The sequence below is a fragment of the Salinibacter sp. 10B genome, from assembly GCF_002954405.1.
Lineage (GTDB): Bacteria > Bacteroidota > Rhodothermia > Rhodothermales > Salinibacteraceae > Salinibacter.
Map to the genome: position 1 here is coordinate 115,344 of NZ_MQWC01000004.1, position 230,686 is coordinate 346,029.

Genomic DNA, 230,686 nt, shown 5'->3' on the forward strand with positions numbered 1-230,686 from the left:
AATTTCTCCAGCACTCTCCGGTTGGTCGAGGGCAGCAATCAGGTATTGCAGTACATTTCGGATCGCAATGGGCTGAGTAGGCGTGTGCACCCACTTTGGGCAGATCATGAGGGGCACCCGCTCGGTGAGGTAGCGCACCAGTTCGAACGAGAGACTTCCGGATCCCACGATCTGAGCGGCACGAAACTCGGTTACGGGGATCGGGCCGTCCCGAAGCACGTCTCCCGTTTCGATGCGGCTCTGCAGATGCTTCGACTGGCGAGATCCCTTTGGACGCATGCCGCCCAGGTAAATCAAGCGGTCCACGCCCGCGTCTTCCGCAGCGGTACGGATATTTGTGGCTGCCCGTCGGTCTCGCTCCGCAAACGTGTCTTCCCCTGAGCCGAGCGAGTGGATGAGATAGTAGACGACACTCACATTTTGCATGGCAGGGGGCACCGTTTCGGCCTGCAGGGCGTCCCCCTCAACAACCTCCACGTCGGTGCCCCAGGGCTGAGCGCGAAGGCGGTCGGCATTTCGCACGAAGCAGCGCACGGTGTATCCTTCACGCAGGAGGCAGGGCACGAGACGTCCCCCCACGTATCCGGTGGCGCCGGTGACGAGCACAGTGGTAGGAGAAGACTGAGCCATGCCGAAGAAAGCCTAGGTTCAAGGACAACATACTTTAAGTACGAATCAGAACGGCATTGGGTTGCTTTGGCAGGGCAGGGGCCACCGCTCGAATCGATCGGCGCCGAGCGTCCATTACGAGAATATTCCATCGGACTGAAAACTACGACTGGGCTTCGGTCATCTCATCTCACCCACTCATACTCTCCGAAATGTGGGTGAAGAGAGTGGAGCTATCCGTCCAGGCAGAAGCGGAGACAATTGTTGCCGCAGTGCGGTACTATTTCCTGCTGCATCAGCAACAGAGGAATCTTTGTGCACGGATGGAAGGGTTCTCGACACTACCTTTATAGAAACACCTTTCGAAATCATGGCTGAAGTTGAAGACACCCAAACCTGGCCCGAGTTGGCAATTAGCCTCTATGACAAGCTCACGGGCCGGGGGGCCGAAATTACCTATGAGTTCGAGGACTTTGAGCTCTTTGTCCCAAGCAGGGCCGGAGAGGATCCGGAGTACGCTCACTGGAAGATGGACGGCACTCTCAAAATCCGAACCAAGGAAAACGGGACCGGATAAGTTGGCCCTGTTGGTTTCTGCGTTCTTGTGCAGTTCGGCGAGGTGCCCGGCGCCTGGGCCCTCGCTAGAACTGTGCTGGAGATCCACCCCCGCCTCTCGATTTTTAGCTCTCTGGCGTTATGGCCCAGCCCCTCGAAGTTCTTGCAGATCTACAGCTTGCCGTTGACGGGAAGGACGTTGACATTCAGTCCGATGGTAATCACATCGTTGTCGACGTGCCCAGTCTTCAGGTTGGGCGCCGCCTTATGTCTAGCGGCCCCCTCTCCCGGGGAGGAGCCCGCACGTCCCGGCGTATTCACAAAGCCCTCAGTGTGACTGGGCTTTCGGCCGAGATTCGACTGAACGGAACTCCGTTTGCGCGGCTCGGACGCGGGGCACATCCCGGTCGCCTGGAACGTCTCTTCGGGCTTCCGGGGGTGGAGCTTTCCCCAACAGAGCCCGTTCGGGCAGCAGCGCGTCGCCGTCCGTTGGTCACAGCTGCTGTTCTTCTTGGCCTCGTGCTGTTGATCGGACGTCTCGTGGTTCGGTACGTCCGGTCGTAACGATTTCAGGGGGGAAGGCAACGCAGTTGAGGGGGACGTTTTCGACCATTCTGCTTCGGTCTGCCGTGTAGTCAGGTACGGCCGTTTGGCGTTGTATGTCTCACTACTTGACTGCGTGTCATGGGCGATCAGTCTGGGGTTCGGGTTCTCTTCCTTGTTTTGTACATAGCCGTGCTGGCGGGGTGTGGAGGCACGACTGAGCCCCAGTCGGAGAGGGCTCCGATCACGGATGTCTCGTATCTGACGGCGGACGTTTGGAACGATGGGCAAGCAGAAGTAGCCTTCTACCAAGTCGAGCGGACGCGAGATCAGTACGGTCGGTCCAACCAACAGCGATTTGTCGTGGGGACGTATCTCGTGAAGCATCGCTTTCGCCCCACGGCCATGACGAAGGCGACCGATGGCACTGGTACGCCGGCGTTTAAGTACGCCTTCTTTTACGAGCTAGACAGCGGGTCGTATCAGTATAAGCGCAACTGGGTCGTAAACGCTCGGCAGAACGACCTTCGTCCGTTCAAGCACTCGTTCACGAGCTTCGACTGGTGCTCAAACCAGTACCGGGAGATGGCCTTTCCGCCCGATGGCCGGGTCGAGGTCCGTATGCGTAGTGACGACTACGGAAATCGTCGAACCTCCTTTTCGTCTCGTCCGCAGTCGTACCCCCCGGCGGAACTTCCTCTCCTCATTCGAGGGCTGGATTTTGGCCGGTCAGACACCCTCCGCTTCCACGTCACCGTTGCGGACAGTGCCGAGCACGTGCCTGCGAAGGCCGTCCGTTTAGGACGAGACTCGCTTGACATCGCGGCGGGAACGGTTCCGGCCGAACGAATCGCAGTGAGTTACGAGTCGCCGGTGCCCTCTCTGATCGGAGAAGTCACCGACAGCGTCGAGACGTACTGGCGGGGAATCGGCGCGCAGCGGCGGCTCCTTCGGGTGAACGCGGAAAGCGGGCGCTATCAGATGGAGTTGGTGGAGCACGTTCGCAGTCCGTACTGGAAGGAGAACATTTGGACCCGTCTCGCCCGCGTGTCTGAACGGCCATAGCGACAGGGCTCTCCTGCAGGCTCTTTGTGCTTCCAAACAGGATAGGCCTGTTTGGCGCCCGACGTCGTTCAGGTCGTGCCCCCAGTGACAAGCTCTCCGACCCCGAAGGAGCCGTCGGCGGACGTAAGCTCGGAGGCGGGTCGGAAGTTGGGATGGGCATTGAGATAGGACTGCGGATCGGCCCGGAGAAGGCGAATCACTGCGTCAGCAAGCAACTGACCGCCCACGGGGCCAAGCTGGTCGTCGTGAGATTCCTGATACTGATGCTCGGCTTCGGCCAGAACGTAGTAAAGGAGGGGCGTTGCCCGGAGGCCCAGCTTTCGGAGGACAGACGTATTGGGAAGCGTTCTCCGTTTGCCCAACGCTCGGGCAACGTCCTCGCCCGACGGCAGGCCGGCACGCTTGCCCTGGAGGAAAAAGCGCACCGCGACGGACCGCCGGGCCGGACGAGGGTCCTCGACGAGCGGCAAGTTCAGAAAGGCGGGCGTGATTTTCGTATCGATCAGTTTGCTTGGCTGCGTAGGCGTGTCGCCGAGGGCGAAGAATCGAGGCCAGTCTATGGCCAGTCGGGACGGAATCGACTGAGAGTGGTGACGCAGTAGCGTGTCTGAGGTGTCGTCGGCGGGGACCAGGGAGACCGTCGCGTCTTCGTTGATTCGGTATTTGAGTCGAACCTGTGAGTACACGTACCGAAGAACGCCCTGGGCCACTTCAAGTGGAAGGGTGGGGGGCGCTTCGACTCTACGCTCTCGTTCCAAGGCGTCCGTCACTGCCTCGGGTCCGGCAATTTGTGGCAAAAAGTCGTGCACCAGGGCCCACTGATAGTGCCACCGCACCTGCTGTTTGGCCTGGTCAAAGAGGGCCCGTCCGTGATCCCCAGAAGAGGCCACGAGGTCCACCACGTGGTTATGAAAGCGGAGAAGGGCTAGATGCAGTTGGGCCAGTACGACATTTTCTGTATTCCGCGGGTCCGCTATGAGCGCCCGTCCCTGGCGGTTGCGGGGCAGGTCTTGTTTGGTGCCTGCCGGACTGTCCAGCAGGCGCCCGGAAAAGTGGTTGTGATCATAGAACGCGTACAGATGCGGGGCCATCTCGGGCCCGGGTCCATAGAGGGATTGGAGCCGGAGGGAGGAGGTGCCGTGCTGCTCTCGCTTCCGCAATCGGTCCACGCTTGCCTGCTGCACCAAGTCATAGGTTAGGTCGTGGATGAGAAACTGGGCGAAGAAGGTGAATCCGGCCGGGAGGTTGGGGCTGTCGTACGAGTTTTCGGCCCAAAGAGACTTGCGTTCACTCATTGGGCCGTCCGGCTCGCCCAGATGTTCTAGCATCTCGTCCGGGGGCTGGTGGGCGGGGAGGGCGTCGAAGCGCCGCGGAAATGGCAGGGGGGAGTGGGACGGCGCGCTGGCGTCGGGCAGCTCATGGCCCAAGGCCGCCGAATAGGCCGGAACGGCCGGCTCCGGCGTACGAGGCACGATGCGGAGGCGCCCCAGGTCGTAGGGCGACGATTCGACCGTAAAGGGATCAGTCTGATGAATAACCTCCGACCGCCCGTCGATATACGCGGTGAACCGGATTGTGGGAGGGGAAGAGGGATCCAGCGGCTCATTGACGGTGAGGCTGAAGGCTCCGTTTGCGTCCGTCAGCGTCCCGCCGAGGCGCCGATCCTGGGGGGCATCCACTGCGTAGGCCTCGACAAGCAGTCCCACGAGGGGGGCGTCCGAATTCACTTCCAGGAGCGAGCCAGTAATTTCGTAGGACGAGGGCACGAGTGGCGAGGAGCATTTGAATGAAAGGTAGGCGACTGGCGAGGCCCCGAGGGCCCGTTGCGAGGAGAACGGGCCGAGGTGCACGCCCCGACGTAAGCGGAGCGCCACAAATTGTTATTGTCGCAAAGTGCACGCCACTTAGGACCCTGCAACTGAGGTAGCCGCGACGCCGATCGACCCGAACGTCGGCTTCTGGACTGTATACCTTGATACGGGATTTTTGGAATGAAGCGTCGCAGGGCACACACCACGCCATGGGCATCCCTTTTTGCGCAGAGCGCCGGGTAGTTGTAAATGGCCGTTCTTTTCCGGAACATGGTGGGAACGACAAAGACGAATCGTCTCACCGAAACGGTGCCTGTTCTTCCAGTTCACGGTGCGTCTCGGTGAGGAGAAGCGAACTGGCCGGGCACTGCCCATCTTTTCCTGACAGCATAGAGTCGATGTCTCGACTTCTTTTTCGGCTCATCGTAGCCATCGTATTCGCAGTGTTTGCACGTCCGGCGCTGGGACAAGTGGGAGAGACCACCATTACGAAGTGGCAGGGAGGGAAGACCGGAGCGATCTCCATCACCTTCGACGATGGGACGATTAACCACTTCCGGGTTGCCCGTCCACTGCTGAACGAGCGGGACCTCCCGGGCACCTTCTACATTGTGACGGGGGCGCTTCCGGGCACCCAGGAGACGGGTACATTTGTGGGGCGGTCCGTGGAGAACATCATCAAAGAGACGGCCCGAGACACTACAGATGCCGAAAACTTCTTCGAACGGGCGTCGGCGATCCGGTACCTCGGGTACAAGGGGACCTACACGTACCACATGGAGGCGGGAGGGCTCTACGAGCAGGGCCGGGTGCAAGCGGCGTACGATGTGATTGACGAGGGATACCGCAAGGTGCGGCAGGGGGGCCATGAGAAGAAGGACGGGAGTTGGGACTATCCGCTGAGTGAGTACATGTATGAGGTGATGGCCGTAGAGCCAGGCGTGGAGCTCGTAACGTGGGAAGATCTTCGCTCCTACGATACTGACGTTCACGAATTTGGAAGTCACACAATCACCCACCCGTACCTGGCGGTGATGGACGCGAAGAACATCCGCTACGAGCTACGGGAGAGCCGAGAGGCCATCCGACGTCATCTCGGCACGGCCCACACGTTTTCGGCCGAAGCCCCGTTTGGCACGAAAAACGAACGTGTGATGGAGATCGGGCATGAGCTGTATCCCGCCCTTCGTAACCGCATGCCACGGCCCTATCTGACCGAGATCGAACGGGGAAGCGACGTACAGCCGGGGACGACGAGCACCGCCTACACGCTATGGCAACGGGGGCCGTTGTCCGATACTCCCATGACGGAGATGAAGCGGTGGGTGGATGTCACGCAGGAGAACGACAACATCTGGCTCGTGCTGGTTTTTCACGGCATCGAGGGCATTGGCTGGGAGCCAAAATCAAAGGCCGAGATGAAAGAGTACCTCGATTATATCGATGCTCGGACCAAGGATCTGTGGGTGGCGACGTTTGCCGATGGCACCAAGTACATGCAAGAACGGATGGATGCGCGTGTGTCGACCGAGCGCCGAGAGGATGCTCTTACGGTGACGCTTACCCACTCGCTTGGGCCCCGGTACGATCTCCCCCTTACCCTCAGAACGTACGTTCCCGGTGCCTGGTCAAACATTCGGGTCAGCCAGGGGGACACCCAACATGAGGCGACGCTCCAGACCGATGAGAAGGGGACGTACGTTCAGTATCAGGCGCAGCCAAATGAGGGGAGAATCCACATCAGGAACCAGTAGCTCCGCGGCCTTCGCTCTGTTCTTCGTTACTGGGGCACAATCGTGCCCTTCTCAGTCCGTCCCGAATTATGTGTCCGCTCTTCAGTGTGCGTATTCTCAAAGTGAATCGTCGAGACTGGTCCGGAATTGTGTTGTGTGCAGTGCTGGCGTTTTTGGTGCTGCCCCACGTAGGCCGAGCACAGGTGAACGACGACGTGTTGGCGTTCGAGCCGGAGCCGACGAGTCAGCTTGCCACGTACGTCGAGCACTACTACGCTGACAAAGAAGCGTTGGATCGAGAGTACGTGTTGGAGGAAGGGACCCAGTATTACGATCGCATGGAGCAATTTTATGATCGGTGGCTGGCCCGGATGGAGGAGATCGACTATGCTCGCCTATCGGTGGACGAGGCCGTGGATTTTATTTTGCTCCGTCGCAACATTCGGAGGGATCGGCGTGAGTTACGAGCAGCCCGCCGCTCGTTTCAGGATGTGCGTTCGACCGTGCCCTTTTCGGATCTCATTCGGTCGTTCCAGGAAAAGCGAAGTGTTGGACAGGATCTTCGGGGACAAAACCTTGCGAAGAAATTGGATCGCCTGGCTCGGGCCATTCAAAAGAAGAGACGGGCACTGGAACGGGGGGAGCGCCTGTCTCCCGCCCATTCGCGGCGGGCGGTAGAGGTGGCGAAGAATCTGCGGGAGACGCTTAAGAACGCCTACACGTTCTATGAGGGATACGATCCCGACGTAACCTGGTGGGCAGAAGAGCCCTATCAACACGCCGATTCGACCCTCGCCAACTATGTCACGTTTTTGGAGGAGTGGCGGACCGACGCGGATGTCGACAAAGAGGGCGAGAGTGGAATTGTGGGCACCCCGGTGGGGGAAGAGGAACTAAAGGCCCGGCTGCGGCACGCCATGATTCCGTACAGCCCGCAGGCACTGATTGATATCGCGGAGAAGGAGTACGAGTGGAGCCTGCAACAGATGCGCGCGGCCTCTCGGGAACTGGGGTACGGAGAGGACTGGAAAGCAGCACTCGATCACGTCAAAAACAGCTACGTTCCGGCGGGCGAACAGCCAGAACTCATCCACAGGCTGGCCATCGAGGCCACGGACTTTTTGGAGGAACGAGACCTACTCACCATTCCTGAACTGGCCAAGGAGACGTGGCGAATGGAGATGATGTCTCCGGAGCGGCAACTCCTTAGTCCGTACTTTCTGGGAGGTGAAATCATCTGGGTGTCCTATCCCACGAACACGATGGATCACGACGCGAAAATGATGAGCATGCGGGGAAACAATCCGCACTTTTCGAAGGCAGTGGTTCATCATGAGCTGATTCCGGGTCACCATCTGCAGGGGTTTTACCGTGACCGATACAATGTGTACCGGGACCATTTTGCCACGCCCTTTTGGACGGAGGGGTGGGCCCTGTACTGGGAACTGCAGCTCTGGGATAAGGGCTTTCCCGATTCGCCGGAGGACCGTATCGGGATGCTGTTTTGGCGGATGCATCGCAGTGCCCGCATCATTTTCTCCCTGAAGTTCCATCTAGGGCAAATGAGTCCCCAGGAGGCGGTCGACTTTCTTGTAGAACACGTGGGACACGAGGATAAGAATGCTGAGGCAGAGGTGCGGCGCTCCGTTGCGGCCGACTATCCGCCGCTCTATCAGGCGGCCTATCTCCTGGGCGGCCTGCAAATCCGATCCCTGTACAAAGACATGGTCGTCAATGGAAAGATGCCTCCGAAAGAGTTCCACGATACAATCCTGAAAGAAGGGGAAATGCCGATTGAAATGACCCGGTACCTTCTGAGGGGCGAAAAGCCGCCGAAGGACTTTGAGCCGTCGTGGAGGTTCTACGAGGATTTCGACTACACCGATTATAGGGACGGCGGTGGGTGAGGTCCCGAAACGCTCGATTACTCAGTGGCCGGGGGCGTGTTTGCATTCCAGATGTCGTGGGTGGTTTTCCACGTGCCGTCGGGCTGTTTTTCAAGAATGTTGAGGTACTTGGACGTAGAGGTGACCGGATCGCCTCCTTCTTCTGGGGTTACGGTGACCGTCGCGATGCCCCGACCGTACGCGAGGGAGTCCGAGACGGCAACGTCTACGTATCGACTAGAAAGTTCGGGGTCGTATGCATCGAACAGAGACTGGTAGTACGCTGCGACGGCGGCACGTCCGGTGTCGGCCGGTTGGTTTGGGGGCATCAGGACGGCATCCTCTGTAAAGTACGAGGCGATGCTCTCTGCATCCTCGTTGTTGAATGCAGCTGCTCGGGCGGCGCTCACCTTCTCAATCTTTTGGATTGCTTCTGAGGAGGAAGGGGGGGAAGGAGATTGACACCCTCCAATGAGAAGGAGACCGATGCACGCGTACGCGAGTGGGCGGGGGACGAGAGCATTCAACGGCTCAGTATGGAAACGGGGGAGAAGCTGCATCCGGGGACGAAGGGCGTGGGGGGAACGATGCAAGAATGGGCAAGCGATCATCGGTTCAGACGCGCCGGAGTTTACACCCGTCGGAGAATCGCTGGATCCGGCGGGCGCGGATGAGGAACCCCCGTTCCACCGGCCGTGTCCCTCACTTTGAACCATTGGGATGAAGAGTGGACGGCCCAAGGATCTCCCCCTTCTCAACGCTCCAGTCGGTTCCAAAATATCCCCAGTAGCGCACACTGTCCTGACCGTTGATCAGCATATCGGCGTCGAAGACGAACAGATCGGGAAAGCCGGCGGCGGAGCGAAAGTACCGGGTGGCCGAGGCCGACCGCAATCCAGGAAGACCTGTGCCGGTGACAACCCCAACGGAGGCCTGATCGCTCTGGGGACGCGGACGCACGAAGTATGCCCCCAGAGTGTTGCTGTCAATCGAGCGTGAGCCAATGCTGAGTTGGCCTCGCTTGACCTGGACTGGACTTTCTCCAAGGAGGGGGGACCAGGCGGTGTTCATGTCCGCATGGCCGTAGAGGAGGACTCCCCGATCAGGATGCGCATCGGCGGCGAAGGCGGTGTCGGGCAGCACGTCGACGGTGCCATTGCCGCGGTACCAGAACGTCTCGGCGTCGAGTCGAGCCTTCCGGCGTGCCCATCGGGTTTCGGCGGCAGTTCCCTGGGTTCCGTAGACCAAAACGACGTCGTGGTCGATGGCGGATTTGAAGGTGCCGTATCGATGGGGGCCTTTGTGGTCAGGAGACGGTGCTTCGGTGAGGGCCCACCCCGTCTCGCTGTGCCTGAGAAAGAGGCGGTCGGCCGAGGCGGCTGTGCCCGTGAGCGAGAGGCTGTCGTCGTCCAGGCGCACTCGGACGGTGTCGGGCAGGCTGAGGCGGTCAAGCGACAGGGACAAGCGGGCCACATTGTCCGTCGTTCCCGTGATGGTGCCGTTTGTGGTATCCTGGGTGAGGGTTATCGAGCTGTAGGCAAGCGGCTGGTGCTGCGCTTCAATGCCGGCCCAGTGCGAGCGGGCGCTGATGCCGGGATTTGCTGTTGTGAAGCGAATGGTTTTTTGCTCCGAGGGAGGAGCGATCTCGTGCCATCGGAAGTAGTCGAACACAGGGGCAAAATCGAGACTCTCGCTTCCCCACCAGTGTCCGGCGCCGGGAACCTCGTAGTACGCAAAGTCCCGGTGGAATTTCGAGAGGGTCTCGGCCATGGCGCGGCCGTGAGCAGTCGGCACAACCTCGTCCTCCGAGCCGTGGACGATGTACACGCCGTAGTCTTGAAGGTTACGGTCGAGGGCGTACGTATCGCTCGGGTTGCTGGCCCGCTCGATTTGTTGTTCGACGACGGTCGTGCCCGTGGTTTGCTCGCCGGGCCGACCGTAGGCACGAAGGTTTGGGTAGCCGGCAAACGGGGCGATGGCGGCAAACCGGTCGGGATAGGTGACGCCGACGTGCCAGGTTCCGTGTCCTCCCATCGAATGCCCGGTCAGGTACGTCCGGCTCCGACTCGTGCCGTACCGTTCTTCGGCCACACGAAGCGTCTGAACGGCATTTTGGCGCCCCCAGTCTTCCCAGTCGAAGCCATAGGGGCGTCGGTTGGTGGGGGCGACGATGTACGTATTTGGCTTTGCGGTGTAGGTCCCCGCCTGGCTCGGGGCCTCGACGGAGGCGCCGTGCAGGGAAAGGACCATTGTGGGACGCTCCTGGGTGTGCGACGATCCGGCAGGGGGTACGACGCTATAGTACTGCACACTGCCGTCGATGTCGCTGCGAAACGTGCGCTTGTGGGTTTGGCTGGATCGAACCACGTCTAGGGTCGTCTGCAGCGTGTCGAGCGGCCGGGTCGAGTTGTCCTGGCGGAGGAGGGTCAGGCGGAGGGGAACGGCGCCCGTGGTGTCGGGACGATAAGCGGGGAGACGGACCGACACCTTTCGGGTCATGCGGGCGGGGAGGCGGGGAAGAGGAGTTACGGTTGGGGCGCCCCCCGCGATCTGCGCCCGCAGGACGAGGGTCGTGTCGAGGGCAGCAGTCGCGTTGGTGACTCGCACTCCGCCCCAGGTGGGCTCACGTGTGTCGAGGCGGAGGTCCGGCATCGTCATGTCGCTTCGGGCAATTGAAAACGACGTCGGAGAGCGAAGAAGCTGGACCCGCACCCGTCCCCGCTCGCTTCGGAAATACAGATGATTGGGGCCCTCATGAAGCCGGATGGGTTGACGACCCCAACCGTAATCATAGACATCGCCCATATGAGGAATCCCATTCACGAGCGCCTGGCTGTGCCCCGAGGCATTCAGGAGCACCGTCTGGGCGGAGTCCGCGTTGATCGACACGTACAGATATCCGCCCCTGAGAGACGGATCCTCGAAGTATCCATTCGGCCCCGCTGTAATGGAGGACCAGGTGGAGGGGCTCTGTGCACTGAGAGGAGTGCCAGCTGTGGGGGGCTGCAACGTTCCCTGGACCCACTGGTGCAGAAGCGTGTCCCGATAGACGGCAGACCGGTTGTAGTGGGTCCCGCCCCGAACGCTCAGGCCTTCCTGTATCCGAATGGTGTCGGGGGCGGACGAAGGCTGTGCCCGAGCGATGAACGGAGCTGCACCTCCTAATATGAGGGCGAGAAGGAGAGTACATGCGCGATGCTGAAAAGACGAGGTCATTCGTGCGGGGCGTGATCAAGAGGCAATCCAAAACGACAGAAAGGGCAATCGACAACCAGAGGAAAGAGTTTCGGCGGAACGAGCGAGCAGCGCCCATGTGCGTTGGCAGGCGTCTAAGGGCTGTGGTGACTCGCCCTACGGCACTGTTAGCAGGGACACTACAACAACGACGCTCTCGTTTGGAGACGTTCTTTCTCCACCCGGACGCCAAGTGACGGTTCGATGGTGCTTCCCGTGGCGAGGCGGGGGAGTTCGCTGCCGGCTCAGGAGAGAAGCGCCTTGCGGCGCGAGTCACGATCAGTGAGGATTCATCGGAACGGCCGATGGCCCGACAGAAAAGAATCACTGCTCGTGGAGGAGGTTCTCGCCGGAAAGGCCGCACACGGACGCCGGGCAGATTCGAAATTTTTGTGTTCAGGCCAATGAGCAAATAATTGTATGTCAGCAGTCAAAGAGATCGACGACGTACTGAAGTCTCTTGAGAGCGCAATTCCGAGTATCATCGGGACGCTTGTTGCCTCTGGAGATGGGTTTGTTGTGACCGATACACTCTCAGGGTCAGAGGCGGAGGAGGTGGCGGCGATGGTGGCCACGACCGCCAGCGTGAGTGAGCGCATGTCCGCAACCCTTTCGGCAGGCGGCGTCAATGAGACGAGTATCAAAGGAGAAGAGCGGAGCATTTTTCTCTATCGCGCAAGCGAGCAGGGGATTCTGGCGGTCATAGCGGAAGGCGAATCGAACGTCGGCATGATTCACCTGCGTGCCCGTGAAACCGCCAAGGCCATTGGAGAGCAGCTTTCGGCCCCTGCGGTCACGTAAAGCAGAAGCTTGACGCGTTTGAATTGAGATCTTTCTGCGATGGCGACAAAGGTTGTGGTGACGGGACCGGTGTGTGCGGGGAAAACGAGCTTCGTTCGCCTCCTAAGCCAAGAGGATGCGCTCTCGACCGAGGCCTCGGTTACGTCTTCGATTGGAAAAGAAGAGACGACCGTCGGGATGGATATTGGGCAAGTAGGGGTCGGGGAACGAAGTGTCAAGTTGTTTGGGACGCCCGGGCAGAACCGTTTTGCGTACATGTGGGACATTCTTGCATCGGGGGCCGATGGCGTGCTGCTCCTCATTCCGGCCGACCGGCCGCAGGCCGTCGACGACGCCAAAACCATCGCGGATGATCTGCCGCCCGTCTCCTCTTTGCCCATGGGCATTGGGGTCACCCGATCCGATCTCGCCGAAACGCCTGTGATGCCGGCGGTGCAGCGACAGTTTGGTTCTCAGGCGGCGTTCATCGAGCGCATCGACGGACGGGTGGCCGAGGAGTGCCGGGGCTTGCTCACAGCCTTGCTTGAGACCATGGAGGCTGTTGGTTGACACGTCAGTCGTTCGACTAAACGACCCGGATCCTTACGACCGAAGCCCTTATTCTGCGGAATACAGGCAACTACCGCAGCAGCGATCGATTTTTTCCACCAATTGAAGTAACGAAAATGGAAACTCGAAGCGAACGGAAGAGCTGGACGGTTCAGAAGGAAGACATTCACGCGGAGTTGGCCGAGATGATGGAGCTCACTCCAGAAGAAAAGACACTCCTTTCCGAACTGGAAGGGGGGGCTGAGAAGCAGGCAGAGGCACTTACGGAGGATTTTTATAGTCGCCTGCTCGCCCACGAAAACACGGCGGAGTACTTCGAGGGAGAGGACATGAGCGAGCGTCACGCGATGATTGCGGATTGGTTCGTTGATTTGTTTTCGGGCGAGTACGGACAAGAGTACGTTGCGCAGCGGCTCAAAATTGGGCACGTCCACGTTCAGATTGGACTGCCTGTGCGGTATCCGCTTTCCATGATCGATGTGATTATGCAGCACGGGAGGACAGTTGCGGAGCAGAGCGCATCTCCCGACGCAGCGGAAGAGGCTTTTCAGAAGGTGTTGTCCTTGGACATTGCCGTTTTCAACCAGGCCTACGAGGATCGACAGTTGAAGCATTTGGCAAACCTCGTTGGAGGGGAGCGGCTGGCCCGCCGTCTGCTCACAGGAGTCGGCGATTAACATAATGAGATGGGACCGGTCAAGCACAGGCCCGCGAGCCCATCATCTTCTGCTGCGGAAATGTGGAATGTGATATGCAAGAACAGACAATGTCGCCCGAAATTGGAAACGTCGAAAAGGGCAAACGCGGACCGGGGCGGAGCGGGACACTTGAAGACAGATCCTCTCCGCTCTCTCGCATTGAGCCAGACCGAGTACGCGTCGTCGCCCTTGTGGTCCGGAAGTCCGGGCAGGTTCGGCAGTACGACTGCTATGCTCCTGATGAGGAGGCCGGCGTTGAAAGCGTGATCAGTCTTCAAGAGGGGACCATCTGGCTGCGACGTCTTGGGTGGGCACGGTCAAAATCCTCTCCCGAGGTGGGAGTGCGATGGACCTCTACGGGGCTTATCCCGCAGGAGGTTGGTCGGGTGAGCGTGTTTCGGTGGCCCAAGGGAACCTCCATTCGCGTCTTCGTGGATACGAAGTGATGCCCGAGGTTCCACGTCGTTGATGAGAAGTGTTTGGGGCCCGATCCAACCGGCACCCCGACGACGATGGCAGCGGCACCTGCGAGGCGGAGGGATGCCGTCAAGTCCCGAACACCACGATCCGGTTGCGCGAGTTGTAGATTGGCGGCTAGTACGAGGGGGGAGAGCCCCGCTTGAAGGGAATCACATCTGCACCTGGGGCGTGTGGGAGAAGCGATTCGTTTCTTGGGCCAAAAGAATCACTCGCGTGCTTCCATCGACGCGCTTACAGCAAGTGGCAGGCATCAGTGCGGCCACTGTTCTGTTAAGTGGTGTTCTTGGGGTTGTGCTTTGGGCAACAGGACGCCCGTTTCTCTTTCCGAGTCTTGGGCCTACGGCGTTTGCCCTTGCCTTTCAGCCTGGGCAGCACCAGGCCAGGGACGTCTTGGGCGGTCATCTGTGCGGCGTTCTGGGAGGGCTAATCGCCTACACTGCCATTGCGGACGGGACAGTGCTCACGGCCTTACCGCCTGCGCAGTCCGAAGCGGCGGCTCGGATGGCCGGTAGCGGCGTCCTATCGGTTGGGCTCACGACAGCAGGAATGCTGGGAACGCAAGCCGTCCATGCTCCAGCGTGTGCGACGACACTGATCGTCTCCTTGGGATTGCTGCCGACACTTCAGGACGGAGCACTCATCGTGGCGTCGGTAACGCTCCTGTACGGTGTGGATGCAGGGGGGCGGGCCATTGCCCGCACGTACAGGAGGGGTGTGCATGGAATTCCCGGCGATGACGGCCGGTCCTGAAGCGCCGTCAGTGGCGTGGAAGTGCACAGCCTCCGGATGACAGTCGGCAGCCCGACCGGCCGTCACGTCGAAAAACGACAGTGGAGCCCAACAGAAGGGGAGGATGTCTGAAGTCCCGTTCAGTTGGGGAGCGAGGCGTTACGGGGAGAGGACCGTGTCGAGGCTGTGGAGGACGCCGTTTTCAACAGTGACGTCCGGCGTTGCGACCGGGATGCCATCCACGGTCACGGAGTCCGTTCGTCCGTTATTGTCGTTGTCGAATCCGACAATGGTCACATCCGATCCTTCCAACGTCTCCACGTCCGACGATCCCACCGGAATGTCGTCAAGACGGAAGACCTGGTTTAGGACGTGATACTTCAGGACGTCTTCGGGGTTTGCAATGGAGCCTGCCTCCGAGAAGGCAGCGTTTGTTGGGGCAAAAACCGTGAGGCCGTCGCCCGGGTTCGGGCCGGGGCCGGTCCCCCGAAGCACCCCTTCGAGCCCCGTCTCGCCGATGAGACGTCGCAGCGTCCGAAACGTCGGCATGAGTTCCGCGCGATCGACGACGTCCGCCGTTTCGAGCAGCACTCCGTCCGTCACGTGCACGACGCCGTTGGAGGCGTCCGCGTCGCCGTTCGAGATGGGCTGTCCATTGACGGTAGCGCCCCCATCCGTCACCTGAATGGTGAGCGGGTCTCCCTCGACGGTCGTATAGGTTGCGGAGTTGCCCTCGCCGATGGCGTTGTCCCCTTCGCGTAGCTTCACGACCTGCGGAACGATGTGATACTGCAGCACCTCGCTCAACAGTTCACTGTTCGCGTCGGACAGCAAGTCCGTCTTGTCAATTCCGTCGAAGGCCGCGTTGGTTGGGGCAAAGACGGTGATGTTGTCCTGCTCCAGCGCGCTCAGAAGGTCGGCTTTTGTCGCAACCTCCTCCAGGCTGCTCAGGGCCCGGACCTCTTCCACGTACTGCTTGATGGTGGGCTTCTGCGGATCCGCGTCGCCGAGATCCTGACTGGTTACGGCGTCACAGCCGACCACAACGATGGCGACGATCATCAGACCGACACCGGCGGCACCCCAGGATCGGAGTCGGGACATAAGTGCGGGAGTAGCGTCAATCATAGAACCAAACGTTCTGAATTCGAAGTCAGAAAGGGGATCTCTCTCGATCCCGGCAGCGGGCGGTTCCGCTTGCCGGGACGAGCGGGGTGCTGTTAGAGCGAGATCGTCAGTCGGCTGTAGATGAAGCGACCGTTGAAGCCGAACGGGGAATTCCGAGGGTACGGAAGGATCACGTCGAACGGATCGTTGACCTCGGGCACGCGATCCGGATATACGTCGAAGAGGTTGTCCACTCCGACGGCGATGTTCACTTCGTCACTTTGCAGCGGGCTGTAACCAACCTCGGCCCCGAAGATGTACTCCGGACCCATCGTATACTCGTCCGGAAATCCGTCTTCGTCGGCAATGAGTTGTTCGCCGTAGCGTGAGCCGCGAAGCGTCACATTCACCGACTCGGTGGCGAGCCGGGCCGTGAGCTTCGTCGTCGTGGTCGGGGAGCTTCCTTCCGTCAGTGCGCGTCGGTTGACTGGCGGGAAGATCTGCTCACTGAATTCTTCGCCGAGTCGCCTCGGATTTCGAGGGCCGCCGGTGAGTTCGGTATCCGTCCAGTTGAAGGCTCCGCGGAGCTGGAGTTGCACGCCGTCAGTGAGGATCAACGCGTACTTCGACGTTACGTCCAGGCCTCGGGTTCGCGTGTCAATCGCGTTCGAGAAGAAGCTGGCGGTCGCGGCTCCGGTGTTGGCGTTGCGAAGGATCTCACGGATCTTGGCCCCTCCTAAGTCTTCAGAGAGGATGATTCGGTCATCGATCTGGATGTTAAAGTAATCCACCGAGAGCTGGAATTGCTGGATCGGCTTAAAGATGACACCGCCACTCAGGTTGAAGGACGTTTCCTCCTTGAGGTCCGGAATGCCGAACGCATTTCCGACATCACTATTCACCGGGAAGAGGCCGGTCTGCACCGGCCGGTTGTCGATGAAGGTCGTCGACACCTTCGAGAAGTACTTCTGCGCCTGGTTTGGAGCACGGAAGCCGGTCTGCGCCGTGCCGCGAAGCGACAGCCAGTCGGTGGCATCAAGACGGCTGGCCACCTTCCAGTTGAAGGTCGAGCCAAAGTCGCTGTAGTTTTCGAACCGACCCGCGACGTTGACGAGCAGGGGATCGAGGACGTTGGCTTCGAGGTCTACGTACACGCCGAGGTTGGTGCGCGTCTCGTCGACTTCCTGGGAGGGCCGGAAGCCGGGGAAGACCTGGGCGCCGGCCGCGGGCCGGCCGCCCGTCTGACTGATCTGCCAGGGTGGGTCCTCAAATCCTGCCCAAGAGATTTCCTCTCCGGACTCAATCTGGTAGGTGTCGCCGCGGAAGACGGCGCCGGCCGCCACGTTCAGGGGAGAGGCAAGGGCACTGACGTCGTAGGCACGGTCTACGTCCAGTTGCACATGGGACTGTGCTAGACGAACGGTCCCGGCGTAAAAATCGGTCTGGTTTCCCGAAAGAAACGGGCCGTAGCTCGCGTTGATCGAGTTCGTTATATTGTACTGGAAGTCGTTGAGGCCCCGCTGGAGGTTCAGGTCATAGTTCCACTCGCCCAGCATTCCACGCAGCCCGACCGAGACGGAGTAGTCGTTAATCGGGTTCTCAAAGTTCGGCAGGAAGCCTTCCGGATAGATGTTTGTCCAGGTGTCGCCGCTGAATTCCTCGCGGTAGAAGCCTTGCCCTTTCCCCTTCCGGTAACTGTATCCACCGAAGGCATACACTTCGGTCGGCTGCTCCGCGTCATAGTTGGCCACCGGGTAGGCTCCGTTGGCCCAGAACAAGAAGTTCTCGGAGCGGCCGTCCCCCCAGTGAAAGTTGGGTTGGTCGACCGTCCGGTTCTTCTGCACGACCTCATAGAAGCCGTCTCCGTCCCGGTCCGCCACTTCGTCGCAGGGAGTCGGACTGCAGCCGAAGGGCCAGTTGAAGGAGAAATTCGGATTCGCTCCGGAGGGGCCGGCCCGGTTGGTGGGCGTTCGCAGTCGGTATTCGCCGAAGAAGTTCAGGAAGCCTCCCTCGTCACCGAGCTCGACGCCGAACGAGGGACGAACGCTATACATCGTCCCGTCGTTATCATAAGGGTCCGTTACGTATCCTCCGAAGCGGGTCTCGACCGTTGGGGCGAGGGCCTCATCTTTCAGTTGCATGTTCACTACGCCGGCAATGGCGTCGGATCCATACTGCGAGGAGGCACCGTCGCGCAACACCTCCATACGCTCGATCGCGTTGGCCGGAATGGCGTTCAGGTCAATTGGGCTAGAGCCGCCCTGTACTCCGGCGCCCAGACGATTGACCAGCGCCGTTTTGTGACGTCGCTTCCCGTTTACGAGCACGAGGGTCTGGTCGGGACTCAGGCCACGCATCGTAAAAGAGCGGAGGGCGTCCATTCCGTCGGAGAGCGTATTCTGTGGGAAGTTGACCGACGGCGCGATCTGTTGCAGAATGCGCCCCGTTTCGAACGCCCCGGCGAGTTGGAGCTCTTCCGTTCCGTACACGTCAACGGGCACAGCCATGTCCTCCGCGGCGACGTTACGGGACCGCGAACCGACCGTCACGATCACCTCTTCTCCCTGGAGGGGCGCGCTTGCTAGAGTGAACGTGCGGGTGACGTTCGCACCGGCACTAAGCGTGATCTCCTGCTCGATGACTTCGTACCCGACGAACGACACGCGCACAGTGTACGTGCCGGGGGCGATGTCCTCGATCGAATATGATCCGTCGGCCCCCGCGGCCGTGCCGTAGTCCGTATCCTGGAGGACGACGTTGGCACCGGGGAGGGGGTTGCCGTTTGTATCCTCAACAGTTCCGCTGAGGGTTGCAGGCTGCTGGGCAAAGGCCAGCCCTCCGGCAAAAAGCACCCACGCGAGGCCGGCGAGAAACACAGTGGAGAAGTAGCGTAACGTCATGACAGCAGGGGGAGCATCCGAGAATATGGGCGAGGGGACTCACGCTTGACGGCATTGTAAAGAATCGCTGAACCGATTCCCACGATACGTAGAGCAGAGGTTATTTTCAAGAAAACGTCCCTATGTAACCAAAAAATATAGTAGTTGAGGCCAGGGTGGTATAGAAGTTAAATATTGTGGGCCTAGAATCCTACGGCTGCGCCGGTTCCACGTGGGTCCGAACTGCCATGGAAGGTTCGCAATGGGGCCCGACGATCCTCTGAATGTTTGATTCGGATTCCCTGTGCACGTCCCCAGCGCGGAATGCCACCGAACACACCCATTTCAACTGTCCATCCCCGGGCCCGGAGATTCCAGATCACGTCTTGGGGGAGGGTGTTTTGCTCATAGCTGAGAATCCGGGGCTTCCACTGATGGTGAATGCGCCCCGCCGCTATGGCGCGCTCGATGTTCATGCCGTGGTCGATCACATTGAGGATGACCTGAAAGGTGGTCGTTATGATTGTGGACCCGCCGGGGGCTCCGATCACCATAAACGGCCGTCCGTCCGGATCCTCCACAATGGTAGGGGACATGGAGGACACCATGCGGCGTCCTGGGGCCACGAGGTTGCGCTTGGTACCCGAGAGGCCGTAGAGGTTGGGGACGCCTGGCTTCAAGACAAAGTCGTTCATCTCGTTGTTCATAAAGAAGCCGGCGTTGTCGATGACCACCTTCGAGCCGTAGCCGCTGTTAAGAGTCGTCGTTACGCTTACGGCCATCCCGCTGCTGTCGGCCACCGAGTAGTGGCTCGTCTCCATCGATTCGGTCCCGAGTGCTGGTTCGCCGGCCTTCACCGAGTCGCTGGGAGTAATGCGGAGGGAGTCGAAGGACGCCATTCGATCGCGCATGTAGTCTTTCTGGATGAGCCCCTGCGTGGGAACCTCCACGTGATCCGGGTCGCCGAGCCACTTTGCGCGGTCGGCATAAACGCGCCGCATGGTTTCCCCGATATAATGGACCGTAGCGCTGGAATTGAAGCCCATCCGGCCAATCGGCTTCATCTCCGCGGCATTGAGCAGTTGGGCAATCGCGACGCCGCCGGAGGAGGGAGGGCCCATCGAATGCACCTCGTAGCCCCGGTACGTGGTGCTTACGGGGGGGCGTTCGACGGCCTCATACTCGGCCAGGTCCTGCTCGTCAATGAGGCCGCCGTTTGCTGCGAACTGATCGGCGATCAATTCGGCCGTTCTTCCCTCGTAAAATCCGGCCTTGCCCTGATTCCGGATACGCACGAGCGTCTCGGCCAAGTCTTCCTGGACAAAAAGCTCTCCGGGCCGATACCCCAGCGTTGAGTCCCCCTTTGTGAAGTACTTCTTCGTAGCGGGAAACGCGGCAAAGTCCCCGTAACTCTCATTTAGGTCCTGTGCGAGAGATTGGGGGAGCGCGAAGCCTTCCCGGGCTAGCCGAATGGCCGGAGCCATCACCGTTTCGCGGTCGAGCGTCCCGTACTTGTCCAGTGCTTTCAACAAGCCCGCTACGGTGCCCGGCACGCCGGAGGCGAGATAGCCCCTCCGGCTTCGCGAACGCACGGCGTTGCCCTCTTCATCGAGATACACGTCCTGTGTGGCCCCACTGGGCGCATCCTCCCTGTGGTCAATCGTCGTCACCGACCCGTCGGGCATCCGGATCACCATGAACCCGCCGCCCCCGATATTGCCGGCCCAGGGATGGACCACGGCCAACGCAAATCCGGTGGCCACGGCGGCATCCACCGCGTTGCCGCCCTTTTCCAGCATTGCGACGCCAGCCTCGGACGCCCGGCGCTTGGCCGAGACGACCATTCCATTCTCTGCATATTCCGGCGTAGGGGAGGGGAGGACGGCGGCGGCTTGAGGCCCGGAAGCGACACGGGGGGCCTCGCGGGGGGAGGCCGGGGTCCAGGCAAGCAGAACGAGCACAGTCGTGAGAAGGACGCAGGCGATGCCGGCGGTACGCGCCGTTGTACGAGGGAGCATGACACCGTGAGGAGAATGAGAAGAGATACGAATTCCAAATGTAGAGGCCGTTCTTTTCAAAGGCAATCGGGCTCCCGTCTGGAATTACGTCATTTGAACACCCGGGCCGGTTCCAATACGCTGCATGCCTCTGCCGACGTCGGGGGCGACGTACGAGATCGAAAGGAAGTGCCCCACGTGAAAAGGCGAGACCCCGTCTCTGTGTCCTCAAGAGGACCGAGACCGGTGAGGTTGAGGGCATTCCGGGAGGATGAAGGACGCGAAGGCGCGTACNNNNCTGTGGGTAATAATATGTAGTAATCATGAATAAAAAGTTTTATATTGAACAGTTTAGTATTGAACTATATATAGAGCACTGAAGACACGGCCGCTTAGGGCTTCGATCTCACTCTCACAACCCCATTACGTTATGAACGATGCTGGACCTTCCTTTGGACTTGAAGACGTGACCGTGGCGCAGACGCGTCTCAGCTCCATTGATGGGGAGGAAGGGGCACTTCTCATCGGCGGGTATCCCGTGGAGGACATTGCTCCGAATGCCACCTATGAGGAAGAGCTCTATCTGCTTTTGCACGATTCCCTTCCAAATGCAGAAGAGCTCAGGGACTTCCAAGCCGATCTCGCGCGTCGCCGGTCGATCCCGGACGAGGTTGCGTCGGTGGTGCGGCGAGCGGCAAGGGAGGGACGACCGGCGATGGATGCGCTCCGGATGGGCCTCGCGGCAGTCACGCTTTCGACCGATCTCGGTGACCCGAGTGCGACGGAGGCCAAGGCACTTCGAGTCGTGGCAGCGATGCCCACGATCGTCGCTGCGTACTGGCGCTTTCGGCAGGGAGCCGATCCGGTATCCCCTCGAACGGCCCTTGGCCACGCGGCAAATTATCTCTACATGCTTCGGGGAGAAGAGCCGTCCCGATCGGCTGTTCGTGGTTTGGAGACGTACCTCAATACCGTTATCGACCACGGGCTCAATGCTTCAACCTTTGCGGCGCGAACGGTGGTCTCGACCGAGTCCGACATCGTGTCTGCGGCCACCGCGGCCGTCGGGGCGTTGAAGGGGCCGCTTCACGGAGGGGCGCCCGGCCCGGTTCTCAATATGATACAAGAAGCCCACGACCGCGGAAATTGTGAGGAGGTCGTTCGGGCGCGACTCGATGCCGGCGAGCGCCTCATGGGGTTCGGGCACCGCGTATACCGGGCCCGAGATCCGCGGGCCGATGTTCTTTCTGCGGCCGCAGAGGAATTCTATGCCGGAGCCGGACGCGAGAACGTCTTTGAGACGGCCCGCGAACTGGAGGCGGTCGGATCACGCCTGCTAGCCGAGCGCAAGCCCGATCGACGGCTTGAAACTAACGTCGAGTTTTACACCGCCGTCCTGCTTCACGGCATCGGCTTTCCGGCTGAGCTCTTTTCCCCCACCTTTGCTGTGTCGCGGGTCGGAGGGTGGGTGGCCCATGCCCTCGAACAGAAGCGCAACAATCGGTTGGTTCGACCGGTCGCTCGCTACGACGGCGCCGAGGGACGGACCTGGACGCCGATTGGAGAACGAGAGTAATATTTTTTATTGGGGTAGTTTTACATTGAACGGTTTGGGGGTGAGTCAAATCGTCAGTCGACATTGTGGACGGGGCGTTCCGTCCGATTCTCACTCGCATTCTTCTTTTTGAACGTCAATCTCTGAATTCTATGAGACGCTATTCACTCGACATCGGACGCCTGCTCATTTCGACCATCTTTCTCGGCAGTGCCGCCAAAAATTATCGATCCCGCCGGTACGCAGGCCCACATGGCGGCCTACGGACTGCCCATGACGGGCGTGCTTCTGTACGGCGCAATCGCGACCGAACTCGTAGGCGGGCTGGCATTGCTGATGGGACTGAAGGCCCGCTCGGCAGTGCTCGCCCTGATGGGATTTCTGACGGTCGCGACGCTCGTATTTCACACCGAGCTCGGAGACCAACAGCAGCTTCTTCACTTCCTTAAGAACGTGGCCGTCATCGGCGGACTTCTGCTCGTGATTGCGGAGGGAACCGGTCCCCTCAGCCTGGGCCACACCGATCGGGCCGTTGCCGATGAGAAGGCAGCGTATTCCGCCTAGTACCGGTCAGGACGTTCACGCCCTGTGGTCGAACGCTCGATTCCGGGAACGGGAGGGGCTCGCTTTGAATCTGCCCGGCCGCAAGATGACCCCCGTCGGCCTCCGGGCACGCTACAGATTTTGAGGCCGGGTGGGGACGAAGACGTTTCGGGATCGGTTCTGTCGTAACCGGTGCGGAGCGACTCCTCGTTGGGGAGTGGGGGAGGTCGTAAGGCGATGGAAACGCCTCTGTACATCGCTGCGTTCGAACCTGTCCTCTCTCCCGAAAACTGTTGTAAGCGAATGAAACGATCTCTTCGCATTGGGTCCATTGCTGGAATAGGGATTTTCCTGCACTGGACCTTCCTGCTCCTGATTGCCGCCATTTTCGGATTTTACTACATCCAGAGTCAGAGCGTGGGGGCGGCGCTCGCCGGGATGGGACTCATCCTGGGCGTTTTTGTCTGTGTGGTGCTTCATGAATTGGGGCATGCTCTTACCGCTCGGCGCTTCGGGGTGGGCACGCGCAGCATCACGCTCTACCCAATTGGCGGATTGGCGCGGCTTCAGCGCATCCCGTCCGAGCCAATGAAGGAATTCTGGATTGCGATTGGGGGGCCGGCCGTCAATCTCGTGATTGCGGCTGTTCTGGCCGTGGGGCTTCTGGTGCTGGACGGCACCTTCAACCCGGAGGTGCTTCGCGCGCCTGGCCGGCACACGGTGGCGTCGCTCATGTGGATTAATCTTGCCCTTGCGGGCTTTAATCTGCTTCCGGCCTTTCCGATGGATGGGGGGCGTGTGCTTCGAGCCTTGTTGGCCATGCGCCAGGACTACGCCAAAGCCACACAGACGGCCGCCAATGTGGGGCAGGTCATGGCCATTCTCTTTGGCTTGTTTGGGTTGCTTACCTTCAATCCAATTCTCCTCTTCATCGCCTTGTTCGTGTACGTCGGAGCCCAACAGGAGTCTCAGCAGGCCATCTATCGGGCCTTTACGGAGGGAACTCCCGTACGCCAGGCCATGGTGACGCGCTTTGCGACCCTTGCTGTGGATGACACCCTCGACGATGCTGTGGATGAACTGTTGGCGGGCACGGACCACGACTTTCCCGTCGTGCAGGATGGAGCAATTGTGGGACTGCTCCGACGCAAACAGCTGATTCAGGCCCTCTCGTCACACGACCGCGAGACACCGGTGCAGGAGGTTGCAGACCGAGAAGTGTTCACCACCGAGCCCGGGGCGCCCCTCGATGAAGTATTTCAGCGAATGAATGCTGAGAGCTGCACGACGGTGCCCGTCGTCGATGGAGGGCAGCTTGTAGGACTGCTGACTCTCGAGAATGTAGGAGAGCTCATTATGATCTCAAGTGCCCTGCAGGGCCGGGCCCCGTCGGCCATCCGCCGGTCCGACGTGAGTGATGACACTGTGCGCAAGGTGGCGGGGGAGGATCATTCCGCTTCTGGCCCGACGGCTCTTCCCTAGCAGGAGGGAGGGGCGGAGTCGGCTTGTCGTTCCGACGGCGCCTTTGCCCGCATTCTGCGAACGCGTTGTGCTCTATGTCGATGACATATGTTTTTCCTCCGGCCGAGAGAAAGGAAGACCACCATCGCTCCAGGCCCTCTAGACGTTCAGAAGCGGGAAAGGGAGAGAGAAATAAGAGCGCGCGCTAACGGCCTAGGTAGATTCTAAAGGACAAAACGAAGGGGTAGCGACGACACACCCCAGTATCAGGGGCATCCCTCACGAAAGCACGGAATTTTGGTGAGGTCACGAGGTCCGTGCGGGACCTTCTGTATTCAATCCAGATCACTACCTACCGGACACTTTTCAATTTCGCGGTTGTCGGCACCGAAAAATCCCTGGCGATTCCGCTGATCTTCCCTTCGAAGTCGTTATTTATGGGCGAAACTGCTGAAAATACACCAACGATTTTCCAATTTTCTAACGTCGCTCCAAACTTGATTTGGAGCCTATCAATTCGTAGCCCAGTTAGGCTCCAGGTCTGGGTCTGGAGCGACGGTTGGAGAAGATTTTTCAGTGCCCTGAGCAAACTGTCCGGTAGCTAGGCCAGATCATAAAATCTCCCTTCATGCTGAGGGAAGGAAAGCACGTCTGAGAGAGATCCCGATAGGCCGTCCAGTCCCGCCTGACACGCTCACGGTATCCTCACGCCCCGCGTCATGCATTTCCGCGTCCGCTCTCCTACATTGGACGGCGGTTGCTGGAGTATTCCCCAGATACGGGGCTCCTCTGCCGGGTGGATCGACTTTCTTTTTCGTTCAGCGTTGCTCGATCATGGACCGACGGACGAAGATCGTTTGCACCCTCGGCCCGACCTCTTCCGACCCGGACACCATCCAGGCTCTTGTGCGGGCGGGCATGGACGTGGCCCGAATGAATTTTTCCCACGGCAGTCACGAAGAGCACGAGGAGCGTGTGCGCCGGGTGCGAGAAGCGGCCCAGAAGGAGGGCCGGGTGGTCACAATTCTACAGGATTTGCAAGGCCCCAAAATTCGAGTGGGGGAGATGAAGGACGGATCGGTCATGCTCCGGGAAGGGCAGGAGGTGACGATTACCACGGAACCGATGGAGGAGAGCACGAGCGATCGAATCTACGTCGACTACGAGTCCCTGCCACAGGACGCGGAGGTTGGGGGGCGGATATTGATTGACGACGGGTTGTTGGAGTTGCAGGTCACTGAGGTTCGAGACTCAGAGTTGCAGGCGACTGTCGTAGAAGGGGGCGCCCTGCGTTCAAGAAAAGGAGTCAACTTGCCGAACATTCCTCTCTCCACACCTTCACTCACCGAGAAGGATCTGAAGGATCTGGAGTTCGGGCTTCAGCTCGACGTTGACCTCATCGCACTCTCTTTCGTTCGGGAGCGGGCCGACGTGGAAGCGTTGAACCAGCGCATCGACGAGGCGGGCAAAAACATCGGGGTGATCGCGAAAATCGAAAAGCCCAACGCCGTCCAAAACATCGATGATATTCTCGAAGCGGTGGATGGGATTATGGTGGCCCGGGGCGACCTTGGCATCGAGATGCCGATGGAAGAGGTGCCCAGCACGCAGAAGAAGCTCATCAGCACCAGTATGTCCGCGGCCAAACCCGTCATCACGGCCACGCAGATGCTGGAGAGTATGGTGGAGAACCCACGTCCGACGCGGGCCGAGGCCAGTGACGTTGCCAATGCCGTGCTCGACGGAAGCGATGCGGTCATGCTTTCTGCCGAGACGGCCGTAGGGGATGATCCGGTGCGGGTGGTACGGGCCATGAACCAGATTATCCAGAAGGCGGAGGGCCACTGGAAAGAAAATCGTCCGTCGCTGGCGATGACGCCGGGGCGACTGGAGCAGAGTGAGAGTGTGACGGAGAGCGTGAGTTATACGGCCTGCCGGTTGGCCGAGCAGGTGGGTGCGGAAGCGGTGTGCTGTCTTACCAATTCTGGCGCCACCGCGCGCTCCATTGCCCGGCACCGGCCCAGCATGCCCATCTATGCCTTTACCGACGACGAGCGGGTGGTGGGCCAGCTCGGTGTGCTCTGGGGGACGGAGGCGTTCCACATTCCCTTTCAACAGGATACAGACCAGGGCATTGCCCGGGTTCACAGCGTCCTGCGAGATTACGAACTCGTGGATCCAGGCGATTATGTCGTACTGACGGTCGGAATGCCCCTTCCGGCTCGAGGGCGCACGAACACGGTTCACGTCAGCCGCATCAAGTGAACCGTTCGATGAGAGGTGGAGCGCGCGTGGGGATCCTGCGGAGGGTGTTTCCATTCCATTTCACGTCCCTTCATGCTGAGGGGACCCGCCGGTCTGGTATCCCTCCGCTTATGTTGTCATGAGCCGTTACGTGCATCGATCCTTTCGTGCTGTGCCGCTCCGGGGGGCGGTGGGGTTGCTCTGCGGGTTCCTGCTGGTTGGACTCTCCGGGTGTGGGGAAACGTCCATGCTCGGACGACGCTACGACAATTTTAGCGCCTATTACAACAAGTTCCACAACGCTGAGCAGGCCTTCGAGGAGGGGGTTCAGTCCCTTGAAGAAGGGGCGCGCGAGGTCGACCGGACAGAGTATGTGTCGGTCTTTCTGAAGTCTCAGCAGAACAGGGGCGGGGGGAGCGACTCCCCGTTTGAAAAGGCCATCCAAAAGAGTGCGGACGTTCTGCGGGAGCATCCTGATTCGAAGTGGGTGGACGATGCCCTCCTCTTGATTGGAAAGTCCTATTTTTACCAGAGCAACTACATCGGTGCCGCGCAGAAATTCCGGGAGGCCATGGCGCTGGAGACCGAACGGAGGCGCGAGGCCCGGTTTTGGCTTGCTCGGACGCTCGTCACGAATGAACAGAACACGGCGGCCGACGAGGTGATGCGTGTGGTGGAGGCGTCTGCGGGACAGCCCGATGATGAATGGACGGCGCAGTTGCACCTGGTACGCGGAGAGCTACTGGTCCAACAGGAACAGTGGACGGCAGCGGCGGAAGCGCTGCAGCGAGGATTGGCCGGAGATGTACCGGATGGCCCGGCGGCCCGGGCCGCCTTTTTGTTGGGGCAGGTGTGGGACACTCTGCAGCGGCCGCGTCCGGCACGAGCAGCGTACCGGCACGTGCGTGAATACGACCCGTCCTACAACCTGGCCCTGGCGGCGCGTCTCAGTGAGATTGAACTACAAGGCACGCACGGCGAGCCTGATGCGGCTCTCGATCGTCTCGACGATGTGGCGTCGGACGACAAGAACTACGAACAGCGGGGGGAGATTGCGCTCGTGCGGGCCCGCATATACCGGGCGCAGGGCCGATACGATCGGGCCCGCAAGGCACTTCGGTCGGTTCTCTACGGAGAGGAGGCGCCATCGGGGACGGCAAACGGACGCCTCCACTACGATCTCGCCACGCTGTACCGGGATGCCTATAAAGATTTCAGCCGAGCGGCGGCGCACTTCGATACGGCTAGTACGGGGCTTCAGCGAGGCCGGAGGCAGGGCGAGGCCGAGTCTCAACGACTGCCCCAGGCTCCTGTCGATGCCGATGAGCAAGCCACCCGTTTTCGGGACCTGGCTGAGCGAGCCCGAGAAGTCGCTCGGATGGATTCCCTGCTACGGATCGGGCGCATGGACGACGACGAATTTCAGGCCTTTGTGGCTCAGCTTCGTCGTGAACGGCAAGCGGCCCGGGAAGCGCAGGCCGAGGCACAGCAGGAGGCTGCCCAGACCCGACGATTTCAACAGCGCGGACAGGCGTTGCGCGAACAGCGGCGCAATACAACTCCTGCGGCGGACACCCGGCAGTCCGACGCCGGATTTCTCTTTCATCAAGATCCCGCTCGGGTGCAGCAGGGACGCCAGCGGTTTCAGGAGACGTGGGGCGATCGGCCCCGGGTGGACAATTGGCGGCGTCGAAACGCGATTCGTTCGTCCGGTCCCTCGGACGCAGTCGCTTCGTCCGCACCCGAGGCAGCCCCATCGGCCGGTGGTACGACGGCTCAAAGGGGAGACGCCTCGGTGGGGGGAGGCGGACTCGACCTTGCGGACATTCCCCGAGATTCGTCGAGCCGGGCACAGATGGAGGCAGATCGGGCCGTCGCACGTTATGAATTGGCGAACGCCCTCTTTCTTGCGGCCGGGCGACCGGACTCGGCGGCGACCTGGTACCGGCGCATTCTTCAGAAAAACGCGGATCACCCCGTTGCAAAACGAGCCCTCTACGCGCTTGCGGAGTCCTATCGGGCTCAGGGCGATACGACGGCGGCCCAGCAAACGTATCAACGCCTCCTTGATCAGTATCCCACCACCCAGTTAGCCACGCGGGCTCGAAAGCGTCTTGACCAGGACACCACAGAACCGGCTGATAATGGAGCTGCTGTGGCCGATACCGCTTATGCCCATGCCTACCGACAGTGGCAGAATGGACAGTGGCGGCCGGCGCTTGATAGTATGCTTGTCCTTGCGGCACGCTATCCCGAAACGAAAGCGGCGCCGCGGGCCCTGCTTGCGTCGGGAATTATCTACTGGCGCCGCACGCAGGTCGATTCTACCCGAGCCCCTCGTTCGCTTCTTGACCGGCATGTGGAGGGACTTCTCGAACGCACTCCGGATTCCACAGTGCAGACGGTATCGGAAGGGGCAGAAACGCGCTCGTCCCGTGCACGGCCTGAGTCGGGCCGGGCGGCTCAAAATGCACGAGCGACTCCCGTTACGCCGGATTCTCTTCGGAAGGGGGCGGTGGACTCTACCCAGACACAAGACGCAAAGCAGGCGCCGTTACAGCAACATTCTCCCCGCTCCGATTCCCTTCAACGGGCTGAGAGGGGACAGAGAGCAGGGGGAGATGCCGTTTCCGAAACCGGGAGCGTCTACACCCCGCTCAAGACGCTTCTGAATTATCTCACCCAGCAGTATGCCAATGCTCCGCAAGTCAAACGAGCACAGGTCTTGCTCTCGATGATTGGGGAGCAGCGCGCTGCTGCCGACCCCGCGCGTACAGACTCTTCGGTGGTAGACACCACCAAGAAAGAGGCTCGGCCCGCTCCGGATTCGACGACCCTCGCATCTACACGCGCATCTACGTCAGAATCGGCAGCTGACGCAAGCCCCTCTTCCAGGACCCCACCCCCAATCGATTCGGCTGCAGTTCGTCCCCGCCCGAAGGACTCAACAGGCCACGAGCGCTCCACGTCGTCGGAGCGAGAGCCGCTCCCCGCCCCCACCGATCCGAATGCGCGAACGGCTCCTCCAGACGAGCCGGCACAGAGCACCCAATGGACTCTGCTCGTTGAGCGATTTACGGTCTCGCGGACGGCATCGGCTCGGGAGGCGGAGATGAACCGAACGCTCACGGGCGATTGGGTCGTTGATCTGATACCGGGATCCGATCCGGAAAAACGGGAGTATCTTCTTGTCATTGGTCGTTTTTCTTCGGAAGAAGAGGCGGTCAAGGCACGGGCGCAGCTTCAAGACCAGATCTCTGGCTCCTTGGAGGTATACCGACGGGTCCGGTAATCCCTGATGGTCTTTATGGTAGGGGCAGCGGGAGAGAGGAACCTCAAAAGGGGGCTTCGGTTCGGAGGACCTCAGTGGCAATTCGGAACTGGGGCCGGTGGTCGTTCGGGTTTCTCCGTCGGGGCGAATGCTTCGGTACGGGAGGGGCGGGGAGGCCGTGTCCGGACCGCTGTCACCTTCCATCGACGGGGCACCGCAGAGGGGCGTCTTCGGTCGTACCCGGAAAAGCCCCTCGTGACTGAGTATGGCGTTGCTCAATCTTGCTGCGTCATCGTCAGCTCCGAATGACGAGCGAAGGCGCCCGTCCGGATTTGATCGCAATTGACCGGTTTGAGTAACGCTCAATGTCTGATTCCAATTCCCAACCGCCGGGTCCAGATTCCTCCCCCGGAGAGGAGCGGCACACCCGATCCCTATTTCGATCGCGGTTTGCCCTTTGGATCTATCTGGCGATTTTCCTCGCGCTCATCATCCACCTCATTCTCAATTGGGAAGGGGAATCTCCGCCCCGAGTGGAGTACAGCACCTTCCTCGAATACGTTGAGGCAGGGCACGTGGAGCGAGTGGAGGTGGTCAACGACTCCCGGATTGAGGGCACCTATACGGCGGAGGCAGTGAAATCCGGCCAGGTGCAGGCTCGGAAGGGAGAGGAGGGCCTACTCGGCTCACTGACGGCATCGGATCGGCGGCAGTTCATCACAACGAAGCCCGCCGATCACGAGCTCACGTCGTTCCTTCGGGATCACAACGAGGCTGTGGCCCCGAAGGGCGGGACGTCGGTCCGGTTTACCGCTAGAACCGAAGACGACTGGACTGGAACGATTCTCCTTTGGCTCATCCCGCTAGGCCTGCTGGCTGCCGTGTGGGTGTTTGTACTCCGGCGGATGAACCCGGGGTCACAGATGCTTAACATTGGGAAAAACACAGCGACGTTGTTTGATGCGGCGGACCAGGATCCCGTGACCTTTGACGATGTGGCGGGGTTGGAAGAGGCGAAAGAGGAGGTGGCCGAGGTGGTAGAGTTTCTCCAGACGCCGGAGAAGTTCACCCGGCTTGGAGGGGAGCTTCCCAAGGGCGTACTTCTCGTGGGACCGCCGGGGACGGGGAAAACCCTTATGGCCAAAGCCGTGGCGGGGGAGGCCGGAGTGCCCTTTTTCTCCATTTCGGGCTCCGATTTCGTGGAGATGTACGTGGGGGTTGGGGCGAGTCGGGTGCGGGATCTCTTCAAGAGCGCGAAGGAGAAAGCTCCGTGTATTATTTTCATCGACGAGATCGATGCCGTCGGCCGCTCGCGCGGGCGAAGCAATATGGTGGGGGGAAACGACGAGCGTGAGAATACGCTCAATCAACTCCTGGCGGAGATGGACGGATTCGGTTCCGACGAGGGCATCATCATTATGGCGGCCACGAATCGACCGGACGTGCTCGATTCGGCGCTGCTCCGCCCCGGTCGATTCGATCGACAAATCTTGGTTGAGAAGCCTGATCGGCGGGCACGGAAAAAGATTTTTGAGGTCCACGTCCGCACTCTTCGTCTGGCCGATACCGTGGAGCTCGAAATCCTTGCGGGACAGACGCCCGGTTTTGCCGGGGCCGAGATTGCAAATGTGTGCAACGAGGCGGCACTACTTGCGGCCCGCAAAGATAAAGAGCAGATCGAAATGGAGGACTTTGAGCAATCCATCGATCGGGTGATTGCGGGACTCGAAAAGAAAAACAAGATCATCTCACCGGAGGAGCGGGAGATCATTGCGTATCATGAATCGGGGCATGCCATCGTCGGGTGGTTTTTGGAGCACACGGATCCCGTCGTGAAGGTCTCGATTGTCCCCCGGGGCATGTCGGCTCTCGGTCACGCGCAGTATCTGCCGGAAGAGCGATATCTCTATTCGACCGAGGCGTTGCTGGATCGGATGACGATGGCCCTTGGAGGACGGGTGGCGGAGAGGCTTATCTTCGACCGCGTGACGACGGGAGCCCAGAATGATCTGGAGCGGATTACCAAAATGGCATACGCCATGGTCACCGACTACGGCATGAGCGAGCGCATCGGGAACCTCAGCTTCAACCTGTCCCAGCGGGAGGAGGAGCGCCCGATGTTTAGCAAGCCGTACTCGGACGCGACGGCCGAGGCGATCGACGAGGAGGTACGGAAGATTGTGAGCCGTGCGCGCGATCGGGCGCACCAGATGCTGGAAGAAAAGAGGGGACAACTGGAAGAGATGGCAGACGCCTTGCTCGAACAGGAGGTACTGGGCCCCGAGGAGCTTCTTCGGATTCTGGGCGAACGGCCCCACGGAGAATACGTCGATGTCGATCAGCGCGGGCGGGCACTGAGGGAGGCACCACCGCCTGCAGATGAGAGTCCCGCGGAGCGCGCTGGAAGTTCGTCTGAATCCGATGCATCCGGGGCCTCTACCGAAACCCAGGCGAACGGCCTCCCGTAGAGAGGCCCGCAAAGATGAAGACGGGTCGGCGCTCAGGCACAATGGCCCTTGCTCGGCGAGCTTCGCTCGCCTTTTTCTTTGCAGGAGCACGACTTTCTCTTTCGGTTTACCGATATAAACCGATATACTAATGAGAACAGACGAGAAAGGCCCCTGAGCGAAGCTGAGATGGGGTAAATTCTTTTCACTCCTTCTTCGCCGGGTGTGCGGAATCCTGTAGGGGTGTAAAGACTACCATATGTCCTGTGTGCGCAGCGAGGGGCGATCGCTGAGTGAAGATGCACGGGCACACTGCTCACTGGTTAAGTGATAACGACGATATTCTGACGTGCCGACGATACAGCAACTGATTCGGAAGGGGCGAAAAACGGAAGAGAAGAAGAGTGATGCCCCTGCGCTAGAAGGGAGTCCTCAGCGGCGAGGGGTTTGCACGCGTGTGTACACAACCACGCCGAAGAAGCCGAACTCTGCGCTCCGAAAGGTTGCCCGTGTGCGCCTCACGAATGGCAATGAAGTGACGGCGTATATTCCCGGAGAGGGGCATAATCTTCAGGAGCACTCGATCGTGCTTGTGCGCGGAGGGCGTGTGAAGGACCTTCCGGGCGTCAAGTATCATATCGTTCGAGGGGCACTGGATACGGCGGGGGTGGAGGATCGCCGACAGGGCCGTTCGAAGTATGGCACGAAGAAGCCCACCGACTAGCATTGGCGATGAGCGCTGTGATGGGGCCGGAGTTGGCCGTTCGCCACAGCGCTTTTCGTGTCTGGGGTTAGGGTATTGCCCAGCCCCCCGCCCAGGCGGGCGGTTCCTGTCCCATTGAGTTTTCGACGAACGACCGAACCTCACTATGGCACGCGACAAGGCAGCCAAAAAGCGCACGACTCAGCCCGATCCCATGTACCGGGACGATCTCGTCTCCCGGTTCGTGAACGCCGTGATGCGGGATGGGAAAAAGAGCTTGGCCCAACGCATTGTCTACGATGCCTTTGACGTCATCGAGGAGCGAACGGGAGAGCAAGGGCTTGAGGTCTTTAAGAAGGCCGTGAACAACGTGGCTCCGCTCGTAGAGGTTCGGAGCCGCCGCGTGGGGGGAGCGACCTATCAGGTGCCGATTGAGGTGCGCCCAGACCGCCGGGTTACACTGGCCTTCCGCTGGATTATCCAGTACGCACGAGCTCGGAAAGAAAAGAGCATGTCGAACCGGCTGGCGAGTGAGCTGATCAATGCGGCCCGGGGAGAGGGTGGGGCCGTGAAGAAGAAGGACGACACACACCGGATGGCGGAGTCGAATAAGGCGTTCGCCCACTTTAGTTTCTAGAGCGCTCCCGAGAGGACTCGATGCGGTTGTTCAGGCATATTTTGCTTGGGCACGGGCGCCCTTGAGCACGCAACCAACACACTACCATGGCTACTGAGAATAACGAAGGATTTCCGCTCGAACGGACGCGTAATATCGGCATCATGGCCCATATTGATGCCGGGAAGACCACTGCGACCGAGCGTATCCTCTTTTACACCGGTCGGCTTCACCGCATGGGGGAGGTCCATGAGGGAGCCGCAACCATGGACTTCATGGAGCAGGAGAAGGAGCGGGGCATTACGATTTCCTCCGCCGCTACAACCTGCTACTGGGACGACCACCGGGTGAACATTATCGACACCCCGGGGCACGTTGACTTTACGGTTGAGGTGGAGCGGTCGCTTCGCGTTCTGGACGGGGCCATTGCCTTGTTCTGTGCCGTTGGTGGTGTGGAGCCACAGTCCGAAACGGTGTGGCGGCAGGCCGACAAGTATAACGTTCCGCGGATCGGGTTCGTCAATAAGATGGACCGGACCGGGGCCGACTTCGAGAACGTCCTCGAGATGATGGAGGACCGCCTCAACGCCAATCCGATTCCGCTGCAGATTCCGATTGGCAGCGGCGATATGTTCCGCGGGGTCATTGACCTCATTCGGAACCAAGCCGTCGTTTGGGACGAGGAGTCCCAGGGGATGAAGTGGGACGTTCTTGAGGTCCCCGACGACCTGAAGCCGGAAGCGAAGCAGTGGCGCATCAAGCTCCTTGAAAGCGTCGCGGAGTACGACGACGAGCTTCTCATGAAGTATCTTGAGGGTGAAGAGGAGATCCAGCCCGAAGAACTGGAGGCCGTCATCCGAACGGCGACCCTCAACCGCGACATCACGCCGATGTTCTGCGGCTCGGCGCTTAAAAACAAGGGCATCCAGCGCCTGCTTGACGGCGTCATTAAGTTTCTCCCGAGCCCGAACGACGTGCCGCCGGTCACCGGCCACGATCCTGAGGAGAAGCGGAAGGTAGAGTCCGCTGCGAAAAAGGCTGCGAAAGAGGCGGCTGAAGAGGCGGACGACGATGAGGAGGTTGAGAAGCCCGAGGTAAACGAAGAGGATTACGAGGTCGTCCGGCATCCGCGCGAGGATGAGCCGTTTAGTGCCGTTGCTTTCAAGATTACCACCGACCCATACGTCGGAAAGCTTACGTTCATCCGCGTGTACAGCGGCACACTGGAGTCCGGGTCGAAGGTGTATAGCCCGACCCGCGACGAGACTGAGCGTGTTGGACGCCTTATGTTCATGCACGCCAACAGCCGTGAGGACGTGGACGTAATTCGCGCCGGCGACATTGCTGCCGTCGTGGGGCCGAAGAACCTCAAGACCGGCGATACGATCTGCGATCCTGAGCACCCGGTCGTGCTCGAGTCTATGGAGTTCCCGGAGCCGGTAATCCGGATTGCCGTGGAGCCGAAGTCGAAGGCCGACCGCGATAAGTTGATGAACGGCCTGGTGAAACTGGCCGAAGAGGACCCGACGTTCAATGTCTCGACCGATGAGGAGACGGGGCAGACGATTATTGCCGGGATGGGGGAGCTCCACCTGGAAATCATTGTTGATCGTCTCCGACGAGAGTTCAAGGTGGAGGCCAATGTTGGACAGCCGCAGGTTGCTTATCGCGAGGCCATTACACGCACTGTGGACGAGCACTACGTTCTCAAGAAGCAGTCCGGCGGTCGGGGACAGTTCGCCGAGGTGTACATGGAGGTCGGCCCGAGCGAGGAAGGCAAGGGACTTGAGTTTGAGAATGAAATCAAGGGCGGGGTTATCCCGAAAGAGTTCATTCCGTCGGTTGAGCGTGGAATCGAGAGTGCGATGGAGGACGGCCCGATTGCGGGATACCCGATCGAGGGCGTCAAGATTCGGCTCTACGATGGGGATCACCACGAGGTGGACTCCGACCAGAATGCCTTTGAGATTGCAGGCCGCCTCGGGTTCCGCGAAGCCGCTCGGAACGCCGATCCAGTGCTCATGGAGCCGGTCATGGATGTTGAAGTGATTACGCCAGAAGAGTACATGGGCGATATCATCGGGGATCTTAACAGCCGCCGTGGCCGCATTGGGAAGATGGGGCAGCGCAACGACGCGCAGGTCATTAACGCTGAGGTCCCACTTTCCGAGATGTTCGGCTACTCGACCGATCTCCGGTCGATCTCGCAGGGGCGAGCCATCTACACGATGCAGTTCGAGACCTACGAGCCTGTCCCCGATGACATCGCAAAAGAGATCCTCGACGAAGACACGGTCGGAGCCGCAGCGTAGACCCTGTCCTCATGGGGGAGGATATCCAGTCTGCCAATTTTCGAAATTCCAGCCACTGACTAACGCATAGCACCATGGCGAAAGAAGCCTTTGACCGAGGGAAGCCGCACGTAAATGTCGGAACGATCGGGCACGTTGACCACGGGAAGACGACGCTCACGGCCGCGATCACGAAGGTATTGGCCGAGCGTGTGGGAGGGGCGGCGGCCAAGACGTTCGAGTCGATTGACAACGCGCCGGAGGAGCGAGAGCGCGGGATTACGATTGCGACGTCCCACGTGGAGTACGAGACGGAGAACCGGCACTATGCGCACGTCGACTGTCCGGGGCACGCGGACTACGTGAAGAACATGGTGACGGGGGCGGCGCAGATGGACGGGGCGATTTTGGTGGTTGCGGCCACCGACGGCCCGATGCCGCAGACTCGAGAGCACATTTTGCTTGCGCGGCAGGTGGGGGTTCCGTACCTGGTGGTGTTCATGAACAAGACCGACCTGGTCGACGACGCGGAGCTGCTGGAGCTTGTGGAGATGGAGGTTCGGGAGCTTTTGACCGAGTATGAGTTTCCGGGAGACGAGGTGCCGATGGTGCGGGGGTCGGCCCTTAAGGCCCTCGAGAGCGAGGAGGAGCACGAGGACAAGATCATGGAGCTCATGGAGGCGGTCGACGAGTACATTCCGACGCCGGAGCGGGACGTGGAGAAGCCGTTCTTGATGCCGGTGGAGGACATCTTTTCGATCACGGGTCGGGGGACGGTTGTGACCGGTCGGATTGAGCGGGGGAAGGTGCAGCTGCAAGACGAGGTAGACATTGTCGGGATGCAGGAGGAGAAGATGGAGTCGGTGGTGACCGGCATTGAGATGTTCAACAAGACTCTGGAGGAGGGGGAGGCGGGAGACAACGCCGGCATTCTGCTCCGGGGGATTGAGAAGGAGGAGGTCAGCCGGGGAATGGTGTTGGCGGAGCCGGGGACGGTGACGCCGCACAAGGAGTTTGAGTGTGAGGTATACGTGCTTTCGAAGGAGGAGGGCGGTCGCCACACGCCGTTTTTCGACGGATACCAGCCGCAGTTTTACTTCCGGACGACCGATGTGACCGGATCGATTGAGCTGGAGGAGGGGGTAGAGATGGTGATGCCGGGGGACAACGCGACGTTCAAGGCGAAGTTGATACAGCCGGTGGCGTTGGAGGAGGGCCTTCGGTTTGCGATTCGGGAGGGAGGACAGACCGTGGGTGCGGGAGTGGTGAGCAAGATTCTGGACTAGACGCGAGACGAGTTGCGAAGGGCGAGTGCCGAATGAATCGATTCGGCATTCGAAGCTCGAAATTCGGAAATTGATACTGAGACATGGCCACGCAGCAGAAGATTCGAATTAAGCTGAAATCGTACGACCACTCCCTGATCGATAAGAGTGCGGAGAAAATTATCCGCACGGTAAAGTCGACGGGAGCGGTAGTGAGTGGACCTGTTCCTCTCCCGACCGAGAAAAAGGTGTACACAGTGCTGCGCGGCCCCCACGTGGATAAAAAGAGCCGCGAGCAGTTTGAGCGCCGCCACCACAAGCGTTTGATCGACATTCTCTCGTCGAGCAGTGACACGGTGGATGCGCTGATGCAGCTTGAGTTGCCGAGCGGAGTGGATGTTGAGATCAAGGTTTAATCATGCTTCGCCGGCGCTTTCCTCCGGCCCTGGTACTTTTGCTGGTTGTTGGGCTCGCCACACAGGTGAGCGGGTGCGATTCCGGCGCGTCGAAGCGAGCGTTCCAGTACAGCAGCCTGGTCGGAACGTGGCGGATCCAGCGGGTGGACGTGACAGGTATTTTGCGCGACACGGTCCGGCTTGAATTTCTGCCGGAAGGAGACAGCGGGCGGGCGTATCGCTTGCTTCGGCCCGTGCGAGAGGATCCGGTTGTGGGGAGAGGACGGGTGGACATACCGACTGTCGGCGTTTTGCGCATGACGGACGGCTTTGCTCGCCCACTTTTGTGGACGTTTAATTTTGATCGACCGAACGGTTCGAGGACGAGTGTTCGCTTCGTTCTGCAGGAACGATGGAACGGAGACGCTCAAGCCTTCTTGAACAGAATCGGTCTGCCCGGCAACGCTCGCGGGATTGAGATGGATCTCATTCGTGAGCGAGACTAGCCGTTTTGAACTGACAATTTTTGCAAGACCTCATCGCCATGAGTAGCGGACTGATCGGAAAAAAGGTGGGAATGACGAGCGTCTTTGATGACGACGGCAACAACGTTGCCTGCACAGTCATCGAGGCCGGCCCGAACGTCGTGACCCAGGTGAAGCAAGAAGAGGGTCCGGACGGCTATGACGCCGTGCAACTCGCCTTCGACAACAAGAAGGAGAAGAACACGACGAAGGCCATGCAAGGGCACTTTGCTGAGGCCGACTCGCCCCCAAAGCAGGTCGTGAAGGAGTTTCGCGACTTCGGCGAGGACGTACAGCAGGGCGACGTTGTGCGAGTGGAGGACCTTTTTGAGGAGGGTGAGACCGTGGATGTCGTGGGAGTATCGAAGGGGAAAGGATTCCAGGGCGTTGTGAAGCGCCACGGATTTAGTGGGGTAGGCATGACGACACACGGCCAGTCCGACCGTCAGCGCCACCCGGGCTCCATTGGGGCCTCCGCTGATCCCTCCCGCGTGTTTAAAGGACTACGGATGGCCGGGCAAACCGGAGGGGAGCGAACCAAGATTCAAAATCTGACGGTGGTTCGAATCCTTCCGGACCACGACGCCATCCTCATTAAGGGCTCCGTTCCGGGTCCCAAAAGCGGATACGTCGAACTCTACAAGAAGACCGACGCTGGCGCATAGACGTTACGAACCGCATGGGGCGTGACCGGTACGTTCCGGTCGCCGCTTCCCGAGCGACTGTGAATCTCTGACCCGATAGGATTATGGATGTCGACATTTATCAAAACGATGGCGTGAGCTCCGGCCGCACGGCGACCCTTGTGCCAACGGTGTTTGACGTGGAGCCGAACAATCACGTCATCTGGTTGGACGTGAAGCGGATCCAAGCCCATGAGCGACAGGGCACGAGCAAGACCCAGGAGCGTTCTGAGGTGACCGGCTCAACCCGAAAGCTTTACCGGCAGAAGGGGACCGGAAATGCTCGCGTTGGTGACGCCAAGTCCCCGATTCGCCGCGATGGAGGTAGGGCTCACGGCGCTCGTCCGCGTAGCTACGACCACAACCTGAATCTGAAGGAGAAGCGCCTTGCTCGACGCTCGGCCCTCTCCTATAAGGCCGAAAGCGATTCGGTGCGGGTGGTCGAAGACTACTCTATGGACCGTCCGAGCACTCGAGAGCTGACCGATCTCCTCGATCTCATGGAGATTGGAGACGAAAAAGTTCTGTTCGCCACAACGGAGGTAGAAAAAGAAATCTACCATAGCGCACAGAACTTGTCGAAGGTGAACGTTCGGGAAGTGCAGAGCGTCAACACCGTTGATATTCTCGATGCGGACGTGGTGGTTTTTCAGGAAGGAGCGCTCGACTGGATGACCCAGGTCCTCGCTCCCGATCCCGTTCACGCGTAACTTCGTGTCCGGAGGGAACTCGAATTCTTAGATTGTTGCTGAGCTATGAGTAAACGCGTTCTCATTCGTCCCTACGTGACTGAGAAGACAACTTATCAGATGGAGGAGGGGAAGTACTCCTTTATCTGTGGGCTTGATGCCTCGAAGCCCGAAATCCGACAGGCCATTGAGGAGCGATATCCGGGGGTCGACGTCGCTAAGGTTCGCACTCAGGTCGTTCCGGGCAAGCGCCGTCGACAGTTCCGACAGGGGAACATGATCGAGGGACGAACCTCGGGCTTTAAGAAGGCCATCGTAGAGCTTGACCCCGATGGTGAACAGATCGACTTCTTTGAGGGAATTTAGACGCAGACTGGACTGCTCGCAACCCCTTTTCATCCTTGACGGTGGGCACTGCGCACTGTCAGAAATCCGTTTTCTGCTATGGCGATTAAGAAGCGAAAGCCGACGATCAACAGTCAGCGCCAGTACTCGGTTGACGACAAGGAAGATGTGACGTCGACCGAGCCGGAGCGAAGCCTCCTGGAGGCAATGTCCAATAGTGGAGGCCGCAACAACCAGGGGCGCATGACGATGCGCTACCGGGGCGGTGGTCATAAGCGTCGTTACCGCAAGATTGACTTCAAGCGGAACGACAAGGATGGCATTCCTGCTCGGGTGGCGACAATCGAGTACGACCCCAACCGGTCGGCTCGGATCTCTCTCCTCGTCTACGCCGACGGTGAGAAGCGTTACATCGTTGCTCCCGATGGGATTGAAGTGGGGCAAACGGTGATGAGTGGACCTCAGGCAACCGCAGATACCGGTAACTGCCTTCCGCTTACGAATATCCCGCTCGGAACGCGCGTGCACTGCATCGAGATGCGACCGGGCAAGGGGGCACAGTTGGCCCGTGCGGCGGGGACGCATGCCCAGCTTACAGCTCGCGAAGGAGACTATGCGACGCTTGAGCTGCCGAGTGGAGAGACCCGCCTGGTACCGTCGAAATGCCGAGCCACGGTAGGCGTTACGAGCAACGTGGAGCACTTCAACATAGAAATTGGAAAGGCGGGGCGAAGCCGCTGGCTCGGGCGTCGACCTCGAACCCGAGGAGTTGCCATGAACCCGATCGACCACCCAATGGGCGGTGGAGAGGGACGTGCATCGGGGGGGCACCCGCGTTCCCGGAAGGGAGTCCCGGCGAAAGGGTACAAGACTCGGACGCGTAATAAGGACTCGAATAAGTACATTATTCGCCGTCGCACCGAGTCGAAGAGCCGGAAGAAATCAAAGTAACCGGAGCGGGGGCTTGGGCTCTGTAAGAGCATCATTCTTCAGGATTCAACTGACTGACTTGCCATGCCGCGTTCTTTACGTAAGGGACCGTACGTCTACTACAAGCTTCAAGAAAAGGTTGAAGCGCTGAACGAGTCCGACGAGAAGAAGGTCGTGAAGACGTGGTCGCGGCCTTCGATCATCACGCCGGACTTTGTGGGGCATACGTTTGCCGTGCACAACGGTCGCCAGTTCGTTCCGGTGTACGTATCGGAAAACATGGTGGGCCACAAGCTTGGAGAGTTTGCCCCGACCCGAACGTTTAAGGAGCACTCGAAGGCGAAGGTGGACAAGCGCGCCCGACAGAAGCCGGGGCAGTAAGCACCGGGCGACGCCGTCTGTGACCTTCTCCTCCAAATTTGACGACGAGACATGCAAGCACGAGCTGTACGCAAACACATTCGGAGCTCACCGCTGAAGATGCGGCGCGTCATCAATCTGGTGCGCGACCGCAATGTACCGGAAGCGGTAGCTATTCTCGATTACATGCCGCAGAAGGTCACGGACGTGGTGGAGACGACGATCCGCTCGGCCGTGTATAACCTGATGGATCAGTACGACGAGCGGTTTGACGAAGGATCACTTCAGCTGAAGGAGATCCGGGCCGACGAAGGGCCGACGTTTCAGCGTTGGAACCCGCGGGCCCGAGGACGAGCGGCCCCGATCCGAAAACGCACGACACACCTTACGGTGGTAGTCGAGGTCACAGAAGAGGAGCCGGCTGAGGTCGCGTAGCGCTCAGTGGCAGCGGGCTTCTCTGATACACGACACACTTTGAATTAAGACGACGAGGTACAGCCTTGGGTCAGAAAACAAACCCCATCGGAATGCGTCTCGGAGTGATTCGTGGTTGGGATTCCAACTGGTACTCCGAAGACGACTTTCAGGACAAGCTCGTTGAGGATGAAGAGATCCGGCGCTATCTCCATACCCGTCTCAAACGGGCAGGGCTCAGCCGGGTCGTCATTGAGCGAACGCCGAAGCGCGTGATTCTCACCCTTCACACGAGCCGCCCCGGGGTAGTGATCGGGCGTGGTGGTTCGGAGGTTGAGAAGCTCCGCGAAGAGCTGAAAACCCTCACGGGCAAAGACATTCAAATTAACATTAGCGAGATCAAACGTCCGGAACTGGACGCGACCCTCGTGGCCAAGAACATTGCTCAGCAGCTGGAGGGGCGTATTTCCTTCCGCCGGGCGATGAAGCAGGCCATGCAGGCCGCCATGCGAATGGGGGCTGAAGGGGTACGCATTCGGGCCTCGGGTCGTCTCGGCGGAGCCGAGATGGGCCGGCGCGAAGAGTACCTTGAAGGACGCGTGCCGCTGCACACGATCCGGGCCGACATTGACTTTGCCCAGGAAACCGCCCGTACCATCTACGGGACGATTGGGGTCAAGGTCTGGATCCATCGTGGTGAGATCCTGGGACAGCCTGATCTCAGCCCGAACGTGCAGGCCCAGCAGCGGAAGCAGATGAAGGAGACGCCGCAGGAGCGACGTCAGCGCCGAGAGGGCAGCTAGGCCTTCCGCTCGCGTCTTGTTTCGCGGCCCGGGTTTTTGGCCCCGAATATGGGCGCGACCATTGGCGCGTGGACGGGATCGCTTCCCCGGGCACGAGTCTCACACTAGAACTGACGAGTATCGAACCTGAACACCATCTATGCTTGAGCCGAGACGCACGAAACACCGGAAGGTCCAGCGCAACCAGGGACTCACACGTGGCGAATATGCTACGAAAGGGACCCGGCTCAACTTCGGCGACTTTGGCCTGAAAGCCCTAGAGAAGGGCCAGGTCACTAGTCGCCAGTTGGAGGCCGCCCGCGTGGCGATTAACCGCCACCTTCAGCGGGCCGGGAAGGTCTGGATTCGCGTCTTTCCCGACAAGCCAGTGACAAAGACACCGGCAGAGACCCGAATGGGAAAGGGGAAGGGCGAACCGGAGCACTACGTGGCTCCTCTGCAAAAAGGGCACGTCCTGTTTGAGGTTGGGGGCGGCGTCTCGGAAGAGGTTGCGCGGGAAGCCCTCCGTCTCGGAAAACACAAGCTCCCGTTGAAAACGAAGTTCGTGGTGCGGCCAGGCTATCACGCCGAGTAGTCGTGCCCGAGGTGACCGTAAGGCCAACCCTGTTGAATTGACTCTTGCTGCCCGACGATGGAAGCCGATCAGATCCGAGACCTGAGCATTGAGGAAATTAAGACGCGCATTGATGAGGAAGAGGAGCAGCTGGAGGAGCTCCAGTTTCAGCACGCGATTCGCGGGCGGCTGGAGAATCCAATTCTCCTCCGGACCAAGCGACGCCTCATCGCACGCTTGAAGACCATTCTGAACGAGAAGCAGCGAGCGGGTGAGGAGGCGTAATGCCCCCTCCCCGGACATTCCTTCTGAGATTTACTGACGAGCGAACCAGTTACTACAATGGAGCACACGGACGAAGACACAGACTCTACGGTCGAACGCAATGATCGGAAGGAGCGAATCGGGGTGGTCCAGAGCGCAAAAATGGACAAGACCATCACCGTCTCGGTCCGACGCCAGATGAAGCACCCCATGTACGGGAAGTATCTGGAACGATCGTCGAAGCACATGACCCACGACGAGGAAAACGAGGCGAACGAGGGGGATACCGTTCGGATCATGGAGACCCGACCGATCAGCAAGAACAAGCGCTGGCGTCTCGTTGAGATTATTGAGCGCGCCAAGTAGTGTGCTCCGGAGTCCCCGGTTTTGGCGCGGCCTTGCGCCCGTTCTATCATTCTGGAATTTGAACATCGGAGACCGTCATGATTCAGCAAGAAACCCGACTTTCGGTTGCAGACAACAGCGGCGCCAAAGAAGTGCAGTGCATACGCGTGCTTGGAAGCAGCGGTCGCCGCTACGCCGGCATAGGGGATCAGATTGTGGTCTCCGTGAAGTCGGCCATTCCGAGTGGGAACCTCAATAAGGGCGATGTCAGTCGTGCGGTGGTCGTGCGGACGAAGAAGGAGACCCGTCGCGACGATGGTACCTACATCCGGTTCGACGAGAACGCGGCTGTGCTGATTAATGCCCAGGAAGAACCGGTGGGTACTCGCGTTTTCGGCCCGGTGGCGCGAGAAGTGCGCCAGAAGCAGTTTACCCGGATTGTGTCCCTCGCACCTGAGGTTCTGTAGTCCCGATCCCGTCGAATTGCCTGTTGAACGAAGACCCCGAGAGTCATGAGACAGAAGAAGCTTCACGTGAAGAAGGGCGACATGGTGATGCTCAACAAGACCATCACGTCCGCCCGGTCGGCGGGAGAAGACCGGGAGGCCGGCTATGTAGGAAAGGTCCTGAAGGTCTTTCCGGAAGAAGAGCGCGTGATTGTGGAGGGCGTCAACATGCGCATTCACCACGAGCAGCCCAGCATGCAGAACCGGGAGGGAGGGCGCGAGAAGCGAGAGGCTCCTATTCACGTTTCGAACGTGAATCCGGTCGACAGCAATGGGGAGCCGACTCGGGTCGGACGGAAGAAGGTTGAGGATCCGGAAACGGGCCGTTCGCAGTGGGTTCGATACGCAAAGACGACCGGCGAGGAACTAGACGAGTGATTGCGGCATCGCCTTGAATCGTTTGTGCAGGGGGAACCCACCCCCATGTCCTACGATTTCCTTCGTCTGCGGAACTTTTGGGCGGCCACATTGCGGCCCTGATTGCACGTTTTTGATTACGACTGATCCCGTTTGATTTATGGCCGAAGACGCTCCACGACTCCGGCAAACGTATGAGGACGAAGTTCGGCCCAAACTTGTTGAACAGTTTGGGTACGAGAACTCCATGGAGGTTCCACGCCTGAAGAAGATTACGGTCAACAAAGGCGTTGGCGAGGCCTCAGAGAATGAAAAGGCGCTGGACACAGCGGTAGAGGAGCTCCGAAAAATTACCGGACAGCATCCTACCGTGAACCGGGCGAAAAAGAGTATTGCGAGCTTCAATATCCGAGAGGGGATGCCCGTGGGGGCAACCGTTACACTGCGGGAAGCTCGCATGTACGAGTTCTTTGATCGCCTTATTACCCTTGCGCTGCCCAACATTCGGGACTTTGAAGGCGTTCCGGATCGCAGCTTCGATGGCCACGGAAACTATACGCTGGGGATCCAAGAGCAAATTATCTTCCCGGAGATTGACGTAGACAACGTGGATCGGATTAGCGGCATGGACGTGACGTTCGTCACCAGTGCCGAGACGGATGAAGAGGCCTATGCGCTGCTGAAGGGGTTGGGAATGCCCTTTGTGCGCCGAGGCGACGAGGAGGCGGCGACGGCGTAGCTGCTTCCGGGGGAGCGAGTTGCACTTGACACCTGACAGATTCGAGTTTCGATATGGCCAAGAAGAGTTGGATTGCGCGGGAAGAAAAGCGTGAAAAGCTGTACGAGAAGTATAAGGAGAAGCGTCGCAAGCTGAAGGAGGAAGGAAAGTGGACGGAACTCCAAAAGCTACCGCGAGACTCGAGTCCAGTGCGTCAGAACAATCGTTGTCGGCTTTGCGGTCGGCAGCGCGGCTATCTCCGAAAGTTTGGGGTATGCCGCATTTGCTTCCGTGAGCTGGCGCTGGAAGGCAAGATTCCCGGGATTCGGAAGGCGAGCTGGTAAGAGCAGCCCGCCCCGGTATTTGTTGAGCTTGGAAATCCAAACTGACGACCTCAAAGCAACGATGAGTGGTGTTTCTGACCCAGTGGCTCAGTATATGGCTCGTATCCGCAATGGCCAACGAGCCGAACACAACTACGTCGATATTCCGGCGTCGAAACTGAAGCGGGCGATTACCCAGATTCTCCTTGAGAAGGGATATATCAAGAACTACGTCAATATCGACGACGGAAAGCAAGGACTGCTTCGGGTGTACCTGAAGTATGATGATTATGGGGATCCCGCAATCCGAATGATGAAGCGAGTCTCGAAGCCCGGCCTGCGGGAGTATGCTAGTGCCGATGAGCTTCCGACCGTGAAGAATGGGCTTGGCATAGCGATTCTTTCTACCTCTCGGGGCGTCATGAGTGACAAAGAGGCGCGTCGGTTTGGGGTCGGAGGCGAAGTGCTCGCGAAGGTCTTTTAGGACAGCCTCTCACTTGGCCAGCGTCCCGTTTTTGCACCAACTATCTTGATTGACATCCATGGCTCGCATAGGAAGTAGACCCATTCCGTTCGGGGATGACGTGAAGATTACGGTCGACGACACGAACGTTGTCACCGTCGAAGGGCCGAAGGGAGAGCTCACGCAACAGATTGATCCGGACCTCACCGTCGAGATTGGTGACGGAGAGGTGGTCGTCAACCGACCAACCGATCAGAAGCGCCACCGCTCAGTCCACGGTCTCAGCCGATCCCTTCTCCAAAATATGGTGAAAGGGGTCACGGACGGATACGAGAAGGAACTGAAGATTATCGGCGTCGGATATCGGGCGCAGATGTCGAACGGGGCACTTGAGTTGGCGCTTGGATATTCCCATCCCATCTACTTTCTGCCCCCCGATGAAGTGACGATTTCTGTTGATTCGGGGCGAGGCCAGGATGACATCATTACGGTAGAGGGCATCGACAAGGAGTTGGTGGGGCAGGTCGCAGCTAAGATTCGTAGCATGCGTCCGCCGGAGCCCTATAAAGGGAAAGGAGTCCGATACGTGGATGAACAGATTGAACTGAAGGCAGGAAAGACGGCGGCCCGGTAGAGAATCGAGTGGCCGTTTTTGCCTGATTGCTTCATTTTTAAACGAAGATATTTGTCGTCATGGCGAAGGGGAAAAAAGAAAAGGTCGAGCGCCGCCGGCGCATTCGCAAGAGTATTCGCGAAGACATGATGGGGACTTCTGTACGTCCTCGGCTGTCGGTGTACCGATCCAACAAGTACATTTACGCCCAGTTGATCGACGACTTTGAGGGGCATACCCTTGCCGCTGCGTCGAGTCTGGAGGACGACGTAGACGGCGATAGCCCAACGGAGGAGAGCCGAGAGGTTGGGGAGCTGATTGCTCAGCGGGCGCAGGAAGAGGGCATTGAGAAGGCCGTCTTCGATCGTGGAGGATATAACTACCACGGTCGCGTCGAGGCTCTGGCGGAGGGAGCCCGAGAGGGCGGCCTGGAATTTTAGGCCTCCTCGCTTCTCTATCGAATCCTTAGATTAGACATACGAAGCAGCGAGTTATGGCAGATCGAAGAGAGCGAAAGCGGGTAAATGCCGAAAAGCGGCAGGAGAACTGGGTAGACCGTCTTGTGTCGGTGAACCGCGTATCCAAGGTGGTGAAGGGAGGCCGCCGATTTTCCTTCAACACGGTGGTGGTCGTGGGCAATGAGGACGGCCTCGTCGGCATGGGGCACGGAAAGGCCAATGAGGTCTCCAGTGCCATTTCGAAAGGCGCCGATGACGCGAAGAAAAACGTGTTTCGCGTCCCGATTCGAGACGGCACCATTCCCTACAAAATTGTCGGCAAGCAAGATGCCGGAAAGGTTGTGCTGAAGCCGGCTGCGCCGGGTACCGGAGTCATTGCGGGCGGAGGCGTTCGTGCCGTATTGGAGTGCGCCGGATATCGGAACGTGCTTACGAAGTCGATCGGGACCTCCAACCCGCACAACCAGGTGAAGGCCACGATCAATGCCTTGGCGGATCTTGAGGATGCGCTTGAGGTGGCTCGACGTCGAGACATCCCGCTGGAGAAGGTTTTTAACGGGTAGAGCGTACGACGACTCCTTTTGCCTGCCGTTTCCTGTTCATTATGAGCTGAAGGACCATCATGGGAACGTTGAAAATCGAACAAGTCCGAAGCAAGAACGGGCAGAGTGGGTCTCAGCGACGAACCCTCCGTGCCTTGGGGCTTCGTCATATTCGGGATACCGTAACCCATGACGATACCCCTCAAATTCGCGGTATGATCAAGAAAGTTCACCACCTTGTAGAGGTGGAGGAACTGGACGAGTAAGAACGTCCGGAATTTTGGAGAGATGTGTCAGGGATGCCCTGCGCACATCTGCTTCTTCGTCTGTGAGAATTAAGCACTGGTAGACCGACATGGATCTCAGTAATCTGAAGCCCGCCGAGGGTGCTACAAAATCGCGACAGCGGCTTGGCCGAGGAGAAGGCTCAGGCCGAGGTGCTCATAGCTCGACCCGAGGAACGAAGGGGCAGAGCAGCCGATCGGGCTCGAAAAACCGACCAATGTGGTTTGAGGGAGGGCAAATGCCCCTGTTCCGTCGCGTCCCGAAGCACGGGTTCAATAATCCGTTCTCCACGGAGTACGCCATCGCGAACGTGGGACGCATTCAGATCCTCGTTGATGAGGGACGGATTGATGCAGACGAGCCCATCACCCCGGAGGTGCTCGAATCGGTGGGGGCGGTTCGAGATGCGAGCCTCGTCAAGATTTTGGGGGACGGTCTGCTGGACTCAGCCCTCGACATCTCTGCCCACGCCTTCAGCAGCTCCGCCATGGAGAAAATTGAAGACGCGGGCGGAGCGGCCACCGTTCTCGACGAGAATGAATAATCATTCTCGCATCATTCGCGGCCCTGCGATTAAGTAGCCTATCTTATGGCTGGATTTGCCGAGAGCATTCGCAACATTTGGAACGTCCAGGAGCTCCGCGAGCGCATCCTGTACACGCTCGGTCTTCTCGTCGTGTACCGCTTTGGTACGTTCGTCACGCTTCCCGGTGTGAATGCGGAGGCCCTCGCCCAGATCAATGCACAGCAAGGCGGTGGGGGTATTTTTGGGTTTCTGGACATGTTCGTTGGGGGGGCGTTTAAGCAGGCGGGCATCTTTGCACTGGGCATTATGCCTTACATTACAGCCTCAATCATCATTCAGTTGATGGGGGCGGTGGTTCCGTATTTCCAGAAGCTGCAGCGAGAGGGGGAAGAGGGGCGGCGTCGGATTACCCAGCTGACACGTTACGGCACGATTGGCATTACAGCCCTCCAGTCGATTGGGTACGCCATCAATCTGTTGGCAGGGGCGACAGGACAGGCCGTGGTCATCAACTCCACTCTCTTTACCATTACAACGGTGATCGTACTCACGAGTGGTACGGCCTTCGTGATGTGGTTGGGAGAGCGCATCAGCGAAGATGGGATTGGGAATGGCATCTCGCTGATTATCATGATTGGTATTATTGCCTTTCTCCCGCAGGCCCTATTCAACGAGGTCCGGACCGTTGGCGACAACATCTTCATTCTGCTTCTTGAGATTGGCGTCTGGGTCCTTGTTACGGGAGGAGTGGTACTGATCTCACAGGGCATGCGCCGGATTCCGGTGCAGTACGCGAAGCGTGTGGTGGGACGAAAAGCCTACGGGGGATCAACACAGTATCTCCCACTGCGTGTGAATGCGGCGGGGGTCATGCCGATTATCTTTGCGCAGTCGATCATGTTCATCCCCTCCACGATCGCGTCGTTCTTTCCGAACAGTCCGACGATGCAACAGATCGGGACCTGGTTTTCCGATATCAGTGGAATGGGGTACTCGATTCTGTTCTTCTTCGTGGTTGTGTTCTTCACCTACTTCTACACGGCCATTTCGGTTAACCCGAAGGAGATGGCCGACACCATGAAGCGGCAAGGAGGATTTATTCCGGGCATTCGTCCCGGCAAACAGACGAGTGAATTTATCGATACGATCCTCACGCGAATTACGCTCCCAGGATCGATTTTCCTTGGCTTTGTCGCGATCCTCCCATCCTTTGCGATGCGGGCTGGGGTAACCCAAAGCTTTGCAATGTTCTATGGAGGGACCAGTCTGCTCATTCTCGTGCAGGTAACGCTTGACACGCTCCAACAGATTGAGAGTCACTTGCTCATGCGTCACTACGACGGCTTCATGAAGAGTGGCAAGATGCGGAGCCGCAGGCAAGGCATGTAGATTGGACAGCATCTTCCCCCGAATCCCTTTTCCCCATGCGGTGGTTGTCCCACCTTTGGAATCGAATCCGTGGTGCCTTTATGGTTCACATGAAAAGCCAGCGTGAAATTGATCGTCTCCGTGAGAGTGCGGACCTCGTCGGCCGTACGCTCGGAGAAGTGGCACGCCACATTGATGTAGGGGTTACCCTCGAGGAGTTGGATGCCGTTGCCGAAGACTTCATCCGAACACACGGGGCTGAGCCTGCATTCAAAGGGTATCAGGTGGGGGACAACGTATTTCCCAACACGTTGTGCACGTCGGTGAACGATGCGGTCGTGCACGGCATCCCGGATGACTACGCGCTGCAGGACGGAGACCTGTTGTCGATCGACTGCGGTGTGAAGTTGGACGGGTACTACGGGGATTCTGGGTTCACCTTTGGGGTGGGATCCGTTTCGGAAGAAGATGCGGCTCTCTGCCGAGCCACGTACGACGCACTACAAAGAGGAATCGGTCAGGCTGTTGCCGGTCGGCGGATTGGAGATATTAGTCACGCCGTCCAAACCCATTGTGAGAGTCGAGGGTATGGAATCGTTCGCGACTTGGTTGGGCATGGGATTGGGCAGAGTCTCCACGAAGATCCTCAGGTGCCCAATTTCGGGGAAGCGGGCACGGGCCGCCGACTGAAGCCGGGGCTTTGCATCTGCATTGAGCCGATGATTAACCAAGGGACTGGGGAGGTCCAGACGGATGCCGACGGTTGGACGATCCGGGCGGTTGACGGGCGCCCGTCTGCACATTACGAGCACATGGTTGTTGTACAGGACGAAGAGGCTGAGGTGCTCTCAACCTTCCAGTACATCGAGGACGTTATCGAACCGCCTTACGAAATCGACGCTCTCAAAGAGAAACAAACACGCTAATGGCAAAGGAAGAAGCCATCGAGAAGGACGGAGAAGTCATAGAGGCCCTTCCAAACGCTCAGTTTCGCGTCCGACTAGAGAACGGACACGAGATTCTCGGTCTGCTCTCCGGAAAGATGCGGATGAACTACATCAAGATCCTGCCGGGCGACCGTGTAAAGGTGGAGATGTCGCCCTACGACCTGTCGAAGGGGCGGATTGTCTATCGCTATAAGAACTGAGCGACTCGATTCCCGTATACGTCCTTTGGACGAGGAGGGGACAGCGTGTTCGACGTATGTGCTAGTATTCAATTGATTGTATTACACCATGCCACGGATTGCAGGCGTTGACGTACCAGACCATAAGCGAGGAGAGATTGCGCTGACCGAAATCTATGGGGTCGGCCGCTCTCGTGCGAATAATGTATTGAAGGAGGCCGAGGTGAGTGTCGACAAGCGGCCTCGCGAGTGGTCGGAGAGTGAGACGAAGAAGGTGCGCCGCATCATCGAAGAAGAATACACGGTGGAGGGACAGCTCCGTACCGAGGAGCAGATGAATATCAAGCGCCTAATGGACATTGGGTGCTATCGTGGTAAGCGCCACCGTGAGGGGCTGCCCGTTAATGGTCAGCGGACGCGCACGAATGCCCGTACCCGCAAAGGGAAGCGGAAGACGGTGGCGGGCCGGAAGCAGTCGAAAGATAAGAAGTAGCGCCTGGACACGATCCGTCCCAAATTTTCTACATTTCCTTCGAGACGAGGCACTGAGTTATGGCTAAAGGAGAAAAGAGCGGAAAGCGGGTTCGCAAGAAAAACGTTGTTGTCGAATCGAATGGACGGGCCTACGTAAAGGCCACGTTCAACAATGTGATCGTGACGATTACCGATCAGTATGGCAACACCATCTCCTGGGCAAGTGCGGGGAAGATGGGCTTCAAAGGAAGTCGTAAAAACACGCCGTACGCAGCGCAGAAGGCGGGAGAGGCAGCGGCACAGGAGGCCCATGATCTCGGCCTTCGCCGTGTAGATGTATATGTAAAGGGACCGGGCTCCGGGCGTGAAGGAGCCATTCGGGCCATGTCGGAGGTTGGTATTGAGGTGGCCTCGATTCGGGACGTAACTCCCCTTCCGCACAATGGTTGCCGCCCTCCGAAGCGCCGCCGAGTCTAACTCCTTTTTCTCGGGTATGTTGTGGAGCGGCACTGATGATGCGCTGCTCCGAAAATATCAGTCTGTCGTTCGAAATACGAAACTTGATTTGTAGAATGGCTCGTTATAGAGGACCGAAACAAAAGATTGCCCGTCGCTTCAAGGAGCCCATATTCGGCCCCTCGAAGGCTCTTGAACGGAAGCCGTATCCGCCCGGTCAGCACGGGCAGTCGCGCCGCCGTCGCGAGAGCGAATATGCCGTTCAGCTCAAGGAAAAACAAAAGGCGAAGTACACCTACGGCCTTCTGGAAAACCAGTTTAAGAACCTGTTCGACAAAGCCTCCCGAACGCAGGGAGTGACAGGGGAAAAGCTCCTCATCCTACTAGAGGCTCGTCTTGACAACACGGTCTTTCGCATGGGCTTTGCCCGGACGCGGCGCCAGGCCCGGCAGTTTGTGTCGCACCGACACATTATGGTCAACGGTGAGATCGTGGACATCCCGTCCTACGAAATGTCGCCGGACGACGTGGTTTCCGTAAAGCCGGGGAGCCAAGACCTTGAGGTGATTCAGGAAAACGTGGAGCACCAGCAGCGGACCTTTTCCTGGATCGAAGTGGACCGTGACGAGATGAAAGGGAAGTTCATCGACTATCCGAACCGGCAAGAGATTCCGGAAAACATTGATGAGCAGCTCATTGTAGAGCTCTACTCGAAGTAAAATTCCCTGCGTCGGGGGCCTGCATTCCCCGCCGATCCGGCTCGGCCCGATTGTTCTGGGCCGGGCCTCTCGCATGACCCGATACTGATTTCAATTTGTTGACTCCTACGTATGGATAACTACGGGCTTCAAATGCCGGACGGCGTTCAGGTCGAAGAAGAGACCGACAAGACCGGTCAGTTTGTTATTGAGCCGCTTGAACGCGGATACGGCGTTACCATTGGGAATGCCTTGCGCCGTGTGCTGCTGTCGTCGCTGCGGGGGCTTGCCGTTACCGCCGTTAAGATTGACGGTGTCCAGCACGAGTTTTCCACCATCGACGGTGTGACGGAAGATGTCTCGGACATCATCCTCAATCTGAAGGAGGTGCGGTTCAAAGCGGATGAGATGCGGGAAGGGCATCTCCATCTCAGTCTTGAAGGTCCAGGGAACTGGACAGCCGAGGACATTGACGAGGCAACCTCCGACTTTGAGGTGCTCAACCCCGACCAGCACATCGCGACGATGGCTGAGGATGCGACGGTGAACGTCGATCTTCGTATCGGCTACGGTCGTGGCTATATCCCCTCCGAAGAAAATAAGCGTGAGGATGATCCGATTGGGGTGATCGCTGTGGATTCCATCTTTACCCCGATCAAAAACGTCAAGTACTCGGTCAAGCCAACACGGGTTGGCCAGAAGATTGACTACGAGAAGTTGATCCTGGATGTAGATACGGACGGGTCGGTTAGTCCGGAAGAAGCCGTGACGAAAGCGGCCTCCATCCTGCGGGACCACGTCAACTTCTTTATCCAACTCGACGAAGAACCTGAGCCTGTTGTGGAGGAGCAGGAGGTCGACGAAGAGGTGAAGCGGATCCGCGAGCTGCTTGCCCAGCCGGTTGATGAACTCGACCTCTCGGTCCGGTCGCACAACTGCCTCAAGGCCGCCAGTATCAAGACCATTGGCGATCTGGTGCGACGCGAGGAGGACGAGATGCTCAAGTTTCGGAACTTCGGGCGGAAGTCTCTCCAGGAGCTGGTTGAAGTCCTCGATGAGCGAGGCCTTCACTTCGGTATGGATGTGGAGGAATATCTTGAAGAGAAGAAGGCTTCCTAACTCCCCCGCACCGGTCTCTACCCGTGCTCCCGACGGGGCCTGACGACGTACTTTTTTCAATTCGTATCTGTTGCGAGCATGCGACACCGAAAGAAAGGAAAAAAACTTGGCCGCACGTCCCCACACCGCAAGCGGACGCTTCAGGCGCTATCAAATGCCCTGATTGAGAATAAGAACATCACCACGACGATTGCGAAGGCGAAAGCCCTGCGTCCGTTCGTGGAGCCGCTTATCACCCGGGCAAAGGACGATACGGAGCATAACCGCCGTCAGGTGTTCCGTCACCTGCAGAACAAGGAGACGGTGAACGAGCTGTTTGGCGAAGTGGCCGAGAAAGTGGGCAATCGTCCTGGCGGATATACCCGCATCATTAAGCTCGGTCAGCGCTCCGGAGACGGAGCAGAGCTGGCGCTCGTGGAGCTCGTGGACTACAATGATGTACAGCCGTCTGGAACGGGCGGCGGTGGCTCTGGTGGCACCCGTCGTGGAAGCGGAAAGGGACGGCGAGATGAAGGAGACGACACTGGTTCTGCTGATGAGTCGGCGTCCGACTCGTCCGAGGATGTCTCTGCTGACGCCGAGGAGGAGCAGGCGACGGCTACTGACGATGAGGGAGAGCCCTCAGACGAAAAGGACTCCGAGGATACGGCCTAGCTCACTCCCCGTACTTCGGAAGGGTATACGAGGCACCGAGATTCTTCTCGGTGCCTTTTCTGTTGATGGCGCGAAGAGACCGGTCTAGATAACGTCTGATCGGCGAGGGCGGCGGCTATCTTTCTCGTCTCAGCGTTCTGCACTAATCTCGATTCTACCTCTTTCGTCTCCGGATCCCGTATCCGATCTCTTGTCCGGCGACACGACGATGAACGGATACGGGTTGGAGTCTCTGGGGGAGAACATTACAATTGACTATGCGTGCCTTTGTGCTCGAATGCGTACGCTCTGTTGTTTCGTGCCCACCTTATGCCGACCCTTCTTCTCTTTAGCGACGTGCATGGAGACCGAGAAGCGTGCCGCCGACTCGTCGAACAGGCCGGTCAGGCTGACGTTGTTGTCGGAGCGGGGGACTTCTGCGTGATGCGTCGCAACCTCCAAGCTCCGATTGATCTACTCAGTGCAATCGAAACCCCAACGGTACTTGTGCCGGGGAATGCGGAAACGGAGGAAGAGCTGAGAGCGGCTTGTGCGGACTGGTCTAGCGCGCATGTGCTTCACGGCGACGAGTGTACCCTCGCCGGGTTGTCATTTTATGGGATCGGTGGGGGGATACCGGTGACCCCCTTTGGGCCATGGAGTTATGATTTCTCGGAGGAGCAGGCGGAGGAGTTGTTGGAGGAGTGCCCTGAGGAAGCGGTCCTCGTATCGCACTCGCCCCCTAAGGGTGTTGTCGATCGAGACTCGAAGGGACAGTCTCTTGGTAGCACGACCATCCGATCCACGATTAAAGAGCAGTATCCGAGGCTTACGGTCTGTGGCCACATCCACGGAAGCTGGGGACAGGAGGACAGCCTGGCCTCTACACCCGTCGTGAATGCGGGTCCAGAGGGCCTGTTTTGGGAGGTTTCGGGAGCAGGCCGGGACTAGGTCTGCACGCACGTCAACACTCAGCTTGCCAGATTCGCTGGATGCGCGCACCTGGAAAACAATCCTCGAGAATAGAGCGAGGACAAATGCACACCCCTAGAAGGGAGGAAGACCGAGCATGGGAAGTGTCTCGTCCAATCCCATCGATTTCACAGTGTCTCATGAATGTGCCCGCACCCGAACGGGTATCGATTGACATCAAAATGCAACGGCTCAATATTGAGTGGGCCGACGATCACGTATCCACTTTTCCACTCGACGCACTTCGACAGGCATGCCCCTGTGCTGAATGCAAGGGCAAGTCCATTGAGCGAATTACGAAGCCCAATTTTCTACACATCTTCCGGCAAAAAAACCGCTGGACGGATGTAGAGGTCGAAACGGCCGGAAGCGTCGGGCTGCGGATTACCTGGGACGACGGTCACAACGGAGGAATTTACCGCTGGGATCGACTCCGTGAACTCCAACCGCCGGAGAAATAGAAGGAGGGGAGGAAAAGTGGAGATGACGGACGGTCCTGAGAGGCTCGGTAACGGGAGCCAGGAGAAGCCTCAAGGGGAGAAGTGTAGGAACGGCAGGAGTATCCGGACTGGGAGAGGAGGATACGCCAACCCTTCAGGGAGAAGAGGCAGCAGACAAGACAGCGTCGAGATATTGGTCCTCCTTGGCACGCATCCTCTTTTGACCCTCGTCGGTTGCGTCGTCGTAGCCAAGGAGATGGAGGACGCCGTGGACGACGTAGCGGTAGGCCTCTCGCTCAAAGGTCGTGTCGAATTCCTCGTGACGCTCAGCTGCGGTGTCGAGGTCAACGTAGACTTCGCCTTCTACTTCGTCCGCATCCTCTGTCTCTCGAAGTGAAAACGACAGTACGTCGGTATTGTAGTCGTGGTCGAGATACGACTGGTTGAGGCGGCGCACTGTGTCGTGACCGCTCAACACGACGCTCACGTGTAGCAGCGAGGCCTCTTCGGCCTCCACCACGTGTCGGATCAAACGCGTGAGGACCTCGTCGTCGAGAGCGAGAGACGAATGGTCGTGCTCAAGAGAGAGCGATTCGGAATAGGGGGAGGGCACGGGGCAGAGGAGCGAAAGAAAAGTGGGCGTACGAGAGGCAGTTAATCCGTTGGGACCGGGTCGACTTCGGCCGTTGGGTCGATCTCGGATGGATCAACTTCAAAGTCGGGCTCGGTATCAGAGTCCGAAGAAGAAAGAGCCTCAGTGTCCCCGTCCGCAACGACGTTAGAAGCGTTCAGGCCCTTTGGACCCTCGTTCATTTCGAACTGCACCTTTTGATCCGCCTGCAGGGTTTTAAAATCGTCGTCCGACTGAATATCGGAGTAATGGACAAAGACATCGTCACCATCGTCGGGATGGTGGATAAAGCCGAAGCCTTTCTTTGCGTCAAACCACTTAACGGTACTTTCGTGCATCGGTAAACGGAAGGACTCTCAATTAGGAATCTACGTTTGGAGAAACAGCGGGAGAGTTTCCAGTCCAGTTGGGTTTGGGAAAGGAAAGGACAACTCAGCGAAGGGGCGAATCGTTGCCCCAGAATCTGGAGAGTATTAGAGCACCCACTGCCTCCGAAATATAGATTTGGATGAATAGCCTGTCAAGCCAAATGAGGGATTAAGCATCCACTGCGTTCGGCTCAGGAGCGTACGGCAACTCAAACCAAAATCGTGTCCCACGCCCCTTCGTACTTTCCACGTGGATGTCTTCGCCGTGAGCATGGATGATTTGCTGGACGATGCTGAGTCCGAGCCCCGTTCCGCCGCTGTCTCGGGCGCGGTCCTCATCAACGCGGTAGAAGCGCTCGAAGATGCGGTCGAGGTGATCCTCATCGATCCCTTGTCCTGTATCCACAACCTGGATCCGGATTTTCTCGGCCCGTCGTTGGACCCGGCATCGCACGGATCCACTGCCGGTGTAGGCGATGGCGTTTTCGATAAGGTTGACCAGCACCTGCCGGATGCGAGAGCGATCCGCACTCACGAAAAACCGGGGAACGTCCGCCTGCAGATCCAAGTCTTTTTCTTCCGCTTTCGGACGGAGCATCTCAGTGACCTCATCCACCAGGTCTTTTAGGTCAAACGCCGACCGATTAATCAGGTCCTCGCGGTATTCGAGACGGGCGATGTCGATAAGGTCATTGAAGAGGTTCTGAAGCCGCTCCAGATTGGTGAGAGCCTTCTCTGCGTAGGACTTCCGCTGCTTTTCGTCGAGGCCGGGGGTCCCAAGCGCTTCAAGATATCCACTGATTGCGAAGATGGGATTCCGGACTTCGTGAGAGACATTGCCGATAAATTCGCTCTGTAGTCGCGTCAGCCGTTCCAACTCATCGATCTTTTCTCGAATTGCCTCACCGGCGCGATTGAGGTTCTCGGCCAGGTCTTGAAACTCAGCGGCCCGCGAGTCAATGCGGATTTTGCCGGCAAACTTCCCGTTGGCCACGCGGCGGGCGGTTTCCCCAATGCGCGTGAGGGGCGTCTTAATCTGGTACGCCGCCACAAAACTCCCGATCAACGAGAGGATGAGGGCGAAGACCATTCCCAGCACGAGCACCACCTGTGATCGTTGAACGAGGTGGTAGAGCGGCGGGGCCTGCTGGGTGATCTGGACAATAAGATCGGCCGTCGGGCGGTACAGGGCCGCAGTGAAGACGGTCTCTCCCTCGGCATTCGAGGAGCGCGTGAAGCGGGCCGTTTCGCCGTTGAGACGCTGAAGGGAAGGGGCCCGGGCCAGAGAATCGCCCGACTGTGAAGGCCCGGAGGCACGGTAGCTTGTGTCCGACGTGACGACCGCCACGCGGAGATCCGTCAACTCCGTCAGGTTCTGTACAATATCATGGCGCCGGGCCGGATCGGCCTGTTCGACTTGTACGGCAATGCGCTCCGCCTGAGTGCGAAGGGTTTGCTGCATGGCCGTTCGCATCTCTCCGCGAAGTACAAGCACGACATACAACGCGACCGCCGCGACGGCTATCCCAACGAAGAGGGCAAACGTAAGAACCATCCACGTCTGGGTGGAGGCGCGACGAGGCAAGAAAAAATCGCCAATTGAGCGAAGCACGGACATGCGAGGTATGCGAAGGCCAACTCAGCAGACCCGGAATGGAGGCGACCCGGGAGGACAATAAGAGAAAAGGGAGGACTCACTTCTGAGTCCTCCCTGAGGCTCTAGGCTTCCGCCGACTCTTCTTCTCGGACAAAGCGATAACCGACGCCTCGTACGGTTTGGATGTGTTCGGCATAATCGCCCAGTTTTTCTCGGAGGTTTTTGATGTGGGCGTCCACCGTTCGCTCGGTAACCATCATAGCATCCTTCCAGATGGTTTCGAGCAGCTGTTGGCGGGTAAATGCCTTCCGGGGATGGCGGACCAGATAACGAAGGAGCTCGAACTCCGTCAGCGTGAGTCCCAGGTCCTCACCATTCAATTCCGCACGATACTCGTCCTCGTAGATCTTGAGGCCGTCCACCTCCAGAATGCTGCTTTCTTCGACGCCCGAGCGTCGGAGTACCGCCTTTACGTGGGCGACAAGCACCTGCGGGGAGACCGGCTTGGTCAGATAATCGTCGCCGCCCAGCATGAGACCCTCGATCTGGTCCTCCTCTTCAGTCTTGGCACTGAGAAAGACGATCGGAATTTCCTCGGTTTCGACACGGGAGCGAAGCTTCCGGCACACCTCGTAGCCGTCGACGCCGGGAAGCATGATGTCGAGGACAATCAGGTCTACGTCCCCCGACGCCATCTCCAGGGCCTCTTCACCGTCGTAGGCCGCATGAACAGTATATCCTTCCTCTTCAAGAAAATGACCTACAACTTCGACGACATCCTTTTCGTCGTCCACGACGAGAATATCAATGTCACCAGGGTCAGCAGTAATCGGCATGGCTTCAATACAGGGTCAATGAACGAGAGTCAACACGAAATGCGACGTGTGACAACCAGGGTACGGTGCACAACGGCGCAGGCAGTATACAGTCAGATCAGCTACGTCATACAAAGAACCAATCTCTCAAGATGCACTAGTTTCCTTAATGCAACATACCAAGACGTAACGATCCTGTCCAAAATTATGAAAGATTGTGAGAAGGTGGGGCGTTGGCCGCAATTTTGGCCTCTGTTTCTGTCGAGTCGTCTACATACCGGCGGGGCACGCGAGGGGAGATTCCACAACAAATCTCGTAAGGAATCGTCTCGGCCCACTCGGCCACGTCGTAGAGGGTGGGGGCAGACGCCCCGAAGAGTTCGGCTTCGTCCCCGACCTGCACGTCTTGGGCAGGGGACTGATCGGGCGGCCCCAGATCCACCATACACATGTCCATACAAATGGTGCCCACAACGGGTCGCTTCTCGCCTCCAATCCGAACCGAGGCACGCCCTGAGCAGAGGCGCGGATATCCGTCGCCGTACCCCACGCCCAGCGTTGCAATGCAGGTGCGGCAAGGAGCGCGCCAATGGGCGCCGTACGAAATGGGCGTACCCGGCGCAACCGTCTTTATCTGCGTGACGCGGGCGCGTAACCGCATGACCGGACGGAGGTCGAGCTGGGAGTGCAGCTTCCGGTGGGCCGTAAGGCCATACAGGGCAATCCCCGTTCGAACCAAGGGCGCGTGGAAGCGTTGCGAGCGCGTCCCGATGGTGAGGAGGGCACCCGTATTCGCTGTGTGAATGTGTTCGGGATGAATCCCCTGGTCGAGGCCATCGAGCAGCTCCTCAAAGTGAGAGAGCTGGGTGTCTGCGAATGTGCTCTCCGGTTCGTCGGCGGTGGCAAAGTGGGTCCAGATGCCGGCGAGCGTCACGCCCCGGGCGTCGGCAAGGTCGGCAATGACTGAGGACGCCTCCTCGGGGGAAAGACCGATCCGGCCCATCCCTGTGTCGACATTTACGTGCACACGAACGGGAGCGTGGGGACGTCCCTGTTCGATGGCGGCGTTCGCGGTTTCGAACGACGAAACGGTAACGTCCAGGTCGTGCTCTGTGTAAACGGACAGGTGGTTTGGGAAGGGCGCTCCGAGAACCAAAATTCGCCCGGTAAGTCCAGCATTGCGGAGCTGCACGCCCTCTGACGGGCGAGCCACCGCAAAGTGTTGAATGCCTTCCTCCTGTAGCACCTCGGCAATCGGGATCGCTCCGTGTCCGTACGCATCGGCCTTTACGATGGCCATGAGGTCGGCCCCGTCGGCTTCGGCCTGCAATCTGCGGACGTTGTGCCGTAGCGCGGCGAGGTCAATCGTCGCCGTGACGGGGACAAGGGCGTCGTTGTTGGGAGAAGAGCGATCGATGGTGACAACCGTTCGGAAATATGATGTTTACCGCGCGCACGCAAGCCGTTCTTAAATTCTTTCTCCGACAATGGTTCCAAGGAGCGAATCCCTATGAAAGAGAGGATCGTGTGAGGAAGAGGCCGGTCGGTGGCCTGCCGGATTCGGGCGTCGTGTGCGGCTCGTTGGACACAAGAAAGACGGGCCGGGGACAGCCCGGAGGCGACCGGAGCACTCATTCTCCCATCGAAATGCCAACATGGCTGGAGGAAGGGAGAACGGGGTTGTTGCGAAGGAGGACGCTCGACGGATATCTTGGGACTGGGCTTGGGAGTATTCTCTGTTTGCTTTCGTTTAGGTTCCTCGTTCCTCATGGTGCGTCGTGCACTTCTCCTCCTTGTTGCGCTTTGTCTTTTTGCGGGCGGCGGTGATGCCGAGCTGCGTGCTCAGCCCACGGACTCCACCACATTCTCATTGGAGGCCATCCATGCGTCCGACACGTTTGCCCCAGAGGCCTTTCGAGGAGGGCGATGGGCCGAGGAGGGACCGATTATTACGTACGTGGAGCCCGCCGACAGCGGCGACGCGACTCATCTGATGCGGTATAACCTGAAAACCGATGATAGCTCTCGGGTCATTGACGGCACGAACCTCTATGCGGAGGATGTGGAGCGGACGGTGCCGATTCAGGACTACCAGTTTAGCGAGGATCGCGAAAAGGTCCTCATCTATACCGACTCAAAGCAGGTCTGGCGTGCCAACACCAAGGGGTATTACTACGTCTACGACCGATCAGCGCAGACGCTCACACCAGTTGCTGAGCGGGCAGACGGCTACCAGATGTTTGCGAAGTTCAATCCGTCTGCGACCAAAGTGGCCTTTGTCCGACAGCGAAATCTGTTTGTGGTGGATCTACAGACGGGCCACGAAACGACCCTCACGACCGATGGGAGCGAGGGGGCAATCATTAACGGCACGTTCGACTGGGTGTACGAGGAGGAGTTTCGGGTACGCGACGGCTGGCGCTGGAGTCCGAACGGGGCACACATTGCCTTTTTCAAACTCGACGAATCGGACACCCGTGAATTTGCGCTTACCGATCATACGACCCGCTATCCGGAGTATAAGCGATTTCGGTATCCGAAAGCCGGGGAAGAAAACAGCGAGATTAAGATCGGAGTGATTGACATGGCGGCCGTCGACACGACGCAGGAAGGGCAGACGCAGGCCATTCAGTACTTCGACACCGACACGTGGAACGAGGGAGGGATGACGCATGAGTACCTGCCGCGGATGGAGTGGACGCCGAAAATCGAGGGGCAGCATCGCGTGTGGATGTTTCGCCTGAATCGAGACCAGAACCAGCTCGACCTTCTCTACGGGGATCCGACGACCGGAAATGTGCAGACGGTGCTGCAGGAGAAGAATGACACCTATGTCGACGTTGAGAACGGTCTTTTGACGTTTTTGGACGATGGAAAACACTTTGTTTTCCAGTCCGAGCGAAGTGGATACAATCACGCCTACCTTTACCGCACGGACGGTACGTATCTGGGGCCCATTACCGGCGGGGACTGGGAGGTGACTAATTTTCATGGCGTCGATGAGGAGTCGCTGACAGCATATTTCACGGCCACTCGAGACACCTCCATCGAGCGACACCTTTACAGCGCGGGCATGTCGCTTAGTCACCACGAGGCGGCGATGGCACCGGAAAAAATCACCGAGGCCTCGGGGTGGCACCGCATTGACCTCTCGAAAGACTATCGGTATTACATCGACGCGCACTCGACCACGGAGACTCCGCCGACTTGGACCCTGCATGAGGCCGATGGGGCGCCGGTCACCCCGCTGCAGGAGAATGACAGTCTCAAGCAGCGTCTCGATCGGTTTAATTTGCCACCCACATCCTTCACCACGCTCCCGGCAGCGGATGGCACGCCGCTGAACACGTACGTCGTGAAGCCCACAGACTTTGATCCATCAAAGCAGTACCCGGTGCTCATGTACGTCTACGGCGGGCCTGGGGCACAAACGGTGATGGATCGGTGGGGCGGCAGCCGACACCTCTGGCACCAGTACCTCGTGAAGAAGCACGACATGGTTGTGGTGAGTGTCGACAATCGGGGGACGGGCGGGCGCGGAAAGGCGTTTCAGGACGTTCCCTATCAGCGCCTTGGGCAGCCGGAGTCGGCCGATCAGATCAACGCAGCTCAGGCGCTGGCCGACTCCTCGTGGGTCGACGCCGACCGAATCGGGATTTGGGGCTGGAGTTACGGAGGCTACATGACACTCCTGTCAATGCTACGAGGCGAGGGCCCCTCCACGTTTGCAACGGGGCTATCGGTAGCGCCTGTGACGGACTGGCGCCTCTACGATACCATTTATACAGAACGCTACATGTCGACCCCCCAGGCCAACCAGGACGGATATGTGAAGGGGGCGCCCCAGACATACGCGGGGCGATTGGAGGACTACCAGGACCTGCTCCTCGTGCACGGCAGCTTCGACGACAACGTGCATCCTCAGAATAGCATTCAGATGATGAACAAGCTGCAGGAGGAAGGCAAGCAGTTTCAGTTCATGCTCTATCCGAAGAAGACGCATAGTCTCGCCGGCGGAACGACGCGGCTCCACCTGTTTCGCATGCTGACGCGGTTTGTCGAAAACAAACTGGTGGGGGCGGAGGCGTCCATGGCGAGTTCTCGGTAGCACGCCGGGATCGGGAGAATCGTGTTTTCGTCATCAACTGCGCATTATTTTCGTGGCTACTGATACGTTGAACGTCGGGGTGGCGCTGGGAGGCGTAGCTCCGGAGCATGAAGTGTCCGTCATCTCGGCCTTGCAGGCCGCCGCGGCACTGGATCGCGACCGGTACACCCCGATTCCACTCTACATTGCGAAGGATGGCACCTGGTATACCGGCGCCCCGCTCCTAAATGTAGACCGCTACGCCGATCTCGATGCGCTGCTTGATGAAGCCCTCCAGGTGGCCCTCCGCCCCACTCCCCACGGGCACGTCGAGCTGATTGAGCATCGGGAGGTCGGGGCTTGGGGGCGCCTCACTCGGCCGCCGCGCCGCATTCCAATCGATGTGATGCTTTTGGGCCTGCACGGCGGGGCAGGGGAGGATGGAGGTCTTCAGGGGCTTTGCGAAACGTTCAACGTCCCGTACACGAGCACCGGTGTGTTTGGCTCAGCGCTCGGCATGGACAAGGTGATGTCGAAGCGGGTGTGCGAGCAGGCGGGCATCCCGGTGGTGGAGTTTGTTGCGTTTCGGGAGGAGGAGTGGGCCTACAACGAGGAGGAGGGTCTGGACCGGTGCGAGGAGGAAATTGGATATCCGCTGGTCGTCAAGCCGGCGCGTTGTGGGTCGTCCATTGGCATTGCGCGGGCGGACACCCGGGATGAGCTCGACGCCGCGATTGAGGATGCCTTCCGCTACGATAGCAAGGTGATCGTGGAGCGGGCGGTGGAGGAGATGCGTGAGATCAACTGCTCGGTTTTGGGGGATGCTCATGAGGCAACGCCCAGCGTGCTGGAAGAGCCGAAGCCGTCTGATGACGATGAGGTGCTGACGTTCCAAGACAAGTACATGCGAGAAGAGGACGGCGGCGGGGCAAAAGGGGGCGGTGCGAAATCGGCGGACGCGGCACCAGAGGGAATGGCCTCGCTTGATCGCATCGTACCCGCCCCATTGTCCGACGAGCGGACAGATGCGATTCAAGACGTGGCCGTTCGGCTCTTTCACCTGTTCGAGTGCGCGGGGGTGGTACGCATCGACTTTATGATCGATGAGGAGACCGACCAACTCTACTTCAATGAGATCAACACCATTCCGGGCTCCTTTTCTTTCTATCTCTGGGAGCCGTCGGGGGTCTCCTTTGATGAACTCGTCCACCGGTTGGTGCAGATCGCCCGCCGACGCCACCGGGAGCACAACGGCCGTGTGCAAACGTATGACGTGAACCTCCTCTCTGAGAAGAGTCTACAAGGCCTAAAGACTGGGGGCGGAGACGGCTAGAGGGACCAATGTCCATGGTTTAATCTCCTGTCGTAGCGTTCGGGCCCCTCTGAGGTAGCCATTCCGGCCGGGGGAATCCGGGAATCGGGAGGAACAGCGCGTTTCGGGCGGTGGTTAAGCTGAATCCATCGTCTGTTTTTCGTCTTCTCTCGTTGTATGACGAGTCGCATCCGTGCCAGCGTTATGGTGTTGCTGGGGATAATGGCAGTGACGTCCCCCGTGCGGGCACAAACGTCGTCTGGTCCCACCGGTCCCGAACGAGTTGCCTCTACTGTCCTGAATGATTCGTTGGTGCGTACAAAGGGCGAGAAGGGGCTCGACCTGCTTTACAATATGCGGTCGGAGAGGGCCCGGGCCCACTTCCAGCAAATCGATGCGCGGTATCCAGAGCATCCGATCGGGCCCTTTCTTCAAGGGCTCAATCTGTGGTGGACCATCATGCTCGATCTTACGGACACCACACACGACGAGGCCTTTTTCGAGAAAATGGACGAGGTTATCGACCGGTGTGAGGCCCTGCTGGAGGAGAATCCGGATCATTTTGATGCTCTTCTTTTCAAAGGAGCCGCTCACGGTTTCAAGGCCCGGCTTGCGTCCAACCGAAGCAACTGGTGGAAGGCTCTTCAAAACGGCCGAAAGGCCATCGGGCCGGTACGGGATGTCGTCGAACAAGCGCCTCCCGGGAATGGGGATTATGTCTTCGGGAAGGGGCTGTATGACTACTACACGGCTATTCTGGAGGAGGAGTATCCGGTAGTGAAGACCTTCACCTGGATGATTCCAGATGGCAACCGGGAGCGGGGCCTTCAGCTTTTGCGAAAGACGGCCGAGCAGGGGCGCTACGTGCAGACGGAGGCCATTTACTACCTCACGCAGGTCAATTACCTGTACGAGGAGGATTATTTCGATTCACGGCAGTACGTGCGTCGGCTGCGGCAGCGGCATCCGCAGAACCCCTATTTCCATAATTTTGAGGGGCGGGTCTATGCGAAATGGGGCCGCTGGGAAAAGGCCCGCTCAGTGTTCGAAGAGGTGGTAGCTCGGTGTGAGGCTGGGGCGCGGGGGTATGGAGTTCACATGGAAGAGATTGCACGTTTTTACCTAGCCCGGGCCCATCTTTACGAGCAGAACTACACGGAGGCCCTTGCCCATCTGGATCGACTGGACGCGCTCACTGATCGCGACATCGAGGATAATCGCTATCGCATTCTTGGTCGGTTGTACCAGGGAATGGTGTACGATGCACAGGGCGCGCGCGAGAAGGCGAAAGAGCGATACCGCGCCGTGCTCGACATGGAGGACCCGATCGGTGTGCATGATCGCGCGGAGCGATACCTGGAGGACCCGTATTCGCGATGACGAGGGGGCACCGCTCCGAGGGAGGGGTGTCAGGACAAATGGGCATGGAGGAGAGAGGCCACCTGCGGGAGCGGTCCCTTCGGAAGGCTGTGGCGGCGGCTTGGAAGAATGGACAACCGGGCGTTGGGGAGGGCCTCATGCACCTGTAGTGTCGACTCGATCGGGAACAGCGGATCCTCGTCGAGTCCGATGACGAGAGTGGAGGCCCGTACACCGGACAGAGTGTCCGCAATCGCATCATTGCGGGCGGGCAAGGAGTCGACAAAGTCCCGAAGGGCCGAGAACAGGCGCTCTGGATTTTTGTGCTGAGCGTGGAGGGCCCTCTTCTCTTCAGGGGAGCGTTCATCAAGGCGAAGGCGGGCCTTCATCGTGGCTGCGAGGGACGCGTCCCACTGATGATTTGGTGCGAAAAGGGCGAGGCGCTTTACGCGGTCGGGAGCGGCATGGGCAGATCGGAGGGCGACGGCACTGCCCAATGAGAAGCCGAACAGGTGAGCTTCAGGTACCGCATAATGATCGAGGGTGGCCTGGACATCCGCCACAAAATGCTCCATCGTTAGTGTGTCATCGGGGGGCAGCGAAGAGGCGCCGTGACCGCTGAGGTCGACGCCAATGAGGTGATACGATGATTCCAGGCGACGCATGAGAGGGGCAATCTCGTCCCGGATGCTTCCAGCAGCGCCGTGGAGGAGGACGAGTGGGGGAGCGTCTTCAGCGCCTCGTTCATACGTAGCGACAGTTCGGCCGTCGTCGTGAGTAATCGTGTCGGCCGTCCACTCTGCGGCGGTCGTTTCGCAGAACTCGACCAGAACGCCGTGGGTCTCTTTCGGGTGAACGAAAAAGATGCGCTTGTCGTCGGCCCCGGGTTGTGGGGTGTCGCTGAGCAGCGTGAACCCGGCTGCTCGCAGGCGTTCCATGGCGGTATCCGCATCGTCGACCTCGAATGCGAGGTGGTGTAGTCCCTCTCCGCGACGGTCGAGGAAACGCTGAACGGCCGAGTCGTCGTTTAGTGCGTCGAGGAATTCGAGTTTGGCCGTCGCGGCATCGAGGAAGTGCGTGCGCACCTGCTGTGATGCAACGGTCTCGGCTTTGTAGGGACGGGTGCCGAGAAGATCATCAAAGCAGTTGATTACAGCTTCGACCTCGTCGATCGCAATGCCAACGTGTTCGAGTTGGGGCATGGTCTGCGTTTGGGGGTGTGTGAGTGTCTGCGCAGGGGGGCGCCTCGTACCGAGGAAAAGGCGCGTAGTGAGAAAGGGTGCATTGCCGGGGGCGTAGAGCCTGTCTTCAATCGAAGGAAGCAGGCAAAAATGTGCGCTTGCGCGTCACCTCCACGGCGTGCGAAACAGGCGATGCGAAGCAAGACCTTTTAGAGTGCGGAATGCTGGAAGCGGCATGCAGAGCATTTGCAGCCCTTCCAGTTCTGCTTGAATACAAGCTCTAAGGACGCAACGAAGACCAATTCCGAAGATCTCTATGCCGCGAGGGCTTCGAATCGATTCCTCACGTGCACTTTCAACTTCCCGGATCTCGGATCGGAGCGTAAAAATGGGCAATCATCTTCGGTACACAGTACGAGGCATCGCTGGGCCCAAGCATCACGCCCGCAGCCGATTTTACTAAATCTGCGGTGAGTGCGGTGAACCTGGGGGGAAGATGGTAGGTTCAGAAAAGAACCATGGCCACTGAGCACTCGCATACAAATCCCTCCCGGGCCGAAACGCAGCGCGCGCGTCGTTGGGCCATGGGGCTTAGTTTAGCGGTATCGGTTGTGATGCTTGGGGGCAAGATCACCGCTACGCTCCTCACGGGGAGTACGGCAATTTTGTCCGACGCCGCGGAGTCCGTCATCCACCTGTTTGCTACCGGCTTTGCGGGATTCAGTCTCTGGTATGCCGCCACGCCTCCAGATCCAGATCATCCCTACGGGCACGGCAAGATCGCGTACTTTGCGTCTGCCGTCGAAGGCACCCTGATTCTTCTAGCAGCCCTGGGCATTGGGGGAATGGCCGTCCGTGACCTTCTGACGGGGGTTGAGCTGCGGCGGTTGGATTTGGGGCTTTATTTGATCGGTGGGCTCACCGCCATTAACCTGGCGCTTGGCTGGTATCTCATACGCACGGGACGGCGAACCAACAGCCTAGTGCTCGTCTCCAACGGCCAGCACGTGATGACGGACATGTGGACGAGTCTCGGCGTGATCGTCGGCGTAGGGCTCGTGTGGCTTACAGGCATTCGCTGGCTCGACCCGGCGGTTGGGCTGCTGGTGGCCAGCAATATTCTCTGGACGGCCACGAGTCTCCTCCGCCGTTCCGTCTATGGGCTCATGGACGAAGCCGATCCCGACGCCACCCAGGCACTGCTGGACGAGCTGACCGAGGCGAAAGCCGACGGCACGATTGCCGAATACCACCAAGTGCGCCATCGCCGCTCCGGCGAGCAGGTGTGGGTAGAATACCACCTCATGTTTCCCGGGGACATGTCCATCCGCGAGGCCCACGCTCGGTCCCACGAGGTAGAAGACCGTGTGGACGCCTTATTCCCGGACGACGCCGTGCACGTCACGGCTCACTTGGAGCCGCAACGGCACGACGATGCACATCCGGACGGCCATAGAGAACCGGCCGATCCGCTCCGAGGGGTGTTCTATGAGTAGGGGTGAAAGATATGTAGGTGTGCGGAGCCATGTCGAAGGCACCTACACACCTACATGCGTACACACCGACACATCTGAACGCGTTAGCCGATTTCCCCAGCGTCACGCAGGCGCTGCAGGTCGTCGAGGTTGCTGTGCACGTGCTCGGCAGAGGTGTCGAGCTGATCTTTCTCTTCGTCCGTCAGCTCCACCTCGATAATGTCCTCTACACCATTTGCACCCAGCTTCACGGGCACGCCAATAAAGAGGTCTTCGAGACCATACTCGCCGTCGCAGTAGGCCGCGGCCGGAAGGATCCGATTATTGTCCTTGATGATGGCTTCCGTCATTTCGGCTGCTGCCGCGCCAGGAGCGTACCAGGCAGAGGTGCCCATCAGGTCGACGATTTCGCCACCGCCGCCCTTCGTGCGCTCCACGATGTCGGTGATGGTGTCGTCGTCAAGCCACTGCGTGAGTGGAATGCCGCCGATGGTGGTGTAGCGGGGCAGGGGCACCATCGTGTCGCCGTGGCCGCCCATGAGGAGCGCCTGGATGTCGCGGACCGACACGTCGAGCTCCTGTGCGATAAAGGAACGGTAGCGAGCGGTATCGAGCACGCCGGCCATGCCCATCACACGGTTCGACGGGAAGCCGCTGGCCTCGTAGGCGACGTAGGTCATCACGTCGAGCGGGTTGGCCACCACAATAATTGTGCTGTCCGGGCTGCCGTCCACAAACTGCTCCGTGACGCCGCCCACGATCTCCGTGTTCTTGGCCAGGAGGTCGTCGCGGCTCATGCCCGGACTGCGGGGCAGGCCGGCGGTGATGATGCAGACGTCGGAGTCTTCGGTGGGGCCATAGTCGTTCGTGCCCGTCACGGTCGTGTCGAAGCCGTGGACCGGACTCGACTCCATCATGTCGAGGCCTTTGCCCTGCGGCATGCCTTCTTTGATGTCGACCATAACGACTTCGTGGACCATGTCCTTCTGAGCGACACAGTCTGCAACGGTGGCGCCGACGTTGCCGGCCCCGATAACGGTTACTTTTTGCATAGGTGCGAAGGGTGGATGTGGGGAAGAAATCGAAGGGAAAGTAGCATTTTCAACCAAAGCAGCAGGACGCCGGACTGCCAGCAATATTGTGCGAAAAGCGGCGGGGGGAGGGGCAAACGAACGGCGTGAAGCTTCTTCCCGGTGCCAGAACAGGCGCTCGATTCTCATCCGTGATTTCCGATCGGTATAAGGGGGGCGTAATCAGGGATCAGGTCCACCGAGAGGGGAGACTTCTGGAGCGATCGGTCGGTGTTTTCGTCCGGCAGCCGAAGAGCACTTCCTGCGGCCGTTGGTTCAGAGGCACGCGACCGTAGGAGGCAGTCATTCCCGCTTTCCCAATTCCGGGCCTCTGAGGGTCGACATTCCGGGACGAGTCGGGTATCCTTTTCACGGCACGATGGACAACAATCAATCGCCGCGCGCACTGACCGGCGATCGATTCCGTCTCGAAAAGGCCATTACATTCGAAGGGCCGCGATCTCCTCATTAACACGCTTTCTCCGGCTGATGACGATCTCTGAGTATTCCTCTCGAGCGTCTCGACTTGTTTCTCTTCCGCTGTTGATGAGTTTTGGGCTTGCGATAGGACTCCTCGGGTGCCGCAGTCTTACCTCCGGCGACGAGGCAGGCAAGCAGCTACGGGGGATACAACTGCCGGCCTATGTGCCCGGGACAACGGACTCGACCACGATTCCGCTCCGAGTGATGTCCTACAACATCCGGTACAACAATCCGGAGGACAGTGTCTGGACGGAGCGCGGCCCACGAGTCGCCTCCATGATTCGATTTCACGAGCCGGCGGTGGTAGGGACCCAGGAAGGTCAGCTTCATCAGCTGATGGATCTGACGGAGCAGTTGGGACGCTACCAGCGTGTGGGGGTTGGACGACGGACGGGAGGGGGAGGGGAGTTCAGTGCGCTGCTCTATCAGACCGCTCGACTCGAACTCCTGGAGTACGATACGTTCTGGTTGTCCGACACCCCCCAGGAGCCAGGGAGTCAGGGGTGGGATGCCGCGCTGCCACGCATAGCGACGTGGGCACGCTTCCGAGACCGTATCACCGACGAAGTGTTCGTGCTCGTGAATACCCACTTCGACCATCGAGGGGGAACGGCACGAGCAGAGAGCGCACGTCTGCTTCAGCAGCGCATCTCTGAAATTAAGGGCGAGGCGCCCGTCGTGCTGCTCGGAGACTTCAATGCCGTGCCGACCAAGGAGCCCATTCAAATCCTCACTGCGGAAGACGCGAGGGTCGCTCTTCAGGATACTCGCATTGCCTCAGAAACGCCTCCTCACGGTCCCGAATCGACGTATAATTCCTTTGGGTTCGAGGTCGATGAAAATGCGCGGATCGACTACATCTTCACGAGTCCCTCGGTGGACGTTCGACGACAAGGACACCTCAGTGAACGATGGGGGCGCACATTTCCCTCGGACCATCTGCCCGTCGTGGCTGATCTCGTATTTTAATGGAGCGGGTGGTCCGGCTGTCGCTCAGGCATCTTGGAGCGCCGACGTGACGTCTTCCACGAGGTCCTCGGTGTCCTCTAGTCCGACGGAAATACGAACAAAGCGCTCGGTGATGCCCATTGCGTCGCGAACGGCCGGATCAACACTGGCGTGGGAGGTGTGGATGGGTTGGGTGATGAGACTTTCCACGCCCCCGAGACTCGGGGCACGGATGGGAAGGGTCAGGCCATCAAAGAATGCGTCTACGTTCGTGTCAGAGGCAAGAGTGAAGCTCACCATTCCCCCAAACCCGTTCATCAACGCTTCGGCACGAGAGTGATCGGGGTGGCTGGAAAGGCCGGGGTACCGGACCTGTGCGATCGCGGGATGTGCGTCGAGAGCGTCGGCGAGGGCGTGGGCCGTCTCGTTCTGCTGTCGGACCCGCACGCCCAGCGTTTTAAGGCTGCGGTGGAGCAGGAAGCAGGCGTGGGGGTCCAGCATGCCCCCAAGCAGTTTGTGCGTATGGCCAATTTGCTCTAAGAGGTCACTGGAACCGGCCACGACTCCTGCTGCGAGGTCCGAGTGGCCCGCCAGATACTTCGTGCCGGAGTGGAGGACCACGTCAAATCCGAGTTCGGCGGGCCGCAGGTTTGCCGGGGAGGCAAACGTGTTGTCGATCACTGTGATTAGGTCGTGGGTCTCTGCAAAGTCGACCATTGCTTCGAGGTCCGGCACCTCCAGCAGGGGGTTGGTGATGGACTCGGCGTAGAGCACTGTTGTCGAGTCCGTGAGGGCCCTGCTCCAGGTGGAGGGGGCATCGTCTTCGGGAAAGAAGGTGTGCCCAACGTCAAACCGGGGGAGGAGATCGTCGAAGAGGTCGAGGGTGCCTCCGTAGAGGCTTTGCGGGGCGACGAGGTGATCACCGGCGTCCAGCAGCGAAAGCATCGCTGATGAGATGGCTGCCATCCCGCTCGCCGTCACGAGTGCGTCGTCGGTCGAGGCCAGGGAGGCGAGTTTTCCGTGGAGGGCCTCATGGTTCGGCGTGTTGTTGTACCGGATGTAGCGGACCTCCTCACTCGGATCCTCGTGCGTGTACGTGGCGGTCTGAAATATGGGAAGGGAGACTGCACCTTCGACGCGTGGAGACGGTTCGCCATCGTGAATGGCGCGTGTGTCAAGTGTGGGCATAGGAAAGAAAGCCAGGAGCGTGCGTTGGCAGTTCAGCGAGACCAAGAAGGACGCAAGGGGACGGAAGGTCGCCGTTGACCGGCTCTTTTCTCCCAACGAACGCTTTTGGGCACCGCTCCGCGGAACGACGGACTTCCCCAAAACATCATGCTCTGGCCGACACTGTGGAAAGACGGACGCTGGCGGAGTGTGTGTTGACGGCCGGAGGCGTGTTGGGGACGACAGAACGAGGCTCGATAATAACTGGACAGGAGGAACGTTCTTTCTGTCCGTGTATCTTTTCTTGCAAACCGATTTTTTTACTGATGACTGTCCGTTTCCATTTCTTCTTCGCTCTGCTCTGTGGTCTTCTTGTCTTTCCTGCACAGGCCCAGGAGTCTGAGGCTCCGACCCGAACGGTCCGGGTGAGCGGGGAGGCAACAGTCACGGCCGCGCCCGATGAGGCCACTGTGCGCTTCGGGATCGTTACGCGTGCAGAGACCGCAGAAGCGGCCCGTTCCCGGAACGCAACGGCCGCAAAAAATGCCATGAACGCAGTTCGCGAACTGGACATTCCGGCGTCCAAGATGCGGATGGAGATGTTGCGACTGCAGCCGCGCCGTGAGTACAATCCCCAGACCAAAGAGCATGAGGAGAAGGGCTACGAAGCGCGCCGACAAGTGGTGGTGGAGGTCGGCGACCTAGAGCAGTTGCCGACATTGGTAACGCGTGTCGTGCAGCAGGGTGCCAACCGGCTCGAAGGCATTGACTACGGGTTGAGCGAGCGCACGCCTCTCCGCAATGAGGCCCTTCGCAAGGCGGCCCAAAATGCCCGTGACAAAGCAGCATTATTGGCGTCCACGCTCGATGTTGAACTGGGACAGGTGCGACAGATCCACGAGCAGTCGTTTGGGTTCAACGAGCCCTCACCCCGCGTCCAGATGCAGTTTGCGGCCAAGACGGCGACGGAGGATGCCGCCCCGCAGCCGGACGCCTACGCGGCGGGAGAGATTGAAGTCAATGCCAGTATCCAGGTCGTCTTTGATCTTCAGTAAGTCTCTTCAGGGTGTGCTTGGGAGGCGACACCAGTGCACACCATCACTGCCGAAGGCCCCTGCTGACGTCCATTCCCCGTCTGCACCGCACGCGTTCCTATGCTTGATATTTCTCAGCTTCGCGCGCAGCTTGACGAGTTTCAGGACTACGAGGCCTCTGTGCGCGACCGGCGTGTCGAGCAGCGGAGACGGGCCCGCGCGGTCCTTGCGTCCTGTGACGAGCAGTGGCCCAAGGTGCAGGCCGCGGTGGAAGAGGCGCAGCCCCGCCGCCTCGTAGCGGCCCTTCAGGAGGCACCGCGGACGACCACCGATGCGCCGGCGCGTCCCACGCCCATTACCGTTGTGGCTACCGACGGATCGCAGATCTATCCCGATCGTCACGTCGATCCAACCTTCTTTTTGCTGAACGTGAGTCGCGTAGGCTTCCAGTATGGAACGCAGGAAGAGCCGCTGCTCGACTCTGTGCCGCGTCTTCGCTTTGAGGATGATTTGCGTGATCACATCGATGCCGTACTGGGCTCGATGACGACTGAACTTGTTTCGGCGCTCCGCGATGAGATGGAGCTCGAGCATTTGCTTGCCGCGGCACAGGAGGAGAAGATCGACGGGCGGCCTCTCGTAGCGCTTGCGGACGGCACGCTCATTCGCTGGATGATCCGGGGGATGAACAACGAGGCGGCCGAGGACGCGCTGATTGCTCGGTACACCGACTACCTCCAGTCGTTTCGAGCGGCTGCGTTGCCGCTGGCTTCTTACGTGAGTATGCCGGCAACGACGGAAGTGGTAAATCTGCTTCGCTTTATGGTCGGGGAGCTCGACGTGGCCTCCCCGGACGCCTTTGCGGTGTCCCCATCGAAGCCTTCACTGGAAGGACTGCTCGATCGCCACGTTTTTGATTCGGTGCTGGCTCCGGGCCAACGGTCGGCTACTTTTGGATCCACCTCCCACATCCAACGGGCGTATCCGGAAGGATCGGAGGTGTGCTACTTCTATCTGAAGGTGCCGTCCACGTCCGGCACAACCGAGATGGCACGCGTGGAGGTTCCCCGCTGGGTGGCCGATGAGCGATCACTCCTCGATCGGATTCACGCTACGGTGCTTCGCGACTGTGAAAAGGGGGACGGGTATCCGCTGGCCTTGTCGGAGGCACACGAGCGGGCGGTCATTCGGGCGTCGGAACGGGAGGCGTTCTTTCGGCTCATGGAGCGTCGGCTGCGCCGGGCGGGGCTGTCGCCCACCAACTCACGAAAGCGCCGGTCCAAGCAGGCGCCACGTGTATGAGAAGGAGACGCCCGGGGCAACTTTTGCATTCGGGACCCATACGGTGTTCCTCTCGGCACATTCTTTCAATCGGAGGATTCCGCACATGCAGCAGGACGCTCCGATCGGCGAAGTGATCGAATCCAGCACGCGCCAATTTGTAGCGGAGGTCTACGAGGAGGTGGAGGTCCCGGCGTTTGGGTCGTGGGTCTGCGTTGAGGGTGAGGGACAAAACATGCTCTTCGGTCTTGTGAGTCACGTCGAGACCGGAAGCTACGATTCGAACCGCGAGGCCGTGGCGCTCGGGCTATCGTCGGAAGAACGAGCCGAAGAGATGCCGATGGTGCAGGAGCTGCTTCGCACCACCGTTCGTGCCCAGGTATTGGCGTGCCGGGATCGGGAGGGGCACGTACGCCAGACCCTTCCTCCGCATCCGCCCGATATTCATGATTTCGTGCATCGGTGTGCCGACGAGCACGTGCGCGCCCTCGGGGCTCCCTTTGACTTTTTGCGCACACTGGTGGAGCACCCCGATCCTGCCGTGCCCGTGGATGACCTGCTGGTGGCCGTGTTACGCCGCACCTACGAGGCAAATGGAGCGGAGCATGGAGGGCGAGAGGCCCTCGTTACGGCCGGGCGTGCGCTCAGCCGTCTGTTGGATGACGACCACGAGCGCCTCCAGTCCATCCTACGACGTGTGTTGTAGCGCACTGTGGACGCTGGCGGACGTTCGATCTTGATTGTGTGGATCCTCATACCCGCAGTTTCCAATCTACGCAAAGGCCCGTTCATCCCATGACGGATTCCTCGTCCGATCCTCCCGCCGAGTCGCGAGGACAAATTCTACGCAACGTGCTCGTCTTTCAGGTTAAGCTCTGGCTTGAGGGGTTTAAGGACCTTGTGTTGATGCCGTTATCTTTGGGAGCGGCCTGCGTTGATCTGGTGTTTTTGCGTTCGGGCAAAAAAGGGGCATTGCACTCCGTCATGAAGGTCGGCGATCGGTTTGAGCGCTGGGTGGACCTGTATGCTCCGCTTGATGAACCGCGGGCCGAGAAGGCGGGGGCGTCCACGCTGCGGCCCAGCCTGGACGATCTGGTGGACGAGGCGGAGAAGGGCCTTCGACAGGGGGCTTCATCGGTCACCGACGCGCACGGCGTCCAGTCGGGACAAGGGCGGCCGTCAGAATAGGAAGGGTCGTTTGCCTAAAAGATGACGCCCACGCGGAGGGGAAGAATGACGTTCGTCTCTTCTTTTCCGACAAAGAGGCCTGGAGAGAATTCAAGAAAAAAGGAGCTCTCGTTTAACAGCCAGACCTTGCCGAGGCCGGCGTGCACGGTTGGACCACTCGGAGCGGAGGTTTCGCCAAACGGGACGTACGCCCCGCCTCCCCCGAGCACGTACACGCGCTGTCGCCCGGTGCCTGGGATCGTAACGATGAGAGAGGCCGAAGGGTCAAATGCGTACGCAGCATCGTCGCGTCCCTCGAAGATGTAGCCGGTCAGTCCTGCGCCTAGACCGAAGGAGACGTCCTGGTTGATGGGAACCGAGGTGCGGAAGCGGAAGCCCGGGCCAATGTTATTGTCGACGGTCGTGCCCATCATTTGTAGGCCAACGCCGAACCGGGGCTGCTGAGCGTGGGCATCGTCCACAGGTCCTAACAGAAGGCCAAGAGCAAGAACGAGAGCGGCAAATCGCATGAGCGGTGAACGGTAGGTCTCTGGAATCAAGCGAGGAAAAGGATCCGTAGGACAACATCGGCTGGGGCATTGCAGGACCCCGGGAGGATGCCACACGGAACGTAGCCCACTGCGGGAAAATCGTCAACTCTCAGGGGCCGGGTAGAAAGAAGCCACATCCGTGTATCAGGGAAGGCCGACGTCGCGACGGAAAACGTAACGACGGCGTCCGGCGACACCGTAATATACGCTCACAACAGCTGTACGACGTTCATGACCGACGTATCGCCCTCTTCCACCGCTGCTTCCCGCAACGCTGAGCACGGCACCGACACGTGGGACCCGTCGGCCTTTGAGGCGCCCGATTATTACGATCTTGATGATCTATTGTCCGATGAGGCAACGGATATTCGGGACGAGGTCCGGTCGTTTGTGACCGCAGAGGTGCAGCCGATCATCGAAGCGTACGCCCAGCGGGCGGAGTTTCCGAAGGACCTCATTCCGGCGTTTGCCGAGCATGGCCTTTTGGGACCCAATTTGCCGACGGAGTACGGAGGCGGCGGGCACAGCAACATCATTTACGGCCTCATGATGCAGGAGGTGGAGCGAGGCGACTCGGGCCTTCGCTCATTTTGCTCGGTGACGGGCTCGCTGGTGATGTATCCCATCTGGAAGTACGGGACGGAGGCGCAGAAGGAGCGCTGGCTCCCACAGCTAGCGCAGGGCGAGGCCATTGGGTGTTTTGGTCTCACGGAGCCGGACGTTGGGTCAAACCCATCTGAGATGCAGACCCGCTGCCGCCGCGATGGCGACGGCTGGGTTCTGGAGGGACACAAGCGCTGGTCGACGAACGCCACGATTGCGGACGTGGCCGTCATCTGGGCGAAGGATGAGAACGACGTGGTACGCGGGTTCCTCGTGGAGACGGATCGCGATGGAGTGTCGACGCCGACGATCGACGACACGTGGTCGCTCCGGGCGGCCGTCACGAGCGAGGTGGTGCTCGACGAGGTGCGCGTGCCCGACGCCCACCGACTGCCGGGCGTGGAGGGGCTCAAGGGGCCGCTCTCGTGCCTCACGCAGGCGCGCTACGGCATCTGCTGGGGGACGGTGGGGGCGGCGATGGCGTGCTACGACGCGGCCCGTCAGCATGCCCGGAACCGCCACCAGTTTGGCCAGCCCATCGGTGGTTTTCAGCTTATGCAGGAGCGGCTCGTGGAAATGGTACAAGAAATCACGAAAGCACAACTCCTCAACTGGCGCCTCGGCACGCTCAAAGATGGGGGAACGATGCGTCCGCAGCAGGTCTCGCTCGCCAAGCGCAACAACTGCGACATGGCATTGGACGTGGCGCGGTCCGCCCGCCAGATGCTGGGGGGCAACGGGGTGACGAGTCAGTATCCCGTGATGCGCCACATGACGAATCTGGAGAGTGTGGTCACCTACGAGGGCACGCACGAGGTGCACACCCTGGTCGTGGGGCAGGACGTGACCGGGGAGAATGCGTTCGTGTAGTGTATGTAGGTTGGAAGGTGTGGATGTAAGGATGTGGCTCTCTCACGTCCTCATAGTGTTATCCAGTTGCGTTGAGTGCTTACTCAACCTCAGCGACTGAATGGGGACGAACTTCGCCGAAGTCGTTGCAAGCCACAGCCCGAATAACACGATACGTCCACACATTCGCGGATCCATCCCCAACGTCGGTTGCGGATCCGGGATTTTCCTCTTGGGAACCTGTACGTCTCCTGTTGGGGAAACGGTAGCGCCGATCATTTCCGTTATCCGCCACGTCGTTCAGGTCGACAAGGCGGGGGCATTGGCCGTGGGGGGCGTGCCCAGCTTCTTCAGCATGCGATAGTGCGAGCGGATGGACTGCCAGAGGGTGGGATGGTGGTGATACGGAATGCCGTGCTTTTCTGCCACCTCCTCTACAATCCCGCTGATGGCAGGGTAGTGCACGCTGCAGATGCGGGGGAAGAGGTGGTGCTCGATCTGAAAGTTGAGGCCGCCGACGTACCAGCAGACCAGCGGATTCGACCGCGCAAAATTGGCCGTCGTCTTCATCTCGTGGACGAGCCACGCGTCTTCCATCATGTCGTTGCCCTCAGACGTATGGTGCTCAGGCCCTTCGACGACGTGCGCTAATTGAAAAACGACGCCCAGAATGAGCCCGGCCGTCAGGTGCATTGACACGAAGCCGATCGCAAACTGCCACCACGTCACGTCGAGTAGGACGAGCGGCAGCACAATCATATAGCCGTAGTAAAACAGCTTCATGCCGAAGAGGGTGGCCAAGTCCTCCCAGTCATGGGAGATGCCCTGATACGGCCCGAGATCCTCTTCCAAAAGGTACTTGTAGTCTTTCGCAAACACCCAGAAGAGTGTTGAGAAGCTGTACACGGCAAAGCCGTACCAGTGCTGCACCCGATGGAACCAGTAATGCTCCGACTCGGGCGAGAGCCGCAGTAGTGGCGACACCTCCAGGTCTTCGTCGATCCCCTGAATGTTGGTGTAGGTGTGGTGGATCACGTTGTGGGTGATCTTCCACAGGTAGCTGCTGGCGCCCAGCAGGTCGAACGTGAGGCCGAGCCCGTAATTCACGGTCTTGTTCGACGAGTAGGCGCCGTGGAGGGCATCGTGCGAGATGCTGAATCCGCAGCCGGCGATGCCCACGCCCATAACAAGGGCGAGCCCGAGCATGAGCCACACTCCAAGGCCACCGAACAGGATGAGGAAGTAGGGGACGAAGACCATTGCGAGCATAGCGACCGTCTTCACGACCATCCGCGTGTTCGCGTGCTTCGAGAGGTCGTTCTCCTCAAAGTACGCATCGACCCGATCGCGGAGCTCGCTCGTGAATTCTTTCGACTTCTGGTTGTCGAAGGAGACGGTGGACTGAGCCATAGGGGGGCGGGCACTTTTAGAAAAACAGCAGATTCACGCCGTTAGTGTGGGAATAGGGTTACTCCAGTTGGTGGATTGTCCCAGCTTCGGTCAAGCCCGTTTCATTTCAGCAGTTGGACTGAAGGAGCACTCAACGCAGCTGATTAACCCTATATCATCCAAAAGTACAAAAGCGTTTATCCAAATGCGTACCGCATTTCTCTATGAAGAGTGGCCCCACAGCGAGAAACGGTGATGAGAAACAAAAAAGCGGCACCGTGGATCACTCCACGATGCCGCCGACACCTTGGGTAGTGCTGCGCTCACACGTCCAGACGCGCGAGCGAAGCGAGCGCTACCCCATGTTTTCCACAATCGCCTGGCCGAACTCGCTGCACTTCAGGAGCTCCGCGTCCTCCATGTTGCGCTCGAAGTCGTACGTCACGCGCTTCTGGCGGATCGTTTCTTCGAGCCCGTCGATGATGGCGTCCGCGGCCTCCTCCCAGCCCATGTAACGGAACATCATCTCGCCCGAGAGGATCAGCGAGCTCGGATTTACCTTGTCCATGCCCGCGTACTTCGGCGCGGTGCCGTGCGTGGCCTCAAAGAGCGCCCGGCCCGTGTTGTAGTTGATGTTGGCGCCCGGCGCAATGCCGATGCCGCCGACCTCGGCCGCCATCGCGTCGGAGATGTAGTCGCCGTTGAGGTTCATCGTGGCGATCACGTCGTACTCGTCCGGCCGCAGGAGAATCTGCTGCAGGAAGGCGTCGGCGATGTAGTCCTTGATGATGATCTCGCGCCCGTCGTCGGTGGTAAGCACCTGCCAGGGCCCGCCGTCGAGGTCCTCCGAGCCGTACTCTTCCTTCGCGACCTCGTAGCCCCAGTCGCGGAAGGCGCCCTCGGTGAATTTCATGATGTTGCCCTTGTGAACGAGCGTCACGCTGTCGCGCCCGCGCTCAATGGCGTAGTCGATGGCGGAGCGGACGAGGCGCTTCGTGCCCTCCTCCGAGATCGGCTTCACGCCGATGGCCGTGGAGTCGGGGAAGCGGATCGCCGTCTCGCCCATCTCCTCAATCAAGAACTTCTTGACCTTCTCGTTTTCCTCCGTGCCCATCTCGTACTCGATGCCCGCGTAGATGTCCTCCGAGTTCTCGCGGAAGGTCACCATGTCCACGAGCTCCGGCTCCTTGAGGGGGGAGGGCACGTTGGGGAAGTGGCGCACCGGGCGGACGCAGGCAAAGAGGTCGAGCTCCTGCCGCAGCGCCACGTTGAGCGAGCGGATGCCGCCGCCGACCGGGGTCGTGAGGGGGCCTTTGATGGCGACGAGGTATTCGCGAATGGCCTCGAAGGTGTCCTCGGGGAGCCACTCGTCGTACTCGTCCTGCGCCTTGCCGCCGGCGTACACCTCGAACCACTCAATCTCGCGATCATTGCCGTAGGCCGTTTCAACAGCGGCGTCGAAGACCGGCTGTGTGGCGTTCCAGATGTCGGGGCCGGTGCCGTCGCCTTCGATGAACGGAATGATGGGATGGTCGGGGACCTCCAGCGTGTCGCCCGACTTGGTGATGGGCTCGCCATCGGTGGGGGGGGCGAGGTCGTTGAAGGAGGGGGCAACGTCGGTGCTCATGGGTGAGTTGGATTGGTCAACATATCAGAAATCACGATGCAGGTGGGCGTCGTTGTGGACGCGGCGCTGCAGGATCGGTTTGATCCGTAGGGGAGAGCCGGTTGAGTCACGACAGAGTGCGGGCCTCCCTCTCTCGTGAAAAATTCGCTTCCGTTGCACGAATCGATAACAACGTACGGGGTGAGACGGACTCGATCTACGCCGAACTATTAGGAAATACGAAAAAAACAACAGGGAGCACGTCAGAGGCGCCCGCAGAGGTCGCGCAGTCGCAATTCCCAGACCTTGAAAGCAGCCTCACGGACGATGGCCTTGCTCATTTTGGACTGTCCCTCCGTGCGTTCAGTAAAGATGACGGGGACCTCCTGAATCGAAAAGCCCGCCCGCCAGGTGCGGTAGTGCATTTCAACCTGGAAGGCATAGCCGTCAGAGTTGACCCGGTCGAGGGGGAGCGCCTCCAGAACACGGCGATCAAAGCACTTGAAGCCAGCCGTGACGTCCTGAATGGGCATCTGTGTGATGCTTCGGGTGTAGATGCCGGCGGCGTAGGAGAGCACGAGGCGGGAAAGGGGCCAGTCGATCACGCGGACGCCGCCGACGTAGCGGGAGCCGATGGCCAGGTCGGCCTTGCCGCTGCGCACTGTTTCGATGAGGCGGGGCAGGTCGTCGGGGTCGTGCGAGAGGTCGGCATCCATCTCGCAAATATACGTGTAATCGTGCGCCAGGGCGTATCGGAAGCCCCGCAGGTACGCAGTCCCCAGTCCGAGCTTTCCCGCACGTTCAATGAGGTCGATGCGGTCGGGGGCGTCCTCCATTGCCGAGCGGACGACCTCCGCCGTCCCGTCGGTGGAGTTGTCGTCCACCACAAGGACGGAGATGGGCGTGGGCTGGGCGAGCACGAGGTCGAGGACATGCCCAATGTTGTCGGCCTCATTATAGGTAGGAATGATGACCAGCGCGTCGGTAGACGCTTCTTTCTCAGGAGAAGAAGTCACCAATGCAAAGCGGTCTGGTGCGAAGAGCAGAAAAGACGGACCGGGGCGAACGGGATGCGGCGCCTAAATCGACCACAAACCTAATTGGTGGAATCCGAAATGACAATGAGCGTGGGGAGATCCACGAAGATTGATCGCAGTCGAAACCGAGGGTCGGGGCTCAGATACAAAGGCGTGGAAAAATTGCTTCTTTCGTCACGAACGACGACGTTTAGTACTGCCGGCTCGGATGTCCGAGCCCGGCCGGCCGCGACGGCAGAGACGGGATGCCCGTTTTTCGTTGTGGTTCGCTGCTTTTCTACAACTGACCTGGACGCGAGACATGGCTGACACGAATGATCAGGCAAAGGCCGACGGCACGACGGATAAGGCCGCCACGACTGAGAAGCAGTCCAGTCCTCTCTCGGGCGACGGGGCCTCCGACGAACCGGAGGGGCCGTGGACTCAGCAATCCATCGACATTCCGGAAGGCCCTCTTGAAGAGACGGTCTCCTTCGACACGTATCCGGCCGACCAGGTCGGACACGAGGATTTGGGGATTGAGGACGAAGAGGTGCTCGACCTGCTCCGTAGCATGCTGCTGCAGCGCCGCTTTGAGAATCGCTGCCGACAGATGTACCAGCAGCAAAAGATCTCAGGCTTTCTGCATCTCTACATCGGACAGGAAGCCGTCTCGACCGGGAGCATCAATGCCATTCGGCTCGGGGAGGACTCGGTGATTACCGCCTACCGGGATCACGGCATGGGGCTGGCAATGGGCATGACGCCCGAGGAGTGCATGGCGGAATTGTTTGGGAAGGAGACCGGATGCTCGAAAGGCAAGGGGGGGTCGATGCACTTCTTCGACAACGAGAGGAAGATGATGGGGGGGCATGCTATTGTCGGGGCACACCTGCCGCTTAGCACGGGCATTGCCTTTGCGAACAAGTATCGAGGCGAGGACAACGTCTGTCTTTGCTTCTTTGGCGACGGGGCCATGCATCAGGGCGCCTTCCGCGAGGCCTGTAATCTGGCCGGCATCTACGATCTGCCCGTGGTTTTCATCTGTGAGAATAACCAGTACGCGATGGGCACGGCGGTCGACCGGGTCGTAAGCAAGCCGGACCTCTTCAAGCATGGGTACAACTTCGATTTTCCCTGCTCCCTCGCCAGCGGGATGGACGTGTTCAGCGTTAACAAGGCCGTGAAGGATCACGTCGAGAATTATGCCCGCAAGGGGCAGCCGTCGATGCTGGAGGTGCGCACGTACCGGTATCAGGGCCACTCCATCACGGACCCGGCCGAGTACCGTGCAGAAAATGAGCTCGACCAGCGGAAGAGCGAAGATGCGATCCATCGCCTTCAGCAGTATATCGTGGACCACGACCTCGCCACGAATGAAGACATCGATGCGATCGACAGTGAGGTGCAAGAGGAGGTAGCCGATGCCATTGACGCTGCCGATGCAGCAGACTTCCCGGATGATGAGGCCATCTACGACCACATCTACGCTCAGGAGGACTATCCCTTCACCACTTAGTGAATGCGGAATTGGGAGTGGGGATTGCGGAATGATGCGTGATCCCGAAAAGTGCTCCCGGTCCGTCCACTCCACAGTCCGAATTCCAAATTCCACACTCGAACGACATGGCAACGCTGCAATTTCGTGAGGCGCTGCGCGCCGCGATGACAGAAGAGATGGAGCGCGACGAGAATATCTTCCTCATTGGGGAAGAGGTGGCCGAGTACGACGGGGCCTATAAGGTGAGCAAAGGCATGCTCGACCAGTTTGGGTCCGACCGCGTGATCGATTCGCCCATCAGCGAGCTCGGCTTTGCGGGGCTCGGCATCGGCGCGGCAATGAACGGCCTTCGTCCCATCGTCGAGTTTATGACGTTCAATTTCTCCTTCGTGGCCTTCGACCAGGTCATCAACAATGCGCCCAACATGCGATACATGTCGGGGGGGCAGTTTGACGTGCCCATCGTCTTTCGGGGGCCCAACGGGGCGGCCGGGCAGCTTGCGGCCACGCACTCGAATTCGACCGAGGCCCTGTATTCGAACTTTCCCGGGCTCAAGGTCGTGGCGCCGTCTATCCCGGACGACGGGAAGGGCCTGCTCAAGAGCGCCATTCGCGACGACGATCCGGTCGTCTTCCTCGAAAGTGAGCTCATGTATGGGATGAAAGATGAGGTCAGCGAGGAGGCGGACTACACGATCCCACTCGGCACGGCCCGCGTGGCCCGAGAAGGGGACGACGTCACCATTGTGGCCCACAGCAAGAGCTATCATGTGGCCTTGCAGGCGGCCGATCAGCTGGCGGAACAGGGCTATGAGGCGGAGGTCATCGATCCGCGCACAATCAAGCCTCTCGACATCGAGACGATCGTACAGTCGGTGGTGAAAACCAACCGCCTCGTCGTAGTGGACGAGAGTAATCCTTTTGCCAGTGTGGCGTCGGAGGTGACCCATCAGGTGCAGGACCGCGCCTTCGACTATCTCGATGCGCCCATCCTCCGCGTTACCGCTCCCGACACACCCGCGCCCTACGCGCCGAATCTGATGGACGAGTACATGCCCAGTGCAGAAGAAACCGTGGACGCCTGCCGTCGCGTCCTCTACGCGGAGTGACGTTTTTCGAGTGTCGAATTGTGAATTGACGAATCGACACTCCCCACCGTTCTCATTCGACATTCGAACCTCGCAACTCGAAACTGATTTATGGCGATTCCGATCGAAATGCCGAAGCTGAGCGACACCATGGAGGAGGGGGTCCTCTCCGCGTGGCTGGTGGATGAAGGGGAAGAGGTGTCGTCCGGGGATATCCTCGCGCAGGTCGAGACGGACAAGGCGACGATGGACCTGGAGGCCTTCGATGAAGGGATACTCCTCAAGAAAATGATTGAGGAAGGCGATGCAGTGCCCATCGGGCAGCTGATCGCCGTGATTGGAGAAGAGGGAGAAGATATTTCTGATATCCTGTCTGAGCACGACGACGGCACGGGCGCCGCCGAAGAACCGGAGCCGGCGGACGAGTCGTCCGATGATGCTGCTGCACAGACCCCAGACACCGATGCCGTTGAGGAGCCGGTCGGGGACGGTCAGCTTTCGGACCGAACGCCGGAGCCGGTGCCCGCCGGAACGGACGCGGAGGGACGCCGCATTAAGGCGTCGCCGCTTGCTCGTCGAATCGCCGACGAACACGACGTAGATCTTCTCCAGGTCGACGGATCGGGGCCGGAGGGGCGCATCGTGCGCCGCGACGTAGAGGCGCGCATTGAGGAGCGGGAGCGCGCTCCCGAGCCGGCGCAAACGCCGCAACCGGCCATGGAGACGCCCTCGTACGACCTCCCGGACGACGAGGCGCTATACGAGAGCGAGAACATTTCGCAGATGCGGAAGACGATTGCCCGGCGTCTGGCGGAGAGCAAGTACTCGTCGCCGCACTTTTATCTCACCGTCGACATCGACGTGGAGCGGGCCGTCGAGCTTCGTTCGGAGCTTAACGAGCTTGCCGAGCAGCAGGACCGTGCGAAGATTTCCTTCAACGATCTCATCACGAAGGCCTGCGCGCTCTCGCTTAAGAACCATCCCTATGTTAATGCTTCCTATCTCGCCGACGAGGGCGAGATTCGGAAGCACAATCACGTGCATATTGGCATTGCGGTGGCGATTGACGAAGGCCTCATCACGCCGGTGGTCCGCAATGCGGATCGGAAGGGGCTTACGGAGATTGCGCGGGAGACGCGCGAGCTTGCCGAGCGGGCGCGCAACCGCGACCTGGAGCCGGAGGAATTCGAAGGCGCGACCTTCACGACGAGCAACCTTGGCATGTTTGGGGTGGAAGAATTCACGGCCATCATTAATCCGCCGAACTCGGCGATCCTGGCGATTGGAGAGATCCGCGACACGCCGGTTGTGGAAGACGGCGAGGTCGTGCCGGGCAAGCGCATGAAGGTCACGCTCTCCTGCGATCACCGAGTCGTGGATGGGGCACTTGGGGCCCAGTTCCTCGACAGCGTCCGTTCGTACCTGGAGGAGCCGATGAATCTGCTGTTGTAGGCAGTGGCGTCGGGGACCAACGGTAGGGGCGGAGGTGTCGCCCCTGTGTCGTTTGAGCCCCGTATTGCCTATTTCGTATTCCGTCTTTTCGACGACTGGTATGCGGAATGCGCGATACGAAATACCGACCGGTTGCCATTGCCAGATTTTCACCCGATTGGCGTTTCTTGACGGAGAAAATGTATCCGTACGAAGCTGCTGAATCATGACCCTCGCCCACCTGTCGGATCTGCATTTCGGGCGCATTGCCCATCCCGGCATTGTGGATGCTCTGGTTGACGAAGTGAATGGGGGGGCGGTTGAGCTTGTGGTGCTCAGCGGCGACTTGACGCAGCGGGCCCGGCACTCGGAATTTGAGGCCGCGCGGGCGATGCTCGATCGCATATCTCCGCCTGTTCTCGTCGTTGCGGGGAATCATGACGTGTATCCCTGGTGGCGCCCAGTGCGACGCTTGGCGACGCCCCTCCGGCGCTACCAGCGATACATCACCGCCGACCTGGCGCCGTCCTTCGTGACCGACGATGTGGCCGTGCAGGGGCTCACCAGTGCCTTCGGCGCCACCATAAAGGGAGGGCGGATTGGGCCGGGGGATCGGCAGGTTCTCCGTACCGCCTTCGAGGACGTCGGGGCGGAGGCCTTCCGGGTGCTCGTGCTGCACCATCACCTCACGGAGCTCCAGTCCCTTGGGCCCCACGATGTGGCCCGTCAGGCTCGCAAAACGCTCGATGCCGCGGTCGAGGTTGGGGTGGATCTCATCCTCTGTGGTCATCTTCACATTTCCCAGATTGAGCCGATTACCATCATTCCGGGGGAGCGGCGCATCATCGTCGCGAGTGCGGGAACGGCCACGAGCAACCGGTGGCGAACGTCTCATGGACCCACAAATTTCTACAACGTCCTCTCGATTGAAGACGAGGCGTTTCACATCGAAGAACGTCGATATGTCCCGTCGGACGAACACTTCGTGCGGGAGAGTACGACTCGTTTTGACCGGACGCCGGCGGTCGTGTCTGGCTGATCTCCCGACTGGTCACGGTCCTACTTTGGCCGGTCTGAAGCGCCTGTGACCCCACCGCTGCGGCGAGGCGGACGATGGACGTCATCAGGGAGCACCGCCCCGGATGCTCCCCGGGACGTTACGCCAATGCCGATTCGCGACCGGAATCGCGGACGAACATGCACGTCGAGTCGGTTTGGGTCACCAGGTCTCGGATCGTATCGAAGTCCGGGTCCGGCTGGAGTCCAAAGATGTTGAGGTCGGCCTGGGGGGCTTCCGGCACGTATTCGTTGAAGGGCTTGGGGCCCACGACGGCCTCCGCATTTGGGAACCGTCCCAGATCCATCAGCTTCTCCAGGAAATCCTGGGCCTTTTCCTGCTCGTTGGGATCGGGGACGGCTGTAACCACCCGCATCCGGGCGTTCCAGTTCTGCGACAGCTTGTAGGCAGTGAGGAGGGCTAGGTCCAGATTGCCGATCTCCATTGACAAGCGCCAGTCCGGCGTGCGGTCTTTGATCCAGACGTTGATGGTCTGCCGTTGTCCGAGCGCGGCCCGGGGGTGAGGAGCATACAGAAGCACGCCGACACTTTCTCGCTCGGCCTCCTGAATGACGTTGTGGTAGTCGGCCTCCCGGTCCGGCGAGTCCGGCATGCGGAGAAAGACGATGTTTGGGCGAAAGAAGGCCCCGCGGAGTGCCTGCATCCCCGCCCGGAGTCCATCGGCAAAGCCGCCGGCGTCGATGAGCGTAGCGGAGGCGAAAACCCCACGATCGCGGAAGGAGTCCGTGAGCGTTTCAATTTGCCGGTCCAGTACCTCGGGCGTGCCGTTGGGACTGAGGCCCACAATTTTAACCGATCCCTGCGGGTGGGTAAGGTCCTGGATGGTGAGGAACGAGCCGCGGAGGTCGCTGGCCGTTTCGACGGGCACGAGCAGATTGGGCTTCCAGGCGCGCTCCTGCATGGTGGGGAGTTCCGTGACCTTCTTGGCCGCCCATTCGGCCAGCGCGACGAACATGCCGCTGCGGACGTCCTCGAACGGTGCGTCGAGCTGTCGTCGAGCAAGAATCGCGTAGAAGCCGAGCGTGACGATCAGCGCGACGAAGCTAATCGTGGGATTGATAATGAACATGGCCAGCAGCGAGCCCAGCAGGCCGAGAAAAGAAACCCAGAGCGGAATACGAAGGCGGGGGCGGAAGCTTACGAGATCGAGGCTCTGTTCAATGAGCACCGCGGCGCAGATCATCGCGTAGGTGACCAGAAAGAACATTGTGATCAGTGGGGCGATGGCATTGAGGTCGCGCACCAGCAACGAGCCAAAGATTAGAGCCCCGGTCACCATCATCGAATGGCGGGGTTCTCCGTTTTCAGAGAGCTCGGCCAACCAGTCGGAGCCCGGCACCACTTGATGGGCGCCCATGGCCTGTAAGATCCGTCCGGCTCCCACCATAGACGCCAGGGCGGAAGAGAAGGTCGCCCCCAGCAGACCGGCGAGAACGGCGGTTGGCCAGTAGGCCTTATCCATCATTACCGTGTAGTTGCTCGTCAGCTCCTGTGGGGTGGCCGAGCGCGCCAGCCAAATGGCCAGGAGCACGTAGATGACGAACGATACCCCGATGGCAGCGAGGGTGCCGATCGGGATGCTGCGCTTCGGGTCTTTGAGATCGCCACTCATGTTGGCGCCGGCCATAATGCCCGTCGTCGCAGGGAAGAAGACGGCAAAGACGATCCAGAAGGAGGACCCGCCGAAATCATTTTCCGGAGAGCCGACAAAGTCGCCCCAGAGCTGAATCTCGCCAAGGCCGTATTGCATGGAGCCGGTTGCGGCTGCCGTTCCGATGGATATGAGGGAGGCAACAATGACGCCCATGATGAGATACTGCACGCGGATGGCGAAGTCCGCGCTCACGTATGCAATGCCGTACAGCACGGCGAAGGTGGCGGCGTCGACGAGAAGTGCCGGATGGCCGGGGAAGAGGTAGAGCCAGCCTTCGCGGAAGCCGAAGATGTACATGGTCACAGCCAGGGCCTGCGACAGATACCGTGGGATGCCCACGCTTCCGCCCACCTCTAGGCCCAGCGACTGTGCAATGACGGCGTACGCCCCGCCCGCCCCAATCCGAATATTCGTGGTGATGGACGACATGGCGAGCGCCGTGCACAGTGTAATGCTGAAGCCCAGGGTGATGATGAGAAGTCCCCCGATCAGCCCTGCATTTCCGATGATCCATCCCTCTCGCAGGTACATGATGACCCCGAGAATCGTGAGGAGCGTCGGGGTGAAGACCCCTCCAAACGTACCGAACTGCTTGCGGCCCGATATGGGGGCATCTTCGGGCTGGAGACTCTCGTCCAATTCGGCGGTATGCTCCGAGGCGGGAGAGGCGGCCTCTGGAGAATCTGAGTCCGGGGCAGACGACCCGTTGGAGGAGGAACCGGAACCACTCGCGGAATCAGGCATCGGTGGGAGCAAGTACTGAAAGGGAGGTGTGAGACCCTGAACATAGAGGCCCGGACGGAGAGTTGCTTAATTGGAAGGGCAGGACAATTGCATCCGCAAACTCGGACGGGACGATGGGGGCCGTCTGCCGTACCGTTTTTACTTCTGCCGGGATAGATGAGCGTATGGGAGAGGGGCGGAGCTTTCCGAAGGGATCGACATGAAACCGAGTGAAGATCCGATTGCGTTCGTGCGGGGCGAATGTCGGGATCCGACGTCGGAATCGAGGATTTCATGCTAACTTTGAGGGCAGACGGCGCAGGATGCACCGGAAGAGAAACGGGGCGCACCGTAGGGCATGACGGATATCGTTTTCGGTTTTTGTGGAATCCGGATCTAGGGCCCGTTCCTTTGAACACGTGAAATCGACCGGTCGTTGCCCTATTCTGTGGGGAACGGTATCGCCTGCGCGATGGCCTTCCCCCGATGCGCGGGGTCAGCGCAAGTATGCCTCCGTATTCTCTTCCGCGTGCTTCCTTCATCGACCCGGTCGCGTGCATGCCTACTACTCAGACGACCGAAATCAATCAACTCCTACAACCCGAGCACGTGCGGATTGGACTCCCGGAGCGGTCAAAGACGGACGTGATTAATGCGCTCATCGGACTGCTAGAGGGGCACGAGGGGATTGACAACCTCGACGCGGTGCGCCAGGCGATTTTTGAACGGGAGGATATGATGTCGACCGGGGTGGGCAAGGGGTTAGGATTGCCCCACGCAAAAACTCCGGCGGTGACAGAAACGGTCGCTGCTTTTGCGACGACGGCCGAACCGGTGGATTTTGGGGCGATTGACGACGAGCCCATTCGTCTTCTTCTCCTGCTGGTGGGCCCAGAAGAGCATAAGTCTCGGCACGTCAAAATCCTGGGACGCATTTCGCGCCTTGTGAGCCGCGATTCTCTTCGTGAGCGGTTGATTGAGGCGCCGGATCCGGAAACGGTGATTGACGTGCTTCGCGAAGGGGAGGCGGAGCTCCGGGGGTAGGGACCGAGCCCGATGAAAAGGGGAATTTCATTCACGCACCACTATTTACGCTTCAGCTGTTGTGAGCCAGACGTTTCAGAACATCAAGGGAACCTTCGATATCTTGCCGGACCCGTATACCGACGACGGGGGGACTCGTATCGCGCCCAGCGCTGAGTGGCGCTACGTGGAGGCGACGGTGCGCGACGTGATGGCGCGCTACAACTTTGACGAGATCCGCACACCGATTCTGGAGCCGACAGCGCTGGTGGCCCGCGGGGTTGGGGAGGCTACCGACATTGTACAGAAGGAGATGTTTGCGTTTGAGCGGTCGGACACGCAGTACGTCCTGCGGCCGGAGATTACGGCGCCCGTGGTTCGCTCCTACTTGCAGCACCACCTCGATCAGCGGGGCGGTGTGCAGAAGCTCTTCTACATTGGGCCGTGCTTTCGTGCTGAGCAGCCGCAGAAGGGACGTTATCGGCAGTTTCACCAGTTCGGGGTGGAAGTGCTTGGTACGGACGATGCCCGGGCCGACGCTGAGACGGTGGCTGTGATGATGGCCATTTACGACGAGCTCGGCATCAAGGACACGCGACTCCGCATGAATACCCTTGGCACTCCGGACCGACGGGAGGAATATGTGCACGCCCTTCGCGAATACCTGGAGCCGTACGCCGATGAACTGTCGGAGACGAGCCGACGCCGACTGAAGCGAAATCCGCTGCGCGTGCTTGATACGAAGCTCGACCACGAACAAGCCATTTTGCAGGATGCTCCTCAGCTCATCGATTACGTGAGCGATGAGAGTCGGGCGCACTACGACCGCGTACAGCGCTTCTTGGCTGACCTCGGTGTGTCGTACGTGGAAGACCCACACCTCGTACGGGGATTGGACTATTACACGGAAACGACCTTCGAGCTTGAAAGTCCGGACCTTGGGGCGCAGAGCGCCCTGGCCGGCGGGGGACGATACGACCGTCTGGCAGAAGTGCTGGGCAGTGAGGAGCCGGTGCCGGCCATTGGCTTTGCGGCGGGAATGGAACGGTTGTTCCTGGCACTTGATGCGGCGGAGGCCGAACGGCCCGGTCTCCCGGCTCCGGATGTGTTTATTGCTGCTCTTGGGGAGGAGGCCGAGCAGTGGGTGTTTCGGACAACCCAGGAGCTTCGGGCGGCCGGTCTTCACGTGGCACTTGACCTGAAGGGACGGTCTCTCAAGGCGCAGATGCGGGAGGCCAATCGCCAGGAGGCGGATTATACGCTCATCATTGGAGGCAACGAGCTGGAGGCGGAAGAGGCCACGGTCAAGGAGATGGAAAGTGGGGAGCAGGAGGATGTGCCGTTCGCGGAGCTGTCCACTGTTCTGCTAGACAAGTGCCGCACAGAGCACGAGTAGCTGTGGCCGAGGGGAGCGGTCCGGACGGCCGCGCGTGCGTTCTGCTGCCCGCTTGGGGGAACGGGCCCTACCAGAAGATGACGTAGAGCGCGGCCGTAATGCCGAGAATGCCGAACGCAGCAACTTGGAAGATGGGGTCGGAGTCGTGCTCCACGTCGTCGAGGTCAATGGCCTTCGGGTGCGTCTCGCCCCGGTTTTCAACGTAGGAGATTCCGACAATCAACGCCACGGAGACAAAGAACACGATCAGCATTCGGTTGAGGAATGCAATCTCCGGGGTGAGGAATTTGAAGGCAGCCGAGAGCGGAATGGACAGCACCGCCGACACCAGCGCGGCGTTGGGCGTGGCCTTGCTCCAGAACAGGCCCATGACGAAGATGGCCAGCACCCCCGGGCTTACGAAGCCAGTGTACTCCTGAATGTACTGGAAGACCTGATCGAGATCCGCCAGTTGGGGGGCCACGAGCGTAGCGACGACGATGCAGGCGAGAGCCACGATGCGCCCAATCCGAACCAGTTTGCTCTCCGACACCTCCTCCTCTACGTAATTGCGGTAGAGGTCCATGGTGAAGATGGTCGAGGCACTGTTCATCATTGAAGCGAGCGACGAGACGATCGCCGCGACGAGGGCGGCGAAGGCCAGTCCCCGGAAGCCAGTGCCCACGTACTGGCCCAAAAGCCACGGATACGCTTCGTCTCCCCGCTGGATGGGGGCGTCAAGAGCAAAGGCAACGATGCCGGGCACGACCACGATGAGGGGAAGGAGGAGCTTCAAGTAGGCAGCAAAAGCGAGTCCGCGCTTCGCCTCCTGCAGGTTTTTGGCCGCCAGCGCGCGCTGAATAATGTACTGGTTGCAGCCCCAGTAGAAGAGGTTGGCCACCCAGAGTCCGCCGAACAGCACGCTGAGGCCGGGCAGGAGTTGATAGGCGTCCTGCGTAACACCTTCGTCGTTCTGATACATCAACTCCCCCTCGAAGAGAATCATATTGAATCGGTTGGAGGCGTCCCCCATCAGTTGGGTAAGGCCGCCCACGGGGCCAGTACTGCTTCCACCGTAGGCATCAAGAGCGACCCAGGTTGTCAGCAGTCCCCCACCCACCAGTACAACAACCTGCACCACATCCGTCCACGCGACGGCCTTGAGCCCCCCGTAGAGGCTGTATGCGGTGGCGAAGAGCGCTAACCCCGCAATAGATCCCCAAAGCGGAAGCCCCATGATGATGTTCATCGAGAGGCCCCCCATGTAGAGAACCGACGTCAGGTTTACGAAGACGTACACCAACAGCCAAAAGATGGCGAGCAACATCCGCACGCGTCCATCATAGCGCTGCTCCAGGAACTGGGGCATCGTGAAGATTTCCTTCTCCAGATAAATGGGAAGGAAGAAGTACGCGATGACGAGGAGGGTCACGGCGGCCATCCACTCGTAGGAAGCAATGGCCAGCCCCACCCGGAAGCCCGATCCCGACATGCCGATGAACTGCTCTGCCGAAATGTTGGAGGCAATCAGCGAGGACCCGATTGCCCAGAAGGGAAGCGATTTGCTGGCTAGGAAGTAATCGGAACTGTCTTTTTGCCGTCCTTCCTTCTCTCGGGAGACCCAGAGGCCGAGCCCGATAATGATAAAGAGGTAGACTCCGAAAATAATGTAGTCAAGCGCTGCAAATGGAACGGAGGCGGAGTCCATGAATCAGGCGCAGTGGTGTGAGAGAGCAACGCAGGAGTGACGAGGCGCTAATCGTTCCCTGGCAGGGGACGGAGCCACAGGAGGATAGGGGATGTCGCCCAGGGAAGCAATTGGGGAAGCATTGGCCGGCCCGTCTCGAACGCACGGGGCTGTTCGCACAAGGAATCGGCACGAATCGGGGTAAGAGAAGTCGAACCGGTTTGGCGCCCGAATACGCTCCAATCTTCCAGAGAAGCACTTCGGGACACAGGGGACTTTACCGGGGAGGAGCCGTTGAGGAACGCTCAATAAGCTCCGCCTCCAGCGAAATGCGCTGGCACGTATCGGTTCCGTTTCCCTGGAGCTGATTGAGGAGGAGCTCAGTTGCCTTACGGCCCATCAACCGTTTGGGGACGCGGACGGTCGTGAGGGGGATTGGGAAATAGTCCAGCATGTTCAGATCGTCGAAGCCCACGACAGAGACATCATCCGGCACCGAGAGCCCAAGTTCGCGAAGGGCCTTCATTGTGCCGAGGGCGACGAGATCGTTGTAGCACGTCACCGCAGTGGTGGGCACATCCTCAGAGAAGTGGTCGAGGGCCGTGCGGTAGCCTTCTTCGAAGGAGTCGCCCGCCGGGAGAACGATCTCGTCGTCGAAGATGAGCGGAGAGCGGCTAAAGGCGCGGCGGATCCCTGCTACGCGCTCACTACTGTGTTTGGAATATTCCGGGCCGGCCAGGTGGATAATATGCTCGTGTCCGAGATCGAGCAGGTGGCGGATGGCCCGTGAGGAGGCTTCGACGTTGTCGATGTCGACGAGGTTGGCCTGAATGCCGCGGATGCCTTCGAGAAGCACAAACGGGATGTTGTTGCGTTTGAGCTCGAAGATGTGGGAAAGGTCCGTGTTCTCGTTGAGAATAGGAGTGATGATCAGCCCATCCAGGTCCTTGTTGGAGAACTGATCAATGATCTGCTTCTCCGTGTCGAAGTCTCCCTCCGAACTGCTGACGAACGTCAGGTATCCCTGCTCATTGGCCACCTCTTGGATGCCGACGAGGACCTCAGAGTAGTAGGGATTGTCCGCCTCCTTGATCACGAACCCAAGACTCTGGCCGTTCGGCGCTCGAAAGCCGCGTCGTGCCGAGCCCCGAGGCCGGTAGTCCAGTTTTTCAATTGTGTCGAGCACGCGTTGGCGCGTACTGTTTTTGACGACGTCGCGGTCATTAATCACAGCGGAGACCGTCGATTTGGAGACCCCCGCATGATCTGCCACGTCGTCGATGGTGACGTCCTTCATCGGTTATTGGGTCAGGTGAGTAGGAGAGATGAACGGTGTCGGAGGGGAGGGAGGAAAGCTCTTCTAGAATACCGAATGATTCGGTTTAGGATCAAGCGCATGGTCCTGCCTGCACCCACGCGGACGTTTGTGCAGGGGGTACGAAGGCGTTCTTCTCACAATTCCCACAATGACGGGTCTCTATGTAGACGTTGGCATTCGTTACATAGAGTAAACCCCTGGTAACGCCATCGAGACAGAAGAAGCAGGAACGGTTTGAGGTCCTCTGAATGTCCTCAATGATTCCAGTAAATATCCACGGCAAATTTCCCGCCACTTTAGAAGAGGGACGAACGTCCCATGCTCATCGATCTCCTGTCTTCGCTCGTTAAGGGGGAGTCCAAAAGCTCGGGTGGGAGAGCGAAGAAAGGGGATTATCGCCGATCAGAAATCGGAGGGGGGAGGAGATGCGAAGCGCATCTCATGAGGGCCGTTTCCTTTTGAACGGAACGGTTCGAGCGCCACTGATCCTCGGTCGCTGGTCGTACCTTCACGAGCGCACTCCCGCTACTCCAGGAGGGCTGAGGGGAAGACGACCGGGCTTTCGTGTCCCGCTTCGTCCACTGCCGCTACGCCGAAAAGCCAGTTGTCGATCACGACGTTTTCGAGCGTGTGGCGGGTCGTGCCGGCGGGTACAAATTTACTGTGCTGCCAGCGCGAGGCGGCCGTGCGACGCCAGTACACCTTGTATCCTGCCAGATTCTTGTGGTCGACCGGCGTCCAGGCGAGGGTGGTGGACGGCGAGACGGCTCCGCCGATTTTTACGCTGTCAGGGCGAGGGGGACCGGCAGCGATCGACGCCATCGTTGCGACGTTGACCCCGGTCAACTTCTCGGCGTACTCAAAATTTACGCCCTCGATCGTGTCGCCGTAGTCGATGCCGTTTTCAGTGCGGAGGTCCTGGTGCTGCCGGTTGTAGTTCTCGTGCGTTTCCATCACGCGGACGGCCGGAAAGCCGCGATCGGCAAAGGGCATCTGATCGCCCCCGCGACCGAAGCGATCGAGGCGGTAAATGAGGATCGGATCGAGGTGGCGGCTGTAAGTTTCGGCCTGTGTGGCCACGTAACGGGCGAGTTGGCGCGAAGGCCCGTCGTTTTCGCCGCCGAAGTAGCGAGTGGCCCACGACTCCTCGTGCAGGTCCGGCGGCCGACGCTGAGAGAACACGCGGAACGTGGTATTTTCAATTACCCCGTCGATGCCGCGAATATTGCCGATCATGTCGTTATTGAGCACGCCGGCCATCGTCCAGTCTTTCTCCACCGCAACCTCTGCTGCATGCGTGCTGCCGAAGAGCCCTTGCTCTTCCCCGGTGTATCCGACGTAGACGATACTACTGGCAAAGTCGCGTTTCGATAGCACACGGGCGGCCTCTACGGCTCCGGCCACGCCCGAGGCGTCGTCGTTGGCGCCCGGCGCGCGGCTGGTGCTGTCCATGATGTTGGAGACGCGAGAGTCGAGATGCCCGCCCATGAGGACGTATCGGTTCGGGTGTTCGGTGCCGCGCTGGATCGCGACAACGTTATAGACGGCCGTTCGCGAGGGGATGCGCTCCGTTTCGCTTGCGGGCACCACGGTCTTCTGAAATTTGACCTCCAGGCACCCGCCACACGCGCGCGAAATGCGTTCGAATTCGGCCTTCAGCCAGCGGCGAGCGGCCCCGATGCCGCTATCCTCGGAGGTGGTGTCTGAGAGGGTGTGGCGCGTCCCGAAGCTGACCATCGTTCGGATGTCGTCCTCGATCCGGCTGGCGTCTACCGAGTCGACCATCGCTTGGATGGCGGGGTCTGAGGACGGAGGAGGAGCATCCTGGCCCGATACGGGTTCGGCAAAAAGGACGCAAAGAAAAGCGACTAAGAGAACAGCAGAATGCCTCATGAGGCAACAAGAATAAGGAAGGTCGTGTGCACCTCTTTAGGGTAGAGGTGCGGACCGGCAATGTCTATCTAGGGGGCCTTACATCATTGAGATTGCTCTGGCACGTTGAAATTGGGAAGGGGGAGCGGGGGAGACGTAGAAACATGTCTTTGAGCGAGAAGGTAGCCCCATTACTGTCAGTGGGCGCTAGTCTGGCGTGGAAGGCTGTGCCAAGTGTCCGTCTCTACGGAAGAAGCGTTGGCCGTTTTGTTTTTTGCTCCGACCACCAATCACTCCTTCGTTTCCGCCGCTATGCTTTCTCGACGGCACTTTCTCCAGACCCTCGGCATGGCAATGGCCGCTGCTCCGGCGGCTTCCTCACTTTTCCAACGGGTGCCCTTAGAGGACACCTCCGACGGGTTCACGGCCCTTCGTCGCGGGGTGGGCATTTTCCGCAAACAGGGGGGGACCATCGGCTGGCTCATTCGGGACGGGGCCCTCGTGGTAGTGGATACACAGTCGCCCAAAACAGCCCCCGACTGCTGGACTGGGCTCCGAGACCGAACCGAGGAGGCACTCGACTTCGTGATTAATACCCATCATCATGGCGACCACACTGGGGGCAATGGGGTTTTTGCAGAGTATACCGACCGCATTATTGCCCACGAAAACGTTCCCTCTCTTATGCGAGAGGCCGCTGATGACGAAGCCAACAGTGTATATCCTACTGAGACGTTTGAGAAGACCGTCTCCGAGCAGGTAGGCGACGAGACGATTACGCTTCGATATCACGGCCCGGCCCATACTGGAGGCGACGCTACCATTCACTTCGAGAAGGCCAATGTCGTACACGTAGGCGATCTGGTGTTCAACCGGGCCTATCCCTTCATCGATGTGGAGGGGGGAGCCGACTCGAAGAACTGGATCTCGGAGCTTGAGACGATCCACGACCAGTTCGACGACGATACGATCTTTATCCACGGCCATGCCAACCCAGAGTTTGGGCCAACGGGGGGACGAGAAGATTTGCTCGTGATGCGAGACTTCCTCTCGGCGCTCAACGAGTACGTACTGCAGCAGCGTCAGGCTGGCGCCTCTCTCAAAGAGATGAAACAGAAAACGGCCTTCGAGGGCTTCGAGGCGTTCAATTTTGACTGGGCATTGTCGCTCAGTGCCTGTATCGAGGCAGTCTATCGTGAGCAAACGGGATAAGGGGGGCGCCAGTATGCCACGTCGTGAGGAGCCGACTTCGAAGGGGAATAACGTCCAAAGTTACTTCCGGACTGAGGTCAAAAATTCCCAGTTGATTGTCGAGCGTCTCTCCTGTCGCGCAGATTGAAACGTCATTTGGTAGACGTTCTGTAGGGGCGACGTCGCGAACCTCGTGTATTATGGTTTCGGCATTCGACCGGTCGTTTCCCAACAGGACTCTTTTCGACCCCCGTTTGTACATTCTCCCACAGTGTCCCGGCGTTCACATCAATCCATCAAACAGACCTTGGCTCTGGTCGCGAAATGTGCAGAGCATCGAGTCGATTGGAGGCGGAGCCCCTGCTCATCGAGGGTCTTCGTCAAATGAGCGACCGTTGGACTCGAAAATACCCCGCAACGCTCGGTCATACTGCTGCTGACCCGACGGAATAAGCACGGGCTTGCCGCGCTTCTTTGCGGAGTCCGCAATCATTTTATATCGTCTACCGAAAATGATTGTACATTCCTGAGCTCTGTCCCGTCAAGAAATTGCCTTCTTTGAGAACACCGTCCTCCTGCGCTCCGATGCGGGATTTCGCCCGGGCGACGTGGATCCTCGAAGTCGATTTAGGCCCCGACGGTGTGTATAATCACCCCCAGTAGTTGATATTGGTGGAATCCGGCGTCGATGACGGAGACAACGTCCTCGGAAATGGCAGTCCACGTCATTCTGATGCGAGTCCCGCTCCCGGGATCCCGACATTGTGAGTCGGATTTGTTTGAGCATTCGGTATCACTGCACGTTCACTAATCGTCTTCGCGAATGGATTGGATCGTATTGTTGCCACCCGTCGTGGCAATTGTGCTGGCCCTTTGGACACGACAGATCTATCTATCCCTTTTTGCGGGCCTTTGGCTGGGGACTACGATCCTGGCCGGGGGGAATCCAGTGGGCGGCCTTCGGGAGTTGGCCGATCAACTCGTGGCCGTCTTCGAAAGTGAAAGCAACACCCGAATTCTCTTGTTCTGCCTGCTTGTGGGAAGTCTCATCGCTCTCGTGCAGGCCTCAGGTGGCGTAAAGGGCTTCATCGCATGGGCCCGGGAACGGGAATGGGGGTCCAGCCGGCGCGGTGCCGAGCTTTTGGCCTGGAGCATTGGTGTGGTCCTTTTTGTGGAGTCGAATATTTCGTCTCTCACCGTGGGGGCAGTAAGCCGACCCCTTTTTGATAAGCTGAACCTTCCTCGAGAGAAGCTTGCCTATTACTGCGACGCCACCTGTGCACCGGTTTGCATGTCGATCCCATTCAACGGATGGGGCGCTTTTGTGCTGGGGCTCCTCGGCGCTCAGAATCTCGGAGTTTCTGCCGTTGCCGTGCTTGCGAAGGCAGTGCTCTTCAACTTCTTTGCGCTTTTCGCCATCGGGTTTTCCCTCATGTTGGCCCTGACCGGATGGCGCTTCGGGGCCATGCGACGAGCCGAAACGCGAGCCGAGGAGACGGGACAGGTCCTGCGGGAGGGAGCCCAGCCGATGGTAGAAGACGACGTGGCCCGCATCGAACCCTCCGAGCACGTAGAGCCGCAGGCGCGGAATCTGCTTCTGCCGGTTGGGGTAATGGTTTCGATGATCTTCGTCGGCTTGTACGTGACCGGTCAGGGCAACTTGATGCAAGGCAGTGGGGCGACGGCCGTGCTGTGGGCTGTAGGAACAGCCCTGGGGGCAGCTCTTCTGCTCTACACAGTGCCGCGGTTTGGAGGGAAGCCACCACTGTCTGTGAGTGATGCCATGGACTGGGTTGTGAAGGGCGCGTCCGGTCTTGTGCCTGTCACGTTGCTTCTCGTGCTTGCGTTTGCGCTTGGGCAGGTGTCCCAGGCGCTGGAGATGGGGGCATACGTGGTGCAGCTCGTAGGAGGACAGGCCGCGGCGTGGTGGATGCCGGTACTCGTGTTTGGAGTGACGAGCTTCGTCTCGTTCACGCTCGGCTCGTCCTGGACGGCCTTTGCTATCCTTATTCCGGTCGTGATGCCCTTGGCTGCCGAGATTGCACTGCCATTGTCCTTGATGCTGGGGGCGGTGCTTTCGGGGGGCATCTTTGGGGATCACACCTCGCCCTTGTCGGACACCACCATTATTTCCTCAATGGCGTCGGCCTGTGACCACGTGGATCACGTCAACACGCAGCTGCCCTACGCGCTGGTACAGGCCGGGCTGGCCGCCGTTGCATTCATAGTGGCAGGGATCCTGGCTGGATAGCCTTCGGGATCTGCTTTGCGGTAGGGCGTGCCTGACGATGGTCATTAAGGAGGCAGACCGGGCGCCCCACCGATGGAGGCATTCTGAGGGGTAGGGAATGCTATTTGGGATTAATCGTGGTTCTTATTATCCTTCATCGAATCGAAATAATGAAGGTAAAATCGGTTCGATTTTGTCACCATTCTGTCTGAGGGAGATGAATGTTGGATGGGAGTCGAATCCGACTCCCCGGAGGATCGTCTTTGCGGCCGATTTTCTTGTTCACGCCCTGCCGAATCAAGTCCGATCCCCGTCGCTGTCTCGCTCCACAGTGGGAAGTCTCCCGGGCGGCTCTCGCCCTTGCAAGTGCCCTGTCCGAACCGATCAGGCCGCGCGCAGATGGCAAGGCACGCCTGCAGTAAGCATATTGTAGAGCACACTCCGTTTGTGGGTTGACGCCGCGTTCTTGGTCGTCCGCTCGGTACGAAAGACAAGTTCTGTTCTGACAGTCTTCCATCTTTAATCAACCATGACTAACGCGATGTCCCGAAAACATTGGCTGGTCGGTGGGCTGATCGCTCTTTTGTTCGGTGCGCTTCTTCCGATTCGTGCTGAGGCCCAGACCGAAAACTGGCGCCCGGCTGACAATCCGTTGATGACCCGGTGGGCGGACGACGTCAATCCAGAGGAGCCTTTGCCGGAGTACCCTCGGCCCAAGATGAAACGGGAAGAGTGGACCAACCTGAACGGCCTGTGGGATTTTCAAATCAGTGGGAAAGCGGGGAAGGGCGAGTACGATGATCAACTTCTGGTCCCGTACCCAGTCGAGTCGGCCCTGTCGGGGGTGAAGAAGACGGTGGGGGCCAAGAACCGTGTGTGGTACCGGCGCACGTTTCAGGCCGATCCAGCCGGGGACGAACGTGTGCTCCTGCACTTTGGGGCGAGCGACTGGGAGACCCACGTCTACGTGAACGACCAGTATGTGGGAATGCACCAGGGCGGATACGATCCGTTTACATTCGACATTACCGACGAACTCGCCGAAACGGAGGAGCACACGATCGAGGTCACGGTCTGGGACCCAACGGACAAGGGGAACCAGCCCGTGGGGAAGCAGACCCACGACCCGCGCAGCATCTGGTACACGGCGGTAACGGGCATTTGGCAGACCGTGTGGCTGGAGACGGTGCCAGAGACCTACATTCAGGACCTGACGGTGACGCCGCAGATTGGGCAGGAGCGCGCCAGGATTGAGGTCGACGTTGAAGGTGCAACGGACGACCACCGAGTACGCGCCGTCGTGAGTACCGACGAGGGAGAGGTGGCCCGCGCGACCGGCCATCCGCAGAACCGACTTCTCGCTGAGTGGGACAACCCCCGATTGTGGTCCCCGTCCGATCCGTTTCTCTACGATCTAGAAGTCCACCTGCTCGACGACGAGGGGACGGTCGTAGATGAGGTGAGCAGTTACGTCGGCATGCGGTCGGTGTCCGTGGCGGAGGCAGAGGATGGTCACACGCGTTTGTTTCTGAACGGAGAGCCGCTTTTTCACATGGGTCTGCTGGATCAGGGGTGGTGGCCGGACGGACTTTACACCGCCCCGACCGACGAGGCGTTGAAATACGACATTGAGGTCACTAAGGAGCTCGGCTACAACATGATCCGGAAGCACGTGAAGGTCGAGCCGCAGCGGTGGTATTACTGGGCCGACAAGCTCGGAGTACTGGTGTGGCAGGACATGCCCAGCGGGGATATGCGCCCGGGACAGATTCCGGAGCGTTCTCCCGAGTCCGCTCAACAGTTCAAAGACGAGTACAAAGACATGATCGACGCATTGTATCACTATCCGTCGATCGTGATGTGGGTGCCATTCAATGAAGGGTGGGGGCAGTTCCAGACCCGAGAAATCGTGGAGTGGACCGAGAGCTACGATCCGACGCGTCTGGTTGATAATGCGAGTGGTTGGCATGATCGCGGGGTCGGCGACGTGGTCGACGAGCACCACTATCCGGGTCCGGGCATGCCGGAGCCGGAAGAGAACCGGGCGTCAGTGCTCGGTGAGTTCGGAGGAGAGGCGCTCGTGGTTGAGGATCACCTCTGGATTCAGGATTTCTCGGAGGCGCCGACCCACTACGAGACATCTCAGTCGAAAGAGGCGCTGCATGGTACCTACGATCGGATGATTGCGGAGGTCGACTCGATGAAAGAGGAGGGTCTTGCGGCAGCGGTCTACACGCAGACGACTGATGTGGAGTCGGAAGTGAACGGCGTTATGACCTATGATCGAGCAGTCATCAAATTCGACGAGGCTCACATGCGGAAGATGCACAGTGCCCTCGTCAAAGAGTGAAAATCTGCTTGGCGGATTGTCCACGGCCTGCGATTTCGTGGATCTCGTGCAGAACGGCTTCTGCGGTCCTGGACATCTCTCTGGGATGGTGGAGAGGGGCCGCCCGACGAGATGGGATGCGCCTTGTGTGGTGCCACGAGAAAGGAGCAAGGGGACGCCTGGGCCATGCGCTCTTCCCCAAAACTCCGATTGTGGGTCCTATTGGCGTCCGTGCCTTTCAATTCGTTATTTGGGCTGAGTGATATCCGCACAATTTGCTCTTCGATCATGCCCGACCCCTCTGTGTCTGAGATTGATGAGGCCGAGTCTTCCACCGATTCAGAAGCCGCTCCCGAAGGGTCGCCCGATGGATGGATGCGATGGGCGATAGCTGCGTTGGTGTTAGGAGGATTGGGGATTGCTGTTTATTTTGCTGGTGACATCCCGAAGACCGACGGTCACTACGGCTTCTGGTCCATTTTGCCACCGCTCATCGCCATCGTGTTGGCGTTCTGGATGCGGGAGGTTGTCAGCGCCCTCTTCATCGGCATCGCGGCAGGTGGGCTTATCGCGGGGAAGGTGAATATCATTGATGCCTTTCTCCTTCCAGCCATCGGCACGGAGGACTTTGCACTCATCTTACTGGTGTACCTGTGGGCACTGGGAGGCCTCATCGGGCTCTGGACACGCACCGGAGGAGCTCTCCGATTTGCCTCGTGGGCTGGGGAGCGCATGGTTCGCGGCCCGAAGACAGCCAAGTTCTTCACCTGGATTATGGGCTTGGTCTTTCACCAGGGGGGCACCATCTCGACCGTTCTCACCGGCGCAACGGCTCGTCCCATCGGCGATCAGCACGACGTTTCGCACGAAGAATTGTCATACGTGGTTGACTCCACGGCATCCCCCGCCGCCACGCTGATTCCGTTCAACGTGTGGCCCATTTACGTTGGGGGTCTCGTGGCTGGGACGATTCCCCTCTTCGAGACTGCACAGGACGGCATCACGTTCTTCTTTTCGGCCCTCCCGTTCAACTTCTACGCGATATTCGCTGTGGCGATGACGTTTCTCTTTGCGTGGGAGGTGCTTCCTTGGGTCCCGGGCAAGCAGATGCGTGAGGCCATGGACCGGGCACGCTCGACCGGCAAATTGGATCGCGATGGGGCAACCCCGCTCACCTCGCGCGAACTCACGGAGATGGACGTGCCGGACGATTACGCACCGGGCCTCATCGACTTCCTTGCCCCCATCGGGACGCTACTAGGCGTGGCCATCCTTCCGTATATCGTGACCTATTTCTTTATGGGATGGACGGGAGGGCAGAATCCCGATCCGATGCTACTCATTGCGGAGGCATTTGTGCTCGCGGTGCTGGCCGGAATGGGCATTGCCTTGTTCAAAGGCATGGACTTCGACACGGTGATCGATGGCTTTATTGACGGCTGCAAGGGCGTGACCATCGGTGCCATCATTCTAGCGCTTGCCGTGTCGTTGAAAGAGGTGGCCGACGCGGTGGGCACGGCCAATTATGTGGTGGCAACGGTTGGAGACGTGCTTACGCCCGCCATCCTGCCGGGACTTCTCCTCGTCCTTTGTGTGATCATAGCATTCTCGACGGGAACTTCGTGGGGGACCTACGCGGTGGTGTTTCCGGTGGCGATGCCACTGGCGTGGAGCGTTTCGCAGGACCCGTTTTTCATCACCCTCTGCTTTAGCGCCGTGGTTGGCGGTAGCGTCTACGGCGACCAGTGCTCGCCCATTTCGGACACGACGGTGCTCTCGTCACTCGCCACTGGGTCGGACCTCATGGACCACGTGTACACCCAGCTTCCCCTGGCATCGGTCGCGGGAGGCCTCGCAATTGTGGTGTACACACTGATGGTGGTGTTCTTCGTGTGACCTGTCTGTCTTTATCCTTGCGCGGTTGGGGGAGGCGACGTTTCAGCTTGCTGCGATATCCGATGTTGTAGAAAGCGGTCCGGACCTCTTCGTGAGGGCACGATGTAGGGCCGCGTACGATCAGCGTCTGGTCTCTTGTAGGCTTGGCACAGGGGGGACGCAGGATCCGGGGACGGGTCTTCCTCGAGAGTGGTGCTGTGGCAGTGCCAGCAAGCAGCGTTGGATAGGTCCTTCCGTACTCCACCGTTGCCCGTCCCCGGAACCGGAGACGGATGCTCCGTAGAGCGAACGACGTGTGCCGTCACGCCCTTGGGTCTACTCGCGGAGCCGGACGTAGCTCCGACATGGTTATGAGCCAAAGGACGGGTACCGGCGTAGGGCCTGGAGTGGGATCATGTCCCCGGATGTACGTTCCACCGGAGGGATTTTGAAGACTTCGGTTCTTGTTTTATATGAACGCCATTTCCTGGCGTATAGGGACTCTGCGCCGGTGGTGCATTGCAGGAAGCCCCCTTCAACATCTATTCACAATCCGTATATTCTGTGGGTAGGGAAGGCGCCGGGCTATCTTCAGGGTCCACCGCTGCGCAAGCGACGTGCTTTCGCAGAGTCGACTGAAGTTGTATCTGTATAGAGCCGACTGTCCCTTGCGGACCTACGTCCCATTCCCATCAGTCGGAGGTCCATTATGAACGTTCTACGTTTTACATTAATTCGCGGAGGACTCGCGATGTGTCTCGTCGGCCTTTTGGCCGCCGGGTTGCTCGTCGCACAGTCCACATTCGCGCAGTCCACAACCGAACCCCTGACCCTCATAAAACACCTTCGAACCGAACTCGGCTCGAAGGACGACGCCCGCCAGGAGCGGGCCCTTATCGACGTGATTGCCCTGGCGTCCTGCCAGGAGAGTTGCACCGTGTTCCTGCAATCGGCGATGAACCGGAAGGTCCGGATCGCAAACGAATCCGGAACCGGGAATGTCGTCGATCTGGACGCACTTACCCCCGGCCTTCTTCGTGCCTACCGAAGTGGTCCGGGTGACGGCCACAAGCTTCTGGCCCTTTCGGCCCTCATTAATGTCGGTAACCAGAAAGCCCTCGAGAAACTCATCGAAGAGAAGGACGCGCAGAGCGCTGACGTGCAGAGGGTCACGAACATGAGCCTGGCATCATTCTACTTCGCAAAGTACCCGGATCTCACCGAACGGTCCATTCGTCGGCGCAGCCTCACGCTCGACGACGTGCAGCGGGCCGAAGTCCTTCGTGTGCGGGCAGAGAGGCGTGCGCAAAAGGAGGGAGGGCAGTAGGCGCCGGGAGGACCGGCTGCGCGTGTGCCAAATCCCTGGCTACCAGCTGCTGTTCTTAGTCCCCTCGGTCTGGAAGGAGGCGATCTGGAAAGAGGCGACTGTGGAGCATCCGCCCACGATCGACCGACCGCGATCACGCAGTCCCGAGGGCTGGCGGGGGCTCTGAGTTGATCGAACAGTCCGTATGCAAGGGTAGAGGCACTTTCACTACTCCGTTACGTTTTTCCTCTTGACCGGAAACAGCGGGGGGCGTAGCGTAGGGGTAGAGCATCACACTAGAGATGTGCTCTGCGTTCGAGACACAACGTAGCGCGATGCTTTAGAAGAGCCTGCCTCGGCCTAGCCGAGGTGGGCTTTTCGCATGGGGGCCTGTTCCATGTGAGCGCTCCTGTGTTGGAGGGAGGGTTGCCTGGGCCAGCTGGACGAGCTTTTCCCTGTCCCCAATTTTCTCGTCAAAGCCCGATGTTCTCGGCGGAATTGTTCTGAAAGGACCTCGCCTCCCCGGACGCAGCGGGTGAAGGTCTCTCATGAGGCGTGGCCGGGGTGCAACTTCATGACTCGTTCGGTCCGGCACAGCCGCATCAATAACGACGTTTGTGTCGAATAGGACGCGGACAACTGGAAAAGTAGTGGCCAGAAAAGAAGGGGAAGAGGGCGTTGCCAGCTACCGATGCGGCACCGAAAGGGAGGCGGACTACCCGGCGGGCTAGCGGCCTGATCGATCTTCGAGCGGCCGAGGATAGAGGGGCACGCCCTCGCCTTCAACGAGTTGGGCGTCCTCGGTTGTCAGAACCACCAGCTCGCGTCGGCGAAGCGCGCCGGTCCAGCCGACCAAAAGAAGTGCGCTGTCACGAAGGGGGAAGCCTCAGCCGGCTTGCGGCGCATTCTCACGAGTCTGCCACAGCCGCTGATGGCCCTGCCGGCGTTTCTCTCGTTCTGGGGTTTGAGCCGGTTCTGCCCGTCGAGTTGGACTGGAAGGGATTCCACGCACAGGCGCCTATTCGGCATTTCTTCACGGTCAAGTCAGTCACGAGGGAAACACGCTGTTAATTGATAAATTAATTGAGTAGAATTAATTATCGAGTTAAAAACCATTCTAAACTCCGTCGGCACCATGTCTTCACCGCGCAATGAAACCGAGTCTCGCATTCTAGAGGCTGCCCAAACTGTGTTCGTCCGGGAGGGAACCCGCGAGGCCAAGCTCAAGGAAATCGCCGAGGAAGCCGACGTCAACCAGGCGCTTTTGCACTACTATTATCGCGACAAGAAAACCCTGGCAGATACGGTCTTCGAGAAGGTGGCATCGGAATTTTTCCCTCAGTTGGAGGCTATATTGAACGCCGATCAAACGGTGGAGGAGAAGGTGAGAACGTTCGTCCCGAAATACATCAATCTCATTCAAGAAAACCCCTACTTGCCGTCCTACATCGTGGGAGAGTTAAATCGAACCCCGGCAGAGTTGAAAGATCGGGTCCGATCATTAGATCTAGCCCCGTTCGAAAAGCTTGGCCCCCTTGATCAGCAACTGAAGCGGCGGGCCGAGGAGGGAACGCTCCAGCCCATCTCGGCCCAGCAGTTCGTGGTGAATCTGGTGTCCCTCTGCGTCTTTCCCTTCATTGCGCGCCCCCTTCTTGAGGCCGCGTTGGGGATGGAGAGGGAGAACTTCGAGCATCTCCTGGAAGACCGGAAGGAGGCGGTGCCGACATTTTTCCTCAATGCTATTCAGCCTTGATGCCGCCGTCGGCGGTCGGCACTGCGGGACGCTTCCTCATCCCGACCGTCGATCTTTTTTTATCAATGAGGATTAATTATGAGATTAAATGGTTTGGGTAACGACCCTCATGCATACGGAGCTCTCTTTTCGTCGATGTTCTTTCGGTTTGACCAAGCGCCATGCCCATGGAGACAATGACATTTTCCGTCTTCTCACCCCTCACCACTTGTAGATGGCTGTTCGTCATGGCCGTGGTCGCGCTCGCCGTTGGGGGGGCGGCCGGGGCCTACGCTCAACAGGGGCCGACGACCCAGGCCGGACCGTCCGGGGCTGAGCCGGTTGCGACCGACGCGTCTATGACCGATTCGCTCACGATCGAGCGCGTGGTGGATCAAGTGTTGAAGACATATCCGTCGATCGTAGCGTCTCGAAAAGACGTAAATGCCGCGGAGGCCCGTGTTGGACAGGCCCGAAGCGGGTACTGGCCTCGGGTCGAGGCCGTGGGGACGTACCGCCGGCAGGACCCTGTGCCGGAAATTTCGGTGCCGGGGGCGCCCAGTGGACCGAATCAGTCTAGGGGGGGACGCACCGTAGGCATTCAGCCCAACAATCTGTACGATGGACACCTCCAGGTGCGGCAGACGCTGTATGACTTCGGGCGGACGCGGGCACGGATTGGTCAGGCGGAAGCCGGCCGCACTGCGGCCGAGCGACAGGTCGACACCGAGCGCAGTGAGCTGGCCTTCCAGGCAATCCGGGTCTACTATACGACGCTCCTCGCCGATGCCCGAAGTCGAGTTCAACGAAGACAGATCGAGCAGCTCGAGCAGACACTGAAGGTGGTGCGTCGTCGACAGGACGCCGGGGCGGCCACTGAATTTGAGATTCAGTCGACGCTCTCGCGGCTCTCGGAGGCTCGAAGTCAACTCACTCGTCTTCAAAGCCAGCGAAAGAGTCAAGAGGCCGAGTTGGGGCGGTTGCTCGGACGCGCCTCGGACGATCCTCCGGCGCTAAGCAGTGCCCTTGATTCAGTTGTCGCGGTCTCCTCGCCCGTTGACGTTGAGGCACTCGCCGACAGCGCGCTTCTTCGACACCCGTTGGTGCAGGGTGCGAAGGCACGCCTTCGGGCGACGCGTCGGCAGGTGCAGGTGGCCGATCGGTCCGACGCCCCGACCCTTGCCCTCACCGCAGAGGGCGGCGTAAAAAATGGCTATCCGGCTGATTTGAACGAGCCGCGGCTGAATCACTCCGTCGGCCTTTCGCTGCGCGTGCCCTTGTTCGAGGGCTTTGCCACGGAGCGCAGAGTGGAAGAGGCCGAGGCGGAGGTGCAGGCGGCCGAGGCCCGGCTGGCCGATGTGCGACGGCAGGTAGAGACCCGTGTCGAGCAGGCGGCCTCGACGCTTCGGGCGCGTCTCGATCAGCTGGAGGCGACGAAGATGCGCCTCGAACAGGCCCGTATGGCCGCTCAACTGGCCCGGACGCGCTACGAGGCCGGTACCATTACGAACCTGGAGTTGCTCGAAGCGGAAACGGAACTCCGTCGTGCCCGACTGGCCCGGACCGAGGTGCAGTACGAGGTCGTGATGGGGCGGTACACGCTTCAGCGCGCAGCCGGCACACTGCTTCCCTTTGAGACACCCTCTCCGTAACGCGGAGGCTGAATGCGCCACTCCCTCGCTCTTCCGACCCGCCCGTTCGATCTCCGAAGAACATGGTTGCCCTCACTGCTCCATCCGATCGCCACTCTCACACACTGTCCCAGACGACCATCATGTTCTCATTTCGCATGTCCTCTTTCAGATTTTCCGTCCTGCTCGCGAGTCTTCTCGTGTTCGCCGTCGTCCTAGCCGGCTGCAATGGGGAGGACGAGGCCGACGCACACGGCACGTTTGAAGCTGACGAAGTGACCGTGTCGAGCGAGGCGGAGGGACAGCTCGTTCGGTTTTCCGTGGAGGAGGGAGATCGTCTCGCCGCCGCTCCACTGGGCAAAGGGCGACTGACACTTCGATCGTCGCAAGAGGATCCGGCGACTGGTCGAACCGTCGTTGGATTGGTCGACACGACGCAGCTTGCCCTGCAGCGCAGAGAGCTTCGGGCGCGTCGGCAGTCGATCCGTTCGAAGATGGCGAGCGTCACCGCGGAGGTTGAGGTTCGCGCGGAGCAGCTCCGGGCGGCGCGGCGCGAGTTGGAGCGCGTGCGGACGCTCCAAGAGGGGGATGCGGCTCCGCAGCGGCAGGTGGATCAGGCCGAAGACGAGGTGCGAGTGCTTCAGCGGCGCGTGGAGGCCACCCGGACTCAGAAGGCCAGTCTAGCCGACGAGATAGACGCCGTAAACGAGCAGATTGCGCAGGTCAACGAGCGGATCCGCAAGAGCTGGGTCGCGAATCCCGTCGCCGGCACGGTGCTCACTACCTACGCCGAGAAGGGAGAGGTGGTACGCCCCGGGGAGCCGCTCTACACTGTCGCTGCCCTCGACACCCTCATACTCCGGGCCTACGTGAGTGGGGGCCAGCTCTCGAACGTCAAGATTGGGCAGCGCGCCCAGGTGTTCATTGACGACGGCCCCGACCAGCGGCAGTCCTTGGAGGGGCGGGTGACCTGGGTGGCCGACGAGGCCGAGTTTACGCCGACGCCCATCCAGACGAAGGAAGAGCGCGTGGACTTTGTGTACGCCGTCGAACTTCGCGTTCCCAATCCCGAAGGCGCTGCCAAGATTGGAATGCCCGCGGACGTTTCGTTCGGATCGGAGGACGTCACTTCTTCGTCTGCGGCGGCCTCCTCTGTGCCCAATCAACAGTAGGCACTAGGCCCGAGGGAATTCTTCCGGACAGGCATGCGTGAGCCAAAAAGATCAGATCAGTTGTCCTCATGCAGAACAGGACGCACGCCCACAATCTAGATGGCGGCTCGACTGACGACCCGGTCGTCTGGACGGAGAACCTCGTCAAAACGTACGGGGATGAAGTGGCTCTCGACGGCCTCTCCGTGAGTATTCAACCCGGGGAGCTCTTCGGGTTTATCGGCCCGGACGGTGCGGGGAAGACCACCCTCTTTCGCATCTTGACCTCCTTGCTGACGCCGGATGAGGGCACAGCCCGCGTGCTTGGGCTCGATGTCGTGGACGATTATCGTGCGCTTCGCCCTCGTCTCGGCTACATGGCCGGGGAATTCTCGCTGTATCCAGACCTGTCGGTCAAGGAAAATCTCCAGTTCTATGCGTCGGTCTTCGGAACGACGGTAGAAGAGCAGATGGACATGATTCGGCCCGTCTACAAGCAGCTTAAACCGTTCGGCGACCGGCGCGCAGCGGACCTCTCCGGCGGGATGAAGCAGAAGCTGGCCTTGTCTTGCGCCCTCGTTCACCGCCCCGACTTGCTCATCCTCGACGAGCCCACCACCGGGGTCGACGCCGTCAGCCGCCGCGATTTCTGGGACACGCTCACTCAGCTTTCGGATGAAGGCCTGCCCGTCGTCGTCTCCACACCGTACATGGACGAGGCGAGTCGCTGCGACCGTGTGGCGCTTATCCAGGACGGATCGATTCTCACCGTCGATGCCCCCGAACAAATACAACGGGACTACGAGTGGCCCCTGGTTGCCGTGCGCGGCCCGGATCACCACCAGATGTTGAAGGCTCTCCGCAGTGTAGACCACGGGCGGTCGGTCTTTCCGTTCGGGGATGAACTCCACTACGCCGACGCTCGGCACGATAAAGCGCCCGCCTCGGTGGCCGAGGAGGTGCACGCGTTCTTACGCGAGCAGGGGTTCGACGAGGCTGAGGTTCGGCCCATTGAGGCCGGGATTGAAGACGTGTTTATGGCGCTCGGCTCCGAGGCTTAACAACGGCTGTCCGACAATTTTCCTCGCCTTCATTCATCCAAATACTCGTTCCTACCTCGACATGTCAGCAATCACGGCACTGAACTTAACGCGCCGATTTGGGGACTTCACGGCCGTTGATCACATCTCCTTTGAGATTGAAGAGGGAGAGGTCTTCGGCTTCCTCGGGGCCAACGGCGCAGGGAAAACGACCTCAATCCGGATGCTCACCGGCCTTCTGGAGCCGACAGAGGGGGAGGCGCAGGTGGCCGGGTACGACGTACGCACCGAGCCGGAGCAGGTCAAGCGTCACATCGGCTACATGAGCCAGAAGTTTGCGCTATACGATGACCTGACGGTAAAAGAAAATATCCGCCTGTACGGCGGCATCTACGATCTTCCTCATAGCGAAATCCGAAAGCGCCGCGATCGGCTACTCCAGCGCCTTGGCTTTGAGCACGCGGCCGACGAGCGGGTCGGCTCCATTCCACTGGGGTGGAAGCAAAAGCTTGCCTTTTCGGTCGCGCTGCTCCACGAACCGGGCGTCGTCTTTCTCGACGAGCCGACGAGCGGCGTCGATCCCGTCACGCGCCGGCAGTTCTGGGAGATGATTTACGAGGCGGCTTCGGATGGCACCACGGTGCTCGTGACGACCCACTACATGGACGAAGCCGAGTACTGCGACCGCGTATCGATCATGGTCGAGGGCACGATCGACGCGCTCGGTTCCCCTGCGACACTCAAGTCCGACTACGCGGCCGAGACGATGGACGACGTGTTTGTGAAAGTGGCGACATCCGGTGAGTCGTGAGGAGGAACGTCCGTACTCCAAACGCCCCGGGGATTGATTCCGGTGCAGAACCCTCGGCCTTGAATGTCTAGGAGGGAAGAAGTAAAGGACGACCTGCCAGACGCCCTCGCGTTTACCTGTACTCGATGCAGGAAGAGCAATTCGATTTGAAGCCACCCGTAACCGCAAGACGACATGATGAATGCATTCTTCGGGCTCATCCGCAAGGAAGTCTACCACATTTTGCGGGATAGGCGCACGCTGACGGTTCTTCTCCTGATGCCGCTGGTGCAGGTGCTGCTCTTTGGGTACGCTATTCGGACGGACGTGGAGGACATTCGACTCGCCCTCGTGACCCCGAGTCCCGATGCAGAGACCCATCGGCTGAAGGCCACGCTCGAGGGCTCCGATCGTTTTCACGTAACCCGCTTGCTGCGGAGCACCGATCAACTGGAGTCGCTCTTTCAGCAGGGTGCCATCGACCAGGCCCTGGTCGTAGAGTCAGACTTTGCGTCGGCGCTTCGAGCCCCGTCCGGCGCGGGGGTGCTTCTCATCACCGACGCCATGAATCCCAACATCGGGCGCATCCGGCAGGACTACGCACAGGCCCTGCTGGGCGACTACGAACAGTCCCTCAATACAAGCGCCGGAGGCATCCCTTTCCGAATCGAAACGCGCGCCCGCTACAATCCGACGCTCGAGTCGGCCTACTTCTTCGTGCCGGGCCTGCTGGCGTTCGTGCTCACCATCGTATCGGCCCTCATGACGGCCCTTTCCATTGCCCGTGAGAAAGAGACCGGTACTATGGAGACGATGCTCGTCTCTCCCCTGCAGCAGTGGCAGGTGGTCTCCGGGAAAGTCGTTCCGTACGTGGTGGTCGGCTTTGCGAATGCGGTCACGGTACTTGGCGTAGCCTACTCGGTGTTCGACGTGCCCTTACGCGGAAGCCTCGGTCTACTGCTAGGGGAGAGCCTCCTCTTTGTGCTCGTGTGTCTCAGCCTCGGGATTTTTATCTCCACGCGGACCGACTCCCAGCGAACGGCCATGATGGGGACGCTCGTCGGTCTCATGCTACCGACCACCCTCCTTTCGGGGATGATTTTTCCGATTTCGAGCATGCCGGATTGGCTCCAGCCGGTCACGCACGTCGTGCCGGCCAAGTGGTTCGTTCACATCATCCGGGAGATCCTGCTGAAGGGAGCCGGCCTCGACCTTCTGGGACTCGAGACGCTGGTTCTGGTCGGGATGGCTGGCGTTTTCCTGGGGGCCAGCACGCTCAGCTTTAACGTTCGCCTCGAATGACGGGGACTCTGAGTGGGGAGGAGGGGCGTCTCTTCTCTCCATTCATCCGATTGCCCTTGATATCTCCATCCGTGAGCGCCATGCGCACAATCTTCTATCTGGTACAGAAAGAGACCCTACAGGTCCTTCGAGATCGGGTCATGCTGTTTCAGATCATCATGATTCCGGTCGTGCAACTGCTTCTCGTGACGAGTGCAGCTACGTTTGAGGTGCGGCAGGCCGACGTTCAATTCGTAGACAACGACCACAGCCAGGCGTCGCGACGGGTGAGCGAGGCCTTTGCGGCCTCCGAGCGATTTTCGATTACCGAGCATTCGTCTTCCGCGGAGAACGCGAGTCGAAGCCTTCAAGCGGGGCAGGTTGACCTCACGTTGCATGTGCCTGCGGGCTTCGACCGTGAGCTAAATCGGGGAGAGCAGCCGGCCGTTCGGCTCGTCGTGAGCGGCGAGAAGGCCTCGGCCGGCGTGATTCAGTCCTACGCCCAGCAAATTCTCCAGGGCGTGGCCGCGGACCTCGGTGCCGAGCAGTCGCCGCAACTCCAATCGACGGCTCCGGCGAAGCGGGCTCAGCTCGACGTGGGGGCCCGCTTGTGGTACAATGTGACGCTCGAATACGACGACTTCATGGCGCCGGGCATCCTCACGATCCTCGTCACGATTATCGGGACACTGCTCACCGCTCAGAACATCGCCCGCGAGAAGGAGATCGGAACCATTGAGCAGCTCAACGTGACGCCCCTCACGAAAGGAGAGTTCATTGTTGGGAAACTGCTGCCCTTCTGGGCGCTCGGGCTGCTGGAATTCGCTGTGGGATTGGGGATCGCGTGGCTCGCCTTTGACATCCCGTTCGAAGGCAGTCTTTTCCTTCTCTTCGGTGTGGCGGGAATCTACCTGACGAGTGCTCTCGGCATCGGGCTGTGGATTTCTGCGTCCGTCGACACGCAACAACAGGCCATGTTCGTCACGTACTTCGTGCTCGTCCTGTACCTATTTATGAGCGGCCTCTTTACCCCGGTCACGAGCATGCCGGCCTGGGCGGAGTGGTTCGCTGAGCTGAGCCCGCTGAAGCACTTCATTGAGGTCGTTCGGGGCGTACTCATGAAGGGCGCGGGGCCGATGGAGATCTGGCAGCCGACAGCCATCCTGTTGGCGTACGGCATTCTCATCCTGACGGTGGCCGTGCGGCAGTACTCGAAGACGAAAGCTTAGACCCTTAATGGAATTGACCTCAGCACTCGGAACCCCCTTTTTGTCTTTCTTGCTCCACGCTGAATCTACGACGCATTCTTGTACTGATCGACGTTTCGAACGTGCTGGCCTGGCTCATGACTTGGCGCGTCTTGTTGCCGAGCAGCACGTTATTCACGTGACGCGAGATTCAGCGGAGACTGCTGTTTCTCAAAGCGGTAACTCTAAAAACCTGGGACACAAGCGCGTCCTCGACGCCAATGACCGAAACCAGTCACATCCGAATTGCCCGGCATCTCGTTGCAATCGTTGCTGTTACCTTCGGCCTTCTGACGATCTGGTCGGGAGGAACTGTGCTCTTTGGTGGTGAGGAGGCTCGGCAGGCGGTAGGAGACTTCATCCCTTTTGTCGTCTGGAGTAATTTTGTCGCCGGATTCTTCTATGTGGTGGCCGGCGTCGGACTGTGGCAAGGGTGGGAGTGGGCCCGTTGGGTTGCCGTCGCGATTGCTGGCGGGGCGGCGGGGACGTATCTTGCCTTTGGGCTTCACGTGCTGCAGGGCAGGCCGTACGAAATGAGGACGGTTGTAGCACTGGCCGTTCGTACGGGCATGTGGATCGGGATTGCTGTGTTTGCCTTCCGGTTGTTCGACTCGCTAAAGGACGCCTGAACGACAAAACCGCGATGCCGATTGCTAAATAGTCCGTGGGGTGGACCCCTTTTTGTACCGATTCTTTTACACAGAACTCCCTATAATTCCATGACTAACGAACTGAATCGCCGAGAAGCCCTCAAGTGGATCGGTAGTACCCTCATTGGAGGAAGTATGCTCACCGTTGTCTCGGGCTGTGGAGGGGGAGACGGAAACGATGGGGACGGCGACGGGGACGACTCTGCCGATCAGGGTCCTAGCCACGAGGTTCCGCATCCGAACAACGACACGCTCCCTGAGTCTGAAGCCAAAGGAGAGTCCCTCTCGGGGGCAACGCGTACGCGCGGCGGGCAGCAGTCGCAGGACAATCCCGGAGTGGCGCTTCAGCACAAGCCCAGCGGGAATCAGTACTGTGGAAACTGCAGCCTCTACGTGCCGGACCAGAACGGAGATGGCTTCGGGGCGTGCCTCAGCGTGAAAGGAAAGATACATCCCTGCGACTGGTGCATTCTCTACACGGAGCACTCCGGAGAGGGCGTGGTGTCGTGTGCCTAGGCCCAACTGAAGTCCCACAACCTCTCGGGGCAGCTCATTCGAGCCGACATCCGTCATTTATCGGACGGAGTTCCTTGATTGTAGAAGGGATAACCGCCAGAAAAAGAAGCAAAGGCCTCCAGGCGGTTGGTGGTCTCGTCGGAGAGCTGGATCGTGAGTGTGTTCATGGCTTTGGTGGATGATTGATTTTTTACCTTCAGTGAACGAGTCGTTTCCGGTCCACAGCGACGGGAGCAGGTTACGGTGCAGGTGGCGAAGGAAGAAGGCGACGTTGTGCTGCACGTGTCGGACTCAGGAACTAGATCTGACCCCGAGGCCGCCGACCGGCTTTTCGAGCGCTTCTATCGCACGGGTGCGGCAGAGCAGTGCCGGTGGAGGAGGACTCGGGCTTCCCATCGTGAAGGCGCTTACGCAAAGCTATGGGGGAACGGTGACGGCCTGGAGTTTTTAGGCTACGAGGAGGGCAGTACTTTTGAGGGGGCGCCTCCCCAAACGTTAAGCTGAAAAAGCTCTGGGCAGGTTGTATTGAACACGATCGGATTTCGGTACAAGTCCGGTTCAGACGGCGGTCAGAGCCGGTTTCTCAGTATCCAGATCAGGGAAGTCTCTCCGCTGAGCAGCGGGCTCGGCAGTACGGGGAAATGACCAACCGGAAGTGGGAAATCCCCACTCAACGTCGCAGATCCAGGCTGTCGGCAGTCCGGAAGGGGAGTGGAGATATCCGCCGTTTTAAAACCCAAACAGATGCACAAGTATTGATACTATTGGTTTTGAAACTCCGTTTGGAACGACCATGTCCCAGTTCAGAATCGCCCAAACGGGGTAGACGGGGATTCACCGTTCCGTTTCAGAAATCCCTTATTGAAGTGAAGTCATCGATGATTGTCATCTGCACCAAATAGGGTTATCCTCTCTCCTCATCATCAAGACAGTTCTTTGTGTGGGGGGGGGCATTTTTATTGTTTGTGTCTAAGTATAATAGTTATTTTTATACTTTTACGTATCTGTTATTGTAATATAAATTGTGAGCGCGCCTTCATTCAGATGAGGCCTGATGGTCGTAACTCAACACCTCGGTGAGACGCCATTCCTCACCATCACGAATCCAGACGTGGGTAAACTGGGCGATGCTGGTCTTGTAGGGCTGCTTCTCCGGCTCTTGGATGTAGAACTCATGCTGTCCAGACTGGAGGGCCCCGTACAGCGTGCCATCGCGATAGAGGGGGAAAACCTCCATGCTTCCACCCACCAGTCTCCGGATCGGCTTTCGCTCGGGAGAAGAACAGATGTTCTGTTCGATGGCCGCCATGAACTGAGGCTTGTCCTGAATACCGGACTGATCGTGGTAGAAGTCGAGTTCTTCAGCCAGGACCGAGCGGGTGGTCGAAAGGTCACAGCCGTTGAATCCCTCCACGAAGAGCAGGCTATCCATCGTGGCAATCTCCCGAAAGAGCGGCGCGTCTTCTCCGACCTGCGCGTATGCGGGGCGAGGAGACAGAAGAACGGCCGGTAAAATGGCAGCTAAAAGGAGAGCGAGAAGAAGGGACGATACGATACTCCCTGAGGACTGCAGGGGAAATGGGAAAGGGCGCGTCAATGGGGGACCGGAAGAAGCGGGAATCAGTGGATTTCCATTGTTGTCGAAGAGCATGAAATTCTGCATGCTCTTCTGGCTCGTTTAGAAACGCTTTGGGGCGCATCAGAAGACCCGCCTGGGCGACGCTCTTTCCACTCTGAACAGGATGACAAAAAAGGGTGGGTTGACCCGAGAGTCTCCTAAATCTCGCTGGACCTGAGATCCTGCAGGTATTCTTGAGGTAGTAGGGATTAGTGAGCTTACATATCCGCCAGATCTCCAGGAGACGGTTCCGGAGCGCCCCTGTATGCACCGTTGGCGAAACAGAGGAACGGGAAACCGCCCGATGAGGGGAGAAGAGGAGAAGTGATGCTTTGAGGAAACGAAGGGGAAATTTACCCCAAACAGATAAACTGTTCCCCCCGTGGTGTGTAGCAGCCGGTGGTACGCCATTCCCGGTCGCACAGGGGCCCTTTTTCATCCTCGCTCACCGGGGACCAGGGCATTGGCTGCGGTCCTGATACAGCACGACAGGGCCGGTAGCCCAATTGTTACCACACATCTTCTGCATTACACCATCCCGATACGCACATGGACCACAAGGAAGGACAATACAAAGTTCGCGATCTCAGTTTGGCCGACGAGGGGCGCAAGCGCATTGAATGGGCCGAGAGCCGAATGCCCGTTCTCATGCAGCTGCGCGAAGAATATTCTGACTCAAAGCCGTTTGAGGGCTACAAGATCGCCGGGTGTTTGCACGTGACGAAGGAGACTGCCGTGCTCGTGGAAACCCTGCAGGCCTGCGGCGCTGAGGTGGCTTGGAGTGGATGTAACCCGCTCTCGACGCAGGACGACATTGCTGCGGCGCTTGCCAACAACGGGACGGAGATTTACGCCTGGCACGGCCTCGACACCGACGACTTCTACTGGTGCATCGAACGGACGATCGACACGCCGCCGCACCTGACGCTCGACGATGGAGCGGACCTCATCTTTACGGTCCACTCCGACCACCAGGACATGATGGACCACATCATCGGCGGCAGTGAGGAGACGACGACCGGCGTGCATCGCCTCCGCGCGATGGACAACGACGGCAAGCTGCAGTATCCGGTCTACGCCGTTAACGACGCCGAGACGAAGTGGGACTTTGACAACGTTTACGGCACGGGGCAGAGCACGATCGACGGCATTCTGCGCGCCACCAGTACCCTCATCGCGGGCAAAAACTTCGTCGTTGCGGGTTATGGCCACTGCGGCCGTGGCGTTGCCACCCGTGCGAAGGGCATGGGCGCCAACACGATCGTGACCGAGGTGCGGCCCGCGACGGCCCTCAAGGCCACGCTCGATGGCCATCAGGTCATGAGCATGGACGAGGCCGCTGAGAAGGGCGACATCTTCGTGACGGCCACCGGCATGAAGGACGTGATCCGCGGGCGCCACTTCCTGAAGATGAAGGACGGTGCGATTGTCGCCAATACGGGCCACTACGACGTGGAGCTCAACCTTGAAGAGCTAGCAGAGCTTTCCACTGATGCCCGTGAGGTGCGTGAGAACAACCGCGAGTACACGAAAGAAAACGGCGAGCGCGTGTACGTTCTCGGCGACGGCCGCCTTGTGAATCTCGCCGCGGCGGAGGGGCACCCGAGCGAAGTGATGGACATGAGCTTCGCCAACCAGTTCCGCGCTCACCTCGATCTCGTCCAGCGCCACGAGTCCGGCGAGATGCTTGAGGATAAGGTGTATGACATCCCGCAGGAGATGGACGACGAGATTGCCCGCGTGAAGCTCAACACGATGGGCGTTGAGATCGACGGCCTTTCCGAGGAGCAGGAACATTACGCCACGGACTATTCCGCTGGCACCTGAGCGAGTGCGGAATTCGGAATGTGAAGTGGAGAGTGAGCCCCTTTCTCTCTCGGGTCTTCGAAAACAGAAGCGCCGCTCCGGACGCTCCGGGGCGGCGCTTTTTTGTTGTCTGCTTTTATCGGTCGGGAGGGGCGCGTTCAGAGCCGGACAGCTGTGGTTCTGAGGCGCAACCCCTCTGTTCATCCGGTGAGCGGCTTCTCACCCGCCGTGTCCTTAACATCACCGGACGTACTGCGCAACCGGGGTCACATCGGCTGAATGTCGATGTCCACCTTGGCACCGTTCGTAATCGTGTGGTAGACCGGTGAAAAGTCGGCCAGGCTTCGGAGCTTGGCCGCGTTGGTGGCGTCGGTTTTTACCCGATAGGTCATGCGGATGTCCGTGTAGCCTTTCGGCACGCCCATGTCGAGGCCCAGGAAACCGTTGAGGTCGATGTCGCCTTCCAATTCGGCTTCCATTTCCTCGATTTCGATGCCGCGAACGGCCGCGTGCGCGACGATGCTCGTCGTCACACAGCTAGCCAGAGCATTGAGCAGGTGCTCGACGGGGTTGGGCGCCTCGTCGTTGCCGGCCAGGATGGGCGGTTCGTCGGCGTGCAACTCGAAGGACTGCTTGTGGGTCATTTCCTCCTTGGCAGTGTAAAACTCGGAAATAGTTGAGCGGTTGTGGTTGCCGCTTACCCACTTGTTACGGGCCCGAAACTGACTTTTGCCGAGGGCAGGGTCGTTTTGCAGGGCACTAATCGTTTCGTTGAGAACCTCCAGGTCGACGCCATTAAGCCGTTTTGATTCTTTGACTGTAGCCATTGTCGTTCCGTTTGGATGATTCGAAAGCGGACGCCTGCTGGTGTGCCCCCTCAAGGAGATCCCCAGTCCAGGCCGTTCCGGATTGCGGACAAGATACGACGTGGCGGTAGCTGTTCGGGAGGGCGATTCCGCTTTCCTTTCGGCTCGCCGATGGAGAAGAAAGTGATTCGCCGGCTTCGGAATCAGGCCCATTGTTCGACTGTTTGGCGCAAAGAGGGAAGGCGGGCGGGCGGATGGTTCGGGACCACTGGCTTCCGGCCTCCAGGAATAAACACGACAGATCCGGCGGTGCTATTTTGGGAGGGGGAAACGGAACGAAATGGGTCGTTGCTGGTGCGGCTGATCGAGCCGATCGTTCGCACACCCATCCGCATCGATACCATGACTGAACTCCGATATCTTCCCGACAACGACGACGTCACGTCTTTTACGGCAACGGTCGAAGAGGTCGCCGACGACTACATGGTGCTGGATGGAACCTATTTTTACCCGGAGGGAGGCGGGCAGCCCGCCGATCACGGCACACTCCACTGGGACGGGGGAGCGGCGGAGGTCGTGGATGTGCAGAAAGAGCACGGCGACGTGCGGCACTACTTGGAGGAGGTAAGGGGCGACCTTCCGGAGCCGGGCGACGAGGTGGAGGGCCAGATCGACGAGGCCCGCCGCATGAAGCTTCGTCGCATGCATACGGCTCAGCATGTGGTGTCGAAAGTTGTGTTAGACGTATTCGAGGCCCAAACAGCGGGCAATCAGATTCACCCCGATCGGTCTCGTATCGACTTTGAGCCCGCTGACTTTTCTTCGAACGAGGTAAACGCGATTGAGACCCGCTCGAATGCGATCCTCCAGCAAGACCTCCCCGTTCGAAAGACGGAAATGGCGCGGGAAGAGGCGGAGGAGCAGACCCCAGATGGGCGAGGACTTCTCGACTTAATCCCGGACCACGTTGACCCCCTCCGGATGGTAGCCATTGGCGATTTCGATCTGTGTCCGTGCGGAGGCACCCACGTAGACCATCTTGCAGACGTGGGACGCATCCGGATCACCAAGCGGACCTCGAAAGGAGCGGGAGTCGAACGTATCGAATTTGAGCTTTCAGAGGAGGGATGATCCTGAGGCTTCTGTTTCTTTCCTTGGACAATAATCAAGCTTTTGTCCGCGCCCTGCGTTTCTATTTCCTCTATGTCTGAGTCCGACGAGCGTGCCGCCTGTATTCTCGTGCCCGAAACCACGTATGGGGCCAACGGGACCCGGTCGCCTATTCGCGTCTGCGTGATTGACTTGGGGACAAACTCCTTTCACGCTGTCATCGTGGACGCCCATGCCAATGGGAGTTTTCAGGTGGTGGACCGAATGAAAGAAATGGTGCGGTTGGGGGAGCACGGCCTCGAGGCCAATACTCTGCCGGAAGAGGCAATGGAACGAGGGCTGCGCGCCCTTCGGCGCATTCATCTGCTAGCGCGGGGCTGGGACGCGACCGAGTTTTTGGCCTTTGCGACGAGTGCCATCCGGGAGGCCGCCAACGGGGGAGAGTTTATCCGCCGGGTGCGACGAGAGTTGGGGCTGCGGATCCGCCCCATTAGTGGGGAGCAAGAGGCCAAGCTGATTTTCCAGGGCGTACGACGGGCCGTGGACCTTACGGCTCCGACGCTTCTGGTCGATATCGGTGGGGGGTCGGTGGAATGTATTCTTGTATCGGGCGGAGAACGCGTGTCTGCGACCAGTCTAAAGCTCGGCGCCGCGCGGATGACCGAAAAATTCGTCCACGACGACCCACTGTCGGCGGAGGCCGAGGCTGAGATGCGTGCCCACTTCGAAGACGTGCTTGCGCCTGTGGTGGCGGCGTGTAAATCGCACGACGTGACGGGCATCGTGGGATCGTCGGGGACGATGAAAACGCTGGCTCGACTGGCGGCGGATTGGGCGGGAGAGGAGGGGCGCACCATCTTTCAGCAGCGGCTTGCCGTTCCGTCGGTTCGGGAGGCACTGGACTGGGTGATCGATTCAACGGCCGAGGACCGGAGGACGCATCCCTCTATTGATCCGAAACGCGTCGACCAGATTGGGGCAGGGGCCGTACTGCTTGATACCCTTTTCGACCAATTGCCGGCGGTGGAGTCCCTTCAAGTCTCGTCCAATGCCCTGCGGGAGGGGATGGTCGTGCACTTCATGGACACCAACTACACCCGGATTCGTCGCATGGCGCCGTTTCGGGATCCCCGACGCCGGAGCGTGCACGAGCTTGCCTACCGATTTCAGTGGGAAGAGCGCCACGCGCAACACGTTGCGGCCACGGCGACATTTCTTTTCAATGTGTGTCGCCCCCTTTACGACGGCCCGGCCCGCGATGCCGAGCTACTGGAGTACGCGGCCTTGTTGCATGATATTGGGTACGTGATTAGCCACGACACGCATCACAAGCACTCGCGGTACCTAATCAAGAATGCGGATCTGCAGGGCTTTCAGCCCGAAGAGGAGGGGCTCATGTCGCTCGTGGCCCGGTATCATCGGGCAGCCTCGCCCACCGATGCACACGAGCACTATCGGGAGTGCACCGAGGCACAGAAGCGACGGGTCCGACAGTTGGCGTCGCTTCTTCGGATTGCTGAGGGGCTGGATCGCAGCCACTTTCAGAACGTGGTTGCCTTGCGGGCGCGACTGACGGACGAGACCCTTGCCCTTTCCATTGCGACGAAAGGAGATCCGCAATTGGAGGTGTGGTCCGGGAAGGAGGAAGGAAAAATGTTCGAGACGGAGTTTGGTCGAACCCTCACGGTCGAGCCGACGACGATGGAGGCTGGGCGGGCCTCCCAGCCCGAGCCCGCCGTCTCACACGCCACGATCTCGGCCTCCTGAGGGGAAAAATCCAGGATTCTGGCTCTTCATCAACGATTTACCGGGCCGAATCTTGCCCCTACGACCATGGCGCGTTACTTTGCGCGTTGAACTTGCCCGCCGATCAGCAGGGCCTTGCTGTCTCTCGGCGGGTGCCTCAGCACCAACAGGCTTTCACTCAGCTCGGTCGGGTTTATGGCGTCCCCCTTCATGTTTTTCTTCCTGGCGACGGTAGCGGTAGCGGCTGCTCTCGGCATGGTCATCGCTCGCAGTCCCGTTACGAGTGCCCTCTGGCTGGTACTGAATCTGTTCTGCATTGCGGGGCTGTACATGACCCTGAATGCTGCCTTTATCGGGGCCATCCAGATTCTGGTCTACGCTGGAGCCATCATGGTCCTGTTCTTATTTGTGATCATGCTGCTCAACCTTTCGGCCCTCCCGGAGCTACACGAGATTGACTGGGCCCGGGTCGGGGGATTTATTCTGGGAATGGTGGTCCTGAGTCAGCTGCTCTACGTCGTGGCCCTGCAGTTTGACCTAGGGGTCGATCCGGTGACGCCCGAGACGGCTGCGGAGGTCGGAGCGGCCTCGACGCTGGGAGAGATCCTGTTTACGCGCTACGCCTTGCATGTAGAGGTCGCGGGCATTCTGCTCCTGGCGGCTACTGTGGGGGCGGTCATGCTGGCCCAACGCCGCTTCGAGTAGATCCAGGGATCCGTTGGTCGGTGGGGCGGGCGGGACGCCCCGTCGACGGCCAGTCATCTCAGCGATCCGCACGCACCGAACAACAACTAACCAGTAACAAAATGGACGTTGCTATAAACTGGTACCTCGCGCTTAGTGCCGTATTGTTCTCGATCGGCACTCTCGGGGTACTTTTCCGCCGAAACGCCATCGTGGTGCTGATGTCGGTCGAGCTGATGTTGAACGCCGTGAACCTGACGCTGGTAACGTTCAGCCAGTCGATGGGCGACCCGAGCGGTCAGATGCTTGTGTTCTTTTCGATTGCCGTGGCGGCGGCGGAGGCGGCGGTGGGCCTCGCCATCGTGATCGCCATTTTCCGAAGCAAGGTGACCGTCGACATTACGGAGATCAATCTCTTCAAGCATTAGATCCCCGGGCCGGTTGCCTGTTGAAGGGCCGACCGTTTGTGTGTGGGGCCTGCCTCGTAGAACTGCCTTTCGTCATTCGACACCGTTGCGCCGATGGAGCCTGACCTTCTCATTCGTCTCATTCTGCTGCTGCCGCTGGCTGGGGCCGTTCTCAACGGCATTGCGCCCCTGTTTCTGCCGCAGTTTCGCACCCGAGAGACGCTCATTGGGACCATCGGGACGACGGTCGTCGCGGTGCCATTTCTGCTGGCCCTCTACCTGTTTGTCACCTACGGCGGCGACCCGGTGGTCGCGGATTTCTATACGTGGATGGCGGCGGGAGACCTGGATTTGAGTTTTGCCTACCGGGTGGACGAGCTCTCGCTCATCATGACCCTGGTGGTGACGGGCGTTGGGGGCATTATCCACCTCTATTCGATTGGGTATATGCATGGCGATGAGGGGTATTGGCGATTTTTCGCCTACCTCAACCTCTTCATCTTTGCCATGCTCAACCTCGTCTTGGCGAACAACCTGCCGGTGCTGTTTCTCGGTTGGGAAGGGGTGGGGCTTTGCTCGTACCTTCTCATCGGGTTCTGGTACACGGACCTGAGTAACAGCAGCGCTGCTAACAAGGCCTTTATTGTCAATCGCATCGGGGACTTTGCTTTCCTGGTGGCGATGTTCATGATCTTTCAGGCTCTCGGCTCCTTGAGCTTCGACGTCATCCTTTCGCAGGGGCCGCAGCTGCCGGTGGAGACGGTGAACTGGATTGTCTTTCTTCTCTTCATTGGGGCGACCGGAAAGAGTGCCCAGATTCCGCTTTTCGTGTGGCTGCCGGACGCGATGGCGGGTCCAACCCCTGTGTCGGCCCTCATCCACGCCGCAACCATGGTGACGAGCGGGCTTTATCTTCTGGCTCGGTTGTCGGTCGTGGTGTTGAGTGCACCGGTCGTGATGGCGATCATTGCGGTCGTAGGGGCGGTCACCGCGCTCATGGCGGCCACGATTGCGATTGCGCAGAATGACATCAAACGCGTACTGGCGTACTCAACGGTCTCACAGCTCGGGTACATGTTCATGGCGGCGGGCGTTGGGGCTTTCTTCGTCTCGATCTTTCACGTCGTCACGCATGCCTTCTTCAAGGCCTGTCTCTTTCTCGGCTCTGGCAGCGTGATCCACGGCATGGAGGAGGTGGAGCACAGCATGGAGCACGAAGGGCATGACGTTGAGGATTTCGATCCGCAGGATATGCGCACGATGGGGGGGCTGAAGGAGTACATGCCGGCGACGAGCACGACCTACCTGCTAGCCACGCTTGCCATTTCCGGCATTCCGCTGACGGCGGGCTTCTTCTCGAAGGATGAGATCTTATTCAAGGCCTTCGAGTTTGGCTATGCCGGGCACGGGTATGCCTGGGCAGTCTGGGGCGTGGGCATTGTAACGGCGCTCCTTACGGCGTTCTACATGATGCGCTCCTACATGCTCACGTTCGAGGGAGAGCCGCGCTGGACGGCCCCCGACCGGCACGAGCCCCACGAGTCGCCGTCATCAATGACGATTCCGCTCTGGACGCTCGGGATTCTTTCCATGGTTGGAGGCTTCATCGGGCTCCCGGCAGTCATCAAGGGAGGGAAGTGGAATTGGATTCATCACTATCTGGGGGCCGACTACGGCGGCCCGGTGGCCGAAGCGTCGCTGCACGGCCACGTGCCGCTGGTGTTGGAGTGGGGACTCATTGGCCTTAGCTCCGCCATCGCGATTGGAACTGTCTACTACGCCTGGTCGGTGTATTCGGCCTACGGTCTTGAGTACGATGCACGCCTGGAACGGGGCGTGGGGGGGCTCTACCAAGTCTGGGAAGACACGTACTACTGGGACGACTTCTACAACAACGTCGTTGTGGATACCGTCATCGACGGCCTTGGTCGCAAGGCGTTTGCGGCCTTCGATACGCACGTAGTCGACGGGGCGGTGAACGGCGTGGCCCGATTGGCCCAGCGCGCCAGCGGCACCCTTCGGCTGGTGCAAACGGGCATCGTGCAGAATTACGCTCTTGGCCTCGTGCTGGGCGTGGTCCTGGTAATCGGGATCATGCTGTTTGGAATTTAGGAGTTCCCGGTCCGGGGGATTCCGGGGCCGGGCGTGATGTGTGATCCGTGAAACGTGATGGGCGGAGGCAGACTCCGTTGAGTTGCAGCACCCTTACGCATTCCGGCTCACGTTTCACGGAACGACGATAGAGGACGGTGCTGCTTGCATGCATAGATTCACTGCGACCGCGTAGCTGATTGCTCACATGGACATTCCCTACCTCACGTCCTTGGTCATTTTTCTGCCGACAGTTGGCGCGCTCCTGACGCTGTTTATGCGGGAGGTGTCCAGCATCCGGTGGACGGCCCTGGCGACAACCACGCTCACGTTTGTGCTGTCGATTGGCCTCTTCGTGGGCTACGATCCGTCCGTGAGTACCGCCATCGCTCCCCAGCTTGCGGACGTGTCAAGTGCCTGGTTCCCAGAGACATTCGATGTGAAGTACTTCGTGGGCATCGATGGGCTGAGCCTGCTCCTCGTTATGCTCACGACTCTCCTGGGACCGATTGTCGTGCTTTCGTCCTGGACCTATATCACCAAGAAACAGAAGGGCTACTACGCACTCCTGCTGCTTCTGCAAACCGGCATCACTGGGGTGTTCACGTCCTTCGACCTGTTTCTCTTCTACATCTTCTTCGAGCTTACGTTGATCCCGATGTACTTCATTATCGGGGTTTGGGGAGGCAAGGACCGGATTTATGCGGCGGTCAAATTCGTAATCTATACGCTGGTGGGGTCGCTGCTGATGCTGGTGGCCATCCTGTTTTTGGGCTACGAGGCTGGGGCAGCAGTAAACAACGGAGTGTTTACGACCGACTGGTATAAACTGCTGGAGTATAACGTCCCGCTTGCCACACAGGGCTGGCTCTTTGCCTTGTTTGCATTCTCGTTTGCGATCAAGGTCCCGCTCTTTCCCCTGCACACGTGGTTGCCGGATGCGCACGTACAGGCTCCGACGGGGGGCTCGGTCATCCTGGCCGGCGTGCTGCTGAAGATGGGAACCTACGGACTGCTTCGCTTCTGCCTGCCCTTCTTTCCGAATGCGGCACAGAGCGGAGCTCTTCTAATCGGCATCCTCGCCGTCATCGGGATTATCTACGGCGCGCTCATCGCCCGGGTGCAGGACGATGCGAAGAGTTTGGTGGCGTACTCCTCTGTAAGTCACCTTGGCTTCGTGGTCCTTGGCCTCTTTGCCTTCACGACCGAGGCGATGCAGGGAGCGGTGATCCAAATGGTAAACCACGGCCTCTCCACGGGCGCGCTCTTTCTGCTTGTGGGAATGCTCTACGAGCGGCGGCACACGCGGCTGATGGACGATTATGGGGGACTTGCGGCGTCCGTGCCGGTTTTGACCACGCTCATGGTCTTCAGCGTGCTCGCGTCTGCCGGGATGCCCGGACTGAACGGGTTCGTGGGGGAGTTTCTGATTCTCCTCGGCTCCTTCAAGAGCACCGTGCTCGACTCGACCGTCCTCGTGGTCTTTGCCACGACCGGCGTCATCCTTGCAGCGGTGTATCTCCTGCACATGGTGTATCGCACCTTCTTCGGAGAGCTGGACCATGAGGCCAACGCCAATATGGCCGACGTAAATGGACGAGAGCTCCTTCTGATGGCCCCTCTGGTGGTGCTCATGTTCGTGATGGGCTTCTTCCCCAACCCCTTCCTGCGCCAAACCCAGCCCACGACGGAGTTTTTGCTGGAGACCATTGAGGAGAAACAGGCCGCCGCGCTGGAGCAGGCCGAGCCGTCGGATCCCACCGCGGAGTTGCCGGCCGCTCCGCCGGAGATGGATGAGGTGACGATCGATGCGGAGAAGTTGAAGATGCAGCCGTGATTCGGGAGTCGTGACGACGGGGCTTGCGCGTTCTCGCGCGTTGTGCGTCACGACTCACGGGGCAAAGGCATCAGCCTTGACTTCAACAATTGCCGCTTTTTCTTTCGGACAGAACTTCTTTCCCCCATGCCTTCCCGCGACCCGCTTTCCGACGCTGAGATTGACGAGGCGCTTGACGATTTGCCCGGATGGACCTACGAGGACGACAAGCTCAAGAAAACATTTGAGTTTTCGGACTTTCGGGCGGCGATCAGCTTCATCATGCGTCTGTCCTTTTACGCAGAGGAGATGATGCACCACCCCGAGCTGGAGAACGTGTACAACACCGTCTCGATTGCCTTGACGACCCACGATGCAGGAGGGAAGGTAACGGACATGGACGTGGAGTTGGCGTCGCAAATCGAGGACTTTGTCTGGGTGTAATGCGGCCGCAGTTTGTCGCTGCGTTGGGCTCACAATCTGCCCCGACAGTCAAAAATGCCTTTTCCGGCGATGCCTCCGCATTCGTCCGGTTAGAGTAACGTGATACTTTGCCGATGAGTCTGCCGTAGATCAGTAGCAGACGACAAAATAGGATTACTTCGATCATGGATCTTGCGAACGCGTACGCTGCCCTTGTTGCTGACCTGCCCGCCGTCTTCTCGATGGGGATTGTGGCGCTGGTCGGTCTCGTGATGGTGGGGCTGGACTCTTTCCGCAACAACCACCCGGCGATCCCCTGGATGGGCGTCGGGGCTCTTGCCCTCGGGGCCGTGTGGGAAGTCGCCCATCTTGGCGCGCCGCAGGGCACTGCCTTCTTTGACACGATTCGGACGGGTGGGTTTGCGGCCTTCATCAACCTCATTGTTCTCCTCACGGGGCTGGCGACGATCCTGCTCTCAAATCCGTACCTGAGCCGACTCAAGCGCGACTACGGGGAGGTCTACGCCCTCATCATGTACGCGACGGTCGGGATGCTCCTGCTAGGCGTGGCCAACGACATGATCAGCATTTTCCTCGGCCTGGAGACGATGTCGGTATGCCTATACGTTCTCACAGGGCTTGTGCGGGAGGACGAGGGCGCCGTCGAAAGTGCTCTGAAGTATTTTCTGCTTGGCGCCTTTGCGACTGGCTTCTTTCTCTACGGCATTGCCCTGATGTACGGGGCCACAGGCACGCTGACGCTTCCGGCAATGGCACAGGCGGAGCTGGCTACCCCGACGAGTCAACTTCTCTTCTGGGGTGGACTCGGACTTTTCCTCGTCGGCTTCTTCTTCAAGGTGAGCGCCGCGCCGTTTCACATGTGGACGCCTGACGTCTATCAGGGAGCGCCTACGCCGCTCACTGGGTATATGTCGACGGCGTCTAAGGCCGCAGCCTTTGCGGCGCTCATTCTCGTTTTGTTCTACGCCGTGCCCGGAGGGGAGGCCACGATGGTCTTGGCGGTCATCGCCGTGATCACGATGGTCTTGGGAAACGTGATGGCCCTTTCCCAGCGCAACGTAAAGCGTATGCTGGCCTATTCGTCGATTGCACATGCCGGATACGTGCTGGTCGGACTGGCGGCCGGATCGAGTGCGGGCTACTCCGGCGCTCTGTTCTACCTGCTCGTCTACGCCATCATGAATATCGGGGCGTTCGGCGTAATGGGACTGTTGGAGTGGGACGAGAAGCAGGGGCGTGAACAAACGCTTTCGTCGCTCGCCGGCATTGGAGAACAACGACCGCTGTTGGGCACTACGATGGGCATCTTCATGTTTAGTCTGATTGGCTTTCCGCCACTCGGGGGCTTTATCGGCAAGTACCTCGTCTTTGCCCCGGCGGTGGAAGCCGGCCTCACGTGGCTGGTTGTGATTGGGGTGCTCATGAGCGCGACCAGTGCGTACTACTACCTTCGTGTCGTGTATGTCTTCTGGATGCAGTCGCCCGATGACGTAGAGGCTGAGGGGTATACCGAAGCGGCACTGCCACAGGCCACTCCGGCCGCACTCGGCACGCTGGTCGTGTGTGCGGTGGCGCTTCTCGTGCTCGGGGTGTTCTTTGGCGGCGTGATCGAAACAACCGCTGCCTTCTTCGACGCAACCGCCATGGCCACGGCGCCGTAGGAGGGAGGCTTCTTCTGTACTGCGTATCGAGGGAATGATGACGATCACTGACCTCGTCCGGGACCGCGTCCCGCACGCGCCGCAACTGGGACTGTACGTGGCCCCGGACATTCCGTCGAAAAAGCTTCGACATGCAATTTCGGACTACGCGGCGGACGTCGAGCCGGCAGATGTCTTGGCCCTCTACGACGCCACCCTGAGTGGCACAGCGGGCGACGGGGCACTATTGCTGGCGGATCGCGTCGTCTTTCAAAACAACGACCTCCAGTCCGCACAGACCGTCCAGTATCGGGATCTGGTGGGAGTTGAAGCCACGAGCCGGTGGTGGGGATTGGGAGGGAAAAAGGTCGATCTGACGGTGAATCGGGGACGAGCCACGTTTGATCTTTCCCTCGACTGTTCCGGATCTCCTGAGGCTGCCGAGTATATCGCGGACGTTCTTCATGCAGCCATGCTGAAGGATGTCGACCTGGGGCCCACAGATCGATCGGAGGAGACGGATTTCGAGGCCGTGCGGCGGGCCCTGGACCGGCTTCGGTCACAGCAAAAGCTCACAGAGGCTGACTATGAGCGCATGCTCCGAGCGCTAGGAGAGAATCGATCAGAAGAAGCGTAGCACCCAGTCAGACACGCGGCTCGTTAGTCGACCATACGGAGGATACAGCGTGTCCAGAAGCTCGGAGCCGTAGGTGCGACGGAGAACCGATCGTTCGTTCGAGAACTCGCGGAAGCTCCGTACCCCATGGGCGCGTCCAATGCCGCTTTCGCCTTTCCCCCCAAACGGCAGGCGTGGATGGACGAAATGGACGAATCCTTCGTTCACACAGGTGCTGCCGGCCGTGGTCTGGTAGAGCACACGATCGACGGTCGACTCTCGTTCGGTAAATAGATACAGGGAGAGGGGGGCCGATCGGGCGTTGATAATTCGGAAGGCCTCGTCGAGCGTCTGGAATGGAAGTACCGGGAGCAGAGGCCCAAAAATCTCCTTCTGCATGATTGGGGCCTCAAGCGGAACGTCGGTTAGAACGGTGGGAGCGACGTAATTTGTCTCCGCGTCGTGCTGGCCCCCGACCGCCACAGTCGCGCCAGCGTCAAGCGCCCCGGAAAAGAGGTCTAACACTTTTCGGTAGTGGTCTTCGTGCACGAGACGCGCATAGTCGTCGCTCGTGCGTTGTGCGTGCGGCGTTGCTCCGTAAAACTGGTGGATACGGTCTCGAAGCCGGTCCACAAGGGCGTCATGCACTGGGGCTTCCACGAGGACGTAGTCGGGGGCAATGCAGGTTTGTCCCGCATTTGTAAACTTGCTCCAGACGATGCGTCCGGCTGCCCGGTCGAGATCGGCGGTGTCGTCGACGATTGCGGGAGACTTTCCGCCCAACTCAAGTGTGACGGACGCCAGGTGCTCGGCGGCGGCCTTCATGACCTTTCGCCCAATGGCGGGGCTTCCCGTGAAATAAATGTGGTCGAACGGTTGCCTCGTGAGGGACTGTGCCACGTCCGGCCCTCCAGTGAGCACCCGAATCTCTCGTTCCTCGAAGAGGTCATGGAGTAGGTCTTGCAGAACCGCTGCCGTGTTCGGCGTATGCTCGGAGGGCTTCAGTACAGCACAGTTGCCAGCCGCAATGGCGCCCACGAGAGGGCCGAGTGTAAGATTCACAGGGTAGTTCCAGGGCGATAGGATCAGCACGACCCCTTTTGGCTCATAGTGAATGGCCGACCGGGTGCCCGTGAAAAGAAGGGGAGACCCTACTCGGTCCGGCTGCATCCAGTCCTCCAGATGGGCAATCGTATGTTCGATCTCCTTCGTCACAGTTTTGATTTCCGTGAGGTCGACCTCCACCGGAGCCTTTCGGAAGTCGGCGTGGAGGGCGTCGCAGAAGGCATCGCGCCGGGCGAGTAGTGCGTCGGCGAGCCGTTGTAGCTTGCGTTTGCGCTGCTCGGCGGTGGTCTGTTGTACAGCGGGGGCGTGTGAGCGGAGCGTGGAAAGAAGAGCGTCGATATCCTCGGGAGGCGAGGGGGGAGCGGACGTTGTTGCGGAAGCCATAGGAGGAGCGGGGGTTCGTGAACGTGCAGTGGTTGAACCCCGAACCCATTCTCCTTGATCCTTCGCAGGCAGGGCCTTGTGTCGTTTCTGTACGACCAGCGTTCGTAGAGGGCAGGGGAGGTTGACGGCGTTGGTTTCTTCTTCCGTCGGAGACGAGCACGGGTGGTACGGTCAAACGGAAGCCAATGTGGCTAGCCGTCTATTTTGAATGTACTCGTTTCGCATCGACCAAACAACCCAGTGTAGTGAGGCGTATTTTTCCCGAAGCAGAAAGGATTGACATCATTCCGCCACCCCAACGAATTTCCCTTTCGCTATGGATGCACTCCTGATCGTAGACCTGCAAAATGATTTCTGCCCGGGGGGGGCGCTCGCGGTGCCGGAGGGCGATGCGATTATCCCAGTTGTGAACGAGCTGGCCGAGCAGTTCGATCATGTACTTCAGACGCAGGACTGGCATCCCGAAGGCCATCAGTCCTTTGCGTCGTCGCACCCCGATCATGAGCCGTACGATGTGATTGAGGTCGACTATGGGGAGCAGGTGCTCTGGCCGGACCACTGTGTACAGGGGACGGAGGGGGCAAACTTCCATCCCGAACTGGACACCACGCATTCCGAGCTCGTCATCCGCAAGGGATTTCGGCCCGAGATTGACTCGTACTCGGCCTTTTATGAGAATGATGGCGAGACCCCAACGGGACTGGCCGGGTACTTGCGCGACCGCGGCATCGATACGTTGTACCTCTGTGGCCTTGCGACCGACTTCTGTGTGAAGTGGTCGGCCGTGGATGGGCGACAGGAGGGATTTGACGTATACGTTATTGAGAACGCCACGCGCGGCATTGATCAAGACGGATCGCTATCTCAGGCCTGGGCGGAGATGAATGACGCCGGTGTGCAGGTCGTCTCTAGCGAAGCTGCACTGGATTTAGCGGTCGCTTAGGCTGTTGCTTTCCGCGGGGCTGCCGTTGGCCATATCCCGTTTGCCATGTAGAATGCCCCGCGGCTCAGTTATTCAGCCGGATGAGGGTTTTTAGAATAGAGAGGGTCGTGTCGGGGGGCGACGCCTCGGTGTCGACGCGCACGTGAAAGGGATCCTCGAGGGCGGTGGGGGGATGATAGCGGGCATTCAGCATGTCAAAATCGTCCGCTCGCGCATCGGAGGCGGTAGCAGATTCGGCGGAGCGAGTGGCGAGCCGTTCTCGGAGGACATCGTCCGGGGCACACAGTTCGACGAATGTGCAGGAGACGCCCGCGGCCCGGAGGGCGGTGCGAAGGTCCTCGCGTCGGTCCGGATCACTGTAGGTTGCATCGAGGATTGTGCCCTGGTGGTTGCGGCCGCGGTCCACCGCCCGTTGCTGCAGGGTTCTGTAGGTGCGCTCCGTCATGCGGTCGCTGTAAAGACGCTCCCGCTCACGCTCAGAGGCGCGCTTATGGAGGGGAAGGCCGGCGTGCGTTTTCCGTACGCGATCGGAGGAGAGGTGGGCCCAGCCCAGGTCGCGGGCCAGGGCAGCGGCTTGTGTGCTTTTGCCCGTTCCGGACCGGCCGAAGATCACCACGACGAGGGGGGCAGTGCCCGCCACCGCGTACCGGAGGGCCCACTGGAAATACCGATGGGCCCGGGCTCGACTCTGGGCACGCTCGTCGGCGGGCACCTCAGGATCAGCCGCGCGCATGCCTTCCACCTTGCCGCGGACGTACGCCCGATAACACTTGTAGAAGTCGATGATCTCCGTCAATTCCGGGTCCCCCAGCGTGTCGGCCATCGTTTCCACCAGCCGCTGCGCGAAGTCCGGACGTCCGCTATAGTCCAGGTCCATCGCAAGGAAGGCGACATCATTGGCCACGTCCAGGTGACGGAAGCGCTCGTTAAACTCGATACAGTCGTAGATGCAAGTGTGCTCGTCGGTCAGATGAACGTGTTCGAGGCGGAGGTCGCCATGTCCGTCCACGATGAGTCCCCCGGCCCGCCGCCGGTGGAAGAGGGCCGTGTTCTGATCGTAGAATCGGTCGGTGTAGTACTGAAGCGCCTCGTACGACGGCTTCGAAAGCGCAGTCCCGACCTGTTCTGTCGTCTGTTCAAAGTTTTCGTCGGTGTTTTCCTGCAGGGAGTCAATCCACCCCGCAGTTGCGATTTTTGGGCTGGAGGTTTGCTTCTTGTAAAACTGGCAGAGCGTTTGGGCCAGTCGGTCGATGTCCGAGGCCGTCGCCTCGCCCCGGGACAACTGAGCGTCGAGAAACTTTTCCGGGTCGAGGTGCCGCATCTTTACAGCATACTCTACGACCGAGCTTGTCGAGGCCGACGCCTCTGGATCCACGCGCAGCCCATCCTTCGTTTCCACAATCGGCACCACGCCTTCGTACGTATGGTCGCACAAGCGACGATTGAGGCGGACTTCGGCTTCACAGTACGTGCGCCGTTGCTGTAAGGTCGAGAAGTCAAGAAAGCCTAGGTCCACCGGCTTCTTCACCTTGTACACCCACGGCGGAACGAGGGCCACAAGGGAGATATGCGTTTGTTGGAGCTGGATGGTCTCCGGGGCGTGCGGGTACGCTTCGGGGGTGGAGAGAGCATCGCGCAGATCGGCGATCGACGGGGAGGCAGGCATTGCAGTCGAGAGGAGAAGGGGGAGTCAGTGCAACAATGCAGAGAGAGGAAACAGGGGGAAATGTACCCCCCTATCAGGAGGCCTCGTGGAATTGTGTGCCGTTCTCCTCGTGTTCTACAATTTGGTCTGCGGGAGCAAATCGAGAGCCGTACTGGTAGGCGAGGTCGCGCATCCGGCGCGCAACGGCGGCCGGACCGTTCTGGTCGAGGTAGCGAAACGGGCCCCCCAGATACGGGGGGAATCCGAGCCCGAAGACCGCCCCCACGTCGCCATCTCGGGGAGAATGAAGAATGCCGTCCTGCAGACAGCGCACCGCTTCGTTCACCATCATGAGGGCCAGTCGATCCTGGACGATTTCCTTCGGGGGAGTCGTTCGGCTGGTCTGGCCCAGATTTCGATAAATGTCCTCGTTGAAATCTTTCCGATCCTTGCCGGTCCCGTTTTCGGCGGGCCCGTAGTGGTAGAAGCCGATATTTGTTTTTTGGCCGAGCAGGTTCACATCGGCCAGGCGCTGTGCCGAGTCGCTGATGTCGACGTCATCGAGTGGAAAATGGGGCGCCATCACCTCCGTGATTTTGCCTGCCACATCCATCCCGACGAAGTCCAACAACTCAAACGGCCCCATCGGAAAGCCGTAGTCCGTCATCATTCGGTCTACGGTGGGCACGTCGGCCCCCTCCTCGAGCAGCAGCAGTGCTTCGTTGAGGTAGAGCGAAAGAATACGAGTGGTGTAAAAGCCGGGGCCGTCGTCCACAACAATGACCGTCTTGCCCTGCGTGAGAGCAAGGTCATAGGCCGTCGCCAAGGTGTCGTCGGCGGTGTGCTCGGTGGTGACGAGCTCGACAAGGGGCACGTCGCCCACCGGGGAGAAATAATGCATTCCGATGAGGCGGTCCGGAGCCTCGATCCCGTCCGCGATCTTCGTGATGGGAATGGAAGAGGTGTTGGTGGCAAGAATGGCCTCGTCCGACACTTTGTCCTCAATTGCGGAGAGGACCTCTTGCTTCAGCTCCAACGATTCGGGCACTGCCTCTATGACGACATCGCAGTGGTCCATGCGGTGGTACGTGTCGGTTGGAACCACTCGCTCAGCAACCCGGTCCCGCTCAAACTGATTGACGATGCCTTTTTCCTTCTTTCGGTTCATGGCTGCCCAGACCTGTTTTTTTCCTCGGGCGGCCCGGTCAAGGCTTTGGTCTTTCAGGACGACATCGATGCCATTTGCTGCTGTCACCTCGACGATGCCGCCTCCCATCTGCCCAGCCCCGAGAATGCCGACGGTGCGCACCGGCCGGGCCAAGGAGGCATGCGGGTTGTCTTTGCCTTCCTGACGACCAAAGAACAATTGGACGAGTGCGTTCGATTCGTCGGTGGAGGCCAGCTCCCCGAAGTGACGCATTTCGGCGTCGAGTCCCCACTCCAGCCCTCGCTCCATGCCGGTCTGAACGGCATCTACGATGCGGGGCGGGGCCGGATAGTGGCCGTTGGTTCGGGATTCGGCGCGACGGCGGGCCTGCCGGTACACAAGGCGGCGACTGAGGAAGTTGCTTTCGAGCAACTGTTCTGTAAACGACGGGGGAGAGCGGTCGATGGACACGTTGCCGTTTGCAATTTGCCGCACGGCGCGCTTCCCCGCTTCGTAGAGGCCCGGGGGGTGAATAAGGGCGTCCACGAGGCCGATGTTCAGCGCCTTACGCGGATAGGTATTTTTCCCTGTGAGCATCAGGGTGAGCGCCTGCTGGAGCCCAATGAGTCGCGGGAGGTACTGCGTGCCCCCGCCCCCGGGCAGAAGGCCCAGGTTGACCTCCGGAAGGGCGAGTTTGGTGTCGTTGTGGGTGGAGGCAAGGCGGTAGTCGCAGCCGAGGGTCAGTTCCAGACCGCCGCCCATGCAGGCCCCTTCGATGGCGGCGACGGTTGGCATGTTCAAGTTCTGCACGCGCCAATGGAGGCGATGGGCGCGTCGGCTGACCCTTCTCACCGCCGCGGTGCTGTCAAGCCGTTGAAGCATATGAAGGTCTGCCCCGACGATAAACGACGCGTCTTTGGCACTGATGAAGACGACGCCCGCCAGGGAGGGGATCTGTTCCAGACGGCCCAGAACTTCCGAGAAGCCGTCGAGCGTTTTGCGGGAGATGGTGTTCACGGCGGCCGAGGGGTCGTCGATCCAGACCGTCGCTACACCGCTGTCGTCTACCTCCAGGCGAAGCAGATCGGTGTTCAAATTAATCGAGTGGCTCATGGGCGCCATCGAAAAGAGGAGGAGCGAGAAGGTGCGCTTAGGAGAGACGTTCAATAAGCATCGCGTGGCCCTGCCCGCCGGCCGCGCAGGCAGCCACGAGTGCCCACCGGCCGCCTTCCACTCGGAGGCGGTGGACGGCGGTGGTTACGAGCCGGGTGCCGGTGGCTCCGAACGGGTGGCCGAGGGAGAGAGAGCCTCCCCAGGCATTGAGGCGATCTAGGTCGACGGTCCCGACGGCGGAGGACCGGTTGAGGTGCTCCTCGGCGAAGGTGTCGGATTGCAGCGCTTCCAGCACGGCCAGCACTTGTCCCGCAAACGCCTCGTGGAGCTCGATCACGTCAATGTCGTCGAGGCGGAGGCCGGCGGCCGTCAGTACCTGCGGTATTGCGTAGGCAGGACCGAGGAGAAGCTCTGTTCCGGGGTCCTGCGCAACGTAGGTATAGTCGCGCAGGGCAGCCCGAGGGGTGAGCCCATCGGCTTCCGCAGCGTCCGCGGAGGCGAGGAGTGTGGCCGAGGCACCATCCGTCAGAGCGGAGGAGTTGCCCGCCGTGACGGTGCCGAAGGGTTTGATAAAGGCGGGCGGGAGCTGCCGAAGCTGATCCAAGGAGGTGTCGTCACGGATTACATTATCCGTCGTGATGGGATCAAAGTCCGGCGGCACCGCGGCGGGATACAGCTCGGGATCAAGCAGGCCCTCGTCTCGCGCCTGCGCGGCTAAGCGATGGGACCGGAGGGCGTACTCGTCCTGTTCGCGGCGGGTGATGTCAAAGGCCGCAGCCAGCCGGTCGGCACTTTCGCCCATGACTTCGCCGGTCGAGAACTCTTCGATAGACGGCGACTCGGGGATGATGTCCTTCGGGTCAAGCCCTTCCAGCAACTCCCAATAGTCCTGGGCGCCTTCAGCGTGGCGGGCCTCGAAGAGCCGTTTTCGCAGAGGCCGTGCCACCCGGATCGGGGGGTCGCTCAGGGTTTCGGTGCCTCCGGCAATGATGCGGTCGGCAAGCCCGGCTCGAATCAGATCCACACTGCTGGTGAGGGCCTGATTGCTCGAGATGCAAGCCATCGTCACCGTGAAGGCAGGCACCTCGTTCGGGATCCCAGCCGCCAGGGCCGCCTCACGGGCCACGTTGCTCGTTTGTACGTCCTGGATGACGGTGCCCATCACCACCCGATCGAGATGGTCGGGGGGGAGCCCCGTTCGGGTGAGGAGGCCGCGCAGAACCATACGCCCCATGTCGTAGGACATCAGGTCGACGTATCCGGAGCCAGATTGCTGGAAGGGAATCCGGCAGCCGTCGATCAGGACTGCTGTGTGTTTATGCGTATCGGTACTCATCGGAAGGGACAGAAGGAAAGACGTGCGGCTGAGGATCCGCCTTCACAGTGATAGAGTAGGGTTTAGGTCTCCTAGGGTCAACCTATTGGGGCTGGGAGAATGCCTCAGCGGACGGCTTCACGGACTGTGAACATGGGAGCAGTGTTCTGAGACGCTTCTCGAAAGGTACGAAGCTTCAGGACGGACACCGCGGACACCTGCTGCGGGGCATTGAAGAGGGAGGGGAGGAGAGGCAGCCGTTCCTCGCTTGCGGACCGAGGGCTACCAGTGACGCATCCGACCTTCACGTGGATGGTCCCAGATTGCTGAACTTGTGCTCCAGAGGGAAGTAGCTTAAAGACGTTACGAGAGTTTCAGAGTCAAACAGATCTATTGTGGAGTCCCTATCGGAAGATGACACGGCTGCCGTCATTGGGCGGCAGCCCGTCCTCGAAGCCCTTCAGCGCGAAGACGTCGGCATTGAAAAAGTGATGCTTCGGCAGGGGGCGAGCGGCAGTCGGATTGGAGAAATCCGAGCCCTTGCTCAAAAGCGCCGCGCGCCCGTACAGTACGTACCGGAGGCACGGCTGCGGCACGAATCGGATGGTGCCGAGCACCAGGGCGTGGTTGCGATTACGGCGCCGTTCCGCTACCGGGAGGTGGACGATATGCTTTCAGAGATCGCCCCCTCCTGGGCGGACGTGAAGGCCCAGACGCCGCTCCTCCTTGCCATCGACCGCGTGACGGATCCCCGCAACTTTGGGGCCATTCTCCGCAGCGCGGTGGCGGCGGGGACCGACGGTGTGATTGTGCCAACGCGCGAGATGGCGCCCCTCAACGCCGCTGCGATCAAGGCCAGTGCGGGTACGGCCCCCCGCATTCCTGTAGCGCGCACCGACGACCTACCCCGCGTTCTCACCCAGGTCAAGGAGCGAGGCTATTGGGTTGTGGGAGCCGAGGGCACCGCGGAGACCACACTCTGGGACGCGGAGTGGGACCGCCCGATCGTGGTTGTGATGGGGAGTGAGGGCGAAGGCCTAGCGCCGGACGTAGCAGAGGCCTGCGACGATCTCGTCTCTATTCCGATGCGCGGCCCCGTGGAGTCTCTCAACGTATCCGTGGCAGCGGGCCTGCTTCTCTTTGCCGCCGCCCGTCCCCGAACCGAGTCTGGGAGTGCCCTTTCGGAGGAGACGGGCGGATGAGGGTCGCAAGAAGCGCTACTCACTGGCCTCCGTCGTACGCAGTGCCTCTGTAACCGACGTGAGGTTGAGGTCAAGAAGATCGGCCAGGGCCTCGCTTACATACGTGTTGTCGTGGTTGCCGACGAAGCGGTTTGCCCCCGGTCCGTACGCGTACAAGCTGACGTCCACGGCGGTATGGGCATGGCTCGTCCAGCCGACCAGGGCCTCTCGGTTCACGATCGGAGAGACGGCTTTGCCGAGCGTGTACTTTCCTTCTACGTCCACGAGGCGGTCGAGGCGCTCGTCCGACAGGTCCGACACCCCAGTAAGCCGCGTCAACGTGTCGGCGATCCGTTGCCGCACCGTGGTCGGATCGGCGTTGGAGGAGCGGTGGGCGCGAATGCTATCGGCAATGGCGGCGCTGGAGGCCGTCACGTCGGCAAGGGCGTCCGGATGCCAGGAATAGATGCCCTCTCCGTTTCGATTTCGGCCCAACGTGAGCCCCCCAGTCTCGTGATCAGACACGATGACCACGAGCGTATTCTCGTCGCGATGGGCGGCGTCGAGGGCAACATTGACGGCCTCATTGAAAGCGAAGATGTCGTGGAGATGGGCAGCGGCATCATTGGCGTGGCCCGCATGGTCGATGCGACTGCCCTCCACCATCAGAAAGTAGCCCTCCCGAGTGTCGGACAGAGCGTCGATGGCCGTTTCCGTCATGGTCGCCAGGCTCGGCTGCTGCGTCTGGTCGCGGTCGATCTCATAGGCCATGTGCCCGTCGCTGAAGAGCCCGAGGAGAGGGGCCGTGTTCGTTTGGCTGAGCTCATTGGCGGTTTCGACGATCTGGTACCCCTTTCGACGGGCGGTCTCAAAGAGGTTCCGCTCGTCGTTGCGGGCACTGTTCGCCATTGTTTCCGGAAGGAAGTGGCGTCGTCCGCCGCCGAGAAGGACGTCGATCTCTTTATTGAGCTGCTGCCGTGCGATTTCGTTTTCCTGGTCACGGTCCGGCACATGGGAAGAGAAGACGGCCGGCGTTGCGTGGGTGATTCGGCTCGTCGCCACAAGGCCCGTGGCCAATCCCTGGCGCTGGGCCCCTTCAAGCAGCGTGCCCACCGGCCGCTTCGTCGTATCCACTGCAATCGCTCCGTTGTAGGTTTTTACGCCGGTGGCAAGGGCCGTGCCGCCGGCTGCCGAGTCGGTAATGCGGCTCTTTGCGGAGAAGGTGCGACTGCTTCCGACGTGGAGGCTGTCGTAGGGGAGCTCCGTGGTGCCGTCGCGCCACCGCAAGAAATCGCGGGCCATCGTGACGCTCGCTGGACCGAAGCCGTCGGGAATCATCAGGATGACGTTGGTTGGTCCGTCTTCAGCGGGTGCGTTCGGCGCACGCTGAGCATGAAGGGGGCCGGCGAGGGTGAATAGAAGAGAGAGGGCAAGGAGCAAGCGGGTCATCAAAAGGGGGGGTTGCGATGCAGGAGACTGGACGCTACCATCCTTTCGGAATTGGATGGCGATGGGGCAGTTCCGTGGGCGCCCGAAGGCTGGAACGGAGAAAACAGAATCCTAAAGGTCCAGCTTCGCAGGAGCGCTTCAGGGGGCGAAAAAGAGGGCGATACTGTCGAGCACGTGAGGTTCCGCGCCGCAGAAATGAGCAGAAGGAGATCGGTCTCCGCGTGTGCGGAGGTACACTGCTCCAAATTGTCACCATTGCGGTCCGTTGGGCGAAATGCCCTCAGTTCGACCGGAACGAATGACACTCTGTCGCGGGGGGGGGATACATATCGTGCATAGATTCGCAAGGGAAAAGGAAAAATCCAAATTCCAGCAGACGTCCAGGTGCCCCTGTTCGTCTATGCTTGTTGCGCGTCCCTCAACGGCGAAGCGGACTCACACAACCAGAATACCAGTACACGTTCGTTTCCGATTGACACCCCCACCTGTGCTCCCTACTTTGCCGATACTGTTATATGCAGACCGTCGTGCGTCTGCATTCTGCTCATCCGCTTGCCCACGAATACCTTTGTTTGCCATGGTTCGATCCTCAATCTCTCGCGTCCTCCAAGGGCCTCTCGCTCTTGTTCTTGCGCTGCTTTTTGTACTCGCCGGGTGTGGAGGCGGAAGTGGCGGAGGGGAAGGGGCCGGCGTCCAGATTGAGAAGGGCGAGCGTTCCCCTTCCATCAATGGGGCCGCCGCACTGATCACCGCTCCTGCTGATAGTGCTGTTCTCGATAGCCCGAACGTGTCGACCGTCGTGGAGGCTGAGAATTTTGAGACTGGGATTCAGACGGATACGAAGCGTGCCGGTCAGATTGCCAATTCGAGCAATGGGCAGCACTTCCACCTCATCCTCGACAACGGACCATACATGGCCAACTATGAGGCCGGGGAATCCTTTGACTTGGGGAACTTGGAGCCGGGGGCCCACACGCTCTTTGCCTTCCCGAGCCGCTCCTACCACGAGAGCGTGAAGAGTGACACCAGCTACGACTACATCAACTTCTATGTTGGAGAGGAGTCCGGCGAGTTTATGCTGAACCTCGACGACCCTGCGATCATCTACAGCCGTCCAAAGGGCACCTACAGTGGCGCCGGGGCCGAACGCATCATGCTGGACTTTTACCTCCACAACGTGGAGCTCAGCAGTGACGGGTACAAGGCCCGCTACACAATTCGGGATGGAAATGGCAACGAGGTGGCCTCAACCACACTGTCGGAATGGGCACCTGCCTTCGTCACGGGCCTCTCTTCGGGTACCTACGAGGTGAACCTGCAGCTCCTCGACGGGGAGGGCAACGTTGTGCCTGGGCCCACGAACGACACGACCCGAGAGATTGAGGTGAAGACCGGCGGGGCGTAACTGGCCGTCGTCGAGGGAACGTTGGAGGGGATCTGCCGGTCGGGGGAGGCGTCCACTTGTGCATCTGAACCGGACTTTACGCAGTGATGAGATTTCTCCCACACTCTTGGCCAGCGGTGCTTCTCGGACTTGTCGGGAGCCTTCTGGTGGGGGCTGGGGCGTCCTGTGCCCAGCCCACGCCTGGCCCGGCTGCACGCCCCCAGCCGGGCATAGACGTGCAAGACTACGACTTCGACCTGACACTGGCTGACACGACCGATCGGATTGAGGGAACGGCTACGGTCCGACTCAACGTTACGACGGATACCCTTTCCGCCATCCGTCTCGACCTTGTCGGCCCCCCAGAGGCTTCGGACGATCCTGGCATGCGGGTCACGGCGGTGCTTGCGGACGGAGATTCGGTGTCCTACACGCACGCGAACGATATTCTGCGTATTACGCCGAGTGGGCTTGCCGATAATCAAACCCGTACCCTTCGGATCCATTATGCCGGCGTGCCCGCCGATGGGCTTATTATTGGTACGAATCGGCACGGGGACCGGACGTTCTTTGGCGACAATTGGCCGAACCGCGCGCGCCACTGGCTCCCCGTCGTGGATCACCTCGCCGATAAGGCGACCGTTGAGTTTGAAGTCACGGCGCCGGCGAAGTACGACGTGGTGAGCAACGGAGCCCTGGTCCACGACTCCACGAGTGGGGATAATCGCGTCACCCACTGGCGTTCGGATGTCCCGCTGCCGCCGAAGGTGATGATTATTGGCGTTGCCGACTTCGTTGTAGACACGGTGGCCACCGTTGATGGGGTGCCGGTGCAAAGTTGGGTGTACCCGGAGGATCAGGGGCCGGGCTTTCAGGATCTCGGACAGGCGCCCCCGATTGTTCGCTTCTTTGAAGAGAAGCTTGGGCCGTATCCCTACGAGAAGCTCGCCAATGTGCAGTCGGCCACGCGGTACGGCGGAATGGAAAATGCCGCCGCCATTTTTTACAGCGAGCAGTCGGTCGCAGATGGAAAGGATGATACGCCTCTTCTGGCCCACGAGATAGCGCATCAGTGGTACGGCAATACGGTGACGGAGGCAGACTGGCCGCACCTCTGGCTCAGCGAGGGCTTTGCGACGTATCTTACGGGGCTTTATCTGGAGCACGCCCGGGGCGCGGACGCCTTCACGCAGTACATGACCAAGGCACGTGCACGGGTGGTCCAGTTTCACGAGCAGAGGCCGGACGCGCCGCTCGTCGATACTACGTACAGCGATCCCAACGAGCTGCTGAATACCAATCCCTACCAGAAAGGAGCCTGGGTCCTACACATGCTCCGACACAAGGTGGGTGTGGATACGTTTTGGGCGGGCCTGCAGACCTATTATGACCGTTTTCGCAATCAGAACGCGAGCACACGAGACTTTCGGGCGGTCATGGAAGATGTGTCGGACCAAGATCTGAAGGCTTTCTTTGATCAATGGACGCGCCGTGCGGGGCACCCGGTCATTGACGGGACGTGGCGATATGACGCCCCGGCCGGGGAGTGTGTCCTGTCACTCCGGCAGACGCAGGACGAGGCGCCGTTTCACGTGCCGGTGGACGTTCAGGTGTCGGCACAGACGACCCGTACCACCACCGTCTCCCTAAACAGGCGGGAGACGACCACACGGGTCGACTGTCCGGAAGCACCGTCGTCCGTGGCGCTCGATCCCGACACGCGACTGCTGGCGGAATTGTCGATTTCGCAGGCTGAGTGAGTGTTGCTGGGAGAGGGAGGCGGGAGCACAACTCGTGCTGCATGATTGTAGACCGTGATCGGTCGAGGGACGTCCCTCCCTGGGTTCAATCCGGTATTCTCTCTACAACCGGGAACTGATTATCGGGGCGGCCGAATGCCCTCATCTCCACACGCACAACCGTAGACCACATGAGCACCCCAATCTGGCATAAGGACGGTACCACGGCCGACGACTGGGTAACCCGTTTCACCGTGGGCGACGATTATGAGTGGGACCGGCTGTTGCTGCCCTACGACGTGAAGGCAACCCGGGCACACGCCTGGGGACTTCGGCAAATCGAGGTGCTGACGGAAGCGGAGTGGCAGGAGGCACAGAGCGCCCTCGATGCTTTGCTGGCGGCCTTTGAGGCCGGAGAGGTGACCGTTACGCCCGAAGATGAGGACAGCCATACGGTCATCGAGCGGTTTTTGACCGAGGAGGTGGATGAAGTGGGACGCAAGGTCCATACGGGCCGCTCCCGAAACGATCAGGTGCTGGCAGCCCTGCGTCTTTATTTCCAAGACGCTCTCGCCCGGATTGGACGAGAGACGGCTGCTCTTAGCGATGCCCTCTGCTCGCTCGCTGATCGACATGAAGACGTGCTGCTGCCCGGGTATACTCATCTGCAACGGGCAATGCCGTCTACGGTGGCGCTCTGGGCCCTCGGGTACGCCGAAACGCTGGCCGATGACCTGGACGCCGTGAAACACGTCCGCCGGAAAGTCAACGTATCGCCGCTGGGCAGTGCGGCGGGGTATGGCGTGCCGGTGCTGGACCTGCCACGGGAGGCGGTGGCCGACCGCCTGGGATTTCGCGGCGTGCAGACTCACGCTCCCGCCGTCCAACTGGCCCGAGGGAAGCACGAACTTGCTGTAGCGCATGCCTGCACGCAGGTGGGGGCCACGTGCAACCGGCTGGCGTCCGACCTCATTCTGTATACAACCGCCGAATTTGACTTTGTGGAGTTGCCCCCGGAGCACTGTACGGGCAGCAGCATCATGCCCCAGAAGCAGAATCCGGATGTGCTGGAACTGGCTCGGGCGTACCACCACCGCCTGACGGCCGAGATGCAGTCCCTTGCCACGGGCCCCTCGAATCTGCCGGGAGGGTACCATCGAGATCTCCAGCACACAAAGGGGGCTGTGATGCGCAGTCTTCAGATTACGAGCGATGTACTCACGGCCCTGCGGGAGATCGTAGAGGGCGTTACGTTCAAGACCGAACGGACCGAAGCCGCCTGCACGCCCGAACTCCTGGCCACATACCGGGCCCTTAAGCGCGTGGAGGCGGGGATCCCGTTTCGCACTGCCTACCGTGAGGCCGCAAAAGAGGAAGAATCGACGTCCCTAACTCCGGACCAGATTCTTGGGACGTACGTGACGGATGGCAGTCCCGGACACGAGCGTCCAGAGCTCGTCCGCAAGCGGCTTGCAACGCACACCGACTGGATTGGAAGCCCGTGATTCATATTCTGAGCTCGACTTTGGCCATTTGACTTCGACCAATCCTCGTTTCTAGAAGATGGAGGCCGGTAGGCGTAGTATTTATTTGATGTCGGGGGCAAACCGCGACATGGAAATAATCAAAAAGTGCCTCAATCCGCTGGAATAGGCAGTTTTTCGGTCATTCGAAAGCGCCAAAGTCGAGCTGAGAGCTCGTGTTGGAATATGGAAGAGGGGCTGGTTTGGAAGGGAGCGCGGTCTTTGAAGGGCATCCTGACACCTCCGCTAGGAATTGCGGATACGTGTGATCGGATATTTAAACCGATCTACTGGACAACGTACCGGTGTGACTATTTCGCTGAAGCCAAAAGGGGAGGCCCTCCGGATCCTTATCCGAGGAAGACTGCGTCCCTAGAGACTGTTTTGGTTTCAACGGTGGCAGTTTATGCAGAGCGCGACGACTGCAGATTGTCGCGATCCGACGGGGAGGTCCTCCAATCCCCGCGAAATTTCTCGTCGATTCTCAACCCGCTCAAAAATCAAAACAGTCTCCTAGAACTGAAATAATTTATTCAATTAGAGTTCACCCCCTACAGCCCGGGTTCTTCCTCGCGAACGCGAAGCAGTCTTGACATTCGAGCCCGGAGGGTGTTCACTAAGGTGAAGCAAAAAGTTCATTTTCACGATCCGTATCGCGCCGTGATCTTCAGTCCTACTGCCGTCCGGCTATTTCCATTTCGCCTCCCGCTGGCAGGACTCCTGATAGCCCTTAGCGTTTGGGGCGTAGGAGGAGCGCCGAAAGCGGTTGCACAGTCGGAGGAGAAGGTGGTTGATTTAACCCTGGACTCGGCCGTTCGGTTGGCGCTGTCCAACAGCTACCGCGTACGGCAACTCCGCATGAGCGTCAAGCAGAGCCAGAGCTGGCTGCAGGCCCGTCAAGCCCGGCTTCGGTCCAGCGCAGACCTTGAACTCAGCACCCCCGAGATCCGGTCGGTCTCGACTCGCCAGTGGAATTCGGACCAGGGCCGGTACGAAATCGTGCGGGAGGACAGTCGCCGATGGGACATGAATTTTTCGGTCCAGCAGCCCGTCATTCTGTTTGGCTATCCAACGAATGGCTACCTCTCCCTCAACAACAGCATGTACCGGTTGCAGCAGTTTACCAGTGAGGGGGGGAATTTGCAGTACTACAATCGGTACTACGTTGAGTTGTCGCAGCCCTTTTTTCAGCCGAATGAGTTGAAGAACAATCTGGAAGAGGCCGAAATCAATCTCCAGCAGGAGAGACTGGACTTCCAGGACAATGTGGTCGACATCATCGACGACATCTCGGATGACTACTTCGAACTGTTTGAGTTGGCGTACGAGCGGGTTATTCAGCGTCGGCGGACCTCGGATCTTGAAACGGCCGTCCGGATTGCGGAGGAGGGGCCCCGTACCGGGATTGACTCGGTGGCATCCCAGCGCCTGAAGGTGGAGTTAGGCAATGCCCGGGAGCGGGTCAATCAACTGGAGAGCGAGTTTCGGCTTCAGTCGTCTCAGATGAAGCAGCAGCTCCGGTTGTCCGGAACCGATTCGCTTCACGTAGATCCGGAGCTCGACGTCAAGCCGGTGAATGTAGGGGTCGATCAAGCGGTGGAATACGGATACTCGCTCCGACCCCGGCTGCGTCGACTCAAGTTGAACCGTCGCGAAAACGAGCTTGCGCTTGCCAACACGAGGGGATGGAATTCTTTCCGGGCGGAGTTGGAAGCGACGTATGGGCTCGAGATGCGGAATCGGAGCGTCGGGGCGCTCTGGAATCAGCCCGAAAATAGCTACTCAGTAGGGGTCAACATTTCGATTCCCATTTGGGATTGGGGGCGGCGGGAGTCTCAGATCCAGGCGCGGCAGATTGGTCTCAAGAAGGCGCGACTTCGGATTGAAGAGGCGCGACGCGACATCCGCAACAACATTTCCAACGCGGTGCGGAGCCTCAACGAATATCAGGATCGGGCACTGACGATGCAGCAGAATCTTTCGATGGCGGCCAACGTCAGCGAGACGAGCCTCAAGCGCTTTCAGTCTGGTGAAATCTCGGCCCTGGAGCTGATTCAGACGCTTAACAGCCAGACCGACACCGCCCAGAATTTGCTCGATGCCTACCTCGGCTACGAGCAGGCCCTGTTGGACCTGCTTGAATACACCTACTACGACTTTGAGAGTAAGGAGCCCATTTTCCGACGCTTCGACCTGGGCCGCTACGGGCCGTCGCCCGAAACGGTGAAAGACGCCTTGCAGCAGGCCGAAGCGGCCGCGGAGTAGGAGAGTGCACGGCGTCAGTCCGTCTGCGGCTCCAGGACGAGAGCCCCGAGCGGAGGGAGGGTCAGCTCCAGGGAGTGGGGCTGGCCGTGCTGTTCGAGATCCTCGGTATGGACGACGCCGTCGTTACCGACGTTGCTTCCCGCGTAGGCCTGGCTATCGCTGTTCAGTCGTTCCTGCCACGCGCCGGGAGTCGGCACCCCGATGCGGTAGTTCTCGCGGACGATGGGGGTTGCGTTCAGAATAAAGATGAGGGACTGTCCGCCTCCGATGCGCCGGTAGGTGAGCACGCTGTTTTCCCGATCGTCGTAAGAGATCCACTCGAAGCCGTCGTCCGCATCGTTCCAGAGCGCCGGATGACTGGTGTAGAGGTCGTTCAGATCACTCAGCCACTGCATGATGCCCTGGTGCAGGTCGTGGTCGGTAAGTTCCCATTCGAGCTCCTGGTCGTGATTCCATTCATGGTGTTGACCAAACTCGGCCCCCATGAAGAGGAGCTTTTTGCCGGGATGACCGAACTGGTGGGCGTAGAGTAGTCGCAGATTTGCCGCTTTCTGCCAGTTGTCGCCCGGCATTTTCCCCCAGAGTGAATTTTTTCCGTGAACGACTTCGTCGTGGGAAAGGGGAAGCGCGTACTGCTCAGAGAAGGCCCAGCTAAGGGTCCAGGTCAGGTCGCCATGGTGGTACTTCCGATGCACGGGTTCCTTGCTCACGTATTCGAGCGTATCGTGCATCCAGCCCATATTCCACTTGTAGAGGAAGCCGAGGCCCCCGTGCTCGGTCGGGGTCGTGACGCCGGGCCAGGCGGTGGACTCTTCTGCCAACATGAGGGCTTCGGGATATTCCTCATAGACATGTTCATTGGTATCCTGGAGTAGACTGATGGCCTCCAGGTTTTCGCGTCCCCCATGCTCATTCGGCGACCAGTCGCCTTCTCGGGAGTAGTCGCGGTACAGCATGGACGCGACGGCATCCACGCGAAGCCCATCCACGTGGTATTTGTCCATCCAGAAGAGGGCGTTGGAGATGAGAAAGTTGCGTACCCCATTTTTGCCGAAGTCAAACACCCGGGTGCCCCAGTCCGGGTGATGGCGCATGAGGGGATCCTCGTATTCGAAGAGGTGAGACCCGTCGAAGTAGGTGAGACCCTGAGGGTCGGTGGCAAAGTGGCCGGGAACCCAGTCCATGATGACCCCGATGTCCCGTTGGTGCAGATAGTCGATGAGGTACATCAGGTCCTGCGGAGAACCGTAGCGGAAGGTGGGGGCGTAGTAGCCCAGAATCTGGTATCCCCACGAGCCATAGTACGGATGCTCGGCAAGGGGGAGAAACTCGACGTGGGTGAAACCGAGATTTTCGACGTGGTCGGCGAGGGGCTCGGCAATCTCTCGGTAACTGAGGGATTCTCCGTGGGTTTTGTGACGCCAGGAGCCGAGGTGCACCTCATAGATGGAGAGCGGCTCCTGCAGGCCGCTAGGGCCGTGCCGCGTATTCATCCACTCCCGGTCGTGCCAGTCGTAGGCGTCCAGGTCGCGGATGATGGCAGACAGCCCTTCGTACGTATTTTGGGCCGGAGCCTCCATTTGGAAGGCGTAGGGATCGGTTCGGTCGAACCACTCCCCGTTGGCCTTGAGGTGGTATTTGTATTTCTGGCCGGGCTTGGCCCCGCGCACGTATCCTTCCCACAGGCCTCCCTCCCGGCGGTCGAGCACCGCTTCACCATTGGTCCAGTTATTGAAGTCCCCCATCACCTCCACCCGTTCAGCGTTAGGGGCCCAGACAGCAAACCAGGTGCCCTGTTGGTTTGGATGAGCGCCCAAGCGCTCGTAGCTGTGGGTGTGTGTGCCTTCCTTCCAGTAGTAAATGTCGTCGTCCGAGAGGTGCGGCATAGGGGAACAGCCTTGCGAAGGTCAGAAAAATCGAGTGCGAGAATAATCGGGGGGAGGGAGGTCGTAATGCGTGATACGTGATGAGGGAGATCCCGCCTGGGGGCGGTCACGAATCCCGTGTCACGAATCACGACTGCAGGTCGACCGGTGCAGGATCGTCGGACTGGAGCAGGCGGCGGAGCCCGTGAAGCGGGAGCCACGCCCAGTCGGGCCGGTGATTGAGTTCGTAACGGACTTCGTAGATGGCTTTCTGGAAGAGGTAGGCCCAGAGGAACGAGTGGCGGTCGGAGGCGGGGGGGAGGAAGGCGGCGTCCCCGCTCGTGTCGGTGTAGGCATTCACGAAAGTGATTTCGGACCAGCGTTGCAGGGCATTGATCCAGGGAAAATATTCGTCGTCAGTATCGGTGTGTTGGTTCCAGGCCATGAGTAAGGCATACTCCAGCGACCGAATCATTCCGGCTACATCCCGAAGCACATTGTCGGGCCGACGGCGCTGATCGAGTGGTCGAGCGGGTTCACCCTCGAAGTCAAGGATGTGGAAGTCGCCTTCCGCACGCAGGAGCTGCCCGAGGTGATAGTCGCCGTGGATCCGGATGCGTTTGTGGGCGCCGTGTACGGACTGAAGCTCCTGAAGGCGTTCCTCGGCACCTTCCCACGCCGCCTCGGAGGGAGGGGCGGTCTCGTCAATGGTATCGCTATGCCGGGCAAGGAGGGCTCGGGTTTCGTCGAGTTCCTTGGACAACTGCTGGGCAAGAACGGCACCGGCATTTGAAGGAGCGTCTACAGGAGCGAGTCCCTCAGCATCGGCCTGGGCAAGTGCGTGGTGCATTTCCGCCGTACGAACGCCCAGGACGCGGGATAAGGAGATCATTTCGGGGGCAACCTCTTCGAGCCACACCGGCACGGGGACGTCCCGTTGCTCCGCGGATTGCCACTCCTCAATAATCTTGGAAGGGGAGCTTGTGCGGGCCTGTTCGTGCGGGAACGGCGATTTTTCGACGCGATCGAGGAAGCGAGTCGTACACGAGAGGGCGTAGTTCCATCCATCCGTCTCCACCGGCAGGGCCTCTTGCAGCACACCCAAGGTGTAATGCCGTTGGGCACGCCGAAAGTCGATGGTCCCGTGGAGCCGGGGGGCAAAGTTGAACCCAACCTTTGTAAGGTGGTCCAGCAGTTCCTTTTCCGGGTTGGGGCCTTGTTCAAGGCGGCGGTAGATTTTGACGAAGTAGTCGTCGTTCACGAGGGCCGAGGTATTGCTTTGTTCCCCAGTGAGGAGCTCAATCTTTTCCGGATGGTCTCCTTTCGCCTCAGCCGAAGGTTCAGCCTTATAGACGCCCTTTAGGGAGCGTCCTTTGCTTCCCCCTTGCCACCACTCAAAGAGGGTGGCCCAAAACTCCTCGTTGATGGTGGCGTCGTACACGAGCCGTCGTTCACCGGTCCCGTTAATTTCGAGCCAGGCGAGGGCTTTGTTCGGGGTCTCGTCGAGAATGTGGTCGGCCGTTTCTGAGGAGGCGGCCATGAGGGGCAGGGTATAGAAGGCGTCGGCGTCGTCCAGAGTGACGTGGAGGACGGAGAGGTACACCACCGGATCGGCATTCAGGCGCACCGCATCCTCGATGACGACATCCTCAATCGTTTCGCCCTTCTCGCCGAACCAGCGTTGTTCGACGATATAGTCGGGCAGGAGCGATTCAAGCTGCTCCGGGCCGCGGTCGTGTGCCATGGTCGGGACCAGAAGGTTCTGGAGGCCTTCGGCAACCGGCAGCACGGGGAGGGTCTGACCGTCGGGACCCGACGTTGCTACGCGAACGTCCCGATACGCGTCGCGCCCCCGTTGGATCTCGTCTTTCGGGACGAGTTTGAACCAGTAAAAGTGGTGGGGGCCAATCGTAAGATGGTAGTCCTCATCCGCAATGGGCGGGAAAGCCGTTTGCCCGAAGAGCTCGACGGGGGCCAGGCCTTGCAGATCGTCCTGAGGGGGCACGTGGACGGACTGGACGAACCGAGAGAGGTTGACCACCACAAGAATCTTTTCGCCCTGGTATTCCCGCGTGAATGCGAGAATGGACTGGTTTTCGACGGGGAGGAGCTCCAGTGAGCCCCGGCCGAAGATCTTCTTGTGCTGCTGGCGCAGGGCAATGAGCCGGCGCGTGAAGTGGAGGAGGGAGTGCGGGTCTTCTTCCGCATTCTCAACATTGACAAATTCATAGCTGTACTGGCCCCGATTGATGGGGGGCATAAACAGCTTATGATGGGGGGCTCGGGAGAACCCGCCGTTCTTGTCGGGGCTCCACTGCATCGGGGTGCGCACTCCATTTCGATCGCCAAGGAACGGGTCGTCCCCCATCCCGATCTCGTCGCCGTAGTAGATGATGGGGCTTCCCTTTAGGCTGAAGAGGAGAGCATTCATCAGCTCAATGCGGCGTCGCTCGCCCCCAAGGAGCGGCGCCAGGCGCCGCCGGATGCCCACATTGATGCGGAAGCGGTCGTCCGCCGCGTACTCGTGGTACATGTAGTCCCGCTCCTCATCGGTCACCATTTCGAGCGTGAGCTCGTCGTGATTGCGGAGGAAGAGGGCCCATTGGGCATCGTCGGGAATGCCGTTCGTAAGGTCTAGCATTTCCACGAGGGGCCGCCGGTTTTCACGGCGGAGGGCCATGTACATGCGGGGCATGATGGGGAAGTTGAACGCCATCTGCACCCCCGTGCTGTTGCCCTCAGCATCTTCTCCGAAATAGGGAAGCGTGTCTTCGGGCCACTGGTTGGCCTCGCCCAGGAGAACCTTGCCGGGTCCATACCGCTCCTCTACCGCTGCCCGGAGTTCCTTGACGTAGGCAATAGTTTCCGGGAGGTTTTCGCTGGTGGTGCCTTCCCGCTCATACAGATAGGGGACAGCGTCAAGCCGGAGGCCGTCGACTCCCATGTCGAGCCAGAAGAACATGACCTCCTTCATTTTTTCCCGAACCTCCGGGTTGTCGTAGTTGAGGTCGGGCTGGTGAGAAAAGAAGCGATGCCAGTAGTACTTCTGCGCCTTCTGATCCCACTCCCAATTCGAGTCCTCGGTATCGGTGAAGATGATGCGGACATCCTCGTATTTTTCGTCCGTCTCGCTCCAGACGTACCAGTCGTGCTTGTCAGAGTCTGGATCGCGGGCTTCTTGAAACCACGGGTGTTGGTCGGAGGTGTGGTTCAGTACAAGCTCCGTAATGACGCGCATGCCTCGGGCGTGGGCCTCGTCGAGAAAGGCCTGAAAGTCGTCGAGGTCGCCATGGACGGGGAGGACCTTAAAGTAGTCGGCCGTATCGTAGCCGTCGTCTTTCAGGGGGCTCTCGAGAAAGGGGAGGAGCCAGAGGGTATTCACGCCCAGCGAATCGAGATACGGAAGCTTCTCGCGGAGGCCCTGGAAGTCGCCGTAGCCGTCATCATTGGAGTCGTAAAACGAGCGGACGTGGAGCTCGTAGATGACGGCGTCTTTGTACCAGAGGGGATCCGAGAGGAAGTCGTCGGGCATGCAGTACTGCGTTTGAAGGTTGGTGGTGTGAAAGTTGAAAGCTGGAAGGGGAAACCCAGAAACGACCCTTCGAACCTGTCGCCTGCCGGCATTCTGATGAGTCAGGCGTGGACCAAGCGATCGTAGACGGGATGCGACGTTTCGTTCGACACGTCGCGCTCGATCCGGAAAATGTGCGCGGGGGCATCTGGCGTGAGTCGAAGGAAGTGGTGCGATCCTCGCCACGTGTAGCGGGCGTCCTGTAGGAGGTCGTGCACGGGGAAAGCGTCGTGCACGGGGAGGCCCAGTTCATTATTCGGCAGGACGAGTTGTCCCTCCTGGGCGTGGTGCGGGTCGAGGGTGGAGACCACCAGCACGAGGTTGGTGCCTGCAGATTTACTGTAGGCAATAATTTCCGGGTTCTGAGTGTCGTGAAAGCGAATATTGCGCATCTGCTGCAGTGCCGGATTCTCCTCGCGGATCCGGTTTACGCGGCTTATGAAGGGTTGCAGCGAGGTGGGATCGTCCCAGTCCCAGCTCCGAATCTCGTATTTTTCGTTTTGCGCATACTCCTCGCGATCGGGATGTTGTTCATTGAACACGTGCTCGAACGGGGGACCGTACACGCCGTAGGTGCTCGACATGGTCGCGGCGAGGACAAAGCGGATTTTGTGTGCCGGGCGGCCGCCGTGCACCAGGTCGTCGTGCAAAATGTCGGGCGTGTTGGGCCAGAAATTCGGCCGGAAGTATTCAGCCACCTCCGTTTGAAAGAGCTCGCGCCCGTACTCCATCAACTCTTCCGACGAGTTGCGCCAGGTGAAGTAAGTATAGGAGTTGTTGAAGCCAAGCTTGGCGAGGCTATACATGGTTTTGGGGCGTGTGAACGCCTCCGAGAGAACGATCAACTCGGGCGTATCCTTCCGAAGCTCTCGGAGGCACCACTGCCAAAAGGCAAAGGGTTTCGTGTGGGGGTTGTCAACGCGGAAGGTGGTGACGCCATGCTCGATCCAGTGCTCGAAGATGCTTTTCAGTTCGTGCCAGAGGGCAGGCCAGTCCTCATTCTCGAAGTTGATCGGGTGGACGTCCTGGTACTTCTTTGGGGGATTCTCAGCGTACCGGATGGTGCCGTCGGGCCGATGGTAAAACCACTCCGGATGGTCTTCGACGTAGGGGTGATCGGGCGAAGTTTGGAAGGCGATGTCGAGGGCGACTTCCAGCCCGAGTTCATTGGCGCGGTCGACGAAGCGGTCGAAGGCCTCGATGCCTCCGAGCTTCGGATGAACGCTCTTGTGTCCGCCCTTTGATCCGTCCTCCAGGAATCCACCGATGGCCCAGGGGCTGCCCGGATCGCCAGGTTCGGCCTCCGGTGCATTGTCTTTGCCCTTTCGGTTTGTTTCGCCGATGGGGTGGATGGGAGGGAGGTAGACGATGTCGAAGCCCATCTCTTTGATGCGGGGCAGCCGCTCGGCCGCCTCGTCGAGGGTCGCGTGCTCCCCGGGCGAATCGCCGGCGGATCGGGGAAAGAATTCGTACCAGGCCCCGAAGCGGGCCAGTTCGGGATCGGCCAGCACCTCGTGCGTGGCGCTGGTCGTTTGCTGGTCGTGCGGCGCATGGCGGCGCACTAGTTCCGCAATCTCATCACCGAGGGCCGCCTGCTCGTTGCCGTTTTCGAATGCTTCAATGTGGGCCTCCAACAATTCCTCATCCTCTTTCGGGGCATTCTCGGCAGCCTGAGCCAGAAGATCCGCCCCGGCCTTGAGTTCACTCTCGATTTCCGAATCCGGCTCTCCTCCCTCTACCCGACGCCGGAACTGGTCCTGCCAGGTGGCAAAGCGATTAATCCACGCCCGGATGCGGTAGAAGTACCGACCCACGTCCGAGATCTCGAAGGCCCCGACGAATTCGTCGTTGCCCGTTGAGGACATGCGGGACACGTGCTCTGCACTCTCATCCTCGTGTCGGTGCACGAGTTCGACCGCAAGGGCTTCGTGGCTGTCCACAATGACGCCGGCCGTGACCTCGACATGCTCTCCGACGGCACGCTTAATGGGCCAGCGACCACCGTCGATGGTAGGGTGCACGGAGGTAATGACCACGCGGGACCAGGATTTTGGCAGGTCCGACGTGCGAGTGGAAGCCGCGGCGGAAGAAGACTGAGAAGAACTCATCCAAACAAAAGCAGGGATCGAGGATGGAGGACAGAGGCTCGACCAATATGACGGTCCGCTATGGTCCCTACACGCTACGCACTAGGAGGCAAAAATCCCAAAGACCTCATCCATTTCCCCCGTCAAAACAAGCGCCCTCCCCTGCAAACGAAAGCATTCCGTTATGGATCTTTGGTGTAGTCCCTGGAAGGGGCCGAAATCTTCGGGTAGGCACAGATTCCTGCTCTTCGAAACGGGTACGCGTCTGCTGCCTCCGCTTGTTGATTGAAGGGAGGAGCGGAGGGCAGGTCGGGTATCATCCCCTCTAGGGAGGGGGCGAGGCAGATTGTTTGGGAGGAGGCGGCGCGATCGTGTTGCATGCGTTTCGCGGCGGTCTTCCCGCCCTAGTCCGCACCGAGTATCCGGCACACCGATCGTTGAGATCGGGACGAAGAGGCGTGTGCGGCAAACTCACTCAAGACTCATGTAACGACTCCGCTCTGCCATTGCGTTTGCCTACGGCTTCGCATTTTCTTTTAGCCAGTCTCTCTCACATTGCCCATGCTGTTGTTCATGGATGCACCCCAATCGTCGACGGGCGCGTCGCAGACGCCTCCTTCACGTCAGTCTCAGAAGGGGCTCGACATCAAGCCCGGAAAGCCGTATCCGCGGGGCGCCACCTGGGACGGAATCGGGGTCAACTTTGCCCTCCACAGTGCTCACGCCGAGAAAGTTGAGCTTTTGCTCTTTAACGATGCGGCGGATGCGGAGCCGGCTGCCACCTTTGTTCTTCCGGAGCAGACCGGCCCGATGTGGCACGGCTACGTGGTCAATCTGCGTCCGGGACAGTTGTACGGATACCGGGTGTACGGCCCGTACGATCCCAAAAACGGGCATCGGTTCAATCCCAACAAGGTGCTCCTCGATCCTTATGCGAAAGCCATTGGGCGCCCGCTTCGCTGGGATGATAGTCTCTTCGGCTACGACGTAGACGACGAGGAAGAGAAAGACCTCTCGTTTAGCACGACTGATAGCGCTCCCTACGCGCCCCTCGGGGCGGTGATTGAGGAAACGTTTGCTTGGGGCAACGACCAGCGCCCCAAAATTCCGTGGGAGGATACGATTATTTACGAGACCCACGTGAAGGGGATGACGAAACAGCATCCCGAGGTTCCTGAATCCCTCCGGGGAACGTATCTGGGCTTGGCCTGCGAGCCGGTGATTGAGCACCTCAAGAAGTTGGGCATTACGACGGTGCAATTGCTGCCCGTTCACGCCAAACTACAGGATCGATTCCTGCTGGAGAAGGGCCTCCGCAACTACTGGGGCTACAACACTCTCGCATACTTTGCCCCCGAGCCCGAATATTCCTCCAATGGGTCGATCACGGCGGTCCGCGATTTCAAGATGATGGTGCGCGCCCTCCACGACGCTGGGCTAGAGGTGATTATCGACGTGGTGTACAACCACACCTGCGAAGGGAATCAAATGGGGCCCACGCTCTCCCTTCGTGGCATCGACAACCGGACGTATTACAAGCTCAACCCGGACGACAACCGCTACTACATGGACTATACAGGGACGGGCAATACGCTCGATCCTGGCGACTCCTACGTCCTGCAGATGATCATGGACAGTCTCCGCTACTGGGTTACGGAGATGCATGTAGACGGCTTTCGGTTTGATCTGGCGTCCGCCCTTGCCCGAGAGTTGTACGACGTGAACATGCTCGGGTCCTTTTTCAAGGTGGTGCAGCAGGACCCTATTCTCAGCCAGGTGAAGCTGATTGCGGAGCCGTGGGACGTAGGGCCTGGGGGATATCAGGTCGGGTCGTTCCCATGGCAGTGGGCCGAATGGAATGGACGGTACCGGGACGCCATCCGACGTTTTTGGCGTGGAGACCGTGGCTTGACCGGCGAGGTTGCCACCCGTATTGCCGGGTCAAGTGACCTCTACGAACGCTCAGGTCGCCGTCCCTTCGCGTCGATCAACTTCATCACGGCGCACGACGGGTTTACGCTGCAAGATCAGGTCAGCTACGAACGAAAGCACAACGAAGAAAATAAAGAGGGGAATCGGGACGGACACGATCACAACTACTCCGTAAACTGCGGAGTAGAGGGACCAACGGATAATCCACAAGTTATCGAATGCCGTGAGCGGCGCAAGCGGAGCCTGATGGCTACCCTGATGCTCTCACAGGGAGTCCCTATGATTCTTGGGGGCGATGAGCTTTCCCACACGCGGCGGGGGAACAACAACCCGTACTGCCAGGACAATGAAATTACCTGGTACAACTGGGATCTCGATGAGCGCGAGCAGAAATTCCTGGACTTTGTCCGGAACCTGACGCAGTTTCGGAAGGAGCATCCGAGTTTTCGCCGGCGGCATTTTCTGGCCCCCACCAATGGAGAGGAGGGGACGGGCGACGTTCTTTGGTGGCATCCGGACGGGCGGGAGATGACGAACGATGACTGGCACGACGATGGCCTTCGTGCGTTTGGATACCTTTTGCGGGGGAAGGGGTTGGAGCCGGATCCGCAGGGGCGACCGCGCCGGGACGACTCCTTCCTCGTTCTTATGAATCAGGGCGACGATCCAGTGCCCATCGAGCTTCCGGAGGAAACGAACGAGCTTGAAGACGTGGGGTGCGAAGGGTGGCACGTCGTGCCCGAGCTGGCCGAAGAGCGTACGGGGGCAGATCCGCTGGAGCCCGGCGGCGTTCTCACGTTGCGACCGCAGCGGCTCCTTGCACTGAGAGCAGTGCCTCCCTCAGACGAAGGAGAGTGACGATGCTGCTGGACTAGAAGGCTACCGCTGGCACTCGGCTTCGACAGCGTCGAGGGATTTTGGAATGCCGGGACCCAGGACCCGGGCGCCGTCGTCGGTGATGAGCACATCGTCTTCAATTCGGACTCCGCCGAATGACTCGAAGTCCGCCACGGCGTTGTAGTTGATGAACTTCGCGTGCCGCTGGTTTTGCCGCCAGCGCCGGATCAGGGCCGGAATGAAGTAGCAGCCCGGCTCAATCGTCACGACGAATCCCGGCTTCAAGGGACGGGCAAGACGGAGGGTGTGTAGGCCGAACTGTTCGCTGCGTGCTTGGTCGGCGGAGTAGCCGACCACATCCTCTCCCAGGTTTTCCATCTCATGGGTGTCGAGGCCCAGCAGGTGTCCGAGGCCATGGGCAAAGAAGAGGGCGTGAGCGCCCGCGTCGACCGCCGCGTCGACCGGCCCATTCATCAGCCCAAGGTCCACCAGGTGTTCAGTGAGGATCCGGGCGGCGTGAAGATGGATGTCTCGAAACGGCACCCCAGGCTTCAGGGCATCAATCGCCCCCATCTGAGCGTCGAGCACGGCCTCGTAGATCGCTTCTTGCCGGGAAGAGAAGCTTCCCCCAACAGGAATGACGCGAGTAATGTCGCCGGCGTAGTGGAGCGGAGAGGCGGCGCCGGCATCCACCAGAAGAAGGTCGTCGGCCGCTAGTGTATTGCTGTACTCATGGTTATGCAGGACCTCCCCGTGGATTGAGCAGGTTGGACGAAAGGAGAGGCCTTGGCCTCGTGCGTCAGCAATGCCGCTGAGACGTCCCGCAATCTCACGCTCCGTACGTCCCGGTTCGGCCATATGCATAGCCGTTTTGTGCATCTCGGCCGTAATGTCGACCGCCGTTTCCAACTCGTCCACCTCGGCGTCAGATTTGACGGACCGCTGGGACACGACGGTTCGGACCAGTGCGGCGGACGCGAAGGTGTGCTGCCGCTCCCGATCTATACCGAGGAGGCGTTCGAGCCGGTGATGCTGCTGGGCCCGGTACGGAGGAAGGAAGTGAACCGATCGGCCCTTTTCAATCGCAGCGGTCAGGTCCTCCGGCAGAGACGAGCGAGAAGCCGTAGTGTCGACACCGGCCCGGGCGGCATACTCCTGTATGGACGGACGATCTCCCATCCACACGACGTCGTCCAGGTCTGGATCGTCGCCGTAGAGACAGACGCGTCCGGAGTCGAGATCGATCACGGCCGCTAGGCCCGGCACGTCTAGGCCAAAGTAGTACAGAAATGAGCTGTCTTGCCGGAAGGGATACGGGTTTCCCCGGTAGTTCATTGCACTTTGCTCGTTGCCGAGCAGGAGCACAAGTCCCGATGCAGGCTCTTTGGCCTCCATCAGGGTACGGCGACGGTCGGTGTAGGTCGAAGCGGAAAACATGGGGAGTTCCCGGACGCATGAAGAGAAAAGACGAGGAGGGGCGTCTGGTCACCCGTTCGGGGAAGGATCCTCGGTGAGGGTTGTGAGAAGAGCCCGTGCCTCCGACAATTGACGCATTTCCTGAATGGTTTGATAGGAGGCGTTTGCAGCGTACACCGTGACGAGGAGAACCGGTATCAGCCATCGAGCAATGAGCCCCCACGAGGCCAGCGACAGTAGCCACCAGCCCACCAGAAGGCCAAAATAGATGCCCGCAATTAGCATAGAGATGAGTGAGTATTGCGCCGTGGTAAGCCGAGCGTCGACACTTTCGAGCACCTCGCCGTATCGTTGCTGCTCCAGAGCGTCAAGGTCGATCACTCCGGCCAGCTCCGCACGGAGTCCCTCGCTTCCGTGGGCCGAGAGGCGGTCAACAATTTGGGACTGCACAAAGGAGGACGAGGGAGAGGGGGACATGAAGAGCCGTGCGTAGTGAAGGGAGACGAACGCGACAGCAGAGGTGTACGTCGTAACTGGGCCGGGGTGCACCTGTATCGTTGAATCGCTTGCGATTGCTTTCCAGCGGAAAGCAGCCGCCCCGGCAGGGTCGTACCGGACTGCATATTAGGAAACTGAGGCAGGACGATGGAAGATTGCAAGGGGGGAGCCGAAGAACGAAGAATAGGAGTGGGAAGAACAGGCAAATTTAATTTGTAGTCTTCGCCGTTGCGTTTCGGGAGTGTCTTTCTGTATTATTGCAGCGCACCGTAGCTTTATCGTTCTATCCGTTCGACGACATGAATTCTCCCGGGTCCTGGACGACGTCGCATGACCTCGCGCTCATCTACATTGCCCTTGCCTACGGCACGGACCATGAGCTCACCGACGGCGAGATGGATACCCTTACCGATGCGCTTCGGGAGTGGGCATTGATGCCCGATGAGGCGCACGTTCAAGAAGTGGTGATGGAGGCGGCCACCGCTTTTCTGGAGGGAGATGCGCGGGCAGAGGTGCGACAGTCCATCGGTCAGTTGGAGGAGGAGTTAACGTTTGAGGAGCGACGGCAGGCCCTGCGAGATGTGATGCGCATAGCGGAAGCGGACGGGGTGTTGCTTGAACGAGAACAGGGACTGATCCACCTACTGGCGGATGCCTGGTCGTTGAAGCAACTCGGGGAAGATTTGGTCGAGGATACGTCGGCGGTGGTGCAGAAAAGGGGAGAGGACTGGGGGCTGATCCACGAACTTGCGTTTCTGTACATCGTGGTCGCCCACAGCGCCAACAATGACTTGTCCAGCGAAGAGATTGACGTGATGCTCGACCGTCTCGGGGAATGGAAGCCAAAGCTCTCTCGAGAAGACATCCGAGACATCTTTCGTCGGTCGCTTCAGGTATACGCCGATGGGCCTGAGCAGGCACTCATTCAGGAATCCGTCGAGACCCTGAAGGATATGCTGCCGATTGTTCAACGCCTCACCGTGCTCGATGACCTCAACATGGTGGCATATGCCGATGGGACCCTTACACGCAACGAGCGGGAGCTCATTATGTATCTCGCGCAGGCCTGGGACATCAACGTTCGTCTGAACGGTCGGCAGTGAAGGGATCGTCCGATGCCCCGTCGGTCTTCCGCGACGTATCCTGAGAGTGACGAGGGACCTGTTGGCTGGTCCCCTTCCAGGTCTGATTCGATCCGCTAGGGCCGTTCGGGGCGGAGCCGTTGGGCCCGGGCGCTGCCCCTCCAAAAATCCCGAACTGGATTTGCATGGAGCCTTCCTGCATCTTGGATTGAAACCGGCGCATCAGCACTTTCCGAATCAGCGCACGGGTGGGCGGCAGAAGGCCGAGAAACCCAAAAGCGTCGGTGAGAACACCGGGGGTGACGAGGAGAGCTCCGGCCACCAAGATAATGACTCCATCCATAAGCTCCGTGCCGGGAAGGTCGCCGCGGGATAATCGTTCATTTAGGCGGCGCCATGTTTGAACCCCCTCTCGACGGGCGAGGTAGCTGCCCGCGATGCCGGTAGCGACAATTACGCCAATCGTCGGCCAAAAACCGATGAGCTTGTCTACCTGGATGAGGAGACCGAGCTCTACGGCTGGAGTCAGAAGAAATAAAAGCAGGAGGCGTCCGAGCATAATCCGGGGGCAAGTCAGGTCAAGGTGGGATTGATTCCCGAGGATTGCATTTCCCCTGGAATTGTGTTGACAGACGTTCGTATGGCACCACGGGAAAAATGATTCCTGCTCACACGCTACCAGGAACGGATTCGCCGCTATGTCTCGGATTGCAATTGTTGGGGCTGGAGTTGCTGGATTGACGACGGCGTACCTCTTGCGAAACGCTCCGGTAGAAGTTGTGGTCTTTGAAAAAAGCCGCGGATTTGGCGGGCGAGCAGCGACGCGGGGACGGCACGGGTGTCGATATGATCACGGAGCGCCGTCCTTTTCAGTGGAGAGCAAGCGGATCCGTCGCCTCATAACGGCACACCTTCCGACAGAGGAGCTTGTGGACATTGGGGGAGAGGAGTGGACCTTCGATCGCGAAGGGACAATTGCTCGCCCCCATCCTTCAGAGCGAGTGCCAAAGTGGACGTATTACCAGGGCATCAGTCGTCTCGGAAAGCACCTGGCCCATTGCAGTCAGGCGGGCATTCACCGCGCCACGCGGATCGAACGGCTTGATGCGCGAGAAGAAGGTTGGGCCCTGCATGCCCAGGATGGAACTGTGTATTCTTTGTTCGAGGCCGTGGTTCTTACGCCGCCTGCTCCCCAAACGGCCGCTCTTCTCGAAGCGTCGAGCCTCCCTGGGGCGCGAGCGCATCGTATTCGGCAGGCGCTAGAGGGGGTGGACTATACCTCGCAGTTCACGTACGCGTTTGGGTACGACCGTCGTTTGCCGCGACCCGGTTCCTTTCACGCACTCTCTTCGCGATCGGACACGCATCCGATTGCGTGGGTTGGGTACGAGCATGACAAGCCCGGGCACGTGCCGGACGGAGAGAGTCTACTTGTCGTGCAGATGTCGCCCCAGTGGACCCGCCCGCGTCTTGAGGATGATCCAGAAACGTTTGCTCCGGAGGTTAAGGAGATCGTGGGAGATCTACTCGTCACCGACCTTCGTTATCCCCACTGGTATGACGTCCAGCGATGGCGGTACGCACGACCGCAGTCGGGACTGGACCGTGACGTATTGACGGCAGGCGCAAAGCTGGGACTCTTCTTTGCGGGAGACTATGTGCGAGGAGAGGGCACCGTCGAGCAGTCCATCGAATCCGGATTTGACGTGGTGCGTCGGCTGCACGAGACGCTTCTCGGATAAGCGGAGTCGGACCTGTCAGGGGTCGGGAGCGGCCCCAACGGGAGGCGAGCACACGTTTGAGAGTACGAATGAGGCGGTGACACGGAGCGGAGGTTACCGCTCAACGAAGTATTTCTCCTCGTGAATGGCGTCCTCGGGCAAACCGGAGCGCTCGAGAATCCCCTGCGCTTTATCAATCATCTTCGGGTGGCCACAGGTGTAGGCGGCCGTTTCGTCGAGCGGGAAGGAGGCAGCATCTACATGCTTGCGCAGGACGTCTTCGACCCGCCCCCGCTCACCGTCCCACTCTGGGTCTTCCCATGGGCGGCTCACCGTTGGAACGTAGTCAAACCACTCGGTTGTACGGGCCAGCTCTGAGAGCTCGTCGTAGTAGGTCCCCAATTCCCAGGAGCGGCTGGCTCCGTGCAGGATCAAGAATCGGTGCGGGGTGTCCAGTTCACCCGCGTCGAGGAGTCGTTGCTGGTGGCGGGCAATGCTGACGTACGGCCCGACGCCCGTCACGGTGGCGGCCATCACGTGATACCGGCAGTCGGTGTCCAGCACAAAGCGCCCCACGACCTTCTTGCGCATCCACACCTCTGCTCCGGGCTTCAGGTCCCAGAGACGGGGGGTAAGATCGCCCTCGTCCACCCGTTCGATGAAAAATTCCAGGTCGGTCGATCCCGGTGCCGACGCCACCGAGTAGGGGCGGAGAAGCGGCCGATCGGCGTCGTCTTCCACGAGTCCAATGGTGGCGTACTGGCCCGGAGTGAACTCCACCGGCTCGGGCGCACGGAGGCGAAAGACGGCGAGATCCTCCGAAAAGTCGATTCGTTCTACAAACGTGAGCACGCTGTAGCGATCCGGATCCAGCGCCATGTCTGTAGACAAAGAGAGTGCGTGCAGGGAAGTACGAAGAGGAATCAGCGATCCGCGTCGAGCAGGCGATCGATGAGGTCAACGGCGGAAATGTTTTCTGCCTCCGCGTTGAAGTTGGGCACGATGCGGTGGCGAAGAACCGGAATGGCCATACGCCGGACATCGGCTTCGACCGGCGTCATCCGACCGTCGAGTGCCGCCAGGGTTTTGGCGCCCAGGACGAGGTACTGCGAGGCCCGAGGGCCGGCTCCGTAGCTGAGATACGTAGTGATAAATTCGGGGGCGTTTTCAGACTCCGGCCGGGTGCGCGAGACGAGCTGCACCGCATACTGAATCACGTTATCCGCTACCGGAATCTGCCGAACGAACGTCTGATACTGTCGAAGCTCATCGGCCGACATCACCGGCTCGGGGGTGGCCTGCGGGCCGGCCGTCGTGCTGCGCACCACCTCGACCTCCTGGTCGAATGAGGGGTAGTCAAGCCAGACGTTGAGCATGAACCGATCGAGCTGGGCTTCCGGAAGGGGGTAGGTGCCTTCCTGCTCGATCGGGTTTTGGGTTGCGAGAACGAAAAACGGGTCGTCGAGCACGTGCGTCTCGCCCCCGGCCGTAACGTGGTTTTCCTGCATTGCCTCCAGGAGAGCCGCCTGAGTCTTTGGAGGCGTCCGGTTGATTTCGTCGGCGAGGATGACGTTGGCAAAAATCGGACCGGCGGCGAACTCAAAGTGGCGAGCGCCCTCAGCCGTTTCCTGGATGATTTCCGTTCCCGTAATATCGCTCGGCATCAGGTCGGGGGTGAACTGGATTCGGCTAAAGTCTAGGTCCAATGCCCCGGCGAGCGTGCGGACGAGGAGCGTTTTGGCCAAGCCGGGCACCCCGATGAGGAGGGCGTGCCCCTGCGCCATGAGGCACACGACCACCATCTCGATGATGTCCTCTTGACCGATAATCACCTTACCGATTTCATCGCGCAGTCGGTCGTACGCGTCGCTCAACTCATCGAGCGTTTCAGGGTCCTGCGAATTGGAAGGCGGCATAACGGGACAGAGAAATCAGGGCAATGGTGAGAGGCCCCGGAATGAGGCCAGGCCCAGCGCAGAGGAGAAAGGGAGGGACTACCGCATGCTGCGGAGCGCCGCAACGTCGTCCTTCGTAATGCGAACGTCTACGTAGACCTCGTCACGAAGGCTGTTGGTCCACTCCTTCATCTTGCGATTGCGCTTGTCCTGAAGCGCGAGCCGACGAATACGCTCGTAATCCATTTCGAGATTGGCCTGGTGAGCAGGCGTGCGACGATCGAGACGCACAATGTGGTAGGCCTCATCTCCATTCAGCAGCGTGACGTTCGTAGGACGGCTGATATCACCTTCGTCCAGCTCCCGAATGGTGCGGCGCCACGACGGATTGAGAGCATCGAGCACTAGGTCCCGAGTTCCCGACTGCGGATCGGTTACGCGGCCTCCATTTTCGGCCGTGCGGGATTCCTCAGAGTGCCGGCGAGCCATCAGCTCGAAGGGCTGTCCGTGGTTGAGAATGGAGTCGCGCACGCTACTCAGTACAGATTTTACCCGTTTCGCGTCACTCTCGTCCGACGCAACCTTGATCAGAATGTGGTTGAGGTTGACTGTGCTGCCGGATTGGGAATTCACCCGAAGGATGTGATATCCCTCCTGGTTTGCGTTGTAGAACGCCTGCGAAATTTCGCCCGTGGGCGTTCGAGAAGCCACTGCCGCAAATTCAGGCACCAATTGATCCAAGTTCACTGTCCCGAGAGAGCCCCCGGACGAGGCCGATCCGCTGTGGTCCGAAAACTGGCGGGCCATTGCCTCGAACGAGGCGCCGCCGTTGACGATGGAGTCGCGAACGGTGTTGATTAATTGGCGCGCCTCCGCCTTTGCCGACTCGGTGGGTTCGGGGTACTGAACGATGTGAGACAGGCGGACCGTCTTCGGAAGGTCCGGGAGGGAGTCAGTCGGAATGTCTTCAAACCACTGCCGGACCTCGCTCGGGGTGATGTCGATCTTCTGCATTCGGCGTTGCCGGAGCCGTTGGGCCAGCATCTGGCTCCGAAAGTCTGACCGGAACGTTTCTTTGATTTCGAGAATGCTCTTGCCGTAGATCTCTTCAAGCCGGTCTTCTCCGCCTGCCTGGCTTGCCATCTGCTGGATTCGACGGTTGAGACCGCGGGAGACCTGCTCATCGGAGAGGGTGAGGGTCGTGTCGCGGCGGGCCTTCTCGGCAAGTAGCTTCTGGTCAATCAGGTTCTGAAGGGCCTGCATCCAGAGGCTATCCGAATAACTCCTCTGCTGGCGGCGCACCTGCTGGCGAACCAGTTGGTCGACCTCAGAAGTGAGAATGATGTCGTTGCCGACGACTGCCGCAATCCGGTTAACGGGTTGTTTCTGAGCGCGAGCGGAGTCTGGGGTGAGACTGCCAAGGAAGGCGGCGCCTCCCAGCAGAAGCAGTACGGAAAAAGCAAGTGTGCGCGACCATCTACGCATGCAAACGAAGGATCTACGAAAGAGACTCTGAGAGAGAAACAGGCAAATTCTCATCATTCGTCGCGGCGTGTTCCCGAAAAGGAAAATGCACCGGACACGGTGGAAGGCCACGGTTAAGGGGCTTCAATGAGATTGTTTGCCTTTGCTCGATTGCGGAGGCGTTGAACCTCACGCGCATACATCTGTTTCCGGTGCCGAATTTGCAAGCGGCGGCGGATTTCTCCTTCCATCCATTGAAGCTTTGGGTCGGCGTCCTCCGAGATCCGACGGACCAACTGGAGAACATGGTACTGGTTGTTGTCCTCGATGACCGGAGCCACCTCTCCTTCCCGAAGGACGGCGAGCTCATCCCGGACGTAGGGCAGCTGAGCGAACAGGCGACCCTCGGGGAGAAACCGATCGGAGAGCTCCTGGGCCCGGCCGGGCGTTTTCGCGTATCGCTGACTGAGGCGTGACCAGATCGAGTCCACCGTAGCCTCACGGGCCGCAACCAGCTCGCGACGCACGGCCTGGGCAGAGTCCTCGCTCGTCGTGGCTAGGTGGCGCACGCGCACGTACGGTTCCCGAAGCGCCAGCCGTTCTTGGTGCCGCTCAAAATAGGTGCGGATCTCCTCCTCGGAAGGCTCTTCTTCAATGTCCTCGTAGATTCGGTTGGTCAGAGCACTCACGAGGGTGTTGCGTCGGCGCTCATTCAAAAGACGCTTCACCTCGGGGGCCTGTGATAAATTGCGGCGCTGGGCTTCTCGGTAGAGCAACGTTTCGTCGACCCACTGCTGAATGACCTGCTCTCGGGCCTTGGTGGAGTCAGGAACCGGGCCCATGCCTCTCAGCATCCGGTCGAGCTTTTCCTGCGTGAGGTAATGATCGCCCACCCGCGCCACATACGACGACGGACGGTCTTCCGACTCGCATCCAAGGAGGCCGGTGAGGCTGAAGAGGCCGAAGACGACCACGAAAAGTCGGAGAGAACGGGAGGGAGGCATAAGAGGCCGTAGAGGCTGTATTGATTTCAGACGAGGGCGTGTCTAGCAGAACGTGTCGACTGCGAACCGCTCGTTTCTACCATGGGGCCGGGTTCTGTGCTGCGGGGGCAGCGCTGGAATGCAGACCTCCCAGTCGCAAAACGGGTCAAAAACGAAACTGTCTCTTAGTTTGTCGAGGACATTCGAGACGGGGCCGTCTCCGAGAAGGCGTTCCGGAGCCGTTTGGGGTAGGTCTGAACGTCGTAGCGCCGCCGGAGTCGGGCGTGAACGTGCCCTTTATAGTGGGATTGGTAGTCCCGGATCACACTGCTCAGGGCCTCCTCGAAGGTTTTTGTGCGCGCCGGCAGGAGGGTGTCGCGGGCAAGGAGGAGGGCCTGCCCGTCGTGCTGGATTGGGCCTGTGATCGATCCGTCGTCCATGGAGAGCGCCTTCTGATATACCTCGAGAGAAGTGTCTGTGACCATTGCCGTGTCGAGGCGTACCAGCGAGTCGGCGGTTGCCCGCCGGACAAGGGACGACAGAGAGGGCGACGCGCTCAGGCCGTATGGGGCGAAGAGGGAATCAGATGGGGCTCGAAGCACGAGAGTACGCACGCGATCGGGAAAACGGTACTGGTCGCGCCGCTCCTGGTAGAATTGGCGCAGGGCCGCCGTATCCTGAGCGGCGACAGTCCATACCGAGTCTTGCATAAACTGGAAGACGAGCAGGCCTTCACGGTATTCCTTCATCGTGGCCGCGAATGAGGAATCGGTTTCCTGGAGCTGGGCCTGAGCGTACTGGAAGGCCTTTTCGTTTAAAAAGTCCTCCAGGACAGTTCCCACGCTCATGCGGGCCCCTCCGTCCGCTTGCATGACGTGACGGGCCAGTTGTTTGAGGGTGTAGGTGGAGTCCCCGAGGGTAGCGACGGGCACGGACGTGTCGGAGGAGGCGTCGTCCTGGGTGAGGGAGAGGAGCGGGCGGGAAAGGGTGTCGACGGAGGAGATGCGAGCCGTACCCAAGATGCGAGTCGTATCGACGGTAACACCCACCTGCGTCCGTATGGAATCGGAAAATGCGTTTTTGCGACGGTCAACGCGGGGACGGTCCGCAATCTGCTGCTTTAATTCTTTATAGGACGCCTGGTAACTCTTCGGCTCCTCTCGATTCGTAAGCTTGATAAGGTGGTAGCCGTACTGGCTCCGTACGATTGGGGAGACAGCTCCCACCGAGTCGAGCGTGGCCACGGCGCGCTGAAAGGACGGGGGAAGAGATTCACGAGAGGTGACGGTGCCCAAGTCGCCTCCCTTAGGGGCCGAACGGCGGTCTTCTGAGTGTTGGCGGGCTAGAGAATCAAACGAGGCGCCGCGGCTGACGATTTCCGTTCGCAGCGAATCCAACTTTTGCCGGGCCTCCATCGAGTCTGCGCCAGGACGCACCATGAGGTGCGAGATCCGAATCGGCGGTTTGGAGGCACGGCGGTCATGGACCTTCAAGATGTGATATCCGAAGCGCGTGCGGAAAACGTCGCTTGTACTGTCGGGGGGAACGTTGTACATCCGGTCCTCGAAGGGCTTCACGATTTGCCCGGCCCCGATATAGCCGAGACGCCCGCGAAATCCCCGCTGTCCTTTTTGTTGTGCACTGGGGTCATCGGAATTCCGGTAGGCGAGGTCGCCAAATGGCACCCCGCGTGCCAGCGAGTCGGCGATAGACTGCATCCGTTGGTAGGCTTGCAGCGTGTCCTCGGGCGGAGCGTCCGGAGACACGCGAGCAAGGATGTGGCTCACATCCACCTTCGTCTTTTGGCGTCGATACAGACTCCGGGTGAGCGGCTTATACACCTCCGATCTCATAAGGCGGGGACGCGCCATTTTGTCGCGGTATGAGCGAATTTCCTGCTGTAAGCTCGAGAGGGTGTCGAATCCTGCGCTTCGTGCTGCCCGCAGCGAGAGACGGTAGTTGACGTACTGCTCCAGAAAGTCCTGGTAGGATGAAAGCGAGTCGTCGGCAGGAGTCGATCCGCCGTTTGACGATCGGTAGGCCGATTCAAATTCGGAGAGGGTGATGGTGGTGTCGCCCAGCGAAGCCACAATGGGGGGCGAGCTGGACGTGCTTTGTTCAGGGCTGGTGGTGGAAGGGCCCCCGGCGCATCCGAGAACGATGAGGAGGGCGGAGAAGAACACGCACAGGCGCACAGGGAGTGCCATGGTCAGCTGAAAACCGTCCGGAGATTGCTGAGAAGGCTACACAGGGAGGTCGTGAGCGATGCCAATCAACTCTCACTTGAAACTGTTGCCAATCTCAGAATGCAATTGCGGACGCGACGTTTCACCTTGCATTGGCAAACGGCCGGGAGAGCGTTCGAGATTTGGGTATGCTTCACGGGAGGCGACGGACGGATACGTCCGGATTCAGACGCTGGCCACTTGACGGTCAACCGAGAGTCAGTGGGGACGCCCCTAATATTACGTGAATGAGTTCTGATAGAACGGCTACTACGGGGCGAAGAGATCTCATTCTAACTGCTGTGCTAAGTGTCGAGCGTTCTACACCCGGATTCTTCGCAAAGCGCTGGCCAATTCGAATAGGAGGCCGGAACCGGGGGCGGGGGGACTCCTACGAAAAGACAGTTGTCTCGTCATGGTGGCCCCGGTTCCTCATGCCGCTCGTACTCCAGAAGCGGTGGGCTGGAGGCTTATCGGGGCAGGGAGGAGGTTCCCCGTGGCCTCATGCCCACACCGGACACCCCTTTTCCGACACGATCCCTCACACGAACCCCTTTCTGCACGTTATGGCTGATGATTCGGTCCGCGTTCGTTTTGCCCCCAGTCCGACAGGATTGCTCCATGTCGGGGGGCTCCGAACGGCCCTTTACAACTATCTCTTCGCGCGAAAGCACGGCGGTGACTTTGTGCTCCGAATTGAAGACACCGACCGGGATCGGTACGTGGAGGAGGCCGAGGAGGATATCATCAGTGCGCTTCGGTGGACGGGGTTGGATACCGACGAGGGACCGGAGGCCGGTGGGGACCATACGCCCTATCGGCAGTCGGAACGGGGAGACCTCTACCGGTCATACGCCCAGAAGCTCGTGGACGAAGGGGCTGCCTATTATGCCTTCGATACGGAGGAGGAGCTTGAAGCCCTTCGTGCCCGAGGCGAAGGAGACGGCACCGTCGCGTACGACGCCTCTACGCGGCGGGACATGCGCAACTCGCTCACCCTTTCTCCCGAAAAGGTTGAACGTAAGATTAATGAAGGCCACGACTACGTCGTGCGCCTCAAGGTGCCGCGCAGTCGCACCATTCAGTTCTCCGACAAGATTCGCGGGACCGTCTCCTTCGATGCGTCAGAGGTAGACGATCAGGTTCTTCTGAAGTCAGATGGAATGCCGACGTACCATTTGGCCAATATCGTAGACGATCACCTGATGGAGATCTCGCACGTGATTCGGGGCGAGGAGTGGTTGTCCTCCACGCCAAAGCACGTGCTTATGTACGAAGCCCTGGGGTGGGACCCGCCTACGTTTGCGCACCTGCCGCTCATTATGAGTCCGGAGGGGGGAAAGCTCTCGAAACGGGACGCCAACCGACTCGGCATTCCCGTGTATGTAAAAGATTATAAAGAGGCTGGATACGAACCCGAAGGCCTGCTCAATTTTCTTGCGCTTCTTGGTTGGAATCCAGGGACGGAACAGGAGCTCTTTACGCACGACGAGATGATCGAGGCGTTCTCCCTGGAGCGCGTGGGGGCGAGCGGGGTCCAGTTTGATCTTGACAAGCTGCGCTGGGTGAACGAACACTACGTCCGGGACCTGTCCGTCGACGCGCTTGCCGATCGGGTTCGACCGGTGGTGGACGCCGAGGGATACGAGGTCAGCGACGAGCGTCTTCGGACCATCTGCGGACTTGTGCAGGAGCGTGTGCAGGTGGCACCAGAAGTGGTGACGGATAACCGGTACTTCTTTGAGGATCCCGACGAGTACGAAGAGGCCGGGGTCGAGAAGCGGTGGAAGGAGGCGTCCGGTGACCTCCTGCTAGCGTACGCCGAGCGTTTGGAGGAGGTGGAGACCTTCGACACAGACACCGTAGAGACCGAGCTGCGAGACCTGGCCGACGAGGAGGATGTTGGGGCAGGGGCCATCATTCATCCAGCCCGCCTGGCGGTGAGTGGGCGATCCTACGGTCCGGGCGTCTTCGGGCTGTTGGCTGCTGTCGGAAAAGACGCGTGCATCCGTCGTATGCGGGCGGCTGTCGATCGACTTGGATAGGATAGGTGAAGGGGAATTTCGGGAGGTGTGTAGGACTTCGACCCTATATACCTCCCGCTACACCCTTTCCATCTGTTACACCGGATCCGGATGGAAACTTCAGTATTTGGAGGAACGTCAGCACGAGCGTTCAGAAGTCGAATGCTGCTCATTCCTTCAAGAGAGGGCCCCAGTGGCGCCGTTGGGAGCATCCCACGGCGCTACTACGGCCCATTGGAGGATTCGGAATCGAGTGCCCGGATCGTATCTTATTCCTCCAGCTGCTCCTGGAGCAGGGTCCGGGCGACCTCTGGGTTGGCAGAGCCGTCTGTGCGCTGCATTACCTGACCCATGAAGAAGCCGATCAGACTCTGTTTGCCGTCGCGATAGCGGGCGACTTCGTCTGGATGCTCGTCGAGGACTTGGTCTATGATGGCACTGAGTGCATCCGTGTCGTCCACCTGACGGAGCCCGCGCTCGTCGACGATGTGTTCCGGGGCTCCGCCCTTGTCGAGCATCTCCTCGAAGACCGTGCGGGCGGCCCGGTTTGTGATTTCGTCGGAGTCGACCAGCCGCACCAACGCGGCGAACTCAGAAGCACCAAACGGGAGGTCGTCGACGGTTCGATCCCGTAGGTTTCCAAGCAACTCGTTTACAACCCAGTTCGCAACAGGGCGCGGGGCGTCGTACGCCTGGAGGGCGGCGTCGAAAAAGTCGGCGAGGGCATCGGAGCCGGCAATTGTGGCAGCACTCTCGCGATTGACGTCCAGCTCCTCGTGGTAGTAATCGAAGCGGTCCCGCTGGTCATCGGAGAGGAGCTCTACGGGATCCGTCTTGTTTTCGAGCGAGCGCTGGCGCTGCTGCTCCTTCTGTCGTTCTTTCTCGCGGCGTCGCTCTTCAATTTCCTCCCGAGAGAGACTAGCATCCGTCTCGCCCCAGGTGTCGCGGAGGGAGACGATTTGATTGAACACTAGGTGGTCCTCCGTTGAGTCCTCGGGGTCGGGCCAGTAGTAGCCTTTGCGAACGAACTGCACCCGGGCGTCCGTGAGGTGCTCAGCCGCCGCCGGTTCAAGGACTCCTTCTTGCACTGAGAGGGAGTTCGGGTTGAGGTGGGCAGTGAAGTCGTCGTCGGCGGCCCGGGGATTGGGGACGTCAAAGAGACGATCGTAGACGCGGGCTTCGAATGGTACGCCGTGCGACGCCGAGACCCAGTGGAGGGTCCCGTCGGGCGATCGGCCGTCCGGGGCCGTTCCGCCGCGCGTCTCCGGGTCGATTGTGCCGCGAAGCTCGACGACTGTTCCGTTGTCGTCCGTGACGACCGTCTCACAAGTGAAGTAATAGCCGTGCCTCAGGCGCACCTCACGCCCGGGGGCAAGACGGATAAAGTCGTCCGGGGGATCCTCTCGAAAGTCCTCCCGCTCGATGTAGAACTCGCGAGTGAAGGGCACCTTACGAGTGCCCTCCTTGTCGATGTCTCGCGGCCAGTGTGATGCATCGATCCAGTCGACCGCATCTTCATCCACGTTTGTCGCCACCACCTTCAGCGGGTCGAGCACCGCCATCACGCGCGGGGCTTTTTCGTTCAGATCGTCGCGGAGGGCATGTTCGAAGTGACTCATCTGTACGCGGCTCTGCGAGCGGGTGACGCCGACCCGTCGACAGAAGGAGCGGATGGCGCTGGGGGGCACGCCGCGGCGCCGCAGGCCGGCAAGGGTGGGAAGGCGGGGGTCATCCCAGCCGTCCACGTACTCTTCTTCCACTAGGTGGCGGAGCCGACGCTTGCTCATCACCGTGTAGTCCAGGTTCAGCCGGTTGAATTCATATTGTCGGGGACGAGACGGAATCTCCTCATCCTCCAGACAATGCTCCAGCACCCAGTCGTACACCCGCCGGTTGTTGTCGAACTCCAGCGTGCAGAGGGAGTGGGTGACGTCCTCAATTGCATCCTCCAGCGGATGGGCGTAGTCGTACATTGGGTAGAGGCACCAGTCGTCGCCCTGCCGGTAGTGGTGCGCGTGTTTGATGCGGAAGAGAAGGGGGTCGCGCATGATCATGTGCGGGGAGGTCATGTCGATCTTCGCCCGCAGCACGTGCTCCCCGTCCTCAAATTCGCCCGCTCGCATCTTTCGGAAGAGCTCCAGGTTTTCCTCGACCGAGCGATCACGGTAGGGAGAGGGAGTGCCCGGCTGGTCGACGCTCCCCCGATATTCTCGTATTTCCTCCTCGTCGAGGCTATCGACGTACGCGTCGCCCTGTTTGATGAGCTTGACGGCGTACTCGTAGAACTGCTCGAAATAGTCGGAGGCGTAATACTCGTGCTCCTCCCAGTCGTATCCCAGCCACTGCACTGCCTCCTTGATTGAGTCGACGTACTCCGGATTTTCCGTTTCCGGATTTGTGTCGTCGAAGCGGAGGTGGCACCGGGTGTCGGCCTGGTCGGCGTAGTCGTGCTTGATGCCGAAGTTGAGCACGATCGACTTCGCGTGGCCAATGTGCAGATACCCGTTCGGCTCGGGGGGGAAGCGGGTCACGACGCGGTCGCCGTACGTGCCGTCCGCCAAGTCTTGGTCAATGATGTCGTAAATGAAGTTGTCGCGGTCGGACGACACCGGGGCAGTCGATTCAACGGGGGATACGTCAGTAGAAGACACGGCAGGGGAGGGAATGCTGAGTAACGACGAAGGGCCGCCGACACGACGCCGACGGACGAATACCGTTCGGAATATGGTCTACAAAGTTCCCGGCCCTGCATCGCAGGATCGAGGGTTCGAGAAGAAAGACGCCGTGAAGTCCCGGTGAGGGACAAGAAGCGCTCAAGCGTGAAGAGGGGATTATGGCTTCCCGGAGACCAGGGGAGAGCACGTATAAGAGACTTCGCGAAGGAGCGAGGGGCATCCGAGGGGTCGTGTGTCCTCGAACATGGAGCTGCTTCGGACCCGGCGCGCCACGAAGTAGCCCCTTGATCGACGATTGCCGGCGGTAGAGGCATCCCAAAATTCACGGCGTACCGAGGCGGTAAACCGACGTTGATCGAGGCGGCCCGAGATTCGGATCCGGTCAAGGGTCAGTTCCATCTGGGAGCCATGGACGTTGACTCTGGCGTTCAGGTTGCCTCGCCAACTGTCCTGGAAACGTCCGGTCAGACGACCGTCCTGTACCATGATTTGCAGGGTACCGTGTTGTAGGACAGAGATGTTCTCAGTCCGATATTCCCAGGTTCCCAGCACATCGGCACGGTCGCGTGCCACTTCTTGAACAGTACGGGGCGAGGTGCATCCGGCAACCCCAACGAGGAACAGACCCAAGAGGAAAATGCCCGTGATCCATGTCGAAGAGGACGGAGCTGTGGGGGACAGCATGGGAGGAGGCGGAAATCTGTGACTCAGAACCTGTTTTCACTTACGCCCGTCTCCACATCCGATGCCGATGGATTCGTGGACCGAAAGCAAATCGGAGCGTACACGCCTGCATTTCCGGCGGGGAGGAACGGGTCCGTAATCGTTACGTCCTGCCGGACTCACAGCATATGAAATTAAAACAGCTTCTCAGACCCGAGCACCCCGGCTGGGAGGCGGAGTAACCTGCGCGCAAAGTGTTAAGATTTGATGATGGGAATGTTCCGTATCATTGGCGCACCGGGGAGGGGAAGATGGGAGCCTCCTCAATCGGAAGCATCCGTTCGGCGATACACCGAAAGTAGTTTTTGGGCAGCGGCAAAGGAACTGATTGTGCCATTGAGGACCTTTTCTTCTACTTCCTCCAAGGCCGACTGAACGGCAGGCGTCTCAAAAAAATCGGATCGGAGCGTTTCTTCGATGGATTGGTACATCCAGTGGCGGGACTGTTCTTGACGTTGTTGGCTAAAATAGCCGGTTTCCTTCGTATACCGACAGTATTCTTGGATGGAGGACCACACCTCGCGAATCCCATTGCCTGTTTCTGCCGAGCAGGTAAGCACGGGGGGCGTCCACCCCGATTCTGGTTCGCCAAGCAGGCGAAGGGCCTTTCCGTATTCGGAGCGGGCCTCCTCGGCTGCGGTCTTGTTTTCCCCGTCCGCTTTGTTGATCGCAAGCACGTCAGCCATTTCCACGATGCCCCGCTTGATGCCCTGTAGCTCGTCGCCCGCGCCTGCCAGGGCGAGGAGAAGGAATACGTCCACCATCGACCGGACGGTTACTTCCGATTGCCCGACCCCCACCGTTTCTACGAGAATTGTATCGAAGCCGGCGGCCTCACAGAGAAAGATGGTCTCCCGGGTTTTTCGGGCAACGCCGCCCAGGGTCCCAGCGGTCGGGGACGGACGAATGTAGACATCGTCGGAGGACGCGAGGGCCCCCATTCGTGTCTTATCCCCGAGGATACTACCCTGTGAGCGTTCGCTGGTAGGGTCGACGGTGAGCACAGCGAGGCGCCGGTCCTCTTCTAGTAAAGCGGGCCCCAAGGCTTCGATGAACGTGCTCTTTCCAACGCCGGGCACCCCGGTTACGGCGACCCGGACGGAGTCGCCTGCCTGCGGCAGACATCGTTCAACCACCGTTTGAGCCGTCTTTTGGTGGTCGGGGCGGGTGCTTTCGAGGAGGGTGATGGCCTGACTCAGCACCACGCGATCGCCTTCTAGGATGCCGGATACGTACTCGTCAGCGGAACGGGCCGAGGGGGAGCGCGATGAGGCTTGGCGTTTGAGGTTGGGGTTGAAGGTTGAGACTTCGTCCGGAGACGACGAGTAGGAGCGGGCGCTCTGGGGCTCGTCACGATTGGGCATACGGACGGGAGGAAGTGGTTCGGGTATGAACGTCCAGGAATCGCGAATCCCCGGTGTGAAGGCACGGGTCGGGAGTACGGGGCGATTCACGATGTCGGGGACGAGATTATGCGGGTCGGCTGCAGAGCTTCGTTCGGGGAGGAGGCATGAACCGAGGCGGGGGCTTCGTATTTGGTCGTGTCCCTTCCGGGCTGGGGGAGGAGGGGCGTGCCCCAGCATCAGGTCCCGGCTGCTGCCTCCTGAGTGTAAGGATCGATCAGTACGTCAAGAATCTGGGCGGCGGCTTTGGCAATGTTGGTGCCAGGCCCAAACACAGCGGCGACGCCCTGGTCATAGAGGAACTCGTAGTCGCCGTGCGGAATGACGCCTCCCACGACCACGAGAATATCCTCACGTCCGTAGTGTTCGAGAGCATCTAACACCTCAGGCACGAGGGTCTTGTGCCCTCCAGCAAGACTGGAGATCCCGAGAATATGTACGTCGTTTTCTACCGCTTGTCGGGCGACCTCTTCCGGCGTTTGGAAAAGAGGACCGATGTCCACATCGAATCCCATGTCGGCGAAGGAGGTCGCAATCACCTTGGCCCCGCGGTCGTGTCCATCCTGACCCATCTTGGCCACCATGAGGCGCGGTCGGCGTCCGGCCAGTTCGGCAAAGCGATCGGCACGGTGTCGGGCCGTTTGAAATGCATCATCGTTCCGCACTTCGGAGGCGTATACGCCGGAGATCGATTCGGTGCGGGCCGTGTGACGGCCATAGACCGCTTCCATTGCTTCTGAGATTTCGCCGAGAGTGGCCCGGGCTCGCGCGGCAGCTACCGCCCGGCGGAGCAGATTCCCGTCTCCGGTCTCGGCACAGTCCGTGATGGCATTGAGGGCCGATCGGACCTCGGCCTCGTCTCGTTGTTCTTTGAGCTCGTTCAGTCGGTCGACCTGCGTGCGGCGCACGGCCTCGTTGTCGACCTCAAGCGTTTCTATCGGTTCAGTCTCCTCCGGCCGGTACGCATTGACGCCGACGATGGTCTCCGCGCCGGTGTCGATGCGGCCCTGTTTTCGAGCGGCTGCTTCTTCAATTCGACGCTTCGGGAGTCCGTCTTCGATGGCTTTCGTCATGCCGCCTTCGTCTTCGACCTCCTGGATGTGGCTCCAGGCCTGGCGGGCCAGCTCACCGGTCAGCCGCTCCACGTAGTACGAGCCCGCCCACGGGTCGATGGCCTTCGTCACGTCCGTTTCTTCCTGAAGATACAACTGCGTGTTGCGGGCAATTCGGGCGGCGAACTCACTGGGCAGGGCAATCGCTTCGTCGAGGGCGTTGGTGTGGAGGGATTGGGTGCCACCGAAGACGGCAGCCAGTGCCTCGATGGTCGTGCGGGCAACGTTGTTGAAGGGATCCTGCTCGGCCAGGCTGTAGCCCGACGTTTGACAATGCGTTCGGAGGGCCATCGACTTAGGATTTTCGGGGTTAAACTGTTGAACGAGCTTCGCCCACAGCATCCGTCCAGCTCGCATCTTCGCGATTTCCATGAAGTGGTTCATCCCAATTGCCCAGAAGAAGGAGACGCGGGGCGCAAAGTCGTCGATTCCGAGCCCGGCGTCGAGTCCCGTCCGGAGGTATTCGAGTCCGTCGGCAAGGGTGTACGCGAGCTCCAGATCGGCCGGGGCCCCGGCTTCGTGCATATGGTAGCCACTTACAGAGATCGCATTGAATTTGGGCATCTCCTCGGCGCAGTAGGCAAAGATGTCCCCCACAATCCGCATCGACGGCTGCGGCGGATAGATGTAGGTGTTGCGCACCATGAACTCCTTCAGGATGTCGTTCTGAATCGTGCCGGTCAGGGCCTCATGGGACACGCCTTGCTCCTCGGCGGCGGCGATGTAGAAGGCCATGACTGGGAGGACGGCCCCGTTCATGGTCATAGAGACCGACATCTCGTCGAGCGGAATGCCGTCAAAGAGAATTTTCATGTCCTCGACACTATCAACAGCCACGCCTGCCTTTCCGACGTCGCCCCGTACCCGGTCGTGATCCGAATCGTAGCCCCGATGGGTTGCGAGATCGAAGGCCACCGAAAGACCCTTCTGTCCGGAGGCGAGGGCTTTGCGGTAAAACTCGTTTGACTCTTCGGCGGTAGAGAAGCCTGCGTACTGCCGGATGGTCCACGGCCGAAAATTGTACATTGTTGAATACGGGCCGCGGAGAAATGGGGGCAGTCCCGCTGCATAGTCGAGATGATCCAGATCTGCCATATCGTCCGGTCCGTAGGCAGACGCTACGTCGATTTGCTCCGGCGTCGTCCAGGGGTCTTGAGACGGGTGTTGAGCCTGCTGGTCCTCGGTCGCGTTCGGCGGTTCGTAGTCGATACTACTGAAGTCCGGTCGCATAATACTGATCGGAAATGTGTGGTCGGGAGGGAACGGGAGAAGAGGGCCTGATCGGGCGAGTGTCAGGCAGTGGGGGCGCCATCATCCAGGGGAATGCCGAGACGCTGTTGGAAAGTGGTGAGCGTGTCGTAGAGAGGGCGCCCGCTGTGAATGAACTCATCGGCAGGGAGGCCAGACTTCAGATTTTCAGGATTGCCGGCCACCACGAGGAGGGGAGATCGGTTCCGTTTCTCAAGGGCCTGCCGAAGGGCAGGCGTAAGGTTCGCATATGCCTCGTTTGCACTGCAGAGCACCACGATCTCAGCGTTCGAATCAACAGCCTCGTCTGCGGCTGCATCCACTGAGTCGAACATGAGAGGTTCGATGATCTCAAATCCGGCCACGCCTAGCACGTTGCGCGCAAAAGTGGCCCGAGCGCTTCGCGGTCCCGTGGGACCGAGAGGGGCGAGCAAGACGGTCGGAGGAGAGCCCTCGTCTTTCGCATATCGTTCGGTTCGAAGCCGAAGGGCGTCAATGGGCTCAGCGAGACGGAGGCGGGGGAGGGGCTGGATGGAAGCCGATCCTGCTGCAAGCCCTTTCGCGAGTTCCGGTATTGTCCAGCCGTTTTCGATCCACTCCTGCAGACGGCCGAGAGAAGGAGAGGGCAGAGGTGATTGTTTGTCAGTTCCGTTATTGCAAGAAGGGTTGCCGGATTGAACATCATCAAGCCGCGTCTCTTGCAGGTCCGGATAGTGATTCGTTCCTACGAGCACCCGATCGCGGCTCTCTACGTCCTGCCGCCGATTTTTGCGTACCTGTGCAATATCGCTTTGGAGCCCGCCCTGTCGGAGGGCCGAGAGAATGCCGCCGTCGGCTTCCAGGGTTTGAAAGCGCTCCCAGGCGCGCTCAGCAAGACGGTCCGTTGCCTGTTCTACATAGTAGGCGCCTGCGGCCGGGTCTGCGACCACGTCGAAGTGGGCTTCGTGCCCCAGAATCAGTTGCACGTTTCGAGCAATCCGAGAGCTGAACGTGGTTGGAGCGTCGAAGCAGGCATTGTAGGAGCGAACGTTGAGGACATCACATCCCCCAACCACGGCTGCCATCGCCTCGGTCGTGCCCCGCAGCATGTTGACGTACGGGTCGTACAGGGTCTCTGTACGCCGAGACGTTTCGGCCTGTACGAAGAGATCAGCGGGCGAGGTCTCGATTGGGGATCCGGTCTCGTCGGCAAACGCTTCGAGGACTTGGGGGACAAGGAGACGGAGAGCGCGCAGTTTGGCAATCTCGATGAAGTAACTCGTCGAGACAGACGTTTGCACGTGCAGGTGGGGGAGAACATCGTCGAGCGACCGGGTGCGCTCATGTAAGCGTGCCAGCGTTTCCGTGAGGGCGCCCAGCCCGAAAGCCAACTCCTGCACAGCCGAGGCCCCAGCGTCGTGATACGGGCGGAGATCGAGACTGACGGCTCGCAGGGAGGAGGTAGACAATGATGAGAGGAGTGCGTCGGTGAAGTCGAAAGCACTCTCAATATCGGAGAGGGCTCCGGTGGCGAGCGCCGCTACAGGGTCGTAACTCACCGTGCCGCGACGGTTGCCTTCAAGAATACTCTCATCGGTGCGGGAGCGGCCGGCGCTCAGTAGAGCGAGTGCGCCCGATCCGCGCTCGAGATGCAAAGCGGAGGCGTCGAGCGGGAGGTCCTGCAGAAGCGTTGCCACGTCCCCGGGCGTTTCGAGGGGAAGCCCAAGTGCTTCCGCGTTAGGATCGATGATGAGGCCAAGGTCGGTGACCCCGTTCCGGAGCGCTTTTTCTCCGAGAGCCTTTGCAGTCTCCAGGTTGGAATGCCAGAGGTCCTGTCGAATGCGCCAGTTGTTTGACGGGACCGTCTCAGTTGAGACCAGTGGAGAGGTGGCCCCTTCGGTTGGCACGTGGGGGATGGGCTCCCGGTCGTCTCGCCGCAGATAAGCAGGCAGGGAAATGCCGTCGATCGAATCCCACCGGAGGACCTCATTCGGAGTCGTAGTGTCGAGGTCTGCTTCAATCTTCGCAGTCCACTCCTCATCCGAGATGGGGGGGAACTCGTCGAAGAGGGGGGGCAGAGCGTTGGAAGAGGACATGTCTGCGAGAAGGAGGTTGGGGCACGCAAATGACTCACGAGGTTGTACATCCATCTTCGCCGGGCGGTCCGAAGAGGGAGCGAGCCCGCCGGACGAGGTCGTACACGGCAATGCCGTAGGCGACACCGACGTTCATAGAAATCTTAGCGCCATACTGAGGGAGCTCGAAAGCAAGATCTGCGACCTCAACAATATTATCATCTACACCGCGGACTTCGTTGCCTACCACGAGGCAGAGGGGGAATGCCTCAGGTGATGCTTGAGGCGGTGGGATGGACTCGTTTGTTTGCTCCAGTACAGCGATCGTGTATCCACGATCTCGGAGCTCGCGGAGCACCGGACGGGGGGCCTCGTGCTTGCTCCACGACATTGAGTCTTGGGCCCCAAGTGCGGTTTTGTGGAGGTCTTTGTGCTCCGGCGTTCCGGTGAAGCCCGTCAGGTGCACGTGTTCGATTCGGGCCGCATCCGAAGTGCGAAAGATCGAACCCACGTTATGGATCGAGCGAATGTTATGCACGACGAGACGGATCGGATGCTTCGGCAGGTCGTGAACGTCCTCAGGAGACGGGCGGTCGATTTCATCCCAACTCAGCTTGCGCATATACTGATTGTTCGAGACGTTTGAAGAATGCGGCGGAAAAAGGTTCGATATTGCAGACTGTGCGCTTCTCTCGAACCGACAACGGAGAACCGCCCGCGACGGTTGCTAGAGCGTAGACCGGAACGCCACGTGAACAGAGAGCGCGCAATGAGGATGGGTCCTCATCCTCAGTCGGTGGTATGAGTCGAACTCAGAGACCGAGGGACTCGTATTTTCCCGTTTCGTCTTCGATCCAATATTTCGTCCGACCGGCTGTTTTTCCATGGTTTCTACGTTGTCTCGTACTGTTCGTCCGTTCTTCTGGCTCGGAATTCTGCTGGTCGGAGGGGGCGTTCTCCTGCTATCCTCATGCCAGACGCTCCGCCAGCTTCGGAGTTTGAAGGACGTAAAGTTTCGGATCGATCGGGCTACGGATGCCCGGCTCGCCGGTGTGGAGTTGCGTAAGGTCGAGTCATATAATGATCTGGGGGCTACCGATATAGCGCGCCTCACTTCAGCTTTGTCTCAGGGCGAACTTCCCTTCTCGTTTACCCTTCACGTTGAGGCGACCAACCCTGAAACGAACCAGGTCAGCGCCCGGCTTACGCAGATGGATTGGACCTTGCTTCTCAATGACCAGGAGACCGTTACAGGGACGTTCGATCAGGAAATCGAGCTGCCACCGGGGACCCCAACGGACGTGCCGGTGGGGGTTGAGTTGGATCTGGCGCGGTTCTTTAACGACAACCTGCAAGGGTTTATTGATCTAGCGTCCTCGGTGGGGGGCGACGGGCCGCCCACCAATGTGAAGCTCCGCGTTCAGCCGACCGTTCGTACGGCGTTGGGGCCTATCGAGTACCCGAACCCGATCACCGTGGTGAGCCGGGATGTCGGGAATTAACTGCAGAAGGGAGGGCCGACGCTTGTTGTATACATTCAATCGACGATTCGTACAGTGATCATTACCATTGATGGGCCCGCGGGATCGGGCAAGAGTACTACGGCGCAGGGAGTAGCGGAGCGTCTCCAGTTTGTGTACCTGGATACCGGCGCCATGTATCGTGCCGTTGCGCTCGGCTTTCTGCAGGCCGACGCCGATGTTACAGTCGAAGCCGCACAGCACGTGCTTCCGTCCATCGAGGTGGATGTGCGCTATCAGGCGGACGGACGTATGCAGGTTGTGCTCAACGAGGAGGACGTGTCCGAGAAGATCCGTACCCCGGAGGTCGGGGCGGTGGTCAGTCAGATCTCCACGCTCCGTCCGGTTCGTGACCGACTAGTACGGGAGCAACGCCGCATTGGGTTTGAGCAGGAGGAGCGTCACGGGGGAGTGATTCTGGATGGCCGGGACACCGGAACAGTGGTCTTTCCCGAAGCGGACCTGAAGGTGTTTATGATGGCCGATGTTGATGAGCGGGCCCGTCGTCGTTATCAGGAATACACGGAGGAAGGAAAAGACATTTCGTTAGAAGCGGTGCGTCAAGAGATTCGAGATCGAGACCAACGGGATCGGAACCGCGAGATTGCTCCGTTACGCCGGGCCGATGATGCCGTCTCGCTGGACACGACCGAGAAAACGATCGATGAACAAATCGCGTTTGTCGTAGATCGCGTTAAAGCACACCGCAAGTCGGGAACGTAGGTGGCCGCCCCTGAATAAAAGGGCTGTCCAGCCCATTGATAACGGGAGGGACTGCTTTTTTTATGGTCCCGAAGGTTCCTGGTCCTGTTATCGGTGGCCATCTTGGCGGGCATCGGCCTGCCGAGATGAATCGTAGCATCCGTACCCTTCACGCCTTGCCGTGCGTGCCAGGCGCATGCAATACAAACCAGTATGCTGCCCCGGACGGTTTAGCGCACACTTGCTGAGCATTGATCGACGCCCCGTACAGGCGATCGACTTCGAGTAGCGCTGGTCTCCGTTCGGCAGCAATCACCAATCAACGTCAACATACATGGCAGAAAAGCAAGAACAAGTAGCGACACCCGAAGAAGAGCGAGAGGACGCCTCGCCCGAATCTTCCGCTGAGGAAGACGCGGCATCTCCCACGTCTGAAGAAGATTCCTCTGCGGAGGCGGAGAAGGCTGAGGCCCCTTCGACTGAGCCGTCTGAGGCTGCCGCCGATTCCGAAGAAGAATCGGACGGTGACGAATCCGGCGATGGCGGGAAGCCTGCCGAACCGGAGGCAGAGACGGCGGAGGGTCCCTCGGACGACGAAGGCTCCGACGAGCAAGACGAGCGCGACGAGATTGCAGCGGAGGATCCCGTCAAGCAGCCGCAGTTCGTCAGTCGTCTCCTAGAGGAAGCCGTCGAGGCCGCAGCGCAGGATATGCACATCCCCACCGGGGATGAGGCTGAGGTCGACGTGGCGGAGATTGACGAACCGTCGGCGCCGTCGGTCTCCCTCGAAGATCTCGAGCGGACCGAGGAAGATCAGGGCTTTACGGGCGAAACCTTTGGCCGGACGGTGTCGCTTGACGAGTTGGAGGAAGAGGAACAGGGCTACTCCGACGATCCGGTTTACGATCAATTCCGGGCCCTCATCGACGAAACAGCCATCGATGTCCGGGAGCAGGACATCGTCGAGGGCCGCGTTCTCCGTGTGGACGAGGATTACGTCGTCGTCGACATCGGCTACAAGAGCGACGGGATCGTTCCGCGCGATGAGTTTGGAGACGCGGAGTTGCGTCCCGGCGACACCGTTGAAGTGTACCTTGAACTGAAGGAAGACCGCGACGGTCAACTTGTCCTTTCGAAGGAGCAGGCCGACAAGGTCCGTCGCTGGCAGCGTGTCGAGGAGATTTACGAGAACGAGGAGGTCATTGAGGGTACGATTATCCGCCGCATCAAGGGCGGAATGATCGTTGAACTCTTCGATGGCATGGAGGCCTTTCTCCCGGGCTCGCAAATCGACGTTCGCCCCGTCCGCGACTTCGAGTCGTATCTGGAGAAGCGGATGGAATTCCGGATTGTAAAGCTGAATCCGGAGAACGAGAACATCGTCGTCTCCCACCGCGAACTCATCGAGGACGAACTCGAAGAGCAGCGTGAGGAGATTCTCTCGCAGCTCGAGGTTGGACAGGTGCTCAAGGGCACCGTCAAGAACATCGTCGACTTCGGCGTCTTCATTGATCTCGGCGGTGTCGATGGACTTCTTCACATCACGGACCTCTCCTGGGGGCGCGTTTCGCACCCGAGCGAGATTGTCGAGCTCGATCAGGAGCTTGAGGTTGTGGTTCTTGATTATGAGGAAGAGCGTCAACGCATCTCCCTTGGCCTCAAGCAGCTTCAGGATCACCCCTGGGAGAACATCGGCGAGAAGTACAGTGAGGGCGACACCGTAGAGGGGAAGGTGGTCTCGATCACCAACTACGGCGCCTTCGTGGAGCTGGAAAAGGGAATCGAGGGGCTCGTTCACATCAGTGAAATGTCGTGGACGCGACACATCAAGCACCCGAGCCAGATGGTATCGCTGGGGCAGCTGGTGGATGTCAAAATCCTCAACATTGACGAGGAGGAGCAGAAGATCTCCCTCGGCATGAAGCAGCTGGAGCCCGATCCGTGGGAAGGCATCAGCGACCGGTACCCTCCAGGGACGGTGCTGACGGGTACGGTGCGCAACATCACCAACTTCGGCGTCTTCGTTGAGATTGAGCCGGGCATTGACGGCCTGGTCCACATCTCGGACCTCTCCTGGACGAAGAAGGTGCGTCATCCGGGGGACATGGTGGACAAAGGTCAGGACCTGGATGTCGTGATCTTGAACATTGACGAGGACCGGCGCCGCATCTCCCTTGGCCACAAGCAGGTGAAGACCAACCCGTGGGATCAGTTTGCCGATGCCTACGAGGAAGGCAACGACACGAAGGGCGAGGTCGTCCGAGTCGAGGACAAGGGCCTCGTGGTGCAGCTTCCGCTCGATGTGGAGGCATTCGTGCCGGGAAGCGAGCTGAAGGACGGCCCGCAGAACTTCGAGAATTTCTACCACTCGGGCGACGAGCTGGAGCTGAGGGTCATACGGTTCGATAAGGACCGGAAGGACATCGTTCTCAGTGAGACGGCCCGCGTCGAAGATATCGAGCCGGACGAGATCGACGAGGAGGAGACGACGACCGACACGAGTGAGGAGCCGCAGCAGCGTCAACAGCAGCAGCGGCAGCAGCCCTCTCGTGATCGATCGCCGCAGCAGGATGATGAGACCACTGGGCCGACCACGCTTGGTGAGCTCTCGGGTCTTGCCGATCTCCGACGGGAGATGGAAGAGGAAGAGGACGCTTCCGACCGAGCGGAGGCCGCAGAGCAGGCCGCCCAAGAAGCTGTCGACGAGTCTGCTGAGGAAGAAGAGGAGCAGACGTCCGATTCCGACGACGAGGAAGAAGAGGAGGCCTTCGACGAAACGTCGGGCTTTCCGGAGAACTTCCCTCGCGTGTCGCGCCTTCAGAACGCCGGCGTGAATTCCATCGCGGAGCTTCGCGAAGTGGACGACCTCACGGAGCTCGATGGCATCGGTGCCTCCTACGCGGAGGACATCGAGGACGGTCTTGCTGAATTTGATGAGACCGGCTCGGTGAGCGCCTAGGTCCTCGCAGCAACTTTGGATTGGAAGGGACGGCCTTCGCAATGGAGGTCGTCCCTTTTCTATTTTCTCTGATCTTTTTCCGGAAACTGCCTTTCATGTAAGGGCTTCCACCAACGGTTTTTCTGATTCCCAACCACCCGTGCAGTTCATATGAGTGAAAAGCAGGAATATCTTCCGAGTGCAAGCAATTCGATTACCCTTCGGCTCAAGATTGAAAATCGGCCGGGTATGCTGGCCAAGGTGACTTCTGTCATTGGAGAGGCAGGAGGAAATATTGGGGCGATTGACATTGTGCGTCCCGGCGAGGAAGAGCTCGTACGGGACATCACCATCAATACGCGCAGTGACGATCACGCCCGCACCATTGTCGATGATATTCATGAGCTTGAGGGCGTGGCGGTTGTAAACGTTTCGGACCGGACGTTTCTATTGCATATCGGGGGAAAGCTGGAGGTAAATAGTAAGACGCCCCTTCGGACTCGCGATCAGCTCTCGATGGCATACACACCGGGAGTCGCCCGGGTGTCTGAGGCCCTTCACGAGGCCCCGGAGGATGCTCATCGGCTAACCATGAAGAGCAACACCGTGGCCGTTGTCTCCGACGGTACGGCGGTGCTTGGACTGGGAGACATCGGTCCCGAAGCGGCTATCCCTGTCATGGAGGGAAAGGGACAGCTCCTTAAAGAATTTGCCGACGTAAACGGCGTACCGCTTTGCCTCGATACGACCGACGTAGACGAGATTGTTGACACGGTTGCGCGTTTCGCTCCGGTGTTTGGGGGCATCAACTTAGAAGACATTGCTGCGCCGCGGTGCTTTGAGATCGAGACCCGTCTGCAAGAGCGTCTCGATATTCCCGTCTTCCATGACGACCAGCACGGAACAGCCGTCGTGGCCGTGGCGGCATTGCTGAATGCCCTTAAGATCGTCGATAAATCGCTCGCTGACTTGAAAATTGTTATGGTCGGGATTGGAGCTGCGGGCTCGGCCGTGACGGAGATGCTTCTTCAGATGGGAGCGGAGACCATTATCGGGGTAGACCGTTCCGGCCCGGTTACGAGCGACCGAGACGACCTGGACGCGGCCAAACAGCGCTACGTGCAAATGACGGATCCGGACGTGGAGGCCGACACGCTGTCTGGGGTGATGGAGGGGGCCGATGTCTTCATCGGGCTCAGTGGACCGGATGTGATTGATGAGGAGGATCTTCAGCGCATGGCGCGGGATCCTATTGTATTCGCGATGGCAAATCCGAAACCGGAGATCATGCCCGAGCGGGCATACCCACACGTGTCGGTCATGGCAACGGGCCGGAGTGACTACCCGAACCAAATCAACAACGTGCTGTGCTTTCCGGGCATGTTCAAAGGAGCGCTCAACTGCCGGGCGACGGACATCACGGATGACATGAAAATTGCGGCCGCCCATGCAATTGCCGAAACCATCGACCCGCGAAGCTTGACTCCGGATTATATCATTCCCAGCGTGTTCGACCAGGAGGTTGTGCAGCGTGTATCATCGGCGGTCTCCGAAACGGCGAAGGAGCAGGGAGTGGCCCGCCGACGCACTTAGTTTCCGTTATTGCATAGAAGGATATCGTAGCAACAATCCCGAAGAAGGCCCCCAAGACAATGGTGCTTTTCTCCTACGTTGTCTGATTACGCAAGCCGTTCCAATACCAGCTGCCAGGACTGGCTTCTGTTCTGGCAGCGTTTGGAATGAAACTGCTGTCGCTCGCTACGGTCTGCTCGTCCTGATCCGAACCGATCAGGTATTCCCCGATCCTTGGTCTCTAGAGTACGACGAGTACTCCCTCCTTCTGGAGAGGTCCTGTAGCGATTGGGGGGCAACTTCGCTAGCGACGCTGGTGCACGTGGGGGAGAGTATAGAGGTGGCTTTCGCGTTCACTGCATGTTTAACGACATCGGAAGAGGAAGCATCACTCGTAGTCTGCACGTTCTGTTCTCGTCAGTTTCGTTAATACGCCATGGCACAAACCATAACGTATCTCCTCGTTTCCGGACTGGAGGACGTGGACGCCGTCCAAAAGCATCCCGTGATTGCTACGTCGGATTTGGCTCATCGGGAGACTCGTGAGGCGAGTTCGGAGCAGATACCCGCTGTCACCTTTGCAGTGGAGCACGCCCTTGAAGAAGAGACCGACTTGAAGGAGAAGGCCCGGGAGTTGTCGATGGATTTCTCAGAAGCAGTCATTGTTCTCTGTGAAGTTGAGGAGCGGTTCGATCACGTAGAGCGACTGCAGAACATGATTTTTATCGGGGGAAAACATGCAGGAAAGATTGAGCACGGCTATGTCTTCAATGTGGGATAGCAGAGGTAGGGTTATTCAAGAGAGCACATAGCGGTGAGCGATAAAATAAGTCTATTCCCTCAATCTTATACTCCTATCCCGATTTGAAAGAATCCGTAAGGAGGAACCGTTTTCCAGTTGGAAAATTGCAAGATTGAACCGCATTAAGAATGAAATCGGTACTGTCCCATGGATGCTGACTTTAAAATGGAAGTGAAGGACCGGGAAGAGGCTGAGCGTGAATTAGGGGCTGGAGGGGGACGAGGTCGGACCTCTAGGTATGAGCCTATTGCTCAAAAGTGGAGCGAGGTAGCAGAAGACGAGTCTATCGTACTTTCGGATCTGGAAAAAAACGACATCCAGAACCTTCGAAACCTGTTATACCGTCGTTTTGGAAAAGAGAACGTCATTGTGCGATCGGCGAAGCAGGACGACGATACCTTTAAAGCAGTGATCCGATCTCGGGAAGGAAATGAATATCTACGAGACGAGTAACATCTGATGTCCGACCGGAATAACGAAGAGGCGAGAAAATAATAAAGCGGGTGGTGATTGGACGTCACCACCCGCTTTGGTTATAGAGTATGTCGTTCGGTGTTATTCTTCGTCCACCGAGTCCATCTGCGCTTTTTGCAACTGACCGGAGTAGTCGACGTACACGGTCTTCTTCTCGGTGAAGAATTCGAAGGCAGCCCAGCCTCCGTCTCGGTGTCCATTGCCTGTGTCTTTGACTCCCCCGAAGGGCATGTGCGCCTCCGCCCCGATGGTGGGGCCGTTGATGTATGTGATGCCCGCGTCGAGGTCGCGCATGGCCTGAAAGCCACGCTGTATATTGTTTGTGTAGATGGCGGAAGAGAGCCCGAACTGGGTGTTGTTGGCCACGTCCACGGCCTCCTCGTACGAGCTTACTTTGAACACAGAGAGCACCGGCCCAAAGATCTCCTCCTGTGCGATTCGCATGTCGGTCGTCACCTCGGTGAACACAGTCGGTTCAAAGAAGAACCCGTCGAGCCCATCTACCTTTGCGGGCGAGCCCCCAATGGAAAGCGTGGCCCCTTCGTTCTGCCCGATTTCAACGTAGCGCGTCACCTTATCGAGCGCGTCCCGGTTGATGAGCGGGCCGACATCGGTAGCGTCGTCGTTGCCGTCCCCAAGCACAAGTGTTTTTGCTTCGGTTTCGACCATCTCGACAAACTGGTCGTGAATGTCCTCGTGACAGATGAGGCGGCTCGTCGCGGTACAGCGCTGTCCTGTAGTTCCGAAGGCCCCCCAGATGGCTCCGTCGAGGGCGAGGTCCAGATCCGCATCCTCCATCACAATCATTGGGTTTTTGCCGCCCATCTCGAGCGAGACTCGCTTGTTGAGCCGCCCGCAGGTTTCGGCGATGCTAGTCCCGACGTCGTAGGAGCCGGTGAACCCGACGGCGTCGACTTGCGGATGCTCGACGAGTGCCGAACCGGTGTCTCCGTCTCCGTGGACGACGTTGATGACCCCGTCGGGGAGACCAGCGTCCAGGAGCGTTTGCACAAACAAAAGGCCGCTCTGCGGGGCCTCTTCGCTGGGTTTGAACACCACCGTGTTGCCCGCAGCGAGAGCTGGAAAAATCTTCCAGGACGGGACGGCCACCGGAAAATTCCAGGCGGTGATAATAGCACACACCCCCACCGGTCGGCGGATGGACATGTTCATTTTATCGGGGAGCTCACTCGGCACGGTATTCCCAAAAAGCCGCCGTGTCTCACTCGCAGTATAATAGGCGGTGTCAATGGCTTCCTGCACGTCTCCTTTCGTTTCGAAGAACGGCTTGCCCATTTCCCGGGTCATGGCCTCGGCGATGTCCGCCTTGCGGTCGGAGAGAAGATCACCGGCCGTTCGCAGTATCTGTCCCCGTTGAGGGGCCGGATAATCATCCCAGTCGGATTGGGTATTGGCGGCCGCCTCGACAGCTTCGTCCACATCTGTCGGGCCGGAGGCAGGAAAGTGGCCGATACGATCGTTGGGGTCAGCGGGACTCGTGACCTCAAACGTCTGGCCGGAGGTGGCGTCGGTCCACGTGCCGTGAATATAGTTCTGGGAGGGAACGGACATAGGCAAGAATCATGTTCAGAGTAGAGCATAGTAAGCGCTTCCAAGGTAGCCGACTCGGCCCGCAAACGTCAACAGATCCCGGGACGAAGAAATCGCATGTTAACGAGGGACAGGCAGGGAGGAGGAACTGATTTTCTTCGCTGATTCCGTGTTGACGTACCCGACCCATATTCGCGGGAGCGTTGGGGGGGGCGAGGGACACTTCTTGCAAGCCGGAAGGAACGGGAGGAAGGGCGAACTTAAGAAGATGTGTTTCAGTACCTTTTCGAGTGGCGACTCCGCCGAGCTATTCAAGATTGTAGATCTCTAATGTCTGCTTCCACGACAACGCCTGATCTTCGACACCATTTGTCCGAGCGTGTTCGAGATACGCCCCCAAGTGGCATCCGCCGCTTTTTTGAAATCGCGGCGACAATGGAGGATGTCATCTCCCTCGGAATTGGCGAGCCGGACTTTGTGTCGCCCAACTCGGCAATCCAAGCTGGAATCGACTCACTGAAGGCCGGCCGAACGAGTTACACGTCCAACGCGGGACTCAAGGAACTTCGAACCCTCATTGTAGAGGAATACGACGAGCGGTACGGCGTCTCGTACAATCCAGAAGACGAGGTGCTGGTGACCGTCGGCTGTAGCGAAGCCATGCAACTGGCCATGCAGGCCCTTTTGGATCCCGGCGACGAGGTGCTGATTCCAGAGCCCTGCTTCGTTTCGTACGGCCCGAACGCGCGGTTTGCGGGGGGCGAGGTCGTGCACGTGCCCACCTCCGTGGAGCATAACTTTCAGGTCACGGCCGATGACATTGAGCCTCACCTCACGGACCGATCGAAGGTCCTCTTTTTGGGATATCCCAACAATCCGACCGGGGCTGTTCTCCGCCGCGAGACGCTCGAAGAGATTTCACGTCTCGTCGTCGAACACGATCTAATGGTCGTCTCCGACGAGATTTACGATCGCCTCATCTACGGCACTGCTCGTGAACGGGGGCACGTGTGTGTCCCGTCGATTGATCGACTGAAAAACCGAACGGTTTTGCTGAATGGGTTTTCCAAAAACTACGCGATGACGGGGTGGCGACTGGGGTTTGCTTGTGCGCCGGCCCCGATTTTGCAGGCCATGCACAAGGTGCACCAGTACATGATTATGAGTGCGCCTACGGTCGCGCAAGAGGCGGCGATTGCTGCACTGCGAGAGGGACAGGAAGATGTAGAGCGCATGCGGAACAGCTACGATGAGCGCCGTCGGGTCATTGTGGAGGGGCTGAATGAGGCAGGGCTTCCCACCTTCGAGCCCGAAGGAGCGTTTTATGCGTTTCCTGACATCACCTCCACGGGGCTTACCTCCGAGCAGTTTGTCCGACAGCTTCTGGAGGAGGAGCAGGTGGCATGTGTGCCCGGTAGTGCTTTCGGGCCGAGCGGGGAGGGGTACGTCCGCTGTTCGTACGCCACCGGCCTGGACGACATCAAGGAGGCGCTCGTTCGCATCAAACGATTTGCATCCAAACATCAGTAGCCCGTGCGCCGCAGTCTTGCAATTATTGGGGTCGTCCTTGGGACGGCTGCCCTGTCGGTTGCTTTACACCTCACCCTGGGATGGGCGGCGACGGTCCTCGCCGGAATTGGGGCAGGAGCCGGGGCCCGGCGGCACGGATGGGCCTTGGGGGCGACGGGGACGGGTCTCGGATGGGCAGGTCTCGTCATCTATTCGGCATTTGTCGCACCGGCCGCCTTTCGGGTCCTGCTTGGTACGCTCGGGGCGTTTGCGGGAACCATTCCCGGCAGCGTCCTCGTAGGGGGGACCGTCTTGATGGGGAGTCTCCTCGGGGCGCTCGGGGGAGGTATTGGCAGTGTTGCTCGCTCTCTCTTTGACCCCCCAGTTTCGGACGAGCGAGACGGCACGCTTCGCACGACCTGACTGTACACAAATAGTCTACGCTGCACGATGAAAAAGTACACGGAGGACGAACTGGAATCCCTTATCGAGCGCGTTGAGGCGCTCGGGGGCTATCTTTGACGTAGAGGGCCGTCGTGAGATGATTGAGGAGCTCAACCGTGAGCGCATGGATCCCAACTTTTGGGATGATCCTGACCGCGCCCGCGAAATTGAGCAGCGCATTGCCCGGGAGGAGGAGTGGGTGGAGGCCTGGGAAGGGGTCAAGGAGCGGGCCGAAAATTTGGAGACGCTTCAGGTGCTTGCGGAGGAAGAAGAGGCTGACCTTGAGGATGAAATTTTTGCCGAGGCCGAAGTCCTTGAGGAAGAGCTCGACCGCCTCGAGCTTGAGAGCCTTCTGGACGACCCGGACGACGAGCGGAATGCCATCTTGACGATCAACCCCGGAGCCGGAGGAACCGAGAGCCAGGACTGGGCGGACATGCTTCTCCGGATGTATATGCGTTGGGCCGAGCGTAAGGAGTACGACGTGGAAATGGTGGCCTATCAGCCGGGGGAGGAGGCCGGGATCAAGAGTGCGACGATCACCGTCTCGGGCGAGTACGCATACGGGCACCTCAAGAGTGAGTCTGGCGTACACCGGCTCGTGCGCATTTCTCCGTTCGACTCCGACAGTCGTCGTCACACCTCCTTTGCCAGTGTATTTGTCTATCCGGAGGTTGATGACAGTATCGAGGTCGATCTTAGCGAAGGAACGATGGACTTCCAAACGTTTCGCTCAGGAGGGAAGGGGGGGCAGCACGTCAACAAGGTCGCGACCGGGGTCCGGCTCGTCTGGGAGGGCGAACTCTCAAACGGGGAAGAGGTGGAGATTACCGCCGAGTGTACGGAGGAGCGGAGTCAGCTCCAGAACCGGAACCGGGCGGAAACCATGTTGAAGAGCCGCATCTACCAGGCCGAGCGTGAGCTCCGAGAGAAGAAGAAAGAAAAGATCGAGAACCAGAAAAAGAGTATTGAGTGGGGCAGCCAGATTCGCTCGTACGTGCTGCATCCCTACAAGATGGTGAACGACCACCGGACGGAGACGAAGATTTCCAATGCTGAGGCCGTTCTGGATGGAGAGATTGACCCGTTCATTCAAGCGTACCTGCTCCAGGGGCGAAAAGAGCGCGATACGTCACCAGCTTAGCGACCTCAGGTGTCGGATCCACTCCGCCTGCGGTCCAGGGGTTCGAAGAGCGGAGAAAAACACATTTGCCGTTCCTTTCGGGCGTCGTTCTTCGTTCACACTAGATGTTTTTGCTACGTTTGCACGACCGATTACAGAAACAAGGCACGAGAGTGGGCGTTTCCCCAATTGATATTTGTCACGTGTCTACAACTTGTGACGAACGATGACAGGGTGGCTTCACGCCGCCCTTTTTTGTTCGCCTTCCTTTTTCTCATGACGACGCAAGAGGGACGTGAATCCCACACAGCAGCGCATTGCCGATCGCGTGCGTTCCCTCACGCAGGAGGTGATTGCGGGGACGAGCTATTTCCTCGTGGACGTTGCCGTACGGGGACACAAAGGAACGCGTGTCGTCGAAATCTACGTGGATTCGCCGGAGGACTTCGGCCACGATGATTTGGCAGTTGTGAGCAAGGAGGTCGGGTTTCTTCTAGACGTGGAGGACGTTGTAGATGGGAGTTACAAGCTCGAGGTGTCTTCGCCGGGGATTAAACGGCCTCTCAAGGTGCCTCAGCAGTACCAGAAGAACGTTGGTCGCACGTTGCGCGTACGATATCAAACGGAGGGCAACGAAGAGATTGTCGTGGGGGACCTTACGAGCGCAAGTGACGATGAGATCGAGCTTGAATTGTCGTCGGGCGACCAGCTCCGATTGCCGTACCAAACGATTAATCAGGCGCGCATCGAGCTCCCGTGGTGACCTGCTCGCCGAGCAGCGGTGTTTTTATCATAGGACGATTCGGTTTAACTTATGCGAAGCGAAGACCTCGTCTCTTCCTTTGGGGAGATTGCCCGGGCGAAAGACATTGACCGGGATACCTTGCAGATCATCGTCGAGGATGTTTTCCGGGCGATGCTTCGCAAGCGGTATGGGGCGGATGAGGCGTTTGAGATCATTTTTAACCCCAAGCAGGGAGACATCCAGATTCTTCACATCCAGGAAGTGGTGGGGGATTGGGATCTCGTGGATCCGGTGACGGAGATTAAGGTGTCCGATGCGAAAGGAATTGACGAGGGCTTTGAGGTGGGGGATGAGGTTGCCAGTGAGCTGGACATTGCTGATTTTGGTCGTCGGGCGGTCATGACGGCACGTCAGACGTTTCGTCAGCGCATCCGCGACATCGAAAAGGAGCAGGTGTACGAGGAGTACACCGAGCTCATTGGTGAGATTGTGGTTGGCGAAATTTACCAGGTGCGCCGGCACGAGACCTTGTTGATGCACGAAGATACGGAGCTCGTGCTTCCGAAGAAGGAGCAGATTCCGGGAGATCACTACCGGAAAGGAAACATGCTTCGCACCGTGGTGAAGGAGGTCCGCCGCGACGCCGGAAGTGACCCGCAAGTGGTGGTCAGTCGTACCTCCCCGGTCTTTATGGAGCGGCTCTTTGAATTGGAGGTCCCGGAGGTGTATGATGGCCACGTCGAAATAAAGAAGGTGGCTCGCATCCCTGGAGATCGGGCCAAAGTGGCCGTGCTGAGCCATGACGAGAAGGTGGATCCTGTCGGGGCATGTGTCGGTGTAAATGGTCGTCGGATTCATGAAGTCGTTCGGGAGCTCTCGAACGAGAACATCGATGTTATGGAATGGTCCGATGACCCGCAAGAGCTTATTGCCCGGGCCTTGTCTCCTGCAGAGCCTACGAGCGTGACACTTAATCAGGACGCCGAGCCTCCCCGGGCACGGGTGGAGGTGGTGGCTGATGAAGTAAGTCAGGCCATCGGGAAGCGGGGGGTGAACATCAAACTTGCGTCCCAACTGACCGGCTATGAGATCGATGTTTACCGTGAGATTCCGGCCGACGAGGAGGATGTCGACATCGAGGAGTTTGGAGACGAGCTGAGCGACGAGACGATTCAAAAGCTCAAGCACATCGGTTGCGACACCGGGAAAGCGGTGCTGGAGCTTTCCGCCGATGCCCTTGCTCGGCGGGCAGACCTTGCCCGGGAGACAGCCCAGCGGGTTCTGGACATTATCGAAACAGAGTTCGAGAAGGGGCCTGGAATTATCGAGTCGATTCGTAACGGCCGCTTCACGGTCGAGTCGGTACTGGAGCCGGAGGCGACGGACGCTGATGGCACGGCGCCGACCGGTGCGGCCCCCGAGCCGCTCGACGAGCCGGCTACTTCTTCCGAACCGGTTGCGTCGGACGCCGCTGAGGCTGACGACGCAGAGCCAAGCGAGGAGACGGACGCGGCTGTGAGCGAAGAGCCAGAGGCGGAGGCGTCTCCCGATGATGATTCCTCTGATTCGGAGGAATCTCCCAGTTCGGAACCCGTGCCGAAGGAATCCGAAGTACAGTCTTAGACTCGTAGTTTCATCCTAGCGATGATCCCGTTTTTCGGGTGGACCCCTTTTGGTTTGACGGCAGATGCTTTGTGATTGAGGCAAAGGCAATCTCAGGGTGCTGCATTGTGACTGAGCATCAGATTTGATTTGCAGTTTGCACGGCTGGTTCCCCGTTCCGCAGACTGACTGAGCAATTACATACTACTACATGGCGACGACGGAGCAACAGACATTCGAAAAGCGGCTCTTTAAGGTCGCGCGGGAGCTCAACGTCTCTACCGATCGGGTCGTAGAGTACCTCGAAGAACACGGGTACGAGGAGGCCCTTACCGGGAACGGATACAATGCTTCCATTGTGGATGAGGAGGCGTATCTGGTATTGCGGGATGAGTATGCCGACGATGCGGAGGCTGCTGCCCGCATTCGGGAGCTCCGATCCGAAAAGGATGGGGGCGGAGCGTCTCAGCGCGATGAGGTGGCGACCCTTGATGAGGAGCAAGAAGCTGAGCCGGAGGCCGGTGCGGAAGACACAGACGAGGCATCCACTGAGTCTGAGGAAGCTGCTGAGGCAGCGACTTCCGATGCCTCCGGTACGCCGGACACCGATTCCGCGGAGGATGAGCCTGATGCGGAGGCTGCTGAATCTGTGACCCCGACCGAAGAAGACGAGGGGGATGGGACGGAGGCCACTGCTGAAGCCGATGCGGCTGATGAGGAAGTCTCCGACTCAGTGACCGATGATGCGGTCGACGAGGAGGCAGAGATTGTCGCCGAAGAGCCCCTTGAAGCAGAGGAATCCCCTGATACTGCGCCGGAAGCGGAGGGTGGGGAGCATGCGGCTGATGCTGCAGAGACAGCGGAGGCTCAGAAACCCTCGGAGACCCCTGACGCGGAGGAAGAGGGGCCCGCACCGGAAGATGAGGCAGATACTGTCGAAGCGGATGCCGCCGACGCGGCGTCTACCGAGGACACAGACGCCGAGGCGCCTGAGGAACCTGAGGCCGTTTCTGAGGAGACGGACACGACCGAAGAGGAGCCCGACGAGGACTCCACCGACGCCGAGGCGACGGATGCCGTTGCCGAAGAGGAGGGCGCGGACTCTGCCGATGAGGAAAGCAAGCCGACCGAAGAGGCGACGGCTGATACGGAGGCTGATGCTTCTTCGGAGGAGGACGTTTCTGAAGAAGAAGGCGACTCAGCAGAGGCGACTGCCTCGACGGAAAGCGCCGACGCCGAGACCAAGGAGGCGGGCGATGAGGAGGCTGAAGAAGAGGAGGAGGGAACCCTCAAGGCCAACCGCTATCGGTTGAGTGGCACTCAGGTTGTCGACAAGGTTGACGTAAATCGCTTTAAGCGCAAGCGGAAACGCAAGCGCAAGAAGAAGGATCAGGAAGACGACGAGGAGGAGAAGAAAGAGAAGGAGGAAGAGAAGAAAAAACAGAAGCAGAAAAGCAAGCAGAAAGGCAAAAAGAAGAAAGGCAAAGATCTCGACGAGGAGGATGTCGAGCAGACCATCCAGGAAACCCTGCAGGAACTGGAGCAGGGTGCCAGCCGCGAGCGTCAGCGCCGCCGCCGTAGGCGTCGAAAGCGCCACGAAAAGGAGCGTCAGCGCCAGCGGGAGCGAGAGCGTGCCCAGGAAGACGTTGTCGAGCTCACGGAATACGTGACGACAGGGGAGCTTGCTAGCCTGATCGGCGAGCCCGTCAGCGACCTCATCGATACGCTGTTTGATGCGGGCATGATGGTGTCCATCAACCAGCGTCTCGATCGCGAAACCATCGAATTTGTAGTCGACGAATACGGCATGCGTGCCGACTTCGTCGATGAGATGGGAGAAGGGGCGATCGAAATTGAAGAGGACGACCCAGAAGACCTGAAGCCGCGTGCACCCGTCGTCACGGTCATGGGGCACGTCGACCACGGGAAAACTTCTCTCCTCGACTACATCCGGAATGCGAATGTTGTGGCCGGAGAGGAGGGAGGCATCACGCAGCACATTGGGGCACACTACGTGGAGCTGACTGACCACGAGGATGAGGCGATCACATTCCTCGATACCCCGGGACACGAGGCCTTTACGGCCATGCGAGCTCGTGGTGCGAAGGCCACCGACATCGTGATCTTGGTGGTGGCGGCCGACGATTCAGTCATGCCTCAGACCATTGAGGCCATTAACCACGCCCAGGCGGCCGACGTCCCCATTCTGGTTGCCATCAACAAGATGGACAAGCGTGAGGCCGATGCGGAGCGGGTACGCGCAGAGTTGGCCGAGCACAATGTACTCGTCGAGGAATACGGCGGCGACGTGCAGTCGGCCGAAGTGTCCGCAGAGACAGGCCTGGGGGTAGAGGATCTCCTGGAAAAGGTTGTGCTCCAGTCCGAGATCATGGAGCTGCAAGCAAATCCCGACCGGGAGGCATCCGGTGTTGTTATCGAAAGTCGGCTGGAGAAGGGGCGGGGCAACGTCATCACCGTCCTTGTTCAGAACGGAACGCTTGAAGTTGGAGACCCCTTCCTTGCCGGCAACTTCAGCGGAAGTGTGCGAGCGATGTTCGACGAACGGGACAACCGAATCGAGTCGGTTGGGCCGTCGCAGCCGGCCCTTGTGCTCGGCTGTGATGGGTCGCCGGAGGTCGGCGATCAGTTTGTCGTGATGGAGGATGAGGGCGAAGCCCGTGACGTTGCTCAGGAGCGCCAGCGCATCCACCGAGAGCAAGAGCTACGCCGCAAGAGCCAGGTTTCGCTGGATCAGGTCAGCCGGCGAATGGCCGAGGGCGAGTTCCACGAGTTGAATCTAATCATCAAGGCGGACGTGGGCGGTTCGGTCGAGGCATTGTCCGACGCCCTCCTCAAGCTGAAGACCGATGAGGTGGCGGTAAACATCATCCACAGCGGCGTTGGAGCCATCAGTGAGAGCGACGTGATGCTTGCACGCGCCTCCGACGCTATCATTCTGGGCTTCCAGGTGCGACCAACGTCCGGAGCACGGGAGGCTGCCAATCGAGAGGACGTCGATATCCGGACGTACTCCGTCATTTACGCCGCGATTGAGGATGTCCGCGACGCCCTCGAAGGCCTCCTCTCGCCCAAGCGCCGAGAAGAGACAAAGGGCCGCGCCGAGGTTCGCGACACCTTCAGCGTCCCGGATGTGGGCACCGTGGCCGGCTGTTACGTTACCGAGGGCACGATCAACCGCAACCACCGCATCCGAGTCGTTCGGGATGGAGTCGTCGTGTACGAGGGCGACATCTCGTCTCTCAAACGGTTCGACGACGACGTCAAGGAAGTCCAGAGCGGATACGAGTGTGGGCTTTCCGTCGAAAACTTCGACGACGTGAAGGTCGACGACGAGCTTGAAGCGTACGTCGTCGTGGAAGAGAAGCGGAAACTCGAAGAGGTCTAGAGCGTCCCGATCCGTCGTTCTTCCTCTCCGTCCCGGTTTTGCGGCTATTCCTTGATTGTCCCATGAGCATCCATAAAGAACGAGTGGCCGAGCTGGTGCAACGCGAGGTTGCGCGCATTCTTCAGCGCGAATATTCGGACCAGCTCCAGCCCATGGTCACGGTCACCCACGTTCGCATGACGGGAGACCTTTCCATCGCCTACGTCTATGTGAGCGTGATGGGGGATGACTCTGAACAGCGCGAAGCAACGTTCAAGCAGTTGAAAGCCCTCAATGCTGAGATTCGAGAGCAGCTTGCGTCTCGAATCCGGCACAAGGTCCGCGAGATTCCAGAACTGCAGTTTTTCCTGGACGAATCGCTGCAACGGGCCAAGCGAATGGAGACCCTTTTTGATCGCATTCGGGAGGAGCGTGAGCGGCGAACGTCATCGGAGGATCCCGCCGAAGACCTCGAATAGAGTATTCCTCTCCTGCAAGTCCTGCGCCTAAGGTGCCCTCCAGTGCTGCCCAACGCGACATACCGAAGGAAATCGTCTTCGAACAGGACGAACTGCCCGCCTCCGCTGATGAGGGAGCTGCACTACTCATCGACAAGCCGAAGGGGCGTACGTCGTTCGACGTGGTGAAGGCGCTTCGGAAGTGGATGAATGTGCGGAAGGTGGGGCATGCCGGTACGCTCGATCCGATGGCGACGGGGCTCCTTATCATATTGGTGGCTCGGCCCGCAACTCGCCTGCAAGAGGCGTTTATGCATTTTCCAAAGGCCTACGAGGGGACGATGCGGCTTGGGGAAACGACGCCCTCGCACGACGTGGAAACGGACGTGCAGGAACAAGAGGACGTCTCTCACCTCTCTCGTGAGGAGATTGAACAGGCCCGGACTGAGTTTGTCGGGGTCATCGATCAGGTGCCTCCGATGTACTCGGCTGTAAAGGTGGAGGGCGAGCGGTTGTATAAGAAGGCGCGCCGGGGGGAAACTGTGGAGCGTCCTCCCCGCCAAGTTCGGGTGGATGCCTTTGAGGTATTGGGCTGGAATGCGCCAGAGTTGAGATTTCGGGTAGAATGTTCGAAAGGGACGTACATCCGGAGTCTTGCTCGGGACCTTGGGGATGCCCTTGGGGTCGGCGCTCACCTGACGTCTCTGCGCAGGATGGCGATCGGTCCGTACACCGTATCCGACGCTTGGCCACTGGGCTCACTTCAGGCTGCACTCAATCAGACGTAGATTGGATCGCTCATGAGGCGTGAACTTGGCTGGGACGACATCGAACACGATGCAACATCTGTCGTGACGGTGGGGACGTTTGATGGGGTGCACCGAGGACATCAGGTCATCATTGAGTATTTGCGAGAGCGGGCAGAGGTGCGTTCGGGTCCCAGCACTCTTCTCTCGTTCGATCCGCATCCCCGTTCCGTGGTGCATGGGAATCAGATTGGGCTGCTGACGACGGTCGATGAGCGGGCCCGGGTGCTCGAAGAGCTAGGGCTCGACCGGTTTGTCGTAATCCCCTTTTCGGAGGATTTTGCCCAGTTGCCGCCAGCCGATTACGTGGAAGAGGTGCTGGTAAACCGGGTAGGACTCCAGGAAATCACTGTCGGGTACGACCATCGATTTGGCCGAAAGCGGGCTGGAGATGTGGACCTGTTGCGAGAACTCGGAGAGCAGTTTTCGTTCGACGTTGATGTGATCCCCCCACAGACGGTGGATCAGCACGTCGTGTCGTCTCGGGGGATTCGAGAGCTCCTGCAAGAGGAGGGCGACGTCGCGCGTGCCGCGGAGTTGCTTGGGCGTCCTTATCAAATGCAAGGACTCGTGTCACACGGCGAAGGGCGAGGGCGCGAAATAGGCTATCCGACGGCAAATCTTGCCCTTCAAGACCCACGGAAGTTGGTTCCTAAGCGGGGGGTGTACGCAACCACCGTGGTCCTCCCATCGGGACGAACCTGCGGAGGAATGATGAACATTGGCCGTCGCCCAACCTTCGACGAAATGGAGGTGACAGTTGAGGTGCATCTTTTTGATTTCGAGGGGGATCTGTATGGGGAAACCCTGACTGTTCAGTTCCTGCAAAGATTGCGCGACGAGCAAAAATTTGACTCCCCGGATGCCCTCGCGATGCAACTTTCCGAAGACGAACGTCATTGCAGAACTATTGTAGAGGAATCGACCTAATCTGCTTTCTCTCTACTGAAAGCGGGTTGGTAGGGCGCCCGGTCTCACGGGCAGCTCTCACGGTTTCTTCTTTAGCATGGTATAATCTAAAGAGGTACCCACACCGCACAATGATTACAAAGGAAGAAACGCAGGAAATCGTTGACGAATATGGCAATGGCCCCGACGATACGGGCACGCCTGAGGTGCAAATTGCCATTTTCACGAAGCGCATTCAGCGCCTCACTGAGCACCTCAAAGATCATCCGAACGACAATTCCACGCGCCATGGGCTTCTGAACCTGGTTGGGAAGCGTCGTGCTCTCCTCAACTACCTTGAGGAGAATGAGATTGAGCGATACCGCAACATCATTGATGATCTTGAGCTCCGGAAGTAACTGGCAGTAGGACGGCGTCCCGTTCGCGGGATGCCGTTTTTCTGTGTTGGGAAGGCCGCAGGGTCCCACGCACCTCGCCCTGAATCGAACGGGCGGGGGGAAGGGCACTGATGCTGTTCGCCACTTGCTGATTTTGATTGACGACGATAGCCATTTATGAAGCCGCAAGCCACCATCGAAGATATTCAATTTGCACCCGAACGTAGTCTCTCTCTGGAGACCGGACGGATTGCCAAGCAGGCCGACGGGTCCGTCGTCGTGCGTCTAGGCGATACTATGGTCCTGTCTACGGCGACGATCAGCGATTCGGTGCGGGAGTCCAACTTCTTCCCGTTGACCGTAGATTACCGGGAAAAGTTTGCTGCTGGCGGGAAGGTGCCCGGTGGATTCATTAAACGAGAAGGACGTCCCACCGATAAGGAAACCCTTACTTCTCGCCTTATTGACCGTGCGATCCGGCCCCTTTTCCCGGACGGGTTCTACCATGACGTGCACGTGGTCAACTTTGTGATCTCGGCCGGCCAAGACTACGACGCCGACGTGCTGGCAGGTGTGGGGTCGTCTGCCGCACTGATGACCTCGGGCGCTCCGTTTCAGGGACCGATTGCGGAGGTGCGTGTGGCCCGCGTCGATGGGGAGTTTGTCATCAACCCCACGATGCAGCAGACGGCAGAGAGCGACATGGACCTGATCGTGGCGGGGAAAGAAGATGCCCTTGTGATGGTGGAGGGGGAAGCCGATGAGGTCAGCGAAGAGGACATGATCGATGCTCTCGACGAGGCGCACAAGTCGATTCGGACGCTGTGTCGAGGCCAGCATCAGCTCGTAGAAGCGTACGGGGAGCCGGAGCCGTTCGAATGGGAGGCCGATCTTGTGCCCGATGCGCTCGTCGACAAGATGAAGCAGCAGTACGGCCGCAAGGTGGCCGATGCGATTCGTGGCGAGTACAGCAAGGAGAAATTCTATCAGGGCATTGACGCCATCAAAGAGGAGGCGACGGCGGACCTTCTTGGAGACGCGAAAGAGACGCCGGAAGGGTACACCCGCGACGACATCCACTCGGCCGTCGAGAACGTACAGAAGGACGAAATGCGGTCGATGATTGTCCAGGAAGGACAGCGCATTGACGGCCGTGGCGAGGAGGATGTTCGAGACCTCTGGATGGAGGTTGGATACCTGCCGCGTGTACACGGATCTGCCATCTTTACCCGGGGCGAGACGCAGGTTCTCGGGTCTGTGACCCTTGGGACCTCCGAAGACGTGCAGGCAGTCGATGAGGTCTTTGCGGAGACCGACAAGACCTTCTATCTTCACTACCGTTTTCCGCCGTTCTCTGTGGGAGAAGCGAGCTACCTGCGGGGGCCCAAGCGCCGCGAGATTGGACACAGCATGCTCGCCGAGCGTGCCCTGCGACCGGTAATTCCGGAACAGGAGCAGTTCCCCTACACGATCCGAATCAACGCCGACGTCATGGAGTCAAACGGCTCCTCGTCTATGGCGAGCGTCTGCGCCGGAAGCCTGGCGCTCATGGATGCGGGGGTCCCGATCGAGAAGCCCGTGGCTGGCATTGCCATGGGACTCGTTCAGCACGAGGACGAGACGAAAGTGCTGACCGATATTCTCGGTCAGGAGGATCACCTGGGCGACATGGACTTCAAGATCACGGGAACCCGGGACGGGGTGACGGCCTGCCAGATGGATATGAAGATCGAGGGCCTGTCCCGAGATGTCCTTCTGAAGGCGCTGAAGCAGGCCCGAAAGGCCCGCGAGTTCATTCTGGATGAGATGGAAGAGACGATTTCGGAGCCGCGGGAGGATCTTTCTAAGTACGCTCCCCGGCTGACCAAGCTGCAAATCGATCCGGATCGGATCGGTGCCGTCATTGGTCCCGGCGGCAAGGTTGTGAAGAGCATCCAGAAGGAGACGAATACGGAGATCTCCGTGGATGAAGATGAAGGCGTGGGGATCGTCACAATTGCGGCGACCAATCAAAACGATGCGGAGGCTGCGATCGAACGTGTGAAGCAAATTGTGGCGGTGCCGGAGGAAGGTGAGGACTATATCGGCACAGTGAAAGGCATCCGCGACTTTGGAGCCTTCATTGAGATTATGCCGGAGCGAACGGGGCTGCTCCATGTCTCTGAAATCTCCCACGAGTATGTGGAGGACATTGAGGAATACCTTCAGGTGGGAGACAAGGTGAAGGTACACCTCCTTGAAGTGAAGGACGACGGGAAGATGCGTCTTACACGGAAGCCGTTCCTGTCGGAGGAGGATGAGGAAACGGCCGACCAATAAAGCCCCCCCCCCCTCACTTTTGAAGTGCTTTACGTAAGGGCGAGGGCCGTTTGGCCCTCGCCTTTCGCGTAGGTGCCTATCAAGCCGTTGGGAGGGAGATGGAGTAGCTGTGGGGGCTCAGGATGGGTGCTCTCTCCGACGGTACATATCGAGCCATATCACTGTTTGATCACTTTCAGCATGAAAGTACTTGTTACGGGCGGCGCAGGGTATATCGGGAGCGTTGGCGTTCACGAGCTTGTGCACGAAGGCTATGAGGTCGTTGTCTTCGATAACTTGTCTCAAGGGCACCGGGCGGCTGTTCATCCGGAGGCGACGTTTGTAGAGGGAGACCTGCGTGACCGAGAGGTTGTGGATCGAACCCTCGGGGAGCATGAGCCTGATGCGATTATGCATTTTGCTTCGAAGTCGCTGGTGGGAGAGTCGATGGAGAAGCCGTTCTTGTATCTTGATGAGAATGTGCGGTGTGGCGTCAATTTGATGCGATGTGCTGTGAAGCACGACGTGGAACGATTCATTCTTTCGTCCACCGCCAATTTGTTTGGAACGCCGGACTCGATTCCGATTGATGAGGAGGAGTCCATCGAGCCGGGGAGTCCATACGGCGAATCAAAGAATGTTCTTGAGCGGACGCTGCAGTGGCTGGACGAACTGGATGCTCTTCGTTTTGCAACCCTTCGTTACTTCAACGCGGCGGGGGCGGCTTCAGCGGATCTGGGAGAGGACCACGATCCGGAGACGCATCTCCTTCCGATTGTCCTGGAGGTAGCGGCCGGCAAACGTGATAAGATTGAGATCTACGGGGACGACTACGATACGCGCGACGGCACCTGCATTCGGGACTTCGTCCACGTGCGTGACCTTGCACAAGCTCACATCCTTGCGCTGGAAGCTCTTGAGAACGGGAGCCGCGTCTATAATCTTGGAAATGGCAACGGGTACAGCGTTCGTGAGGTGATTGACACTGCCCGGGCCGTGACCGGTGCTGAAATCCCGTCGGAAGTGGGTCCGCGTCGTCCCGGCGACCCTCCTGAACTCATTGCGAGTAGTGATAAGATTCGCCGAGAACTGGGATGGGAGCCTCAATACGGAGACTTGGAAGAGATTATCGAGAGTGCGTGGGCGTGGCACCGGAAGCACCCGCATGGATACGATGACTTTTAGAAGCTGCTTTCCCTGCAGGCACTGGGCATTTGGTAGGACGCAACGACTGCGGTCCCGGTTCACAGCAAGAGACTGAGGGGTCGTCCTTTTTCGTTAGCTTGACACCATCTTTTTGAAGGCCGATGTACCGCGTTGAGCTACAGCAGTTTGAGGGGCCAATGGACCTCCTGCTGTTCTTTATTAAGCGGGATGAGGTGGACGTGTACGACATACCTATTGCCCGCATCGCGGACGAGTATCTCGCGTATGTGCGTGTACTCGAAGAGATTGATCTGGACGGGGTCGGGGACTTCATCTACATGGCGGCGCTTCTGATTAATATCAAGGCGCGGATGCTCCTGCCAACAACGGAGACCGACGAGGAAGGGGAGGCCGTAGACCCGCGTCGTGAGCTTGTGGAGCGACTGCTGGAGTATGTCCGCTTCAAAGAGGCGGCCGACCAGCTTTCGACTCGGCGTGAACATCGGCGTGAGCATTTTACACGGGGAGATGCCTCAGCACATCGGGAGCAGGTCGAAGAGGAGCACGACGTTGAAGTGGATGCGTCGGTCTACGACCTCATGGAAGCCCTCGGCGAGATGCTCAATCAGGCCGAAGAGGAGGACAGTGAACCCGTTCATGAGGTTGAACCGCTCGAACACTCCGTGGAGGAACAGCAGCGCTATGTCCTAGACCGCGTGATGGAAGAGCCGCGAATTACCTTCGCCACCCTGGTCCGGCGCCGAAGCAAGGGATTCATCATTGCTACATTCCTCGCAGTTTTGGAGCTGACGCGACAGCATTATCTCCGGCTCGACCTATCGGCAGGTCCAGCGGACTTTGCGATAGAGGAACGGGAGGAGCAGCCGCTCCAGCCCGAAGACCCAGCTCTAGAGAACATGCCCGCGCCGTCGGGAGACGGAGCACCGTCTGACGCTGCCTCCGACGAATGATTTGACTTCTGTATTTCTGTTATTGCAAAGAGAGATGTCAAACCAATCCTCAACTCCTTCCACCGCAGAGTCCTCCGGCGATGCTCACCCGCCCACCGACGATCACACGCTCGCGGAGGCGGCTGAGGCCATCATTTTTGCTGCCGACGAACCCGTGACCGCTGAACGGATCGCCGAGATCGTGTCAGAGGTAACCGGCCAGCCCGAAGTGTCTGACGAGGAGGTTCAAACAGCGATCGAAACGATTAATGAGGAATACGAGGCTTCTGGTCGGGCCCTCGAGATTCACGAGTGGGGGGAGGGCTACCGGATGGCTACACGCTCGACGCTTTCTCCATTCGTGAAGACGCTCTTTGTTGGCGAGCAAGAGAAAAGTCTCTCGCGCTCGTTAATGGAAACCCTCGCTGTCATCGCCTACCGGCAGCCTGTAACACGGCCGGAGGTAGACTTCATTCGGGGAGTCAACTCAGACTATGCGATCGGAAAACTGTTGGAGATGGAGCTTGTCGACGTAGAGGGACGGGCCGACTCGTTGGGGCGCCCTCTTCTGTACGGTACGACTTCGCAGTTCCTTGAGCAATTTGGGTTGAAGAGTTTGGACGATCTCCCAACACTCCGGGAGGTCGAAGAGTTGTTGGATGATCCCGCATTTGACGAGGAACGGGCCAAGCTGTTACGCCTCGACAAGGAAGAAGAGGTCTCGGTGGACGATATTCTGGAGGAGGTGGAAGAGGAAGAGAAGAAGGAAGAAGCGGAGTCCTCCTCTCCGGAAGAAGAGTGACACGGAAGTCGTCCTCCCTTGTGCTAACTTGTGTTTCGGACAGGGGAGGGAGACTGTATGAGCTCAGAGATCGGTTCGGTGAGACAGGGAGGCCCAAGGACCTTTTTTGAGGGCCGGAATGTTTGACGACGCACGACGTTATTCATAGGTGATCCTATTCCATGACGGGTTCCAGCGAGCATGCCGAACGACAGGGCATGCGAATCAACAAGTACATTGCACACACAGGCTACTGCTCTCGCCGCGACGCCGACCAATTGGTAGAGGAGAGGCGCGTCAAGGTGGACGGAGAGCTTGTAACCGAGCATGGACGGAGGGTGCGAGAGGGACAACGGGTCACAGTAGATGGGGAGGTTCTTGAGCTACGAGCACTCGAACACATCCTCCTCAATAAGCCAAAGGATACGATTAGCACCACGGACGACCAAAAAGATCGTCAAACGGTCTTGGACGTGGTGGGAGTGCCCGAAGAGAATCCGTCGGGACTTTTTCCGGTGGGACGATTGGACCGCAATACGACGGGCGTGCTTTTGATTACGAATGATGGCGATTTGGCTCATCGCCTCATGCACCCCAGTTACGAGGTTTCGAAGATCTACTACGTGCGGACCCAAAAACCGGTGCTTCCGCATCAAATTGACACCCTTCGGCGAGGCGTAGAACTGGACGACGGGCCGGCGTCCGCGGATCAGGTCGCGTATCTGGACCCGAACACGAAGACTGATGTTGCACTTGAGCTGCATGAAGGCCGTAACCGGCAGATCCGCCGCATGATGGAGTCTCTTGGGCACGACATCGTGCAGCTTGAGCGTGCGAAGTATGGAAGTATTACCACCGGAACTCTGCAGCGCGGCGAATGGCGACGCCTGACCTATGAGGAAGTGGATGACCTTCGCGAGCGAGTTGACCTTAAGTAATCGAAATAGATACCACTGATATGGATACGCGCCAGACAACGAGCAACGGGACCCTCCAGTCGGCCATGGATCGAAAAATCAAGGCCGAGGGGCTGACGTACGATGACGTACTTTTGGTGCCGGCCCGGTCGTCGGTGATGCCGCGCCAGGTAGATACGTCCTCGTGGCTCACCCCTCGCATTAAGTTGAATGTTCCCATCCTCTCAGCGGCGATGGATACCGTCACGGAGGCCGACATGGCCATCGCCCTGGCGCGAGAAGGAGGGGTTGGCGTACTGCACAAGAACATGTCCATTGAGGAGCAGGCTGCCGAGGTGCGCCGTGTAAAGCGGTCGGAGAATGGCATGATTCTAGACCCGATTACGATTTCTCCGCACGACACCGTGGCGGACGCTCGGGACAAGATGAGTCACTATTCGATCGGCGGCATTCCGGTCGTAGATGAGTCCGATAAGCTGGTTGGGATTGTCACCAATCGAGATGTTCGGTTTGAACTCAACGGGGACACTCCCATCCGGGAGATGATGACAGAAGAAGACCTTGTTACTGTCCCAGTGGGGACGACGCTTGATGAGGCGGAGCGCATACTCCAGCAGCACAAAATTGAGAAGCTTCCGGTCGTCGACGACGAGGGGTACCTGAAGGGACTCATTACCTTTAAGGATATACGTAAGCGTCGCAAGCATCCGAACGCATGCAAGGACGATCATGGGCGGCTTCGCGTCGGGGCGGCAGTCGGTGTGACGCCGCAGGTGGAAGATCGTGTTTCTGCGCTCGTCGAGGTGGGGGTCGATTTTGTCGTCGTCGATACCGCGCACGGGCATGCGGAAGGGGTTCTAGAGACGGTGGATGAGGTCTCGTCGCGATTCGGAGACGAAGTTGAGGTCATTGCCGGTAATGTTGGCACGGCCGAAGGCACCCGAGATCTCATTGAGGCTGGGGTTGATTGTGTCAAGGTGGGCATCGGGCCGGGCTCGATTTGCACGACGCGCGTGGTGGCTGGCGTTGGGGTGCCACAGCTTACGGCAATCATGGAGTGTGCAGAGGTGGCGCACGAGGAGGGGATTCCATTGATTGCGGACGGGGGCATCAAGCAAACGGGCGACATCTCGAAGGCCCTTGCAGCTGGTGCTAGCGCAGTAATGATTGGCGGCTTGTTTGCAAGTGTCGAGGAGAGTCCGGGCGAAACGATTATTTACGAGGGGCGAAAGTACAAATCATATCGAGGAATGGGCTCTGTCGGGGCAATGGGAGCCGGTAGCAAAGACCGCTACTTCCAGGATGCGGAAGATGAATTGGAAAAGCTCGTGCCGGAGGGCGTCGAAGGACGCGTGCCTTACAGCGGAACCCTCAGTGAAGTGATTCACCAAATGTCGGGCGGGTTGCGTGCTGCCATGGGGTACTGCGGCTGTGAGTCTGTTCAGGAACTCTACGAAGACGGTCAGTTCGTTCGTACCACAGCGTCCGGGATCCGCGAGAGCCACCCCCACGATGTCGAGATTACGCAGGAATCGCCCAATTACTATTCGGGGCGTAACTCAAAGGAATAGCACTTCACGCTTCGCCACACCCCTCGTTTGCACTCATGCCGAATCGATTCGACCGTATTCGCCGGCGCCTTGAGGAGCAAGGCGCCGACGCGCTACTTCTTTCATTTCTCCCCAATATTCGATGGGCGTGTGGATTCACGGGCTCAAACGGCCTCCTTCTCGTAGGGCCGGAGCAGGCGACATTTGTCACCGATGGACGGTACACGGAGCAAGCGCGTCAGGAGGTGAGTGGCGCCGACGTTATAATCGCGAGAAATGGGCTCATGACCCGTCTGATGGAAGGGGGGCATTTGGAAGGATACAGCCAGGTGATTTTTGAGGCCGATGACGTTACGGTCTCCAAACGACAACAGCTGGAAGAAGAGTGCAGCACGATTGAGTGGCAACCAATCTCTGGACTTCTCACACGCGATGTTGCGGTGAAGGAAGATCCAGAGATTCGCCAGATTCGTCGTGCGCAGGCGGTGACGGAGGCCGTGTTCGACTATATTCTTACTCAGGTGGAGCCCGGCCGCAGTGAGCGCGAAATTGCGGCGGAAATCATTTACGACCATCTCCGCCGTGGGGCAGAGAAGATGGCGTTTGACCCCATCGTAGCATCGGGGCCTAACGCCGCACGGCCCCATGCACGACCCACTGATCGCACGTTGCAGGAGGGAGATCTTGTTGTCTTGGACATGGGGTGCATCCTTGACGGATATGCCTCCGATATGACCCGAACCGTGGCCATTGGGGATCCCGGCTCCGCAGCACGGGAGGGATATGAGCTCGTGCGCCGTGCACAGAAACAGGCGTTGGAGCATGCCCGCGCTGGGCTGAAAGCGAAGGAAATAGATGCTATGGCGCGGGATGTAATTGCCGAGGAGGGCATGGAGGAGTACTTTTCGCACGGCTTAGGCCACGGCATCGGTCTGCAGGTACATGAATGGCCCCGTGTGTCGCATGCATCGGAGGATGAGCTTCCATCCGGGGTTTGTGTCACGATTGAACCGGGCATCTACGTGCCGGAGGAGCAGTACGGGGTTCGAATTGAAGACATTGTCGTTTTGCAGTCGGGAGGGATTGAGAATCTGACGACAACCTCAAAGGAGTTAAGAGTCCTATAGCCTTAGAGAGGGAAGGTCGGAGCCTTTGTATCCTCCGAGTTCGTAGATCTCGAGCCAAAAGTGATTTTTTTGTTGCCCGGTAGGCTCTACTACAAGACTCATTTGAGTGCTATTCTACTTTCCAGGGTTTTTGATTTCCGTTATTGCATAAGAGCTTTGAAAACAAAAAAAGCACTATCACTGGTCCTCCTACTGGCCCTCCTCTTTCCGCAGGGAGGATTTGGACAAAGCCAGCCCGCTCCCGAGCTGATCGTCCGTCTCACATCTCCCTCGACTGACCTCGTTCAGACGCTGGATGCGGGTCCTCCCTCTAAATCACGTGACGACTCTCTCTTTGCGGGCGTTGCGGCCGTTCAGTCTCTTTTTCCTTCCTCGACTGCCAAAGCCAGAAGGGGATCGGCAGAATCGCCATCGATATACACTCTCCGCGCTCGGGACTCGACTGTCTTTCGGCTCCTCCTGCGCCGCTGGCGATCTCGGCCGGACGTTGCGTACGCCCACCCGAACTACACCTTTCGCGTCCATTCGGCTCAGCGCGACATCCCATCCAATCCGATCTTGGCGCCGAACAATCCCCGCGCTGATAGTCTCGACCACCTCGGGGTTGTTCAGGCTTTCGAAGGATGGGATTTCACCACCGGAGCATCGGATGTCACTATAGGGATCGTAGACACCGGATTTTACCTCGAGCACCCGGACCTCCGCGACGAGTTTTGGATCAACGAACCGGAAGACATTAACAACAATGGACGGTTCGACCCGGGGGACCTAAATGGGATTGATGATGACGGAAACGGGTTCGTCGATGACGTCATCGGATATGACTTTGTAGATCGCCCATCTCCCCTTCAGGAAGGGGAGTACGAAACGCGCGATCCGGATCCCTCGGCGGATCCAAAGGCGCAGGGAAGCGGCCACGGATCGTCAGTTGCCGCCGTTGCGGGGGCTTCTCCCCAAGATCCGGAGATCGGAATTGCCGGAGTTGCTCCAGGAGCGAAACTCGTAGGACTTCGAGCATTTGGTGGCGACGGCGTGGGCCGTTCCGACGACATTGCCGCGGCTATTGTGTACGCGGCCACTATGGGTGTGGATGTCCTGAATCTTTCCTTCGGCCGCAGTCGTCCAGCGCCCGTGATCCACGATGCCGTCCAATTTGCGCACGACCAGGGGACGATCATTGTTGGGTCCGCGGGAAATGAATTGACGGATGATCCCCACTACCCCTCCGACTATCCCGAAGTTCTCTCGGTGGTGTGGCTAGCGGAAGACGGGGAGGGATTGCCCCAGTTCAATCGCAGTCAGTACGGAATTGGGGTCGACATCGGAGCACCGGGGTCGGGGGTTTATACCGCTGACTTTCCGGCTCAGGCCGTTTCGCAAGGCATGGACCCGGAGACAACGGACCTTTATCGGTCGATCAATGGATCTTCGTTCTCGGCGCCGCAGGTCGCCGGGGCTGCGGCGCTTCTTCGATCTGCGGATTCGTCGCTTTCCCCTGCGTCGGTTCGGAGTATTTTGACGGCGACGGCCGACGACCTCGAGGCAGAGAGTTGGGATCATCAAACGGGGGCTGGCCTGCTCAACGTAGACCAGGGCCTGTCACGGGCATATCCGGCCCGCACCGAAATCGTGCATCCATCTCATAATCAGGGCATTTCTGGGACGGATGCCCTTCCGATCGTCGGGACTGCACTGAATCCCGCCTTCGAAGAGTACGCAGTGTACGTAGCGAAGGGGACCTCGAACTTGGATGAGCGGACCGATCCCTGGATGGAGCTCACCGGGCCGACGAGCACGCAGGTTTTACGGGACACGATTGCCACGTGGCCCCTTGCCAACGTGGAGGAAGGGGAATACACTCTTCGGCTCGTAACGAGGCTTCAGGATGGAGGAACCATTGAGGATCGTCGACGGATCATTGTCGATCGAACTCCACCGAGTCTCCGAGTTGAGTTATTGGGAGATGGGCGAATCAATGGGGAGCATGGGATTGTGGGAGATTTGGTAACGGACGATCGTACCCGACTCACTACCACGATCCGGCTTTTCGGAGTGGAGGCCGTCGTTCAGAGTGAGCAGGTGGCCCGACGCCACGGTTTGGCGTGGGCCAATGAATCGGGACGAACAGGAACCGCGGAGGTGCAAATCCGCGCACGGAATACGAGTGGCCTCACAACGACTCTCGACACAACGCTCCAGCTTCCCGGCGACCAGGAAAATACGGCTCTACTCCACCGCAACTCTACATCGGTGCCGCGGGGACGCCTTTTATCGAAGGCCACGGATTTTGATGGGGATGGCCTCCACGAGATCGTGCTTAATCAGTCGACGGAGGGGGGACTCTCTGATAGCCTTCGCTCCTTTGAGTGGAGAGGGGATGGATTCGTATCGGCTGATACGCTCATCGCCACTCTTTTTCCGAAAGACGTGGGGGATACAGACGGCGATGGCCTACAAGAGATTCTGTTACAGGTTCGGGCCGGGACGCTGCTTCTCGAACAGCGATCCGAAACTGCCTTCCCTGATGACCTCATCTTTGCCGATACGACCAGTACGGACGAGAAGCCGCTGCTCAATGGCACGCGGCTTACGGATTTCGATGGAGATGGCAACGGGGAGATCCTCGCTACGACCGGCCGCCAGTGGACGGTCCTTGAGCATACCAACAGCGGGTTCGTCCCAAGATTTCGTCTCGACAACCCGACCGCTCAGACGGGCAGAGACTCGGCACTGGGCAATGCCTTTGACACCCCTGCCGCACAAACGGGGGATTTTGATGGAGATGGCCGGCGAGATCTGCTCGTCGGCGATCGAGACGGGGATGTGATTGTCTACGAGGCGACGGGCACTGAAGATATGACCGTGGCCTGGACTCACGAGACGGATCGCGTAGATGCGGGCAATCGGTTCGCGGCTGGTGATATAATGTCGGGGGGCGGACGCGAGTTCGTGACTATGACCACGTATCCGCCGTTTCCCAACGAGAACGGAGAATCCGCTCCCCAGCTCTCAGTATATTCCATCTGGACGAGTACCGGAGATAACTCGTATGAGCGCGTGTACACGCTCCCCGTAGCTGGGCCGTATACGGACTACGGTTCGATGACTACGGCCGACCTGGATGGAGACGATTTGCAAGAGGTTGCGATTGCACATGCTCCTTCTCTGCTTGTTTTGGACTGGAAGCAGGGACAATGGCAGGTGCTTCATGAACACACTCGTGCGCCTCCGCTCCAGAGTCGGGGACTTGTGGCCGCCGACTTTTCGGGGTCTGGAAGGCCCTCGCTCGTGGCCGAAACCGCGGGGGATTCCCTCGCCCGGTTTTCGGTGGATCCTGCTTCTCTTCCGGTTTCTCCTCCACGGTGGACTCGGGCCCGTCCTACCGGCGCTAATGAGGTTGTTCTCGAATGGCGAGCCCCGGGCGCCGACTCTGTCTCGATTTTTGCCGGCCCGCCCAACGGCCCCCTCAATCACATTCGCGGCACGGTGGACTCTACGGTCCGTATTGGAGGCACAGCAGAACGGCGCTTTGCCCTGCGTGCCTGGGAGAACGGAACCTCCTCGCCGCTTTCGTCTCACCGGCGTCTTCGTCCTCACGCCGCAGCGACTGTAACTGAGGTGGGCTATCCGAGCCCTCACGCCGTCAAGCTTCGGTTTACCGAGCGTCTCGCCTCCTCTACCCGATCGGAGCAGTTCCAGTTTGGGCCAGCGTCAGTTCATCCGACCACCCTCATACAGAGCAATGACCAGACGGGGGTGGTGCTGCGCTTTCCGGCGCGAGTAGCGGGGCAGTCCGGACGTTTGCAGTGGGCTCACGTAGTGGATACGGATGGCCTACCCGTCGGCCAGACGGACCAGAAGATTGTGTTTCCGGCCTCGGAGCAGCGCTCGCTCTACGTTGAGTCGACCGAAATTCTGGATCAGCGTCGAGTACGACTCTCCTTCAACGAACCCCTCTCTGCAGGAGCGGCCACCGACCGTGATCGTTACAAGATTCGCCCTCGGGGCCGGGTTGCTTCGGTCGAGTTCTCGACGGAGGCCCCCACGACCGTGACCCTTCGCGTAGAGGGCCTCGTGATCGGAGCAAAGGGGAGGGAGTCCTCCCTAACGGTTACGGAGATGATAAGCTTAAACGGGCACCGGCTCACAAAGGAGGGAGGAACGGTGCGTCTCACCACGCCTGCCGATGACCTTTCAAACGTTTATGTGTACCCGAATCCGTACCGTGCACAGCAACATGACGGGAGTGTGACCATCGCGGGCCTTCCGACGGAGGCATCGATACGCATCTTTTCGCCCGACGGGCGACTTGTCCGTCGACTTTCGGTGGAGGCCAATCGAGACGGAGGGGTGCGCTGGGATCTACGGAATCGTCGCGGAGAGCGCGTTCCGGCCGGGATCTATTTGTTCCGGGTAAACGCGCCAGATCATTCTCCCGTGCTTGAAAAGGCAGCCGTCATTCGCTAGCACTCCGGTCCCTTGTTGTTGGGGACGACGCTTGTGGGTGGTCAACAGTCGATTGCGGACGAAATGCAAACTCTTCTCAGCTTCGGTCCCCGCGCAGGCTATGGGACAGCCGGTGGCACCGGTCTTTTGTTGTTCAGCCTTCCGCTGATGGCTGCTCAGGCATGGGCGTGGCCGGGATTGGTGGCCGCGTCGTTTGCGGCTATGCTTGGGCTGGTCGTTCTCTGGCAGCGAGATCCGCTGTCGAAACGCCAAATTCTCTGGGGGGCGCTTCTGCTCCGAATTGCGTTCCTTCCCCTGTTGCCCGGACTGACGGACGATTTATACCGGTACATTTGGGATGGATGGCTGCAGATGGAGGGCGTAAACCCCTACCGGTATGTCCCCGAGCATGAGGCGCTCTCGAACTATCAGTCGAGTCAAATCTACCCGCGGCTGAATTCTAAGCCGTACTACAGCGTTTATCCGCCCCTCAGTCAGATTTTCTTTGCCGTTGGGGGATGGTTTTACCCGTACGGCTGGACGGTAAGCTACTACGTTCTGAAGGGCCTCTTTGCGGCCGCTGAGTTTGGCGGGGTCGTTTTATTGAGTCGCCTGACCTCGGCCCGCAATCTCCTACTCTACGCCTGGAATCCTCTGGTGCTCATCGAGACTGCGGGCCAGGGACACACAGAGGCGCTTTTGCTTCCGCTAATCGTGGGCGGGGTATGGGCCGTCCGAAAAGGAAGGGGGCGACTCGCTTCCCTGGCGGTGACTGGTGCCGGACTCGTAAAAATCTATCCGTTCGTACTTGCACCTTTTCTGGTGCGCCGGTATGGATGGACGGCCGTTTGGCCCGGCGCAGTGCTTGCCGTGGGTCTTAGTCTTCCGTACGCTGCCCCGTATACGCTTCCGCACCTCAAGGCGTCGGTCGACCTCTTTGCGGAGCTGCTGGAATTCAATGCGGGACTGTACTACCTCGTGAAGTATGTCTTCTGGCTCCTCACAGGGGCAGACTGGAGCAAGCAAATTGGCCCTGCGTTCCGCTACCTCTTTTTGGCGTCCCTTCCGCTGCTCTATGTCCTGGACTGGAGGTGGAACTGGTCGTTCCGGTGGGCTTGCCTACTGACGATTGGTCTCTTCTTGGTTCTTAGCACGACGGTTCACCCATGGTATTTTCTTCCGGTGCTCGCCCTGAGCGTTCTTCATGAGCGTCCGGCCTGGCCCTGGTTTTGGGTGGGAACGTGTGCGATTGGCACTTACCTCTTCTACATCGATGGACCGTACTGGCTCTGGGTCAACCTAGGGTGGGGTGGGGCAGCTGTCTTTGGACTCTGGTGGTACCGCATCCCCTTACGAACGCTCATGGAAGACGGCGTCCATGCCGTTCGAAATCGGATTCCGTCGCCGTGAGTCTCGCGGGGGCGTGCACAAATGACCTGGCCATTTGGTATTAGTCCGACGCAAAGTAGTCAAGCACATCGTCTGGCGTGGTGGTAGACGCGTCCATCCACGTGTACTCGTCGTATCGACGAAACCAGGTCAGTTGACGTTTGGCATAGCGCCGGGTATTGCGCTTTACCAGACGGACCATTTCATCATAGTCGTCGATCTCGCCCTGCAAGTACTGGATGGGCTCTCGGTACCCAATGGTACTCAGAGGCGGCTCATCGAGTTGAACGCCGTCAATTTCCATCACGGTGCGCACTTCGTTCATAAGGCCGTCCTCCAGCATCCGGTCTACACGGCGATTAATGCGATCGTAGAGCGCTTTGCGTTCCCGATTCAGTACAATTGTGTCGTACGTGAAGGGAGGCTCCGGCTGATTCTCATAGTAGTGGGTCAGGGGCTTCCCCGTGCCGTGGTACACCTCCAGGGCACGAATCACCCGCTGGGTCTTCGTTGGATCTGCTTTTTCTGCCTGCGTCGGGTCCACTCGTTGCAACTCCTCGTACAAGGCTTCTTTCCCCTCCGTCTCCATGCGATCCTCCAATCGTTCCCGCACGTCATCGTCCACGTCGGGAATATCCGCAAGGCCGTACTGTAAAGCGTGAAGGTACAGTGTCGCTCCCCCAACAATGAGAGGACGGCGTCCTCGGTCGAGAATCTCTCGAATCCGAGCATTGGCCTCCTCCGCGTATGTTCCGGCCGAGAACGGCTCGTGCAGGGATCGCTCACCAATAAAGTGGTGGGGCACTCGGTCGAGAGCGTCGGCGTCGGGCTTCGCCGTACCGATAGTAAGTTCGCGATAGACCTGTCGGCTATCAGCGGAGATGATTTCTGCGTTGAGGGCCTCCGCCACGTCGAGGCTTATTTCGGTTTTGCCGACGGCCGTAGGCCCGGCAATCGTGAGGAAGGGACCGGAGGCTTCTTGTGAGGAGGGCGTAGGAGCAGTCATTCAGCGGAATGGAGCGTCGTCTTGAGTATTGCATCGGCCCTCACACACGGATAGAAACCGTCACCGTTCAGCAGCGACGGCCGTGAAGGCCGCACCATGATGACGTGCGCCTACGGGCACCTCCATATCGTGATGTCGGGATCACCTGCGTACATATAAAAAAGCCCACCGTCGGCGAACCGACGGTGGGCAAACGGGAGCAACTGTCCCGAGGGAGCGGTTTTCCTGTTAAGCACCAGCAGTCACCGGCTCCGCATATTCATCCACGTCAAAGCCTTCTTCGATGGACTTCGCGCGGGCGATGTTGTAAATCAGAACTCCGTATCCGGCCTTCGCCAGGACATCAGCAATGGTGTATCCGACCTGGATGGCAACGATGGTGCCCGGCGTTTCCGTCGGGTATCCACTGAAGGCCATCGGGACCATGTACACGATGGGGTAAAAGCCCCAGGTGAAGAGCAGGAGCAGGCGGGCATTGCCAAGGAGAGTGGCCACCTCGCTCGACTGCTTTTGGATCGTGTCCCCTAGCTCAGTGAACAACACGTAGAGCAAATAGAGGAACGGAAGCGTGCTGAGAAATCCCCAAAAACCGCGGGTGCCGAAGAAGCTGGCGTCGCCGCTGATCTCGCCCGGATAGCCGAGCGCGATCATTAGCGCAGCCGCAAAGCCGAGCTTGAAGGCGGTCCAGCCACTTTCTCCCTTTGGTAGGTCCATTACGAGTACCAACTCTACCACTAGAAGGGGGACGGTAAGCAGCCAGTCCACGTAGCGGTAGGCATCGTTAAAGGGATCCCCAGAGGGCTCATAAGCCCCCATCGATTGGTTGAGCGCGTACGCGCCTTCCCAACTGTTGAAAATGCGGAAGTAGTGATACCCAGCAATGAAGACAACAAGCGCCGACACCATCATCGAAATTCGATACTTCGGCGCGAGATTCTTCTGGGCCATCACGAAGAAGACGAACGCCGCTGCCATCGTCGCAACGGTAAACGAAAACATATTGTACACCAGCGAAAACTGCGCTGGAGACAGAGTAGGAAGTTCCTGTAGCATGGTTAAGCCTCCGGTTTGTGTGGGTGATTATCGCGGGGAATTACGACAGGCCCTCTGTGAGAGATGCTTCCTCTACGAGAGAACCTGAGATCATTCCACCAAGGGGTCTTGCAGATTGGCCTAATGTGTCCTTGGGTGAGAGTGAAAAACCTGACCTGCAAGCCCTTATCTCATTCCCCAATATAATTCGTGGCGGAGACGGCACCAATCAGAAGCCCCCGGATTTGGCCTCAGAATTGTAAGCAAGGGGTTATAAGTCGCTCTCATCCATCCAAAGGAGCAGCGGACTCGATTTTCTGGAGATGGTGGAGGGTATCGTGCTCCCCAAAGAGAAGCAAAAGGATTCCTTTCACGACCAGGCAGTTCGTCACGAGAAAAAAGGTGGCCTCCTCTAGGGGAAGTCCAACTGGGGCAATGCCCAGGGTAAAGGCATCCGCGATTGTCCAGATGCCCGACGCAATGGCCGTTGCATCCGCGATCCACAGGTAGAGCGTTGGGCCGCCAATGGCGTACAGGAGCACACGTCGGTGCGCCCACAAGGTCTCTCCGTCGTAGAGCCACATGCCAGTCAGGAGTGGACAGGCCCAAGCAAGGATGAGACCGAGGTACAGCCCGCGCGCCGCTCCTGATATTAGTAGACCGACGCCTAGCAGAGAAAGTCCTCCAAAGAGAACGACGCCTGCCCACATTCCGCGTGAGGATCGGGTCGTCGGATTCCCACTCGCGCGCGCCAAATACTGAAAGGTGAACAGCCCTGTTAGGATGGGTTGAAGAAGGAAGAAGAGGTATTCTTCAACCGGCACATACCCGATGGTTGCGAGCACCCGATCGGGACCGTACCACCAGACTTCTCGTGCCACGAGGTAGTTGTCCCACGGCGTTGTATACGTGAAGGCAATGGCCGCCACGAGAGGGATTGCCCACTGCGCCCGCCATCCTCCCAGGGAGGATAGCGACTGGGGGAGCGTTGCCCAGAGCAGAATGATTGGTGGGGCTAAAAAAAGGAGGTGGAATGTGGCGTACGACATTCGGAAGATACTAAGCCAAGTCGGAAAGGATGACGCGTGCGGCATTCCGGCCGGAGGCTCCCATGATTCCCCCACCCGGATGTGTGCTTGCGCCTGTAAGGTACATCTGGTCGATCGGCCCTTTGTAGGAGGACAACCCGAGGGCCGGACGAGCGGCAAACATCTGGTCCAGGCTCATCTCGAGGTGCATGACGTTTCCCCGAAAGAGCCCCAGGTTGTTCTCAAGCCACACCGGGTGCTGGAATAGCTGTCCCACGATGTGGTCGCGAATGCCCGGTGCATACGTTTCAAACTGTGAAATGAGGTTGTCCGCAACCGTATCGGCAATTTCCGACCACGACTGCTCTCCGGCAAGCTCGTACGGAAAGTATTGCCCCCAGAGCCACAGCACCTCTCCGCCGGCCGGGGCAAGAGAGTCATCCGCCGCGCTGAACGTCATGGCCACAATGGGGGGATCGCTCGCCGGACGGTTGCTCAGGTAGTCGCCGTAGGCCGTGTGCAGTTGGTCGAGGTCGCGGCAGAGCAGCTGCAATCCCATCCGGGCTTCATCGCCGGAATGGGCAGCATACTCGACCGGTTGGTCGAGAGCGAGGCGGAGCATGATGCCGAACCCATTGCCGATACGGAGGCCGTCCGCACTATTCGGCCGGTGCTCGGCAGGGAGGAGATGGTCAAACGTTTCCTTTGCATGGGTGGCGGCGCACACCGCGCGGCTCGTGTACAACTCGCTGTTCACCCGAACCCCCCGTGCAACTCCATTCTCGACGAGGATTTCCTGAACAGGGGCCTCTGTGAAGACCTCTCCGCCGTGGGCCTCCAGATGTGTGCGAAGAGCCTGGGTCAGCATTCCGGACCCACCCTTGGGGCGGGCAACGCCCCCTTCATGATAGAGCGCATGCCACAGGGCAAAGGGCCCGGTCAACGGTTCCGTTGGAGGGGGGCCCGATTGGGCTGCCATCCAGGCAATGAGGGTTTGCAGTTTTTCTTCGCTGAAGTAGGAGCGCACTACATGCTCGTAGGGACGCAAAATGTGGCGAAGCTCTTCGTGCCAGGGAAGAGGCGTAGATTCTCCCATGACCATTCGTTTGCCAATTTGCCAGGGAGTGGGGCTGGCCAGGAAGAGGTCGCGCATCGTACGGGCAAAGCCCTGCCAGTCCGTTACGAACCGCTGATACGCTTCTCCTTCGCCTGGAAACTTCGATTCGAGATGATGAATGGTGCGGTCGAGGTCGCGGTGAATAAAGACGGTATCTCCGTCGGGAAACGGCGCCACGAACATCGGATCCAGATCGATGTAGGTGAGCCCGTACTGTTCCAGTTCTAGCTCCTGGACGACGGGGGTCTGGCGAATGAGGATATGTGCACTGCCGCCGAGATCGATCTGGTAGCCGGGGATCAACTCCTTCGTGGAGACCGCGCCTCCCACGATGTCGCGGCGCTCGAACACAGCCACTCGGTATCCTGCTTGCGCCAAATACGCTGCGGTAATCAATCCATTGTGTCCCGCACCGATTGTGATTACGTCGTAGTCCATAAGAGGCGGGGATTGGGAGAAAGAGGACAGGTCGAAACGTCGAAGACGGCGCAGACGGTCCTCTGTTAAAAAGGGGGAACGTCATTTTCACGGTCCTCAACAGAGATATTCCGAAACCGTTGAGGACGTCAGGCGTGAAAAATTAAGCGATGGTGAAGTACCGTCGTTTCCCTTGGTCGTCACCGTACTTCGCCGTTGCAGCGTTGCTCAATCTTGTTGTACGCCCGCTTCGTTGTAGAGGGGCAGGGGAGATTGGGGTGAGCACCGCCATTCCTTACATGAGACACGACGGCAGGCACTCCATTATGAATTGGATCTACCAAGTACTGAGTTTCTTCGTGGCCTTCGGGCCTGTCATCCTCGGGACGTTGCTCTGGCATTTCATCTGGAGTGACGACTCCGACTCCTCAGGGGGCCCTCCCGGGGGCCCTCGATGGCAGCCGGCGCCTCCGTCGCCGTCGATATCGGGCGATCGTCTTCCTCGACATGATCGTCCTGTCCGTACGCCGGACGTTCCCACCCGCGATCACGCGTAACGAGGTTGTCTCGCTCCATGCGGTTGATTGATATTTCCCGTGGGCTCTCGCCAGCGACGGCCGTTTGGCCCGGCGACCAGACCTTCGAGTGGACTTGGACGACTCGGTTGAAGGAGGGAGGGTCGGTAAATCTCGGGTCCATCACGCTTAGTACGCATACCGGCTCTCACGTCGATGCGCCCCTTCATACTCGGTCGGACGGGGCGAACACAAGTGCCCTTGAACTGGAGTCGTTCGTTGGAGCGGCCGAGGTAGTGGACGTGCGGGAAGCCGACACGATCCGGCCCAGCCACGTCCCGAACAATCCTCCCGCTCGGGTGCTGTTTAAAACGTCGGCCAGTACCCTTTCCAAAACCGAGTGGCCCACCCGCATTGCGCCGATCGCGCCGGCCACCGTCGAGGTGCTCACAGAGCGAAATGTCGACCTCATCGGAACCGATGCACCTTCCGTCGATCCACTCGACAGTACGACCCTTCCGGCCCATCACGCCCTGATCGAGGCCGGAATTCTCAACATCGAAGGCCTTGTCCTTGCCGATGTGTCGCCGGGACGGTATAGTCTTTTGGCCCTTCCCCTCAAGCTGGAAAAAGCAGATGCCGCTCCCGTCCGGGCTGTTCTTGGAGAGGTGTCCCTTTTGGGGTAGCTTGCCGGGAACGCGGCATTATTTTCATTTTGGTTTTCCTGATCACTGTTCACCATCACTAGGACTACGCCCTTTATGGATCTCTTCAATCGTGATGAACTGCGACGCCTCGCGGAGTTGCAGGACGACGTTTGCATTTCTCTGTATCTGCCGACGTACCGCAACGAGTCGGACTGGTCGCAGAACACGACTCGACTGAAGAATTTGCTCGGGGAAGCCCGAGACCAGCTCCGCAATCAGGACTACCGAGAGGACCTGATCGACGAGATCCTCGCGGATGCACGGCAGCTCCTCGATCGTCCCGGGTTTTGGCGACAAAGTATTGGGGACGGGCTCGCAGTCTTCATCACGCCGGAGACGACCGAGCGCTTCCGACTACCGCTCTCGTTTGATGAAATTGCTATTGTCGGCGACCGATTTCATCTAAAACCGCTGTTTCCCCTCATCGCAGCAAACAATCGATTTTACCTGCTCGGCCTCAGCCAGAACGATGTCCGGCTGTATCAGGGCACGCACCAGTCGATCAGCGAGATTCGGCGGTCAGAAATTCCCTCTAACATCGTCGAAGCAATTCGGCAGTACGAGGAGTCGGAGCAGCAGATTCAGTCGCACGTTCAGAACCGTGCATCCGAACCCGATGGACAACGGATGGATGCGGCCTTTCATGGGCACGGGGGGGGAGACGCTGACGACATGAGTGCAGAACCGCAGGATGAATTGAAGCGATTCTTTCGCGAGGTAGACGAAAGTGTCAGTGACTACATCAGTGGGGAGGAGGTGCCACTTGTGTTGGCCGGCGTATCAGAATACTTGCCGCTATACCGAGAGGTGAACAGCTATTCGCACCTTATTGAGGACGACCTTGTGTCCGGCAACCCGGAGTCTCTTGATGTTCAAGAGCTCCACGGCAAAGCATGGTCCATTGTGGAGCCGGTCTTCCAGGAGCAGGAACGTGACGAGCTGGAGCGATTTGAGCAGCTCTACTACCAGAATGAGGACATGGCCTCCGACGACTTCCACGAAATCATTCCGGGGTGTGCCTACAGCCGTGTGGACACGCTCTTCGTGCCCGTGGGAGAATACCGGTGGGGCCGGTTCGATGCAGACACCAATACCGTAGAGGTCCACGAATCCCAGCAGCCGGGTGATGGGGACTTGCTCAATTATGCGGCTGTCTCTGCGTACCTAAATGGTGCAACCGTGCACGCACTCAACCCAGAGAATATGCCGGGAGGACGGAGCATTGCCGCCACGTTTCGGTATCGTGCGGACGTCTCTGCTGCTGAAAGTGGCTGAGCTTCGGGTCCTAAAACAGTCGACAATCCGGCCTCCTCTGTGTACAAACAGGGGAGGCTTTTTTTGGAGCAAGGTATACCAACCAATTCTCTATTCATGATAAAACACGTTATCGTAGTTCAAGTGACTTGACCAGGATGGTCGTATCTGTTTTATTGATAAAAGAGGTTATCAATAGATAGATGGTGCGCGCCATGCCCACTCTCAGCAATTTTTTGAGTGAGTTCGACTCCAAGCATACGCGACGAGCCTATCGAACGGATCTCCATCGGTTTTTGCGGGAAATGGAGATGGAGGCCGATGCGGCCGATTTCGCGCAGATCGACACCAAAGAGATTGAGGCGTTTCTTGGCACACTTAAGGAGGAGGGCTTGTCAACCTCGACAATTCGGCGACGAATGGCGGCCGTGCGTCGCTTTTTCGACTGGCTCGTCTCGATGGGGCATTTGTCTAATAACCCGTGTCGGGCGGCCTCCCTGACTGTATCAGCGTCCGAGGAGAAGGCACAGTCGCCCGCTGTTCTGACAAAAGAGGATCTCCGCGCGCTTCAACGCGCTGCGGACGACAATACACGGACTGGGACGCGCGATCGAGCGCTCGTTCTGCTGATTGTGTACGGGGCCCTTCGCCGAAGCGAGGTTGCCTCGCTTCACCTGGAGGATGTCCGACCGTTAGGTCGACACTGGGTCATCGATTTGCCTCGACGAGGCCAAGTGCCGGGAGGCTACATCAAAATTCCGGAGCGAGGAGCCGAGGCTGTACAGGATCTGGTTGAGGTCTACGGCGAAGAAACCGGTCCTCTCTGGCGATCCTTCAGCAATCGAAATTGGGGAGAACAGATGAGCCCGGATGCGTTGTACAAACGGGTTCGACAGTTAGGCAAAAAGGCAAACCTCGAGAACGTGGACATCCAGACGCTTCGCCGCTCCGCGTTACATTTAGCGTCGGATGCAGGAGCATCTCTCGAACAAATTCGCGACCATGCCCGACTCCAACGCGGGACGTCAGCGGTAGCGTATACTGGTGACACCTCGGAAGCCTCTCGACTACAGTCAACCGCAGTGGACTTCCTGGAAATAGATGTTTAGACACACAACCTGGTTCCTCTATCCGGCGTCTTGGCGACGAAACAAAATAAACGTTTTGTTTCGTTCTCTCTTAGAGACTGCTTGCTCGTTATGGTCGTCCACGCACACGGCCTCCGTCTCTCTTTTCCGTCTTCTTTACGTGAATCCTCGTCATGCCTGACCCTGATTCCCAAAATACGAAGGTGCCCACCTCGCCGGGGTCCACTGACAAAATCACTACGACGGAAGATGCTCATCGCGACCCTGAGCGTCTTCCATACAATGCTCCGGACGATGGGCAAAGTGCGATTACGTCCGACCAAACCCTCGTGCGCCGATGGCTTGCCGAAAAAAGTTCGGGCACGCAGGAAGAGTATGCGCGCGACCTTGAGCGATTCGTAGACTTTGTCGACCTGCCACTTCGGTACGTCACGCTCGGCCATCTCCAGGAGTACCGGGAGCATCTTGCAGATCAGGGATATGCTCCCTCCACCCAAAAACGAAAGCTTTCGTCAATCAAGAGCATCTTTACGTTTGGTACGAAGCTCCGATATTTTGCTCATAACGTAGGAGCTGCTCTTTCGACTCCGCAGGCTCGAGAAAAACGGGCAGAGCGAATCCTCTCCGAGGCGGACCTGTGGGCGATCCTTCGTGATGAGAAAGACCTTCGCAATCACGTTCTGCTTCGGCTGTTTTACGCGTCTGGCGGACGCGTTTCGGATGTTGTAGATCTTCGATGGCGGGATTTAAAGGATCGCCCCGATCTGGAAGGCCCAGATGGACGCCCGGGTGGACAAATCACATTTTACGGCAAGGGCGACAAAACACGATCCGTGACCTTGTACAGTAAGGTATGGGCACTCATCGTGCGGCTTCACGAAGAAGAGTCCGAAGATGGGTATGGAGCGGCCGACGATCCCGTCTTTCGCTCTCAAAAAGGTGGAGGGCTTTCTCGAACACAGATCTGGCGAATTGTGAAGAAGGCAGCGACCCGTGCCAGCGTGAAACTGACAGAAAAGACGCGTTCGGACGGCGTCGTCAAGCGGGATGAAGACGGGAATCCAATTATGACCTCTCAGGTGTCTCCCCACTGGTTTCGGCATGCTCACGCCTCGCATGCTCTCCAGAAGGGTGCGGATCTGGAACTAGTACGTGAGACCCTTGGACATGAGAGCATCGAGACCACCAAAACCTATCTCCACGCTCACCCCGGCAAGTCGTCCTCCTATTATGTGGACGATGCTCCAGACTATGATGGGTAAGATCGACTCACTTCTTCTTTGCTAATACATCCATTTGGTGAGCGATATATATGAGCTCACGATGATCGATTTGCTGACGCCGGGTCTCGATCCAGCGTCGAAAATCATTCGAATCGATTTCTGAATGACCAGATAGCTCTTCTTCAATAAAGTGTATAATATGATGCAAAAAATAAGCCTCTTCACTTGGGTATGCGTTGCCTCGTGGAAACACGACCCAGTCCGAAGATCCGGCCGATAGCACCTCATTATCCATTTGGCGGAGAGTTGTAAGCAGTCGACGACCCGTATAGGCGCGAGGTCCTTCCTCGCTGCTGTCGGGCGTCATGCTATTATGGTAGAGTCGCTCGATTTTCTCGTCGAGTTGGGGGGAAACCACAGGTTCAAATCCGGTGACTCCATCGAAGTGAATTGGCAAATACCAGAGCCCCCTGGGTGTCAGTAGTGGACGAAGAGACGACAATATATTCGACAAGTCAAAAAGGTCGAGGACAGCTTGAGCAATGACGACATCGAATAAGGCTATCTTAGAATCCTCTGCGTACCTGTAGATGTCGTCTTTGACGAGCGTGAGTCGGACGTCGAAGTGTGCATCAGACAGGCGAACCCCATCCTCCGTCGAGGAGATCTGGTATCCCTGCTCCCGCCCCCACTTGGATACGTTTTGACGGGTCGCTTGGATATTGTCCTGTTCCCGATCGACAAGCGTGTATCGGAGAGAATGGAACCTAGTCTCGTCGAGCGCCTCAACGACCCGCTCAAAGGTGGCCCCGACGCCCCCTCCCACCTCCAAAATTCGGAGCGATGAAGAATCATCAGGAAGAGCCTCCAAAAAGTCGGTCCAGACCTGGCGATTTAACGCCCGGGCGTCAATGGACCGCTTTGCATTGAGGTATCGAGGATATGAATACGAGTCAGGTTCAATCACTGTGGACTCCTTCGGTGGAATACGATGCCCAGGCTTCCTCATCCTCCCAAATCCGAACCGTGATTCCGGTTGTTGCGTCGAGAGACAAGCGGTCCTGGAGCGAGATACAAACGATTCGAGAGAAGTGTTCGATGCTGGGATTTCGGCCCTCAAACTCTGGGAGATCATTCAGGGTCGAATCTCGATAACGGGCAACGATCTGGTCCAGGGCCTCCTCCACGTCAACAATATCAACAAGATATCCATGGTCATTTAGCTCTTTTCCTTTTAGAAGAACTTCGACCCCAAAATGATGGGAATGCCACTCATTCTCAGGGCCGCAATCAGGAACCGTGAGGTAGTGTTGCGCGACAAAGTCGCGATGTACACGGAGGGTATACATAATGTGCTATTTATACCGAAAAACAGGCTGTAATATTTTTTGCTCTTTCATATCCAGTCGGCGATATATTGATGGGGCCTCTTCCACTGGACGTGATTCTGTGACGAGATCTCCGGGCTGAAGAGAGGCCAGAACATTCAAAACAACAGACATGCGGCGACTCTTTGTCCACCGTCCCTGATAGTTGGGATCTACGGTACTGACCTGGCTAGACTTCAACTGGATGCGCGAGCGATGAAATCGGCCGCCGAGTTGAAGTGAAGCGTCTTTTTTTCCATACCAGGACCCGATGACGACCCGGCCATCGAAGCCTGTGACTGAGATTGCGTCATCTAGTACGGAAGGGGTCCCCGTGAGCTCATAGACGAGATCGGCCCCTTCGAAGTCGTTGTTTTCAATCTGCGAGGCACTCGCGGAGACGTTAAGCACATCAAGCAAGAGATCCCAGTCCTCCGCTGGATCAAACGAGCGGTCTGCCCCCCACTCCGCTGACAAGCGACGACGGGCCGAGAGGGGCTCGATTGTGTAGCATGCAACTGGATGACGGCTCAAAAGAGCTGTTGTGAGAAGTCCTACTACGCCTTGTCCAAAAACAGCAACTCGTTCTCCCATCATGGGACGGCCGTCCATCACGAGGTTAACGGCCGTTTCAACATTCGGAATCATGGCTCCGTCCGCTACCGACACCTCTTCTGGTAGAGGGATGAGTTGCGCCGGCGTCGTAATGAAATGTGATGTATGCGGCTGGAAAGCAAACACACGCTGGCCCGTCCACCGATGAGCAACTCCCGTCCCACACTTTTCCACCCGTCCAACGGCCGAGTAGCCGTAGGTGAGCGGGAATTCCAAGTCTCCAGAAAGTGAGTCAATCTCCGTATCGGCTTGCAGAGTAGAAGGAGCATCCCCCTGATAAAGTAGACGTTCAGTCCCCGGACTCACGGCCGTCATCAGGGTGCGAACGCGCACTTCCCCGGCGCCCGGATCGGGAACCGAATCTGACACGACCTCAACCGTGCGTGGGGCCTGGAACGTAACCGTGCGGCGACTGCCCTCACTCATAACGCATACACCAAACTACAGAGGAGATCAACGACTCCCATTACGGCTTATTCGGGCCACACCGGCATGCCCTCAAGCACAAGATCCTTTCCCAACCATCGGTACCGAACGTGGTCAAGCTCCGGAAACGAAGAGGCCTCCGCGTCGTCAGTGTCGGAAGCGAGAGTCGAAAGTGCCCTCTGACCGCCCACAAACATTGGCGCGACAGTCAAGATAAGATGGTCGACCATCTGTTGGCGCATGAAGCTGGAGATCACCTCTGTCCCCCCTTCAACCATAACACTCTCCACGCCCCGTTCAGCAAGATCTTCCATGAGTGGATCGAGACAAATCCCCCGGGGATCACACGAGAGACGAACCACAGTCGCTCCCTCCGCTTCGAGAGCGTGCTTACGGTCATCCGGTGCTTTGTCATTGGTGGCTATGATCGGCTTTGGGCCCTCCCGGGAAAGCAGACGCGCATCCGTTGGGAATCGCAACTGCGAGTCGAGTACAACTGGGGTCGGATGCTTCCCAGACGAGTGCCGAACATTCAAACGAGGATCATCGGACAGAACCGTGCCGATACCGACCAGAATTGCGTCGTGTGTCGCGCGGAGTTGGTGCGTGAACGACATCGACTCGGATCCGCTAATCGCCAAGGGGGATCCGTCGTCCGTAGCAATTGACCCATCCAGACTCTGGGCGTATGTAAGCGTGACGAAGGGGCGACCCGTCGTTTGAAAGTGCTCCGTCGCCCGTTGCTGTAGGGCCTGCACGTCCGTTCCATGTGCGTTATCCCGCTTGCCGTCGTGGAGCGGACCGAGTTCCAGAAGATGCCGCATTCGGTCCACCTTCGTCTGGAGGTACTCGGTGTTATGTTGATTCAGATGCGGCTGCAGGGGAACGCGATCGGAGACGTCAATTCCATGTGCCTCAAGGCTCTCAATCTTTTCCGGGTTATTGGTCAAGAGTCGAATCGACGGGATTTCGAGATCCTGGAGAATGTGGGCACCGATCGAATAATCGCGCTCATCGGCCCCATGGCCCAGCAATCGATTGGCCTCGACCGTGTCGTATCCTTCATCTTGAAGGTCGTATGCCCGAAGCTTATTAAGAAGTCCGATGCCCCGTCCCTCCTGGCGGAGGTATAAAAGCACCCCGCCTCCCTCCTCCGCAATGCGTCGCATCGACGCATTCAGTTGTTCGCCGCAGTCACAGCGGAGAGATCCCAGCACGTCTCCTGTGAAGCACTCAGAATGGACGCGGACGAGAACATTCTCTTGTCCTTCGACCTCCCCATAAATGAGCGCGAGGTGATCTTTATCGTCGGCACTGTTTTCGTACAGTGACAGCGTAAATTCCCCATCGATGGTGGGAATCCGGGTGCTCGTCAACCGGTGAACAGACAACGTTTCCATGAGGGGACGGCCGTGTGCTTGAGAACCGTAACGTCTCCCACAATTTTGGGGGACTGAAGGGACAGCGCTCAATGTGAGAACACTGTTGCTTGTTTCTACTGGGCGTGCCCCAGAAGGGTTTGTTTCTGAACCGTCCATTTTCGAGTTTAGAGAAAGCAATAACAGCATCCTGGAGGGTCATAGCACTGCGGCGATCTCCAAACGGGAAAACGTTTCGCCCCCCCCAAGGGTATAGCTGTTCTCCGGTTGTTTTCTTTCCCAGTGGATTTTGAATACCATAGAATGAGCTTCCACCCCATCGTTGTCGGAGCGCTCTACCCTGGTATCACTCGTGGGTTGAGTGCAGATCTTCTCGTCTCACAAGCGCTTGGCGGTCAGGGGCTTCCGGTATGCACGGCACACGTCGTGGCTGGCCGAGGTGTCGTGACCGACGTACTGAATGTGCCGACGGATACGGTCTCTGCACAGCTCGAGCATCTTGCCAATACAGAATCGCCAACCGCCGCGAAAGTCGGGATTGTGGGTGATGCCCCGACGGTTGAGACTACCTTTGATCATTTGGAAACGCTAGACGGTCCGGTGCTTCTTGATCTCACCCTGAGCGGGCCGAGTGGGGAAGACGTTCTCGGGCAGCGGGGATTGGAAGCCCTCGTCAACCATCTCCACGCCCCGGATCTCGTTACGCTTCGAAAGACCGATGCATCGCTCGTCGCAGGAATGGAAATTCCCAGTCTCGACGACGCTCAGGTGGCTGTCCAACGTATTGCCCAGCAGGGTGCCGACCGCGTCCTCCTGCGGTGTGGTCAGCTCTCCACACACCACTTCGACACGAAGTCGGAGCCGCCCGAATACGCTGTTGACTTATACTATGATGGCGACGATATTGCTCTATTCGAAGCCCCGTTTCTGGATCATTTGGGTTCGCTCCACGGCGCCTCAAGTGGATTGACCCTCTCCCTGCTTCAAATGCTTCAGGAGAAGACCTCGTTGTCCGAGGCGCTTCAGAAAGCAAAGGGACAAGTAACGGAAGCGCTTCGAGCGGCTCAGGATGTAGACGAGCCGTCCCAGCCCCAAGCCTTCTTTGATGCATTTCATCCGCACTACGAACTGCCGACGCCGAAGACGGATGAGGATGAGGCGGTGAACTCCTGAATCGATTTGCCTCCTTCCTTCCCCGTACGCGCGATTCTTTCAGACTTGCATCCATTCCTATGCCCCAAGACGAGCGGGATCAGGATAAGACCACAATTTACGATGTAGCCGAGCACGCCGGGGTCGCAATTTCGACCGTGTCTCGAGTGCTTAACAACTCTCAGGATGTCTCGGATGCAACCCGAGAGAAGGTGATGAAAGCCATCCGAGAACTTCAGTTTCGCCCGAACCGAACAGCCAAATCTCTCGCCCAGCGGGCGACGCGCACCATTGCCGTGGCGGTCCCAACGTTCACCACCCCCTTTCACAACGAGTTTCTGAAGGGCGTTCGGGACCGGTTGGATGATGCCGATATCGACCTGCTTCTTTGCGATCTGGATTGGGAGGCCCCACGGGCAACGCTGTTGAATTTCCTCGAACGAGGAGCAATGGATGGGCTGATTGTCGCAGGCCTTCCCATCAACGAGGAAACGGCCGAGGATCTCCTTACGCTCGGTGCCCCAGTGGTTCTGATTGGAAGCTCGTGGCCTCCGCTCGACTCCTTCTACTGGGACGAAGAGCCCGGGGCTCGCCTCGCGGTGAATCACCTGATCGAGCAGGGACATACGCGGATCGGGATGATTACAACCCCTCATGATAACCGCCTTCGGAATGCTCGTGTGAATGGATACAAGCAGGCCCTCGAACAGGCTGGCATCGAGTACGATGAACGTCTCGTCGTGCACGGACAAACCCGAAAACACGACGGGTTTAGTGAAGAGTCTGGGTACGAAGCTATGACAGAACTGCTTTCCCTCGACGAGCCGGTGACGGCCGTCTTTGCGAGCAGCGACGTCCAGGCCATTGGGGCCTGGCAGGCAATCCGCAAGGCGGGCTACGAAGTGCCCGACGACTTCAGCCTCGT

188 protein-coding genes (2 of these 188 only partly in view) are annotated in these 230,686 nt (G+C 59.2%); 133 read left to right on the forward strand and 55 right to left on the reverse strand.

Going from position 1 to position 230,686, the window contains the following annotated elements:
• Positions 1–630 carry the 5' end (the start) of an SDR family oxidoreductase gene (locus BSZ35_RS00770; RefSeq protein ID WP_105010661.1) on the reverse strand. 906 nt of this gene lie to the left of the window's left edge, so 630 of the gene's 1,536 nt are visible here — the first part of the coding sequence; the start codon lies at positions 628–630; its stop codon lies beyond the left edge, outside the window.
• Between the two features lie 349 nt (positions 631–979).
• Between BSZ35_RS00770 and BSZ35_RS00775 the strand changes: the two genes are divergently transcribed.
• From BSZ35_RS00775 to BSZ35_RS00785, 3 genes are all read left to right on the forward strand, one after another.
• A complete protein-coding gene (locus tag BSZ35_RS00775; protein ID WP_105010662.1) occupies positions 980–1,186 on the forward strand; it encodes a hypothetical protein in 207 nt (68 codons plus the stop codon).
• Positions 1,187–1,305: 119 nt separating this feature from the next.
• Complete coding sequence (locus BSZ35_RS00780; protein ID WP_105010663.1) at positions 1,306–1,728, forward strand: hypothetical protein; 423 nt, start codon at positions 1,306–1,308, stop codon at positions 1,726–1,728.
• A gap of 120 nt (positions 1,729–1,848) precedes the next feature.
• Positions 1,849–2,772 (forward strand): hypothetical protein, encoded by a 924-nt coding sequence (locus BSZ35_RS00785; RefSeq protein WP_258096017.1) that lies wholly within the window; start codon positions 1,849–1,851, stop codon positions 2,770–2,772.
• Positions 2,773–2,840: 68 nt separating this feature from the next.
• Here the strand turns inward: BSZ35_RS00785 and BSZ35_RS00790 are convergent, their stop codons facing one another.
• A complete protein-coding gene (locus tag BSZ35_RS00790) occupies positions 2,841–4,538 on the reverse strand; it encodes a peroxidase family protein (protein ID WP_146109963.1) in 1,698 nt (565 codons plus the stop codon).
• Between the two features lie 443 nt (positions 4,539–4,981).
• Here BSZ35_RS00790 and BSZ35_RS00795 point away from each other — a divergent pair, with 443 nt between their 5' ends.
• Both BSZ35_RS00795 and BSZ35_RS00800 read left to right on the forward strand, forming a co-directional pair.
• The gene (locus BSZ35_RS00795) at positions 4,982–6,337 is read left to right on the forward strand and encodes a polysaccharide deacetylase family protein (RefSeq protein ID WP_181149119.1); all 1,356 of its coding nucleotides are present in this window, start codon (positions 4,982–4,984) and stop codon (positions 6,335–6,337) included.
• A gap of 86 nt (positions 6,338–6,423) precedes the next feature.
• The gene (locus tag BSZ35_RS00800) at positions 6,424–8,223 is read left to right on the forward strand and encodes a DUF885 family protein (RefSeq protein WP_181149120.1); all 1,800 of its coding nucleotides are present in this window, start codon (positions 6,424–6,426) and stop codon (positions 8,221–8,223) included.
• A 17-nt stretch (positions 8,224–8,240) separates the two neighbouring features.
• Here BSZ35_RS00800 and BSZ35_RS00805 read toward each other — a convergent pair whose 3' ends face one another.
• Both BSZ35_RS00805 and BSZ35_RS00810 read right to left on the reverse strand, forming a co-directional pair.
• Positions 8,241–8,918 (reverse strand): SgcJ/EcaC family oxidoreductase, encoded by a 678-nt coding sequence (locus BSZ35_RS00805; protein WP_105010667.1) that lies wholly within the window; start codon positions 8,916–8,918, stop codon positions 8,241–8,243.
• On the reverse strand, positions 8,905–11,418 hold the full coding sequence (locus tag BSZ35_RS00810; RefSeq protein WP_105010668.1) for a prolyl oligopeptidase family serine peptidase: 2,514 nt from the start codon (positions 11,416–11,418) through the stop codon (positions 8,905–8,907). The genes BSZ35_RS00805 and BSZ35_RS00810 overlap by 14 nt, the downstream gene beginning before the upstream one ends.
• Before the next feature lie 438 nt (positions 11,419–11,856).
• Here BSZ35_RS00810 and BSZ35_RS00815 point away from each other — a divergent pair, with 438 nt between their 5' ends.
• The 5 genes from BSZ35_RS00815 to BSZ35_RS00835 all read left to right on the forward strand — a co-directional run bounded on the left by BSZ35_RS00815 (position 11,857) and on the right by BSZ35_RS00835 (position 14,714).
• Positions 11,857–12,237 (forward strand): roadblock/LC7 domain-containing protein, encoded by a 381-nt coding sequence (locus BSZ35_RS00815; protein WP_105010669.1) that lies wholly within the window; start codon positions 11,857–11,859, stop codon positions 12,235–12,237.
• Between the two features lie 39 nt (positions 12,238–12,276).
• Positions 12,277–12,786, forward strand: coding sequence for a GTPase (locus BSZ35_RS00820; RefSeq protein WP_105010670.1), 510 nt, complete (start codon positions 12,277–12,279; stop codon positions 12,784–12,786).
• Between the two features lie 116 nt (positions 12,787–12,902).
• On the forward strand, positions 12,903–13,463 hold the full coding sequence (locus BSZ35_RS00825) for a protoglobin domain-containing protein (protein ID WP_105010671.1): 561 nt from the start codon (positions 12,903–12,905) through the stop codon (positions 13,461–13,463).
• Between the two features lie 74 nt (positions 13,464–13,537).
• A complete protein-coding gene (locus BSZ35_RS00830) occupies positions 13,538–13,930 on the forward strand; it encodes a hypothetical protein (protein WP_105010672.1) in 393 nt (130 codons plus the stop codon).
• 247 nt (positions 13,931–14,177) lie between these two features.
• Positions 14,178–14,714, forward strand: coding sequence for an HPP family protein (locus tag BSZ35_RS00835; RefSeq protein ID WP_219846563.1), 537 nt, complete (start codon positions 14,178–14,180; stop codon positions 14,712–14,714).
• A 138-nt stretch (positions 14,715–14,852) separates the two neighbouring features.
• Here the strand turns inward: BSZ35_RS00835 and BSZ35_RS00840 are convergent, their stop codons facing one another.
• The 3 genes from BSZ35_RS00840 to ggt form a co-directional block, all read right to left on the reverse strand.
• Entirely contained in the window at positions 14,853–15,821 is a 969-nt protein-coding gene (locus tag BSZ35_RS00840) for a fasciclin domain-containing protein (protein WP_105010674.1), read from the reverse strand.
• A gap of 92 nt (positions 15,822–15,913) precedes the next feature.
• Complete coding sequence (locus BSZ35_RS00845) at positions 15,914–18,700, reverse strand: TonB-dependent receptor (RefSeq protein WP_105010675.1); 2,787 nt, start codon at positions 18,698–18,700, stop codon at positions 15,914–15,916.
• 182 nt (positions 18,701–18,882) lie between these two features.
• Entirely contained in the window at positions 18,883–20,697 is a 1,815-nt protein-coding gene (ggt, locus tag BSZ35_RS00850; protein ID WP_105010676.1) for a gamma-glutamyltransferase, read from the reverse strand.
• A gap of 409 nt (positions 20,698–21,106) precedes the next feature.
• Here ggt and BSZ35_RS00855 point away from each other — a divergent pair, with 409 nt between their 5' ends.
• From BSZ35_RS00855 to BSZ35_RS01060, 42 genes are all read left to right on the forward strand, one after another.
• Entirely contained in the window at positions 21,107–22,252 is a 1,146-nt protein-coding gene (locus BSZ35_RS00855) for a citrate synthase/methylcitrate synthase (RefSeq protein ID WP_105010677.1), read from the forward strand.
• Between the two features lie 189 nt (positions 22,253–22,441).
• The gene (locus BSZ35_RS00860; RefSeq protein WP_181149123.1) at positions 22,442–22,795 is read left to right on the forward strand and encodes a DoxX family protein; all 354 of its coding nucleotides are present in this window, start codon (positions 22,442–22,444) and stop codon (positions 22,793–22,795) included.
• Between the two features lie 282 nt (positions 22,796–23,077).
• Positions 23,078–24,256 carry a site-2 protease family protein gene (locus BSZ35_RS00865; protein WP_105010679.1) on the forward strand — a complete coding sequence of 393 codons (1,179 nt, stop codon included), beginning with the start codon at positions 23,078–23,080 and terminating at the stop codon, positions 24,254–24,256.
• An 813-nt stretch (positions 24,257–25,069) separates the two neighbouring features.
• Positions 25,070–26,500 (forward strand): pyruvate kinase, encoded by a 1,431-nt coding sequence (pyk, locus tag BSZ35_RS00870; RefSeq protein WP_105010680.1) that lies wholly within the window; start codon positions 25,070–25,072, stop codon positions 26,498–26,500.
• Between the two features lie 118 nt (positions 26,501–26,618).
• Positions 26,619–29,771 carry a tetratricopeptide repeat protein gene (locus BSZ35_RS00875; RefSeq protein ID WP_105010681.1) on the forward strand — a complete coding sequence of 1,051 codons (3,153 nt, stop codon included), beginning with the start codon at positions 26,619–26,621 and terminating at the stop codon, positions 29,769–29,771.
• Positions 29,772–30,115: 344 nt separating this feature from the next.
• Positions 30,116–32,218, forward strand: coding sequence for an ATP-dependent zinc metalloprotease FtsH (gene ftsH / locus BSZ35_RS00880; RefSeq protein WP_105010682.1), 2,103 nt, complete (start codon positions 30,116–30,118; stop codon positions 32,216–32,218).
• Positions 32,219–32,546: 328 nt separating this feature from the next.
• Positions 32,547–32,921 (forward strand): 30S ribosomal protein S12, encoded by a 375-nt coding sequence (rpsL, locus tag BSZ35_RS00885; protein ID WP_105010683.1) that lies wholly within the window; start codon positions 32,547–32,549, stop codon positions 32,919–32,921.
• 145 nt (positions 32,922–33,066) lie between these two features.
• Positions 33,067–33,537, forward strand: coding sequence for a 30S ribosomal protein S7 (gene rpsG, locus BSZ35_RS00890; protein WP_105010684.1), 471 nt, complete (start codon positions 33,067–33,069; stop codon positions 33,535–33,537).
• An 86-nt stretch (positions 33,538–33,623) separates the two neighbouring features.
• Positions 33,624–35,828: an elongation factor G gene (locus BSZ35_RS00895; protein ID WP_105010685.1), complete on the forward strand. Its 2,205-nt coding sequence runs from the start codon at positions 33,624–33,626 to the stop codon at positions 35,826–35,828.
• A 74-nt stretch (positions 35,829–35,902) separates the two neighbouring features.
• The gene (gene tuf / locus BSZ35_RS00900; RefSeq protein ID WP_105010686.1) at positions 35,903–37,093 is read left to right on the forward strand and encodes an elongation factor Tu; all 1,191 of its coding nucleotides are present in this window, start codon (positions 35,903–35,905) and stop codon (positions 37,091–37,093) included.
• Positions 37,094–37,176: 83 nt separating this feature from the next.
• A complete protein-coding gene (gene rpsJ, locus BSZ35_RS00905) occupies positions 37,177–37,488 on the forward strand; it encodes a 30S ribosomal protein S10 (RefSeq protein ID WP_105010687.1) in 312 nt (103 codons plus the stop codon).
• A 2-nt stretch (positions 37,489–37,490) separates the two neighbouring features.
• A complete protein-coding gene (locus BSZ35_RS00910) occupies positions 37,491–37,973 on the forward strand; it encodes a hypothetical protein (RefSeq protein ID WP_105010688.1) in 483 nt (160 codons plus the stop codon).
• A 38-nt stretch (positions 37,974–38,011) separates the two neighbouring features.
• Positions 38,012–38,656 (forward strand): 50S ribosomal protein L3, encoded by a 645-nt coding sequence (rplC, locus tag BSZ35_RS00915; protein WP_105010689.1) that lies wholly within the window; start codon positions 38,012–38,014, stop codon positions 38,654–38,656.
• An 83-nt stretch (positions 38,657–38,739) separates the two neighbouring features.
• Positions 38,740–39,384 carry a 50S ribosomal protein L4 gene (gene rplD, locus BSZ35_RS00920; RefSeq protein ID WP_105010690.1) on the forward strand — a complete coding sequence of 215 codons (645 nt, stop codon included), beginning with the start codon at positions 38,740–38,742 and terminating at the stop codon, positions 39,382–39,384.
• A 45-nt stretch (positions 39,385–39,429) separates the two neighbouring features.
• Positions 39,430–39,729, forward strand: a complete 300-nt coding sequence (gene rplW, locus BSZ35_RS00925; protein ID WP_105010691.1) for a 50S ribosomal protein L23 — start codon at positions 39,430–39,432, stop codon at positions 39,727–39,729.
• 78 nt (positions 39,730–39,807) lie between these two features.
• Positions 39,808–40,659 (forward strand): 50S ribosomal protein L2, encoded by an 852-nt coding sequence (gene rplB / locus BSZ35_RS00930; protein WP_105010692.1) that lies wholly within the window; start codon positions 39,808–39,810, stop codon positions 40,657–40,659.
• A gap of 63 nt (positions 40,660–40,722) precedes the next feature.
• Entirely contained in the window at positions 40,723–41,019 is a 297-nt protein-coding gene (rpsS, locus tag BSZ35_RS00935) for a 30S ribosomal protein S19 (protein ID WP_105010693.1), read from the forward strand.
• A 51-nt stretch (positions 41,020–41,070) separates the two neighbouring features.
• Positions 41,071–41,433 carry a 50S ribosomal protein L22 gene (gene rplV / locus BSZ35_RS00940; RefSeq protein WP_105010694.1) on the forward strand — a complete coding sequence of 121 codons (363 nt, stop codon included), beginning with the start codon at positions 41,071–41,073 and terminating at the stop codon, positions 41,431–41,433.
• A gap of 65 nt (positions 41,434–41,498) precedes the next feature.
• A complete protein-coding gene (gene rpsC / locus BSZ35_RS00945) occupies positions 41,499–42,215 on the forward strand; it encodes a 30S ribosomal protein S3 (protein ID WP_105010695.1) in 717 nt (238 codons plus the stop codon).
• A gap of 139 nt (positions 42,216–42,354) precedes the next feature.
• Positions 42,355–42,789: a 50S ribosomal protein L16 gene (gene rplP / locus BSZ35_RS00950; protein ID WP_105010696.1), complete on the forward strand. Its 435-nt coding sequence runs from the start codon at positions 42,355–42,357 to the stop codon at positions 42,787–42,789.
• A gap of 57 nt (positions 42,790–42,846) precedes the next feature.
• Positions 42,847–43,053 carry a 50S ribosomal protein L29 gene (gene rpmC / locus BSZ35_RS00955; protein WP_105010697.1) on the forward strand — a complete coding sequence of 69 codons (207 nt, stop codon included), beginning with the start codon at positions 42,847–42,849 and terminating at the stop codon, positions 43,051–43,053.
• 57 nt (positions 43,054–43,110) lie between these two features.
• Positions 43,111–43,398: a 30S ribosomal protein S17 gene (rpsQ, locus tag BSZ35_RS00960; protein WP_105010698.1), complete on the forward strand. Its 288-nt coding sequence runs from the start codon at positions 43,111–43,113 to the stop codon at positions 43,396–43,398.
• 77 nt (positions 43,399–43,475) lie between these two features.
• Entirely contained in the window at positions 43,476–43,844 is a 369-nt protein-coding gene (gene rplN / locus BSZ35_RS00965) for a 50S ribosomal protein L14 (RefSeq protein ID WP_105010699.1), read from the forward strand.
• Positions 43,845–43,889: 45 nt separating this feature from the next.
• A complete protein-coding gene (rplX, locus tag BSZ35_RS00970) occupies positions 43,890–44,261 on the forward strand; it encodes a 50S ribosomal protein L24 (RefSeq protein ID WP_105010700.1) in 372 nt (123 codons plus the stop codon).
• Positions 44,262–44,400: 139 nt separating this feature from the next.
• Positions 44,401–44,979, forward strand: a complete 579-nt coding sequence (gene rplE / locus BSZ35_RS00975) for a 50S ribosomal protein L5 (protein WP_105010701.1) — start codon at positions 44,401–44,403, stop codon at positions 44,977–44,979.
• Positions 44,980–45,032: 53 nt separating this feature from the next.
• Positions 45,033–45,302: a 30S ribosomal protein S14 gene (gene rpsN, locus BSZ35_RS00980; protein WP_105010702.1), complete on the forward strand. Its 270-nt coding sequence runs from the start codon at positions 45,033–45,035 to the stop codon at positions 45,300–45,302.
• A gap of 61 nt (positions 45,303–45,363) precedes the next feature.
• Positions 45,364–45,765 carry a 30S ribosomal protein S8 gene (rpsH, locus tag BSZ35_RS00985; RefSeq protein WP_105010703.1) on the forward strand — a complete coding sequence of 134 codons (402 nt, stop codon included), beginning with the start codon at positions 45,364–45,366 and terminating at the stop codon, positions 45,763–45,765.
• Between the two features lie 58 nt (positions 45,766–45,823).
• Positions 45,824–46,378 (forward strand): 50S ribosomal protein L6, encoded by a 555-nt coding sequence (gene rplF / locus BSZ35_RS00990; RefSeq protein WP_105010704.1) that lies wholly within the window; start codon positions 45,824–45,826, stop codon positions 46,376–46,378.
• Positions 46,379–46,437: 59 nt separating this feature from the next.
• Positions 46,438–46,797, forward strand: coding sequence for a 50S ribosomal protein L18 (gene rplR, locus BSZ35_RS00995; RefSeq protein WP_105010705.1), 360 nt, complete (start codon positions 46,438–46,440; stop codon positions 46,795–46,797).
• A 53-nt stretch (positions 46,798–46,850) separates the two neighbouring features.
• Positions 46,851–47,378, forward strand: a complete 528-nt coding sequence (gene rpsE, locus BSZ35_RS01000; RefSeq protein WP_105010706.1) for a 30S ribosomal protein S5 — start codon at positions 46,851–46,853, stop codon at positions 47,376–47,378.
• Between the two features lie 59 nt (positions 47,379–47,437).
• Positions 47,438–47,623: a 50S ribosomal protein L30 gene (rpmD, locus tag BSZ35_RS01005; RefSeq protein ID WP_105010707.1), complete on the forward strand. Its 186-nt coding sequence runs from the start codon at positions 47,438–47,440 to the stop codon at positions 47,621–47,623.
• A gap of 89 nt (positions 47,624–47,712) precedes the next feature.
• Positions 47,713–48,186 (forward strand): 50S ribosomal protein L15, encoded by a 474-nt coding sequence (rplO, locus tag BSZ35_RS01010; protein ID WP_105010708.1) that lies wholly within the window; start codon positions 47,713–47,715, stop codon positions 48,184–48,186.
• A 45-nt stretch (positions 48,187–48,231) separates the two neighbouring features.
• Positions 48,232–49,557: a preprotein translocase subunit SecY gene (secY, locus tag BSZ35_RS01015; RefSeq protein ID WP_105010709.1), complete on the forward strand. Its 1,326-nt coding sequence runs from the start codon at positions 48,232–48,234 to the stop codon at positions 49,555–49,557.
• A gap of 80 nt (positions 49,558–49,637) precedes the next feature.
• On the forward strand, positions 49,638–50,462 hold the full coding sequence (gene map, locus BSZ35_RS01020; protein WP_105010710.1) for a type I methionyl aminopeptidase: 825 nt from the start codon (positions 49,638–49,640) through the stop codon (positions 50,460–50,462).
• Entirely contained in the window at positions 50,462–50,683 is a 222-nt protein-coding gene (gene infA, locus BSZ35_RS01025; protein ID WP_011403816.1) for a translation initiation factor IF-1, read from the forward strand. The genes map and infA overlap by 1 nt, the downstream gene beginning before the upstream one ends.
• Before the next feature lie 88 nt (positions 50,684–50,771).
• Entirely contained in the window at positions 50,772–51,155 is a 384-nt protein-coding gene (gene rpsM / locus BSZ35_RS01030; RefSeq protein ID WP_105010711.1) for a 30S ribosomal protein S13, read from the forward strand.
• A gap of 59 nt (positions 51,156–51,214) precedes the next feature.
• Positions 51,215–51,613, forward strand: a complete 399-nt coding sequence (gene rpsK / locus BSZ35_RS01035) for a 30S ribosomal protein S11 (protein WP_105010712.1) — start codon at positions 51,215–51,217, stop codon at positions 51,611–51,613.
• Positions 51,614–51,708: 95 nt separating this feature from the next.
• The gene (rpsD, locus tag BSZ35_RS01040) at positions 51,709–52,311 is read left to right on the forward strand and encodes a 30S ribosomal protein S4 (RefSeq protein ID WP_105010713.1); all 603 of its coding nucleotides are present in this window, start codon (positions 51,709–51,711) and stop codon (positions 52,309–52,311) included.
• Between the two features lie 111 nt (positions 52,312–52,422).
• Complete coding sequence (locus BSZ35_RS01045) at positions 52,423–53,409, forward strand: DNA-directed RNA polymerase subunit alpha (RefSeq protein ID WP_105010714.1); 987 nt, start codon at positions 52,423–52,425, stop codon at positions 53,407–53,409.
• A 78-nt stretch (positions 53,410–53,487) separates the two neighbouring features.
• Complete coding sequence (gene rplQ / locus BSZ35_RS20085; RefSeq protein ID WP_105010715.1) at positions 53,488–54,063, forward strand: 50S ribosomal protein L17; 576 nt, start codon at positions 53,488–53,490, stop codon at positions 54,061–54,063.
• Between the two features lie 309 nt (positions 54,064–54,372).
• A complete protein-coding gene (locus BSZ35_RS01055) occupies positions 54,373–54,993 on the forward strand; it encodes a metallophosphoesterase family protein (protein ID WP_105010716.1) in 621 nt (206 codons plus the stop codon).
• A 161-nt stretch (positions 54,994–55,154) separates the two neighbouring features.
• Entirely contained in the window at positions 55,155–55,475 is a 321-nt protein-coding gene (locus BSZ35_RS01060) for a DUF971 domain-containing protein (protein WP_105010717.1), read from the forward strand.
• A gap of 133 nt (positions 55,476–55,608) precedes the next feature.
• Here the strand turns inward: BSZ35_RS01060 and ybeY are convergent, their stop codons facing one another.
• From ybeY to alr, 5 genes are all read right to left on the reverse strand, one after another.
• A complete protein-coding gene (gene ybeY, locus BSZ35_RS01065; protein WP_105010718.1) occupies positions 55,609–56,067 on the reverse strand; it encodes an rRNA maturation RNase YbeY in 459 nt (152 codons plus the stop codon).
• Positions 56,068–56,108: 41 nt separating this feature from the next.
• Positions 56,109–56,423, reverse strand: coding sequence for a cold-shock protein (locus BSZ35_RS20090; RefSeq protein ID WP_105010719.1), 315 nt, complete (start codon positions 56,421–56,423; stop codon positions 56,109–56,111).
• 199 nt (positions 56,424–56,622) lie between these two features.
• Positions 56,623–58,071, reverse strand: coding sequence for a HAMP domain-containing sensor histidine kinase (locus BSZ35_RS01075; RefSeq protein WP_181149124.1), 1,449 nt, complete (start codon positions 58,069–58,071; stop codon positions 56,623–56,625).
• A 101-nt stretch (positions 58,072–58,172) separates the two neighbouring features.
• Positions 58,173–58,886 carry a response regulator transcription factor gene (locus BSZ35_RS01080; protein WP_105010720.1) on the reverse strand — a complete coding sequence of 238 codons (714 nt, stop codon included), beginning with the start codon at positions 58,884–58,886 and terminating at the stop codon, positions 58,173–58,175.
• A 184-nt stretch (positions 58,887–59,070) separates the two neighbouring features.
• Positions 59,071–60,282, reverse strand: a complete 1,212-nt coding sequence (alr, locus tag BSZ35_RS01085) for an alanine racemase (protein WP_105010721.1) — start codon at positions 60,280–60,282, stop codon at positions 59,071–59,073.
• Between the two features lie 351 nt (positions 60,283–60,633).
• Between alr and BSZ35_RS01090 the strand changes: the two genes are divergently transcribed.
• The 3 genes from BSZ35_RS01090 (at position 60,634) to BSZ35_RS01100 (ending at position 65,644) form a co-directional block, all read left to right on the forward strand.
• Entirely contained in the window at positions 60,634–62,973 is a 2,340-nt protein-coding gene (locus BSZ35_RS01090) for a S9 family peptidase (protein ID WP_105010722.1), read from the forward strand.
• A 52-nt stretch (positions 62,974–63,025) separates the two neighbouring features.
• Complete coding sequence (locus BSZ35_RS01095) at positions 63,026–64,285, forward strand: D-alanine--D-alanine ligase family protein (RefSeq protein WP_258096018.1); 1,260 nt, start codon at positions 63,026–63,028, stop codon at positions 64,283–64,285.
• Positions 64,286–64,441: 156 nt separating this feature from the next.
• Positions 64,442–65,644, forward strand: a complete 1,203-nt coding sequence (locus BSZ35_RS01100) for a tetratricopeptide repeat protein (RefSeq protein WP_146109964.1) — start codon at positions 64,442–64,444, stop codon at positions 65,642–65,644.
• 29 nt (positions 65,645–65,673) lie between these two features.
• Here the strand turns inward: BSZ35_RS01100 and mce are convergent, their stop codons facing one another.
• Positions 65,674–66,825 carry a methylmalonyl-CoA epimerase gene (gene mce / locus BSZ35_RS01105; RefSeq protein ID WP_105010724.1) on the reverse strand — a complete coding sequence of 384 codons (1,152 nt, stop codon included), beginning with the start codon at positions 66,823–66,825 and terminating at the stop codon, positions 65,674–65,676.
• Between the two features lie 497 nt (positions 66,826–67,322).
• Between mce and BSZ35_RS01110 the strand changes: the two genes are divergently transcribed.
• Positions 67,323–68,300, forward strand: a complete 978-nt coding sequence (locus BSZ35_RS01110) for a cation diffusion facilitator family transporter (RefSeq protein WP_258096019.1) — start codon at positions 67,323–67,325, stop codon at positions 68,298–68,300.
• A gap of 83 nt (positions 68,301–68,383) precedes the next feature.
• Here BSZ35_RS01110 and mdh read toward each other — a convergent pair whose 3' ends face one another.
• Positions 68,384–69,331, reverse strand: a complete 948-nt coding sequence (mdh, locus tag BSZ35_RS01115; protein ID WP_105010726.1) for a malate dehydrogenase — start codon at positions 69,329–69,331, stop codon at positions 68,384–68,386.
• 564 nt (positions 69,332–69,895) lie between these two features.
• Between mdh and BSZ35_RS01120 the strand changes: the two genes are divergently transcribed.
• On the forward strand, positions 69,896–70,801 hold the full coding sequence (locus BSZ35_RS01120) for an endonuclease/exonuclease/phosphatase family protein (RefSeq protein ID WP_181149125.1): 906 nt from the start codon (positions 69,896–69,898) through the stop codon (positions 70,799–70,801).
• Between the two features lie 24 nt (positions 70,802–70,825).
• Here the strand turns inward: BSZ35_RS01120 and BSZ35_RS01125 are convergent, their stop codons facing one another.
• On the reverse strand, positions 70,826–71,968 hold the full coding sequence (locus BSZ35_RS01125) for a PLP-dependent aspartate aminotransferase family protein (protein ID WP_105013669.1): 1,143 nt from the start codon (positions 71,966–71,968) through the stop codon (positions 70,826–70,828).
• Positions 71,969–72,273: 305 nt separating this feature from the next.
• On the opposite strand from BSZ35_RS01125, the gene BSZ35_RS01130 reads away from it, so the two are divergent.
• The 4 genes from BSZ35_RS01130 to BSZ35_RS01145 all read left to right on the forward strand — a co-directional run bounded on the left by BSZ35_RS01130 (position 72,274) and on the right by BSZ35_RS01145 (position 75,450).
• Positions 72,274–73,002: an SIMPL domain-containing protein gene (locus tag BSZ35_RS01130; RefSeq protein ID WP_105010728.1), complete on the forward strand. Its 729-nt coding sequence runs from the start codon at positions 72,274–72,276 to the stop codon at positions 73,000–73,002.
• Between the two features lie 99 nt (positions 73,003–73,101).
• Complete coding sequence (locus BSZ35_RS01135) at positions 73,102–74,283, forward strand: DNA double-strand break repair nuclease NurA (protein ID WP_105010729.1); 1,182 nt, start codon at positions 73,102–73,104, stop codon at positions 74,281–74,283.
• Positions 74,284–74,368: 85 nt separating this feature from the next.
• On the forward strand, positions 74,369–74,968 hold the full coding sequence (locus BSZ35_RS01140; RefSeq protein WP_105010730.1) for an HAS-barrel domain-containing protein: 600 nt from the start codon (positions 74,369–74,371) through the stop codon (positions 74,966–74,968).
• A gap of 89 nt (positions 74,969–75,057) precedes the next feature.
• Complete coding sequence (locus BSZ35_RS01145) at positions 75,058–75,450, forward strand: hypothetical protein (RefSeq protein ID WP_105010731.1); 393 nt, start codon at positions 75,058–75,060, stop codon at positions 75,448–75,450.
• A 14-nt stretch (positions 75,451–75,464) separates the two neighbouring features.
• On the opposite strand, the gene BSZ35_RS01150 is transcribed toward BSZ35_RS01145, so the two are convergent.
• The gene (locus BSZ35_RS01150) at positions 75,465–75,959 is read right to left on the reverse strand and encodes a hypothetical protein (RefSeq protein WP_258096020.1); all 495 of its coding nucleotides are present in this window, start codon (positions 75,957–75,959) and stop codon (positions 75,465–75,467) included.
• A 252-nt stretch (positions 75,960–76,211) separates the two neighbouring features.
• Here BSZ35_RS01150 and BSZ35_RS01155 point away from each other — a divergent pair, with 252 nt between their 5' ends.
• Positions 76,212–77,453, forward strand: coding sequence for an acyl-CoA dehydrogenase family protein (locus tag BSZ35_RS01155; RefSeq protein WP_105010733.1), 1,242 nt, complete (start codon positions 76,212–76,214; stop codon positions 77,451–77,453).
• Between the two features lie 279 nt (positions 77,454–77,732).
• Here BSZ35_RS01155 and BSZ35_RS01165 read toward each other — a convergent pair whose 3' ends face one another.
• From BSZ35_RS01165 to BSZ35_RS01175, 3 genes are all read right to left on the reverse strand, one after another.
• Complete coding sequence (locus BSZ35_RS01165) at positions 77,733–78,842, reverse strand: acyl-CoA desaturase (RefSeq protein ID WP_105010735.1); 1,110 nt, start codon at positions 78,840–78,842, stop codon at positions 77,733–77,735.
• A gap of 334 nt (positions 78,843–79,176) precedes the next feature.
• Positions 79,177–80,448, reverse strand: a complete 1,272-nt coding sequence (gene icd, locus BSZ35_RS01170) for an NADP-dependent isocitrate dehydrogenase (protein ID WP_105010736.1) — start codon at positions 80,446–80,448, stop codon at positions 79,177–79,179.
• Positions 80,449–80,690: 242 nt separating this feature from the next.
• Positions 80,691–81,443, reverse strand: a complete 753-nt coding sequence (locus BSZ35_RS01175) for a polyprenol monophosphomannose synthase (protein ID WP_181149126.1) — start codon at positions 81,441–81,443, stop codon at positions 80,691–80,693.
• Between the two features lie 322 nt (positions 81,444–81,765).
• On the opposite strand from BSZ35_RS01175, the gene pdhA reads away from it, so the two are divergent.
• The 4 genes from pdhA (at position 81,766) to BSZ35_RS01195 (ending at position 86,502) form a co-directional block, all read left to right on the forward strand.
• Positions 81,766–82,962: a pyruvate dehydrogenase (acetyl-transferring) E1 component subunit alpha gene (gene pdhA, locus BSZ35_RS01180; RefSeq protein ID WP_258096021.1), complete on the forward strand. Its 1,197-nt coding sequence runs from the start codon at positions 81,766–81,768 to the stop codon at positions 82,960–82,962.
• A 38-nt stretch (positions 82,963–83,000) separates the two neighbouring features.
• Positions 83,001–84,053, forward strand: coding sequence for a pyruvate dehydrogenase complex E1 component subunit beta (locus BSZ35_RS01185; RefSeq protein ID WP_258096022.1), 1,053 nt, complete (start codon positions 83,001–83,003; stop codon positions 84,051–84,053).
• A gap of 90 nt (positions 84,054–84,143) precedes the next feature.
• Positions 84,144–85,484, forward strand: coding sequence for a pyruvate dehydrogenase complex dihydrolipoamide acetyltransferase (locus BSZ35_RS01190; RefSeq protein WP_105010739.1), 1,341 nt, complete (start codon positions 84,144–84,146; stop codon positions 85,482–85,484).
• A gap of 205 nt (positions 85,485–85,689) precedes the next feature.
• A complete protein-coding gene (locus BSZ35_RS01195) occupies positions 85,690–86,502 on the forward strand; it encodes a metallophosphoesterase (RefSeq protein WP_105010740.1) in 813 nt (270 codons plus the stop codon).
• 118 nt (positions 86,503–86,620) lie between these two features.
• Here BSZ35_RS01195 and BSZ35_RS01200 read toward each other — a convergent pair whose 3' ends face one another.
• A complete protein-coding gene (locus BSZ35_RS01200; RefSeq protein ID WP_105010741.1) occupies positions 86,621–88,939 on the reverse strand; it encodes an amino acid permease in 2,319 nt (772 codons plus the stop codon).
• Positions 88,940–89,476: 537 nt separating this feature from the next.
• Between BSZ35_RS01200 and BSZ35_RS01205 the strand changes: the two genes are divergently transcribed.
• Positions 89,477–89,962: a PTS sugar transporter subunit IIA gene (locus tag BSZ35_RS01205; protein WP_105010742.1), complete on the forward strand. Its 486-nt coding sequence runs from the start codon at positions 89,477–89,479 to the stop codon at positions 89,960–89,962.
• Between the two features lie 61 nt (positions 89,963–90,023).
• Positions 90,024–91,337, forward strand: coding sequence for a histidine--tRNA ligase (gene hisS, locus BSZ35_RS01210; RefSeq protein WP_105010743.1), 1,314 nt, complete (start codon positions 90,024–90,026; stop codon positions 91,335–91,337).
• 67 nt (positions 91,338–91,404) lie between these two features.
• Here hisS and BSZ35_RS01215 read toward each other — a convergent pair whose 3' ends face one another.
• The 3 genes from BSZ35_RS01215 to BSZ35_RS01225 all read right to left on the reverse strand — a co-directional run bounded on the left by BSZ35_RS01215 (position 91,405) and on the right by BSZ35_RS01225 (position 96,106).
• The gene (locus BSZ35_RS01215; protein WP_105010744.1) at positions 91,405–93,024 is read right to left on the reverse strand and encodes a sodium/sugar symporter; all 1,620 of its coding nucleotides are present in this window, start codon (positions 93,022–93,024) and stop codon (positions 91,405–91,407) included.
• A 256-nt stretch (positions 93,025–93,280) separates the two neighbouring features.
• Positions 93,281–94,300, reverse strand: coding sequence for a LacI family DNA-binding transcriptional regulator (locus BSZ35_RS01220; RefSeq protein ID WP_105010745.1), 1,020 nt, complete (start codon positions 94,298–94,300; stop codon positions 93,281–93,283).
• Positions 94,301–94,846: 546 nt separating this feature from the next.
• Complete coding sequence (locus BSZ35_RS01225) at positions 94,847–96,106, reverse strand: M28 family metallopeptidase (RefSeq protein ID WP_219846564.1); 1,260 nt, start codon at positions 96,104–96,106, stop codon at positions 94,847–94,849.
• 399 nt (positions 96,107–96,505) lie between these two features.
• Between BSZ35_RS01225 and BSZ35_RS01230 the strand changes: the two genes are divergently transcribed.
• The 14 genes from BSZ35_RS01230 to BSZ35_RS01295 all read left to right on the forward strand — a co-directional run bounded on the left by BSZ35_RS01230 (position 96,506) and on the right by BSZ35_RS01295 (position 115,162).
• Positions 96,506–97,405: an MBL fold metallo-hydrolase gene (locus BSZ35_RS01230; protein WP_105010747.1), complete on the forward strand. Its 900-nt coding sequence runs from the start codon at positions 96,506–96,508 to the stop codon at positions 97,403–97,405.
• Between the two features lie 802 nt (positions 97,406–98,207).
• On the forward strand, positions 98,208–99,635 hold the full coding sequence (locus BSZ35_RS01235; RefSeq protein ID WP_105010748.1) for a Na+/H+ antiporter NhaC family protein: 1,428 nt from the start codon (positions 98,208–98,210) through the stop codon (positions 99,633–99,635).
• A 520-nt stretch (positions 99,636–100,155) separates the two neighbouring features.
• Entirely contained in the window at positions 100,156–101,964 is a 1,809-nt protein-coding gene (locus BSZ35_RS01240) for a sugar-binding domain-containing protein (RefSeq protein ID WP_105010749.1), read from the forward strand.
• Between the two features lie 267 nt (positions 101,965–102,231).
• Positions 102,232–103,839 (forward strand): Na+/H+ antiporter NhaC family protein, encoded by a 1,608-nt coding sequence (locus BSZ35_RS01245; RefSeq protein WP_105010750.1) that lies wholly within the window; start codon positions 102,232–102,234, stop codon positions 103,837–103,839.
• Between the two features lie 688 nt (positions 103,840–104,527).
• Positions 104,528–105,145, forward strand: coding sequence for a hypothetical protein (locus BSZ35_RS01250; RefSeq protein WP_146109965.1), 618 nt, complete (start codon positions 104,528–104,530; stop codon positions 105,143–105,145).
• A gap of 1,114 nt (positions 105,146–106,259) precedes the next feature.
• A complete protein-coding gene (locus BSZ35_RS01255; RefSeq protein ID WP_105010752.1) occupies positions 106,260–106,877 on the forward strand; it encodes a TetR/AcrR family transcriptional regulator in 618 nt (205 codons plus the stop codon).
• A 227-nt stretch (positions 106,878–107,104) separates the two neighbouring features.
• Positions 107,105–108,508 (forward strand): TolC family protein, encoded by a 1,404-nt coding sequence (locus BSZ35_RS01260; RefSeq protein ID WP_181149127.1) that lies wholly within the window; start codon positions 107,105–107,107, stop codon positions 108,506–108,508.
• Between the two features lie 137 nt (positions 108,509–108,645).
• Positions 108,646–109,659 carry an HlyD family efflux transporter periplasmic adaptor subunit gene (locus BSZ35_RS01265; RefSeq protein WP_181149128.1) on the forward strand — a complete coding sequence of 338 codons (1,014 nt, stop codon included), beginning with the start codon at positions 108,646–108,648 and terminating at the stop codon, positions 109,657–109,659.
• A 68-nt stretch (positions 109,660–109,727) separates the two neighbouring features.
• Positions 109,728–110,699, forward strand: coding sequence for an ABC transporter ATP-binding protein (locus BSZ35_RS01270; RefSeq protein WP_105010755.1), 972 nt, complete (start codon positions 109,728–109,730; stop codon positions 110,697–110,699).
• A 61-nt stretch (positions 110,700–110,760) separates the two neighbouring features.
• On the forward strand, positions 110,761–111,489 hold the full coding sequence (locus BSZ35_RS01275) for an ABC transporter ATP-binding protein (protein ID WP_105010756.1): 729 nt from the start codon (positions 110,761–110,763) through the stop codon (positions 111,487–111,489).
• Between the two features lie 174 nt (positions 111,490–111,663).
• The gene (locus BSZ35_RS01280) at positions 111,664–112,770 is read left to right on the forward strand and encodes an ABC transporter permease (protein ID WP_105010757.1); all 1,107 of its coding nucleotides are present in this window, start codon (positions 111,664–111,666) and stop codon (positions 112,768–112,770) included.
• 80 nt (positions 112,771–112,850) lie between these two features.
• The gene (locus BSZ35_RS01285; protein ID WP_181149129.1) at positions 112,851–113,978 is read left to right on the forward strand and encodes an ABC transporter permease; all 1,128 of its coding nucleotides are present in this window, start codon (positions 112,851–112,853) and stop codon (positions 113,976–113,978) included.
• Positions 113,979–114,217: 239 nt separating this feature from the next.
• Entirely contained in the window at positions 114,218–114,625 is a 408-nt protein-coding gene (locus BSZ35_RS01290) for a hypothetical protein (protein ID WP_105010759.1), read from the forward strand.
• Positions 114,626–114,715: 90 nt separating this feature from the next.
• Complete coding sequence (locus BSZ35_RS01295; protein WP_105010760.1) at positions 114,716–115,162, forward strand: hypothetical protein; 447 nt, start codon at positions 114,716–114,718, stop codon at positions 115,160–115,162.
• A 1,036-nt stretch (positions 115,163–116,198) separates the two neighbouring features.
• On the opposite strand, the gene BSZ35_RS01305 is transcribed toward BSZ35_RS01295, so the two are convergent.
• Positions 116,199–116,825, reverse strand: a complete 627-nt coding sequence (locus tag BSZ35_RS01305; protein WP_105010762.1) for a nuclear transport factor 2 family protein — start codon at positions 116,823–116,825, stop codon at positions 116,199–116,201.
• 504 nt (positions 116,826–117,329) lie between these two features.
• On the opposite strand from BSZ35_RS01305, the gene BSZ35_RS01310 reads away from it, so the two are divergent.
• Positions 117,330–118,607, forward strand: a complete 1,278-nt coding sequence (locus tag BSZ35_RS01310; protein ID WP_105010763.1) for an adenosylhomocysteinase — start codon at positions 117,330–117,332, stop codon at positions 118,605–118,607.
• Positions 118,608–118,852: 245 nt separating this feature from the next.
• Here the strand turns inward: BSZ35_RS01310 and BSZ35_RS01315 are convergent, their stop codons facing one another.
• Positions 118,853–119,413 (reverse strand): OsmC family protein, encoded by a 561-nt coding sequence (locus tag BSZ35_RS01315; protein ID WP_105010764.1) that lies wholly within the window; start codon positions 119,411–119,413, stop codon positions 118,853–118,855.
• 381 nt (positions 119,414–119,794) lie between these two features.
• On the opposite strand from BSZ35_RS01315, the gene BSZ35_RS01320 reads away from it, so the two are divergent.
• The 9 genes from BSZ35_RS01320 (at position 119,795) to BSZ35_RS01360 (ending at position 129,967) form a co-directional block, all read left to right on the forward strand.
• Positions 119,795–120,523 carry an alanyl-tRNA editing protein gene (locus tag BSZ35_RS01320; RefSeq protein WP_105013671.1) on the forward strand — a complete coding sequence of 243 codons (729 nt, stop codon included), beginning with the start codon at positions 119,795–119,797 and terminating at the stop codon, positions 120,521–120,523.
• A 72-nt stretch (positions 120,524–120,595) separates the two neighbouring features.
• On the forward strand, positions 120,596–122,269 hold the full coding sequence (locus BSZ35_RS01325; protein WP_105010765.1) for a Ppx/GppA phosphatase family protein: 1,674 nt from the start codon (positions 120,596–120,598) through the stop codon (positions 122,267–122,269).
• Positions 122,270–122,443: 174 nt separating this feature from the next.
• A complete protein-coding gene (locus tag BSZ35_RS01330; RefSeq protein WP_105010766.1) occupies positions 122,444–122,953 on the forward strand; it encodes an NADH-quinone oxidoreductase subunit J in 510 nt (169 codons plus the stop codon).
• A gap of 101 nt (positions 122,954–123,054) precedes the next feature.
• Positions 123,055–123,360 (forward strand): NADH-quinone oxidoreductase subunit NuoK, encoded by a 306-nt coding sequence (nuoK, locus tag BSZ35_RS01335; protein WP_105010767.1) that lies wholly within the window; start codon positions 123,055–123,057, stop codon positions 123,358–123,360.
• A 93-nt stretch (positions 123,361–123,453) separates the two neighbouring features.
• Positions 123,454–125,451, forward strand: coding sequence for an NADH-quinone oxidoreductase subunit L (gene nuoL, locus BSZ35_RS01340; RefSeq protein WP_105010768.1), 1,998 nt, complete (start codon positions 123,454–123,456; stop codon positions 125,449–125,451).
• 187 nt (positions 125,452–125,638) lie between these two features.
• Complete coding sequence (locus BSZ35_RS01345; RefSeq protein ID WP_105010769.1) at positions 125,639–127,267, forward strand: NADH-quinone oxidoreductase subunit M; 1,629 nt, start codon at positions 125,639–125,641, stop codon at positions 127,265–127,267.
• 126 nt (positions 127,268–127,393) lie between these two features.
• The gene (locus tag BSZ35_RS01350) at positions 127,394–127,690 is read left to right on the forward strand and encodes a 4a-hydroxytetrahydrobiopterin dehydratase (protein ID WP_105013672.1); all 297 of its coding nucleotides are present in this window, start codon (positions 127,394–127,396) and stop codon (positions 127,688–127,690) included.
• Between the two features lie 164 nt (positions 127,691–127,854).
• Positions 127,855–129,351, forward strand: coding sequence for an NADH-quinone oxidoreductase subunit N (locus BSZ35_RS01355; protein ID WP_105010770.1), 1,497 nt, complete (start codon positions 127,855–127,857; stop codon positions 129,349–129,351).
• A gap of 34 nt (positions 129,352–129,385) precedes the next feature.
• Complete coding sequence (locus tag BSZ35_RS01360; protein WP_258096023.1) at positions 129,386–129,967, forward strand: hypothetical protein; 582 nt, start codon at positions 129,386–129,388, stop codon at positions 129,965–129,967.
• On the opposite strand, the gene BSZ35_RS01365 is transcribed toward BSZ35_RS01360, so the two are convergent.
• Entirely contained in the window at positions 129,953–131,494 is a 1,542-nt protein-coding gene (locus tag BSZ35_RS01365) for an aldehyde dehydrogenase family protein (RefSeq protein WP_347709584.1), read from the reverse strand. The two genes, BSZ35_RS01360 and BSZ35_RS01365, sit on opposite strands and share 15 nt — an antisense overlap.
• Positions 131,495–131,711: 217 nt before the next feature.
• Between BSZ35_RS01365 and pncA the strand changes: the two genes are divergently transcribed.
• The gene (pncA, locus tag BSZ35_RS01370; RefSeq protein ID WP_105010772.1) at positions 131,712–132,338 is read left to right on the forward strand and encodes a bifunctional nicotinamidase/pyrazinamidase; all 627 of its coding nucleotides are present in this window, start codon (positions 131,712–131,714) and stop codon (positions 132,336–132,338) included.
• 64 nt (positions 132,339–132,402) lie between these two features.
• Here the strand turns inward: pncA and BSZ35_RS01375 are convergent, their stop codons facing one another.
• From BSZ35_RS01375 to BSZ35_RS01385, 3 genes are all read right to left on the reverse strand, one after another.
• A complete protein-coding gene (locus BSZ35_RS01375) occupies positions 132,403–134,004 on the reverse strand; it encodes a bifunctional aminoglycoside phosphotransferase/ATP-binding protein (RefSeq protein ID WP_105010773.1) in 1,602 nt (533 codons plus the stop codon).
• 73 nt (positions 134,005–134,077) lie between these two features.
• The gene (locus BSZ35_RS01380) at positions 134,078–136,243 is read right to left on the reverse strand and encodes a 3-hydroxyacyl-CoA dehydrogenase NAD-binding domain-containing protein (RefSeq protein ID WP_105013674.1); all 2,166 of its coding nucleotides are present in this window, start codon (positions 136,241–136,243) and stop codon (positions 134,078–134,080) included.
• Between the two features lie 37 nt (positions 136,244–136,280).
• A complete protein-coding gene (locus BSZ35_RS01385; protein ID WP_105010774.1) occupies positions 136,281–137,579 on the reverse strand; it encodes a thiolase family protein in 1,299 nt (432 codons plus the stop codon).
• A 374-nt stretch (positions 137,580–137,953) separates the two neighbouring features.
• Here BSZ35_RS01385 and rlmB point away from each other — a divergent pair, with 374 nt between their 5' ends.
• Entirely contained in the window at positions 137,954–138,760 is an 807-nt protein-coding gene (gene rlmB, locus BSZ35_RS01390) for a 23S rRNA (guanosine(2251)-2'-O)-methyltransferase RlmB (protein ID WP_105010775.1), read from the forward strand.
• Between the two features lie 15 nt (positions 138,761–138,775).
• On the opposite strand, the gene BSZ35_RS01395 is transcribed toward rlmB, so the two are convergent.
• Positions 138,776–140,188, reverse strand: a complete 1,413-nt coding sequence (locus BSZ35_RS01395) for an alkaline phosphatase (RefSeq protein ID WP_105010776.1) — start codon at positions 140,186–140,188, stop codon at positions 138,776–138,778.
• A gap of 577 nt (positions 140,189–140,765) precedes the next feature.
• Between BSZ35_RS01395 and BSZ35_RS01400 the strand changes: the two genes are divergently transcribed.
• From BSZ35_RS01400 to BSZ35_RS01415, 4 genes are all read left to right on the forward strand, one after another.
• Entirely contained in the window at positions 140,766–141,593 is an 828-nt protein-coding gene (locus BSZ35_RS01400) for a hypothetical protein (RefSeq protein ID WP_258096024.1), read from the forward strand.
• Positions 141,594–141,709: 116 nt separating this feature from the next.
• On the forward strand, positions 141,710–143,332 hold the full coding sequence (locus BSZ35_RS01405) for a M1 family metallopeptidase (RefSeq protein WP_258096025.1): 1,623 nt from the start codon (positions 141,710–141,712) through the stop codon (positions 143,330–143,332).
• Positions 143,333–143,502: 170 nt separating this feature from the next.
• Positions 143,503–144,816 carry an argininosuccinate lyase gene (argH, locus tag BSZ35_RS01410; RefSeq protein WP_105010778.1) on the forward strand — a complete coding sequence of 438 codons (1,314 nt, stop codon included), beginning with the start codon at positions 143,503–143,505 and terminating at the stop codon, positions 144,814–144,816.
• 678 nt (positions 144,817–145,494) lie between these two features.
• Positions 145,495–147,099, forward strand: coding sequence for a TolC family protein (locus BSZ35_RS01415; RefSeq protein ID WP_146109966.1), 1,605 nt, complete (start codon positions 145,495–145,497; stop codon positions 147,097–147,099).
• 14 nt (positions 147,100–147,113) lie between these two features.
• On the opposite strand, the gene glgB is transcribed toward BSZ35_RS01415, so the two are convergent.
• From glgB to BSZ35_RS01430, 3 genes are all read right to left on the reverse strand, one after another.
• Complete coding sequence (gene glgB, locus BSZ35_RS01420; RefSeq protein WP_105010780.1) at positions 147,114–148,985, reverse strand: 1,4-alpha-glucan branching protein GlgB; 1,872 nt, start codon at positions 148,983–148,985, stop codon at positions 147,114–147,116.
• Positions 148,986–149,112: 127 nt separating this feature from the next.
• Positions 149,113–152,496 (reverse strand): maltose alpha-D-glucosyltransferase, encoded by a 3,384-nt coding sequence (treS, locus tag BSZ35_RS01425; protein WP_105010781.1) that lies wholly within the window; start codon positions 152,494–152,496, stop codon positions 149,113–149,115.
• A gap of 101 nt (positions 152,497–152,597) precedes the next feature.
• Complete coding sequence (locus BSZ35_RS01430) at positions 152,598–154,643, reverse strand: alpha-1,4-glucan--maltose-1-phosphate maltosyltransferase (protein WP_105010782.1); 2,046 nt, start codon at positions 154,641–154,643, stop codon at positions 152,598–152,600.
• Between the two features lie 552 nt (positions 154,644–155,195).
• Here BSZ35_RS01430 and glgX point away from each other — a divergent pair.
• Complete coding sequence (gene glgX / locus BSZ35_RS01435; RefSeq protein ID WP_181149130.1) at positions 155,196–157,412, forward strand: glycogen debranching protein GlgX; 2,217 nt, start codon at positions 155,196–155,198, stop codon at positions 157,410–157,412.
• Positions 157,413–157,433: 21 nt separating this feature from the next.
• Here glgX and BSZ35_RS01440 read toward each other — a convergent pair whose 3' ends face one another.
• Both BSZ35_RS01440 and BSZ35_RS01445 read right to left on the reverse strand, forming a co-directional pair.
• Positions 157,434–158,828: an aminopeptidase P family protein gene (locus BSZ35_RS01440; protein WP_105010784.1), complete on the reverse strand. Its 1,395-nt coding sequence runs from the start codon at positions 158,826–158,828 to the stop codon at positions 157,434–157,436.
• Between the two features lie 48 nt (positions 158,829–158,876).
• Positions 158,877–159,284 (reverse strand): hypothetical protein, encoded by a 408-nt coding sequence (locus BSZ35_RS01445; protein WP_105010785.1) that lies wholly within the window; start codon positions 159,282–159,284, stop codon positions 158,877–158,879.
• Positions 159,285–159,604: 320 nt separating this feature from the next.
• On the opposite strand from BSZ35_RS01445, the gene BSZ35_RS01450 reads away from it, so the two are divergent.
• Positions 159,605–160,408, forward strand: a complete 804-nt coding sequence (locus BSZ35_RS01450) for a TerB family tellurite resistance protein (protein WP_105010786.1) — start codon at positions 159,605–159,607, stop codon at positions 160,406–160,408.
• Here the strand turns inward: BSZ35_RS01450 and BSZ35_RS01455 are convergent.
• Positions 160,380–160,946 carry an FxsA family protein gene (locus tag BSZ35_RS01455; protein ID WP_105010787.1) on the reverse strand — a complete coding sequence of 189 codons (567 nt, stop codon included), beginning with the start codon at positions 160,944–160,946 and terminating at the stop codon, positions 160,380–160,382. The genes BSZ35_RS01450 and BSZ35_RS01455 overlap by 29 nt on opposite strands.
• Before the next feature lie 139 nt (positions 160,947–161,085).
• Here BSZ35_RS01455 and BSZ35_RS01460 point away from each other — a divergent pair, with 139 nt between their 5' ends.
• Complete coding sequence (locus tag BSZ35_RS01460) at positions 161,086–162,129, forward strand: FAD-dependent oxidoreductase (protein ID WP_105010788.1); 1,044 nt, start codon at positions 161,086–161,088, stop codon at positions 162,127–162,129.
• Between the two features lie 93 nt (positions 162,130–162,222).
• Here BSZ35_RS01460 and BSZ35_RS01465 read toward each other — a convergent pair whose 3' ends face one another.
• The 5 genes from BSZ35_RS01465 to BSZ35_RS01485 form a co-directional block, all read right to left on the reverse strand.
• Positions 162,223–162,987 (reverse strand): ferredoxin--NADP reductase, encoded by a 765-nt coding sequence (locus BSZ35_RS01465; RefSeq protein ID WP_105010789.1) that lies wholly within the window; start codon positions 162,985–162,987, stop codon positions 162,223–162,225.
• A 44-nt stretch (positions 162,988–163,031) separates the two neighbouring features.
• Complete coding sequence (locus BSZ35_RS01470; RefSeq protein ID WP_105010790.1) at positions 163,032–164,024, reverse strand: MoxR family ATPase; 993 nt, start codon at positions 164,022–164,024, stop codon at positions 163,032–163,034.
• 78 nt (positions 164,025–164,102) lie between these two features.
• The gene (locus BSZ35_RS01475) at positions 164,103–165,488 is read right to left on the reverse strand and encodes a peptidylprolyl isomerase (protein ID WP_105010791.1); all 1,386 of its coding nucleotides are present in this window, start codon (positions 165,486–165,488) and stop codon (positions 164,103–164,105) included.
• 113 nt (positions 165,489–165,601) lie between these two features.
• Positions 165,602–166,471, reverse strand: coding sequence for a peptidyl-prolyl cis-trans isomerase (locus tag BSZ35_RS01480; RefSeq protein WP_105010792.1), 870 nt, complete (start codon positions 166,469–166,471; stop codon positions 165,602–165,604).
• A 164-nt stretch (positions 166,472–166,635) separates the two neighbouring features.
• Positions 166,636–168,657, reverse strand: a complete 2,022-nt coding sequence (locus BSZ35_RS01485; RefSeq protein ID WP_105010793.1) for a peptidylprolyl isomerase — start codon at positions 168,655–168,657, stop codon at positions 166,636–166,638.
• A 584-nt stretch (positions 168,658–169,241) separates the two neighbouring features.
• Between BSZ35_RS01485 and gltX the strand changes: the two genes are divergently transcribed.
• On the forward strand, positions 169,242–170,720 hold the full coding sequence (gene gltX / locus BSZ35_RS01490; RefSeq protein ID WP_105010794.1) for a glutamate--tRNA ligase: 1,479 nt from the start codon (positions 169,242–169,244) through the stop codon (positions 170,718–170,720).
• A 248-nt stretch (positions 170,721–170,968) separates the two neighbouring features.
• Here the strand turns inward: gltX and BSZ35_RS01495 are convergent, their stop codons facing one another.
• From BSZ35_RS01495 to BSZ35_RS01515, 5 genes are all read right to left on the reverse strand, one after another.
• Positions 170,969–173,350, reverse strand: a complete 2,382-nt coding sequence (locus BSZ35_RS01495) for a glutamine--tRNA ligase/YqeY domain fusion protein (protein WP_105010795.1) — start codon at positions 173,348–173,350, stop codon at positions 170,969–170,971.
• A gap of 1,010 nt (positions 173,351–174,360) precedes the next feature.
• Positions 174,361–175,461: a methylmalonyl Co-A mutase-associated GTPase MeaB gene (meaB, locus tag BSZ35_RS01500; RefSeq protein ID WP_105010796.1), complete on the reverse strand. Its 1,101-nt coding sequence runs from the start codon at positions 175,459–175,461 to the stop codon at positions 174,361–174,363.
• Positions 175,462–175,679: 218 nt separating this feature from the next.
• Positions 175,680–177,842, reverse strand: coding sequence for a methylmalonyl-CoA mutase (gene scpA, locus BSZ35_RS01505; RefSeq protein ID WP_105010797.1), 2,163 nt, complete (start codon positions 177,840–177,842; stop codon positions 175,680–175,682).
• 62 nt (positions 177,843–177,904) lie between these two features.
• Entirely contained in the window at positions 177,905–179,935 is a 2,031-nt protein-coding gene (locus BSZ35_RS01510) for a methylmalonyl-CoA mutase family protein (RefSeq protein WP_181149131.1), read from the reverse strand.
• Between the two features lie 34 nt (positions 179,936–179,969).
• Positions 179,970–180,536 carry an RNA methyltransferase gene (locus tag BSZ35_RS01515; RefSeq protein WP_105010799.1) on the reverse strand — a complete coding sequence of 189 codons (567 nt, stop codon included), beginning with the start codon at positions 180,534–180,536 and terminating at the stop codon, positions 179,970–179,972.
• A gap of 262 nt (positions 180,537–180,798) precedes the next feature.
• On the opposite strand from BSZ35_RS01515, the gene BSZ35_RS01520 reads away from it, so the two are divergent.
• The 6 genes from BSZ35_RS01520 to BSZ35_RS01545 all read left to right on the forward strand — a co-directional run bounded on the left by BSZ35_RS01520 (position 180,799) and on the right by BSZ35_RS01545 (position 187,901).
• Positions 180,799–181,416 carry an LEA type 2 family protein gene (locus BSZ35_RS01520; RefSeq protein ID WP_105010800.1) on the forward strand — a complete coding sequence of 206 codons (618 nt, stop codon included), beginning with the start codon at positions 180,799–180,801 and terminating at the stop codon, positions 181,414–181,416.
• 54 nt (positions 181,417–181,470) lie between these two features.
• The gene (gene cmk, locus BSZ35_RS01525; protein ID WP_105010801.1) at positions 181,471–182,157 is read left to right on the forward strand and encodes a (d)CMP kinase; all 687 of its coding nucleotides are present in this window, start codon (positions 181,471–181,473) and stop codon (positions 182,155–182,157) included.
• Between the two features lie 313 nt (positions 182,158–182,470).
• Positions 182,471–185,095, forward strand: a complete 2,625-nt coding sequence (gene rpsA, locus BSZ35_RS01530; RefSeq protein ID WP_105010802.1) for a 30S ribosomal protein S1 — start codon at positions 182,471–182,473, stop codon at positions 185,093–185,095.
• A 150-nt stretch (positions 185,096–185,245) separates the two neighbouring features.
• Positions 185,246–186,667: a malic enzyme-like NAD(P)-binding protein gene (locus BSZ35_RS01535; RefSeq protein ID WP_105010803.1), complete on the forward strand. Its 1,422-nt coding sequence runs from the start codon at positions 185,246–185,248 to the stop codon at positions 186,665–186,667.
• Positions 186,668–187,082: 415 nt separating this feature from the next.
• On the forward strand, positions 187,083–187,427 hold the full coding sequence (locus tag BSZ35_RS01540) for a hypothetical protein (protein WP_105010804.1): 345 nt from the start codon (positions 187,083–187,085) through the stop codon (positions 187,425–187,427).
• A gap of 168 nt (positions 187,428–187,595) precedes the next feature.
• Positions 187,596–187,901: a hypothetical protein gene (locus BSZ35_RS01545; RefSeq protein ID WP_105010805.1), complete on the forward strand. Its 306-nt coding sequence runs from the start codon at positions 187,596–187,598 to the stop codon at positions 187,899–187,901.
• 102 nt (positions 187,902–188,003) lie between these two features.
• Here the strand turns inward: BSZ35_RS01545 and BSZ35_RS01550 are convergent, their stop codons facing one another.
• A complete protein-coding gene (locus BSZ35_RS01550) occupies positions 188,004–189,494 on the reverse strand; it encodes an aldehyde dehydrogenase family protein (protein WP_105010806.1) in 1,491 nt (496 codons plus the stop codon).
• 309 nt (positions 189,495–189,803) lie between these two features.
• On the opposite strand from BSZ35_RS01550, the gene BSZ35_RS01555 reads away from it, so the two are divergent.
• From BSZ35_RS01555 to BSZ35_RS01645, 19 genes are all read left to right on the forward strand, one after another.
• Positions 189,804–191,003 (forward strand): aminotransferase class I/II-fold pyridoxal phosphate-dependent enzyme, encoded by a 1,200-nt coding sequence (locus BSZ35_RS01555; protein ID WP_105010807.1) that lies wholly within the window; start codon positions 189,804–189,806, stop codon positions 191,001–191,003.
• 3 nt (positions 191,004–191,006) lie between these two features.
• The gene (locus tag BSZ35_RS01560; RefSeq protein WP_105010808.1) at positions 191,007–191,405 is read left to right on the forward strand and encodes a hypothetical protein; all 399 of its coding nucleotides are present in this window, start codon (positions 191,007–191,009) and stop codon (positions 191,403–191,405) included.
• Positions 191,406–191,432: 27 nt separating this feature from the next.
• Positions 191,433–192,570, forward strand: a protein-coding gene (gene prfB, locus BSZ35_RS01565; protein WP_146109967.1) for a peptide chain release factor 2 whose coding sequence is annotated in 2 segments (ribosomal slippage) — positions 191,433–191,501 and positions 191,503–192,570 — 1,137 coding nt in all. Because the reading frame shifts where the segments join, the coding sequence is not laid out codon by codon here.
• Positions 192,571–192,844: 274 nt separating this feature from the next.
• The gene (locus BSZ35_RS01570; protein WP_105010810.1) at positions 192,845–193,312 is read left to right on the forward strand and encodes a ribosome maturation factor; all 468 of its coding nucleotides are present in this window, start codon (positions 192,845–192,847) and stop codon (positions 193,310–193,312) included.
• A gap of 51 nt (positions 193,313–193,363) precedes the next feature.
• Positions 193,364–194,917, forward strand: a complete 1,554-nt coding sequence (nusA, locus tag BSZ35_RS01575; protein WP_105010811.1) for a transcription termination factor NusA — start codon at positions 193,364–193,366, stop codon at positions 194,915–194,917.
• A 190-nt stretch (positions 194,918–195,107) separates the two neighbouring features.
• Positions 195,108–198,302, forward strand: a complete 3,195-nt coding sequence (gene infB / locus BSZ35_RS01580) for a translation initiation factor IF-2 (protein ID WP_105010812.1) — start codon at positions 195,108–195,110, stop codon at positions 198,300–198,302.
• Positions 198,303–198,364: 62 nt separating this feature from the next.
• Complete coding sequence (rbfA, locus tag BSZ35_RS01585) at positions 198,365–198,760, forward strand: 30S ribosome-binding factor RbfA (protein WP_105010813.1); 396 nt, start codon at positions 198,365–198,367, stop codon at positions 198,758–198,760.
• A gap of 32 nt (positions 198,761–198,792) precedes the next feature.
• On the forward strand, positions 198,793–199,527 hold the full coding sequence (gene truB, locus BSZ35_RS01590) for a tRNA pseudouridine(55) synthase TruB (protein WP_258096027.1): 735 nt from the start codon (positions 198,793–198,795) through the stop codon (positions 199,525–199,527).
• Positions 199,528–199,539: 12 nt separating this feature from the next.
• Positions 199,540–200,475: a bifunctional riboflavin kinase/FAD synthetase gene (locus BSZ35_RS01595; RefSeq protein ID WP_105010814.1), complete on the forward strand. Its 936-nt coding sequence runs from the start codon at positions 199,540–199,542 to the stop codon at positions 200,473–200,475.
• A 110-nt stretch (positions 200,476–200,585) separates the two neighbouring features.
• On the forward strand, positions 200,586–200,852 hold the full coding sequence (rpsO, locus tag BSZ35_RS01600) for a 30S ribosomal protein S15 (RefSeq protein ID WP_105010815.1): 267 nt from the start codon (positions 200,586–200,588) through the stop codon (positions 200,850–200,852).
• Positions 200,853–201,008: 156 nt separating this feature from the next.
• A complete protein-coding gene (pnp, locus tag BSZ35_RS01605) occupies positions 201,009–203,150 on the forward strand; it encodes a polyribonucleotide nucleotidyltransferase (RefSeq protein WP_105010816.1) in 2,142 nt (713 codons plus the stop codon).
• 180 nt (positions 203,151–203,330) lie between these two features.
• On the forward strand, positions 203,331–204,314 hold the full coding sequence (galE, locus tag BSZ35_RS01610; RefSeq protein WP_105010817.1) for a UDP-glucose 4-epimerase GalE: 984 nt from the start codon (positions 203,331–203,333) through the stop codon (positions 204,312–204,314).
• Positions 204,315–204,436: 122 nt separating this feature from the next.
• Positions 204,437–205,246: a segregation/condensation protein A gene (locus tag BSZ35_RS01615; RefSeq protein ID WP_105010818.1), complete on the forward strand. Its 810-nt coding sequence runs from the start codon at positions 204,437–204,439 to the stop codon at positions 205,244–205,246.
• Positions 205,247–205,280: 34 nt separating this feature from the next.
• Positions 205,281–206,027: an SMC-Scp complex subunit ScpB gene (gene scpB / locus BSZ35_RS01620; RefSeq protein ID WP_105010819.1), complete on the forward strand. Its 747-nt coding sequence runs from the start codon at positions 205,281–205,283 to the stop codon at positions 206,025–206,027.
• A gap of 161 nt (positions 206,028–206,188) precedes the next feature.
• Positions 206,189–206,944, forward strand: a complete 756-nt coding sequence (locus BSZ35_RS01625; protein ID WP_105010820.1) for a pseudouridine synthase — start codon at positions 206,189–206,191, stop codon at positions 206,942–206,944.
• Between the two features lie 65 nt (positions 206,945–207,009).
• Positions 207,010–208,494 (forward strand): IMP dehydrogenase, encoded by a 1,485-nt coding sequence (gene guaB, locus BSZ35_RS01630; RefSeq protein ID WP_181149401.1) that lies wholly within the window; start codon positions 207,010–207,012, stop codon positions 208,492–208,494.
• 35 nt (positions 208,495–208,529) lie between these two features.
• Positions 208,530–209,600 (forward strand): Xaa-Pro peptidase family protein, encoded by a 1,071-nt coding sequence (locus BSZ35_RS01635; RefSeq protein WP_105010822.1) that lies wholly within the window; start codon positions 208,530–208,532, stop codon positions 209,598–209,600.
• Between the two features lie 156 nt (positions 209,601–209,756).
• Positions 209,757–214,067 carry a S8 family serine peptidase gene (locus tag BSZ35_RS01640; RefSeq protein ID WP_181149132.1) on the forward strand — a complete coding sequence of 1,437 codons (4,311 nt, stop codon included), beginning with the start codon at positions 209,757–209,759 and terminating at the stop codon, positions 214,065–214,067.
• A gap of 63 nt (positions 214,068–214,130) precedes the next feature.
• Complete coding sequence (locus BSZ35_RS01645) at positions 214,131–215,456, forward strand: glycosyltransferase family 87 protein (protein ID WP_105010824.1); 1,326 nt, start codon at positions 214,131–214,133, stop codon at positions 215,454–215,456.
• Between the two features lie 40 nt (positions 215,457–215,496).
• Here the strand turns inward: BSZ35_RS01645 and miaA are convergent, their stop codons facing one another.
• The 4 genes from miaA to BSZ35_RS01665 all read right to left on the reverse strand — a co-directional run bounded on the left by miaA (position 215,497) and on the right by BSZ35_RS01665 (position 220,056).
• Entirely contained in the window at positions 215,497–216,441 is a 945-nt protein-coding gene (miaA, locus tag BSZ35_RS01650; protein WP_105010825.1) for a tRNA (adenosine(37)-N6)-dimethylallyltransferase MiaA, read from the reverse strand.
• A 228-nt stretch (positions 216,442–216,669) separates the two neighbouring features.
• Entirely contained in the window at positions 216,670–217,494 is an 825-nt protein-coding gene (locus tag BSZ35_RS01655) for a bacteriorhodopsin (protein WP_105010826.1), read from the reverse strand.
• A gap of 263 nt (positions 217,495–217,757) precedes the next feature.
• On the reverse strand, positions 217,758–218,522 hold the full coding sequence (locus BSZ35_RS01660; protein ID WP_105010827.1) for a lycopene cyclase domain-containing protein: 765 nt from the start codon (positions 218,520–218,522) through the stop codon (positions 217,758–217,760).
• 10 nt (positions 218,523–218,532) lie between these two features.
• On the reverse strand, positions 218,533–220,056 hold the full coding sequence (locus BSZ35_RS01665; protein ID WP_105010828.1) for an NAD(P)/FAD-dependent oxidoreductase: 1,524 nt from the start codon (positions 220,054–220,056) through the stop codon (positions 218,533–218,535).
• A gap of 553 nt (positions 220,057–220,609) precedes the next feature.
• On the opposite strand from BSZ35_RS01665, the gene BSZ35_RS01675 reads away from it, so the two are divergent.
• From BSZ35_RS01675 to BSZ35_RS01690, 4 genes are all read left to right on the forward strand, one after another.
• Positions 220,610–221,236: a cyclase family protein gene (locus BSZ35_RS01675; protein WP_105010830.1), complete on the forward strand. Its 627-nt coding sequence runs from the start codon at positions 220,610–220,612 to the stop codon at positions 221,234–221,236.
• A 75-nt stretch (positions 221,237–221,311) separates the two neighbouring features.
• Entirely contained in the window at positions 221,312–222,532 is a 1,221-nt protein-coding gene (locus BSZ35_RS01680) for a hypothetical protein (RefSeq protein WP_105010831.1), read from the forward strand.
• Between the two features lie 194 nt (positions 222,533–222,726).
• The gene (locus tag BSZ35_RS01685) at positions 222,727–223,620 is read left to right on the forward strand and encodes a site-specific integrase (RefSeq protein ID WP_181149133.1); all 894 of its coding nucleotides are present in this window, start codon (positions 222,727–222,729) and stop codon (positions 223,618–223,620) included.
• Positions 223,621–223,772: 152 nt separating this feature from the next.
• Entirely contained in the window at positions 223,773–224,861 is a 1,089-nt protein-coding gene (locus BSZ35_RS01690; RefSeq protein ID WP_105010833.1) for a tyrosine-type recombinase/integrase, read from the forward strand.
• A 7-nt stretch (positions 224,862–224,868) separates the two neighbouring features.
• Here BSZ35_RS01690 and BSZ35_RS01695 read toward each other — a convergent pair whose 3' ends face one another.
• From BSZ35_RS01695 to ribA, 4 genes are read right to left on the reverse strand one after another with little or no spacing between them, the layout of a single operon-like run.
• Positions 224,869–225,789, reverse strand: a complete 921-nt coding sequence (locus BSZ35_RS01695) for a class I SAM-dependent methyltransferase (RefSeq protein ID WP_105010834.1) — start codon at positions 225,787–225,789, stop codon at positions 224,869–224,871.
• Complete coding sequence (locus BSZ35_RS01700) at positions 225,782–226,171, reverse strand: 6-carboxytetrahydropterin synthase (protein WP_105010835.1); 390 nt, start codon at positions 226,169–226,171, stop codon at positions 225,782–225,784. Before BSZ35_RS01700 ends, BSZ35_RS01695 begins: the two co-directional genes overlap by 8 nt.
• A gap of 6 nt (positions 226,172–226,177) precedes the next feature.
• On the reverse strand, positions 226,178–227,230 hold the full coding sequence (locus tag BSZ35_RS01705; RefSeq protein WP_105010836.1) for a zinc-binding alcohol dehydrogenase: 1,053 nt from the start codon (positions 227,228–227,230) through the stop codon (positions 226,178–226,180).
• A 47-nt stretch (positions 227,231–227,277) separates the two neighbouring features.
• Positions 227,278–228,630 (reverse strand): GTP cyclohydrolase II, encoded by a 1,353-nt coding sequence (gene ribA / locus BSZ35_RS01710; protein ID WP_105010837.1) that lies wholly within the window; start codon positions 228,628–228,630, stop codon positions 227,278–227,280.
• A gap of 282 nt (positions 228,631–228,912) precedes the next feature.
• Between ribA and BSZ35_RS01715 the strand changes: the two genes are divergently transcribed.
• Positions 228,913–229,782: a bifunctional hydroxymethylpyrimidine kinase/phosphomethylpyrimidine kinase gene (locus BSZ35_RS01715; protein ID WP_105010838.1), complete on the forward strand. Its 870-nt coding sequence runs from the start codon at positions 228,913–228,915 to the stop codon at positions 229,780–229,782.
• Between the two features lie 59 nt (positions 229,783–229,841).
• Positions 229,842–230,686, forward strand: the 5' portion of a protein-coding gene (locus BSZ35_RS01720; protein ID WP_105010839.1) for a LacI family DNA-binding transcriptional regulator. 193 nt of this gene lie beyond the right edge of the window; the window shows 845 of its 1,038 coding nt (coding positions 1–845); it begins with the start codon at positions 229,842–229,844; its stop codon lies beyond the right edge, outside the window.

Bases quoted from the DNA above. Each gene is read 5' to 3' on its own strand.
- rpsH (WP_105010703.1), top strand. From the start codon at position 45,364: ATGAGTGGTGTTTCTGACCCAGTGGCTCAGTATATGGCTCGTATCCGC.
- BSZ35_RS01510 (WP_181149131.1), bottom strand. From the start codon at position 179,935: ATGTCCTCTTCCAACGCTCTGCCCCCCCTCTTCGACGAGTTCCCCCCC.
- BSZ35_RS01270 (WP_105010755.1), top strand. From the start codon at position 109,728: ATGCAGAACAGGACGCACGCCCACAATCTAGATGGCGGCTCGACTGAC.
- BSZ35_RS01475 (WP_105010791.1), bottom strand. From the start codon at position 165,488: ATGCGTAGATGGTCGCGCACACTTGCTTTTTCCGTACTGCTTCTGCTG.
- BSZ35_RS01515 (WP_105010799.1), bottom strand. From the start codon at position 180,536: ATGCGCAAGCTGAGTTGGGATGAAATCGACCGCCCGTCTCCTGAGGAC.
- BSZ35_RS00820 (WP_105010670.1), top strand. From the start codon at position 12,277: ATGGCGACAAAGGTTGTGGTGACGGGACCGGTGTGTGCGGGGAAAACG.
- BSZ35_RS01235 (WP_105010748.1), top strand. From the start codon at position 98,208: ATGGATTGGATCGTATTGTTGCCACCCGTCGTGGCAATTGTGCTGGCC.
- pyk (WP_105010680.1), top strand. From the start codon at position 25,070: ATGGACCGACGGACGAAGATCGTTTGCACCCTCGGCCCGACCTCTTCC.
- BSZ35_RS01195 (WP_105010740.1), top strand. From the start codon at position 85,690: ATGACCCTCGCCCACCTGTCGGATCTGCATTTCGGGCGCATTGCCCAT.
- BSZ35_RS01200 (WP_105010741.1), bottom strand. From the start codon at position 88,939: ATGCCTGATTCCGCGAGTGGTTCCGGTTCCTCCTCCAACGGGTCGTCT.
- BSZ35_RS01140 (WP_105010730.1), top strand. From the start codon at position 74,369: ATGCAGCAGGACGCTCCGATCGGCGAAGTGATCGAATCCAGCACGCGC.
- BSZ35_RS01345 (WP_105010769.1), top strand. From the start codon at position 125,639: ATGGACATTCCCTACCTCACGTCCTTGGTCATTTTTCTGCCGACAGTT.
- BSZ35_RS00910 (WP_105010688.1), top strand. From the start codon at position 37,491: ATGCTTCGCCGGCGCTTTCCTCCGGCCCTGGTACTTTTGCTGGTTGTT.
- BSZ35_RS01320 (WP_105013671.1), top strand. From the start codon at position 119,795: ATGACTGAACTCCGATATCTTCCCGACAACGACGACGTCACGTCTTTT.
- rplX (WP_105010700.1), top strand. From the start codon at position 43,890: ATGAGACAGAAGAAGCTTCACGTGAAGAAGGGCGACATGGTGATGCTC.
- BSZ35_RS01100 (WP_146109964.1), top strand. From the start codon at position 64,442: ATGACGAGTCGCATCCGTGCCAGCGTTATGGTGTTGCTGGGGATAATG.
- BSZ35_RS01295 (WP_105010760.1), top strand. From the start codon at position 114,716: ATGACTAACGAACTGAATCGCCGAGAAGCCCTCAAGTGGATCGGTAGT.
- glgX (WP_181149130.1), top strand. From the start codon at position 155,196: ATGGATGCACCCCAATCGTCGACGGGCGCGTCGCAGACGCCTCCTTCA.
- BSZ35_RS01550 (WP_105010806.1), bottom strand. From the start codon at position 189,494: ATGTCCGTTCCCTCCCAGAACTATATTCACGGCACGTGGACCGACGCC.
- BSZ35_RS01190 (WP_105010739.1), top strand. From the start codon at position 84,144: ATGGCGATTCCGATCGAAATGCCGAAGCTGAGCGACACCATGGAGGAG.
- BSZ35_RS01555 (WP_105010807.1), top strand. From the start codon at position 189,804: ATGTCTGCTTCCACGACAACGCCTGATCTTCGACACCATTTGTCCGAG.
- rpsO (WP_105010815.1), top strand. From the start codon at position 200,586: ATGATTACAAAGGAAGAAACGCAGGAAATCGTTGACGAATATGGCAAT.
- BSZ35_RS01275 (WP_105010756.1), top strand. From the start codon at position 110,761: ATGTCAGCAATCACGGCACTGAACTTAACGCGCCGATTTGGGGACTTC.
- rpsD (WP_105010713.1), top strand. From the start codon at position 51,709: ATGGCTCGTTATAGAGGACCGAAACAAAAGATTGCCCGTCGCTTCAAG.
- BSZ35_RS01110 (WP_258096019.1), top strand. From the start codon at position 67,323: ATGGCCACTGAGCACTCGCATACAAATCCCTCCCGGGCCGAAACGCAG.
- BSZ35_RS01470 (WP_105010790.1), bottom strand. From the start codon at position 164,024: ATGCCGCCTTCCAATTCGCAGGACCCTGAAACGCTCGATGAGTTGAGC.
- BSZ35_RS01055 (WP_105010716.1), top strand. From the start codon at position 54,373: ATGCCGACCCTTCTTCTCTTTAGCGACGTGCATGGAGACCGAGAAGCG.
- BSZ35_RS01545 (WP_105010805.1), top strand. From the start codon at position 187,596: ATGGATGCTGACTTTAAAATGGAAGTGAAGGACCGGGAAGAGGCTGAG.
- BSZ35_RS01260 (WP_181149127.1), top strand. From the start codon at position 107,105: ATGGCCGTGGTCGCGCTCGCCGTTGGGGGGGCGGCCGGGGCCTACGCT.
- rplD (WP_105010690.1), top strand. From the start codon at position 38,740: ATGGATGTCGACATTTATCAAAACGATGGCGTGAGCTCCGGCCGCACG.
- glgB (WP_105010780.1), bottom strand. From the start codon at position 148,985: ATGCCGCACCTCTCGGACGACGACATTTACTACTGGAAGGAAGGCACA.
- rbfA (WP_105010813.1), top strand. From the start codon at position 198,365: ATGAGCATCCATAAAGAACGAGTGGCCGAGCTGGTGCAACGCGAGGTT.
- BSZ35_RS01635 (WP_105010822.1), top strand. From the start codon at position 208,530: ATGCCGAATCGATTCGACCGTATTCGCCGGCGCCTTGAGGAGCAAGGC.
- BSZ35_RS00815 (WP_105010669.1), top strand. From the start codon at position 11,857: ATGTCAGCAGTCAAAGAGATCGACGACGTACTGAAGTCTCTTGAGAGC.
- BSZ35_RS01380 (WP_105013674.1), bottom strand. From the start codon at position 136,243: ATGAGCCACTCGATTAATTTGAACACCGATCTGCTTCGCCTGGAGGTA.
- rplE (WP_105010701.1), top strand. From the start codon at position 44,401: ATGGCCGAAGACGCTCCACGACTCCGGCAAACGTATGAGGACGAAGTT.
- BSZ35_RS01075 (WP_181149124.1), bottom strand. From the start codon at position 58,071: ATGTCCGTGCTTCGCTCAATTGGCGATTTTTTCTTGCCTCGTCGCGCC.
- infB (WP_105010812.1), top strand. From the start codon at position 195,108: ATGGCGACGACGGAGCAACAGACATTCGAAAAGCGGCTCTTTAAGGTC.
- rpsS (WP_105010693.1), top strand. From the start codon at position 40,723: ATGCCGCGTTCTTTACGTAAGGGACCGTACGTCTACTACAAGCTTCAA.
- rplW (WP_105010691.1), top strand. From the start codon at position 39,430: ATGAGTAAACGCGTTCTCATTCGTCCCTACGTGACTGAGAAGACAACT.
- BSZ35_RS01315 (WP_105010764.1), bottom strand. From the start codon at position 119,413: ATGGCTACAGTCAAAGAATCAAAACGGCTTAATGGCGTCGACCTGGAG.
- BSZ35_RS01655 (WP_105010826.1), bottom strand. From the start codon at position 217,494: ATGCTACAGGAACTTCCTACTCTGTCTCCAGCGCAGTTTTCGCTGGTG.
- BSZ35_RS01680 (WP_105010831.1), top strand. From the start codon at position 221,312: ATGGATCTCTTCAATCGTGATGAACTGCGACGCCTCGCGGAGTTGCAG.
- BSZ35_RS01135 (WP_105010729.1), top strand. From the start codon at position 73,102: ATGCTTGATATTTCTCAGCTTCGCGCGCAGCTTGACGAGTTTCAGGAC.
- nusA (WP_105010811.1), top strand. From the start codon at position 193,364: ATGCGAAGCGAAGACCTCGTCTCTTCCTTTGGGGAGATTGCCCGGGCG.
- BSZ35_RS01205 (WP_105010742.1), top strand. From the start codon at position 89,477: ATGCCTACTACTCAGACGACCGAAATCAATCAACTCCTACAACCCGAG.
- BSZ35_RS01440 (WP_105010784.1), bottom strand. From the start codon at position 158,828: ATGTTTTCCGCTTCGACCTACACCGACCGTCGCCGTACCCTGATGGAG.
- BSZ35_RS01455 (WP_105010787.1), bottom strand. From the start codon at position 160,946: ATGCTCGGACGCCTCCTGCTTTTATTTCTTCTGACTCCAGCCGTAGAG.
- BSZ35_RS00855 (WP_105010677.1), top strand. From the start codon at position 21,107: ATGAACGATGCTGGACCTTCCTTTGGACTTGAAGACGTGACCGTGGCG.
- argH (WP_105010778.1), top strand. From the start codon at position 143,503: ATGAGCACCCCAATCTGGCATAAGGACGGTACCACGGCCGACGACTGG.
- rpmD (WP_105010707.1), top strand. From the start codon at position 47,438: ATGGGAACGTTGAAAATCGAACAAGTCCGAAGCAAGAACGGGCAGAGT.
- rpsM (WP_105010711.1), top strand. From the start codon at position 50,772: ATGCCACGGATTGCAGGCGTTGACGTACCAGACCATAAGCGAGGAGAG.
- BSZ35_RS01150 (WP_258096020.1), bottom strand. From the start codon at position 75,959: ATGCGATTTGCCGCTCTCGTTCTTGCTCTTGGCCTTCTGTTAGGACCT.
- treS (WP_105010781.1), bottom strand. From the start codon at position 152,496: ATGCCCGACGACTTCCTCTCGGATCCCCTCTGGTACAAAGACGCCGTC.
- mce (WP_105010724.1), bottom strand. From the start codon at position 66,825: ATGCCCCAACTCGAACACGTTGGCATTGCGATCGACGAGGTCGAAGCT.
- BSZ35_RS01240 (WP_105010749.1), top strand. From the start codon at position 100,156: ATGTCCCGAAAACATTGGCTGGTCGGTGGGCTGATCGCTCTTTTGTTC.
- nuoL (WP_105010768.1), top strand. From the start codon at position 123,454: ATGGAGCCTGACCTTCTCATTCGTCTCATTCTGCTGCTGCCGCTGGCT.
- rpsA (WP_105010802.1), top strand. From the start codon at position 182,471: ATGGCAGAAAAGCAAGAACAAGTAGCGACACCCGAAGAAGAGCGAGAG.
- BSZ35_RS01395 (WP_105010776.1), bottom strand. From the start codon at position 140,188: ATGACCCGCTTGCTCCTTGCCCTCTCTCTTCTATTCACCCTCGCCGGC.
- ribA (WP_105010837.1), bottom strand. From the start codon at position 228,630: ATGGAAACGTTGTCTGTTCACCGGTTGACGAGCACCCGGATTCCCACC.
- rplO (WP_105010708.1), top strand. From the start codon at position 47,713: ATGGATCTCAGTAATCTGAAGCCCGCCGAGGGTGCTACAAAATCGCGA.
- ftsH (WP_105010682.1), top strand. From the start codon at position 30,116: ATGTCTGATTCCAATTCCCAACCGCCGGGTCCAGATTCCTCCCCCGGA.
- BSZ35_RS01480 (WP_105010792.1), bottom strand. From the start codon at position 166,471: ATGCCTCCCTCCCGTTCTCTCCGACTTTTCGTGGTCGTCTTCGGCCTC.
- BSZ35_RS01330 (WP_105010766.1), top strand. From the start codon at position 122,444: ATGGCGTCCCCCTTCATGTTTTTCTTCCTGGCGACGGTAGCGGTAGCG.
- BSZ35_RS01125 (WP_105013669.1), bottom strand. From the start codon at position 71,968: ATGCCCACACTTGACACACGCGCCATTCACGATGGCGAACCGTCTCCA.
- BSZ35_RS01080 (WP_105010720.1), bottom strand. From the start codon at position 58,886: ATGCCGATTACTGCTGACCCTGGTGACATTGATATTCTCGTCGTGGAC.
- BSZ35_RS00785 (WP_258096017.1), top strand. From the start codon at position 1,849: ATGGGCGATCAGTCTGGGGTTCGGGTTCTCTTCCTTGTTTTGTACATA.
- BSZ35_RS00840 (WP_105010674.1), bottom strand. From the start codon at position 15,821: ATGATTGACGCTACTCCCGCACTTATGTCCCGACTCCGATCCTGGGGT.
- rplP (WP_105010696.1), top strand. From the start codon at position 42,355: ATGCTTGAGCCGAGACGCACGAAACACCGGAAGGTCCAGCGCAACCAG.
- rplN (WP_105010699.1), top strand. From the start codon at position 43,476: ATGATTCAGCAAGAAACCCGACTTTCGGTTGCAGACAACAGCGGCGCC.
- BSZ35_RS00795 (WP_181149119.1), top strand. From the start codon at position 4,982: ATGTCTCGACTTCTTTTTCGGCTCATCGTAGCCATCGTATTCGCAGTG.
- BSZ35_RS01595 (WP_105010814.1), top strand. From the start codon at position 199,540: ATGAGGCGTGAACTTGGCTGGGACGACATCGAACACGATGCAACATCT.
- BSZ35_RS00780 (WP_105010663.1), top strand. From the start codon at position 1,306: ATGGCCCAGCCCCTCGAAGTTCTTGCAGATCTACAGCTTGCCGTTGAC.
- BSZ35_RS01385 (WP_105010774.1), bottom strand. From the start codon at position 137,579: ATGAGTACCGATACGCATAAACACACAGCAGTCCTGATCGACGGCTGC.
- BSZ35_RS00830 (WP_105010672.1), top strand. From the start codon at position 13,538: ATGCAAGAACAGACAATGTCGCCCGAAATTGGAAACGTCGAAAAGGGC.
- BSZ35_RS01690 (WP_105010833.1), top strand. From the start codon at position 223,773: ATGCCTGACCCTGATTCCCAAAATACGAAGGTGCCCACCTCGCCGGGG.
- BSZ35_RS01705 (WP_105010836.1), bottom strand. From the start codon at position 227,230: ATGAGTGAGGGCAGTCGCCGCACGGTTACGTTCCAGGCCCCACGCACG.
- scpB (WP_105010819.1), top strand. From the start codon at position 205,281: ATGTCAAACCAATCCTCAACTCCTTCCACCGCAGAGTCCTCCGGCGAT.
- BSZ35_RS01245 (WP_105010750.1), top strand. From the start codon at position 102,232: ATGCCCGACCCCTCTGTGTCTGAGATTGATGAGGCCGAGTCTTCCACC.
- BSZ35_RS01400 (WP_258096024.1), top strand. From the start codon at position 140,766: ATGGTTCGATCCTCAATCTCTCGCGTCCTCCAAGGGCCTCTCGCTCTT.
- BSZ35_RS01215 (WP_105010744.1), bottom strand. From the start codon at position 93,024: ATGGACTCCGCCTCCGTTCCATTTGCAGCGCTTGACTACATTATTTTC.
- rpmC (WP_105010697.1), top strand. From the start codon at position 42,847: ATGGAAGCCGATCAGATCCGAGACCTGAGCATTGAGGAAATTAAGACG.
- scpA (WP_105010797.1), bottom strand. From the start codon at position 177,842: ATGCGACCGGACTTCAGTAGTATCGACTACGAACCGCCGAACGCGACC.
- BSZ35_RS00775 (WP_105010662.1), top strand. From the start codon at position 980: ATGGCTGAAGTTGAAGACACCCAAACCTGGCCCGAGTTGGCAATTAGC.
- BSZ35_RS01715 (WP_105010838.1), top strand. From the start codon at position 228,913: ATGAGCTTCCACCCCATCGTTGTCGGAGCGCTCTACCCTGGTATCACT.
- BSZ35_RS00875 (WP_105010681.1), top strand. From the start codon at position 26,619: ATGAGCCGTTACGTGCATCGATCCTTTCGTGCTGTGCCGCTCCGGGGG.
- BSZ35_RS01660 (WP_105010827.1), bottom strand. From the start codon at position 218,522: ATGTCGTACGCCACATTCCACCTCCTTTTTTTAGCCCCACCAATCATT.
- ggt (WP_105010676.1), bottom strand. From the start codon at position 20,697: ATGCTCCCTCGTACAACGGCGCGTACCGCCGGCATCGCCTGCGTCCTT.
- map (WP_105010710.1), top strand. From the start codon at position 49,638: ATGGTTCACATGAAAAGCCAGCGTGAAATTGATCGTCTCCGTGAGAGT.
- rpsN (WP_105010702.1), top strand. From the start codon at position 45,033: ATGGCCAAGAAGAGTTGGATTGCGCGGGAAGAAAAGCGTGAAAAGCTG.
- secY (WP_105010709.1), top strand. From the start codon at position 48,232: ATGGCTGGATTTGCCGAGAGCATTCGCAACATTTGGAACGTCCAGGAG.
- icd (WP_105010736.1), bottom strand. From the start codon at position 80,448: ATGAGCACCGACGTTGCCCCCTCCTTCAACGACCTCGCCCCCCCCACC.
- BSZ35_RS01045 (WP_105010714.1), top strand. From the start codon at position 52,423: ATGGATAACTACGGGCTTCAAATGCCGGACGGCGTTCAGGTCGAAGAA.
- BSZ35_RS00810 (WP_105010668.1), bottom strand. From the start codon at position 11,418: ATGACCTCGTCTTTTCAGCATCGCGCATGTACTCTCCTTCTCGCCCTC.
- BSZ35_RS01225 (WP_219846564.1), bottom strand. From the start codon at position 96,106: ATGGTCGACTCGGTAGACGCCAGCCGGATCGAGGACGACATCCGAACG.
- BSZ35_RS01685 (WP_181149133.1), top strand. From the start codon at position 222,727: ATGCCCACTCTCAGCAATTTTTTGAGTGAGTTCGACTCCAAGCATACG.
- BSZ35_RS01120 (WP_181149125.1), top strand. From the start codon at position 69,896: ATGAGTTTTGGGCTTGCGATAGGACTCCTCGGGTGCCGCAGTCTTACC.
- BSZ35_RS01255 (WP_105010752.1), top strand. From the start codon at position 106,260: ATGTCTTCACCGCGCAATGAAACCGAGTCTCGCATTCTAGAGGCTGCC.
- BSZ35_RS01665 (WP_105010828.1), bottom strand. From the start codon at position 220,056: ATGGACTACGACGTAATCACAATCGGTGCGGGACACAATGGATTGATT.
- BSZ35_RS01430 (WP_105010782.1), bottom strand. From the start codon at position 154,643: ATGAGTTCTTCTCAGTCTTCTTCCGCCGCGGCTTCCACTCGCACGTCG.
- BSZ35_RS01280 (WP_105010757.1), top strand. From the start codon at position 111,664: ATGATGAATGCATTCTTCGGGCTCATCCGCAAGGAAGTCTACCACATT.
- BSZ35_RS01625 (WP_105010820.1), top strand. From the start codon at position 206,189: ATGACGGGTTCCAGCGAGCATGCCGAACGACAGGGCATGCGAATCAAC.
- BSZ35_RS01165 (WP_105010735.1), bottom strand. From the start codon at position 78,842: ATGGCTCAGTCCACCGTCTCCTTCGACAACCAGAAGTCGAAAGAATTC.
- rplC (WP_105010689.1), top strand. From the start codon at position 38,012: ATGAGTAGCGGACTGATCGGAAAAAAGGTGGGAATGACGAGCGTCTTT.
- BSZ35_RS00825 (WP_105010671.1), top strand. From the start codon at position 12,903: ATGGAAACTCGAAGCGAACGGAAGAGCTGGACGGTTCAGAAGGAAGAC.
- miaA (WP_105010825.1), bottom strand. From the start codon at position 216,441: ATGACTGCTCCTACGCCCTCCTCACAAGAAGCCTCCGGTCCCTTCCTC.
- BSZ35_RS01700 (WP_105010835.1), bottom strand. From the start codon at position 226,171: ATGTATACCCTCCGTGTACATCGCGACTTTGTCGCGCAACACTACCTC.
- guaB (WP_181149401.1), top strand. From the start codon at position 207,010: ATGGATCGAAAAATCAAGGCCGAGGGGCTGACGTACGATGACGTACTT.
- BSZ35_RS01310 (WP_105010763.1), top strand. From the start codon at position 117,330: ATGGACCACAAGGAAGGACAATACAAAGTTCGCGATCTCAGTTTGGCC.
- pnp (WP_105010816.1), top strand. From the start codon at position 201,009: ATGAAGCCGCAAGCCACCATCGAAGATATTCAATTTGCACCCGAACGT.
- rplQ (WP_105010715.1), top strand. From the start codon at position 53,488: ATGCGACACCGAAAGAAAGGAAAAAAACTTGGCCGCACGTCCCCACAC.
- BSZ35_RS01445 (WP_105010785.1), bottom strand. From the start codon at position 159,284: ATGTCCCCCTCTCCCTCGTCCTCCTTTGTGCAGTCCCAAATTGTTGAC.
- BSZ35_RS01220 (WP_105010745.1), bottom strand. From the start codon at position 94,300: ATGAAGGACGTCACCATCGACGACGTGGCAGATCATGCGGGGGTCTCC.
- rpsK (WP_105010712.1), top strand. From the start codon at position 51,215: ATGGCTAAAGGAGAAAAGAGCGGAAAGCGGGTTCGCAAGAAAAACGTT.
- BSZ35_RS01460 (WP_105010788.1), top strand. From the start codon at position 161,086: ATGTCTCGGATTGCAATTGTTGGGGCTGGAGTTGCTGGATTGACGACG.
- rpsQ (WP_105010698.1), top strand. From the start codon at position 43,111: ATGGAGCACACGGACGAAGACACAGACTCTACGGTCGAACGCAATGAT.
- BSZ35_RS01090 (WP_105010722.1), top strand. From the start codon at position 60,634: ATGGTGCGTCGTGCACTTCTCCTCCTTGTTGCGCTTTGTCTTTTTGCG.
- nuoK (WP_105010767.1), top strand. From the start codon at position 123,055: ATGGACGTTGCTATAAACTGGTACCTCGCGCTTAGTGCCGTATTGTTC.
- BSZ35_RS01285 (WP_181149129.1), top strand. From the start codon at position 112,851: ATGCGCACAATCTTCTATCTGGTACAGAAAGAGACCCTACAGGTCCTT.
- BSZ35_RS01290 (WP_105010759.1), top strand. From the start codon at position 114,218: ATGACCGAAACCAGTCACATCCGAATTGCCCGGCATCTCGTTGCAATC.
- pdhA (WP_258096021.1), top strand. From the start codon at position 81,766: ATGGCTGACACGAATGATCAGGCAAAGGCCGACGGCACGACGGATAAG.
- infA (WP_011403816.1), top strand. From the start codon at position 50,462: ATGGCAAAGGAAGAAGCCATCGAGAAGGACGGAGAAGTCATAGAGGCC.
- BSZ35_RS00805 (WP_105010667.1), bottom strand. From the start codon at position 8,918: ATGGTTCAAAGTGAGGGACACGGCCGGTGGAACGGGGGTTCCTCATCC.
- mdh (WP_105010726.1), bottom strand. From the start codon at position 69,331: ATGCAAAAAGTAACCGTTATCGGGGCCGGCAACGTCGGCGCCACCGTT.
- BSZ35_RS01535 (WP_105010803.1), top strand. From the start codon at position 185,246: ATGAGTGAAAAGCAGGAATATCTTCCGAGTGCAAGCAATTCGATTACC.
- rplV (WP_105010694.1), top strand. From the start codon at position 41,071: ATGCAAGCACGAGCTGTACGCAAACACATTCGGAGCTCACCGCTGAAG.
- BSZ35_RS01355 (WP_105010770.1), top strand. From the start codon at position 127,855: ATGGATCTTGCGAACGCGTACGCTGCCCTTGTTGCTGACCTGCCCGCC.
- BSZ35_RS01060 (WP_105010717.1), top strand. From the start codon at position 55,155: ATGAATGTGCCCGCACCCGAACGGGTATCGATTGACATCAAAATGCAA.
- BSZ35_RS01485 (WP_105010793.1), bottom strand. From the start codon at position 168,657: ATGGCACTCCCTGTGCGCCTGTGCGTGTTCTTCTCCGCCCTCCTCATC.
- rpsE (WP_105010706.1), top strand. From the start codon at position 46,851: ATGGCAGATCGAAGAGAGCGAAAGCGGGTAAATGCCGAAAAGCGGCAG.
- BSZ35_RS00845 (WP_105010675.1), bottom strand. From the start codon at position 18,700: ATGACGTTACGCTACTTCTCCACTGTGTTTCTCGCCGGCCTCGCGTGG.
- BSZ35_RS00865 (WP_105010679.1), top strand. From the start codon at position 23,078: ATGAAACGATCTCTTCGCATTGGGTCCATTGCTGGAATAGGGATTTTC.
- galE (WP_105010817.1), top strand. From the start codon at position 203,331: ATGAAAGTACTTGTTACGGGCGGCGCAGGGTATATCGGGAGCGTTGGC.
- BSZ35_RS01540 (WP_105010804.1), top strand. From the start codon at position 187,083: ATGGCACAAACCATAACGTATCTCCTCGTTTCCGGACTGGAGGACGTG.
- BSZ35_RS01325 (WP_105010765.1), top strand. From the start codon at position 120,596: ATGTCTGAGTCCGACGAGCGTGCCGCCTGTATTCTCGTGCCCGAAACC.
- BSZ35_RS01145 (WP_105010731.1), top strand. From the start codon at position 75,058: ATGACGGATTCCTCGTCCGATCCTCCCGCCGAGTCGCGAGGACAAATT.
- BSZ35_RS01350 (WP_105013672.1), top strand. From the start codon at position 127,394: ATGCCTTCCCGCGACCCGCTTTCCGACGCTGAGATTGACGAGGCGCTT.
- BSZ35_RS01130 (WP_105010728.1), top strand. From the start codon at position 72,274: ATGACTGTCCGTTTCCATTTCTTCTTCGCTCTGCTCTGTGGTCTTCTT.
- BSZ35_RS00895 (WP_105010685.1), top strand. From the start codon at position 33,624: ATGGCTACTGAGAATAACGAAGGATTTCCGCTCGAACGGACGCGTAAT.
- BSZ35_RS01250 (WP_146109965.1), top strand. From the start codon at position 104,528: ATGAACGTTCTACGTTTTACATTAATTCGCGGAGGACTCGCGATGTGT.
- BSZ35_RS01450 (WP_105010786.1), top strand. From the start codon at position 159,605: ATGAATTCTCCCGGGTCCTGGACGACGTCGCATGACCTCGCGCTCATC.
- BSZ35_RS01265 (WP_181149128.1), top strand. From the start codon at position 108,646: ATGTCCTCTTTCAGATTTTCCGTCCTGCTCGCGAGTCTTCTCGTGTTC.
- rplR (WP_105010705.1), top strand. From the start codon at position 46,438: ATGGCGAAGGGGAAAAAAGAAAAGGTCGAGCGCCGCCGGCGCATTCGC.
- tuf (WP_105010686.1), top strand. From the start codon at position 35,903: ATGGCGAAAGAAGCCTTTGACCGAGGGAAGCCGCACGTAAATGTCGGA.
- rplB (WP_105010692.1), top strand. From the start codon at position 39,808: ATGGCGATTAAGAAGCGAAAGCCGACGATCAACAGTCAGCGCCAGTAC.
- BSZ35_RS01305 (WP_105010762.1), bottom strand. From the start codon at position 116,825: ATGCAGAATTTCATGCTCTTCGACAACAATGGAAATCCACTGATTCCC.
- rplF (WP_105010704.1), top strand. From the start codon at position 45,824: ATGGCTCGCATAGGAAGTAGACCCATTCCGTTCGGGGATGACGTGAAG.
- BSZ35_RS01675 (WP_105010830.1), top strand. From the start codon at position 220,610: ATGCGGTTGATTGATATTTCCCGTGGGCTCTCGCCAGCGACGGCCGTT.
- BSZ35_RS01230 (WP_105010747.1), top strand. From the start codon at position 96,506: ATGCTTTCTCGACGGCACTTTCTCCAGACCCTCGGCATGGCAATGGCC.
- pncA (WP_105010772.1), top strand. From the start codon at position 131,712: ATGGATGCACTCCTGATCGTAGACCTGCAAAATGATTTCTGCCCGGGG.
- meaB (WP_105010796.1), bottom strand. From the start codon at position 175,461: ATGCCCAATCGTGACGAGCCCCAGAGCGCCCGCTCCTACTCGTCGTCT.
- gltX (WP_105010794.1), top strand. From the start codon at position 169,242: ATGGCTGATGATTCGGTCCGCGTTCGTTTTGCCCCCAGTCCGACAGGA.
- BSZ35_RS01360 (WP_258096023.1), top strand. From the start codon at position 129,386: ATGATGACGATCACTGACCTCGTCCGGGACCGCGTCCCGCACGCGCCG.
- rpsG (WP_105010684.1), top strand. From the start codon at position 33,067: ATGGCACGCGACAAGGCAGCCAAAAAGCGCACGACTCAGCCCGATCCC.
- BSZ35_RS01375 (WP_105010773.1), bottom strand. From the start codon at position 134,004: ATGCCTGCCTCCCCGTCGATCGCCGATCTGCGCGATGCTCTCTCCACC.
- BSZ35_RS20090 (WP_105010719.1), bottom strand. From the start codon at position 56,423: ATGCACGAAAGTACCGTTAAGTGGTTTGACGCAAAGAAAGGCTTCGGC.
- BSZ35_RS01155 (WP_105010733.1), top strand. From the start codon at position 76,212: ATGACCGACGTATCGCCCTCTTCCACCGCTGCTTCCCGCAACGCTGAG.
- BSZ35_RS01465 (WP_105010789.1), bottom strand. From the start codon at position 162,987: ATGGCGCTGGATCCGGATCGCTACAGCGTGCTCACGTTTGTAGAACGA.
- rpsJ (WP_105010687.1), top strand. From the start codon at position 37,177: ATGGCCACGCAGCAGAAGATTCGAATTAAGCTGAAATCGTACGACCAC.
- BSZ35_RS01520 (WP_105010800.1), top strand. From the start codon at position 180,799: ATGGTTTCTACGTTGTCTCGTACTGTTCGTCCGTTCTTCTGGCTCGGA.
- BSZ35_RS01645 (WP_105010824.1), top strand. From the start codon at position 214,131: ATGCAAACTCTTCTCAGCTTCGGTCCCCGCGCAGGCTATGGGACAGCC.
- BSZ35_RS01615 (WP_105010818.1), top strand. From the start codon at position 204,437: ATGTACCGCGTTGAGCTACAGCAGTTTGAGGGGCCAATGGACCTCCTG.